This window comes from Thiobacillus denitrificans DSM 12475 (genome assembly GCF_000376425.1).
Classification (GTDB): Bacteria; Pseudomonadota; Gammaproteobacteria; order Burkholderiales; family Thiobacillaceae; genus Thiobacillus; species Thiobacillus denitrificans.
Genome location: NZ_AQWL01000005.1, coordinates 219,471 through 390,006, shown reverse-complemented (window position 1 = coordinate 390,006; position 170,536 = coordinate 219,471). Strand labels below are relative to the sequence as shown.

170 protein-coding genes and 1 tRNA gene (1 of these 171 running past the window's edge) are annotated in these 170,536 nt (G+C 64.2%); 88 read left to right on the top strand and 83 right to left on the bottom strand.

The window, feature by feature from the left end; all coding sequences use genetic code 11:
* Positions 1 to 389 precede the first annotated feature (389 nt).
* The gene (locus B059_RS0110790; protein ID WP_026177453.1) at positions 390 to 1,070 is read left to right on the top strand and encodes a hypothetical protein; all 681 of its coding nucleotides are present in this window, start codon (positions 390 to 392) and stop codon (positions 1,068 to 1,070) included.
* Positions 1,071 to 1,167: 97 nt separating this feature from the next.
* Positions 1,168 to 1,770 (top strand): DUF6988 family protein, encoded by a 603-nt coding sequence (locus B059_RS19915; RefSeq protein ID WP_026177452.1) that lies wholly within the window; start codon positions 1,168 to 1,170, stop codon positions 1,768 to 1,770.
* 228 nt (positions 1,771 to 1,998) lie between these two features.
* Here the strand turns inward: B059_RS19915 and mtgA are convergent, their stop codons facing one another.
* From mtgA to B059_RS0110770, 3 genes are read right to left on the bottom strand one after another with little or no spacing between them, the layout of a single operon-like run.
* Positions 1,999 to 2,697: a monofunctional biosynthetic peptidoglycan transglycosylase gene (gene mtgA, locus B059_RS0110780; protein ID WP_026177451.1), complete on the bottom strand. Its 699-nt coding sequence runs from the start codon at positions 2,695 to 2,697 to the stop codon at positions 1,999 to 2,001.
* Positions 2,697 to 3,548, bottom strand: a complete 852-nt coding sequence (aroE, locus tag B059_RS0110775; protein ID WP_018078265.1) for a shikimate dehydrogenase — start codon at positions 3,546 to 3,548, stop codon at positions 2,697 to 2,699. The genes mtgA and aroE overlap by 1 nt, the downstream gene beginning before the upstream one ends.
* A 57-nt stretch (positions 3,549 to 3,605) precedes the next feature.
* Entirely contained in the window at positions 3,606 to 4,061 is a 456-nt protein-coding gene (locus tag B059_RS0110770; RefSeq protein WP_018078264.1) for a rhodanese-like domain-containing protein, read from the bottom strand.
* A 275-nt stretch (positions 4,062 to 4,336) separates the two neighbouring features.
* On the opposite strand from B059_RS0110770, the gene glnA reads away from it, so the two are divergent.
* From glnA to ntrC, 4 genes are all read left to right on the top strand, one after another.
* Positions 4,337 to 5,746 (top strand): type I glutamate--ammonia ligase, encoded by a 1,410-nt coding sequence (glnA, locus tag B059_RS0110765; protein WP_026177450.1) that lies wholly within the window; start codon positions 4,337 to 4,339, stop codon positions 5,744 to 5,746.
* A 61-nt stretch (positions 5,747 to 5,807) separates the two neighbouring features.
* Positions 5,808 to 6,335: a DUF4124 domain-containing protein gene (locus tag B059_RS0110760; RefSeq protein ID WP_245538776.1), complete on the top strand. Its 528-nt coding sequence runs from the start codon at positions 5,808 to 5,810 to the stop codon at positions 6,333 to 6,335.
* Positions 6,336 to 6,415: 80 nt separating this feature from the next.
* Complete coding sequence (gene glnL, locus B059_RS0110755; RefSeq protein ID WP_018078261.1) at positions 6,416 to 7,525, top strand: nitrogen regulation protein NR(II); 1,110 nt, start codon at positions 6,416 to 6,418, stop codon at positions 7,523 to 7,525.
* Positions 7,526 to 7,530: 5 nt separating this feature from the next.
* On the top strand, positions 7,531 to 8,949 hold the full coding sequence (gene ntrC / locus B059_RS0110750; RefSeq protein WP_018078260.1) for a nitrogen regulation protein NR(I): 1,419 nt from the start codon (positions 7,531 to 7,533) through the stop codon (positions 8,947 to 8,949).
* Positions 8,950 to 9,017: 68 nt separating this feature from the next.
* Here the strand turns inward: ntrC and grxD are convergent, their stop codons facing one another.
* The 14 genes from grxD to B059_RS0110680 form a co-directional block, all read right to left on the bottom strand.
* Positions 9,018 to 9,338, bottom strand: coding sequence for a Grx4 family monothiol glutaredoxin (grxD, locus tag B059_RS0110745; RefSeq protein WP_018078259.1), 321 nt, complete (start codon positions 9,336 to 9,338; stop codon positions 9,018 to 9,020).
* Positions 9,339 to 9,401: 63 nt separating this feature from the next.
* Positions 9,402 to 10,499, bottom strand: coding sequence for a nucleotidyltransferase domain-containing protein (locus B059_RS0110740; RefSeq protein ID WP_018078258.1), 1,098 nt, complete (start codon positions 10,497 to 10,499; stop codon positions 9,402 to 9,404).
* A gap of 5 nt (positions 10,500 to 10,504) precedes the next feature.
* Positions 10,505 to 11,425, bottom strand: a complete 921-nt coding sequence (locus B059_RS0110735) for an HprK-related kinase A (RefSeq protein WP_018078257.1) — start codon at positions 11,423 to 11,425, stop codon at positions 10,505 to 10,507.
* On the bottom strand, positions 11,422 to 11,694 hold the full coding sequence (locus B059_RS0110730; protein WP_018078256.1) for an HPr-rel-A system PqqD family peptide chaperone: 273 nt from the start codon (positions 11,692 to 11,694) through the stop codon (positions 11,422 to 11,424). The genes B059_RS0110735 and B059_RS0110730 overlap by 4 nt, the downstream gene beginning before the upstream one ends.
* A gap of 4 nt (positions 11,695 to 11,698) precedes the next feature.
* Positions 11,699 to 12,340: a hypothetical protein gene (locus tag B059_RS0110725; RefSeq protein ID WP_018078255.1), complete on the bottom strand. Its 642-nt coding sequence runs from the start codon at positions 12,338 to 12,340 to the stop codon at positions 11,699 to 11,701.
* A 141-nt stretch (positions 12,341 to 12,481) separates the two neighbouring features.
* Complete coding sequence (prmC, locus tag B059_RS0110720) at positions 12,482 to 13,330, bottom strand: peptide chain release factor N(5)-glutamine methyltransferase (RefSeq protein ID WP_018078254.1); 849 nt, start codon at positions 13,328 to 13,330, stop codon at positions 12,482 to 12,484.
* 3 nt (positions 13,331 to 13,333) lie between these two features.
* A complete protein-coding gene (prfA, locus tag B059_RS0110715; protein ID WP_018078253.1) occupies positions 13,334 to 14,416 on the bottom strand; it encodes a peptide chain release factor 1 in 1,083 nt (360 codons plus the stop codon).
* Positions 14,413 to 15,663, bottom strand: coding sequence for a glutamyl-tRNA reductase (gene hemA, locus B059_RS0110710; RefSeq protein ID WP_018078252.1), 1,251 nt, complete (start codon positions 15,661 to 15,663; stop codon positions 14,413 to 14,415). Before hemA ends, prfA begins: the two co-directional genes overlap by 4 nt.
* 47 nt (positions 15,664 to 15,710) lie before the next feature.
* Entirely contained in the window at positions 15,711 to 16,607 is an 897-nt protein-coding gene (locus tag B059_RS0110705) for a TauD/TfdA family dioxygenase (RefSeq protein WP_018078251.1), read from the bottom strand.
* Positions 16,608 to 16,615: 8 nt separating this feature from the next.
* Positions 16,616 to 17,236, bottom strand: coding sequence for a hypothetical protein (locus B059_RS0110700; protein WP_018078250.1), 621 nt, complete (start codon positions 17,234 to 17,236; stop codon positions 16,616 to 16,618).
* Positions 17,237 to 17,238: 2 nt separating this feature from the next.
* A complete protein-coding gene (locus tag B059_RS0110695) occupies positions 17,239 to 18,087 on the bottom strand; it encodes a sulfurtransferase (protein WP_018078249.1) in 849 nt (282 codons plus the stop codon).
* Positions 18,088 to 18,169: 82 nt separating this feature from the next.
* On the bottom strand, positions 18,170 to 18,502 hold the full coding sequence (locus B059_RS0110690) for a TusE/DsrC/DsvC family sulfur relay protein (RefSeq protein ID WP_018078248.1): 333 nt from the start codon (positions 18,500 to 18,502) through the stop codon (positions 18,170 to 18,172).
* Positions 18,503 to 18,557: 55 nt separating this feature from the next.
* A complete protein-coding gene (cas6, locus tag B059_RS0110685) occupies positions 18,558 to 19,214 on the bottom strand; it encodes a type I-MYXAN CRISPR-associated protein Cas6/Cmx6 (protein ID WP_018078247.1) in 657 nt (218 codons plus the stop codon).
* Positions 19,211 to 19,432, bottom strand: coding sequence for a DUF6967 family protein (locus B059_RS0110680; RefSeq protein ID WP_026177447.1), 222 nt, complete (start codon positions 19,430 to 19,432; stop codon positions 19,211 to 19,213). Before B059_RS0110680 ends, cas6 begins: the two co-directional genes overlap by 4 nt.
* Before the next feature lie 412 nt (positions 19,433 to 19,844).
* On the opposite strand from B059_RS0110680, the gene dsrA reads away from it, so the two are divergent.
* From dsrA to B059_RS0110585, 18 genes are all read left to right on the top strand, one after another.
* Positions 19,845 to 21,149: a dissimilatory-type sulfite reductase subunit alpha gene (dsrA, locus tag B059_RS0110670; RefSeq protein WP_018078244.1), complete on the top strand. Its 1,305-nt coding sequence runs from the start codon at positions 19,845 to 19,847 to the stop codon at positions 21,147 to 21,149.
* 65 nt (positions 21,150 to 21,214) lie between these two features.
* The gene (gene dsrB, locus B059_RS0110665; protein WP_018078243.1) at positions 21,215 to 22,285 is read left to right on the top strand and encodes a dissimilatory-type sulfite reductase subunit beta; all 1,071 of its coding nucleotides are present in this window, start codon (positions 21,215 to 21,217) and stop codon (positions 22,283 to 22,285) included.
* A gap of 87 nt (positions 22,286 to 22,372) precedes the next feature.
* The gene (tusD, locus tag B059_RS0110660) at positions 22,373 to 22,732 is read left to right on the top strand and encodes a sulfurtransferase complex subunit TusD (protein WP_018078242.1); all 360 of its coding nucleotides are present in this window, start codon (positions 22,373 to 22,375) and stop codon (positions 22,730 to 22,732) included.
* Positions 22,733 to 22,743: 11 nt separating this feature from the next.
* Positions 22,744 to 23,139 carry a sulfurtransferase complex subunit TusC gene (tusC, locus tag B059_RS0110655; protein ID WP_018078241.1) on the top strand — a complete coding sequence of 132 codons (396 nt, stop codon included), beginning with the start codon at positions 22,744 to 22,746 and terminating at the stop codon, positions 23,137 to 23,139.
* An 11-nt stretch (positions 23,140 to 23,150) separates the two neighbouring features.
* A complete protein-coding gene (tusB, locus tag B059_RS0110650) occupies positions 23,151 to 23,450 on the top strand; it encodes a sulfurtransferase complex subunit TusB (RefSeq protein WP_018078240.1) in 300 nt (99 codons plus the stop codon).
* Between the two features lie 23 nt (positions 23,451 to 23,473).
* Positions 23,474 to 23,809, top strand: a complete 336-nt coding sequence (locus tag B059_RS0110645) for a TusE/DsrC/DsvC family sulfur relay protein (RefSeq protein WP_018078239.1) — start codon at positions 23,474 to 23,476, stop codon at positions 23,807 to 23,809.
* Between the two features lie 195 nt (positions 23,810 to 24,004).
* Positions 24,005 to 24,730, top strand: a complete 726-nt coding sequence (locus B059_RS0110640; protein ID WP_245538780.1) for a respiratory nitrate reductase subunit gamma — start codon at positions 24,005 to 24,007, stop codon at positions 24,728 to 24,730.
* Between the two features lie 50 nt (positions 24,731 to 24,780).
* A complete protein-coding gene (gene dsrK, locus B059_RS0110635) occupies positions 24,781 to 26,304 on the top strand; it encodes a sulfate reduction electron transfer complex DsrMKJOP subunit DsrK (protein WP_018078237.1) in 1,524 nt (507 codons plus the stop codon).
* Between the two features lie 60 nt (positions 26,305 to 26,364).
* A complete protein-coding gene (locus B059_RS0110630; protein WP_018078236.1) occupies positions 26,365 to 28,323 on the top strand; it encodes an NAD(P)-binding protein in 1,959 nt (652 codons plus the stop codon).
* A gap of 14 nt (positions 28,324 to 28,337) precedes the next feature.
* Complete coding sequence (locus B059_RS0110625; protein ID WP_018078235.1) at positions 28,338 to 28,814, top strand: hypothetical protein; 477 nt, start codon at positions 28,338 to 28,340, stop codon at positions 28,812 to 28,814.
* Between the two features lie 5 nt (positions 28,815 to 28,819).
* Entirely contained in the window at positions 28,820 to 29,590 is a 771-nt protein-coding gene (gene dsrO / locus B059_RS0110620; RefSeq protein WP_245538775.1) for a sulfate reduction electron transfer complex DsrMKJOP subunit DsrO, read from the top strand.
* Positions 29,591 to 29,596: 6 nt separating this feature from the next.
* A complete protein-coding gene (gene nrfD / locus B059_RS0110615) occupies positions 29,597 to 30,799 on the top strand; it encodes an NrfD/PsrC family molybdoenzyme membrane anchor subunit (protein WP_018078233.1) in 1,203 nt (400 codons plus the stop codon).
* 249 nt (positions 30,800 to 31,048) lie between these two features.
* Positions 31,049 to 32,431, top strand: a complete 1,383-nt coding sequence (locus B059_RS0110610; protein WP_245538774.1) for a cobyrinic acid a,c-diamide synthase CobB — start codon at positions 31,049 to 31,051, stop codon at positions 32,429 to 32,431.
* Positions 32,432 to 32,449: 18 nt separating this feature from the next.
* Complete coding sequence (locus B059_RS0110605; RefSeq protein WP_018078231.1) at positions 32,450 to 32,785, top strand: HesB/IscA family protein; 336 nt, start codon at positions 32,450 to 32,452, stop codon at positions 32,783 to 32,785.
* 5 nt (positions 32,786 to 32,790) lie between these two features.
* Entirely contained in the window at positions 32,791 to 34,230 is a 1,440-nt protein-coding gene (gene cysG / locus B059_RS0110600; protein WP_018078230.1) for a siroheme synthase CysG, read from the top strand.
* 42 nt (positions 34,231 to 34,272) lie between these two features.
* Positions 34,273 to 34,509 carry a DUF2798 domain-containing protein gene (locus B059_RS0110595; RefSeq protein WP_018078229.1) on the top strand — a complete coding sequence of 79 codons (237 nt, stop codon included), beginning with the start codon at positions 34,273 to 34,275 and terminating at the stop codon, positions 34,507 to 34,509.
* A gap of 205 nt (positions 34,510 to 34,714) precedes the next feature.
* On the top strand, positions 34,715 to 38,347 hold the full coding sequence (nifJ, locus tag B059_RS0110590) for a pyruvate:ferredoxin (flavodoxin) oxidoreductase (protein ID WP_018078228.1): 3,633 nt from the start codon (positions 34,715 to 34,717) through the stop codon (positions 38,345 to 38,347).
* A gap of 1 nt (position 38,348) precedes the next feature.
* On the top strand, positions 38,349 to 39,365 hold the full coding sequence (locus tag B059_RS0110585) for a dihydroorotate dehydrogenase-like protein (protein ID WP_018078227.1): 1,017 nt from the start codon (positions 38,349 to 38,351) through the stop codon (positions 39,363 to 39,365).
* Between the two features lie 18 nt (positions 39,366 to 39,383).
* On the opposite strand, the gene B059_RS0110580 is transcribed toward B059_RS0110585, so the two are convergent.
* The 10 genes from B059_RS0110580 to dusB all read right to left on the bottom strand — a co-directional run bounded on the left by B059_RS0110580 (position 39,384) and on the right by dusB (position 50,752).
* Complete coding sequence (locus tag B059_RS0110580) at positions 39,384 to 39,722, bottom strand: zinc ribbon domain-containing protein YjdM (protein ID WP_018078226.1); 339 nt, start codon at positions 39,720 to 39,722, stop codon at positions 39,384 to 39,386.
* Between the two features lie 106 nt (positions 39,723 to 39,828).
* Positions 39,829 to 40,494: a response regulator gene (locus B059_RS0110575; RefSeq protein WP_018078225.1), complete on the bottom strand. Its 666-nt coding sequence runs from the start codon at positions 40,492 to 40,494 to the stop codon at positions 39,829 to 39,831.
* The gene (locus B059_RS0110570) at positions 40,491 to 41,708 is read right to left on the bottom strand and encodes a GAF domain-containing sensor histidine kinase (RefSeq protein ID WP_018078224.1); all 1,218 of its coding nucleotides are present in this window, start codon (positions 41,706 to 41,708) and stop codon (positions 40,491 to 40,493) included. Before B059_RS0110570 ends, B059_RS0110575 begins: the two co-directional genes overlap by 4 nt.
* Before the next feature lie 63 nt (positions 41,709 to 41,771).
* Complete coding sequence (locus tag B059_RS0110565) at positions 41,772 to 44,969, bottom strand: transglycosylase domain-containing protein (protein WP_018078223.1); 3,198 nt, start codon at positions 44,967 to 44,969, stop codon at positions 41,772 to 41,774.
* Between the two features lie 3 nt (positions 44,970 to 44,972).
* Positions 44,973 to 45,941 (bottom strand): oxygen-dependent coproporphyrinogen oxidase, encoded by a 969-nt coding sequence (gene hemF / locus B059_RS0110560; protein WP_018078222.1) that lies wholly within the window; start codon positions 45,939 to 45,941, stop codon positions 44,973 to 44,975.
* Entirely contained in the window at positions 45,941 to 46,489 is a 549-nt protein-coding gene (gene tsaC, locus B059_RS0110555) for an L-threonylcarbamoyladenylate synthase type 1 TsaC (RefSeq protein ID WP_018078221.1), read from the bottom strand. The genes hemF and tsaC overlap by 1 nt, the downstream gene beginning before the upstream one ends.
* A 10-nt stretch (positions 46,490 to 46,499) precedes the next feature.
* On the bottom strand, positions 46,500 to 47,777 hold the full coding sequence (gene purD, locus B059_RS0110550; RefSeq protein ID WP_018078220.1) for a phosphoribosylamine--glycine ligase: 1,278 nt from the start codon (positions 47,775 to 47,777) through the stop codon (positions 46,500 to 46,502).
* Between the two features lie 95 nt (positions 47,778 to 47,872).
* Complete coding sequence (gene purH, locus B059_RS0110545) at positions 47,873 to 49,432, bottom strand: bifunctional phosphoribosylaminoimidazolecarboxamide formyltransferase/IMP cyclohydrolase (RefSeq protein ID WP_018078219.1); 1,560 nt, start codon at positions 49,430 to 49,432, stop codon at positions 47,873 to 47,875.
* Between the two features lie 19 nt (positions 49,433 to 49,451).
* The gene (locus B059_RS0110540) at positions 49,452 to 49,691 is read right to left on the bottom strand and encodes a helix-turn-helix domain-containing protein (RefSeq protein ID WP_018078218.1); all 240 of its coding nucleotides are present in this window, start codon (positions 49,689 to 49,691) and stop codon (positions 49,452 to 49,454) included.
* Positions 49,692 to 49,705: 14 nt separating this feature from the next.
* A complete protein-coding gene (dusB, locus tag B059_RS0110535) occupies positions 49,706 to 50,752 on the bottom strand; it encodes a tRNA dihydrouridine synthase DusB (protein ID WP_018078217.1) in 1,047 nt (348 codons plus the stop codon).
* A 131-nt stretch (positions 50,753 to 50,883) separates the two neighbouring features.
* Between dusB and mscL the strand changes: the two genes are divergently transcribed.
* Positions 50,884 to 51,306, top strand: a complete 423-nt coding sequence (gene mscL, locus B059_RS0110530; protein WP_026177445.1) for a large conductance mechanosensitive channel protein MscL — start codon at positions 50,884 to 50,886, stop codon at positions 51,304 to 51,306.
* Between the two features lie 68 nt (positions 51,307 to 51,374).
* Here the strand turns inward: mscL and polA are convergent, their stop codons facing one another.
* Positions 51,375 to 54,101 carry a DNA polymerase I gene (polA, locus tag B059_RS0110525; RefSeq protein ID WP_018078215.1) on the bottom strand — a complete coding sequence of 909 codons (2,727 nt, stop codon included), beginning with the start codon at positions 54,099 to 54,101 and terminating at the stop codon, positions 51,375 to 51,377.
* A 14-nt stretch (positions 54,102 to 54,115) separates the two neighbouring features.
* Here polA and B059_RS0110520 point away from each other — a divergent pair, with 14 nt between their 5' ends.
* The 3 genes from B059_RS0110520 to B059_RS0110510 all read left to right on the top strand — a co-directional run bounded on the left by B059_RS0110520 (position 54,116) and on the right by B059_RS0110510 (position 56,121).
* Positions 54,116 to 54,844 carry an LOG family protein gene (locus B059_RS0110520; protein ID WP_018078214.1) on the top strand — a complete coding sequence of 243 codons (729 nt, stop codon included), beginning with the start codon at positions 54,116 to 54,118 and terminating at the stop codon, positions 54,842 to 54,844.
* Between the two features lie 52 nt (positions 54,845 to 54,896).
* Entirely contained in the window at positions 54,897 to 55,220 is a 324-nt protein-coding gene (locus B059_RS0110515; protein ID WP_018078213.1) for a DUF2782 domain-containing protein, read from the top strand.
* Positions 55,221 to 55,347: 127 nt separating this feature from the next.
* The gene (locus B059_RS0110510; protein ID WP_018078212.1) at positions 55,348 to 56,121 is read left to right on the top strand and encodes a BPSS1780 family membrane protein; all 774 of its coding nucleotides are present in this window, start codon (positions 55,348 to 55,350) and stop codon (positions 56,119 to 56,121) included.
* Here the strand turns inward: B059_RS0110510 and B059_RS0110505 are convergent.
* The gene (locus B059_RS0110505) at positions 56,097 to 58,295 is read right to left on the bottom strand and encodes a UvrD-helicase domain-containing protein (RefSeq protein ID WP_026177443.1); all 2,199 of its coding nucleotides are present in this window, start codon (positions 58,293 to 58,295) and stop codon (positions 56,097 to 56,099) included. The two genes, B059_RS0110510 and B059_RS0110505, sit on opposite strands and share 25 nt — an antisense overlap.
* Before the next feature lie 47 nt (positions 58,296 to 58,342).
* On the opposite strand from B059_RS0110505, the gene B059_RS0110500 reads away from it, so the two are divergent.
* Positions 58,343 to 58,594: a MoaD/ThiS family protein gene (locus tag B059_RS0110500; protein ID WP_018078210.1), complete on the top strand. Its 252-nt coding sequence runs from the start codon at positions 58,343 to 58,345 to the stop codon at positions 58,592 to 58,594.
* A 192-nt stretch (positions 58,595 to 58,786) separates the two neighbouring features.
* Positions 58,787 to 60,325 (top strand): alkaline phosphatase PhoX, encoded by a 1,539-nt coding sequence (locus tag B059_RS0110495; protein ID WP_018078209.1) that lies wholly within the window; start codon positions 58,787 to 58,789, stop codon positions 60,323 to 60,325.
* A gap of 88 nt (positions 60,326 to 60,413) precedes the next feature.
* Here the strand turns inward: B059_RS0110495 and B059_RS0110490 are convergent, their stop codons facing one another.
* Together B059_RS0110490 and B059_RS0110485 are read right to left on the bottom strand one after the other, a co-directional pair.
* Positions 60,414 to 61,301 carry a phosphoribulokinase gene (locus B059_RS0110490; protein WP_018078208.1) on the bottom strand — a complete coding sequence of 296 codons (888 nt, stop codon included), beginning with the start codon at positions 61,299 to 61,301 and terminating at the stop codon, positions 60,414 to 60,416.
* Positions 61,302 to 61,460: 159 nt separating this feature from the next.
* Positions 61,461 to 61,955, bottom strand: a complete 495-nt coding sequence (locus B059_RS0110485; protein ID WP_018078207.1) for a GlcG/HbpS family heme-binding protein — start codon at positions 61,953 to 61,955, stop codon at positions 61,461 to 61,463.
* A 161-nt stretch (positions 61,956 to 62,116) separates the two neighbouring features.
* Here B059_RS0110485 and leuS point away from each other — a divergent pair, with 161 nt between their 5' ends.
* From leuS to gstA, 11 genes are all read left to right on the top strand, one after another.
* The gene (gene leuS / locus B059_RS0110480) at positions 62,117 to 64,798 is read left to right on the top strand and encodes a leucine--tRNA ligase (RefSeq protein WP_018078206.1); all 2,682 of its coding nucleotides are present in this window, start codon (positions 62,117 to 62,119) and stop codon (positions 64,796 to 64,798) included.
* Entirely contained in the window at positions 64,795 to 65,295 is a 501-nt protein-coding gene (locus B059_RS0110475; protein WP_018078205.1) for an LPS-assembly lipoprotein LptE, read from the top strand. The genes leuS and B059_RS0110475 overlap by 4 nt, the downstream gene beginning before the upstream one ends.
* Entirely contained in the window at positions 65,292 to 66,305 is a 1,014-nt protein-coding gene (gene holA, locus B059_RS0110470) for a DNA polymerase III subunit delta (protein ID WP_018078204.1), read from the top strand. The genes B059_RS0110475 and holA overlap by 4 nt, the downstream gene beginning before the upstream one ends.
* A gap of 73 nt (positions 66,306 to 66,378) precedes the next feature.
* A complete protein-coding gene (locus tag B059_RS0110465) occupies positions 66,379 to 67,656 on the top strand; it encodes a glutamate-5-semialdehyde dehydrogenase (protein ID WP_026177442.1) in 1,278 nt (425 codons plus the stop codon).
* 4 nt (positions 67,657 to 67,660) lie between these two features.
* Positions 67,661 to 68,308, top strand: coding sequence for a nicotinate-nucleotide adenylyltransferase (gene nadD, locus B059_RS0110460; RefSeq protein ID WP_018078202.1), 648 nt, complete (start codon positions 67,661 to 67,663; stop codon positions 68,306 to 68,308).
* A complete protein-coding gene (gene rsfS / locus B059_RS0110455) occupies positions 68,305 to 68,664 on the top strand; it encodes a ribosome silencing factor (RefSeq protein ID WP_018078201.1) in 360 nt (119 codons plus the stop codon). The genes nadD and rsfS overlap by 4 nt, the downstream gene beginning before the upstream one ends.
* The gene (gene rlmH, locus B059_RS0110450; RefSeq protein WP_018078200.1) at positions 68,665 to 69,135 is read left to right on the top strand and encodes a 23S rRNA (pseudouridine(1915)-N(3))-methyltransferase RlmH; all 471 of its coding nucleotides are present in this window, start codon (positions 68,665 to 68,667) and stop codon (positions 69,133 to 69,135) included.
* A 17-nt stretch (positions 69,136 to 69,152) separates the two neighbouring features.
* Positions 69,153 to 69,764 carry a Maf family protein gene (locus tag B059_RS0110445; protein ID WP_018078199.1) on the top strand — a complete coding sequence of 204 codons (612 nt, stop codon included), beginning with the start codon at positions 69,153 to 69,155 and terminating at the stop codon, positions 69,762 to 69,764.
* A 17-nt stretch (positions 69,765 to 69,781) separates the two neighbouring features.
* Positions 69,782 to 71,233 (top strand): ribonuclease G, encoded by a 1,452-nt coding sequence (gene rng / locus B059_RS0110440; RefSeq protein WP_018078198.1) that lies wholly within the window; start codon positions 69,782 to 69,784, stop codon positions 71,231 to 71,233.
* Positions 71,234 to 71,250: 17 nt separating this feature from the next.
* The gene (locus B059_RS0110435; protein WP_018078197.1) at positions 71,251 to 71,877 is read left to right on the top strand and encodes a DNA-3-methyladenine glycosylase family protein; all 627 of its coding nucleotides are present in this window, start codon (positions 71,251 to 71,253) and stop codon (positions 71,875 to 71,877) included.
* Positions 71,878 to 72,398: 521 nt separating this feature from the next.
* Positions 72,399 to 73,007 (top strand): glutathione transferase GstA, encoded by a 609-nt coding sequence (gene gstA / locus B059_RS0110430; protein ID WP_018078196.1) that lies wholly within the window; start codon positions 72,399 to 72,401, stop codon positions 73,005 to 73,007.
* Between the two features lie 198 nt (positions 73,008 to 73,205).
* Here gstA and xth read toward each other — a convergent pair whose 3' ends face one another.
* The 3 genes from xth to B059_RS0110415 all read right to left on the bottom strand — a co-directional run bounded on the left by xth (position 73,206) and on the right by B059_RS0110415 (position 76,900).
* Positions 73,206 to 73,973 carry an exodeoxyribonuclease III gene (xth, locus tag B059_RS0110425; protein ID WP_018078195.1) on the bottom strand — a complete coding sequence of 256 codons (768 nt, stop codon included), beginning with the start codon at positions 73,971 to 73,973 and terminating at the stop codon, positions 73,206 to 73,208.
* A 132-nt stretch (positions 73,974 to 74,105) separates the two neighbouring features.
* Complete coding sequence (locus B059_RS0110420) at positions 74,106 to 74,639, bottom strand: glutaredoxin family protein (RefSeq protein ID WP_018078194.1); 534 nt, start codon at positions 74,637 to 74,639, stop codon at positions 74,106 to 74,108.
* Positions 74,640 to 74,821: 182 nt separating this feature from the next.
* Positions 74,822 to 76,900, bottom strand: a complete 2,079-nt coding sequence (locus tag B059_RS0110415) for a M3 family metallopeptidase (protein WP_026177441.1) — start codon at positions 76,898 to 76,900, stop codon at positions 74,822 to 74,824.
* A 65-nt stretch (positions 76,901 to 76,965) separates the two neighbouring features.
* Here B059_RS0110415 and B059_RS0110410 point away from each other — a divergent pair, with 65 nt between their 5' ends.
* From B059_RS0110410 to B059_RS0110390, 5 genes are read left to right on the top strand one after another with little or no spacing between them, the layout of a single operon-like run.
* Positions 76,966 to 77,514: a gamma carbonic anhydrase family protein gene (locus B059_RS0110410; protein ID WP_018078192.1), complete on the top strand. Its 549-nt coding sequence runs from the start codon at positions 76,966 to 76,968 to the stop codon at positions 77,512 to 77,514.
* Between the two features lie 39 nt (positions 77,515 to 77,553).
* A complete protein-coding gene (locus B059_RS0110405) occupies positions 77,554 to 78,048 on the top strand; it encodes a peroxiredoxin family protein (protein ID WP_018078191.1) in 495 nt (164 codons plus the stop codon).
* Positions 78,045 to 78,305 (top strand): hypothetical protein, encoded by a 261-nt coding sequence (locus tag B059_RS0110400; protein WP_026177440.1) that lies wholly within the window; start codon positions 78,045 to 78,047, stop codon positions 78,303 to 78,305. Before B059_RS0110405 ends, B059_RS0110400 begins: the two co-directional genes overlap by 4 nt.
* Positions 78,306 to 78,327: 22 nt before the next feature.
* Complete coding sequence (ettA, locus tag B059_RS0110395) at positions 78,328 to 79,992, top strand: energy-dependent translational throttle protein EttA (protein WP_026177439.1); 1,665 nt, start codon at positions 78,328 to 78,330, stop codon at positions 79,990 to 79,992.
* 7 nt (positions 79,993 to 79,999) lie between these two features.
* The gene (locus B059_RS0110390; protein ID WP_018078190.1) at positions 80,000 to 80,452 is read left to right on the top strand and encodes a NanQ anomerase/TabA/YiaL family protein; all 453 of its coding nucleotides are present in this window, start codon (positions 80,000 to 80,002) and stop codon (positions 80,450 to 80,452) included.
* A 4-nt stretch (positions 80,453 to 80,456) separates the two neighbouring features.
* On the opposite strand, the gene B059_RS0110385 is transcribed toward B059_RS0110390, so the two are convergent.
* Together B059_RS0110385 and B059_RS0110380 are read right to left on the bottom strand one after the other, a co-directional pair.
* Positions 80,457 to 80,660 carry a SlyX family protein gene (locus tag B059_RS0110385; protein ID WP_211206896.1) on the bottom strand — a complete coding sequence of 68 codons (204 nt, stop codon included), beginning with the start codon at positions 80,658 to 80,660 and terminating at the stop codon, positions 80,457 to 80,459.
* The gene (locus B059_RS0110380; protein WP_026177438.1) at positions 80,657 to 81,217 is read right to left on the bottom strand and encodes a TlpA family protein disulfide reductase; all 561 of its coding nucleotides are present in this window, start codon (positions 81,215 to 81,217) and stop codon (positions 80,657 to 80,659) included. Before B059_RS0110380 ends, B059_RS0110385 begins: the two co-directional genes overlap by 4 nt.
* Here B059_RS0110380 and B059_RS0110375 point away from each other — a divergent pair.
* From B059_RS0110375 to B059_RS0110365, 3 genes are all read left to right on the top strand, one after another.
* Positions 81,216 to 81,629 (top strand): CopD family protein, encoded by a 414-nt coding sequence (locus B059_RS0110375; RefSeq protein WP_018078187.1) that lies wholly within the window; start codon positions 81,216 to 81,218, stop codon positions 81,627 to 81,629. The two genes, B059_RS0110380 and B059_RS0110375, sit on opposite strands and share 2 nt — an antisense overlap.
* Before the next feature lie 135 nt (positions 81,630 to 81,764).
* Complete coding sequence (locus B059_RS0110370; protein WP_018078186.1) at positions 81,765 to 83,006, top strand: THUMP domain-containing class I SAM-dependent RNA methyltransferase; 1,242 nt, start codon at positions 81,765 to 81,767, stop codon at positions 83,004 to 83,006.
* A 24-nt stretch (positions 83,007 to 83,030) separates the two neighbouring features.
* The gene (locus tag B059_RS0110365) at positions 83,031 to 83,522 is read left to right on the top strand and encodes a hypothetical protein (RefSeq protein WP_157273667.1); all 492 of its coding nucleotides are present in this window, start codon (positions 83,031 to 83,033) and stop codon (positions 83,520 to 83,522) included.
* A 215-nt stretch (positions 83,523 to 83,737) separates the two neighbouring features.
* Here B059_RS0110365 and B059_RS0110360 read toward each other — a convergent pair whose 3' ends face one another.
* The gene (locus B059_RS0110360; RefSeq protein ID WP_018078184.1) at positions 83,738 to 84,865 is read right to left on the bottom strand and encodes a PilT/PilU family type 4a pilus ATPase; all 1,128 of its coding nucleotides are present in this window, start codon (positions 84,863 to 84,865) and stop codon (positions 83,738 to 83,740) included.
* A gap of 10 nt (positions 84,866 to 84,875) precedes the next feature.
* Positions 84,876 to 85,919, bottom strand: a complete 1,044-nt coding sequence (locus tag B059_RS0110355) for a type IV pilus twitching motility protein PilT (protein ID WP_018078183.1) — start codon at positions 85,917 to 85,919, stop codon at positions 84,876 to 84,878.
* A gap of 87 nt (positions 85,920 to 86,006) precedes the next feature.
* Between B059_RS0110355 and B059_RS0110350 the strand changes: the two genes are divergently transcribed.
* From B059_RS0110350 to B059_RS0110330, 5 genes are read left to right on the top strand one after another with little or no spacing between them, the layout of a single operon-like run.
* Positions 86,007 to 86,714 carry a YggS family pyridoxal phosphate-dependent enzyme gene (locus tag B059_RS0110350; RefSeq protein ID WP_245538773.1) on the top strand — a complete coding sequence of 236 codons (708 nt, stop codon included), beginning with the start codon at positions 86,007 to 86,009 and terminating at the stop codon, positions 86,712 to 86,714.
* Positions 86,707 to 87,522: a pyrroline-5-carboxylate reductase gene (gene proC, locus B059_RS0110345; protein ID WP_018078181.1), complete on the top strand. Its 816-nt coding sequence runs from the start codon at positions 86,707 to 86,709 to the stop codon at positions 87,520 to 87,522. The genes B059_RS0110350 and proC overlap by 8 nt, the downstream gene beginning before the upstream one ends.
* Entirely contained in the window at positions 87,519 to 88,094 is a 576-nt protein-coding gene (locus tag B059_RS0110340) for a YggT family protein (protein WP_018078180.1), read from the top strand. Before proC ends, B059_RS0110340 begins: the two co-directional genes overlap by 4 nt.
* Positions 88,081 to 88,401: a DUF167 domain-containing protein gene (locus B059_RS0110335; RefSeq protein ID WP_018078179.1), complete on the top strand. Its 321-nt coding sequence runs from the start codon at positions 88,081 to 88,083 to the stop codon at positions 88,399 to 88,401. Before B059_RS0110340 ends, B059_RS0110335 begins: the two co-directional genes overlap by 14 nt.
* Complete coding sequence (locus B059_RS0110330; protein WP_018078178.1) at positions 88,398 to 90,302, top strand: dynamin family protein; 1,905 nt, start codon at positions 88,398 to 88,400, stop codon at positions 90,300 to 90,302. The genes B059_RS0110335 and B059_RS0110330 overlap by 4 nt, the downstream gene beginning before the upstream one ends.
* Before the next feature lie 15 nt (positions 90,303 to 90,317).
* Here B059_RS0110330 and ptsP read toward each other — a convergent pair whose 3' ends face one another.
* From ptsP to gshA, 6 genes are all read right to left on the bottom strand, one after another.
* Positions 90,318 to 92,042, bottom strand: a complete 1,725-nt coding sequence (gene ptsP, locus B059_RS0110325) for a phosphoenolpyruvate--protein phosphotransferase (protein WP_018078177.1) — start codon at positions 92,040 to 92,042, stop codon at positions 90,318 to 90,320.
* 79 nt (positions 92,043 to 92,121) lie between these two features.
* Complete coding sequence (locus tag B059_RS0110320; protein WP_018078176.1) at positions 92,122 to 92,394, bottom strand: HPr family phosphocarrier protein; 273 nt, start codon at positions 92,392 to 92,394, stop codon at positions 92,122 to 92,124.
* Entirely contained in the window at positions 92,375 to 92,791 is a 417-nt protein-coding gene (locus B059_RS0110315; RefSeq protein ID WP_018078175.1) for a PTS sugar transporter subunit IIA, read from the bottom strand. Before B059_RS0110315 ends, B059_RS0110320 begins: the two co-directional genes overlap by 20 nt.
* 33 nt (positions 92,792 to 92,824) lie before the next feature.
* Complete coding sequence (locus B059_RS0110310; protein WP_018078174.1) at positions 92,825 to 93,823, bottom strand: FAD:protein FMN transferase; 999 nt, start codon at positions 93,821 to 93,823, stop codon at positions 92,825 to 92,827.
* The gene (gshB, locus tag B059_RS0110305) at positions 93,820 to 94,752 is read right to left on the bottom strand and encodes a glutathione synthase (RefSeq protein ID WP_018078173.1); all 933 of its coding nucleotides are present in this window, start codon (positions 94,750 to 94,752) and stop codon (positions 93,820 to 93,822) included. The genes B059_RS0110310 and gshB overlap by 4 nt, the downstream gene beginning before the upstream one ends.
* Positions 94,749 to 96,044, bottom strand: coding sequence for a glutamate--cysteine ligase (gshA, locus tag B059_RS0110300; protein ID WP_018078172.1), 1,296 nt, complete (start codon positions 96,042 to 96,044; stop codon positions 94,749 to 94,751). The genes gshB and gshA overlap by 4 nt, the downstream gene beginning before the upstream one ends.
* Positions 96,045 to 96,087: 43 nt before the next feature.
* On the opposite strand from gshA, the gene B059_RS0110295 reads away from it, so the two are divergent.
* Positions 96,088 to 96,552 (top strand): tRNA (cytidine(34)-2'-O)-methyltransferase, encoded by a 465-nt coding sequence (locus B059_RS0110295; protein WP_018078171.1) that lies wholly within the window; start codon positions 96,088 to 96,090, stop codon positions 96,550 to 96,552.
* Positions 96,553 to 96,566: 14 nt separating this feature from the next.
* Positions 96,567 to 97,046, top strand: coding sequence for a hypothetical protein (locus tag B059_RS0110290; protein WP_018078170.1), 480 nt, complete (start codon positions 96,567 to 96,569; stop codon positions 97,044 to 97,046).
* 54 nt (positions 97,047 to 97,100) lie between these two features.
* Here the strand turns inward: B059_RS0110290 and B059_RS0110285 are convergent, their stop codons facing one another.
* The 3 genes from B059_RS0110285 to B059_RS0110275 all read right to left on the bottom strand — a co-directional run bounded on the left by B059_RS0110285 (position 97,101) and on the right by B059_RS0110275 (position 99,630).
* The gene (locus B059_RS0110285) at positions 97,101 to 98,153 is read right to left on the bottom strand and encodes an NYN domain-containing protein (protein ID WP_018078169.1); all 1,053 of its coding nucleotides are present in this window, start codon (positions 98,151 to 98,153) and stop codon (positions 97,101 to 97,103) included.
* Positions 98,154 to 98,373: 220 nt separating this feature from the next.
* Positions 98,374 to 98,676, bottom strand: a complete 303-nt coding sequence (locus tag B059_RS0110280) for a chaperone modulator CbpM (protein WP_018078168.1) — start codon at positions 98,674 to 98,676, stop codon at positions 98,374 to 98,376.
* Between the two features lie 3 nt (positions 98,677 to 98,679).
* Entirely contained in the window at positions 98,680 to 99,630 is a 951-nt protein-coding gene (locus tag B059_RS0110275) for a DnaJ C-terminal domain-containing protein (RefSeq protein WP_018078167.1), read from the bottom strand.
* 112 nt (positions 99,631 to 99,742) lie between these two features.
* On the opposite strand from B059_RS0110275, the gene B059_RS0110270 reads away from it, so the two are divergent.
* From B059_RS0110270 to B059_RS0110245, 6 genes are all read left to right on the top strand, one after another.
* On the top strand, positions 99,743 to 101,236 hold the full coding sequence (locus B059_RS0110270) for an efflux transporter outer membrane subunit (protein WP_018078166.1): 1,494 nt from the start codon (positions 99,743 to 99,745) through the stop codon (positions 101,234 to 101,236).
* Positions 101,233 to 102,531 (top strand): efflux RND transporter periplasmic adaptor subunit, encoded by a 1,299-nt coding sequence (locus B059_RS0110265; protein ID WP_018078165.1) that lies wholly within the window; start codon positions 101,233 to 101,235, stop codon positions 102,529 to 102,531. The genes B059_RS0110270 and B059_RS0110265 overlap by 4 nt, the downstream gene beginning before the upstream one ends.
* Positions 102,528 to 103,232, top strand: a complete 705-nt coding sequence (locus B059_RS0110260; protein WP_018078164.1) for an ABC transporter ATP-binding protein — start codon at positions 102,528 to 102,530, stop codon at positions 103,230 to 103,232. Before B059_RS0110265 ends, B059_RS0110260 begins: the two co-directional genes overlap by 4 nt.
* Positions 103,232 to 104,434 (top strand): ABC transporter permease, encoded by a 1,203-nt coding sequence (locus tag B059_RS0110255; protein ID WP_018078163.1) that lies wholly within the window; start codon positions 103,232 to 103,234, stop codon positions 104,432 to 104,434. The genes B059_RS0110260 and B059_RS0110255 overlap by 1 nt, the downstream gene beginning before the upstream one ends.
* Before the next feature lie 118 nt (positions 104,435 to 104,552).
* Positions 104,553 to 107,135 (top strand): bifunctional lysylphosphatidylglycerol flippase/synthetase MprF, encoded by a 2,583-nt coding sequence (gene mprF / locus B059_RS0110250; RefSeq protein ID WP_018078162.1) that lies wholly within the window; start codon positions 104,553 to 104,555, stop codon positions 107,133 to 107,135.
* Between the two features lie 11 nt (positions 107,136 to 107,146).
* Positions 107,147 to 108,550 (top strand): alpha/beta fold hydrolase, encoded by a 1,404-nt coding sequence (locus tag B059_RS0110245; protein ID WP_018078161.1) that lies wholly within the window; start codon positions 107,147 to 107,149, stop codon positions 108,548 to 108,550.
* Positions 108,551 to 108,604: 54 nt separating this feature from the next.
* Here the strand turns inward: B059_RS0110245 and B059_RS0110240 are convergent, their stop codons facing one another.
* The 10 genes from B059_RS0110240 to B059_RS0110195 all read right to left on the bottom strand — a co-directional run bounded on the left by B059_RS0110240 (position 108,605) and on the right by B059_RS0110195 (position 116,809).
* Positions 108,605 to 109,591 (bottom strand): NAD(P)H-dependent glycerol-3-phosphate dehydrogenase, encoded by a 987-nt coding sequence (locus tag B059_RS0110240; protein WP_018078160.1) that lies wholly within the window; start codon positions 109,589 to 109,591, stop codon positions 108,605 to 108,607.
* The gene (locus B059_RS0110235; protein ID WP_018078159.1) at positions 109,588 to 110,046 is read right to left on the bottom strand and encodes an SH3 domain-containing protein; all 459 of its coding nucleotides are present in this window, start codon (positions 110,044 to 110,046) and stop codon (positions 109,588 to 109,590) included. Before B059_RS0110235 ends, B059_RS0110240 begins: the two co-directional genes overlap by 4 nt.
* Positions 110,043 to 110,495, bottom strand: a complete 453-nt coding sequence (gene secB, locus B059_RS0110230) for a protein-export chaperone SecB (RefSeq protein ID WP_018078158.1) — start codon at positions 110,493 to 110,495, stop codon at positions 110,043 to 110,045. The genes B059_RS0110235 and secB overlap by 4 nt, the downstream gene beginning before the upstream one ends.
* A gap of 64 nt (positions 110,496 to 110,559) precedes the next feature.
* Positions 110,560 to 110,988, bottom strand: coding sequence for a thioredoxin TrxC (gene trxC / locus B059_RS0110225; RefSeq protein WP_018078157.1), 429 nt, complete (start codon positions 110,986 to 110,988; stop codon positions 110,560 to 110,562).
* A gap of 69 nt (positions 110,989 to 111,057) precedes the next feature.
* Entirely contained in the window at positions 111,058 to 111,321 is a 264-nt protein-coding gene (gene grxC / locus B059_RS0110220; protein WP_018078156.1) for a glutaredoxin 3, read from the bottom strand.
* A 9-nt stretch (positions 111,322 to 111,330) separates the two neighbouring features.
* On the bottom strand, positions 111,331 to 111,747 hold the full coding sequence (locus tag B059_RS0110215; RefSeq protein ID WP_018078155.1) for a rhodanese-like domain-containing protein: 417 nt from the start codon (positions 111,745 to 111,747) through the stop codon (positions 111,331 to 111,333).
* A gap of 12 nt (positions 111,748 to 111,759) precedes the next feature.
* Positions 111,760 to 111,978 carry a YgaP family membrane protein gene (locus B059_RS0110210; RefSeq protein WP_018078154.1) on the bottom strand — a complete coding sequence of 73 codons (219 nt, stop codon included), beginning with the start codon at positions 111,976 to 111,978 and terminating at the stop codon, positions 111,760 to 111,762.
* A complete protein-coding gene (locus B059_RS0110205) occupies positions 111,968 to 115,189 on the bottom strand; it encodes an efflux RND transporter permease subunit (protein WP_018078153.1) in 3,222 nt (1,073 codons plus the stop codon). The genes B059_RS0110210 and B059_RS0110205 overlap by 11 nt, the downstream gene beginning before the upstream one ends.
* A 12-nt stretch (positions 115,190 to 115,201) precedes the next feature.
* A complete protein-coding gene (locus B059_RS0110200) occupies positions 115,202 to 116,242 on the bottom strand; it encodes an efflux RND transporter periplasmic adaptor subunit (RefSeq protein WP_018078152.1) in 1,041 nt (346 codons plus the stop codon).
* 237 nt (positions 116,243 to 116,479) lie between these two features.
* Positions 116,480 to 116,809: an ArsR/SmtB family transcription factor gene (locus B059_RS0110195; RefSeq protein ID WP_018078151.1), complete on the bottom strand. Its 330-nt coding sequence runs from the start codon at positions 116,807 to 116,809 to the stop codon at positions 116,480 to 116,482.
* Positions 116,810 to 116,971: 162 nt separating this feature from the next.
* On the opposite strand from B059_RS0110195, the gene gpmI reads away from it, so the two are divergent.
* From gpmI to B059_RS0110170, 5 genes are all read left to right on the top strand, one after another.
* On the top strand, positions 116,972 to 118,513 hold the full coding sequence (gene gpmI / locus B059_RS0110190) for a 2,3-bisphosphoglycerate-independent phosphoglycerate mutase (RefSeq protein ID WP_018078150.1): 1,542 nt from the start codon (positions 116,972 to 116,974) through the stop codon (positions 118,511 to 118,513).
* A 29-nt stretch (positions 118,514 to 118,542) separates the two neighbouring features.
* Positions 118,543 to 119,793: a murein hydrolase activator EnvC family protein gene (locus B059_RS0110185; protein ID WP_018078149.1), complete on the top strand. Its 1,251-nt coding sequence runs from the start codon at positions 118,543 to 118,545 to the stop codon at positions 119,791 to 119,793.
* Between the two features lies 1 nt (position 119,794).
* Entirely contained in the window at positions 119,795 to 121,201 is a 1,407-nt protein-coding gene (locus B059_RS0110180; protein ID WP_018078148.1) for a S41 family peptidase, read from the top strand.
* A gap of 147 nt (positions 121,202 to 121,348) precedes the next feature.
* On the top strand, positions 121,349 to 121,681 hold the full coding sequence (locus tag B059_RS0110175) for a hypothetical protein (protein ID WP_245538772.1): 333 nt from the start codon (positions 121,349 to 121,351) through the stop codon (positions 121,679 to 121,681).
* 14 nt (positions 121,682 to 121,695) lie between these two features.
* Entirely contained in the window at positions 121,696 to 122,484 is a 789-nt protein-coding gene (locus tag B059_RS0110170; protein ID WP_018078146.1) for a HesA/MoeB/ThiF family protein, read from the top strand.
* Here the strand turns inward: B059_RS0110170 and slmA are convergent.
* The 6 genes from slmA to rpsU all read right to left on the bottom strand — a co-directional run bounded on the left by slmA (position 122,455) and on the right by rpsU (position 127,661).
* Entirely contained in the window at positions 122,455 to 123,039 is a 585-nt protein-coding gene (gene slmA / locus B059_RS0110165) for a nucleoid occlusion factor SlmA (RefSeq protein WP_018078145.1), read from the bottom strand. The two genes, B059_RS0110170 and slmA, sit on opposite strands and share 30 nt — an antisense overlap.
* A gap of 53 nt (positions 123,040 to 123,092) precedes the next feature.
* Positions 123,093 to 123,169: transfer RNA gene (locus B059_RS0110160), tRNA-Ile, on the bottom strand.
* A gap of 34 nt (positions 123,170 to 123,203) precedes the next feature.
* The gene (rpoD, locus tag B059_RS0110155; RefSeq protein ID WP_026177433.1) at positions 123,204 to 125,069 is read right to left on the bottom strand and encodes an RNA polymerase sigma factor RpoD; all 1,866 of its coding nucleotides are present in this window, start codon (positions 125,067 to 125,069) and stop codon (positions 123,204 to 123,206) included.
* Positions 125,070 to 125,234: 165 nt separating this feature from the next.
* Entirely contained in the window at positions 125,235 to 126,932 is a 1,698-nt protein-coding gene (gene dnaG / locus B059_RS0110150; protein WP_018078143.1) for a DNA primase, read from the bottom strand.
* 39 nt (positions 126,933 to 126,971) lie between these two features.
* Positions 126,972 to 127,418, bottom strand: a complete 447-nt coding sequence (locus B059_RS0110145) for a GatB/YqeY domain-containing protein (protein WP_018078142.1) — start codon at positions 127,416 to 127,418, stop codon at positions 126,972 to 126,974.
* A gap of 30 nt (positions 127,419 to 127,448) precedes the next feature.
* Entirely contained in the window at positions 127,449 to 127,661 is a 213-nt protein-coding gene (rpsU, locus tag B059_RS0110140) for a 30S ribosomal protein S21 (protein WP_018078141.1), read from the bottom strand.
* Between the two features lie 97 nt (positions 127,662 to 127,758).
* Between rpsU and tsaD the strand changes: the two genes are divergently transcribed.
* Positions 127,759 to 128,766 (top strand): tRNA (adenosine(37)-N6)-threonylcarbamoyltransferase complex transferase subunit TsaD, encoded by a 1,008-nt coding sequence (tsaD, locus tag B059_RS0110135; protein ID WP_018078140.1) that lies wholly within the window; start codon positions 127,759 to 127,761, stop codon positions 128,764 to 128,766.
* Position 128,767: 1 nt separating this feature from the next.
* Here the strand turns inward: tsaD and B059_RS0110130 are convergent, their stop codons facing one another.
* Positions 128,768 to 129,568, bottom strand: coding sequence for a hypothetical protein (locus B059_RS0110130; RefSeq protein ID WP_018078139.1), 801 nt, complete (start codon positions 129,566 to 129,568; stop codon positions 128,768 to 128,770).
* A 16-nt stretch (positions 129,569 to 129,584) separates the two neighbouring features.
* Positions 129,585 to 130,187, bottom strand: coding sequence for a glycerol-3-phosphate 1-O-acyltransferase PlsY (gene plsY / locus B059_RS0110125; protein ID WP_018078138.1), 603 nt, complete (start codon positions 130,185 to 130,187; stop codon positions 129,585 to 129,587).
* Positions 130,188 to 130,255: 68 nt separating this feature from the next.
* Here plsY and B059_RS0110120 point away from each other — a divergent pair, with 68 nt between their 5' ends.
* From B059_RS0110120 to B059_RS0110110, 3 genes are read left to right on the top strand one after another with little or no spacing between them, the layout of a single operon-like run.
* Positions 130,256 to 130,618, top strand: a complete 363-nt coding sequence (locus tag B059_RS0110120; RefSeq protein WP_018078137.1) for a dihydroneopterin aldolase — start codon at positions 130,256 to 130,258, stop codon at positions 130,616 to 130,618.
* 11 nt (positions 130,619 to 130,629) lie between these two features.
* Positions 130,630 to 131,346: a sulfite exporter TauE/SafE family protein gene (locus B059_RS0110115; RefSeq protein WP_038058579.1), complete on the top strand. Its 717-nt coding sequence runs from the start codon at positions 130,630 to 130,632 to the stop codon at positions 131,344 to 131,346.
* Positions 131,343 to 132,299 (top strand): M14 family metallopeptidase, encoded by a 957-nt coding sequence (locus B059_RS0110110; protein ID WP_026177432.1) that lies wholly within the window; start codon positions 131,343 to 131,345, stop codon positions 132,297 to 132,299. The genes B059_RS0110115 and B059_RS0110110 overlap by 4 nt, the downstream gene beginning before the upstream one ends.
* Positions 132,300 to 132,302: 3 nt before the next feature.
* Here the strand turns inward: B059_RS0110110 and xerD are convergent, their stop codons facing one another.
* The 7 genes from xerD to ffh all read right to left on the bottom strand — a co-directional run bounded on the left by xerD (position 132,303) and on the right by ffh (position 137,471).
* A complete protein-coding gene (gene xerD / locus B059_RS0110105) occupies positions 132,303 to 133,193 on the bottom strand; it encodes a site-specific tyrosine recombinase XerD (RefSeq protein WP_018078134.1) in 891 nt (296 codons plus the stop codon).
* Positions 133,174 to 133,644 carry a methylated-DNA--[protein]-cysteine S-methyltransferase gene (locus tag B059_RS0110100; protein WP_018078133.1) on the bottom strand — a complete coding sequence of 157 codons (471 nt, stop codon included), beginning with the start codon at positions 133,642 to 133,644 and terminating at the stop codon, positions 133,174 to 133,176. Before B059_RS0110100 ends, xerD begins: the two co-directional genes overlap by 20 nt.
* A 395-nt stretch (positions 133,645 to 134,039) precedes the next feature.
* Positions 134,040 to 134,423: a 50S ribosomal protein L19 gene (gene rplS / locus B059_RS0110095; RefSeq protein ID WP_018078132.1), complete on the bottom strand. Its 384-nt coding sequence runs from the start codon at positions 134,421 to 134,423 to the stop codon at positions 134,040 to 134,042.
* Positions 134,424 to 134,560: 137 nt separating this feature from the next.
* A complete protein-coding gene (trmD, locus tag B059_RS0110090) occupies positions 134,561 to 135,262 on the bottom strand; it encodes a tRNA (guanosine(37)-N1)-methyltransferase TrmD (protein ID WP_018078131.1) in 702 nt (233 codons plus the stop codon).
* Positions 135,262 to 135,762, bottom strand: a complete 501-nt coding sequence (gene rimM / locus B059_RS0110085) for a ribosome maturation factor RimM (RefSeq protein ID WP_336433339.1) — start codon at positions 135,760 to 135,762, stop codon at positions 135,262 to 135,264. The genes trmD and rimM overlap by 1 nt, the downstream gene beginning before the upstream one ends.
* Positions 135,763 to 135,798: 36 nt before the next feature.
* Positions 135,799 to 136,053 carry a 30S ribosomal protein S16 gene (rpsP, locus tag B059_RS0110080; protein WP_018078130.1) on the bottom strand — a complete coding sequence of 85 codons (255 nt, stop codon included), beginning with the start codon at positions 136,051 to 136,053 and terminating at the stop codon, positions 135,799 to 135,801.
* A 74-nt stretch (positions 136,054 to 136,127) separates the two neighbouring features.
* Positions 136,128 to 137,471: a signal recognition particle protein gene (ffh, locus tag B059_RS0110075; protein ID WP_018078129.1), complete on the bottom strand. Its 1,344-nt coding sequence runs from the start codon at positions 137,469 to 137,471 to the stop codon at positions 136,128 to 136,130.
* A gap of 97 nt (positions 137,472 to 137,568) precedes the next feature.
* Between ffh and B059_RS0110070 the strand changes: the two genes are divergently transcribed.
* The 8 genes from B059_RS0110070 to B059_RS0110035 all read left to right on the top strand — a co-directional run bounded on the left by B059_RS0110070 (position 137,569) and on the right by B059_RS0110035 (position 145,140).
* Positions 137,569 to 138,321 (top strand): cytochrome C assembly family protein, encoded by a 753-nt coding sequence (locus B059_RS0110070; RefSeq protein ID WP_018078128.1) that lies wholly within the window; start codon positions 137,569 to 137,571, stop codon positions 138,319 to 138,321.
* 11 nt (positions 138,322 to 138,332) lie between these two features.
* Positions 138,333 to 139,631, top strand: coding sequence for an HlyC/CorC family transporter (locus B059_RS0110065; RefSeq protein ID WP_018078127.1), 1,299 nt, complete (start codon positions 138,333 to 138,335; stop codon positions 139,629 to 139,631).
* Positions 139,632 to 139,731: 100 nt separating this feature from the next.
* The gene (gene pilB, locus B059_RS0110060) at positions 139,732 to 141,447 is read left to right on the top strand and encodes a type IV-A pilus assembly ATPase PilB (protein WP_018078126.1); all 1,716 of its coding nucleotides are present in this window, start codon (positions 139,732 to 139,734) and stop codon (positions 141,445 to 141,447) included.
* A 12-nt stretch (positions 141,448 to 141,459) separates the two neighbouring features.
* On the top strand, positions 141,460 to 142,680 hold the full coding sequence (locus tag B059_RS0110055; RefSeq protein ID WP_018078125.1) for a type II secretion system F family protein: 1,221 nt from the start codon (positions 141,460 to 141,462) through the stop codon (positions 142,678 to 142,680).
* On the top strand, positions 142,680 to 143,531 hold the full coding sequence (locus B059_RS0110050) for a prepilin peptidase (protein ID WP_018078124.1): 852 nt from the start codon (positions 142,680 to 142,682) through the stop codon (positions 143,529 to 143,531). Before B059_RS0110055 ends, B059_RS0110050 begins: the two co-directional genes overlap by 1 nt.
* A complete protein-coding gene (gene coaE / locus B059_RS0110045) occupies positions 143,531 to 144,139 on the top strand; it encodes a dephospho-CoA kinase (protein WP_018078123.1) in 609 nt (202 codons plus the stop codon). Before B059_RS0110050 ends, coaE begins: the two co-directional genes overlap by 1 nt.
* 51 nt (positions 144,140 to 144,190) lie before the next feature.
* Entirely contained in the window at positions 144,191 to 144,946 is a 756-nt protein-coding gene (gene zapD, locus B059_RS0110040; RefSeq protein WP_018078122.1) for a cell division protein ZapD, read from the top strand.
* A gap of 23 nt (positions 144,947 to 144,969) precedes the next feature.
* The gene (locus B059_RS0110035; protein WP_419184833.1) at positions 144,970 to 145,140 is read left to right on the top strand and encodes a DNA gyrase inhibitor YacG; all 171 of its coding nucleotides are present in this window, start codon (positions 144,970 to 144,972) and stop codon (positions 145,138 to 145,140) included.
* Positions 145,141 to 145,158: 18 nt separating this feature from the next.
* Here the strand turns inward: B059_RS0110035 and rpiA are convergent, their stop codons facing one another.
* On the bottom strand, positions 145,159 to 145,815 hold the full coding sequence (gene rpiA, locus B059_RS0110030; protein ID WP_018078120.1) for a ribose-5-phosphate isomerase RpiA: 657 nt from the start codon (positions 145,813 to 145,815) through the stop codon (positions 145,159 to 145,161).
* Positions 145,816 to 145,891: 76 nt separating this feature from the next.
* On the opposite strand from rpiA, the gene ilvA reads away from it, so the two are divergent.
* Complete coding sequence (gene ilvA, locus B059_RS0110025) at positions 145,892 to 147,409, top strand: threonine ammonia-lyase, biosynthetic (RefSeq protein WP_018078119.1); 1,518 nt, start codon at positions 145,892 to 145,894, stop codon at positions 147,407 to 147,409.
* Between the two features lie 3 nt (positions 147,410 to 147,412).
* On the opposite strand, the gene B059_RS0110020 is transcribed toward ilvA, so the two are convergent.
* Positions 147,413 to 147,601, bottom strand: coding sequence for a YgaP family membrane protein (locus tag B059_RS0110020; RefSeq protein WP_018078118.1), 189 nt, complete (start codon positions 147,599 to 147,601; stop codon positions 147,413 to 147,415).
* A 137-nt stretch (positions 147,602 to 147,738) separates the two neighbouring features.
* Between B059_RS0110020 and B059_RS0110015 the strand changes: the two genes are divergently transcribed.
* Genes B059_RS0110015 through B059_RS0110005 form a run of 3 tightly spaced genes read left to right on the top strand, consistent with a single transcriptional unit; the run spans position 147,739 to position 152,008 of the window.
* Positions 147,739 to 149,697, top strand: coding sequence for a lytic transglycosylase domain-containing protein (locus B059_RS0110015; RefSeq protein WP_018078117.1), 1,959 nt, complete (start codon positions 147,739 to 147,741; stop codon positions 149,695 to 149,697).
* 37 nt (positions 149,698 to 149,734) lie between these two features.
* The gene (locus B059_RS0110010; RefSeq protein ID WP_018078116.1) at positions 149,735 to 150,772 is read left to right on the top strand and encodes a complex I NDUFA9 subunit family protein; all 1,038 of its coding nucleotides are present in this window, start codon (positions 149,735 to 149,737) and stop codon (positions 150,770 to 150,772) included.
* Positions 150,773 to 150,787: 15 nt separating this feature from the next.
* Positions 150,788 to 152,008, top strand: a complete 1,221-nt coding sequence (locus B059_RS0110005) for a multifunctional CCA addition/repair protein (protein WP_018078115.1) — start codon at positions 150,788 to 150,790, stop codon at positions 152,006 to 152,008.
* Positions 152,009 to 152,171: 163 nt separating this feature from the next.
* Here the strand turns inward: B059_RS0110005 and B059_RS18935 are convergent, their stop codons facing one another.
* Entirely contained in the window at positions 152,172 to 154,208 is a 2,037-nt protein-coding gene (locus B059_RS18935) for an LTA synthase family protein (protein WP_018078114.1), read from the bottom strand.
* Between the two features lie 217 nt (positions 154,209 to 154,425).
* Between B059_RS18935 and B059_RS18930 the strand changes: the two genes are divergently transcribed.
* Together B059_RS18930 and pbpC are read left to right on the top strand one after the other, a co-directional pair.
* Positions 154,426 to 160,068, top strand: a complete 5,643-nt coding sequence (locus B059_RS18930; RefSeq protein WP_018078113.1) for an Ig-like domain-containing alpha-2-macroglobulin family protein — start codon at positions 154,426 to 154,428, stop codon at positions 160,066 to 160,068.
* Positions 160,065 to 162,140, top strand: a complete 2,076-nt coding sequence (gene pbpC, locus B059_RS18925; protein WP_018078112.1) for a penicillin-binding protein 1C — start codon at positions 160,065 to 160,067, stop codon at positions 162,138 to 162,140. The genes B059_RS18930 and pbpC overlap by 4 nt, the downstream gene beginning before the upstream one ends.
* A gap of 35 nt (positions 162,141 to 162,175) precedes the next feature.
* Here pbpC and B059_RS0109985 read toward each other — a convergent pair whose 3' ends face one another.
* The 3 genes from B059_RS0109985 to B059_RS0109975 are packed head-to-tail and all read right to left on the bottom strand — an operon-like array spanning position 162,176 to position 163,539.
* Positions 162,176 to 162,568 (bottom strand): hypothetical protein, encoded by a 393-nt coding sequence (locus B059_RS0109985; protein ID WP_018078111.1) that lies wholly within the window; start codon positions 162,566 to 162,568, stop codon positions 162,176 to 162,178.
* A gap of 51 nt (positions 162,569 to 162,619) precedes the next feature.
* On the bottom strand, positions 162,620 to 163,216 hold the full coding sequence (locus tag B059_RS0109980; RefSeq protein WP_018078110.1) for a glycine zipper 2TM domain-containing protein: 597 nt from the start codon (positions 163,214 to 163,216) through the stop codon (positions 162,620 to 162,622).
* Between the two features lie 38 nt (positions 163,217 to 163,254).
* Positions 163,255 to 163,539: a hypothetical protein gene (locus B059_RS0109975; RefSeq protein ID WP_018078109.1), complete on the bottom strand. Its 285-nt coding sequence runs from the start codon at positions 163,537 to 163,539 to the stop codon at positions 163,255 to 163,257.
* Positions 163,540 to 163,692: 153 nt separating this feature from the next.
* Between B059_RS0109975 and B059_RS0109970 the strand changes: the two genes are divergently transcribed.
* Both B059_RS0109970 and B059_RS0109965 read left to right on the top strand, forming a co-directional pair.
* A complete protein-coding gene (locus B059_RS0109970; RefSeq protein WP_018078108.1) occupies positions 163,693 to 164,406 on the top strand; it encodes a response regulator in 714 nt (237 codons plus the stop codon).
* On the top strand, positions 164,403 to 165,689 hold the full coding sequence (locus B059_RS0109965; RefSeq protein ID WP_018078107.1) for an ATP-binding protein: 1,287 nt from the start codon (positions 164,403 to 164,405) through the stop codon (positions 165,687 to 165,689). Before B059_RS0109970 ends, B059_RS0109965 begins: the two co-directional genes overlap by 4 nt.
* Positions 165,690 to 165,693: 4 nt before the next feature.
* On the opposite strand, the gene B059_RS21660 is transcribed toward B059_RS0109965, so the two are convergent.
* Positions 165,694 to 165,825, bottom strand: coding sequence for a hypothetical protein (locus B059_RS21660; RefSeq protein ID WP_272867461.1), 132 nt, complete (start codon positions 165,823 to 165,825; stop codon positions 165,694 to 165,696).
* A gap of 23 nt (positions 165,826 to 165,848) precedes the next feature.
* Positions 165,849 to 166,001, bottom strand: coding sequence for a hypothetical protein (locus B059_RS21110; protein WP_018078105.1), 153 nt, complete (start codon positions 165,999 to 166,001; stop codon positions 165,849 to 165,851).
* 272 nt (positions 166,002 to 166,273) lie between these two features.
* Here B059_RS21110 and B059_RS0109950 point away from each other — a divergent pair, with 272 nt between their 5' ends.
* Positions 166,274 to 168,235, top strand: coding sequence for an ABC-F family ATP-binding cassette domain-containing protein (locus tag B059_RS0109950; protein ID WP_026177429.1), 1,962 nt, complete (start codon positions 166,274 to 166,276; stop codon positions 168,233 to 168,235).
* A gap of 179 nt (positions 168,236 to 168,414) precedes the next feature.
* On the opposite strand, the gene B059_RS0109940 is transcribed toward B059_RS0109950, so the two are convergent.
* The 3 genes in view from B059_RS0109940 to tkt are tightly spaced (at most 50 nt apart) and all read right to left on the bottom strand, a layout consistent with a single transcriptional unit that may run on beyond the window.
* Positions 168,415 to 168,960 (bottom strand): DUF488 domain-containing protein, encoded by a 546-nt coding sequence (locus B059_RS0109940; RefSeq protein ID WP_018078102.1) that lies wholly within the window; start codon positions 168,958 to 168,960, stop codon positions 168,415 to 168,417.
* A 3-nt stretch (positions 168,961 to 168,963) separates the two neighbouring features.
* Positions 168,964 to 169,176: a hypervirulence associated TUDOR domain-containing protein gene (locus tag B059_RS0109935; protein ID WP_018078101.1), complete on the bottom strand. Its 213-nt coding sequence runs from the start codon at positions 169,174 to 169,176 to the stop codon at positions 168,964 to 168,966.
* Between the two features lie 50 nt (positions 169,177 to 169,226).
* Positions 169,227 to 170,536: the 3' portion of a transketolase gene (tkt, locus tag B059_RS0109930; protein ID WP_018078100.1), read on the bottom strand. 742 nt of this gene lie beyond the right edge of the window; only the last 1,310 of its 2,052 coding nucleotides appear in the window; its start codon lies off the right edge, out of view; the stop codon is at positions 169,227 to 169,229.

The window sequence follows — 170,536 nt, the reverse complement described above, 5'->3', positions numbered from 1 at the left end:
CGGGCATGAAAGCCCGCTAACAACCCACCACTACGTCGAGGCCGACCTGACCATGAAGGACCGTGCCTTGGCACGCCTTCAAGCGCCAGAGGTCAAGGTGCAGCGCTATCGTGCACCCGACTCGCTGATCGACTTCCTAAAGACCCTGTGATTATGTGAAGGACGGAATTCGCGCCTGCCGCTGCCAATCAGCTATTGGCGTGCGTTCCGACTCGCTACTTTCCATAATCAACGACTTTGCATAATCGGCCGAAGCGGTCATTCAAGCTGGATGATCCTAACAACCGGTCATCGGTCAAAAGCGGACACACAAGCATGAGACTTAAAGGGATCGAGTAAACTGACACGATTCACCCTGCCGTTCCCATCTACCAACAAAAGAGGCGTCAATGCTTAAAAGCCTTATAGCTTCATCCCTAGCAATCATGCTAGTAGGTTGCGCCAGCCCGAAATACAACTATGCGCCAAGCTCAGTCGCTATTAGCGAACCACCGCTTGGATCAGTTTCTACTGCTCGCATAGGCGACACAATGCTCCGCCAAGGGAAATATCGAGAGCATGACGCTCTAAACCTTAGAGCGGTTCGGGAAATAAGCTGGGCTTACACCCTTCATCCTGGGTACTACCTTAAAGATGGAGAGGATGAAACCGCCGAGTATTACTCACCAGCACGCACAGAAGACGGTGGAAGAGTAGAGAAGGCCATGATCGCTGATCCTTGGAAAAGCATCATGGCAAAAAAGTCTGTACCCGAGCTTTGCGTTGTTACGGTGTTCAATGTGGCCGCCTGTAAAGAAGTACAAGACATTGAACGAACAAAGCGTCCGGTTTTAGCGCCGGACGCCTTTCAGCAGACCCTCATTTACAACGGCAGGGTGGGATCAAAGATCAATATCGGTTATCGAGAGTTCTCAAACAACACAGCGCGCCCGGCATTCAACAACAATGTTGAGTATGACCTAACGGAATCGACAAGGATTGGCTACAAAGGCGCAGATCTCGAGGTGCTGGAGGCCACCAATCAGCACATCAAGTTCAGAATGTTGCGCAACTTCAATGATGTAAATTAAAGCGACAAAAAAAGGGAGCAGACTGAACTGATCCGAGTATTTCGGACGCCCTACAGCAGGCTACGTTCTGCTTTCGGTCGCCGGTTAATTCCACGTTATGGATATTGAAACGGAACTCGATAAGTCGGAAGCATGGATGGTTCAGTCGAATACTCTGATCGACGGTACCAACTTTGAAACGACAAAGGAGCGCAGAGCTTCTGTTGCTCTGTTCCACCTAGCACTTGAACACCAGTCGGCCATCCATCTTCTCGTCCACAACCATGTATGGGGTTCAGCCCTAGTTCTTTTGCGCCCACAATTTGAAGCTTATGTACGTGGTTTGTGGTTCGAGCATTGTGCTAGTGAGGAGCAAGTTGATTCATTTCTTACTGGCAAGGAGCCTCCGAAAATCGGAAAACTAATCGAGGCCATTGAGCAAGTGGAGGCCTTTGGGGAGAAAAGTCTTAGCTCTGTAAAAAAGTCCCTTTGGGGAAAATTAAATGACTACACCCACGGTGGCACTATCCAAGTCATCGCCAGGAATAGAAAAGACGAGATAGCTTCAAACTACAATCCAGAGCATATGTGTGGAGTATTACAGTCTGCTGCTGTAATCGCATATTCCGCAAGCCTTGAAATAGCTAAGGTGGCTGACAGCGAAGAACTTGCTACTAAGCTAATGAAACTTCACAAGGACCTATACCAAGAGAATCTATAACAAGTGGCTCAAATACGTTCGCTTTCGCTCACTGGAACGCTCCGCCGCTGCGTGGCTCCGCGCCTTGTCCTTTGAACGACCCAATGTTTGCTTAGGGCCGAGGACCGGACGTATTGTGCGGAAAGCCTGACCGGCTGCCTTGGCCGAGCAGCGGGCGATCAGTCTAGGTCATTCCGAGCGCCGTTCTTGTCCAGAAATGGTGAGCCTGAATAGGTCTGTTGAGTCGAGTCAGCGCGGCACCTGCGCATACCCCATATAACGCTTGATGACGGCAACGCGTCGCTGGTAACTGCGCGAGCTGCGGTGGTTCTCGTACCAGCGCGGATTCGGCGCCATCGCGGCCATGCGTGCGGCCTGGTCGCGGCTGAGGTTGGCAGCGGATGTCTTGTAGTAGCGGCGGGCGGCGGCTTCGGCGCCGTAGATGCCGTTGCCCCATTCGATGACGTTCAGATACACCTCGAGGATGCGGCGCTTGCTCCAGGTGGCTTCGATCATGAGCGTGATCACAGCTTCCTGGCCCTTGCGGATGAAACTGCGTTCGCCGGAGAGGAACAGGTTCTTGGCGAGTTGCTGGCTGATGGTCGAGCCGCCGGCGACGAGGCGGCCCTTCTTCAGGTTCTTTTCGACCGCCTTCTGGATGCCCTCGACGTCGAAGCCTTCGTGTTCGAGAAATTTTGCGTCTTCCGCGGCGACGATGGCGCGCTTCAGGTGGATGGAGATGCGGTCGTACGGCACCCACTTGTGGCGCAGTTCGGCGTCGGGGTTCTTGCCCTGCTGGCGCGCCAGGCCGGCTTCCATGAACGAGGTGGAGGTGGGGTTGTGATCGATCCACCACAGCACGTGCGCGAAGATCCACAACTGATACAGCAGTACCAGCGCGATCGCCGCAGCGATACCCTTGCCGAGCCAGCGCAGTGCGGTGCGGATCACGTGCGCGGCCCCCGCGGGGGGGACGCCGCCGGGCTCTCGCCTTCCAGGCGGTCTTGGCGCAGCGCCGCGATGACGGGCGCGGTGTCGGGGCGCACGCCGCGCCACAGGTAAAACGCTTCGGCCGCCTGCTCCACCAGCATGCCGAGGCCGTCGGCGGTTGCTGCGCCGTGCGCGCGGGCGAAGCCGAGGAAAGGGGTGTCGCGCCCGTACATCATGTCGTAGGCCAGCGCGTCCGTGGCGAACACGCGCGGCGACAGCGGCGGCAGCTCGCCGGCGAGGCTGGCGGCGGTGGCGTTGATGACGATGTCGAAGGGGGTGTGCAGTGCGTCGAAGCCGCAGGCGACGACGCCGCGGCCGAACTGTTCGGCGAGTTCCTGTGCACGGCTGACGGTGCGGTTGGCGATGACGAATTCGGCGGGCCGCAGGTCGAGCAGCGGTTCGATCACGCCGCGCGCCGCGCCGCCGGCGCCGAGCAGCAGGATGCGTCTGCCGCCCGGCAGACAATGCAGGTTGCGGGTGAGATCAGCCACCAGTCCGGCGCCGTCGGTGTTGTCGCCGCGGATGCTGCCGGCATCGAACGTCAGCGTGTTCACCGCACCAGCCTGTTCGGCGCGTGGACTGAGGCGGCTTGCCAGGGCAAACGCCTGTTCCTTGAATGGAACCGTGACGTTGGCGCCGCGTCCGCCCGCCGCGATGAACTGCGCCACGCTGTCGGCAAAACCGTCCTTCGGCGCGAGAATCGCCTCGTATGTCATGTCCTGCCCGGTTTGACGGGCAAACGCGGCGTGGATCAGCGGGGATTTTGAATGGGCAATCGGGTGCCCGAATACGGCGTAACGGTCGGTCATGGCGGCCGTAATTCTAACTGTTGATGCGCGTATTGCCTCCTGCCGCGAGGTCGGCGATCAGGTTTGTGCCCAGGGCAGGTCGCGCCGTTTCCAGCCGTTCAATTCGTTGCGGTGGCCGGTGGTCCTGTTGAGATCACCCTCGAAACCTTCCAGCACGTTGTAGCAATGGTTGCGGCCGGATTCGGTGCAGGCGGCGGCGGCCCGGTGCGAGCGCGCGCCGCTGCGGCAGATGAATATCAGCAGGGATTCCGGGTCGGTGGCCTGTGCCAGTTGAACCAGGAAATGGGGGTTGGAAGCCCAGCCCGGCCAGGACTGCCACTCGACGTGCAGCGCTTCGGGAATGACGCCGTTCAGTTCGAGTTCGGCCCGCGAACGCACGTCGATCAGGCGTGCCCCGGGTGCAAGTTGCAACAATTCATGCGCTTCGTGCGGCAGCAAGGCGCCGGCGTAGGACCAGGCATGGGTTTGGCTACGATGGTGGGCGGCGTCGAGCAGGTCGGTGATGCGTCCCATGATGGACTCCTTTTATTATTGATTCAGTATATGAAAGCCGATGCCCGATGCAATTCGCACCAATAGAGTGCGCAACAGGGGGATGCGCACTTTTATGGTGCATTAACCCCGCTGGATTCTGCACTATCCTGCTGCGTAGGCCTTATGGCACAATGGTTCGCCCCTGATTTCTTGCATGGCACGGTTGCTGCTAACAATCCTCCGTGTGGCGTTTGGTGTGGCCGGTCCAGCATGCAACGCCGTCGTTCAATCCATTTCAGTTTGAGGAGTTCAGCATGGCCGTGGCCAGTGTGATCAAGATGATTCAGGACAACGAAGTGAAATTCGTTGACTTGCGTTTTACCGATACCCGCGGCAAGGAACAGCATGTTTCCATTCCCGCGCGCTTCGTCACCGAAGAATGGTTCGAGGATGGCCATCCCTTCGATGGCTCGTCGATCGCCGGCTGGAAAGGCATTCAGGCGTCCGACATGCTGCTGAAGGCCGACCCGGAAACGGCCTACATGGATCCCTTCTTCGACGAGCCCACCCTGATCCTGACCTGCGACGTGATCGAGCCATCCGACGGCAAGGGCTACGAGCGCGACCCGCGTTCGGTGGCCAGGCGCGCCGAAGCGTATCTGAAGTCGACCGGCATCGCCGATACCGCCTACTTCGGCCCGGAACCCGAGTTCTTCATTTTCGATTCCATCACCTGGCACGACGGCCTGTCGGGCTGCGGCGTGAAAATCAATTCCGAGGAAGCGTCCTGGTCGTCCGCCGAGAAATTCGAGAACGGCAACACCGGCCACCGCCCCGGCATCAAGGGCGGCTATTTCCCGGTGCCCCCGGTCGACAGCCTGCAGGACATCCGCGCCGCCATGGTGCTGGCGCTGGAAGAAGCCGGCGTCCCGGTGGAAGTGTTCCACCACGAAGTGGCGACCGCCGGCCAGTGCGAGATCGGCACCCAGTTCAGCACCCTGACCAAGCGCGCCGACTGGACGCAGATCCTGAAGTACATCGTGCACAACGTCGCCCACGCTTACGGCAAGACCGCGACTTTCATGCCCAAGCCCATCGTCGGCGACAACGGCTCCGGCATGCACGTGCACATGTCGCTCTGGAAGGACGGCAAGAACCTGTTCGCGGGCAACGGCTATGCCGGCCTGTCCGAACTGAGCCTGTACTACATCGGTGGCATCATCAAACATGCCAAGGCGCTGAACGCGATCACCAACCCATCGACCAACTCGTACAAGCGTCTGGTGCCCGGCTTCGAGGCGCCCGTGATGCTGGCCTATTCCGCGCGTAACCGCTCGGCCTCGATCCGCATCCCGATTTCCTCCAGCGAAAAGGCGCGCCGCATCGAAACCCGTTTCCCGGATCCCATGGCCAACCCGTATCTGTGCTTTGCCGCGCTGATGATGGCCGGCCTCGACGGCATCCAGAACAAGATCCACCCCGGCGATCCGTCGGACAAGGACTTGTACGACCTGCCGCCGGAAGAGGACGCGAAGGTGCCGAAAGTCTGCCACAGCCTGGAAATGGCATTGGAAGAGCTCGACAAGGATCGCGAGTTCCTCACCCGTGGCGGCGTGTTCACCAACGACATGATCGATGCCTACATCACGCTGAAGATGGAGGAAGTCACCAAGTTCCGCATGACCACGCACCCGGTCGAATTCGCGATGTACTACTCGCTGTAAGTCCCGCACGTATCGCAAAAGGAGGGGCGGCTTCGGTCGCCCCTTTTGCGTGTCTGGCAGGGTGGTCAAGATTGCCCGGTTTTGGCCGTTAACAAACGGGTACGCTACACTCGGCCCTATGCAAACCGTCCGTTTTTTCTTCCTGTTGTGCTTGATCCCGGCTGTGCCCGCACAGGCGGAAATCTACAAGTTCGTCGATGAAAACGGCCAGGTGACATTTACCGATGTCTACAAGAAGGGCGCCAAGCGTATTGATCTTCCTGGTGCCCCGGCGTCGCTGCCGGCCGGCAGCAAGGCGCCCCGGCGCGCCTCCTACAATCCCGCTCCGGCGGATTTTCCGCGCATCGACGCGGGGACGCAGAAACGCCGCGACGATATCCGCCGCCAAGTGCTACAGGACGAAATTTCCGGCGAACGCCGCAACGCCGACGAGGCGCGTCGCCAGTTGGCGCTGGGCGAGCGCCTGCAACCGGGCGAGCGCGCGACCGACGCCACCTATCTCAATCGCGTGAAAAAGTTGCGCACCAGCGTGCAGCAGCACGAACAGAATATTGCCTCCATCCAGCGTGAGCTTGCCAACCTGAAGTAAGCCGGCGCAGGAGCCTTGGCTGTAAAGACGCTGAAGCGTCAACAACCACGCTCTGGCACAATCGGTGCTTCACTGTGCGTATGAGCATGATGTCCCCGACTGTCCCCGACTTTTCCGGTCTCGACTGCCTGTCCACCGGCGCGCTGGTGCTGGGTGCCGACGGCAGGATCGTGTATGTCAACCCGGCTGCCGAAACCCTGCTTGGCGTGTCGGGCGCGTTGCTGGCGGGCGATCATGCCGAGCGCGTGTTCGAGCGCAGCCCCGAGCTGCTGGTGGCGATCCGGACCGCGCGCAGCGAACTGGAAACGGTGATCGAATACGAGCTCGATGTGGCGGTGGGCGGTCATCCGCCGATTCGCCTCGGCTGCAGCATTTCACCGCTGGATGCGCCAGCGCATGCCGTATTGATCGAAATGCGCGCGGTCGATCCGCACCTGCGCATCGCCCGGCTGGAGCAGGCGCGCCTGCAGCAGGAGGCCAACCGCGAATTGCTGCGCAACCTGGCGCACGAAATCAAGAACCCGCTCGGCGGCATACGCGGCGCGGCGCAATTGCTGGAGCACGAACTGCCGCGCGAATCCCTGCGTGAATACACGCAGGTCATCATCAAGGAATCCGACCGTTTGCAGTCGCTGATGGAGCGCTTGCTGACACCGCATCGCATGCCCCGTTTTGGTGCGGTGAATATTCATGAAGTGCTGGAACGGGTGCGCAGCCTGATCCTGGCTGAAACGCCGAGTGTGGCCCTGCAGCGCGACTACGACATCAGCCTGCCGGAAATCCGGGCCGACGCCGAACAGCTGATCCAGGCCACGCTCAATATCGCGCGCAACGCCGTACAGGCAATGCACGGTAACGGGCATGGGCACGGTAACGGGCATGGGCACGGTAACGGGCATGGGCACGGCCAGGGCGAGATTATTTTCAAGACCCGAGTGGCGCGCCAGATCACGCTGGAAAGCCGGCGTTATCGTTTGGGCCTGCGCGTCGAAATCATCGACAATGGCCCCGGCGTGCCGGAGGATATCCGTGATCAGATTTTCTATCCGCTGGTGTCGGGACGCGAAGGCGGAAGCGGTCTGGGGCTGGCGGTCGCGCAGACGCTGGTCGCGCAAAATCATGGCACCATCGACTGCGAAAGTCGCCCCGGACATACCGTGTTTGCGATTTTTCTACCCTTGCCCACCTGAACATCATGCTGAAACCAAGCTGTGTCTGGATCATCGACGACGACCGTTCCATCCGCTGGGTGCTGGAAAAAGCCCTGCTGCGCGAGGACATTCCGTGCATGACCTTCAGTTCGGCCAGCGATGCGCTGCGCGAGCTGGAGCGCAGCCAGCCCGGCGCGGTATTGTCGGATATCCGCATGCCGGGGGTGTCCGGCCTGGAATTGCTGCAGACGCTGAGAGAGCGGCTGCCCAAGGTGCCGGTCATCGTCATGACCGCGTATTCCGACCTCGACAGCGCGGTGGCGGCATTCCAGGGCGGTGCGTTCGAATACCTGCCGAAGCCCTTCGATGTCGATCAGGCGCTCGACCTGGTGCGCCGCGCGCTGGCGGAAAACGCCAGCCGCGACGTGCCCGCCAGCAGCGATGCGCCGGTGCCGGAAATCCTCGGCCAGGCGCCCGCCATGCAGGAGGTGTTCCGCGCTATCGGGCGGCTGTCGCAGTCGCATGCCACGGTGCTGATCACCGGCGAATCCGGTAGCGGCAAGGAACTGGTAGCACGCGCCTTGCACCGCCACAGCCCGCGTGCCAGCGGTCCGTTCATCGCCTTGAATACGGCCGCCATTCCCCGGGACCTGCTGGAATCCGAGCTGTTCGGCCATGAGCGCGGCGCCTTCACCGGCGCGGCGGCGCAACGGCGCGGACGTTTCGAACAGGCCGACGGCGGCACGCTGTTCCTGGACGAGATCGGCGACATGCCGGCCGAACTGCAGACCCGCCTGCTGCGTGTGCTGTCAGACGGCCAGTTCTACCGGGTCGGCGGGCATTCCCCGATCAAGGTCAATGTGCGGGTCATCGCCGCCACCCATCAGGATCTGGAAGTACGGGTGCGCGAAGGCCTGTTCCGCGAGGACCTGTTCCATCGCCTCAACGTGATCCGGCTGCGCCTGCCGCCGCTGCGTGAACGACGCGAGGACATTCCGCTGCTGGTGCGGCATTTCATGCAGAAGAGCGCGCGCGAACTCGGCGTGGAGGTCAAGGGGGTGTCGGAAGCCGCGCTCAAGACCCTGCTCAATCTGCCGTGGAGCGGCAACGTGCGCCAGCTTGAAAACGTCAGCCATTATCTGACCGTGATGGCGCCCGGCCAAGTGGTCGAGGCAGGCGATCTACCGGCCGATCTGATGCAGGGCATGGTGGTGCAGTCCGACAGCGACTGGCTGCAGGGACTGGCCACCGAGGCGGGCGCGCGGCTGGCGCGCGGTGAAGCGGCGATTCTCGATGAACTCACCCAGGCCTACGAAAAAACGCTGATCGAAGTGGCGTTGCGCCATACCGGCGGGCGCCGCATCGAAGCCGCACATCTGCTCGGCTGGGGGCGCAATACCCTGACGCGGAAGATCCACGAACTGGGGATGGACGACGGGCCGGGGGCAGATGAGGCCGGATAATTCGCCGGGTCGTGATCCGTAAAAAAGCCGACGCAATGTCGGCTTTTTCATGTGGCCCGGACGGTACGTCAGGCTGCCTGTGCTTCTTCCAGCAATTTCTGGATCTCGCCCTTTTGGTACATCTCGATCATGATGTCGGAGCCGCCGATCAGCTCGCCCTTGACGTAGAGCTGCGGAAAGGTGGGCCAGTTGGCGTAGTACTTCAGGTTTTCGAAAATTTCCGGATCGGCCAGCACGTTCACCGCCAGAAAATCCTTCAGGCCGCAGGCCTGCAGCACTTGCGCCGCGCGCGACGAAAAACCGCATTGCGGAAACTGGGGCGTGCCTTTCATGTACAGCACGACGGTATTGTTGGTGACTTGGTCACGAATGCGATCGAGGGGGGTCATGGCGGGCTCCTGAATAATACTTGACTGGAATGCTCGGGAATTATACGCGCGACGAGGCCGGCGTCAAGCTGGTTTGGGGGCACGCGGGTAGGGACTGACAAAGGCCTTGTGGAGCAGGTGCGGGATCAGCAGCTGCGGGGGCATGCGCAGCCAGTGGGCGCGGATGAAGGCGCCCAGACGTGCGGCCGGTGTGAAGGCATCCGCACAACTGGCATGCGCGGGCGCCAGCACACGTTTGAAAATGCCGTCCATCAGGGCGAGCGTCGCGCGATTGGGTGCGGCACTCGCCAGGCCGGCCATCATGCCGGCGGGGATGGGGGTGTCGAGAAAATAGCGCAGATAACGCAGCGCGTAGAACAATGGGCGGCTCAATTGCAGCTCGCCGGCGCGTGCGGCCAGGCGTGGCCAGAAGTCGTGGTCCACGGCGGCGTCGCGCAGCAGCAGGTCGAGGTCGGTCAGGTCGCGCAGGCCGTGCGGCAGCTCGCCGTCGTGGAACAGATGGGTGGCGGAATGCAGAATGCGGTCTTCCGCCGCCAGTACATGGACGCCGGGCAGGCCTTCCACCGCGACCGCGCGGCTGCGCAGCTTGGCGGAGTCGGGATGATAGCGTGCGGTGTCGGGCAGGATCGCGTGGTGCACGTCGATCACGGTTTCGCGCTGGATATGCTGCATCGGGGGGATCTCGTGCATCCAGCGGCGGTAATAGCGCTTGTCGTATTCCGACAGTCCGGTGGCATGCCAGCCGGCCAGCATGAGCGAAGACTCGGCCTGCGGCAGATACTCGCGCGGTACCAGGATGTCGATGTCATTGAACAGGCGCCCCTCGGCGGCGGGCAGACCGGCGGCAACGTAGGCCGCCCCCTTGAGCACGATCAGCGGGCCGTCGAGGTCGGCCAGCGCGGCACGGATCTGTTGCAGCTCCCAGCACACCGCGGTTCGTTGCTTGTCGGCCAGCGTTTTGGCGGCGTCGAAATGCCAGCGTGCCACGTCCGGTATCGTGGCGGTCAGACCGTGCTGATGAAAGTGGTGCGCCAGGCGCGCCAGCAGCCCTGCCGCTCGGGCCTGCCGCACCAGGATGTCCCATTCGCTGCTGGAAAAACGGCTGATGGCATCGGGTGAGCGCAGGGTACAGGCGAGTAGATCGCGGGAAGTGGATTTCATGCGGTTCAGGAAAGGCGGCGCTCGGCCAGGCGGTCGAATGCGGCGACGGCCTCGCGCAATTGTCCGTAGCGGAAATCGTAGCACTCTGCCTGGTCGATCAAGGCCGTGCCGACACGGAAGCCGTCGACGCCCAACTGACTGTAGTTGAACGCGTTTTGTGCCAGGAACATGAAAGTCTGGGCTTGCGAGCGCGGGCTGAGGGTGGCGGGCGCACCGGCCTGCCACTGGGGGAAAATTACCCAGCCGGGACGTGCCGGTTCGTGCTGGCGCAGTACGCTATCGCGCGGCGGCCGCATGTGCGCCACCGTGCCTTTGATGGTGTCGTGCGAGGCACGGTTGATGTAAGCGTTCGGATCGAACTGGCGAATGACTTCGATCGACTGGTTTTTCAGGCTGACCGGGCGCGGCAGCGGCTGGATCAGGCCGGTTTTGCGGCTGATCAGGGTGAGCTCGTCGGACAGCAGGCGCCAGCCCGACAGCACCAGGCCGGCAGTCAGCGTGCTTTTTCCGGAGCCGGGCGGGGCGGGCAGAATCGCCGCCAGGCCATTCTTTTCGACCACGGCGGCGTGGATGATGAGGAAGTGGTGCGCCTGCGTCGACACGCACCAGTTGAGGCCCCATTCCAGCATCGGAAAAGCCTGGTCGCGCGGCAGCGGCTTGAAAGGGCGCATGCCGTCGAACGAAAAAGAGACCTGGGGGCGCAACCAGCGGCGCAGATTGGTGGGCGGATTGACCGACACATGAAAATCGGCAAAGGCCTCGTGCGCGCTGCGCACCTCGAACTGGCCGTAGAGTTCGGCCAGGCCTTCCGCCACGCGCGGGATGCGCGACTGCAGCTTGAGTGAAAATGGCCCGGTGCGCAGCCATATGCCGGCTCCGGCCAGTTGCCGACGCAACTCGGCGGGGGGCAGTTGCAGCAGTTTCATGCGGATTTCAGCAGACCAATTGCACGCAGGCTGGCGAGTGTGTCTTCAATCAATTCATGGAATTGCGGTGTGTTCGCCGCGCCGAGGCGTGTCGCCAATGCAGTGGCGAGGCCGACCGAGGTATAACCGGGATGATCGTGGCAGAGTTGATACAACGCCAGTGTCATGGGTTTCAGGTAATGGGTGTCGCCCGACGCCGTATCGTAGACGACCGCCTCGTCTCCCCAGCTTTTCAGCAGACGCGGCGGGAGAGGCGTAGCGGGCGCCATCGCATCAGTTCAGCGGGCAGCCGCGCTCATTCAGCATGGCGAGCGAATCCTTGAGTTCGGCGGCACGATGCAGGTTGTTGCGGAAGAGTTCGGTCAGTTCGCCTGGGGTATAACCGAAGTTGACGTCCGGATGCGCGGAATTGAGCAAGGCGGCGACCGCATGGAAACCGAGGTTGACGAAAATGGGGTCGCAGCCCATGTTGCCAATGGCGGCCCCGTTGGGCTTGGCGTTGCAATTCGGCTGCACCGTGTCCGGCGTGCAGTTGCCGCTGCCCTGCAGGCCCATCACCTGGAGCAGGGTGTAAGGCTGGTTGTTTTTCGGGTTGATGTATTGCGTGACGCCGAAAACCGTATTGAACGAATCGTTCGGGCTGTAGCCGGTCGCGGCCCAGGAATCCAGGTGCTGGCATTGGTTCCAGTAACCGGGGGTGCAGCCGGCACAGGCCGGACCCTTGGGTGCGGACAGGTTGCCGGACGCCATGCCCGAGATGCTGCACTGGCTGGCCCATACCGGGCGACTGGCCAGGGTGAAAATCGCCGGCACGCCCAGCGCAGCGCCGGCGAGTTTGCGGCGGGACTGATCGATCGTGTCGTGCGGGGGCGCCTCGGGCAGCGTGTCGTGGGTTTCGGGTGTGCGGTCAGACATGGCAAGCCTCGATAAATTGTTGGGATTCGTCCCGAAAATTAGAGCAAGAATCGCACCAATATTACATCGATCAGCCTGAAATGCCCACTGCATACAGGCCGCCGCCGAGTCGCGGGTTGCCGGACGACGCGGGCATGTAAATTATTCCGACAGATGGTCGCCGCTGACGCGGCGAATCCCGGACAGGTCCGTCCAGCTCCGGGGATGGTGGAAGCCGCCAGTCCGCAGCAAGGCCTGGACGGCATCCGCTTGATCGTAGCCGTGTTCCAGCAGCAGCGCGCCGCCGGGCTTGAGGTGAGTGCGGGCTGTTGCGGCCAGCCGGCGCAGATCGTCCAGGCCGTCACGGCCGGCGGCCAGTGCGGTGAGCGGCTCGAAGCGGATGTCGCCGCGGCCCAGATGCGGGTCGCAGGCGGCGATATAAGGCGGGTTGCTGACGATGAGGTCGAAGCGCCGCCCGCCGAGCGCGGCGAACCAGTCGCTGCTCAGAAATTCGACATCTGCGCCGAGGCGGGCGGCATTGCGCCGTGCGATGGCCAGCGCGGACGGGGAGCGGTCAAGCGCAGTCACCCGCGCAAGTGGACGTTCCAGCGCCAGGGTAATGGCGATGCAGCCGCTGCCGGTGCCTAGGTCAAGCATCTCCACGGTCTGGCCGGGCGGCACGTGTGCCAGCGCCAGTTCGATCAGCAATTCGGTATCGGGGCGCGGGATCAGGACTGCGGGCGAAACCTCGAACGGACGGCCATAGAATTCGCGGGCGCCGACCAGATAGGCGATGGGTTCGCCGGCCAGTCTGCGGGTCAGCAGGGTGTCGGACGCGGCGAGTTGCGCGGCGGTCGGGGTGTCGCTGTCGTGCGCGATCAGCCAGGCCGGGGTAACCTCCCAGGCGAATGCCGCTAGCACGCGTGCCTCCAGCCGCGCCTCGCGCTTTTCCAGCCCCTGCGCCGCGGCAATCCGGACGGTGGCCGCGGCAATCCAGGTCGTGACGCTCATCGCTCAGCTTTCGCCAGCGAGCGTCGCCAGCAGTTCGGCCTGATGTTCGGCCGCCAGCGCATCGAACAGTTCGGTGAGGTCGCCGTCCATCATCGCGTCGATCTTGTACAGCGTGAGATTGATGCGGTGGTCGGTGATGCGGCCCTGCGGGAAGTTGTAGGTGCGGATACGGTCGGAGCGGTCGCCGCTGCCGATCAGGCTCTTGCGGGTGCTGGCTTCCGCCGCCTGCTGCTGCTGCAACTGGCGGTCTTTCAGGCGTGCCGCCAGCACGCTCATCGCCTGCGCGCGGTTGCGGTGCTGCGAGCGGTCATCCTGGCATTCGACCACCAGTCCCGTCGGCAGGTGGGTGATGCGCACCGCCGAATCGGTCTTGTTGATGTGCTGGCCGCCGGCGCCGGAGGCACGGTAGGTGTCGATGCGCAGGTCGGCCGGGTTGATGTCGATTTCGCCGACTTCGTCGGCTTCCGGCATCACCGCCACGGTGCAGGCCGAGGTGTGGATGCGGCCCTGTGATTCGGTTTCCGGCACGCGCTGCACGCGGTGGCCGCCCGATTCGAACTTCAGCCGCGAGTAGGCGCCGTGGCCGACGATGCGCACGATGGCTTCCTTGTAGCCGCCGACTTCGCCGGGGTTCTCCGACACCACTTCGACGCGCCATCCGCAGCGCTCGGCGTAGCGCGTGTACATGCGCAGCAGATTGCCGGCGAACAGTGCCGATTCGTCGCCGCCGGTGCCGGCGCGGATTTCCAGGAAGATGTTGCGCTCATCGTTAGGGTCTTGCGGCAGCAGCGCGGTCTGCAGCTCGGTTTCCAGCTGCGCGATACGGGCGGCGCCGCCGGCGAGTTCGGCTTCGGCGAGTTCGCGCATATCCGGATCGGCGAGCATCTCGCCGGCCGTCTTCTGGTCGGCCGCGACCTGCCGGTACTGGCGATACAAGGCCACCACCGGGGTGAGGTCGGCGTGCTCGCGGGTGAGCTTGCGGTAACTTTCCATGTCGCCGGCGATTTCCGGCTGCGACAGCAGGGCGTCGAGTTCCTCCAGTCGCTCGTCGGCGCGAGCGAGCTTGTCCGCCAGGGAGGCCTTCATTCGTGATGCAGCCCGTAGAGCTGGCTGAGGAGACGGACGAACTGGTCGCGCTCGTCGCGGGTGACGTGGTTGAGCGCGTGGGTTGGGGCGTGCAGCATCTTGTTGGCGAATGCGTGGCTCATCGCGTCGAGCACCGCCCGCGGGTCGTCGCCGCGCGCCAGTGCCTTTTCGGCCTTTTCGATTTCGTGGCGGCGGTGGCGTTCGGCGGCATCCCGTAATGAGCGGATCACCGGTACCAGTTCGCGGCCTTCCATCCAGTGCACGAAGCTTTCCACGCTGGTTTCGATGATTGCCTCGGCCTGGGCCACCTGCGCGACGCGGTTGTCCATGCCTTCGCGCACCACCTGGCCGAGGTCGTCGACGCTATAGAGAAAGACGTCGTCCATGTCGGCGGCCTCGGCCTCGACGTCGCGCGGCACCGCGAGATCGACGATGAAGATCGGGCGGTGGCGGCGCTGCTTGATCGCGCGCTCCAGCATGCCCTTGCCGAGGATGGGCAGTGGACTTGCCGTCGACGTGATGATGATGTCGTAACTGGGCAGTTCGTCCGGCAATTCGGTGAGCGGGATCACCCCGGCGTTGAAACGCTCGGCCAGCGGGCGTGCGCGCTCGGCGGTGCGGTTGGCCACCGTCATGCGGCGCGGATGCTGCGCGGCGAAGTGGGTGATGCACAGCTCGATCATCTCGCCGGCGCCGATGAACAGGCAGGCCTGCTCCTTGATGCTGGGGAAGATGCGTTCTGCCAGGCGTACCGCGGCAGCGGCCATCGACACCGAATTGGCGCCGATTTCGGTGCTGCTGCGCACTTCCTTGGCCACCGAGAACGTGCGCTGGAACAGCTTGTGCAGCAGCAGGCCGAGGGTGCCGGCTTCCTCCGCCGCCAGCACCGCCTGCTTCATCTGGCCGAGGATCTGGGTTTCGCCCAGCACCATCGAGTCGAGTCCGGCGGCGACGCGGAAGGCATGCTGCGCGGCCTGCTCGCGCGGCAGGGTGTAGAGGTAGGGGGCAAGCTCGCGCCGCTCGATGTGGTGGAAATCGGCCAGCCACTCGGTGACGGCATCGGGGGATGATGTGTTGACGTACAGCTCGGTGCGGTTGCAGGTCGACAGAATGGCGACTTCGGAAGCGCGCTGGCTCAGGGTCAGTTCGTGCAGTGCCTGCGCCAGCTTGTCGGGGCCGAATGCCACCTGCTCGCGGATCGCAAGTGGCGCAGTGTGATGGTTGACCCCGAGGGTGAGAAGCTGCATGACGGCAGATGGCCGAAACAAGAAGACCGCTATTTTACCCGCTCCCGCTATTGCGGGCGTGTGGGAAAGCGCAGGCGGTCGTAATAGCGACCGCGATAGAGCAGGCGGCGGTGTCGGGGAGAATCGGAGAATGCGTTGCGGGTGTGCAGCACGTTGTTGCAGATGAGTCCCATGCCCGGGCGCAAGCGGGCGGTGAGAATGTATTCGGAGCCGGTGAGGATCTCGGTCAGGGTTTTGACGGCGGCTTGCGTGACAGCATCGCCTTTCCAGATGATCGAGCGGGTGCGTGCGGTGTAGCGCATGTAAAGGAAGCCTTGCACGGGGTCGACCGCGAACACCGGCCCGCTCTGCTCGGGGCGGGCGACGTTGTTCTCGTCCATGCGTGCGGGGATCGTCATCGCGTCGGGCTGCATCAGTGCGGCGACGTAATCGGGATTGGTATCGCGCAGCTGGAGGTAGGCGATTTCGTGGTCGAGCAGCGCGTTCTCGCCGCCGGCTTCGGCATCCTGCGCGCAGTGCAGGGTCATGCCGAGGATGCGGCGGTCGAGCGCGTTGTAGTAGCCGTCGGTGTGCCAGTTGATCGGCTTGTGGGTGTAGGGAATGAAGTCGCCGCGCACGCTGCCGGTATCGCCGGCTGGTGTGATGCTGGACAGTCCGTCCTCGTCGGCGAGGTAGTTGCCTTCCAGGCGAACGAGGCCGAGCTGGCGTGCCAGTTGATGCGGGATCGACTTGTCGGCGGCAGGCAGATGCGCTGCGCTGTAGATCGCCATGTTGGCGCGCGCGCAGCGCGATTCTAGGGCGCCGGATTCTTCCGTGCTCAGGCACCGCGGGTCGGCCAGCGGCACGATCAGTTCGTCCACGCTGCGCGGATAGGCCGCGAGCCTGGCATCGCGCCAGGCGCGGTAACCGCTCTCGTTGGCCAGATCGAAAGGCGAACCCGCCATGCCGCGCCTTATTCCGGCGGCAGCATGTCGGGCGAGCCGAAGCCGCGCTTGATCGGCGCGTCGGACAGCAGGCCCTTGAAGCTCTTGCGCACCGTGCCCATCATCTCGGGCATTTCGATGTCCATGATCTGGTCCATGATCCAGGTCTTGTCGCTGTCGCCCATCTCGTCGCGGATCTGCAGGCCGAGGAAGCGCAGCGCCGGGAAGCTGGCCTTGTCGTCGTCGGGGAACTCGAATTCCGCGTAGTCGACGAAACGCCGGTTCAGAAAATCGACGAATTCGGCCTTGAAGTTGCGCGTGGGGTCGGGGCCGACCGCCTCGATGATGTTCTCTTCCATCACTTCGCCCAGCCGGGTGCTGATCGCCTGCAACACGGCGGCGCGGCGCTCGGGCGTCAGCGTCCCGTAGGCCATACGGTCGCAGTAATGCACCAGGAAGGCGAGGCATTCGGCGATCAGCTTGAAGCCGCGTGCCGGGGTGATGATGTCGTAGTCCTCGCGGCCGAGGTTGTCTACGGCCTTGTCGGCGACGCGCCAGATGGTGGAGGCCACCGAACTGGCGATTTCCTCGGCGCTGCGCTCGCCGTCCCGCTTGAACCAGACGGTACGTACTCGTACGGGTTTGACCATGGTTATTCTCCTGTGGCCACGGGGCGGGCGGGATCGGTGATCCACTCGCTCCACGAGCCGGGGTAAAGCCGTGAACCGGGGAGACCGGCGATTTCCATCGCCAGCACGTTGTGGCAGGCGGTGACGCCGGAGCCGCACATGTGGATGACCTGCCAGGCCGGCTTGCCCTTGAGCAGGGCCTGGTAGTTCTCGCGCAGCGCTTCGGGCGGCAGGAAGGTGCCGTCCACATCGAGATTCTCGTCGAACGGGTAGTTGATCGCGCCCGGCACGTGTCCGGCCACCGGGTCGAGCGGTTCGAACTCGCCACTGAAGCGGCGATCCGGACGCGCGTCGAGTATGAGCTGTTCGCCGCTCCGGGATGCGTGCAGAACCTCGTCCGCCGTTACGATCTGGCTGGGCTCGGGCAGGCAGGCGCAGGCGCCTTTGTGCGGTGCCGGGATGTCGCCATCGACCGGGCGTTTTTCGCGCGTCCACTTCGGGTAGCCGCCGTCCAGCAGCGCCACGCCAGGGTGGCCGAGCCAGCGCATCATCCACCACAGCCGCACCGCCATGGCGCCATAGCTGTCGTCGTACACTACGACCTGCTTGTTGACCCCGACGCCCCATTGACAGAGCTTTTCGGTCAGCACGTGCGGATCGGGCAGCGGATGCCGTCCCGTGGTTTCGCCGACGGGAGCGGAGAGGTCTTCGTCCAGATGCACGTAACGTGCACCCGGGATATGTGCTTTCTCGTACGCCTGACGGCCTGCCCCCGTGTCGGTGAGGGTGAAGCGGCAGTCCAGAATGACCCAGTTGGGGTCGTCCAGATGCGCGGCCAGGTCTTCAGTGGTAACGAGGGTGTTGGAAAACATGGTTGGAACCGTGAAAAATGAACCGCCCGGGGGGCGGGCAGCGGTTTTCCGCTCCCCGCCCAACAGGCGGCCCTGATTGAGATCAGTAGCCGCCTTTGCCGAAGGGCTTGGGCAGGCCGGCAACGCGCGCACCCTGGCGAGCCGGCATGTTGGGGAATAGCTCATACAGCTTTTTCTTCCAGTCGGTGCCCGGGTGCATATCTTCTATTTCCGCCAGCATGTTGCGGAAGTTCGGTGTTTGACCGTCTTCCTTGTACTTGTCGCGCAGGTAGTTGATAACCGTCCAGTGCTCGTCGGTCAGCGTGATTTTTTCAGCCGCGGCGATGACCGGGGGAACATCGTCGCTGAAGTTGGCTTCCAGCAGGAAGTCCTCGTCGCCGGTTTCGAGCTCTTCGCCGTTTACAACATAAGACATGTTTTCTCCTTTCGGGTTGGGTGCTAAAGAATCGCCGGAGCAGCCGGCACTTGGGTTAAAGGGTCGCCGGTGCGACCGGCGCAATGGATTTATGCGGAATGAATATTCCGCAGCCTAACAAATGGTTGCGGCCCAGCCCTTCGTCCTGCAGTTGCAGGGACTTGTGGGGCGGCACCTCGTGCAGCATCAGGCTGAAGCCATGCAAGGGACCGGATGCGCTTTGCAGGGTTTGTGCCTTGCCGCAGATGAAGCCGCAACGCAGCTGGAAATGACTGTCCAGTTCATGCATCACGTCCTGCACGAATTGTTCTTCACCGGCGCTGCCAGTGTCAACAAAGTGCGAGTAGAGGTGTGAGAACGGACTGAATTCGCGGGGCTTGAAACGGCCGATCTGCAGCGTGTGGCCCGCTAGATCGAGCGTTTGCCCGATCAGTCGTTGCATGTCGTCCACCCGTGTCTTGGGTACGCGGATGAACAGCTTGGCGCGCCGGTTGATGCAGAGCGTGGCGTCCCCGCTGTTGGTTTCTGCGCCTTTCAGATGGTGGATGCCGGCACCGGTTTCCTCGCCCAGCCACGGCAGCAGCCGTTGCAGCGCGTCTGCGAGCAGCTGGGCAGTCTCGGCCGGAATGACCGTCCCCACCAGATCGAACTGCAGGTCGATCATGCGGGGCACATATTCTTCCGGCTTGGTTTCAGGCCAACTCCAGCTCATGGCGCGTCCCCGCCATGCTCGCTGGCCCATGCCTGCATCAGGTCGCCCCATTTCTGCGCGTTGACCGGGTCGACGTCGAAAATCGTGAAACGCTTGTTTTCGCGGATGCGGATGCGCAGAAACGGCACGCCGCCCGACTCGTGCACAAGATGATGAAACTCGACTTCCTGGCCGCCGAACGGCAGCCGCATTTTTTCTAGAAACGTAATCTCTGGCATGACATCTCAATCCGTGGTGCTTCAGTTGGTCGATTGGCAGCGTGGTGTTGCCGGGGTGCAATGCAAGTCGCCCTTGCCATCAGCCACATCAGCTTTTGCACTCCTGTTAATTAAGGGTGCCGCTGGGCGTTTCAACCCTGGGCCGCGTATGGACTTGCGTTTTTAACCATATTTTAATACGCTCACTCACTCCTGTAACGGGCACCAAATGTCTCATGCTTCGCGGCAAGGGGCTATTACCGAGTTGGGACATCCATCTACGCCATGCGGGCAGGCTTATACCTACCCATATGGAGTAGATGGATGTCCCCATGAGGATGATGGTGGTGCGGATGTTCAGTCAATATCATGTTGCTATACCGTTGAGCTGTCTGCTGAGCGGGCATTTCGAAATGTTCTAGGAGAGAAAACTATGGCAAAGAAGATGATTGATACGCCCAATCTGGACGAGCTTGAGAAAGGCCCGTGGCCCAGCTTCGTGACCGGCCTGAAGCGGCTGGCCAAGGATAACGACATGATGGTTGACCTGATGGGTCAGCTGGAAACGTCCTATGAGCACAGAAAAGGCTACTGGAAGGGTGGTACGGTCGGCGTGTTCGGTTATGGGGGTGGCATCATCCCGCGCTTTACCGAATTGAAGGACGAAAACCATCAGCCGCTGTTCCCCGAGGCGGCCGAATTTCATACCTTGCGTATCCAGCCGCCCGCCGGCATGCATTACACGTCCGACCTGCTGCGCAAGATCTGTGACGCCTGGTCCGACAATGGTGGTTCGGGCCTGCTCGCGTTCCATGGCCAGTCCGGCGATCTCATGCTTCAGGGCTGTAAAACGGAGGACGTCCAGCGGGCGTTCGACGCGTTTAACGAAATGGGTTTCGACCTCGGCGGCGCAGGCCCTGCGCTGCGTACCTCGATGTCCTGCGTTGGTGCGGCCCGCTGCGAGCATTCCTGTTTCGATGAAGCCAAGGCATTGCGCACGGTCATCAACAACAACATCGATGACATGCACCGCCCGTCCTTGCCCTACAAGTTCAAGTTCAAGTTCTCTGGTTGTGGAAACGACTGCGTCAACGCCATTCAGCGTTCCGACTTCGCGACTATTGGCACCTGGCGCGACAACATTCGTGTCAATGAGGAGCAGGTTCGGGACTACTACAAGGCGCATGGCATGAACGACCTGGTCAACGATGTGATCAGCAAGTGCCCGACCAAGGCCATTACCCTGGTGTCCAGCGACAAGTTCCAGGCCAGCGAGCACGTTTCCGCTGCCAATCTGGGCGATGGCAACACCCTGTGCATCGACAACAAGAACTGCGTCCGCTGCATGCACTGCCTGAACGTCATCCCCGGCGGCCTGCGGACCGGTGTGGACAAGGGTGTCACTATCCTGATTGGCGGCAAGAGCGTGCTGAAAATCGGCGCCACGATGGGTACTGTGGTGGTTCCGTTCATGAAGCTCGAGTCCGACGAGGATTTTGAAAAGCTGAATGAGCTTGCGCGCAACACGATCGACTTCTTCGCCGAAAATGCCCTCGAGCATGAGCGCACCGGTGAAATGATCGAGCGTATCGGGATGGCCAACTTCCTCGAGGGGATGGATATTCCGGTCGATCCCAACATGATCAGTGCACCGCGTTCCAATCCTTACTTCCGTTCCGACGACTGGGACGAGCAGGTCGAGAAGTGGAACGAGTACAAGCAGTCGTCGGCCGCTTGAGTTTCGTTACCCGCGGGCTCCGGTGGGAACTGGGGTCCGCGCATTAAATCAGCTGGAGATAAAACATGGCAGAACTACGTCCGCCTATCGAATCCGGTGCGCCGGATCCGATGCCCTATATGCATCCCGTGATGGTCAAGAACTATGGCAAGTGGGCTTTCCACAGCCATCCGAAGCCGGGTGTTCTCTATCATCGCGCCGAATCGGGCGATGAGATCTGGACCGTCAAGGCGGGTACGTCGCGCCAGATGGACCACTACACGGTCCGCGAGCTGGCTGACATTGCCGACCAGTATGCTGACGGATTCGTGCGCTTTACCATTCGTTCCAACGTCGAATACATGGTGTCCGATGAGTCGAAGGTCGAGCCCTTGATCAAGGCGCTGAACGATAAGGGCTATCCCATTGGCGGGACGGCCAACTCGGTATCGATGATTGCGCATACCCAGGGGTTCCTGCATTGCGACATCCCGGGTAGCGACGCGTCGGGTGCGGCCAAAGCGGTCATGGACGAACTGCATCACGAATTCATCAATTGCGAGATGCCCAACCGCGTCAAGCTGTCCACCTCCTGCTGCGAAATCAACTGCGGCGGCCAGGCTGACATTGCCATCATCATGCAGCACACCAAGCCGCCGAAGATCAACCACGATCTGGTTGCCAACGTGTGCGAGCGTCCCTCTGTCGTGGCACGCTGCCCGGTGGCGGCGATCCGCCCCGCTCTGGTGAACGGCAAGCCTTCGCTGGAAGTCGACGAGAAGAAGTGCATCTGCTGCGGCGCCTGCTTCCCGCCCTGCCCCCCGATGCAGATCAACGATCCTGAGCATTCCAAGTTCGCGATCTGGGTGGGTGGTAAGAACTCGAACGCCCGTTCCAAGCCTACCTTCCATAAGCTGGTGGCAAGTGGCTTGCCGAACAATTTGCCGCGTTTGCCCGAAGTGGCCGAGGTGGTCAAGAAAATTCTGTACACCTACAAGGCTGACGGCAAGCCGTGGGAGCGCATGAATGACTGGATCGAACGCATCGGTTGGCCGGCGTTCTTCGAGAAGACCGGTCTGCCTTTCACCAAGTATCACATCGACAACTGGCGTGGTAGCCGTAGCAACCTGAACGCTTCTACGCACATCCGCTTCTAGGCCTTTTTGAGGCCACCAGCGCCGCCGCAGCTTGATTGCGGCGGCGTCGATGATAACTGACTGGATTTTTCGGAGTTTGAACGAGCCATGCAATTCGGCATTCTTGTAAACGAAGGGCCTTACACCCATCAGGCCAGTGACTCCGCTTATCTCTTCGCCCGCACGGCGATCGAGAAGGGTCACACAGTACCGCGGATTTTTTTCTACCATGATGGCGTGAACAATTCCACCCGCCTGGCAACGCCACCGCAGGATGATCGCAATGTCTCGGCGCGCTGGTCCAAGCTGGCCGCTGACCATGGCGTCGATCTGGTCGTGTGTGTTGCCGCTGCACAGCGTCGGGGCATAAACGATGATGTTCTGGCGCCGGGTTTCCGGATTTCCGGTCTGGGGCAGTTGGTGGAAATGGGTATTCAGTACGATCGTCTCGTGACGTTCGGCGATTGAGGAATAGCGAGATGAGCGATATGGACGAAATGGACGAGGGCTCCGGCATCGTCAAGAAATTCATGTTCCTGAACCGCAAGGCGCCGCACGGTACCGTGTATGCGCTGGAAGGTCTGGAAGTGGTGCTGATTACCGCCGCTTTCGATCAGGACGTGAGCATGGTATTCACCGATGACGGTGTCTACCAGTTGATGAAGGGCATCGACACCAAGGGCATCGAGGTCAAGGACTTCTCCAAGACCTATCGCGCCCTGGAAGGCTACGACATCGAGAAGCTGTATGTCGACCAGGCGTCGCTGGATGCGCGCGGTTTGACCGAAGACGACCTGATTGTGGATGTGACGGTTCTCGCCGTCGATGAGATGGCGAATCTCATGGCCGAGCAAGACGTCGTGATCAGCTTCTAAGGGGACCAGACATGCTGCATATTGTAAATAAATCGGCCACAGAGCGCAGTTCGCTGGAAAGCTGCCTGCGCATGGCCACCCAAGGTTCTGCTGTATTGCTGATCGAGGACGCGGTGTGCGCGGCTACGAACGGTAATGCGGCAGCGGCGAAAATCCAGGCGGCGGCGGCTGGCCTCAAGATTTACGCACTCGGTCCTGATCTGGCGGCGCGCGGCATGACCGGGCGTGTGCTGGACGGAGTCAATGTCGTGGATTACGGCGGTTTTGTGGATCTGGTCGCAGAGCACAGCAACTGTCAGTCTTGGCTGTAACTTTTAACAGAAGGAGTATTGCTATGCCCATGGTGAATATCGCCGGTAAGGAAGTCGAAGTCGACGAAGAAGGCTATCTGGTCGATCTGTCGCAGTGGAACGAAGACATCGCCAAGTACATGGCTGTGGAAGAAAAGGTCGAACTGACCGAGAGCCACTGGGAAGTCGTCAACTTTCTGCGTGAGTACTACGCCGAATACCAGATCGCTCCCGCTGTTCGCGTGCTGACCAAGGCCATCGGCAAGAAGCTCGGTCCGGACAAGGGCAACAACAAGTACCTGTACGAACTGTTCCCCTACGGCCCCGCCAAGCAGGCTTGTAAGATCGCTGGCCTGCCCAAGCCGACCGGCTGTATCTGAGTTCGTAACACCGTCGGGTCGCTCCGGGATTTTCCGGAGTGGCTTCGATTCAGGGCTGTGTTTCCCAATCGAATGTGGCTGGGCTATGCCGGGTTTTGCGTTTGATTCGTAAACATAACGTTGTTGGGGCAGGTGATTCCGCGCGCTTCGCTGCGCAGTGGATCGGGGTCCAATAGGAGATAGGGTTTGTCTACTGTGACGATGATTTATGCCGGGATGTTTTACATCGCCACCTTGTTGCTGGTGGTCGGCCTGGGCTACAAGATTTTTGATTACAGCCGCACGCCTGCGCCGCTGAAAATCCCGACCACCCCTGCGCCTACGACGCAAAAGGGCGTTGTATACCGGATGGCGAAGGAGGTGGTGCTGTTCGAGTCGCTGTTCAAGTCCAACAAGTGGATTTGGGTATTCGGCTGGCTATTCCATTTTGGCCTGTTTCTGGTGCTGGCGCGTCATCTGCGCTACTTCACCGAGCCGGTCTGGTTCTGGGTCGTCATCGTGCAGCCGTTTGGCAAATATGCCAGCATCATGATGGTGGCGGGTTTGGCGGGCTTGCTGGCGCGCCGTTTCCTGGTTGATCGCGTGCGCTACATTTCTACTCCGTCCGATTACCTGATGCTGGTGCTGCTGATTGCGATCGGCCTGTCCGGCATGCTGATGACCTTTGTCGCCCATACCGACATCGTGGCGCTGAAGAGCTTCTTCATGGGCCTGATGTATCTCGACCTGAAGCCGATTCCGCAGGATCCGATTTTGCTGGTGCATCTCGCCCTGGTGGCGCTGTTGATGGTGATCTTTCCGATCAGCAAACTGTTGCATGCGCCGGGCGTGTTCTTCAGCCCCACACGCAATCAGGTGGACAACCCGCGTGAGCACCGCCATGTGGCGGCCTGGGCGGCCCGGCTCGATCAGAACAACTGATTCGTTGACATCGATTAGCGAACACCCAAGTACGGACAAAGGACTCTCACGTGGCTGCTGCTGAATTTGACATTCCGGAAATCAAGGACGACATTGAGATCCCCAGGTTGCGCGAAGGCGTGATGTCGCATGTCAAGACATTTCCTGCCTCCAAACCGATTCAGGAATTTCTGGGTTACCCCGGCGAGTTGGGTGAAGACTGGAAGGAGCGCGCCATTGACAAGATGGGCGACCTGCTTGGCAAGTACCGTTCGCTGAAGGTCTTTCTGGATGCCTGCGTGCACTGCGGCGCCTGTACCGACAAGTGTCACTACTATTTGGGGACTTCCGACCCCAAGAACATGCCGGTGGCGCGTCAGGATCTGATGCGCCAGGTCTATCGCCGTTATTTCACCACTGCGGGCAAGCTGTTCCCCAAACTGGTCGGCGCCAAGGATCTGACCAAAGAAGTGCTGGACGACTGGTACAGCTACTACTATCAGTGCTCGGAATGCCGTCGTTGCTCGGTGTATTGCCCGTACGGCATCGACACTGCCGAAATCACCATGGCGGGGCGCGAGATTCTCAACCATGTCGGCATGGGGCAGAAATATTCCAACGAAATTCTGGGCAAGGTGCAGAAGATCGGCAACAACCTCGGCTTGCCCGGCCCCGCCTTGGGAGACACGCTCGAAGGTCTGGAGGAAGACATCGAAGCAGACACCGGCGTGGCGGTGAAGATGCCGCTTGATGTGAAGGGCGCCGAGGTGCTGTTGATCACGCCGTCGGCGGATTTCTTCTCCGAGCCGCATGTGGAATCGCTGATTGGCTACGCCAAGGTGTTCCACGCCGCGGGCATTAGCTGGACCCTGTCTTCACACGCATCGGAAGCCGGCAACTTCGGCCTGTTCGACGCCAATTACGATGTCATGCGCAAGGTCGCCATGCGGATTCGCGACGCCGCGCTTGAGTTGGGTGTCAAGCGTATCGTGGTCGGCGAATGCGGCCACGCCTGGCGCGTTGCCTACAGTTTCTGGAACACGCTGACCGGGATCGGCTATGGCGGCAACGACCCGTTCTCGATTGAATTGCAGAAACAGCTCGACCCCACTTATCCGCAGCCGCAGCACATCTGCGAGTTGACCAATGACCTGGTCAAGTCCGGCAAGATCAAGGTCGATCCGTCAGCCAACGACGATCTGGTGGTGACGTATCACGATTCGTGCAACGTTGCGCGCGCGTCGCGGATGGGGACCGAACCCGGCGGTCAGTTCACCATTCCGCGTGAACTGATCAAGTCGGTGGTAAACAATTTCCACAATATGGCTGACGACACGATTTACGAGGCGACCTTCTGCTGCGGTGGTGGTGGTGGCCTGTTGACCGATGATCTGATGGAAGTCCGCGTCAAGGGTGCATTGCCGCGTGCTACGGCACTGAATAATGTCGTGAAGGAGCATCAGGTCAACTTCATGGCTACGATCTGCGCTATTTGCAAGGCGCAGTTCACCAAAGTTTTGCCCAAGTATGGTTTCGACATGGGCATGGTGGGCGGCGTGCATCAATTGGTCAGCAAGGCGATCAAGCTGGACTGAAATCCAGCGGGCTGATTGCGATTTATCCATTTTAGTTACACAGACGTTAGGAGAACCAACATGGCTGTCACGACGAACAAAGCAAAAACCGAAGGCGTTACATGGCGTCGTTATAAGGATGGCGAGTCGGACGCCGATATTCGCTCGGCACAGGACCGGATCTTCCAGTCGAGCTGGACGCACAAGTGCCCGGAATACATGCTCTCCACGCCGCCTTGCCAGGGCTCCTGCCCGGCCGGCGAAGACATCCGTGGCTATCTGAATATCGCGCGCGGCATCGAGAAGCCGCCGGCAGGCATGACCTGGCAGGAATATGCCTTCCGTCGCGTCACCGAAGCCAACCCCTTCCCTGGCGTGATGGGTCGTGTCTGCCCCGCGCCGTGCGAATCCGGTTGTAACCGGAATATGGTTGAGGATCATGTCGGCATCAACTCGGTCGAGCACTTCATCGGCGACTGGGGCATTGAAAACAACATGGCCTACACGTCCACGGCAGCCGAGACCGGCAAGAAAGTAGCCGTCATCGGCGCCGGTCCTGCCGGCCTGGCCGCGGCCTATCAGCTGCGTCTGCGCGGCCATGGCGTAACCATTTTCGACGAGCACGAAGAACTCGGCGGCATGATGCGCTACGGTATTCCTGGCTTCCGCACCCCACGCGAGATGCTCGATGCCGAAATCCAGCGCATCATCGATCTTGGCGTTGAAACCCGCCTCAAGACCCGTATCGGCTCCGACATCAGTTTCGAGCAGATCGAAAAAGACTACGATGCGATCTTCATGGCCATGGGCGCCCAGGCTGGCCGCCCGCTGCCGGTCCCCGGCGCCGAAGCGCCCAACTGCGTGACCGCCGTGGCGTTCCTGCGCGCCTTCAACGAAGGTCGTCTGCAGCACGTTGGCAACCGCGTGGTGGTCATCGGCGGTGGCGACACCTCGATTGACGTGGCAACCGTTGCACGCCGTCTTGGCAACGTGACCAAGTCCGGTACCCATGACGACCGTCCAGAAGCCGTGATCTCCGGTCACATGGCGCAGGACGTGGCTGCTATTTCTGCCCGCGAAGGCGCAGAAGTGGTGCTGGTTTCCCGTGCCACCATCGACAAGATGGCTGCCAACAAGCACGAAGTCGAGCATGCCCAACAGGAAGGCATCGAAATCATCGGCGGCGTGACTCCGGTTGCCGTGGTCGTCGACGCGAATGGCCGTGCCACCGCGCTGCGCGTGGCTGACTTCGTGCTGGAAGGCAAGGAAACCAAGATCGTCGAAGGCACCGAGCGCGACCTGCCGGCCGACCTGATCGTGTCCGCCATCGGCCAGGGTGTCGACTTCACCGGCCTGGAGCAATTCAACAACAACAATGGCCTGATGAAGGCTGACAAGAACTACCGCTTCCCCGGCAAGGAGCACATCTTCGTCGGCGGCGACGTGCTGCGTCCACACCTGTTGACCACCGCGATCGGCCACGCCGCCATCGCAGTCGACGGCATCGACGCCTTCCTGCAGGGCAAGGAACTCGACAAGCGTCCGAAAGTGGACGTTCACCACTTCGACGAAATCCGCAAGTGGCTTGAAACCGGTCACGAGTACAGCGAAATTCATGGTGGCGTCTGGGGCACCTCGGAGCGCAAGGACATCCTGCACAACTTCGAAGACCGTTCGGCGCGCCATATCATCCCGCACGACGATCTGTTCCTCGGTCACTTCCCCAACGTGCCGCGCAAGATCCGCGAAGTGACCGTGCTCGACAAGGCCGGTGCGCTAGGCAACTTCGAAGAGCGTTTGCATGCGCTCTCCGACAAGGAAGTCGTGGATGAGGCCAAGCGCTGCATGTCCTGTGGCCAGTGCTTCGAATGCGACAACTGCATCGTCTACTGCCCGCAGACCGCTGTATTCAAGGTGAAGAAAAAGGACAACCCCACCTTGGGGCGCTATGTCGACACCGACTACACCAAGTGCATCGGCTGCCATATCTGCGCCGACGTCTGCCCGACCGGCTACATCATCATGGGTATGGGCGACTAAACATGGCAGGCAAGATGAAACGTCTGCTGGCGCTGGGTGCAGTGGTGCTGACGACCACGGCCCTGGCCTGGGCCGGGTCCGATGCCCAGCCCAAGGCCGGGGGCGAGTCCAAGCGGATGATCACGAAGGCTGAGCAGTGTGTGGAACCAACCGACTACATGCGGCGCAATCATATGAAGGTACTGAATCACCACCGCGATGAAACGGTGATTGAAGGTATCCGTACCAAGAAATACAGCCTCAAAGAGTGCATCAATTGCCATGCCAGCGAAGAGACGGGTAGCGTAGCCGCCGCCAAGGACGATTTTTGCGTGAGCTGTCACAGCTATGCGGCGGTAAAGATCGACTGCTTCGATTGTCATTCCACCAAGCCGCAAGGCTCGGTGGCGATGCATCCGTTGAATGCTGAAACGGCACACTACAAGCACAAGCTTGCCGCCCAGACGAAAAGCAAGATCAGTGCAGAAGAGATGGCTGGGGTTGCCCAATGAGTGATATGAAACCGAGGTCTGATTCCACGCCAGCATCGCCCGAGCGCCGCCGCTTTGTGGGCGCCGCCACGGCGACCGCAGCGGGTCTGGCCATTGCTCCCGGCGTGATGTTGTACGAAGTGGCTCACGGCCGTGCTGAAGAGCAGGCTGCTAGCAGCGCCGTGCGCTGGGGCATGCTGGTGGACGCCACCAAGTGCGCCAGCGGCTGCAATGATTGCGTGAGCGCGTGCAGCACCGAAAACGGCTGGACACCGGTGGCGGAAAGCAAGCATCCGAAACAGGCACCGCAGTGGATTCGCAAGCTGGAACTGCAGGACCCGCTGACGCAGATGGAGACCAATCTGCCCATGCTGTGCCAGCACTGCGCCGAGCCGCCGTGCGTGGACGTCTGTCCGACCGGCGCCTCGTTCAAGCGCGCCGACGGCATCGTGCTGGTCAACCGCCACACCTGCATCGGCTGCCGCTACTGCATGATGGCCTGCCCCTACAAGGCGCGTTCACTGGTGCACGAGCCGCTGAACGACACCCAGAAGCCGGATGTGCCGCGCGGCATTGGCTGCGTCGAAGCCTGTACCTTCTGCGTGCAGAAGGTGGATCGTGGCGACGGCAATACCGCGTGTGCAGAGGCCTGTACCGCCGCAGGACACAATGCCCTGCTGTTCGGCGACATGAACGACCCCGAGAGCGAGATTTCCAGGCGCCTGCGCGAACTGCCGACCAAACAGGTGCGGGCCGACCTGAATCTCAACCTTGGCGTTCGCTATCACGGAATCTAAATCAACATGGCAAGCATTACTTTCCGCGAAGTAGAAGGCAGCAGTCCCAAGTACTGGATACTGCTCGGATTCCTCGGCCTGTTCGTGCTGTTCGGCGCATTGGCCTGGAACTACATGCATCACCACGGCCACGTCGTGACCGGTATGGACAACCAGATCGTCTGGGGTCTGCCGCATGTGTTCGCCGTATTCCTGATCGTCGCCGCCTCCGGTGCGCTCAACGTCGCCTCGATCGCCTCGGTGTTCAACAAGCCGATGTACAAACCGCTGGCGCCGCTGTCGGCGATCCTGTCGCTGGCGCTGCTGCTGGGCGGGTTGCTGGTGTTGGTGCTTGACCTGGGCCGCTCCGACCGCCTGATCGTGGCGATGACGAACTTCAACTTCAAGTCGATGTTCACCTGGAACGTGTTCCTGTATTCCGGCTTCTTTGTGCTGGTGGGCATTTATCTGTGGACCATGCTGGACCGCAGCGTCAAGTCCTATTCCAAGGCGGCGGGCACCGCGGCCTTCATCTGGCGACTGACGCTGACGACCGGCACCGGTTCGCTGTTCGGCTTCCTGGTTGCGCGCGAACTGTACGGCACCGCCATGCTGGCGCCGATGTTCATCATCATGTCGTTTGCCTACGGCCTGGCGATCTACCTGATGGTGCTGGCCGCAGCCTATGCCTGGACCGGCCGGGCGCTAGGCGATGCCGTGATGATGCGCCTGAAGACCCTGCTTGCCGTGTTCGTCGCGGCAGTACTGTATTTCGTCGTCGTCCAGCACATGACCAGTCTCTATTTCACCAAGTTCCACGCGGTGGAAGCCTTCATCCTGCGCGATGGCGGTAGCCTGACCACGCTGTTCTGGGTGGGGCAGATCGTCATCGGTTGTGTGGTTCCGCTGGTGATCCTGCTGAGCAGTCTGGGCAAACAGCGCACGTGGCTCATGATTGCCTGCGGTCTCGTCATTCTGGGCGGCATCATTCAGATGTATGTCACCATCATCGGCGCCCAGGCCTATCCGCTGGACATGTTCCCCGGCCTGACCGAAAAGAGCAGCTTCTTCGACGGCGAGATCCATACCTACGTGCCCAGCATGCCCGAGTTCTTCCTCGGTCTGGGCGGGGTGGCGGTTGCGTTGCTGGCAACCACCTTCGCGGTCAAGGTGCTGCGCCTGCTGCCGGCCAGCCTGGACGACGCCAGCGTCGCCAAGTTGGAACATTGATCGGATAGCCTGTCAGGCGCAAGCCTGGCGGGGGATCGTCAGGCATGAACCGGCAAGCCACTTCAAACGATTCCTCCAGGCGCGGGGCTGCGATGCCCTACAAGAGGACTCCGGCTTTTCATGAGATCTGAAGCCTCATGAAAGCGCGTATGCCCTGCGTGAGGGCTCCGACTTTCTGTGAGGCTGACGCCTCATGAAAGAACGTATGCCTTACAATAGGACTCCGACTTTCTATGGGGTTAAAACCCCATGAAAGATCGTATGCCCCGCGTCTTCATTTCTGCCGCGCATAAATCGTCGGGAAAAACCACGCTCACGCTGGGGCTGTGCGCTGCATTGCACGCGCGTGGTTACGCGGTGCAGCCTTTCAAGAAAGGCCCTGATTACATCGATCCGCTGTGGTTGGGAATGGCGGCGCAGCGCCCCTGCTACAACCTCGATTTTCACATGATGCGGCGTGATGAGATCGAGCAGCAATTCGCCCGTGCCGCCGCCAGCGCGCGCATCAGCCTGATCGAAGGCAACAAGGGCCTGTACGACGGTCTCGACCTTGATGGCAGCAACAGCAATGCGGCATTGGCCAAGCTGCTGGGCGTGCCGGTGGTGCTGGTAATCGACGCGCGTGGCATGACGCGCGGCGTGGCACCGCTGATCCTCGGCTACCAGGCCTTCGATCGTGATATCCGCATCGCCGGTGTCATCCTCAACAACCTAGGCGGCAGTCGCCACGAATCCAAGCTGCGCGCGGTGATCGAGCATTACACCGAGGTCGAGGTGATCGGTGCGGTACAACATGACGCCAGCATGCAGATCGCCGAGCGCCATCTTGGGCTGGTGCCGGCCAATGAACAGGACGCTGCACGCGCACGGATTCGACACGTCGGCGAACGCGTGGCGGCGCAGGTCGATCTTGACCGGCTGCTGGCGATTTCCGCCAACGCGCCCGAGCTGAGTGTTCCGCCGGCGGCCGAAACGGTAGCGTCCGCCGAGCGTGTGCGCATCGGCATTGCGCACGATCAGGCTTTCGGTTTCTATTACAGCGAAGATATCGACAGCCTGCGCGCCGCCAATGTCGAACTGGTCGACATCGACACCCTGCGTGCACAGGCACTGCCTGACGTCGACGGTCTCATCATCGGCGGCGGCTTCCCCGAAATGTTCATGGTGGAACTCGAAGCCAATACGGCCTTGCGTAGCAGCATCCGCAACGCGATCGAAGGCGGACTGCCGACCTATGCGGAATGCGGCGGGCTGATGTATCTGTCAAAAAGCCTCGACTGGCAGGGGCGGACGTGTGAGATGGTCGGCGTGGTGCCGGGCAATACCGTGATGCACGAACGCCCGGTCGGACGCGGCTATGCGCGCCTGCAGCCAACCGGCGAGGATCGCTGGCAGGAGACGGCGCCTGTCCCGGCGCACGAGTTTCATTATTCGAGCCTGGAAAATCTGCCCGCCGACTCCATATACGCCTACCGGGTGCAGCGCGGTCACGGCATCGATGGCAAGCATGACGGCTATCAGCAGCACAATCTGCTGGCCGCCTATGTACATCGCCGGGGCAGCGGCGCACAGGGCTGGATCGCCCCGTTTTTGAACCAGGTGCGCGCGCACAAGGCGCGCGCTGCCGCCTAATTTTGTAAGGACCCGCGCATGATCAAGATCACCGATGCCGCCGCCGCGCAGATTCGCGTCGCCAACAACAATCCCGATGTGTTCGAGATGATCCTGCGTGTCGCCGCCTACCAGGAAGACGACGGCAGCGTGAACTACGGTATGGGCTTCGACATTGAACGAGCAGCCGACGAACACCTCATCGTCAATGGCATCGCAATCCTGATCGCGTCATCGAGCACGCCCTATCTGCAGGGCGTGACGCTCGATTTCGTCGAGATGAGCCCGGGCGACATGCGCTTCATCTTCATCCCGCCTTATTCAGCAGAAGACGGACCCGCCGAGCCGGGCGACGCCGCTGCGCCTACCGAGTAAACCCCATGAATTACCTGCCTGTTTTTCTCGATCTGCGCGACCGCCACTGCCTGGTGGTGGGCGGCTCCGAAACCGCGGCGCGCAAAACCGAACTGCTGCTGCGCGCCGGAGCCTACGTCGATGTCGCTGCGCCGGACCTGCACGAAGGCTTCGCGCGCCTGCCGCATGCCGAACATCTCAAACGGGTAGCGGATGCCTTCACCCCCGCTCTGCTCGACGGCAAGGACGCGGTGATCGTGGTCGAGGACGATGCGGCGGCTGCCAAGGTCGTGGCGGACGCCGCGCGTGCGCGCCATATCCCGGTGAACGTGGCGGACAAGCCGGCGCTGTGCAGCTTCATCCTGCCTTCGATCATCGATCGTTCGCCGATCATGGTGGCGGTCTCCAGCGGCGGTGAATCGCCGGTGCTGGCTCGCATGCTGCGCGCGCGGCTGGAAACCCTGATTCCCGCCGCCTACGGCCGCCTGTCCGCACTCGCCTCGCGCTACAAGGACCGCGTGCGCGCGGCGGTCAAGCCGGAACAGCGGCGGGCGTTCTGGGAGAAGGTGTTCCTCTCTCCGGTCGCCGAAATGGTGTTTTCGGGGCGCGACGTCGAGGCCGAGGCGCAACTCGACGCCATGATCAGTGACGCCGCCTCCCACGTCACCGGACGCGGCGAGGTCTATCTGGTCGGTGCCGGCCCCGGCAATCCCGATCTGCTGACCTTCCGCGCCCTGCGCCTGATGCAGCAGGCCGACGTCATCGTCTACGACCGCCTCGTCTCGCAGCCGATCCTCGACATGTGCCGCCGCGACGCCGACCGCATCTACGTCGGCAAGGAACGCGACGACCACGCTGTGCCGCAGGAGGAAATCAACCTGATGCTGGTGCGCCTGGCCAAGGAGGGCAAGCGCACGCTGCGCCTGAAGGGCGGCGACCCCTTCATCTTCGGCCGCGGCGGCGAGGAGATCGAGACCCTGGTCGAACACGGCGTGCCGTTCCAGGTGGTGCCCGGCATCACCGCGGCGGCCGGCGTGGCGTCCTATGCGGGCATTCCGCTCACCCACCGCGACTACGCGCAGTCGGTCGCCTTCGTCACCGGGCATCTGAAGGAAAACACCTTCAACCTGAACTGGGAAGGCATCGCGCGCCGTGACCAGACCATCGTCATCTACATGGGGCTGAAAGGGCTGCCATTGCTGTGCGAGGCGCTGATCAAGCACGGTCTTACCGCGGATACGCCGGCGGCCATCATTCAGCACGGCACCCTGCCGACGCAGCGCGTCATCACCGGCGACCTCACCACGCTGCCCGCGCTGGCCGAACAGGCCGGGCTCAAGGCGCCCACTCTCATCATCGTCGGCAACGTGGTCAAGCTGCGCGAAAAGCTCAGCTGGTATCAGCCTGAACAGCATGGCGAACAGGCCCGCCGCACGCCGCTCGAAGCGCCGGATCATCTACCCTGACAAACGCGGCAGGCCGCTGGCCTGCCCGTATCCCGCCAAATCATGATCAGACTCCCCGCACGTTTTGAATTACCCCTCTTTGCCCTGCTGCTGTCCGGCCTGATGTCCTTGCTGGTATCGGGCGTGGCGACCTGGAATGCGGTCGGCCTGTACGCGGAATTTACCGATAAGTGGCTGTCGGCCTGGCTGAATTCGTGGCTGGTGGCGTTTCCTGCCGTGATGGTGGTGGCGCCGCTGGTGCGCAAGCTCGTCGGGCGCTGCATCCGCGCCAAAGCCTGATCCCCCCGGGCGTGTGCGATGATGCGCGATCCTGCCCGCTACCGCGGCCCCGCTCTTTCCGGACCTGCAGGCGTCGAGCGCACATTGCTCATTGCTGAGCCAGGTTCGGCGCCAAGCGGCATGGCCGACCTGCTGGCAGGAGGGGTGGTTTCATGCGCAACTCATGTCTAAAATAAAAGACATATTTGTCCGCTAAAGAGCAGCCATGACCACCACACTTACCATCGATGGCAACGAGGCCGTTGCCCGGGTGGCCTACCTGGGCAACGAGGTGATCGCCATCTACCCCATCACGCCCTCCTCCAACATGGGCGAGTGGGCGGACGAGTGGGCGTCGCAGCGCAAGCCCAACCTGTGGGGCGCGGTACCGGGCATCATCGAGATGCAGTCGGAGGGCGGCGCGGCCGGCGCGCTGCACGGCGCGCTCACCTCCGGCGCCCTGGCCACCAGCTTCACCGCCAGCCAGGGGCTGCTGTTGTTCATCCCCAATCTCTATAAGCTCGCCGGCGAGCTGACGCCCTGCGTGCTGCACGTGGCGGCGCGCGCGGTAGCGACGCATGCGCTGTCGATCTTCGGCGACCACTCCGATGTCATGGCCTGTCGCGCCACCGGTTGCGCCATGCTCGCCGCCAACTCGCCGCAGGAGGCGCAGGATTTTGCGCTGATCGCGCAGGCGGCCACGCTCGCCGGGCGCATTCCGCTGATCCATTTCTTCGACGGCTTCCGCACCTCGCACGAGGTGGCGAAAATTGTCGCGCTGGAGCCGGCCACGCTGCGTGCCATGATCGACGACACCCAGGTTGCGGCGCACCGGGCGCGCGCGCTGTCGCCGGAGCATCCGGTGCTGCGGGGTACTTCGCAGAATCCGGACGTTTTCTTCCAGTCGCGCGAGCGCGCCAATCCGTTTTACGACGCCTTTCCGCAGATCGTGCACGACGCGATGGAGCGTTTCGCCGCACTCACCGGCCGACGCTACAGGTTGTTTGATTACGTCGGCGCGGCCGATGCCGAGCGCGTCATCGTGCTCATGGGCTCCGGTGCCGAGACCGTGCACGAGACGGTCGAGCACCTGCTTGCGCGCGGCGAAAAGGTGGGAGTGCTGAAGGTGCGGCTGTACCGGCCATTTTCGGCCGCGGCGCTGTTGGCCGCGCTGCCACCCAGCGCAACAGCCGTCGCCGTGCTCGACCGCTGCAAGGAACCGGGCGCCGACGGCGAACCGCTGTACAAGGACGTGGTGACCGCGCTGGCGCAGGCGGCGGCCGACGGCGCGCGCGCCATGCCCCGGGTCATCGGTGGCCGCTACGGCCTCGCCAGCAAGGAATTCACTCCCGGCATGGTCAAGGCGGTGTTCGACGAACTATCCAATACTGCGCCCAGGCCCCACAAGGGGACTCCGACTTTCTATGGGCTGAAGCCCATGAAAGATCGTATGCGCCAGTTCACCATTGGCATTCACGACGATCTCACCCACCTGTCGCTGCCGTGGGACGCGGCGTTCCGCACCGATGCCGCCCGCCAGCTGCAACATGCGGTGTTCTGGGGGCTGGGTGCCGACGGCACGGTGTCGGCCAACAAGAACTCGATCAAGATCGTGGGCGAGGCCACCGGCCTGCAGGCACAGGGCTATTTCGTCTACGACTCCAAGAAGTCCGGTGCAGTCACGGTGTCGCACCTGCGCTTCGGCCCGGCGGCCATCCGTTCCACTTATCTGGTGGAAGCGGGTATGGCCGGCTTCGTCGCTTGCCACCAGCCGATGTTCGTCGGACGCTACGACCTGCTCGAACATGCCGCGCCGGACGGAGTGTTCCTGCTCAATACGCCGGCGTCGCCCGCCCAGGTGTGGGACACGCTGCCGCACCCGCTGCGCGCGCAGATACGCGACAAGCGCCTGCAGCTGTGGGTGATCGATGCCTACGCCGTCGCCGCCGCGGCGGGCATGGGGCGGCGCATCAATACCATCATGCAGACCTGCTTCTTCGCCATTGCCGACGTCCTGCCGAAGGACACCGCGATCGCCGCGATCAAGCATGCGGTCGACAAGACCTACGGCAAGAAGAGCCGGCGCCTGGTGGAACTGAATTACCGTGCCATCGACATGACGCTGGCGGAGTTGCATCAGGTCGCCATTCCGGCAGAAGCGTCCAGCGGCAAGCAGCCCGAGCCCGCGCCGGTGGCGGCAGTCGGCATTCCCGATTTCGTGCGCGACCTCACCCTGCCGCTCTACCAGGGCAAGGGCGACGCCTTGCCGGTATCGCTGCTGCCCGCTGACGGCACCTATCCGCTCGGCACCGCGCAATATGAAAAGCGCAACATCGCGCTGGAAATCCCGGTGTGGGACGCGGACCTGTGCACGCAGTGCGGCAAGTGCGTGTTCGTCTGCCCGCATACCGCCATCCGCGCGCGCGCCTTCAGCGCAGCGTCCGTTGCGGACGCGCCGCCGACCTTCAAGCACGTTGCGGCGAAAAGCAAGGACTTCCCCGCCGGCACCCGCGTCAGCTATCAGGTCGCGCCGGAGGACTGCACCGGCTGCGGCGACTGCGTCGAGGCCTGCCCGATCCACGACAAGTCCAACGTCAGCCGGCGCGCGGTGAACATGGCGCCGATCGCGCCGCTGCGCGACCAGGAGCGCGACAACCTCGCCTACTTCCTGCGCCTGCCCGAGTTCGACCGCAGCGCAATCAAGCACGGCACGATTCCCAGCGCCATGCTGCTCGACCCGCTGTTCGAGTTTTCCGGCGCCTGCGCCGGCTGTGGCGAGACGCCCTATATCCGGCTCGCCACCCAGCTGTTCGGCGACCGCATGCTGATCGCCAACGCCACCGGCTGCTCGTCGATCTACGGCGGCAACCTGCCTTCCACGCCCTACACCGTGAACGGCGCCGGGCGCGGCCCGGCGTGGAGTAATTCGCTGTTCGAGGACAACGCCGAATTCGGCCTCGGCATGCGGCTGGCCTCCGATCAGCTGATGGGCTACGCGCAGCAGCTGGTGCAGGAACTGGCTGGCGATATCGGCGGCGACCTCGCCGCCGCGCTGGTCGATGCCGATCAGCGCGAGGAGGCCGGCCTGGCCGAACAGCGCCAGCGCGTCGCCGTGCTGCTGCAGAAACTGGCGGCGTCAGGCCACTCGCGCGCGAAGGAACTCGCCAGCGTCGCCGAATGGCTGATCCGCCGCTCGGTGTGGATCATCGGCGGCGACGGCTGGGCCTACGACATCGGCTACGGCGGTCTCGACCACGTGCTCGCGCTGCCCTACGACGTCAACATCCTGGTGCTCGACACCGAGGTCTATTCCAATACCGGCGGCCAGACCTCCAAGGCCACCCCGCTCGGCGCGGTCGCCAAGTTCGCCGCCGGCGGCAAGGCCACCACGAAGAAGGACCTGGCCAAACTGGCGAGCAACTATGGCCACGCCTACGTCGCCACCGTCGCCTACGGCGCCAAGGATGTGCAGACGCTGCGCGTGTTCCACGAAGCCGAATCCTATCCCGGCCCCTCGCTGATCGTCGCCTACAGTCCCTGCATCGCCCACGGCTACGACATGCTATACAACCAGCGCCAGCAGGAAATGGCGGTGAAGAGCGGACACTGGCCGCTGTTCCGCTTCGATCCACGGCTGGAGGCGGCGGGCGGCAATCCCTTCAAGCTCGATTCCGCCGCGCCGACCCAGCCGATCAAGGCCTTCATGGAATCGGAGACCCGCTTCGCCATGCTCGCGCGCAGCCAGCCCGAAGCGGCGCAGCGTTTCCTGGAACAGGCGCAGCAGGATGCCGAACGGCGCTTCAAGGCCTATCGGGATCTAGCGCAAAAACCTGCCGATCAATCCAAACCGGAAACCTGACATGATCGATCTTTCCACCGACTATCTCGGCCTCAAGCTAAAGAACCCGCTGGTGCCCTCGGCCTCGCCGCTGTCGCGCAATCTGGACACGGCGCTGCGGCTGGAGGACGCCGGCGCCGCCGCATTGGTGATGTATTCCCTGTTCGAGGAGGAATTGCGGGCGGAAGACGCGATGATGGATCGCTTCCTGCTGCATGCCGGCCTTGGGAGCTGCGAAGCGGAGGATGGCTTCTTGCCCGATCATGGCGAGTTCCGCAGCAGCCTCGATCACTATCTGGCGCATCTGCACCAGCTCAAATGCCGCCTGGAAATTCCCGTGGTGGCGAGCCTCAACGGCATCTCTCCGTCCGGCTGGGTGGAACTGGGTCATGAACTGCAGCAGGCCGGCGCCGATGCGCTGGAGCTCAATGTCTACCACGTCGCGGCGGAGATGATGGAACCCGGCGAGGCGGTGGAGGCACGTTATCTCAAGCTGCTGACCGAACTGCGCCAGGTGGTGAGCGTTCCCATCGTCATGAAGCTGTCGCCGTTCTTTTCCTCGCTGCCGCATTTCGTGAAACAGCTTGAGCTCGCGGGTGCGAACGGCGTCGCCCTGTTCAATCGTTTCTATCAGCCGGACATCGACCTGGACAAGCTCTACGTGGTGGATCGGCTGCATCTGTCGCTGCCCGAAGAGGCCTTGCTGCGCATCCGCTGGTTATCCATTCTGCATGGCCGCACCCCGCTGACCCTGGCCGCCACCGGCGGCGTCCACAGCCACGAGGAAGCCATGAAGCTGCTGCTGGTCGGCGCCGACGTGGTGCATCTGGCGTCCTGCCTGCTGCAGCATGGGCCGGGCCGGTTGACGCAAATCCTGCACGCCATGGAAGGCTGGATGGCCGAGCGTGAATACGCCTCGGTCGCCCAGCTGAAGGGCAGCATGAGCCAGAAGAATCTGTATGATCCGTCCGCCATGGCGCGTGACAGCTACCTGCGGGTGCTGGACAGCTTCTCGCCGCGGCCGGGGGTGTGGTCCTAGGGCGGCAAAGCCGGGCGGCTAGACCTTCTTCACGAACTCAGACTTCAGGCCCATCGCGCCTATACCGTCGATTCTGCAGTCGATGTCGTGATCGCCTTCGGCCAGGCGAATGTTCTTCACCTTGGTCCCGACTTTCACCACCAGCGATGATCCCTTCACCTTCAGATCCTTGATCACGCTGACGGTGTCGCCGTCGCGCAGTTCGGTGCCCTTGGAATCGCGTACCACACGCACCGGCTCGGTATGCTCCGCTGCCGTTGCCTGTGGCCATTCATGCGCGCATTCCGGGCAGACGTATTGGGCGCCGTCCTCGTAGGTGAATTGCGAGCCGCATTTCGAGCAGGGGGGATTGCTCATGTCGTTTCCTGTTTTGATTGATGGCACATTTTTTCGGCGGGTGGTTTTTCTTGATGGAACGGATACCGGTGGCCGTGGCCGTTCGTTTGTGGCGGCGAGGGTTGCGCTATCGCCCTTCGCCACGCCCCCCTGGCGCCACCCGGTGCTCCACCGCGAACACCGCCGCCTCCACCCGCGACGACAGGTTGAGCTTGGCGAGGATATGCCGCACATGCAGCTTGACGGTGTCGTGGCTGATGTCGAGGGTGCGGGCGATGGCCTTGTTGCTTTCGCCGCGCGCCAGGTGAGTGAGGATCTCGCGTTCGCGCGGGGTCAGCGCGTCGAGCAGGGAGCCGGCGTCCTGGTTTTTCTGGTCGTACAGCTTGACGAGCTTGGCGGTCATCGCGGGGGCGACGACGGTTTCGCCGCGCTGGGCGCGCAGGATGGCGTCGACCACTTCGTCGGGTTCCATGCTTTTCAGCAGATAGCCGTTGGCGCCGGCGCGCAGGGCGCGAGCGAGGTCGTCTTCGGCTTCGGAGAGGGTGAGGATGAGGATGGGCAGGTCGAAGTCGTCGGCGCGCAGCTGCTGCATCAGGGTGATGCCGTCGGTGCCGGGCATGTTGAGGTCGAGGATGAGCACGTCGGGGCGGTGCGCTTTCAACAGCATGGCGACGTCGTCGGGATTGCCGGTAAAGGCGGTGACCTCGATGCTGCCGCTCTGTTCAAGCAGTTCTGCCAGACCCTTGCGAAACAGGGTGTGGTCGTCGACCAGAATGATGCGGGTGAGGCTCATGCGGTGTTCTCGCTGTGTTGGCGGGGTGCGGCGCGTTGCGGGAAGGCGAGGCGGATCACGGTGCCGCCGGCAGGGCGGGACTCCACGATGAGCTTGCCGTTCAGCCTGGCGGCGCGCTCGCGCATGATGGTGAGGCCGAAGCTCTTGCCGAGGGTCGAGGACTCGTCGTTTTTCTTCTGCACGCCGACGCCGTCGTCGGCGACGTTGACGATGTACTGGCCGTTTTCCAGGTCGAGGGTGATGACGACGTGGCGCGCACGCGCGTGCTTGGCGATGTTGTAGAGCGATTCCTGGATGATGTGGAAGACCTGGATTTCCTCGTCGGGCGTGAGCGAGACGTCCTGCACCAGATTGAGGAAATCGACGTCGGCATTGGCCTTCTTGCGGAAGCTCTTGGCGAGTTCCTGGATCGCCGGCACCAGCCCGCGCGGGTTGATGCGGTCGCGATACTGGGTGATGAGGTCGCGCAGATCGGCGTAGGCGAGATCGACCGCCTCCTCGACATCGCCGAGGTAGCGGTTGGCCTTGGAATAGTCCTCGTGCCGCATCGCATCCGAGAGCACGGTGAGCCGCATCTTGGCGTAGGCCAGCGTCTGCGCCAGCGAGTCGTGAATCTGGTTGGCCAGCATCTGGCGCTCGTTCATCAGCGAGATGCGCATGTTCTCGCGGGTCAGCCGCGCGTTTTCCAGTGCGATGCCGAGGTGCTCGCTGATCGAGCGGAACAGCAGACGCACGTCCTCGGGGACGGCGTGACCTTCGTCCAGAAACAGGTTGTAGACCCCCATGACCTGGTTCTTGTGCATCAGCGGTACTGCCACCACGGTGTTGCAGGTATCGCTGAAATAGGTGTCGTTGGCCTGGCGCTTGCAGAAGGCGACGTTGTTCCAGCTGCTCACCGTCACCTCGCGCGCGGCTTTGCCGCATACCCCGCAATCGACACTGACGATGCTCTCGTGTTCGACCAGTTCGGGCGGTAGCCCGACCGAGCCGATCAGGCGCAGGTGCGTACGGTCGTCGGTGATGACGCGCACCGCACCCGCCTGCGCGCCAGCCAGGCGGATCATGGTCGAGAGAAAGCGCCCCAGCAGCTGTTCGACGTTGGCGTCACTGGACAGGCTGGTGGTGATTTCCGACAACACTCGCAGCGCCGGGATGCTGACGTTGTCCGGATCGGTGGAAGCGTGGTGCTGGATCAAGGGATGAGTGCCTTTCATGGCCGGGTCAGAAGAAGCGGCTTTTTAGCATATTCCGATTCGCGCGCGATCCCAAGCCTCGCGTCACGGCGCGTCGGCCGGTGCCGCGGGAACGGGCGGCACCGGCATCACCACGCTGGGTTCGAGGTCTTCCGGAAAACCGCTCTCGGTCGAGGGTTCCTCGACGGGCGGATCGGCCTGGCTGGTGGCGCCGTCAGGCTTGTCCTTCTGCGGTACGCGCGGGGCGAGGGGCGCCGGTTCGGTGACCGGTGCCGGTTTGGCGAGGGGTGTGGCGGCAGCCGCCGGCGGCCGTGGATACAGGTGCTGCTGCAATTGCGGCAGCAGGGTTTTCAGCATCTGCGTGGTGAGCGAGCTGGTGAAGCCGAACTGGCCGGCCTGCTCGCCCGGCACCAGCGCGGTGAGGGTGCCGAAATAGCGATCGTCCAGATAGAACACGAAAGTGGCGGTACGGTTGACCACGCGCGATTCGAGTAGCTGTCCGCCCTTGCCGTAGCGCTCGAACCGGTGATCGCCGGTGCCGGTCTTGCCGCCGATGGCGAGCGGCTGGCCGGCTGCATTCTTGAGTGCGCCGGCCAGCCGCGCGGCGGTGCCGCCCTCCACCACGCGCGCCAGCGCGCGGCGCACGGTGTGCGCCACCTCGGCCGGCAGCAGCCGTTCGCCCTTGGCTGGTTTGAGCGACAGGCGGGTGTCGTAAGGCGTATTGGCCGCAAAGTGCAGGCCGGTGAGACTCACCATCGGCGCGCGCATGCCGTCGTTGACCAGGATGCTCATCAGTTCGGCCAGCGCTGCGGGGCGGTCGCCCGAGCTGCCGATGGCGGTGGCGTACGACGGCGTGATGTTGTCGAACGGATAGCCCAGCCGTTTCCAGTCGCGCAGCAGGATGTCGAAAGCCTCGACTTCGAGCAGGCTCTGGATACGGATGTCCTGCGCATTCTTGCGACTGGTCTTGAACAGCCAGTTGTAGACCTCGCGGCGGACCTCGGCGCCCTGTTCGTAGAGGGCATCGAGGTCGGTCTTCGGCGCCGTGCGCAGGGTTTGCACCACCCACAGTTCCAGCGGGTGGATCTGCGTCACGTAGCCGCGGTCGGTCAGGCTGTAAGCGTCGGGTGCGTGGGTCTTGTAGAGCGATTCGAGCGTTTTCCGGCTGAGGCCGGCGCTGGCGGGAATCTGTTTGTGCAGCGTGGCGGCGTAGGCCTCGAAGTCTGCCCGCGGCTCCAGATAGCGGAACACGGCGGTGAAGCGGCGCGGGTTGGCACGCACGCGGGCGTACAGATCTTCCGCCATCTGCGCCGCCGTATGGCCCCGGTGGCGCTGATAGAAGCGGTGGGTGAAGATGCGCCCTTCCTTGTCGACGAAACGCATCAGATAGGTTGTGCGCATCGGGTTGCTGGCGTCGTCCAGAATACGTGCAGCCGCCCCCGGCGAGGCGCTGGCGTAATGCCGCACGATATCGCGCATGATGCGGATGTAGACGAGATTGACCGAGTTCTTGGTGGCCTCCCATACGTCCATCACGCGGCCATTGTCTCTGGAATCGAAGTTGGCGAAGTTGTGCAGTCCGCCGCCGGTGAAAAAGGTTTCCGGCGACGCCGAATACGGGCGGCCCATCGCGGCATCCAGCAGGGCGTCCAACCGGATGTCGGGCTGGTTCAGCAGGGTGGCGGCTACCCACTGAGACAGCACGTCGCGCTGCGGCTGGGCTTTTTGTCTGAGCGCGGCGGCGTCCAGCGAACGGTGTTCGGCGTGCAGCCGCGCGATGATTTGCAGGTAGGTGACCAGAGTGCGCAGCTTGGCGGTGGAGCCGAGATCGAGACGCGTCTGGCTGTTGATGTCGAACGGCTGGTTGAGATTGTCGGCCTGGATGCGCAGCACGTTCCCGGACGGCGCTTTTTCATACAGGGTGAAGCTGTAGATCACCTGGCTCAGCGGATTTTCCGGTTGTAGCAGGCGAAACCCGATCAGCCCCGAGGCGGCAGCGGCTTCCGGTTTGGCCAGGCTTTGCAGGTAGCGGCTGACGATTTTTTGCGCCGGCTGGTTGATGGTGGTGTCGACCTTCAGGTCCAGCCGGTCGAGATCGTACAGGCGCGGCTCGCCGAGCAGCGCGGCGAGGCGGATGCGCTGCGCATTGGTGGCCTTCTGGTCGGCGAAACGCGGCGCCGGCGGGTCGATGCGCAGACGCGTGCTGCGCAGCTTGATGGCCTTGGCGTGGTTGGCGAGTTCGCGTGAAATCAGATTGGCGCTGGCCAGCAGATCGAGGTGGTCGTCGGTGAGGGCGTCCAGCGCCTTGCGGTTGGCGGCGAGGTAATACGACGGGCGGCGCTCCGCCACGATCAGCGACAGCGCATGCTTCAGCGCGCTGGCGTAGGCCGTGTCGCGGGAAGCCGGCTTGCTGGCCAGGATGCGGTTGATCTCGGCAAAATCCAGTCCGTACCATGCCCACAAGCCATCGCCAACGCCGTTGACTTCGCCGAAGCGCGGCGCCGCGGCGAGCGGAACCGTGTTGAGATAGGCCATCACGGTCTGGCGTCGCATCGGCAGCGTGTTGGTGCCATCGAGATAAGCGCGCAGGCTGGCGGTGGCCATCTGGCGAAGCTTCTCGCTCATGCTGCCGGTCAGGCCTTCGGGCGAATGGCGGTATTTTTCGATCTGCGTCGGCAGAGTGCTGCCGCCCGGCACGTTGCGATCCGCGTCGACCAGGCTGATGCCTTTTTCCAGCAAGGCCTGGGCGAGCCGGTCCCACTCTACCGCCGGATTGCGGGTGGGGAACTGCTCGGCCAGCAGTTCGCGGTTTTCGATGTGGAGCAGGGCATCGACCAGCACCCTGGGAATCTCCTCGAAGCGATGGTATACCCGCGTCGGGTGCAGCCCTTGATAGAGCTGCTTGCCGTCGCTGTCGAGCAGGGTCAGGCCGGCCTGATCTTTTTCTTGGTACGGCAGGAACAGGCCAAGATCGTCAGCCCGCTCCATCTGGATGCTGATCCGGGCCTGCCGGTCGATCTGCCAGTCCGCTCGGTCGAGCCGCGCCAGGTAATCCGGCAGCTTGCTGTAGCCGAGGCGCACGTCATAGGGTCCCTGGCCCGGGTAACGGATGCGGCTGGACGGTCCCGGCCGGATTTGCCAGGTCATTTTCTGCGCGGTCTTGGCGAGGTATTTCGCCTCCAATGCCGACGACAGCAGTTCCCAGGCGATCAGTCCGATCAGCCCGATCAACAGCAGCAGGATGCCAAGGCCGATCAGGATGCGGCGCGGGATCTTGTGCATGCCTCAGACCCAGTCGCGCGCGGTGAGAAAATCGGTGTAGAGCACCGCTTCCGGTGTGCCGGGCGCGGGATGCCAGTCGTAGCGCCATTTCACGATCGGCGGCAGCGACATCAGGATCGATTCGGTGCGCCCGCCCGATTGCAGGCCGAACAGGGTGCCGCGGTCGAACACCAGGTTGAATTCGACGTAGCGGCCGCGCCGGTAGGCCTGGAAATCGCGTTCGCGTTCGCCGTAGGGGGTGTCCTTGCGGCGTTCCAGGATCGGCAGGTAGGCATCCAGGAACGCATCGCCCACGCGCCGGGTCATGCCGAACACATGCTCGAAGCCGCCTTCGGAAAAGTCGTCGTAGAAGATGCCACCGATGCCGCGCGGCTCGTTGCGGTGTCTGAGGAAAAAGTAGCGGTCGCACCACTCCTTGAAGCGGGGATGCAAGCCGGCGCCGAACGGGTCGAGCGCGGCCTTGCAGGTGGCGTGAAAATGCCGCGCGTCGTCCTCGAAGCCGTAGTAGGGTGTCAAATCCATGCCGCCGCCGAACCACCACACCGGCGTCTCGCCCTCCTTCATCGCGGCGAAGCAGCGCACGTTCATGTGCACCGTCGGCACGTAGGGATTGCGCGGGTGCAGCACCAGCGAGACGCCCATCGCTTCCCAGCGCCGCCCGGCGAGTTCCGGACGGTGCGCGCTGGCCGACGGCGGCAGCTGGTTGCCCATCACGTGCGAGAAATTCACCCCGCCGCGCTCGAATACGCGGCCTTCCTCGATCAACCGCGAGATGCCGCCGCCCTTCAAGCCTGATCCAGCCTTGTCCCCTTTATGCCCTTCAGGGTGCTCTCCCGTACCGGGGGGGGAGCGTTCCCAGGCATCGGTGCGGAACGGCAGGCCGTCGGCGATCTCCAGCGCGGCGACGATGCGCGTCTGCAAGTCGAGCAGCCAGGTTTTGACGGCTGGGGGGTCGAAGGCGTCGGTAGGCATCAGGGTCTCAGGACGGTTCCGGTGGAGAGGTCGATCAGGGTGGAAGGGCGGCGGCGCTGGCCGATGCGGCCCTCGATCACGCGCACCTGCGCACCGAATATTCTGCGGCATTCGGCCGCACTTTTGGCGGGCGGCTGGCCGCTTTTGTTGGCACTGGTGGAAACCAGCGCCATGCCGAGGCTGCGACACAGCCGTGCGGCGCAGGCCTGGGCGGTAACGCGCACCGCGATGGTGGGGCGTCCGCCGGTGAGCAGGGGGGGGCAGGCGGCGGAGGCGGGCACCACCCAGGTCACGGGGCCGGGCCAAGTGCGTTGCATCCGTGCCCGATCAGGCGCGCTCAGGGGGCGCACAAAGGCTTGCAGCCGCTTGAAGCGGTCGGCGATCAGCAGCATGCCCTTGGCGGCGCTGCGGCCCTTGAGCCGGATGAGGCGCTTGAGTGCGCGCGGATTGCGCGGGTCGCAGCCGAGGCCGTAGCAGGATTCGGTCGGGTAGGCGATCAGGCCGCCACGCCGCAGATGTGCGCGCAGGTTGGTCGCCCCGCAGCTCACGCCTGACGCCTCACTTCTTGCGGTCGAGTGCGCGCCAGCCGATGTCGCGGCGGTATTGCATGCCTTCGAAATGGGTGCAGGTCACCGCCTCGTAGGCGCGTTTCTGCGCCATGCGCACGCTGTCGCCGAGCGCGGTCACCGCCAGCACGCGGCCGCCGCTCACCACGGTGCGGTCATCCTGGGTGGCGGTGCCGGCGTGGAACACGTGCAGGTCTTCGGCGGCCGCGGGCAGCGGGCCGATGACGGCGCCCTTCTGCGGGGCGTCGGGGTAGCCGGCGGCGGCCAGCACCACCGCGAGCGCGGTGCGGCGGTCCCATTCGGCCTCGATCTGGTCGAGCCTGCCGTTGACCGCAGCTTCCACCAGCGCGACCAGATCGGACTTCAGCCGCATCATGATCGGCTGGGTTTCCGGGTCGCCCATGCGGCAGTTGAATTCGAGTACCTTGGGGGCGCCATCGGCACCGACCATGATGCCGGCGTACAGAAAACCGGTGTAGCGGATGCCGTCGGCGGCCATGCCCTCGACCGTGGGATGGATCACCTCGCGCATGATGCGCGCGTGCAGTTCGGGCGTGACCACCGGCGCCGGCGAATAGGCGCCCATGCCGCCGGTGTTGGGGCCGGTGTCGCCGTCGCCCAGACGCTTGTGGTCCTGGCTGGACGCCAGCGCCAGCACGTGCTCGCCGTCGACCATGACGATGAAGCTGGCTTCCTCGCCAATGAGACATTCCTCGATCACTACGCGGTGGCCGGCTTCGCCCATGCTGTTGCCGGACAGCATGGCGTCCACGGCAGCGTGCGCCTCCTCGGCGCTCGTCGCGACGACCACGCCCTTGCCCGCGGCCAGACCATCGGCCTTGACCACGATGGGCGCGCCGTGTTGATCGATGTAGGCGTGTGCCGCGGCAGCGTCGGTGAAGGTACCGAACGCCGCAGTGGGGATGGCGTGGCGCGCCATGAACTGCTTGGCGAAATCCTTCGACGATTCGAGCTGGGCAGCGGCCCGGGTGGGGCCGAAAATCTTCAGCCCGGCGGCGCGGAAGGCATCGACCACCCCCGCTGCCAGGGGAGCTTCGGGCCCGACCACCGTGAATGCGATGTCTTCGTCGCGGCGGACGAACTCGAGCAGCGACGGAATCTCCGTCAGCGGCACGTTGACGAGTCTGTCCTCGGTCGCGGTGCCGCCGTTGCCGGGGGCGACGAACACTTGCGAGACGCGGGGCGATTGCGCGAGCTTCCACGCCAGTGCGTGTTCGCGTCCGCCGGAGCCGATGACGAGGATCTTCATGTGTGTGACGGGCTGGTTAGGGGTTAGGGCTAGGGTTTAGGAACTAGGGAATGAGCGACTTCGCCGCACCCCCCGGCCCCTATAACTCTTCGCATTCAATGCCGGAAATGTCGCGTGCCGGTGAACACCATCGCGATGCCGTGCGCGTTTGCCGCGGCGATGACTTCGTCGTCGCGCATCGAGCCGCCAGGCTGGATCACCGCCTGGATGCCGGCGGCCGCGGCCTGGTCGATGCCATCGCGGAAGGGGAAGAAGGCGTCCGATGCCATTACCGAACCGGGCACGGCGAGGCCGGCGTGCTCGGCCTTGATCGCGGCGATGCGCGCGGAGTTGACGCGGCTCATCTGGCCGGCGCCGACACCCACCGTCATGCGGTCTTTTGCGTAGACGATGGCGTTGGATTTGACGAACTTGGCGACGCGCCAGGCGAACAGGAGATCGTCCATTTCCTTTTCGGTCGGCGCGCGCTGCGTGACGACCTTCAGTTCGGCGTTGAGCAGTATGTCGGAATCCTGCACCAGCAGGCCGCCGGCTACGCGCTTCATGTCGAGCTGGGCGATGGCTCCCGTCCATTTTCCGCATTCGAGCAGGCGCACGTTCTTCTTGGCGGCGACCGCGGCGGAGGCTTCCGGGCTGACCTCGGGCGCGATGATGACCTCGACGAACTGGCGCTCGACGATGGCGGCGGCGGTGGCGCCGTCGAGCCGGCCGTTGAAGGCGATGATGCCGCCGAAGGCCGATTCGGGATCGGTCTGGTAGGCGCGGTCGTAGGCCTCCAGCAGGGTCGCGCCGTAGGCGACGCCGCAGGGGTTGGCGTGCTTGACGATGACGCAGGCCGGGGCAGCGTCGAACTGCTTGATGCACTCAAGCGCGGCGTCGGTGTCGGCGATGTTGTTGTAGGACAGCTCCTTGCCCTGGATCTGCCGCGCAGTTGAAATCGTGCCGGCGGGCGCGTTGGCCTCGACGTAGAAGGCGCCGGCCTGATGCGGGTTCTCGCCGTAGCGGCAGGTCTGCGCGCGGGTGAACTGCAGGTTCAGTTTTTCGCCGAAGGCCTCGCGTTCGTTGCTGGTGTTGAGCGCAGTCAGGTAGTTGCTGATGGCGCCGTCGTATTCGGCGGTGTGGGAGAAGGCCTTCTTCGCCAGCGTGAAGCGGGTGGCGTCGGTCAGTGCGCCGCCGCTGGCCTGCATTTCGGTGATGAGCTTGGGGTAGTCGGCAGGGTCGGTGACAATGGCCACAAAGCGGTAGTTCTTGGCCGACGAGCGCACCATCGCCGGGCCGCCGATGTCGATGTTCTCGATAGCGTCGTCGAGCGTGTGTGGTTTCGACACCGTGGCGACGAAGGGATACAGGTTGACGCACACCAGATCGATGTAAGGCATGCCGTGTTCGGTCATCGTCGCCACGTGCTCCGGCAGGTCGCGACGCGCCAGGATGCCGCCGTGGACCTTCGGATGCAGCGTCTTCACGCGGCCGTCGAGCATTTCCGGAAAGCCGGTGTATTCGCTGACGTCGATGACCGCGAGGCCGGCGTCGCGCAGCGCCTTGGCGGTGCCGCCGGTGGACAGCAGCTCGACGCCGGCCGTGGCGAGGGCGCGGGCGAAATCGACGAGGCCGGTTTTGTCCGACACGGAAAGCAGGGCACGCTGGATCTTCATTTGGCGAGAGAGGGAAAGGTTAGTCGGAAAGGCCGTGTTCGCGCATCTTCTTGCGCAGGGTGTTACGGTTGATGCCGAGCATGTCGGCGGCGCGCGTCTGGTTGCCTTCGGCGCGGTCGAGGATGTAGGTCAGCAGGGGTTTTTCCACCGCGCTCAGCACCATGGTGTAGATCTCGCTCGGTGCCTCCCCGTCGAGATCCTTGAAATAGCGGTTGAGCGATCGCCGCATGCAGGCGGCGATTTCGTTTTCTTCCATCATCTTGAGGTTCCCCTTTATGCCGCGAGTCGTGTGACAGCCGGCATGTCGTCCGCGTTATTGTTTTGTTGTTCGTAGCGCAGGCGGCTGTCTGCGCGCGCCGCCTGGGCAAAATACTCGTTGACCATCGCGAGCTGCCCGGCCACGGTGTCGAGCTGATTCATGGCGTGGCGGAAGGCGCTGCTGCCGATCAGCCCTCTGGTGTACCAGGAGATGTGCTTGCGCGCGACGCGCACGCCGGTGACGTCGCCGTAGAAGGCATGGAGGTCGTGGATATGCTCGAGCAGCACGGCGTGGATTTCTGCCACTTCGGGCTGTGGCAGATGCTCGCCGGTGGCCAGGTAATGCGCGATCTCGCGGAAGATCCAGGGGCGGCCCTGCGCGGCGCGGCCGATCATCACGGCGTCGGCGCCGGTGTATTCGAGGACGTATTTCGCCTTTTCCGGGGTGGTGACGTCGCCATTGGCGATGACGGGAATGCGCGCTTCCGCCTTCACCGCGCGGAGGGTGTCATATTCAGCCTCCCCGCTGTAGCCGCAGGCGCGGGTGCGACCGTGCATCGCCAGCGCCTGCACCCCGGCGTTCTCGGCGATCTTCAGGATGTTAAGCGCGTTCCTGTGCTCGCGATCCCAGCCGGTGCGGATCTTCAGCGTCACCGGCACCTCGGGGACGGCCTTGACCACGGCGTCGAGGATGCGCCCGACCAGGGCTTCGTCCTGCAGCAGGGCGGAGCCCGCCATCACGTTGCACACCTTCTTCGCCGGGCAGCCCATGTTGATGTCGATGATCTGCGCGCCGCGGTCGACGTTGTGGCGCGCCGCGTCCGCCATCATCGCCGGATCGGCGCCGGCGATCTGCACGCTGATTGGATCGACCTCGCCCTCGTGGTTGGCGCGCCGCGCCGTCTTGGCGGAGCCGTACAGCAGCGAGTTCGACGTCACCATCTCGGACACGGCCATGCCGGCGCCCAGCTTCTTGCAAAGCTGGCGGAAAGGCCGGTCGGTCACCCCGGCCATGGGGGCGACGATCAGGCGATTCTTGAGGAGGTGGCTGCCGATACGCATAAGGGATCGCATTTTACCCGCGTCGCGGGTCCCGACCAAGCCGGAGAGAATTTACATTTCAAACTGGAGGCATGCCACCTTAGCGGCTACTATCCACAAGGGTGTCTTTCATCGAAAAACAGGGGGAAAACATGAGTTTCATGTCGGAGTTCAAGGAATTTGCGGTCAAGGGCAATGCCATGGATCTGGCGGTCGGCGTCATCATCGGCGCTGCCTTCGGCAAGATCGTTGAGTCGATCGTCAACGATCTCATCATGCCGCTCATTGGCGCGGTGTCCGGCGGCTTTGACTTTTCCAACCTGTTCATTGCCCTGGACACGGTGCCCGAAGGCGTGGCGATGACGCTGGCCGAAGTGAAAGCGGCCGGCGTCCCGGTGTTTGCCTACGGCAACTTCCTGACCATCCTGCTCAACTTCATCATTCTGGCGTTCATCGTCTTCATCCTGGTGAAACAGCTCAACCGACTGAAGAAGGAAGCGCCGCCCGCCTCCCCCACGGCGCCGCCGGAAGACATCGTGCTCTTGCGCGAAATCCGTGACAGCCTGAAAAAATAGGGCGAAGACGCAGCGAACCGAAAGGCAGCCCGGCGGGGCTGCCTTTTTTCATGGGTCCCGGCGATGGGTCAGTGTGCGGCTTCCCAGTTGCGCCCCGTTCCCACGCCCACGCGCAGCGGCACCTTGAGCGACGCGACATTGCACATGTACCCCGGCAACTCGGCGCGCACGCGGTCGAGCTCGTTTTCCGGCACTTCGAGGATGAGTTCGTCGTGCACCTGCAGCAGCAGGCGGCTGGCCAGTTTTTCGCGATCGAGCCAGCCTTGCACTGCGATCATCGCCAGCTTGATGAGGTCGGCCGCGGTGCCCTGCATCGGCGCGTTGATGGCGGCGCGTTCGGCGCCCTGGCGGCGCTGCGGATTGCGGGCGTTGATTTCCGGCAGGGTCAGCCGGCGCCCGAACACGGTCTCGACATAGCCCTGGCGACGCGCGTCCTCGCGCGTGCGCTGCATGTAGTCGGCCACCCCGGGATAGCGCGCGAAATAGCGGTCGATCCAGGCCTGGGCGGCGGCACGCTCGAGGTTGAGCTGGCTGGCCAGGCCGAATGCCGACATGCCGTAGATCAGGCCGAAATTGATCACCTTGGCCATGCGCCGCTGCTCGGCATTCACGTCTGCCAGCGGCACGCCAAATACTTCGGCGGCGGTGGCGGCGTGGATGTCCTGGTCGTTGGTAAACGCATTCAGCAGACCGGCGTCGCCGGACAGGTGCGCCATGATGCGCAGCTCGATCTGCGAATAGTCGGCCGACAGCAGCACGTGGCCGGGCGGCGCGATGAAAGCTTCGCGGATGCGGCGGCCCTCGGCGGTGCGCGCGGGGATGTTCTGCAGGTTGGGGTCGGAGCTCGCCAGCCGCCCAGTCACCGCGGTCGCCTGCGAATAGCTGGTGTGCACCCGCCCGGTGACCGGATCGATCATCTGCGGCAGCTTGTCGGTGTAGGTCGACTTCAGCTTGGCCAGGCCGCGGTAGTCGAGAATCGCCCGCGCGATCGGGTGATCGAGCGCCAGCTGCTCCAGTGTCTCCTCGTCGGTGGAGGGCGCGCCGCCCGGGGTTTTCTTGACCACCGGCAGGCCCTTTTGCGTAAAGAGAATGTCGCCGATCTGCTTGGGCGAGCCGAGATTGAACGGCTGCCCGGCTTCCTGATAGGCGCGCTGCTCCAGTTCCAGCATCTTCTTGCCAAGCTCGCCGCTTTGCACCGCCAGTAAATTTCGATCCAGCAGTACGCCGGCGCGTTCCATGCGGAACAGGATCTGCGCCACTGGCAACTCGATGTCCCTGTACACGAAAGCCAGCGTGCTGGAGGCGGCGATCTGCGGCGCCAGGGCATCGCGTACCCGCAGCGTGACATCGGCGTCCTCCGCCGCGTATTCGCTGGCGCGCTCGATCGCCACCTGTTCGAAACCGATGCGCGCCGCGCCCTTGCCGGTGACATCATCGTAGCTGAGCGTCGCCAGCCCGAGGTGGCGCGTCGCCAGATTGCCGAGTTCGTGCGACTGGTGCGCTTCGAGCACGTAGGACTGCAGCAGCGTGTCGTCTGCCGCAGCACCGAGCGCGATGCCGTAATTGGCAAAAATATGGCGGTCGTACTTGAGATGCTGGCCGATGATTCTCGGCTCGGGCTGTTCCAGCAGCGGCTTCAATCTGGCCAGGACGGTGGCCCGGTCAAGCTGCGCGGGCGCGCCGGCATAGTGATGCGCCAGCGGCAGGTAGGCCGCTTCGCCGTGGGCCGTGGCGAACGAGATGCCGACCAGTTCGGCCTGCATCGCGTTGAGGCTGGTGGTTTCGGTGTCGAGCGCAAACGCCGGCGCGGCTTCCAGTTTGGTGATCCAGGCGTCGAGCCGGGTCTCGGTCAGGATGGTTTCGTAGCCGGCGCGATGCCCGCCGCTGCTGTCCTGCTCGGGCGTCGAGGCCGTGCCGGTGGCGGCGGCATCGAGCTCGCGCAGCCAGGTACGGAATTCGTAGCGCTCGAACAGCGTGCGCAGCGCGTCCCGGTCGCGCGGCTTGAGGACGAGATCGTCGAAATCGAACGGCAGCGCGACATCGGTCTTGATGGTGATCAACCTGCGCGCCTGCGGCAGCCAGTCGCGGGCGGCGCGCAGGTTGTCGCCGACCGTGCCCTTGATGGCGTCGGCATGCGCCAGCAGATTGTCCAGCGTGCCGTATTCGGCCAGCCATTTCACCGCGGTTTTCGGCCCGCATTTGGCGACGCCGGGGACGTTGTCGACCGTGTCGCCTACCAGCGTGAGGTAGTCGATGATGCGCTCCGGCGGCACCCCGAACTTGGCGGCCACCCCGGCCTCGTCGAGCGTTTCCTGGCTCATGGTGTTGACCAGCGTCACGTGGTCGTCGACCAGCTGCGCCATGTCCTTGTCGCCGGTAGAAACGATGCTGTGGATCCCCTTGCGCTCGGCGTGATGCACCAGGGTGCCGATCACGTCGTCGGCCTCGACGCCGTCGACGACGACGAGCGGCCAGCCCTCGGCGCGGATCGCCTCATGCAGCGGTTCGATCTGGTTGCGCAGATCGTCCGGCATCGGCGGGCGGTGCGCCTTGTAGGCAGGATAAAGCGTGTCGCGGAAGGTCTTGCCCTTCGCGTCGAACACGCAGGCGATATAATCGGCCGCGTAGTCCTTCCGCAGTTTGTGCAGCATCGCCAGCACGCCCTTGATCGCATTGGTCGGTTCGCCCGCCGAATTGCGCAGGTCGGGCAGCGCATGAAATGCGCGATACAGATAGGACGAGCCGTCCACCAGGAGCAGGATTTTTCTGGGTTGGCTTACACTGAAATCGTTCACGAGGCGCTCGAAAAATGCACATGGATAAATTGCCCGTCGCTATCGACCCGGGGCGCGCCGCCGAGATCAATTATTCGGCGCGTGAGTCGTGGCGGATGCTGGGAATTATGGCAGAGTTCGTCGAGGCGACCGAACGGCTGGCGTCGATCCGCCCGGCGGTTTCGATCTTCGGCAGCGCGCGCACGCCGCCCGACCATGCGTACTACATGCTCACCGAAGACATCGCGCGCAAGCTGTCCGATGCGGGCTTCTCGGTGGTCTCCGGCGGCGGCCCCGGGATCATGGAGGCCGCCAACAAGGGCGCGTATTTCGGCAAGTCGCCCAGTGTCGGCCTCAACATCCAGCTGCCGCACGAACAAAGCGCCAATATGTATCAGGACATCAGCCAGACTTTCCAGCATTTTTTCGCGCGCAAGGTCATGTTCGTCAAGTTCGCTGCGGCCTACGTCGTCATGCCGGGCGGTTTCGGCACGCTGGACGAGCTGTTCGAGGCGCTGACCTTGGTGCAGACCGGAAAAATCGCCGGTATCCCCATCATCCTGGTGGGCTCGAAATTCTGGGGCGGACTTGCCGAATGGGTGAAGGGCCGCCTGGTCGACGAAGGCATGATTTCCCCCGATGACGTTAAACTGATGCGCATCATCGACCGGCCGGAAGAGGTGATCGATGCGATCTTCAGCCACTATGAAAAACGCGGTTTCATGCCGTCTCTGGCCGAGCGCGAAATCCAGTTCAATCTGTAGTCCCCGTTTCCTTTTGACCTAAGCTGACAATATTCGCTTTCTGGAGCCTGCCATGCGTTATCCCGTTGTGTTGCTGACCCTGATGCTGAGTGGCCTTGCCGTTGCCGCCGCACCGCCCGAGCATCCACCCGGGCTGCAGCCGGTCCCGGATGGCGCGCCGGGGCCCGGCGACGCACCTGCGGTGACGATCAAGCCGAGCAGCCAGGGCCGCGTCGTCGAATACCGCGCCAACGGCAAGCTGTACATGCTGAAAGTCATTCCCAAGGTCGGCAAGCCGTATTTCCTGATCGACCAGAAGGGCGACGGCCAGTTTGCACGGCAGGACAGCCTCGACTCCGGCATGCGGCCGCCGATGTGGGTGGTGAAGGAATTCTGACCCGTTGCCGGCGCACCGGTTATTCCATTGACGGGGCCCCCGGTCGTTCGCGGCGCCCGTCAATGACAGCCCGGCCTGAACGTTTCCTTTTCAAGCCGATTCGTGCCGTACCCATCCCATCCGCTGCATGACTACTGCATCCAATCAAGACATTCCGCGCAAGGTCGCAGCCAGCCAGGGCTTCCAGTGGCTGGCCGCAGGCTTTCGCCTGTATCGCAAGAATCCCTTGCTGCTGTCCGCCGCGTTCGGCGTGTTATTCGGCGCGGTGATGGCGCTCGGCCTGATTCCCGTGGTCGGCGGGCCGCTGTCGGAGCTGGCTTCGCCGCTGATAGTGGCTGGATTCATGGCGGCATACCGCGCGCTCGACAGCGGCAGCGAGCTCGAACTGCCGAATTTTCTGGCCGGGATTCAGGGGCCGGCGATTCCGTTGATGGCCGTCGGCGCGGTGCAGCTGCTGGGCACCTTGCTGATCGGCCAGATCATGCTCGGCATGGGGTTCGATCCGGTGGCGATGATGGCTGCCGCCAAGGAGGGTGCCTCGCCAGCGGAAATGCAGGCGATACTCAATCAGGCCACGCCCGCGCTGCTTGCCGGACTGGCGTTGTTTGCTCCGCTGATCATGGCCACCTGGTTCGCGCCTGCGCTGATCCTGTTCGGCGGCGCGCGTCCGGCCACGGCGCTGGGAGTGAGCCTGCGTGCGGTAGCCAGAAACTGGGCGGCGATGCTGTTGAACAGTTTCGCGCTCGGGATGCTGCTGTTTTTTGCCGCGCTGGTGCCGATGCTGCTTGGCCTGCTGGTGGCGATGCCGGTCCTGTTCGGTTCGCTGTATGCCTCGTATCAGGCGATTTTCGCGGTATGGGCGGACGACACCGCGCCCTACGCGGGCGACAACTTGGCGTAGGCCAGCGCCAGCCACTTGGTCCCGGCCTCGCGGAATTTCACCTGCACGCGCGCGTCCGGCCCGCGCCCCTCGAAGTCGATGATGATGCCGGTGCCGAACCTGGCATGGGCGACGCTCTGCCCTACCTTGTAGCCGGTATCGTTGCCGGACTGGCCCTGGCTGCGCGGTATGGGGGCCGACGCGCGATAGGCCGGGGAAACGGTGGATTCGCTGCGGTGGTTGAGCGGCAGCAAGACCTGTTCCGGCAGCTCATCCAGAAAGCGTGACGGCAGGCCGTAGCGGATCTGCCCATGCAGCATGCGTGACTGCGCGTGCGACAGATACAGGCGGCGCCGCGCGCGAGTGATCGCCACGTACATCAGCCGCCGTTCCTCCTCCAGGCCGTTTTCCTCGTGCGCGCTCTGTTCGTGCGGAAACAGCCCTTCTTCCAGCCCGGTGATGAACACGGCGTGAAACTCCAGTCCCTTGGCGGCGTGCACCGTCATCAGCTGCAGCGCGTCATGGCCGGCGCCGGCCTGGTGCTCGCCCGCTTCCAGCGCGGCGTGGGCGAGAAAACGATCCAGCTCGGGCTGGGTCGTTTCGGCGGAGGCTGACGCCTCGGCCGTGGCGGCGGGGTCGGCCGCATTTAGAGAAACGAATTCCTCGGAGAACAGCGCGGCGGCGTTGATCAGTTCGTTGAGGTTTTCCAGGCGGTCGGCGCCTTCCTTGTCGGCGCGGTAGTAGTCCGCCAGCCCGCTGGCCTCGATCACATGGTCGATGGCCTCCGCCAGCGGCAGGTCGCGCGTGGCGGCCTTGATCTCCTCGATCAGCCGGGCGAACCCCGCCACCTTGCCGCCGCCGCTGCCCTTTGGAGTGCAGGCCGCCTGCCACAGGCTGGTGCCCGCGCGCGCGGCGCCGTCGGCCAGTTGTTCCAGGGTGCGCGTGCCGATGCCGCGGGCGGGAAAATTCACTACCCGCAGAAAGGCGCCATCGTCTTCCGGGTTGGTCAGCAGGCGCAGGTAGGCCAGCGCGTGCTTGATTTCCTGGCGCTCGAAAAAACGCAGTCCGCCATACACCCGATACGGCACGCTGGCGGAGAACAGCGCATGCTCCAGCACCCGCGACTGCGCGTTGGAACGATACAGCAGCGCCATGTCGGACAGCGCCACGCCCTCGCGGTTGAGCGCGCGCACCTCGTCGACGACGAAGCTCGCCTCATCCTGATCGGAATAGGCGTTGAACACGCGGACCGGCTCGCCGTCGCCCTCCGCCGTCCACAGGTTCTTGCCCAGGCGGTGTGCGTTCTGCGAGATCAGCGTGTTGGCGGCGGTGAGGATGTGGCCGTGGCTGCGGTAGTTCTGCTCCAGCTTGATCACGTTGCCGTGCGCGAACTCGCGCTCGAATTCCGCCATGTTGGCAGTGTTGGCGCCGCGGAAGGCGTAGATCGACTGGTCGTCGTCGCCGACCGCGAACAGCGCGGTATGCGGCCCGGCAAACAGCTTCAGCCAGCGGTACTGCAGCGTATTGGTGTCCTGGAACTCGTCGATCAGGATGTGCTTGAAGCGGTCGCGGTAATGCTCGCGCAACGGTTCGTTGCGGTACAAGAGCTCGTAGGCGCGCAGCAGCAGCTCGGGGAAATCCGCCACGCCTTCGCGCTGGCACTGCGCATCGTAGGTCTCGTACAGTTCGGCCAGCCGCATCGAGTATTCGTCGTGGGCTTCGGCGTCGCGCGCGCGCCGTCCGGCTTCCTTGTGGCCGTTGATGAACCACTGCACCTTCTTTGGCTCGTATTTCTCGGTGTCGACGTTCATCGCCTTCATCAGCCGCTTGATTGCCGACAGCTGGTCAGCGGAGTCGAGGATCTGGAACGACTGCGGCAGGCCGGCTTCGCGGTAGTGGATCCGCAACAGCCGGTTGGCCAGGCCGTGAAAGGTACCGACCCACATGCCGCGCGTGTTGATCGGCAGCATCGCCGAAATCCGCGTCAGCATCTCCTTCGCCGCCTTGTTGGTGAAGGTCACCGCCAGCACGCCCAGCGGAGACACCTGGCCGCTCTGGATCAGCCATACCATGCGCGTGGTCAGCACCCGCGTCTTGCCGGAGCCGGCGCCCGCCAGGATCAGCGCGGACCCGTGCGGCAGCGTCACCGCGGCGCGCTGTTCGGGGTTGAGGTTTTCCAGCAGGGAGAGGGACATACGGCGGTAAAATCGGGCGGTCAATTGGTAATTATAAAGGCCCCCCCATGGTGAAAATCCTGTTTTTCGGCGACCTGGTCGAAACCCTCGGCATGGCGTCCGACGAGATTTCCCTGCCGCCCGACGTCACCGACGTTGAGCGGCTGCTGTTCGTGCTGTCGAAGCGCGGCGAGATGTGGAAAAAGATGCTGCTCGGCAATCCCAGGCTGAATATCACGGTGAACAGGCAGTTCGCCGAAAAATCCGCTCCGCTCAGGGACGGCGACGAAGTTGCGCTGGTGGGATTCGCCGTGGTGTAAGCCATGGCCATGAGGACACGCGATGATTCTCGATGTCCGGCTTCAAACTTTCATGGGAGCATCATTTTTCTGTAAGGGCCGCTCGGGATACTGCATCGCGTCGGGCAGGCACGCTTGTCCGACGCGACCAGACCCCGGACGCTTTCCGTCGCGGGCGCGCCTTTCAGACCGAAATCAGGAGATGAAATCCCCATGTTCAAACTCAGCCCCGTCGCGCTCGGCATCAGCCTGGCGCTCGCCGCCGTCGCCGTCCATGCGCAAGACAGCACCGGCCCGCAGAGCTCGCAGACCCCCTATATCGTTCCCACCGCCCCCGGCTGGGAAGTCGTTTCGCTGCTCACTGTCGGTGACTCCGCCAAGAACGTCGACTACCGCATGGTCGGCATTCCGGACGGCATGGGCGCGCTGCCCGGCAAGTTCGCCGCGAACGGCGGCTATGTCGCCGACAAGGCCTACATGACCTTCTTCCTCAATCACGAGCTCGGCGCCACCTCGGGCGTTACGCGCGCCCACGGCGCAACCGGCGCCTTCGTGTCGCAGTGGACCATGCACCTGAACAGCAAGCAGATCATGGCGGGCGAAGACCTCATCACCCAGGTGAAGGACTGGGACAATCTCAACAAGCAGTTCGTCGACGCGACCGGCGCGACCCAGTTCGGCCGCTTCTGTTCGGCCGACCTGCCGGCCAAAACGGCTTTCCACAACCCGGCGACCGGCCGCGGCTTCGACGGCCTGATCTTCATGAAGGGCGAGGAGGCGGGTAACGAAGGCCGTGCCTATGCCACCATCGTCAGCGGCGACGAAAAGGGCACGAGCTATCAGCTGCCCTCCCTCGGCCGCTTCTCCTGGGAAAACTCGGTTGCCCATCCCAACGCCGGCGACAAGACGCTGGTCGTCGGTCTCGACGACTCCAGCCCTGGCCAGGTCTACCTCTATGTCGGCGACAAGCAGCGTTCCGGCAATCCGGTCGAGCAGGCGGGCCTGCAAAACGGCAAGCTCTACGGCATCCGGGTCAATAACGGGGGGGACGGTTATGGCAACGGTCTGGTGAAGCTGGAGGCGGGCGCGATCAACGGCAGCTTCGACCTGGTCGACATGTCCGACATCGTGGCGCTCGACAGCGGCGCGCAGCTGCAGACCCAGTCGACGGCACGCGACGTCACCGAGTGGGCGCGCCCCGAAGACGGACACTGGGACACCCAGAATCCCAACGTGTTCTACTGGGCAACGACCGGCCGCAGCGGCGCGACCGCCCGCCTGTACAAGTTCAGCTTCGACTCGGTCGCGAATCCCACCGGCGGCACGGTCGAGATGGTGCTCGATTCCGCCAGCCTCGTCGGTACCGATGGCCAGGCCGCGCGTTCCTTCGACAACATGACGGTCGACGGCGACGGCAACATCATCATCCAGGAAGATCCGGGCAATAGCGCGTATATCGCCAAGGTCTGGAAGTTCAACCCGGCCAGCAAGCAGGCGGTGCAGATTTTCGAGTCCGATCGCAGCCGCTTCCTGTCGGGTGCGCCTGGCTTCCTGACCCAGGACGAGGAGAACTCGGGTGTCATCGACGTCACCGACATCGTCGCCAACGCCAACTGGTACGAATCCGGCCGCCGCTATTACCTCGGCAACATGCAGGCGCACTACGGCCTCCCGGGCGAACTTGTCCAGGGTGGCCAGGTGTACCTGATGGCCTCGCCCAAGGTCGGGGATGCCGGAAAAGGCAGGAAGTAAGCGTTGCTCGGCGCCCGTCTGGCGGGCGCCGCCTGAAAAGAGAAAGGGCGACCCGCGGGTCGCCCTTTCTCTTGGATGTGACCGGAACTTACGTGCGCTTGCCCGCGATCATGTCCTGAATGATGGGGGCCAGGATCAGCTCCATAGCGAAGCCCATCTTGGCGCCCGGTACCACGAGGGTGTTGCGGCGCGACATGAAGGAATTGCAGATCATGTTCAGCAGGTAGGGGAAATCGACCCCTTTGGGTTCGCGGAAGCGGATCACGATGAAGCTTTCGTCCGGTGTCGGAATGTCGCGCGTGATGAAGGGGTTGGAGGTGTCGACGGTCGAGACGCGCTGGAAGTTGATGTCGGTGCGCGAGAATTGCGGGGTGATGTAGTTCACATAGTCCGGCATGCGGCGCAGGATGGTGTCGACGATGACGTCGGCGGAGTAACCGCGCTCGGCGCCGTCGCGGTGGATTTTCTGGATCCATTCGAGGTTGACGATGGGCACCACGCCGATGCCGAGGTCGACGTGCTGCGAGACGTCGATGTCGTCGGCTTTCACCAGGCCGTGCAGGCCTTCGTAGAACAGCACGTCGGAGCCGGCGGGCACGTCTTCCCACGGGGTGAATTCGCCGGGGTTGAGGCTGGTATTGAGGCGCTTGTTGTGCTCGGCGGCTTCTTCGTCGCTGTGGATGTAGTAACGCTTCTTGCCGCCACCGGTTTCGCCGTAGGTCTTGAACAGTTCGGCCAGCTTGGCGAAGTGGTTGGCTTGCGGGCCGAAGTGGCTGAACGACATGTTGCCTTCAGCTTCGGCTTTTTTCACGGCTTCCTTGAAGTCAATCCGGGCCAGGCTGTGGAAGCTGTCGCCTTCGATCACGGCGGCATTGATTTTTTCACGGAAGAAAATGTGCTCGAACGCGCGTTTGACCGTGGTGGTGCCGGCGCCGGATGAACCCGTGACCGCAATGACGGGATGCTTCTTGGACATGCTGGGACTCCCTGAAGAGGTAAGAATAAAAAGCGAAAACGCCGCATTTTACCCGCAAGGAGTAGGCCGTGGTAGTAGAGGCGCCAAAGCGCCAACAAGCACGCACCATCCGCGCAGGGGCGGGCTTGTTGCCCGCAGGCGCCGCCCCGGCGAGGCTGTTTACATGGCGAATTCCAGCCGTTCCTCCACTTTCTTCAGTGCGGCTGCGGCACAGGCGGCATCCTTGTCGCCGCCGGGCGCGCCGGAGATCCCGATTGCGCCGATCAGGCTGCCGGCGGCGCGGATCGGCAGGGCGCCGTCCATCACGATAAGGCCGTCGATGTGGTTGAGCTCGGGGCGGATGTCGCCGCGCGCGGCGCGGAACTCGCCCGAGTCGATACCCGACATGATGGTCATGCCGGCCTTGCGCTCGGCGATTTCAAGGGTGTGGCGCGCGGCCAGCGTGTCGCGCAACGCGGCCTGCACGTTGCCGGCCCGGTCGAGTACGACGGCGGAGACGTTGTAGCCGTCCTGGCGGCAGGCCTCGACCGAGGCCATCGCGATATCGCGCGCCAGTTCCAGGCTGATCTGCCTGACTGGCAGCATATCGGGCGGGGCGGCGGCCAGGGCGGGCAGGGAAGCGGCAAGCAGGGCAAGCGGAAGCAGCGTTTTCATGGAGTCTCCTTCGGGGTAAACAATAACCGACATCCATGGCCGGGCAGTGTTCCCAGCCAGAACAGGGCAGTCCGGCCGGCCGCAACGGGAATGCGCCATGTCCGGGTGGCGCGGCAGAGCCGGCGGTATAATCGCCGGCTTGATTCTAAGCGGTTGCTGCAATGCAAGAAAAATACCTTCCCTCGGACATCGAACGCGCCGCCCAGCAGAAATGGGCGGCCAGCCAGGCCTACCGCGCCGATGAGGCGTCCGACCGCCCCAAATACTACTGCCTGTCGATGTTCCCCTATCCTTCGGGCAAGCTGCACATGGGCCACGTGCGCAACTACACCATCGGCGACGTGCTGGCGCGCTACCACGCGATGCGCGGCTACAACGTGATGCAGCCGATGGGCTGGGACGCCTTCGGCCTGCCGGCGGAGAACGCTGCCATCGCCAACAATGTGCCGCCCGCCGCCTGGACCTACGCCAACATCGACCACATGCGCACGCAACTGCAGGCGCTGGGCCTGGCCATCGACTGGTCGCGCGAGCTCGCCACCTGCAAGCCCGACTACTACCGCTGGGAGCAGTGGCTGTTCACCCGCCTGTTCGAGAAGGGCGTGATCTACAAGAAGATGGCCAGCGTCAACTGGGACCCGGTCGACCAGACGGTTCTGGCCAACGAGCAGGTGATCGACGGCCGCGGCTGGCGCTCGGGCGCGCTGGTCGAGAAGCGCGACATCCCGATGTACTTCTTCCGCATCACCCAGTACGCGGATGAACTGTTGACCGGCCTCGACACCCTGCCGGGCTGGCCGGAGCGGGTGAAGACCATGCAGGCCAACTGGATCGGCAGGAGCGTCGGCGTGCGCTTCGCCTTCCCGTACACGCTCGACGGCCGCGACGAGAAGCTGTGGGTGTTCACCACCCGCGCCGACACCATCATGGGCGTGACCTTCTGCGCCGTCGCCGCCGAGCATCCGCTCGCCACCCGCGCCGCTGCCGACAACCCTGCACTCGCCGCCTTCATTGCCGAATGCAAGCAGGGCAGCGTCGCCGAGGCCGACATGGCGACGATGGAAAAGAAGGGCATGGATACCGGCCTCATGGTGACCCATCCGCTCACCGGCGAGGAGATCCCGGTGTGGGTCGGCAACTACGTGCTGATGAGCTACGGCGAAGGCGCGGTGATGGCGGTGCCGGCGCACGACGAGCGCGATTTCGGCTTCGCCCGGAAATACGGCCTGTCGATCAGGCAGGTCATCGATGCACGGGAAAGTGCAAGCAAGCTTCAGCAGGCGATTGCGGATACCCGGTCGAACCGGGCGCTGAGCGCCGAAGAAGCCGAATACGCCGAGGAATTTGCTGAGCACGCGACTGAATTCACGGATCGCAACTGGCAGGAATGGTATGGCAGCAAAGCGGGCGTCTGCATCAACTCAGGGAAATATGATGGCCTGAGTTACACGGCTGCCGTGGACGCCATCGCCGCCGACCTTTCCGCCAAAGGGCTCGGCGAAAAGAAAACCCAGTTCCGCCTGCGCGACTGGGGCATCTCGCGCCAGCGCTACTGGGGCTGCCCGATCCCGATCATCCACTGTGACGCCTGCGGCGACGTGCCGGTGCCGGCCGAGCAGCTGCCGGTGGTGCTGCCCGAGGACGTCGTGCCTGACGGTTCAGGCAACCCGCTCAACAAGTGCGCCGATTTCGTCAATTGCGTCTGCCCCACATGCGGCGGCGCGGCGCGGCGCGAGACCGACACCATGGACACCTTCGTCGAGTCGTCGTGGTACTACGCGCGCTACGCCTGTCCGGATTACGCCGGCGGCATGCTCGACGCGCGGGCGGACAAATGGCTGCCGGTCGACCAGTACATCGGTGGCATCGAGCACGCCATCCTGCATCTGCTGTACGCGCGCTTCTTCCACAAGCTGATGCGCGACGAGGGGCTGGTTTCGAGCGACGAGCCGTTCGCCAACCTGCTGACGCAGGGCATGGTTGTCGCCGACACTTACTACCGCGAGGATTCTTCCGGCAAGAAGACCTGGTTCAACCCGGCCGAAGTCGAGTTGCGCGATGGCGCTGCGTTCTGCAAGACCGATGGCCAGCCGGTCACGGTCGGCGGTACCGAGAAGATGTCGAAGTCGAAGAACAACGGCGTCGATCCGCAGGCGCTGATCGATGCGTACGGTGCCGACACCGCGCGCCTGTTCACCCTGTTCGCCGCGCCCCCGGAGCAGAGCCTGGAATGGTCGGATGCCGGGGTCGAGGGCGCGCACCGCTTCCTCAAACGGCTGTGGAAGGCCGTGCATGACCACCTGCAAGCACACGGCAGCGTCGCCGCCTGCATGCATGGAAATCCGGGCAATTTAAGCGATGAAGCCAAAACGCTGCGCCGCCAGTTGCACCAGACCATCCAGAAGGTCAGCGACGACATCGAGCGCCGCAAGCAGTTCAATACGGCGATTGCGGCGGTAATGGAACTGATGAATGCGCTCGGCAAGCTGGAGGGCGACGATGCCGTCACCCGCAGCCTGCGCCAGGAAGTGCTCGAAGCCGCGGTGGCGATGCTTGCACCGATGGTGCCGCACATCAGCGAGACGCTGTACGCCGAACTCGAACCGGGCGCCGCGATGACGTGGCCGGCAGTGGACGAAACCGCACTGGTGCAGGACGAGATCGAACTGATGCTGCAGGTCAACGGCAAGCTGCGCGGGCAGATCCGCGTGGCGGCGACGGCGGCGCGCGAAGCCATTGAAGCGGTCGCACTGGCAAGCGAGGCGGCGCAGAAATACCTGCAAGGACAACCACCGAAAAAAGTGGTGGTGGTGCCCGGACGTTTGGTTAATATCGTCGCATGAACCGCCGACTGTTCCTTGCCGCCCTGCCAGCCGCGCTCGTCGCGGGCTGCGGCTTTCAGCTGCGCCGTGTGGCCGACCTGCCGTTTGCCAGTCTGTATATCGAGGCAACGCCGGGTAGCGCGGTGGGGCAGCGCATCCGTTCCCTGCTGACGGCGAACAAACAGACGCGGCTGGTCGCGACCGCCGACGAAGCCGAGGCCGTGCTCAAGATCACCCATGAAGAACGCACCAGGGTCATTCTCTCGCTGTCCGGCGCAGGGCGCGTCACCGAATACCGGCTCGGCTTGCGGCTGGGGTATGCGGTGAACGACAAGGCAGGGATGGAGCTGGCGGCACCCGAGGCCATCGAGCTTACCCGCGATATCACCTACGACGACACGAAAGTGCTGGCCAAGGGCGCGGAAGAACAGCTGCTGTATCGCGATATGGATGAAAACGCGGCCTTGCGGATTCTGCGCCGCCTGCAAAGCCTGAAACCCGGAATCGGCGCTTCTTGAACATTACGGCCGATCGCCTGTCCGATCATCTTGCGCGCGGCCTTGCCGCGCTTTACGTGGTGGTAGGCGACGAGCCACTGGCGGCGCAGGAAGCGGGCGACGCCATTCGCGTGGCGGCGCGTGCAGCGGGGCATACCGAGCGCATTGTCTACAGCGTGCAGGGGCGCTACAACTGGCAGGACATTTTCGCCGACGGCGACAATTTCTCGTTGTTCGCCGAGCGCCGGCTGGCCGAAATCCGCATTCCTTCCGGCAAGCCCGGCGTCGACGGCGCCAAGGCGCTGGAAACCTATGCCGCCCGGCTGCCCGCCGACACGCTCACCCTCATCAGTCTGCCAGGACTGGACCGGAAAACCATGCAGAGCCGCTGGTTCGCCGCGCTGGCAGCGGCCGGTGTGGTGGTCGAGGCAAAGCCGGTCGAGCGCGCCGCCTTGCCCGACTGGATCGAGCGCCGGCTGGCCAAACAGGGCCTGCGTGCCGACCGTGCCGCACTGGAATTCCTAGCCGACCGGGTCGAGGGAAATCTGCTCGCGGCGCAGCAGGAAATCGACAAGCTCGCGCTGTTGCTGCCGCCGGGGACGGTGACGCTGGCCGATATCGAACATGCGGTGGCCGATGTCAGCCGGCTGGAAGCCGATATCCTGCAGGATGCGTTGTATGCGGGCGATGGCGCGCGCTTTGCCCAGGTGGTGGCCGATTTGAAAGACAGCGGCGAAGCGGTGCCGGCCATCCTGTGGCAGGTGTCATCGGCCGTGCAGCTGCTGCTCAGGCTAAAATCGGCGGTGGTGCAGGGCGACAGCCTGCCTGGAGCGATGCGGACACTGTGGGGCCGCGACAGGCAGCGCGCGCCGCAGATCGAGCGGGCGGTGAAACGCCTGGGCCTGGCGCAGGTCGAGACTGCGCTGGCCGACCTGGCGTTGATCGACCGCCAGGCCAAGGGACTGGAGCGCGTGGGCGATCCCTGGGATACGCTGCTGCGGGTGGGTATGACGCTGGCCAGGGCGGGTTAACGCTGATTTCGCGGGCGTAAAATCAGCGTTAACCCGCCCCCGATTCCGGGCGGCCGGACAACAGGACAAGATGATGGACGTGAAACAGTACATGCAGACGCTGGGCAAGCAGGCGCGCGAAGCCTCGCGTGCGATTGCCCGCGCCGACACCAACCAGAAAAACCGCGCGCTGCTGGCGATGGCGGCGGCGATCCGGCGCGATGCCGCGAAGCTGCTGGAAGCCAATGCGCGCGACATGGAGCATGCGCGCGCCAGCGGGCTCGATGCCGCGCTGCTCGACCGCCTGCAGATCAACGACAAGACCGTCACCGGGATGGCCGAAGGCCTGGAGCAGATCGCCGCGCTGCCCGATCCGGTGGGCGAGATCACCGACCTCAAGTACCGTCCCTCCGGCATCCAGGTCGGCAAGATGCGGGTGCCGCTCGGCGTCATCGGCATCATCTACGAGGCGCGCCCCAACGTGACGGCGGACGCCGCCGGACTGTGCCTGAAGTCAGGCAACGCCGCGATCCTGCGCGGCGGCTCGGAGGCGCAGCACTCGAACCAGGCGGTCGCCGCCTGCGTGCGCGAGGGGCTGGAGGTCGCCGGCCTGCCCGCGACCGTGGTGCAGGTGATCGAGACCACCGACCGCGCCGCGGTGGGCGAGCTCATCACCATGAAGGATTACGTCGACGTCATCGTGCCGCGCGGCGGCAAGGGCCTGATCGAGCGCATCACCGGCGAGGCGCGGGTGCCGGTGATCAAGCACCTGCACGGCAACTGCCACGTGTATGTGGACGACCGCGCCGATCTCGCCAAGGCGGTGAAGATCGTCGAAAACGCCAAGACCCAGCGCTACGGCACCTGCAACACCACCGAATCGCTGCTGGTGGCGCGCGGCGTCGCTGCCGCCGTACTGCCCGAGATCGGCCGCATGCTTGCCGGCAAGGGGGTGGAAATGCGCGGCTGTCCGGAGGCGCTGGCGATTCTGCAGGGTGCCGGCATTGCCGCGGACAAGCTGAAGGCCGCGGTGGAATCCGACTGGACCGAGGAGTATCTCGGCCCCATCATCGCGGTCAAGGTGGTCGACGGTATCGACGCGGCGATGACGCATATCAACAGCTACGGCTCGCAGCATACCGACGCCATCGTCACCGAAGACTATGGTCGCGCACGACGCTTCCTGCGCGAGGTCGATTCGGCCAGCGTCGTGGTCAACGCCTCGACACGCTTTGCCGACGGCTTCGAGTACGGCCTTGGCGCGGAAATCGGCATCTCCACCGACAAGATCCACGCGCGCGGGCCGGTCGGACTCGAAGGGCTGACCAGCCAGAAGTGGGTGGTATTGGGAGACGGGCACGTCCGCGGCTAAGGCCATGCCGCCTATCGGCGTTTTTGGCGGCACCTTCGATCCCGTCCACTTCGGTCATCTGCGTCTGGCGGAGGAAATGGCGGCGGCGATCGGCTTGAGCCGGGTGCTGTTCATTCCCGCCGGTGCGCCGCCGCACCGTGGCGTGCCGCGCACCGCGGCGGCGCACCGGCTGGAAATGGTGCGCCGGGCGATTGCCGGTAACCCGTGTTTCGAGGTGGATGCGCGCGAAATACAGCGCCCGGCCCCGAGCTACACGGTGGACACGCTGACCGCCCTGCGCGCCGAGCTGGGCAACGAACAGCCGCTATGGCTGCTGCTGGGGGCGGATGCCTTTCTCGGGCTGCCGGGCTGGCATAAGTGGCGGCGCCTGTTCGACCTGGCGAATATTGCGGTCGCCGCGCGCTCCGGTGCGCAGTTGCTGCAGCCTGACACCCTGCCGGACGACCTGAAACATGAATTATCGCAACGCCGGCAAGCCGCCGCATCGGCTGTTTGCCCAGCCGGCGCGGTGCTGTTGCGGCAGATGACGCCGCTGGGCATTTCGGCCACCGATATTCGAGACACCCTGGCACGGCATGGCAGCGCGCGTTATCTGCTGCCCGATGTCGTGCTCGACTATATTCACGAACACCAACTCTATCGCTACCCATGAACATCGAAAACAAAATCAAACGGATCGTCGGCGCCCTCGAAGAAATCAAGGCGCAGGACATCACCGTGCTCGACACCGGCAAGCTCACCTCGCTGTTCGAACGCATGGTGATCGCCAGCGGCACTTCCAACCGCCAGACGCGCGCACTTGCCGACAACGTGCGCATCAGGATGAAAGAAGCGGACGAATACGTGGGCAACACGGAAGGCGAGGACAGCGGCGACTGGGTGCTGCTCGACCTCGGCGACGTGATTGTTCACGTGATGCTGCCTGCCGTGCGCGCGCATTACAATCTGGAAGAACTGTGGGGGGCGGGCGAAGCGGCGCGTGCGCGGCACATTCAATCCGACCACTGAGTGAAGCTTCACCTGATTGCCGTCGGCCACAAGATGCCCGGCTGGATCAACGCGGGCTACGACGACTATGCGCGCCGCATGCCGCCCGATCTGCCCTTGCTGCTGACCGAGATCAAACCCGGTCATCGGGTGGCGGGGGAAGATGGCGCGCGGGCACGGCAGCTTGAAGCCGGGAGCATCCTTGCGGCGCTGCCCGCCGGTTGTCTGCCGGTGGTGCTCGACGAACGCGGCGTGCAGGCGACGACGCGCGAACTGGCGGCCTGGCTGCAGGACTGGATGGCCGAAGGCGTTTCCCCGGCCTTTGTCATCGGCGGGGCGGATGGCCTTGACGACAGCGTGAAGGCGCGTGCCGGCAAGCTGCTGGGGCTGTCGAAGCTGACGCTGCCGCACGCGCTGGCGCGGGTGCTGCTGGCCGAGCAGGTGTATCGGGCGGCGTGCATTATCAAGGGACATCCCTATCATCGGGATTGAGGAGGAATAACGAAAATATGCTGGTTGATAAACGGATTTATCTGGCCTCGCAATCGCCGAGGCGTCGCGAACTCCTGAAACAGATCGGCGTTGCCTTCGATGTGCTGGCATTGCGTGCCGTGTCCGGCCGCATGGATGTGGTCGAAGTGCCGCGCGCCGACGAAACCGCACTCGATTTCGTGCAGCGCATGGCAGCCGAAAAGGCGGCCTGCGGCTGGCGCGCAGTGGATGCGCGCCACCTGCTGCGCTTTCCGGTTCTGGGCGCGGACACGGTGGTCGAACTGGACGGCGCCATCCTCGGCAAGCCGGCCGGCCGCGCCGAGGCCGAAGCCATGCTGGTCCGCCTGTCGGGGCGCCAGCATCATGTACACACCGCGGTGGCGGTGCAGCATGATGGCCGGCAGGAGCTGCGCCTGTCATCCAGCAAGGTCAGCTTTACCGCGCTCGATGCCGCCGCTATCGCGCGCTATCTGGAAACCGGCGAATACCTGGGCAAGGCCGGCGCCTACGCCATTCAGGGGCGCGCTGGCGCGTTCGTCGAACATATCGACGGCAGCTACAGCGGCATCATGGGTTTGCCGTTATATGACACAGCCGTTTTATTGAGAGCCTTCGGTCTCGCTGTCTGAGCGAATCCGCCATCCCCATGAGCGAAGAAATCCTCGTCAATGTCACCCCGCAGGAAACCCGGGTCGCCGTGCTGCACCTGGGCGTGGTACAGGAGCTGCATATCGAGCGTGCGCAATGCCGGGGACTGGTCAGCAACATCTACATGGGACGCGTGGTACGCGTGCTGCCGGGGATGCAGTCGGCCTTCATCGACGTCGGTCTGGAGCGCGCGGCTTTCCTGCACGTGGCCGACATCTGGGAGGAGCGCCACGGCAGCGAATCCGAGCGCCAGATCGAGCTGATCCTGCACGAAGGCCAGAGCCTGATGGTGCAGGTGATCAAGGACCCGATCGGCACCAAGGGTGCGCGGCTTTCCACGCAGATCAGCTTCGCCGGACGCTACCTGGTGTATCTGCCGCAGGAAACCCACATCGGCATTTCGCAGAAGATAGAAGGCGAGGAAGAACGCGAACAGCTGCGCCAGAAACTGCACCAATTGATGCCCAGCGACGCGACCGGCGGCTTCATCGTGCGTACCATGGCCGAAATGGCGGAAGATGCCGAAATGCAGGCCGACATCGACTATCTGCGGCGGCTGTGGGGCAGCATCCAGTCGCGCGGCAACTGTACGGTGCCGTGCCTGCTGTACCAGGATCTCGACCTGTCGCTGCGGGTGCTGCGCGACTTCGTCAATCGCGACACTACCCGCATCCTCATCGATTCGCGCGAAACCTACCAGCGCATGGCCGAGTTCGCGCAGAACTACACCCATGCCGTACTCGAAAAGCTGCAGCATTACGGTGCCGACCGCCCGCTGTTCGAACTGCACGCCATCGAGGACGAGATCGCCAAGGCGCTGGGGCGACGTGTCGATTTGAAGTCGGGCGGTTATCTCATCATCGACCAGACCGAGGCGCTGACCACGGTGGACGTCAACACCGGCGGCTTCGTCGGTGCGCGCAATTTCGACGACACCATCTTCAAGACCAACCTCGAAGCGGCGCAGGCCATCGCGCGCCAGCTGCGACTGCGCAACCTCGGCGGTATCGTCATAATCGACTTCATCGACATGGACAATACCGAGCACCAGGAAGCGGTACTCACTGAACTGAAGAAAGTGCTGGCGCGCGACCCCACGCGTACCACCGTCAGCGGTTTTTCTGCGCTGGGCCTGGTGGAAATGACGCGCAAGCGGACGCGCGAATCACTGGCACACGTATTGTGCGAGGTCTGCCCCACCTGCGGGGGGCGTGGCGAAATCAAGACGGCGCAGACCGTATGCTACGAAATCCTGCGTGAAATCCTGCGCGAAGCACGCCAGTTCGACGCACGTGAATTTCGTATCGTCGCCGCGCAGAGTGTGATCGACCTGTTCCTGGACGAGGAGTCCGGCAGTCTCGCCCAGCTTATCGATTTCATCGGCAAACCGGTGTCGCTGCAGGTTGAGACGACGTATCCGCAGGAGCAGTACGACATCATCCTGCTGTGAGACTGAAAGGATTTTTCATGAAAATCCGCTCCCCTGCCTATTGGCATACCGCCTGCACCGAACTCGCGGCAACCGACCCGGTGATGGCCGCGCTCATCGCGCGCTATCCCGATGCCGTGCTGGACGATCGCGGCGATCCCTTCCAGACCCTCGCACGTGCCATCGTCGGCCAGCAGATTTCAGTCAAGGCGGCCGACAGCGTGTGGGCGCGTTTCGCCGGATACGCGCAAACCGTCAGCCCGGAACGCATCGTCACGCTCGAACTGGAGGCGCTTGCCGCCTGTGGCCTGTCGCGCCGCAAGGCGGAATACCTGCGCGATCTGGCCGGACATTTCGTCGATGGCCGCATCGACCCGGTACGTTGGAAGAAAATGGAAGACGAGGCCGTCATCGCCGAACTCATCGACGTGCGCGGCATCGGTCGCTGGACCGCCGAGATGTTCCTCATCTTCAGCCTGCGCCGCCCCGACGTCTGGCCGGTCGACGACATCGGCCTGCAGAAGGCCGTCGCCCTGCATTATCTCGGCGGCGAGCGGCCCACCCCCAAGGCGCTACGTCGGCATGGCGAGCGCCATGCGCCGTGGCGCACGGTCGCCACCTGGTATCTGTGGCGTAGTCTCGACCCGGCGGTGGTGCAGTACTGATCCTGTTTTTGGCGGGAGAGGAAGCAGGTATTGGCGGATTGGGCTGTCTGCATTGGGTCAAGCAGCGAAACCCGGGCCGATTGCAGTGTTCGGCGCTTCCTCGGCCGAGGGCGATGCTGGAGATTTGAGTGGACGGGTTCCGCTATGGATTCGTTACTGGGCAAAGGCCGGGTAATCTTACCGAACGCCAGCTTTCTGCTCTCCATTCGTGACCGTTTACGTGAATCCACCCGCGCAAGGTTGCGCGTGGACCGCCAGTAGCGCCGTACCTGAAAGCGCCCGTTGCTTCATCGAGCATGCTCTCTCTCTCTCCGCGTCGATATTCGTCATGTGAAAGCAGCCTATGCTGGCCGGGCAGAAGCCACTGATGTGCATGGCCGGCCACCCATCCGGACCTGCCGGAACGCTACGCGGAGCCGGCTCCGCTCAATAGACCACCCGGCGACCACCTCCTGCGGTGGTAACGAGCAGGTGCTATACCTACCAACTCCCCACTTCTCTCAACTTTAGGAGGCAATGCCATGAAACTCTATTACAGTCCGGGAGCCTGCTCTCTTTCCCCCCACATCGTGGCGATCGAGATTGGCATGCCTGTGGAGCTGGTACGCGTCGACTTAGGGACCGGCCGAACAGAATCCGGCGAGGACTACAGCAAGATCAATCCGGATGGCTATGTGCCCGCGCTGGCTCTGGCGGACGGCGATGTGCTCACGGAAGGGCCGGTCATCGTGCAGTATCTGGCAGATCAGGCCGAAGACAAGGAACTCGCGCCGGCTTACGGCAGCCGGGCGCGGTACCGCCTCATGCAGTGGCTGAACTTCATCTCCACCGAGCTGCACAAGACCTATTCGTCCCTGTTCGACTCGCGCGTACCGCCCGACTGCAAGGCCTTGTTCATAGAGCGACTGGCCCAGCGTTTCACTCATGTCGCGGCGGTACTTGAGACGCAGCCTTATCTCATGGGCGAGCAATTCACCATAGCGGACGCCTACCTTTTCACGGTGACTTCGTGGGCGCCGCATGTCGGCTTCGATCTTTCGCCCTGGCCCGTGCTGACGGCCTATCAGAGCCGCGTGGCGGCGCGACCGGCGGTGCAGCAGGCGCTGGCCGAGGAAGGTTTGCTCAAGTGAACCGGACGGCCATGGGCATCGGGAATCGAAGCGGATGGATATCGAAAGCCCGTCGCCGCCGTTGGCCGGACAAACGACGGTTGGGTACCACAGTGGCCTCTGCTCCTGGCCGATAGTGCCGTTACATTTCCCCCATCGGTCTGATTTCCATTATTTCGACGGATGTTCGCTTGTCGGGCGGAGTCGATCGCAAGGACTTCAGTTTCCAATCTCGGCGACTACCGGTGCGTGATCCGATGGCCGTTCCAGTTTGCGCATGTCGCGGTCGATCGTGCTTGAGATGCAGGTGGCCGCCAGGGGCGAGGAAAGCAGGATGTGATCGATCCTGAGGCCATGGTTGCGGCGGAAGCCCATCATGCGGTAATCCCACCAGGAGAAGCTTTTCTCGGGCTGTTCAAACAGGCGGAAGCTGTCCTTGAGGCCCAGCGCCAGCAGATTGCGGAAGCGCTCGCGCTCCGGTTCCGATACCAGCACACATCCCTCCCAGGCCTGGGGATCGTGCACGTCGCGGTCTTCCGGCGCGACGTTGTAATCGCCGAGCACGGCGAGCCGGGGGTGGCGCGTCAGTTCGTCCTTCAGCCACGCGGCCAGCGCGTCGAACCAGGCGAGCTTGTAGGGATATTTGTCGGAGTCGAGGCTCTGGCCGTTGGGGCAATACACGCACACCAGCCGTACGCCGTCGACGGTGGCGGCAATGACGCGCTTCTGTTCGTCCTCGAAACCCGGGATGCCGATGCCGACCTCGCTCGGTTCGGCGCGGCTGACGATGGCGACGCCGTTGTAGGTTTTCTGCCCGGCGAAGGCGACGCGATAGCCGGCCGCTTCCAGTTCGGCGACCGGAAAGTTGTCATCGGTGAGCTTGGTCTCCTGCAGGCACACCGCGTCGGGCTGGCGGGTGGCGAGAAAATCCAGCAGCTGGGGCAGGCGGACCTTGAGGGAGTTGACGTTCCAGGCGGCGAGTTTCATGGCGCCGAGTTTAGCGCATACGACTCCACATGAGCTTTAGCTCATAGTGGATCGGAGTCCTTCAGGGCCGCCGCTGGAACTGCGGCAGGCTCAGGGGGCTGGTATGTGCTTTAACGCCCGGAGGAACGGCGCTTAGGGTTTGGCCGGAGCCGGGGCCGCAGGACTGGGTGCGGCGGCCGGTTCCGGTTTGCGGCCCGGCAAGGCGGATTTGGGATAGCCGGCGCGGTCGAGCGTGGATTGCCATTGCCCGGTCTCAAAGCCGTCCAGCTTGTCGCTGCCGACCACGAGCACCGGAACGTTCAAACGTCCGGTAAGTTTTTGCAGTTCGGCCTGCGCTTCGGAGCTGGCTTGCGGATCCTTGTTGCTATGGGGAACGCCGCGCTCGTTCAGCAGTTGCCGCGCCTGGTCGCAGGGCGCGCCGCAGGCACTGGCGTACAGGGTGACCGGGTATTTCTCACGCGCGGTTCTGGCGGCATAGGATTCGCCAACCTCGATGACGCTGCCCTTGAAGGCTTTCTGCTGTGCATTCCTGATGCTGGGTGGGGGGGGCTGGTCGCTGTACACCGCGCGGCCTTGTGCGTCCTTCCATTGATACAGCTGGGCGGCGGCAAGCGGGGTGCTCGCCACCGCCAGCCAGGCCGCTACCATGATGAGTCCCGCTTTCATGCCGTGCTCCGAAAGACCTGATTCTCTGCTCTAACGGCCATAACCGGGCAGGGCTTTACCTGCGAGTGCCCTGAAGGGCATGAAAGCCCGCCGTGGCTGTTTCCGCAAGGGGCGTCGTGGTGTCACGCCGATAAATCGGCAACAGCCGCGCACTCAAGCCAGCAAGCTGGCAGCAACCGCGCTCATGCCATGCCGTTATGGCGCAGCAGCGCGTCGATGGTGGGCTCGCGGCCGCGGAAGGCTCTGAACGATTCGAGTGCCGGGCGGGCGCCGCCCTGGGCGAGGATCTCGCTCCAGAAGCGATGGCCGACTTCCGGGTTCACCACGCCGCCGTAGCCTTCGGCCTCGTCCTCGAACAGCGCGTAGGCGTCGGCCGACAGCACTTCCGCCCACTTGTAGCTGTAGTAGCCGGCTGCGTAGCCGCCAGCGAAGATGTGCGAAAAGTTGTTGGGGAAGCGGTTGTAGGCGGGCGGAATGATGACCGCGACCTTCCTGCGGATGTCCTCGATCAGATCCTGCGCCGTGCGCTTGCCGTTGGGATCGAAGTCGTCGTGCAGGTGCATGTCGAAGCTGGCGAACTCGATCTGGCGCAGCGTCTGCAGGCCGGACTGGAAATTCTTCGCCGCCAGCATCCTGTCGAACAGCGCCTTGGGTAGCGCTTCGCCGCTGTCGACGTGGGCGGTCATGTGCTTCAGCACGTCCCATTCCCAGCAGAAGTTTTCCATGAACTGGCTCGGCAGCTCGACCGCGTCCCACTCGACGCCGTTGATGCCGGAGACGCCAAGCTCCTCGATCTGCGTCAGCAGGTGGTGCAGGCCGTGGCCGGTTTCATGGAACAGGGTGATGACCTCGTCGTGGGTGAACAGGGCGGGTTTGCCGCCGACCGGCGCCGAGAAGTTGCAGTTGAGGTAGGCGACCGGGGTCTGGATGCCGCCCCCCTTCCTGCGGCGGGTGATGACATCGTCCATCCAGGCGCCGCCGCGCTTGGATGCGCGTGCGTAGAGGTCGAGGTAGAACTGGCCGACACGCTGGCCGGCGTGGTCGCTGAGCGTGTAGAACTTGACGTCCGGGTGCCACACCGGCGCCATGTCTTCGCGCACGTACAGGCCGTAGAGCGTCTCGATCAGCTTGAACAGCCCGGCCAGCACGCGCGGCTCGGGGAAGTACTGCTTCACCTCCTGGTCGGAAAAACTGTAGCGGGCAATGCTCAGTTTTTCCGACACATAGGTGGTGTCCCAGGCCTGCAGCTCGCTCAAACCGAGTTCGTCGCGAGCGAAGGCTTTCAGTTCCTCGAAGTCCTTCTCGGCATAGGGCCGTGCGCGGGCGCCGAGCTCGTCGAGGAATTTCAGCACTTCGGCCGGGGTGTCGGCCATCTTGGCCGCCAGCGATACCTCGGCGTAGCTTCTGAACCCCAGCAGCCCGGCCGCTTCGCGCCGCAGCTTGAGGATGGCAGCGATCAACGGCGTGTTGTCGAATTCAGCCTTGCCCTCGGGAGAGGTGGCCGAGGGGAATTCGGAGGCGCGGGTGACGTAGGCGCGGTACATCCGCTCGCGCAGGCCGCGATTGTCGGCGTACTGCATCACCGGCAGATAGGACGGCATGTGCAGGGTGATCTTCCAGCCGGTCTTGCCGTCGGCTTCGGCCGCGGCTTTCATGGCGGCCAGCACGTCGGCCGGCACACCGCCGAGCTCGGCGGCATCGTCGATGAACAAGGCGAAGTCATTGGTGGCGTCGAGCAGGTTTTCCTCGAACTTGGCCGACAGCTGGGACAGTTCCTCCTGAATCTGCATGAAACGGGCCTTCTTGTCGGCCGGCAATTCGGCACCGCCGAGGCGGAAATCGCGCAACTCGTTATCGACGATCTTCTGCCGCGGGGCGGACAGCGCGGCGAAATCGGGACGCGCCTTGAGCGCCTTGAACTTGGCAAAGAGCGCCTCGTTCTGCCCCAGTTCGGCGTAGTACACGGTGATCTTGGGCAGGCTGGCATTGTAGGCTTCGCGCAGTTCGGGCGAATCCATCACCGAATGCAGGTGCGACACCTGGCCCCAAGCGCGACCGAGTTTCTCGTTGGCATCGTCGAGCGGGGCGACGAAGGCGTCCCATTCGGCCGGGGTGTCGGGCGACTCGGCACGTGCCACTGCGGCGCGACACTCGCCCAGCAGCTGGTCGATGGCGGGAGTGACGAATTCGGGTTTGAATTCGGCGAAACGGGGCAGACCGGAAAAGTCGAGCAGGGGGTTTATGCCCATCGGGGTATTCATGGCGACAACCAACAGTGAGGGGGAAGGGAATTATACTTTCGGCTGGTAGACGGATTTTCAACCCCATGACAGACAAGGTTTATGCTCAATCGCTGGCGCCGCATCACGGCGTTGCCCCGACGCTCGCCGCCGGCGCCTGGGTGCACCCGCGCGCCACGGTGATCGGCGAGGTTACGCTCGGCCGCGACGCCTCGATATGGCCGGGCGCGGTGATCCGCGGCGATGTCAATGCGATCGGCATCGGCGAGGCGAGCAACATCCAGGACAACAGCGTGCTGCACGTATCGCACAGGACGCCAGCCAATCCGGCGGGCGGGCTGCTGCTCATCGGCGCGCGCGTGACGGTGGGGCACACGGTCATCCTGCACGCCTGCACCATAGCGGACGAATGCCTGATCGGCATGGGCAGCATCATTCTCGACCGCGCGGTGGTGCAGAAACACGTGCTGCTGGGCGCCGGTTCGCTGGTACCGGAAGGCAAGGTGCTCGAATCCGGCCATCTGTATCTGGGGCGCCCGGCCAAGCTGGTACGTGCGCTGACCACGGAAGAAATCGCCTACTTCAGCTATTCGGCCGAGCACTATGTCGCGCTGGCGCGGTCATATCAATCCTAGGTGCAGGATTCAAGTCGCACGTTTACAAGGTAAAAGCCCGTGAAATACACCAAACCGCTACTCGTCGCCGTTGCCGTGCTCGCCATCGTCGGCGCGCTGGTCTATGCCCTGATGGACAAGTCCAGCGCGCCGGCCGCCACCTTCACCACGCTGGAGGGCAAGCCCATCGTGCTCGATGAGCTGCGCGGCAAGGTCGTGCTGGTCAACTTCTGGGCGACCTCCTGCCCCGGCTGCATCAAGGAAATGCCGGGCATGATCGAAACCTACAACCAGTACAGGAGCCGCGGCTTCGAAATCGTCGCGGTGGCGATGAGCTACGACCCGCCCAACTATGTGACCAATTTCGTGCAGACGCGCCAACTGCCGTTTCCGGTGGCGCTCGACCTCAACGGCGAGCACGCCCGCGCCTTCGGCAACGTGCAGCTGACGCCCACCAGTTTCATCATCGGCAAGGACGGCCACATCCTCGAACAGAAGCTGGGCGAACTCGATTTCGTCAAGCTGAAGGCCTTGCTCGACCGGGAACTGTCATGACGAGAGCCCTCGCTGCAGCCGTGCTGCTGTTCACGCTGAACGGGTGCGGCCTGGCCGGCGCAGACCCGGCGGCCAAGCCGGCATCGCAGCCCGCTGCGGGCAAGCCTTTGCCCCCGGCACCACCGCCGCCGCCACTGCCGGACAAAGCCGGTGCATGTGCCGCGGACGTCAAGCAGTGCGCCGACGGCAGCTATGTCAGCCGCAACCCGGACAACGACTGCGCGTTTGACGCGTGTCCGGGCGCAAACAACCACTAACTTCTTCCGGATTTATTTTTTCATGGCGCAATACGTGTATTCCCTCAACCGGGTCGGCAAGATCGTGCCGCCCAAGCGGCAGATCCTGAAGGACATTTCTCTCTCGTTTTTCCCCGGTGCCAAGATCGGCCTCTTGGGCCTCAACGGTTCCGGCAAATCCTCGCTGATCCGCATCATGGCCGGCGTCGATAAAGACATCGAGGGCGAGGCGATCCCGATGCCGGGCATCCGCATTGGCTACCTGCCGCAGGAGCCGCAGCTCGACCCCGCGCATACGGTGCGCCAGGCGGTCGAGGCCGGGCTCGGCGAGATCGTTTCCGCGAAGACGCGGCTCGACGAGATCTACGCGGCGTATGCGGAGCCGGACGCCGACTTCGACCAGCTCGCCGAGGAGCAGGCGAAGTGCGAGGCGATCCTTGCCACCGCCGGCGCCGACCTCGACACCCAGATGGAAATTGCGGCGGATGCCTTGAGATTGCCGCCGTGGGACGCGGTGATCGGCAACCTCTCCGGCGGCGAGAAGCGCCGCGTCGCGCTGTGCCAGCTGCTGCTGTCGAATCCCGACATGCTGCTGCTGGACGAGCCGACCAACCACCTCGATGCCGAATCGGTCGATTGGCTGGAGCAGTTCCTGGTGCGCTATCCGGGCACCGTGGTGGCGGTGACGCACGACCGCTACTTCCTCGACAACGCCGCCGAGTGGATTCTCGAACTCGACCGCGGCCACGGCATCCCGTGGAAGGGCAACTACACCAGCTGGCTCGAGCAGAAGGAAGCGCGGCTGGAGACCGAGTCCAAGCAGGAACTCGGCCGCATCAAGACGATGAAGCAGGAACTGGAATGGGTGCGGCAGAACCCCAAGGCGCGCCAGGCCAAATCGAAGGCGCGTCTGGCCCGCTTCGAGGAGTTGAATTCGGTCGAATACCAGAAGCGCAACGAGACGCAGGAAATCTTCATCCCGGTCGGCGAGCGTCTCGGCGACAAGGTGATCGATTTCCATAACGTGTCGAAATCCTTCGGCGATCGCCTGCTGATCGACAACCTCTCCTTCAGCGTGCCGCCCGGCGCCATCGTCGGCATCATCGGACCCAACGGCGCCGGCAAGTCGACTTTCTTCAAGATGATCACCGGGCAGGAGAAGCCCGACAGCGGCGAAGTCGAGATCGGCCAGACGGTGAAGCTCGCCTATGTCGACCAGAGCCGCGACGCCTTGAGTGCCGACAAGACCGTGTTCGACGAGGTCGCCGAAGGCCGCGACATCCTCACGGTCGGCCGCTACGAAACGCCGTCGCGCGCCTATCTGGGGCGCTTCAACTTCAAGGGCGGCGACCAGCAGAAGCGGGTCGGCAACCTGTCCGGCGGCGAGCGCGGCCGGCTGCATCTGGCGAAGACGCTGATCGCCGGCGGCAACGTGCTGCTGCTCGACGAACCGTCCAACGACCTCGACGTGGAAACCCTGCGCGCGCTGGAAGACGCGCTGCTCGAATTCGCCGGCTGCGTGCTGGTGATCTCGCACGACCGCTGGTTCCTCGACCGCATCGCCACCCACATCCTCGCCTTCGAAGGCGACTCGCAGGTGACCTTCTTCCCCGGCAACTACCAGGAATACGAGGCCGACAAGAAGAAGCGGCTGGGCGAGGAAGGGGCCAAACCGAAGCGCATCCGCTACAAGCCGATCAGCCGCTGAGCACGCAATGATTCTGGCAAACCTGGCCGAGGCCGACCGCTACCGCACTTTGCATCCGCTGTTTGCGCGTGCCTTCGACTTCCTGCGCAATACCGACCTGGCAGCGCTCGCGCCCGGCAAACACGGCATACAGGGTGAACAGCTCTTCGCCATCGTCGAGGCCTGCGCCGGCCGCACGCGGGCGGAGGCGAAGCTGGAATGCCATCGCCGTTACATCGACATCCAGCTGGTACTGGAAGGCGTCGACGAAATGGGCTGGAAGCCGCTGGCCGCGTGCGTGGACCCGGCGACGGATTACGATGCGGCGCGCGACATCCGCTTCTTCAGCGACGCGCCGTCAAGCTGGATCGCCACGCCGCCAGGTGCGTTCTGCATGTTCTTCCCCGACGATGCCCACGCGCCGCTGGTGGGTCCGGGCATGATCCACAAGGTGGTGCTCAAGATCGCAGTCCAGGTGTGAGGTTTCAGTAGTGCGGCGGGATTTCATCGCGCAGGGTGCGCGCCTCCTCCGGCAGTACCGCCTGGCATTGCTGGTGCAGCAGGCGTAGCTGCTGCTGCAGCAAATCGAGTTGTCCCTGCTGGCGAATCACGGTCTGGTTGAGCGTCTCGATCATATCTTCGGCAAACGCAAGCTTGGCTTCGAGTTCGTTGAGGCGGGCGTCCATCATCGTTTTCCAGGTTGTGTGGCCGGGTTCAGCAGCGGCGTGACCAGCTTTTCCAGCCGCGGATAATGCACCTGTCCGGCAATCCTGTGGCGTATGCGGCCGTCGGTGTCGACGATGAACGAGGTCGGCACGCTTTGCACGTTGCCGAATGCGTGGGCGACCGAGGCATTGGTCGGTGCAGCCATGAAAGCATACTCCTTGTCCTGCATCCAGGCGGCGATTTTTTCCGGCGGGTCGTCGACGCTGATGGAGACGACCTCGAAGCCCCTTGCCCGGTAGTCCTGCCAGAAACGGTCGATCGCCGGCTTTTCCTTGCGGCAATACGGGCACCAGGTTGCCCAGAAGTTCACCAGCACGACCTTGCCCTTGAGAGCGTCGCTGGTCAGCGCCCGGCCATCGGGCAGCATCACCTGCCAGGGCGGGGCGGGGCGGTTCTCCTCGCTGACGTCGGCCGGCGGGCGAAACCACAGGTACGCGATCAAACCCAGTAAAATCAGGGTCAGCGGACTCGGCGTCCACTTCTTGGCTGTTTTTATTAAATCGGTGGCTTGTCTATCCATGCTGTGGCTGAAATCGTTTCATATCGTGATGGTGGTGAGCTGGTTTGCCGGGCTGTTCTACCTGCCGCGCATCTTCGTCAATCTGGCGATGGAAACCAACGATGCCGCCTACGACCGCCTGCTGCTGATGGCGCGCAAATTGTACCGGTTCGTCACCCCCATCATGTGGCTGACGCTGATTACCGGCGTCTGGCTATGGCTGGCGTACTGGCTGCCGACGATGGGCTGGCTGTGGGCGAAGCTCGCGCTGGTCGGCGGGCTGATCGGCTATCACCATGTCTGCAAAAGCCTGTTGCGGCAGTTTGAAGCAAGACAGAACCGGAAATCGCACACTTGGTTCCGTTGGTTCAATGAAATCCCGGTGATCGTGCTGCTGGTCGTGGTGCTGCTGGTCGTGCTGAAGCCGTTTTAACTTCTTTTTTTCATCCGCGAATACCCGAAGGGCATAAAGGACGCGAAGGGCCGCGAAGAAAACCGAAAGCGATTCTTGTTTTTTCTTCACGTTTCTTCGCATACTCCGCGGATAAATCGTTCTTGAGAGCATTCCTTGAAACCCGAACCCCGCCGTAAACCCGCGCCGCATCCCGTCCGCCCCGAGCGTGAGACATTGCCGCCCGCCAGCCATTTCGCCACCTGCCCGCGCGGGCTGGAGGAACTGCTGGTCGCCGAACTGAACGCCGCCGGCGCGCAGGTGGTGCGCCAGCTGCCGGCCGGCGTGCTGTTCATGGCTGACGCCGCCGCCGAGATGCGCGCCAACCTCAGCTCGCGCATCGCCACCCGCATCCTGCGCAAGGTCGGCTACACCCGCTACAAGAAGGAAGAGCACATCTACCGCGCCGCGCTCGACCTGCCGTGGCCGGACTGGTTCGATGTGAAGAAGACCATCGCGGTCAAGGTCGGCGCGCAGAACGCGCCGCTGAAAAGCCTCAACTTCATCACGCTGAAGATCAAGGACGCGATCTGCGACCGCTTCCGCGAGGAAACGCGCGAACGCCCGAGCGTCGACACCGAAGCGCCCGACGTGCCGGTGTACGCCTTCTTCACCCCGGACGCGGTGACTTTCTACCTCGACACCTCGGGTGAACCGCTGTTCAAGCGCGGCTTCAAGCGCGAGGCCAGCGCCGCATCGATCAAGGAAAACCTTGCCGCCGGCCTGTTGCTGCTGTCCGGCTGGGAACCCGGCACGCCGTTGCTCGATCCGATGTGCGGCGCCGGCACCATCCTGCTCGAAGCGGCCGACATGGCGCTGAACCGGGCACCGGGGCGCAGCCGCCACTTCGCCTTCGAGCACTACCGCGACTTCGACGCCGCGCTGTGGCAGCGCATCAAGGCGGAGGCGAAGGCGCAGGAGAAGCCGCTGACGACGCTGCCGATCTTCGGCGCCGACCACGACCGCTGGGTGCTCGACAAGGCGCGCAACAACCTCGCCGCCGCCGGCTATGCCGGCATCGAACTCAAGGTCTCCGACGTGTTGGACCTCAAGCCGCCTACCCCGGTCGGCACCATTGTCACCAACCCGCCCTATGGCGAGCGCATCGGCGAGGCCGAAGAACTGGCCGAGTGGTATCCGCTGCTCGGCGACTGGCTGAAGCAGAACTTCGCCGGCTGGGAGGCATGGATCATTTCTGGCGATCCGTTGCTGCCGAAGCTGATGGGTCTGAAGGCGAGCCGACGCATCCCGCTGTTCAACGGACCCATCGAGACGCGCTTCCTGCAGTACAAGGTGATTGCGGGGTCGATGAAGACGAAAAAGTCAGACGCTGGGGCTGCCAGCGACAATGGTATCTGACCCCATTTTTACGGTGCGACCACCATGGCAAAGATGATGATGTTCCACGTGCCAGAAGACAAAGATCTCCTTGCTGCCTATGGAGAGTTAAGTCTTCGCCACGAGCATCTGACACGCATCTTGCGAATGACAATAAAGACGTTGGCGAATCTTGAGGTTACAGAAGCTTTAGACGCTACGGTATACGATGGTGCTGCAAAGCTTCGAGATCGGATTAAGACCATAGCTCGACAGCGCCTTGGAGAAGGTGAGGCACTTTTAAAGTTGCAAGCGCTTATGGAACGATGCAAGCGTGTTTCCGATAAGAGAAATGAGTTTATCCATAGCGTTTGGGGAAAGGAGCTTGACGGCGAGCCGTTTCGCCATGCAAACGATCATAGTTGGCAACCTATTCCGACTGCTAATGAGCTTACATCGCTTGGAAAAGATATCTTGACGCTAACTGAGCAACTCAATGAAGCACGCCTCTTCGGTTTCTTGGCTGAGGCTCTTGCAAAACGGCCAGTAGCAAAGTGAATTGAACGTCATGCCATCCAACATCTCAGTCAAACCTAGACGCGACTGAAGCGCGCCGGTTACTCCAAACGTTGGGAAAAATAGGGGACAGACCACGATTTCGCGGTGATCCACGCTGCGTGGTGAAGCTGCAATAGGATCATCACTAGCAGTTCCGGAAACCAAAAAGGAAACGGGGTGCAATACACCCCGTTTCCTTTTCCATCCCCAACGCCTCAAACAATATCGAGGTGATCCAGCCCCGCCATCATGTCGCGTCCCTTCGCCTCCTGGCCGTGCAGCTTGATCTGCAGGCGCAGGTCGTTGAGGCTGTCGGCGTTGCGTAGCGCGTCCTCGTACGAAATCAGCCCGGCTTCGTAGAGGTCGAACAGCGCCTGGTCGAAGGTCTGCATCCCGAGTTCGCGCGACTTCGCCATGATCTCCTTGATCTCGTGGACATGGCCCTTGAAGATGAGGTCGGCGATCAGTGGCGAGTTGAGCAGGATCTCGACCGCGGCGACGCGGCCGTTGCTGCCCTTCCTCGGAACCAGGCGCTGCGAGATGAAGGATTTGAGGTTGAGCGACAGGTCCATCAGCAACTGGTCGCGCTTCTCCTCGGGGAAGAAGTTGATGATGCGGTCGAGCGCCTGGTTGGCGCTGTTGGCGTGCAGCGTGGACAGGCAGAGGTGGCCGGTTTCGGCGAAGGCGATGGCGTATTCCATGGTGTCGCGGTCGCGGATTTCGCCGATGAGGATGACGTCGGGCGCCTGGCGCAGCGTGTTCTTCAGCGCGGAGAACCAGTTATCGGTGTCGATGCCGACTTCGCGCTGGGTGATGATGGATTTCCGGTGCTCGTGCACGTACTCGATCGGGTCTTCGACCGTGATGATGTGGCCGGCGTCGTTTTCGTTGCGGTAGCCCACCAGCGCGGCGAGCGAGGTCGATTTGCCGGTGCCGGTGCCGCCGACGAAGATGACCAGGCCGCGCTTGATCATGGCGACGTCCTTGAGGATAGGCGGCAGGTTGAGCTCTTCCAGTTTGGGGATCTTGGTGTTGATCGTCCGCATCACGATGCCGATCCGGCCCTGCTGCACGAAGACGTTGACGCGGAAGCGGCCGATCTCGGGCGGGCTGATCGCGAAGTTGGATTCGTTGGTCGCCTCGAAATCTTTCCACTGCCGCTCGTTCATGATCGCGCGTGCGAGTTCGCTGGTGTGGGCGGGGGTCAGGCTCTGGTTCGACACCGGGGTGATCTTGCCGTCGATCTTGATGGCGGGCGGAAAGCCGGCAGTGATGAAGAGGTCGGATGCATTCTTCGTCAGCATCAGGCGCAGCAGGTCGTGGACGGTTTTCTCGGCGTTCATTGTTCAGCCCTCAACCCAGGAATGCATCTTTGTTCTGTGCCGCGTTGCGCGCCACGCCGGAGGAAATGACATTGCGCTTGACCAGGTCCTGCAGGTTCTGGTCGAGCGTCTGCATGCCGAGGTTGCCGCCGGTCTGGATCGACGAATACATCTGCGCGACCTTGTTTTCGCGGATCAGGTTGCGGATGGCCGGGGTGCCGATCATGATCTCGTGTGCGGCGACACGGCCGTTGCCGTCCTTGGTTTTCAGCAAGGTCTGCGAGATCACCGCGCGCAGCGACTCGGACAGCATCGAGCGCACCATTTCCTTCTCTGCCGCGGGGAACACGTCGACCACGCGGTCGATGGTCTTGGCGGCGGACGAGGTGTGCAGCGTGCCGAACACCAGGTGGCCGGTTTCGGCTGCGGTGAGCGCCAGGCGGATGGTTTCCAGGTCGCGCAGTTCGCCCACCAGGATGACGTCCGGGTCTTCCCGCAATGCCGAGCGCAGCGCGTTGCTGAACGACAGCGTATGCGGCCCGACCTCGCGCTGGTTGATCAGGCATTTCTTGCTCTGGTGGACGAATTCGATCGGATCCTCGACCGTAAGGATGTGCGCGTACTGGTTTTCGTTGACGTAATCCATCATCGCCGCCAGCGTGGTCGACTTGCCCGAACCGGTGGGGCCGGTGACGAGAACGATGCCGCGCGGCTGATCGGAGATTTCCTTGAAGATGGCGGGGCAGTTGAGTTCCTCCAGCGTCAGCACCTTGGACGGAATCGTCCGGAACACCGCTCCCGCACCATACTGCTGGTTGAAGGCGTTGACACGAAAGCGCGCCAGCGAAGGGATCTCGAACGAGAAGTCGATTTCCAGCGTTTCCTCGTATACCTTGCGCTGGCTGTCGTTCATGATGTCGTACACCATGCGGTGCACGTCCTTGTGCTCCATCGGCGGCAGGTTGATGCGGCGGATGTCGCCGTTGACACGGATCATCGGCGGCAGACCCGCCGACAGGTGCAGGTCGGACGCCTTGTTCTTGACGGCAAATGCCAGCAGTTCGGAAATGTCCACGCGTGCCTCGTTCAGTGTTGGATGGGGTTTTGTCAGATAATAAGCGCTATGGATAACGGCCCGAAAACACGCAAACTTGAGTCCGGGATGACGGCTGCGGATTCCATGCCGGCCAAGCGTTTGCATGCCGTGCAGGCGCGGATTGCGGACGCCGCCGCCGCCGCCGGACGCGATGCGGCAACGGTGCATCTGCTGGCGGTGAGCAAGACCTTCGATGCGGCAGCGGTACGTGCTATGGCAGCCTGCGGCCAGCGCGAATTCGGCGAGAACTATCTGCAGGAAGCGCTGGAAAAGCAGGCCGCCTTGCGCGATCTGCCGCTGATCTGGCACTTTATCGGACCGATCCAGAGCAACAAGACACGGGCAATCACCGAGCGCTTCAGCTGGGTACACGGTATCGACCGCCTGAAGATTGCCGAGCGGCTGTCGGCGCAGCGCCCGGCCGCTTTGCCGCCGTTGCAGGTGTGCATCGAGGTGAACGTCAGCGGCGAGGCGAGCAAGGGCGGGGTGGCTCCGGCCGGACTGCCCGCGCTGGCGGATGCCGTCTCGAATCTGCCAGGATTGCGGCTGCGCGGGTTGATGGCCATCCCCGCGCCGGCGTCGGATGTTGGCGCGCAGCGCGCGGCATTCCGGCAAGTGCGCGAGGCACTGGATGCGCTGATTGCGCGCGGCCATGCGCTCGACACCCTGTCGATGGGCATGTCGGCCGATCTGGAGGCGGCAATAGAGGAGGGTGCGACCATCGTGCGGATTGGCACCGCGTTATTTGGCGAGAGGGTAATCAAACATGCATAAAGTGAGTTTCATCGGCGGCGGCAACATGGCCGCCGCCATCGTGGGCGGCCTGATCGCCAGCGGCACCCAGCCTACCGACATCGAGGTGGTGGAAATCAACGCCGATGCGCGGGCGCAATTGTCCGCGCGTTTCGGCGTCGTGACCCACACGGACCTGTCGCAGGCGCGGTTGCACTCCCTGGTCGTGCTGGCAGTGAAGCCGCAGACCCTGCCCGAGGTAGCGGCGGCACTGGCGCCGCGCCTTGCCGGCCAGCTGGTGGTGTCGATTGCCGCCGGGGTACGGGTGGCCGATCTCGCCCGCTGGCTGGGAGGGCACGAGCGCGTTGTGCGCGCCATGCCCAACACCCCGGCGCTGGTGCAGGCCGGGGTCGCCGGGCTGTTTGCGCCGCCTGCGGTCGGCCAGGATGCGCGCTCGCAGGCCGAAGCGGTGCTGCGTGCCGTCGGCGGCGTGGTGTGGGTGGAGGACGAGCCGCAGCTGGATGCGGTCACCGCCGTTTCGGGCAGCGGCCCGGCCTATGTGTTCTATTGCATCGAATCGCTTGAAGCCGCAGCCGTGGCCCAGGGTCTGACGCCCGCCACCGCGCGCCAGCTGGCGCTGCAGACCTTCTTCGGCGCGGCCAAGCTGGCGCTGGAGTCGGGCGAGGAACCCGCCGTGCTGCGCCAGCGCGTCACCTCCCGGGGCGGCACCACCGAACGCGGCATTGCCGCGCTGGAGGCGGCGGCGGTCAAACAGGCCATCGGCCAGGCAGTGGAAGCGGCCAGCCGGCGCAGCGCCGAGCTTGGCGACGAACTGGGGCGGCTCGCATGATTTCGGGCGCATTCGCTTTCCTCATCCAGACGCTGGGCAACCTGTTCGTGATTGCGGTGCTGCTGCGCTTCATGATGCAGTTGTTCCGGGTGCCGTTTCGCAATCCCTTCGCGCAATTCATCGTCGCCATCACCGATTTCGCGGTGAAGCCGCTGCGCCGGATGGTGCCAGGCCTGTTCGGCCTGGACTGGGCATGCCTGGTGGTGGCGCTGCTGGTCGAACTGGTCGTGGTGACGGCGGTGTACTGGCTGGACGGCTTTCCCTTTGCGCTGGCCGGCGCCAGGGTGTGGCCGGTGATGCTGGGGCTGGCGGCGGTACGGCTGCTGAGCCTGGCGATCTACCTGATTATCGGCCTGACCCTGGTGCGCGCGGTGCTGTCGTGGGTCAACAGCAATACGCCGCTGATGCCGGTCGTGTATGAATTGACCGAACCGTTCCTGCGTCCGTTGCGGCGCATCGTGCCCACGGTCGCCCAGGTCGATCTGACCCCGCTGGTGCTGTTCATCGTGTGCCAGCTGGTGCTGATGGTGCCGGTGCTGGCGCTGGAGCGGGCGTTGCTTGGCGCGCTCTGAGGAGGAACAGGCCCCTGTCTGGGCACGCCGCGACGGTGCCGGCTGGCTGCTCGACCTGCATGTGCAGCCCGGAGCAAAGCTGACGGCCGCGGTCGGCGAGCATGGCGGGCGGCTGAAATTAAAGATTGCCGCGCCGCCCGTCGATAACAAGGCGAATGCGCATCTGCTGGCCTGGCTGGCCGCGCAGCTGGGGGTGCCGAAGTCGGCGGTGCGCCTGGTACGGGGCGAAAGTTCGCGGCAGAAAACCGTGGCGGTATGCGGTGTCGAAGCCCCCTGGCGTGAAATCGAGAAAAACAGACAAACATGAGCATCCACCTGGAACAGGAAGTCGCCGAGTACAGCGAGCGGCGCTTGCGGCTGGCAACCGCGATCACCGACTACGCCGACTGGCTCGACCGCCAGCACGGCATCGACGCCGAGCGTACCCTGCGCCTGGCCGATACCGCCTCCGGCCTGCGCCAGGACAAGCTGGTGGTGGCGTTTGTCGCCGAATTTTCGCGCGGCAAGACCGAACTCATCAACGCCCTGTTCTTTGCCAACCATGGCCAGCGCCTGCTGCCGTCCGACGCCGGACGCACCACCATGTGCCCGACCGAACTGTTTGCCAGTCCCGATGAAATGCCCAGCCTCTGCCTGCTGCCAATCGAAACACGGCGCCGCAGCGAATCGCTGGCGCGCTTGAAACACATGCCGATCGAGTGGTGCCGGGTACTGCTCGATCCGGCCGATCCGCGCCAACTGCAGGAAAGCCTGAAAAAGCTCACCGAGACCAAGCCGCTGCCGGCGGTGGAAGCCATCGAACTGGGGCTATGGAACGGCGAAGATGCCAGCGAGCGCCACCTGCTGCGCGCCGACGGCACCGTGGACGTACCCGCCTGGCGCTATGCCATGGTCAACTACCCGCATCCGTTGCTGCAGGCCGGATTGACGATACTCGATACGCCCGGGCTCAACGCACTGGGCGCCGAACCCGAACTCACGCTGTCGGTGATTCCGAATGCGCATGCGGTGATGTATCTGCTGGCGACCGATACCGGGGTGACGCGCTCGGATCTGGAAATCTGGCAGAAACATGTCCACCGCCATGCCAACTACCACGTGGCGGTGCTGAACAAGATCGACATGCTGTGGGACGAGCTGAAGAGCGATTCCGAGGTGCAGGCCAGCATCGAGCGGCAGGCCGAGGAAACCGCGCGCGTGCTGAAGCTGCCGCGCAGCCGGGTGTTCGCGGTGTCGGCGCAGAAGGCGTTGGCGGCCACGATACGCGGCGACGCCGCCCTGCGCGTGCGCTCCGGCATCGAGTCGCTGGAGTACCTGCTGGCGCACCAGGTGATCCCGGCGCGGCGCGACATGCTTTACCACGCGGTCAGCCGCGAGGTGGCCGCCCTGCTCGACGAGAGCCGGGTGGATCTGGCCGCGCGGCTCAAGCACAGCAGCGACGAGCTGATCCAGCTGATCCAGCTGTCGGGCAAGAACCGCGAACTGATCGAACAGACGCGCACCAATCTGCAGCAGGAGAAAGACAGTTACGACGCCACCGCCGAACAGTTCCGCGCAACCCGGAAAATGCTGGAGGGCCAGGGTGCGCACCTGCTGTCGAACGTGTCGGAAGATACGCTGGATGCGATCCTGAAGACTGCGCGTGAGACGATGGAAGGCAGCTGGACGACGCGCGGGCTGACCAGCGGCATCCGCCAGCTGAGCGAGCAGATGGGCGCACGCTTCCAGCAGGCGACCCAGCTGGCCGACAACATGCTGGATGCGCTCGACCAGGCCTACATGCGGTTTCACCGCCAGCACCGGCTGCCGAAAATGCAGGTGCCGCGGCTGGACCTGGGCGCCTACCGCAACCGGCTGGAAACCCTGATGCGCGAAACCGAAGCCTTCTGCACGGACCCCGCCAACCTGATGCTGGAAAAACGTTTCATGATCCGGCGTTTTTATGCTGGGCTGGCCGAGGAGGCGCGCAGCGCCTTCAAACTGGCGCGGGTGGAAGCCGAGCGCTGGCTGCGCATCGCACTCGACCCCATCATGACGCGCATCCGCGAGCACAAGCAGTACCTCGACACGCGGCTGGCCAGCCTGCAGCGCATTCTCGAAAACATGGGTACGCTGCACGGCCGCATGGCGCAGATCAAGGACGAGATCGGCAATCTGCGCAGCGAGAAGGCGGAACTGGTACGGATAGCCGCACAGCTCGCCGCTTAGGCGGCCGGGCGCCTGTCAGCCGTTCAGGCGGTTCAACAACAGCGCCGTCCTGTCGGGATCGGTGTTCTTCAGCAGCTTCAGCGCGATGGGGGTGGTCTCGCCAACCTGCGCTTTCAGAACCTGTTGTTTCACCTGCAGCAGGCTGGCCGGGTGCATCGAAAAGATCCGCAGTCCCAGCCCCAGCAGCAGCCGCGTCAACAGCGGGTCGCCCGCCATCTCGCCGCAAACGGAAACCGGCTTGCCGGCCTTGGCGCCGGCGCGGATGGTGTGCTGAATGAGGTTGAGCACCGCCGGATGCAGGGGATCGTAGAGGTGCGCGACGCTGTCGTCGGCACGGTCGATCGCCAGCGTGTACTGGATCAGGTCGTTGGTGCCGATCGACAGGAAGTCCAGCTGTTCGGCAAAAAAGCCGGCCGTGAGGGCGGCCGCCGGCACTTCGATCATGCCGCCGATGAGGATGTCATCGTCGAATTTCAGGCCGTCCTTGCGCAGCGATGCCTTGGCGGCCTGGATCCGTTGCAGGGTTTGCTGCAGTTCGACGAAGCTCGCCAGCATGGGGATGAGCATGCGTACCTGGCCATGCCGGGAGGCACGCAGAATCGCCCGCAGCTGGGTGTGGAACAGTCCGGGCTCGGCCAGGCACAGGCGGATCGCGCGCAGGCCCAGAGCCGGGTTGTCGGCCATGGTGTGGCCCCACGGCGCCTGCTTGTCCGCCCCCAGGTCGAGCGTGCGGATGGTGACCGGCTTGCCGTCCAGCGCCTCGGCCACTGCCTTGTAGGAGGCGTATTGTTCGTCTTCGGTCGGCAGGTCGTTGCGGTTGAGGAACAGGAATTCGCTGCGGAACAGGCCGATGCCGTGTGCGCCCGCCGCTTTCACCGCATCGACGTCGTCCAGCAATTCGATGTTGGCCATCAGCTCGATCGGCACGCCGTCCAGCGTGGACGATTTGCTGGTCTTCAGGCGTTTCAGCTTGTCGGTGTCGATGCGCCACTGGTTCTGCCGCAGCCGGTATTCGGCCAGGACGGACTCGTCGGGATTGACGATCACCACGCCGTCGCGGCCGTCGACGATCAGCAGATCGTGGTCGCGGATCAGGCCGTGCGCGTTGTGCAGCGCCATCACCGAAGGCATCGCCATGCTGCGCGCCAGGATCGCGGTGTGCGAGGTGGTGCCGCCGAGATCGGTGATAAAGGCGGCGAAGTGCACGTTCTTGAACACGATCATGTCGGCGGGCGACAGTTCGTGCGCGACCAGGACGCGCTCGCTGTCGAAATCGACATCTAGCGGCAGGTGGCTGGGGTGGCCAGTCAGCGCCTTCAGGACGCGCTGCACGACCTGCACCACGTCTTCCTGGCGGCTCCGCAGATAGGCGTCGTCGATTTCCTCGAAACGCGCCACCAGCGCTTCCATCTGCTGGGCCAGCGCCCATTCGGCGTTGCACTGGGTTTCGCGGATCAGACGCTTGGGTACCTCGGCGATCATCGAATCGCCGAGGAACATCAGGTGCATGTCGAGAAACGCCGAGAGTTCTGCCGGAGCATTGGCCGGAATGTGATTGCGCAGGGTTTCGAGTTCGGTGCGGGTGGCGAGGATGGCCTCGTCGAAGCGCGCCAGCTCGTCCTTGATGTATTTGCGGTCGAGCATGTACTGCGGCACTTCGACGCGCGCATTGGAAGTGAGGTGCGCATAGCCGATGGCGATGCCGCCGGAGACGCCGATGCCGTGCAGCGAGAAGCTCATGGTCTGGAAGCCACGACGGGATGCCCCTGACGGTGTGCCCGGGCAGAGGTCGGCAACGACGAGTGGTTGGCGGTGGTTTTCAGGATAGATCCTCCCCGAAGCCGCTGGAGATCAGCTCGGCCAGCGCTTCGATGGCTTCCGTTTCGTCGTCGCCCTCGGTTTCCAGGGTAATGGTGCTGCCCTTGGCGGCGGCCAGCATCATCACGCCCATGATGCTTTTGGCGTTGATACGGCGGCCATTGCGCGCCATGAATACATCGCTCTTGAAGCTGGAGGCCAGTTGGGTCAGTCTGGCCGACGGGCGCGCGTGCAGCCCCAGTTTGTTGACGATCTCAACGTCCCGTTGCTGCATGGCACATGGCCTCGGTAATGTGGTTGATGCTGTTGCGCCCGCCTTCGACGATGCGCTCGACGAGCTGCGGCAGCGCCAGCGTGTCGCGGTAGTTCAGCGCTTTCAGCAGCATCGGCAGGTTGGCGCCGGTGACGCCTTCGATGTGTGCCGGTTCGAGCAGCCGGCACAGGGTATTGCTGGGGGTGGCGCCGTAGACATCGGTCAGCACCAGGATGCCGTCGCCTTCGTCGAGTTCGTCCAGCCGCGTCTGGATGGCCTTCTGCCGCTCGTCGGGGTCGGCATGGCCGATGAAGTCGAGCGTGGCGAGCCCGCGTGGGCGCTGGCCCAGCACATGGGTGGCGCACTCGACCAGACTGTCGGCGAGCGAGCCGTGGGCGACGATGAGGATGCCTATCATTGCGAGAAGGGGGCGAGGAGTAAAACCTGCATTCTAGCGAAGCCGGGCCTTCATCGCAGGCGAGACATGGATTCGGCCGGCGGCATCCACGGCCAGGTAGTCGCTCACCCCCAGCCGGGACGCGTTGTCCGGCAGCCGCGCTGCGCCGTCGATGAACAGCGGCTTGGACAGGGCATCCGAACGGGTTCCGGCGTATTTGCCCGCCACCAGCACTGTCACCGACTGCATTCCGCCTGCCGGGCTGCCGGTGCGCGGGTCGATCAGGTGGCTGTAGCGGCGTCCGCCCGCCTCGAAATAGCGCTGGTAGTCGCCCGAGGTGCCGACTGCCTCGCCGTCGCGCAAATCCAGCACCGCCAGCGTGCCGGATTTGCGCGGATGCTGGATGCCCACGCGCCACGGTCGCTCGCCGTGCATGCCCAGCGCGATCACGTTGCCGCCGATGTTCACCAGCGCGTTCTTGATACCGTGCGCTTTCAGGATGCGTACCGCGTCGTCCAGGGCGCGCCCTTTGGCGTAGCCGCCCAGATCCAGCTGTACGGCCGGGTTGTCGCTCCAAACGCTGCCGTTTTCGAGATGCAGATCGCGCATGCGCGGCTGCCTGTCCGTCCAGTGCCGAATCGCGGCGGCATCCGGCAGCCGTGCCTGCGGCGCGTCGGCGTGAAAGCCCCACAGTGCGATCAGCCCGCCGATGGCGGGGTTGAACAGGTCGTTCGACTGGTTCGACAAGGCCTGCGCATCGCCCAGCATGGCCGCGAGTTCGGGACTGACCGGAACGCGTTCCCCTTTGGCCAGCGCAGTGTTGAGCCGCGACAATTCGCTCGGCTGCCAGGCATGCAACTGGCGGTGCAGTTCGTCGAAACGCGTCAGCACCGCGGCGACCGCCTGGCGGGCCTGTGCTTCGGGCGCGCCATAGACGCTGACTTCGACCAGGGTGCCGAATACGTAGGATTGCTGCTGAACCAGCGGCGGCGGGCTGCACGCCGCCAGCGTCCATAGCAGCAGGAGCCACAGACTGCGGCGCGCGGCTTTCATCTGCGCTCGAGTGCGGCGATGAACTGCGCCGCCACGTCGTGCCCGGCCTGGGCGGCGATTTCCTGAAAGCCGGTGGGGCTGGTGACGTTGATTTCGGTGAGGCAATCGCCGATCACGTCGAGCCCGGCGAGGAAGATGCCGTTAGCCTGCGCCCACGGCGCGATGGTTTCGGCGATTTCGCGGTCGCGCGCGGACAGCGGCTGTGCGCGCGCGGTGCCGCCGGCGGCAAGGTTGCCGCGGGTTTCGCCGGGCAGGGGAATGCGCGCCAGCGCCCACGGCACCACCTCGCCGTCGATCAGCAGGATGCGTTTGTCGCCCTCGCTGATGGCGGGCAGATAGCGCTGCGCCATGACCGGCCGCTGGCCGTGTCGGGTGAGCGTCTCGACGATGGCGTTGCGGTTGGGATCGGCCAGCGTCAGCCGGAAAATGCCGCTGCCGCCCATTTCGGTGAGCGGCTTGACGATGATGTCGCGGTGATCGGCCAGAAAGTTTCCGATCCCGCTGGCGTCGGCGCTGATGACGGTCGGGGCGATGAATTGCGGAAACTTCAGGATCGCGAGTTTTTCATTGAAGTCGCGCAGCGCCGCCGGGCGGTTGAGTATCCGCGCGCCGTTGTGCTCGGCGACGCCGAGCAGCTGGGTGGCGAGCAGGTAATCCGTGTCGACCGGCGGGTCGGTGCGCATCAGCACGGCGTCGAAATCGGCGAGCGCCCGCGTGTCGGCATGCGCGACGCGAAACCAGTCGTCGTCGCGGCGCACGTCGAGCGCGCTGCAGGCGGCGCTGGCGATGCCGTCCGCCACCTGCAGCTGGCGCGCCTCGGCGGCAAACACGGCATGGTCGCGTGCCGCCGCGGCGCGCATCATCGCTACCGAGCTGTCTTTGCGGGGCTTGAGGCCCGTCAGCGGATCGACGACGAACAGCAGCTTCATGCGGCAGCCGCGTTTTCGATCTCGTTCAGCGCTTCGTCAAGCTCGATCGAAGCCGCCAGCATCGCCAGCCGTGCGATCACGCCGTAGGCATAGAAGCGGTTTGGGCTGGCGTCGGGATTGGCGCTGCGGTCGGGCATCAGGCAGGTGTTGTCGAACGCCAGCGGCACGAAGTGCATGCCGGGGCTGTTGAGATTTTCGTCTGCTCCGCGGCCGGTGTGCACGCGGTAGAAGCCGCCGACGACGAAGTGATCGAGCATGTAGACCACCGGCTCGGCGACGGCGTCGTTAATGCTCTCGAAGGTGTAGACGCCTTCCTGGATCAGCACTTCGCTGACTTCGAGCCCTTCCTTACCGACGGCCATCTTGTTGCGCTGCTTGCGATTGAGTTCGCGCACGTCGTCCGGCGATTTCACCGTCATGATGCCCATGCCGTAGGTGCCGGCATCGGCCTTGACGATGACGAAGGGCGGCTGGTCGATGTGGTATTCGTCGTATTTGAGACGGATCTTGTCGAGCATGTCGGCGACTTTTTCGGCCAGGCAGACTTCGCCCTGGCGCGCATGGAAATCGATCTTGCCGCACTGGTTGAAATAGGGGTCGATCAGCCAGGGATCGATTCCCACCAGCCGCGCGAATTCGCCGGCGATATGCTGGTAGGCGGCAAAGTGGCGCGATTTGCGGCGCGTCGCCCAGCCCGCATGCAGCGGCGGCATGATGGTCTGCTCGATGCCTTGCAGGATAGCCGGCACCCCCGCCGACAAATCGTTGTTGAGCAGCACCGCGCAGGGATCGAAGCCTTCCAGCCCGACGCGGTCGCCTTTGCGCACCAGCGGTTCCAGCGTGAGGCGTCCCCCGGCGGGCAGCTCCAGCGTGGTCGGCTGGGTGATTTCGGGAATCAGCGTGCCGATGCGCACGATCAGGCCGGTCTGGCGCAGGATGTGGGCGAGCACCGCCACGTTCTGCAGATAGAAGGTGTTGCGCGTGTGGTTCTCGGGAATCAGCAGCAGGCGCTGCGCATCGGGGCAGATTTTTTCCACCGCGCCCATCGCTGCGTGGATCGACAGCGACATGAACTCCGGGTTGAGGTTGTTGAAGCCGCCGGGAAACAGGTTGGTGTCGACCGGCGCCAGTTTGAAGCCCGAGTTGCGGATGTCGACCGACGTGTAAAACGGCGCAGCCTGTTCCTTCCATTGCTGGCGGAACCAGTGCTCGATCGTCGGCTGGGCGTCGAGCAGGCGTTTTTCCAGCTCCAGCAGCGGTCCGGTCAGTGCGGTGGTGAGGTAAGGAACCATAGAATAGGGCTTTCGAAGAAGCCCTTATTTTAGGTCATGCCGGATGTTTGACATCGTTTTGTTTCAACCCGAGATCCCGCCCAACACCGGAAACCTGATCCGTCTGGCGGCCAATACCGGCTGCCGCCTGCACCTGGTCGAGCCGCTGGGGTTCGACCTGTCCGACAAGCAGGTGGCACGCGCCGGACTGGATTATCACGACATGGCCTGCGTGACCGTGCACCAGGACTGGCCGGCAGTGCAGGCGGCGTTGCCGGCGCGGCGCTGGTTTGCGCTTAGCACCAAGGGCTGCGCGCGTTATGCCGATATCGTTTTTCAGGCCGGCGACGTGCTGCTGTTCGGCCCCGAATCGCGCGGCCTGCCGGCGGAACTCCTGGCACAGTTCGATCCCGGGCACTGCCTGCGCTTGCCGATGCGGCCGGGTTCGCGCAGCATGAACCTGTCCAATGCCGTCAGCGTGGTCGTGTTCGAGGCCTGGCGGCAAAACGGCTTTGCGGGAGGCGTGTAAATGGGAGAGCCGGGATGAGTGGACTGGAATGGCTGGAAGCGGCCAGCTACATCATCACCATCGTCGGTTTGCCGTTCGCCATCGGCGTCTATGTCTACGACCGCCGCCGCGACCAGCAGAACGACGAGGAGGAAATCTTCCTGCGGCTGTCCGACGAGTACGCCGACTTCATGCGGCTGGTGATCGACAACGCCGATCTGCATCTGCTGTCGCCCGCGGCGAAGGGCGAACTCAGCGAAGAACAGCTGGTGCGCAAGCATGCCCTGTTCGCCATCCTGGTCAGCCTGTTCGAGCGCGCCTACGTGCTGGTGTACGAGGACGACATGAGCCGCCAGCAGGCGCGGCTGTGGCAGTCGTGGGAAGACTACATGCACGAGTGGTGCCAGCGCGAGGATTTCCGCGCCGCATTGCAGGCACTGCTGCAGGGCGAGGATCCAGGTTTCGTCGCGACGATCCGGCGGATTGCGCAGACGACCGCAGGCACGCCGCAATGAACGTCGCGGCATCCATGCCCGGCGGACGGGCTGGCCGGATGTGCGTGAAACCGTTCAGGCGCTGTCGGGCTTGAGCGTCGGTTTGCGGCGGCGGCTGCGCTCCGGCGGCTCGCGCGAAGGGGAGGCCGCTTTTTGCGTTGGCGCCGCGGCTGCCACCGGCGTTTCCGGTACCGCCGCCGGTTTGCGGCCGCCGCGCTCCTTGCGGGGCGCCTCGTTCCGGGTGCTCGGCGCCGCGGTTGCGATCGCTTCCGCGGCCTGCCCAGCCGGCGCCTCGCCAAGGGGCGCGGCGCTGCTGCGATAGACGTAGGCACCCGATTTCTCGTCGCGGCCGAATTCGAGCAGGCCGCGTGCCTGCGCCTCTTCGAGCAGATTGCCGAAGGCGCGGAAGCCGTAGTAGGACTCGCTGAAATCGGGTTTGCGCCGCTTGATCGCCTCTTTCAGCACCGAGGCCCAGATTTTGCCGCTGTCGCCGCGTTCGGCCACCAGGGCATCGAACGTCTCCACCGCCATGTCGATCGCCTTGCTCTTGCGGGCTTCAAGCTCTTCCTTGCGGCGTTTTTCTTCCTCGGGCGGGCGCTTCGCCGCAGGCGGCGTTTCCCGCGTCGCATGCTGAGCCGCCGCACGCTGGCTCTCGCGCACCAGATCGTCGTAAAAAATGAATTCGTCGCAATTGGCGATCAGCAGGTCGGAGGTCGATTGCTTGACCCCGACGCCGATGACCTTCTTGTCGTTTTCGCGCAGCTTGGAGACCAGCGGCGAGAAATCGGAATCGCCGCTGATGATGACGAAGGTGTTGACGTGCGACTTGGTATAGCAGAGGTCGAGCGCATCGACCACCAGGCGGATGTCGGCCGAGTTCTTGCCCGACTGGCGAACATGCGGAATCTCGATCAGTTCGAAATTGGCCTCATGCATCGTGGCCTTGAAGGCCTTGTAACGATCCCAGTCGCAATAAGCCTTCTTGACGACGATGCTGCCCTTGAGCAGCAGGCGCTCGAGTACCGGCTTGATGTCGAATTTCTCGTATTTTGCGTCGCGCACCCCGAGCGCAACGTTTTCGAAATCGCAGAACAGCGCCATGCTGAGGTTTTCGTGGGGTGAAGCCATGTTTTCTCCAATGAGGTACCGAAGGCGATCGTTACGCGCGACCGCGGGCTGTCATGATAACCATTCCCCTGGGCGCTGCGCGTGCCCTTCGCGCCAGCGCAGCGAGGCTTGCGCATGCCGTTCCCGCGGATGCTGAGTCGCGAGCGGGTTGAACAGCGGACTTCGGTATTTGGCCGGGTACCCGGCACCGCTGCGTCACGGACGTTTGATGCCGGCTGTTTCAGCCGCCGCCCCTGAGCCGCGCCCGCAGTTCGTCCATTTCCTCCAGCAGGTCGGCCACCAGGGCCGCCAGTTCCGGCGCGGCGTCGAAATCGCGCTCCAGTTGCCGCATCCGTCGCGCACGGATGAGCGTCATTCCGGAAAAGCGCCAGGTGCCGGCAATGCTCTCGGCATGGGGAAACAGCCCTTCCTCGAGATGGCGCAGCAGCCACGCCGGTTCCACCATGCAGGCGGCAGCCACCTGCTCCAGGGTCAGCCAGGATTCTTCCATCAGGCTGCCGATCAGGATGTCGTCGTCACGCATGGTTCACGCTCTCCCCGGTTGGCGCGGATCGAAGGCGAGTTCGTGCGCCATGGTTTCATACAGTTGCCGCGCCTGCGGCGTGTCGGCTGCAGGCAGCACCACCTGCAGGTCGAGCAGCAGATCCCCGGGCGGCTCGCCCGGAATGCCCTTGCCGCGCACGCGCAATTGGCGCCCGCTTTGCGCGCCTTCTGGGATGCGCACCTTGACGCTGCCTTGCGGCAGGTCCACCGCGACCACCCCGCCCAGTGCTGCTTCCCATGGCGTCACCGGCAGAATTCGATGCAGGTCGCGCCCGTCCGGACGGAAGCGCGGATGTGGCTTGAAATGCACTTCCAGCAGCAGGTCGCCGGCAGCCGCCCCATCCGTTCCGGGCGCGCCCTGGCCGGCCAGGCGGATGACCTGGCCCTGATGCACACCTACGGGAATTTTCACGTTGAGGGTGCGGGTGGCGAGCACGACCCGGCCGTGGGCGTCCAGCTGCGGCACGCGCAGCGAAATCTGCCGGGTGGCGCCGCTGAAGGCGTCCTCCAGGTCGAGCAGCAACTTGGCGTGATGGTCCTCGCCCTGCGCCCGGCCGCCGCCGCGGGCATGGCGGGCACCCGCCGGCGCGCCGCCGCGGCCGAACAGTTCGGCGAAGAATTCGCTGAAGTCGGCGGCTTCGCGGGGCGAAAAACCGCGGCCGGAAAACTCGAAGCCGGCGTCCCAGTCGGGCGGCGGGCGGAAATCCTGGCCGGGCTGGTAGCCCCGCCCGAGCTGGTCATAGGCGGCGCGTTTCTCCACGTCCGAGAGCACGGCGTAGGCTTCGTTGACCTCCTGCATGCGCAGCTCGGCATCCGGCTCCTTGGAGATGTCCGGATGGTATTTGCGCGCCAGCTTGCGGAAGGCCTTCTTGATCTCGTCCGCAGTGGCGTCGCGCGCCACCCCCAGGGTCTGGTAGTAGTCCTTGAATTGCATGCGGCTTCCTCGAATCGTGGCCCGGCCTGCCTTGTGTTTAAATGATCCCGGTGCCGGAACTAACAGGATAGTGAAGCCACCAAGCAAACCACAAGGAATTCCCCACATTGCCATGGCCCTCCCGGCACTTCGATGCGCGCCTGCCGTCCCTGATCCCCTGCCCCTGAACGCGCCGACGGCCGCCCTCCGCCTGGTTGCCCTGATCGCGCTCGGGCTGGCCGGCTGCGCCACGGTGGGGCCGGATTACCGGGCGCCGACGCCGGCGGTGCCGGCGGACTGGAGCCGGATCGACGCGCCGCTTGTCCATGCCGCGTCCCCCGGCGATCTGAGCCACTGGTGGCGGGGGCTCAACGATCCGCTGTTGTCCGAACTGGTGGAGCAGGCGCTGCTGGCCAACCCCGATTTGCGCAGCGCGCAAGCCAGGCTGCGCGAGGCGCGCGCGCGTCGTGCGGTGGCCGCGGCAGGCCGCTTGCCGAGCGTGACCGGCTCCGGTTCTGCCCGCCGCAGCGATTCCAGTGCCGAGAACGGCAGCGGCACAACGCGCAATCTGTTCAGCGCCGGCCTGGATGCGAGCTGGGAGCTGGACGTTTTCGGCGGGATCCGGCGCGGCATCGAGGCGGCCGAGGCCGATCTGCAATCGTCGCAGGCCAGCCTGCACGACACCCAGGTTTCGCTGGTCGCCGAGGTGGCCCTCAATTATGTCGAGGTGCGCGCCTTCCAGATCCGGCTCGGCATTGCCCGGGACAACCTGGCGAGCCAGTCGGAGACGCTACAGCTCACCGACTGGCGCGCCCAGGCCGGGCTCGTCAGCAGCCAGGACGTGGAGCAGGCGCGCAGCAATCAGGCGCTGACCCGGGCCCAGATCCCCGTGCTTGAAACCAGCCTTGCCGAATCCGAACACGGCCTCGATATTCTGCTGGGCAGGTCGCCGGGCACGCTGCATGCGCGCCTCGCCGCCCCCGGTGAGCTGCCGTCCGTGCCGGTGCAGATCGCGGTCGGCATCCCGGCCGACACCCTGCGCCAGCGTCCTGATGTGCACGTCGCCGAGCGCCGGCTGGCGGCAGAAACCGCGCGTGTGGGCGTGGCCGAAGCGGCACGCTATCCGTCCTTTAATCTCTCGGGCTCGGTCGGTCTCGAAGCGCTAACCCTGGGCGCGCTCGGCAGCGGCGACGCCGCCACATCATCGCTGTTTGCAGGGATTACCGGCCCCATCTTCGACGCCGGGCGCCGGCGCGCCCAGGTGGAGATCCAGGACGCCGTGCGTGAGCAGGCGCAGGTGACGTACGAACAGGCCGTGCTCACCGCGCTGCAGGAAGTGGAAAACGCGCTGGTCGCGCTTGCCCGCAACCGCGAACGCGTCGAGGCATTGGCGAATGCCGCCGAAGCGGCGCGCAACGCGGCGCAGATGGCGCAGCAGCGCTACAGTGCCGGCCTGATCGATTTCCAGTCGGTGCTCGACACCGAACGCAGCGTGCTGTCCGCCGAGGACAGCCTCGCCAGCAGCCGCGCCGACGGCGTGCTGGCGCTCATCCGTTTGTACAAGGCGCTGGGCGGCGGCTGGTCGCCGCAAACTGAAACCCGCCCGGCCGACAAGGACGCTCCATGAACGATCCCAACACTACGCAAGCCAAGCAGGGCCCTGCCCTGAAGCAACTTCTCGCAGCCAGATCCGGCGGCCTGTTTTCAGGGCGCTGGCTGTGGCTGGCTGGCGCACTGCTGGCGATTGCCGTTGCGGCCTGGCTGTTGCTGCGTTCCGGCGAAGACAAGGCTGCGCCGCGCTACACGACCGAAGCGGCCACACTCGGCACGCTGGTGGTCAAGGTGTCCGCCACCGGCAAGCTGCAGCCGACCAACACGGTGGATGTTGGCAGCGAACTTTCCGGCATCGTCGACAAGGTCTACGTCGACGATAACGATGAGGTGAAAAAGGGCCAGATCCTGGCGCAGCTGGACCTGTCCAGGCTGCAGGATGCGGTCACGAAATCGCGCGCCAGCCTCACTGCGACCGAGGCGCAGGTGCTGCAGGCGCAGGCCACGGTTGCGGAAGCGCGCGCAACGCTTGCCCGCTACCAGCAGGTGTCGCAGCTGTCCGGAGGCAAGGTGCCGTCCAGGACTGAAATGGACACCGCCGAAGCCAATCTGAAACGGGCCGAAGCCAACGTCGCCAGCGCCCGCGCCAGCGTGACCCAGGCGCGTGCCACACTGCAATCGGACGAGACCAACCTTGGCAAGGCAAGCATCCGCTCGCCGATCAATGGCGTGGTGCTGTCGCGTCAGGTCGACCCGGGCCAGACCGTGGCGGCCTCGTTCCAGGCGCCGGTGCTGTTCAAGCTGGCCGAGGACCTGACCAAGATGGAGCTGCAGGTCGATGTCGACGAGGCTGACGTCGGCCAGGTGAAGGCCGGGCAGAAGGCCACGTTCAGCGTCGATGCATGGCCCGGGCGCGAATACAATGCCGTCATCACGCGGGTCGGCTATGGCGCCCGGGAAGCGGAAGGCGTCGTGTCCTACCTCACCGTGCTCGAAGTCGACAACGACGACTTCAGCCTGCGGCCCGGCATGACCGGAACCGCCGATATCACCACGCTCATCCGCGAAAACGCGCTGCTGGTACCGAACGCCGCGCTGCGCTTCACCCCGGCGCTTCCCGCTGCCGCCGAGAAGCAATCCGGCGGCAGCGTGATAGGCGCCCTGATGCCACGCATGCCGAGGCAGGCCAGAAAGGTCAAGCCGACACCCAACGCCAGCGGCACGCAGCGTGTGTGGGTACTGCAGGACGGCGAGCCGGTCGCCCTCGACGTCAAAACCGGCGCCACCAACGGTCGCGTGACCGAGGTCACCGGCGGGGCACTCAAGGCAGGCATGCAGGCGATCACCGAGGCCCTGGGCGCGCAGCCATGAGCGATGCGGCACTGATCCGGCTGTCCGGCATCACCAAGACCTACGGCAGCGGGCAGGCGGCGTTCCAGGCGCTGAAGGGCATCGATCTCGTCATCGATACCGGCGACTTTGTCGCCATCATGGGCCCGAGCGGTTCCGGCAAGTCGACCGCGATGAATATCCTCGGCTGCCTCGATGTCGCCACCAGTGGCAGTTACGAATTCGAAGGCGTGAAGGTCGAACAGCTGTCGCGCAACGCGCGCGCGCTGCTCCGGCGCAACTACCTGGGCTTCGTGTTCCAGGGCTTCAACCTGCTCTCGCGCACCACCGCGCTGGAGAACGTCGAGCTGCCGCTGATCTATCGCGGCGAGCCGGCGGCCGAGCGTCATGCTGCGGCACGCGCCGCCCTCAAACAGGTAGGTCTCGATGGCTGGGAGCACCATACGCCGGCCGAACTCTCCGGCGGTCAGCAGCAGCGCGTCGCCATCGCCCGCGCCATCGTCACCCGCCCCCACGTGCTGCTTGCGGACGAGCCGACCGGTAACCTCGACAGCCACACCAGCCAGGAAATCATGAACCTGATCAGCGGGTTTAACCGCGAGTTGGGCATCACCGTGCTGATGGTCACCCACGAGCCCGAGATGGCAGCCTACGCCAAGCGCGTCATCCGCTTCGTCGACGGCCGGGTGGAAAGCGACCGCCGCAACGGGGAAGACGCCTGATGTTGTGGAATACACTGCAGCTCGCGCTGCGCTCGATCCGGCGCAACCTGATGCGCTCCTTCCTCACCATCCTCGGCATCGTCATCGGCGTCGCTGCCGTCATCACCATGGTCACGCTCGGCAACGGCGCGACGAAATCGGTGTCGGACCAGATAGCCAGCATGGGCAGCAACCTGCTGATGGTGTTGCCGGGCCAGCGCTTCGGCCCCGGTGCCGTGCCGGGCGCTCCCTTCAAGAGTGCCGACGTCGAGGCCGTGCGTAACCAGATCACCGGCGTCAGGCTGGTCGCACCGGTGGTGAACAAGTCGGCGACTGCGGTGTACCAGGCCAACAACTGGACCACCGCGATTACCGGAAGCAGCAATGACTATTTCGAGGCCGGGAACTGGGAAATCGCTGCCGGTCGCGGCTTCAGCGAAGCCGAGGAGCGGTCAGGCAAGGCAGTGTGCGTGATTGGTGACACCGTGCGCGACAAGCTGTTCGGCCGGCAAAACCCGGTGGGCAGCCAGATCCGCATCAAGCAGTTTTCCTGCGAGGTGATCGGCCTGCTGAAGGCCAAGGGCCAGTCGTCCATGGGCTCGGACCAGGACGACGTGGTGGTGATGCCGCTTCGCACCGTGCAGCGGCGGCTCTCGGGCAACCAGGACATCGGCCGCCTGAGCATCTCGGTCAAGGAAGGCGCCTCGATCGACGCGGCCAAGGATCAGCTCACCCTGCTGCTACGCGAGCGCCGCAAAATCGGCGAGAACGAGGACGACGATTTCCGTGTGATGGACACCCGGCAGATCGCCGAGACGCTGACCAGCACCACCCGGATCCTCACCATGCTGCTCGGTGCCGTCGCGGCTGTCAGCCTGCTGGTGGGCGGCATCGGCATCATGAACATCATGCTGGTGTCGGTCACCGAGCGCACCCGCGAGATCGGCATCCGCCTCGCCATCGGCGCGCTGGAAAGGGAGGTGCTGCTGCAGTTCCTCATCGAGGCGGTGGTGCTGTCGAGCCTGGGCGGCCTGATCGGCATCGTGATCGCCACCACTGCATCCATCTTCCTTGCCGGACTGATGAACGTGCCCTACCTGTTCGACCCCGGCATCAACCTGCTGTCCTTCTTTTTTTCCGCCGCCATCGGTGTGATCTTCGGCTTCTTCCCGGCGCGCCGCGCGGCCGGCCTCAACCCGATCGACGCCTTGCGGCACGAATGAGCGCAAGCGGGCAAACAGCGCAATGCCGGTCCGTGGCATTGCGCTGATCCTTCATGCTGTAAGCCGGCCGCAGTTGACCTAGGATGAAGCATTGCCCATTGGATACACGCCAGATCCCTTGAAAGATGCTCTCGCGAATCTCAAGGACACGTTCTATCGGCGCCGGCATCTTTGGGTGGCCATTTTCAGCCTGTCGCTATTCTTGTCCGCACTGTGGATACTGCATCGGGAACTGGCGGATACCCACCTCGCCGAAATACGCCAAGCCCTTGACCGGGTGCCCGCCAGCGGCTTGCTGCTGGCGGTGCTGGGCACGCTCGGCAGCTACCTGGCCCTGACCGGGTACGACATGCTGGCCCTGCGCCACCTGGGCCGCGCGTTGCCCTATCCGCGCGTGGCGCTGAACGCCTTCATCGCCACGACAGTGGGACATAACCTGGGCATGGCCATGCTCTCCGCCGGAGCGGTGCGCTTGCGCCTTTACACGGCCGCAGGACTCGCGGCCACCGAGGTGGCGGGGCTGGTGGCCCTGGTCGGGCTAAGCTTCGCAGTGGGCGTGACGTTTGTCGCCGGGCTGGCGCTGCTCCTTGAACCGGCGGAGACCGGACGGCTCCTGCATCTGTCCGCGGACGGCGGTGGCGTCATCGGCGCCCTGCTGCTTGCCCTGGTTGCCCTTTATCTGGGCTTCGGGCTGTTGCGCCGCTCCCCCATCCGGCTGGGCAACTGGCAGTGGCATCTGCCTGGCGCAGGCATCGCACTGGGTCAACTGATCCTGGCCGTGGCCGACCTGGGGTGCGCCGCCGCCGCTCTTTTCTGGCTTTTGCCCGCGGAAGCGGCGGTGTCGTTCCCCGCGTTTCTGGGCGTGTACGTTCTGGCGGTGGTGGCCGGCATCGTCAGCCATGTGCCGGCCGGGCTCGGGGTGTTTGAAACGGTGCTGCTGCTGGCCCTGCCGGCGGTGCCGCAGGAAGAATTGCTGGCAGCCATTCTGGCTTACCGTGCGATCTACTATCTGGCCCCGCTGGCGGTGGCGGCGCTGCTGGTTGCCGGAAAGCTGGTGCAGGTACGCCGTGCCGCGCTTGTCCAGGGACTGGATTCAATGCGCCAGGTTTTCGGCTGGATGGCGCCGGTGACGGTCAGCAGCGCAAGCTTCATCGCCGGGGCGCTGCTGCTATTGTCCGGCAGCACGCCCGCGCTTCCCGAACGGCTGTCCCTGCTGCGGGACTTCGTACCCCTGCCGCTGCTGGAGGTTTCGCATCTGATGGGTAGCCTGGCCGGCCTGGGCCTCGTCATCCTGGCGCGGGCGCTGCATCGCCGGGTCGATGCCGCTTACCATCTGGCCTTCTGGCTGCTGGCGCTCGGCGCGCTGGCCTCCCTGGCCAAAGGCCTGGACTACGAGGAGGCGCTGATTTCCACGCTGGTCCTGGGCATGCTCTGGCTGGGGCGTGACGCCTTCAATCGGCCCGCTTCCCTCTTTGCCCGGCGTTTCTCGCCGGGCTGGGTGTTTTCGGTCGTGCTGCTGCTGGTCGCCACCGTTTGGTTGGGACTGTTCTCCTTCAAGCATGTCGATTATTCCCGCGAGTTGTGGTGGCAGTTCGCCCTGCAGGGCGATGCCCCCCGCTTCCTGCGCGCTTCCCTGTTGCTGGTTTTGACGGGGGGCGGCCTGGCGCTGCTGCATCTGCTGCGGCCGGCGCCGCCCGAACCCGGCAGGCCGAGCGAACAGGACATGGCACACGCTGCCCGCATCGTCGCCGCCGCCCCCCAGAGCGACGCCGCCCTCGCCCTGCTGGGCGACAAGTGCCTGCTGTTCGACCTAGCTGGAGAGGCTTTCATCATGTATCAGGTGCGCGGCCAGAGCTGGATCGCCATGGGCGATCCGGTCGGGCCGGAGCGCGCACGCGAAGCGCTGGTCTGGCAATTCCGCGAGATGGCGGATCGCCATGGCGGACGCACCGTCTTCTATCAGGTCGATGCGGAAAATCTGCCTCTCTATCTGGATCTGGGCCTGAGCGCCATGAAGCTGGGCGAGGAAGGCATGGTTTCCCTGGCCGGATTCTCGCTGGAGGGAGCAGCGCGCAAGGAACTGCGCCAGTCCCATCGCCGCGCCCAGCGGGACGGACTCAGCTTCGAGGTCGTGCCGCCTGCGGCGGTGCCGGCGCTCCTGGGCGAACTCAAGCGGATTTCGGATAGCTGGCTGGCAGAGAAGCACACCCGGGAAAAGGGGTTTGCCTTGGGCTATTTCCAGCCCGCGTATCTCGCCCATTTCCCCTGTGCGCTGGTGCGCCTGGACGGGCACGTCATGGCCTTCGCCAACGTCCTGGCATCCGCCGGACGGCAGGAACTGTCCATCGACCTCATGCGTCGTCTGCCCGAGGCGCCCAAGGGCGTCATGGACTATCTTTTTATCGAACTCATGCTGTGGGGCAGCCGCGAGGGCTACGCCCATTTCAATCTGGGCATGGCCCCCTTGTCCGGCCTGGAGTCCCATCCCCTTGCCCCGTTGTGGCACCGTCTGGGGACATTGATTTTCCGGCAAGGGGAGTACTTCTACAACTTCGAAGGCTTGCGTGCCTACAAGGAAAAATTCTCGCCCGCCTGGCGCCCGAAGTACCTGGCCGTACCCGGCGGGCTGGCCTTGCCGACCGTCCTGCTGGACGTGGCGGCCCTGATCTCCGGAGGCATCCGGGGCGTATTCGGCCGTTGACGGGAGCCTGAATGAACAGCCAGCCACAGCGCGCGTTTCGCCGGCTCATCCGAATCGCATTCCTGCTGGTCTTGTCCGGTTCCGGCTGGGGGGCGGGCAGCGTCGCCGAATCCACCCTGGCGTTCGGCCGCTTTGGCAAAGTCACGCTCTATTCTCCGTCCACGGAACCGGATCGGGTCGTGCTGTTCATCTCCGGCGACGGCGGCTGGAATCTGGGCGTGATCGACATGGCCCGCGAATTGGCCGGGCTCGATGCCCTGGTTGTGGGGGTCGATATCCGGCATTACCTGGCCTCCGTGGAAGCGGACCAGCAGAAGTGCGCCTATCCGGCAGGGGATTTCGAGGCCTTGGGTCAGTTCGCGCAGAAAAAACTGGGCTATCGGCAGTTCCATCGGCCCGTGCTGGTGGGCTATTCCTCGGGTGCCACCCTGGCCTATGCCACCTTGGTCCAGGCTCCGGCCGGCACCTTCTCGGGCGCGGTCAGCCTGGGGTTCTGCCCCGATCTGATGCTGCACAAGCCCATGTGCAAGGGAGCCGGCCTCAGCTACAAAGTCGATCCTGAGCTGGGGCAGGTGTTCGATCCCGTTGCCCGTCTGGCCGACCCGTGGGTGGTGCTCCACGGCGACCAAGATCAGGTCTGTGCGCCGGCAGCAACGGCGGCTTACGTGGGTAAAGTGGCGGGCGGCAGCCTAGTCCGCCTCCCCAGGGTGGGCCACGGTTTCTCCGCGCCGCGCAACTGGATGCCTCAGTTCAAGGCCGCGTTCGCGGCCTTCTCGCCGCCACTGCCCGCAGTGCCTTTCCGGGCAGCGAAAAAGGTGGATTATTTGCCGCTGGTGGAAGTCGCCGCCCGCCAGCCCGGCGACGTGCTGGCGATTCTGCTCAGCGGCGATGGCGGCTGGGCGGGCCTGGACCGGGGGCTCGCAGCCGCCCTGGCGGAAAGGGGTGTGGCGGTGATCGGCTGGGACTCTTTGCGGTATTACTGGACCCCTCGCACGCCGGATACGGCGGCCAGGGATCTGGCCGACGTGCTGGAATATTACCGGGCCACGCTGAAGCGGCAGCGGATTGTTCTTGTCGGCTATTCCTTCGGGGCGGAGGTGCTGCCGTTCCTGGCAAGCCGCTTGCCGGCGGAGCTGAAGGCGCATATCGAGAAAGTTGTCCTGCTGGGGCCGGGTGCCCGGGCGCATTTTGAATTCAAGCTCGCCGACTGGCTGGGCGGCGCAGCGGGCGGCCAGGAGGTCTACGGCGAAATTGCCCGACTTGGCGGCTTATCCGTGCTGTGCGTGCATGGCGCGGAAGAGCGTGACAGCCTGTGCACCCAACTCGATGCCGGGCTGGCCAGAAGCGTGACGCTGCCAGGCGGCCACCATTTTGATGGGGACTATGCAGGCCTGGCCAGGCTGATCCAGGAATGATGCTTCCGCTATCTTTGAGCGCGATTCAAGCCGTGGCTGCCGCCTGGCTGTGCCTCAGAACTCGGCCTTGATTTCCCGGTTCAGCAGGGCATCGACCGCCTGCGCGGCAGGCAGGCCGTCGAACAGCATCCGGCAGACGGCGCGGGTGATCGGCATGTCGACGCCGTGTTCGGTTGCGAGCGCGTCGGCCTCGCGGGCGGTGGTGACGCCCTCGGCGACGTGGCCGAGTTCGGCGAGGATGGCGGCGAGTGGCTGGCCGCGCGCGAGCTGCAGGCCGACCTGGCGGTTGCGCGAGAGGTCGCCGGTGGCGGTGAGGATGAGATCGCCGAGGCCGGACAGCCCCATGAAGGTTTCGAAGCGGCCGCCGAGTCTGACGCCGAGCCGGGTCATTTCGGCCAGCCCGCGGGTGATAAGGGCGGCGCGGGCGTTGTGCCCGAGCTGCAGGCCGTCGCAGATGCCGGCGGCAATCGCCATGACGTTTTTCAAGGCGCCGCCGATTTCGACGCCGATGACGTCGTCATGCGCATAGAGCCGCAGGCAATGGCTGGACAGCATTGCGGACAGGCGTTGCGCCAGCGCGGTGTCGTGGGCGGCCAGCGTCAGTGCGGTGGGATGACCTTGCGCGACTTCCTGGGCGAAGCTGGGGCCGGACAGCACGGCGGTTTGCGTGTGCCCGGGCAGCAGTTCGGCGATGAGCTGGTGCGGCAGCTTGCGGCTGCCGGGTTCGAATCCCTTGCATATCCAGACCAGCGGCGGCAGGCCGGGGTACCGGGCGAGCGCGCTCAGCGTGGGGCGCAGGCCGCCGCTGGGGACGGCGATGACGAGGAGTTCGGCGCTGCCGACGGCGGCGCTGAAATCCGGGCTGAAGCGCAGCGTGTCGGGCAGCGGACAGCCGGGCAGATAGCGCGCATTGACGCGACTCGCCTGCATGGCATCGAGTTCGGCCGCGTTGCGCCCCCACAGGGTGACGCTGTGGTGCGGTGCCCAACTGGCCGCCAGCGCAGTGCCCCAGGCGCCCGCACCGAGGACCGACAGCTTCATCGGCCCCATACCTCGTGCACGGGCAGCCAGCCGCTGAGTCCGTCGGCATGCTTCACCGGAAGCCAGCCGTAGCTGTCCATTTCGCCGGTGACTTCGAGCAGGACGCCGTGCGCGGCGCGAAACACGACCTCGGCGTCGGCGCGCGGCTGTTGCCGGACGATGCTGGATTCGGCCTTGACCATGACGGTTCTTGCACTGCCGAGGGCGGCTTTCTCGATCCACGCCAGCCGGCCAGTATGGTCGCGCACCTTGGCCCAGGCCTCGATGTCGACGATGACTTCAAGCGGCAGGCCGCTGCCGGCGATGGCGATTTTGCCGGCAGCAGTCGAAGGCGCGTCGTACAGCAGGGCGGCGCGCCCGGTGCTGCGGTATTCCAGTGCCGCGGCGGGATGCGCCAGGGCCAGCAGCAGGCCGGTTGCCGGCAGCCAGCCGGAGGGGCGCAGTCGCAATTTCAATGCGTCTGCGCGGGGGCAGCCGGTTGCTGTTGCTGTTGCTGCAGGTACAGCGCTTCGAAGTTGACCGGATTCAGCAGCAGTGGCGGGAAACCGGCGCGGATCACCACGTCGGACACGGTCTCGCGCAGATAGGGGAAGACGATGTTGGGGCAGCCGATGCCGAGCACCATCGGCAGCTGATCCTGAGGCACATTCTGGATGCGGAAGATGCCGCCCTGGCAACATTCGACCAGGAACATGGTCTTGTCGCCGATCTTGGCGGTGACGGTGACGGTGATGCCGGTGTGGTACAGGTCTTCGCCCAGCGCATGGCTTTCGGTCGACATGTTGATGTCGATCTGCGGCGCTTCGCGTTCCAGGTAAATGGCGGGGGCGTTGGGTACTTCCACCGACAGATCCTTGACGAAGAGCTTTTCGATATTGAATACGGGTTGTTGTTCGTCGGCCATGAAGTCTCCCTGGATAAGAAAACCGGAGCCTGCGCTCCGGGGATGCTGCGCATTTTACACGCGCTTATTGAATGCCTTGTGAAGCCAGCCAGCGTTTCAATGCGAACGCGTCCATCGCACCCGAGGTGCGCGCCGCCTCGGCGCCATTTCTGAACAGGATCAGGCTGGGAATGCCGCGGATGTGGTGGCGCATCGACACCTGCGGGTGGGCCTCGGTGTCGACCTTGGCAAAACGCACGCGTGTGCCCATCTCGGCCGCGACCTGCTGGAAGACCGGCGCCATCATCTTGCAGGGGCCGCACCAGTCGGCCCAGAAATCGACCAATACCGGCAGGCCGGCGCGGGCGATGAAGCGGTCGAAACTGTCGGTGGTCAGGTCGATCGGCTTGCCGGGCAGCAGCGGCGCGCCGCACTGGCCGCATTTGGGCGCGTCGGCCAAGCGGTCGTCCGGCACGCGGTTGACGGCGAGGCAGTGGGGGCAGGCGAGTTCCATCGGGATTCCTTGAAGCGAAGGGTCTTCGCTTCAAGGTGGGGGCGTGCGCTGGAAACTCAAGCGTGCGCGTCAGGCACGGGCGAGCAGGGGCGCCAGTTCGCCCGCCGCGTCCAGCGCCGAGGTGTCGTCGAAGCCGCCGACGTGGGTGTCGCCGATGAACACCTGCGGCACGGTGCGACGGCCGCCGGAGCGGGCGATCATTTCGTCCTGCCTGGCCGGATCGATGTCGATGCGGATCTTCTCGATTTCAGTCACGCCACGGCTTTTGAGCAGGCGCTCGGCGGCCACGCAATAGGGACAGACTGCGGTGCAATACATTACGACTTTGGCCATGAGGGCTCCTTACTTTTTGGTGACGGGCAGGTTGGCGCGTTCCCACGCGATGATGCCGCCCGCCAGGTTGTACACGGTCTCGAAGCCGGCTTTTTTCAGCATGCCGCAGGCGCGCGCCGAGCGTTGGCCGCTGCGGCAGGCGACCAGGATCGGCTTGCCCTTGAACTTGTCAAGTTCCTGCAGGCGGCCGGCCAGCTGGCCGAGCGGAATGTGTCTGGCTTTCGGAATGTGGCCGGCCGTATATTCCTTGTCCTCGCGCACGTCGAGCACCAGCGCGTCGTCGTTGTATAGCCGGGTGGCCTTCAGGGTGTCGGCCTGTTCCACGCCGGAGAGGGAGCCGCCGATGAAGTTCCAGGCCAGCATGGCGCCCGATGCCAGCGCCAGCGCCAGCAGCATCCAGTTGTCCTGCAGGAATTGCGTATCCATGGATGTCTCCGCTTACAGGCCGCAGCCCGGTTTGAGCCCGGCTTTTTTAAGCATGATGTCCATCGGGCAGAAACGGGTGAAGCCGGACTGGAACAGGTTGAAGCCGACGAAGGCGGTGAACCACAGCCACGACAGCCGGGTCATGTCGACGCTGCCGGAAAAATGGGCCAGCGCCAGCGACAGCATGATGAAAAATCCGGCAATGATGCGGACCATACGTTCAACGGTCATGGGATAACTCCTGGTTCGAAGAAGAAAGTTTGCGGTAATTGGCGGCGTAATACAGCACCGGAATCACCACCAGCGTAAGCAGGGTGGAGACGAAGATGCCGAAAATCAAGGACACCGCGAGGCCGCTGAAAATCGGGTCGTCGAGGATGAAGAAGGCCCCCATCATGGCCGCCAGCCCGGTCAGCACGATCGGCTTGGCACGGGTGGCACCGGCCTGGATGACTGCTTCCTGGAAATCCATTCCGCCCCGCACCTGCTCGTTGACGAAATCGACCAGCAGAATGGAGTTGCGCACGATGATGCCGGCCAGCGCGATCATACCGATCATCGAGGTGGCGGTGAACTGCGCGCCGAGCAGGGCGTGGCCGGGCATCACGCCGATGATCGTGAGCGGGATCGGTGCCATGATGACGAGCGGCGTCAGATAACTCTTGAACTGTGCCACCACCAGGATGTAGATCAGGATCAGTCCGACGGCGTAGGCGATGCCCATGTCGCGGAAGGTCTCGTACGTCACCTGCCATTCGCCGTCCCATTTCAGGCTGAATCCGGTGTAGGGGTCGGCCGGCTGGCGGATGAAATATTCGGCCAGTGTGCCGCCTGGCTCCAGCGGCCTGTCTTTCAGCGCGTCACGCATGCCGAACAGGCCGTACAGCGGCGAATCCAGTTTGCCGCCGGTGTCGCCGAACACGAATACCACCGGCAGCAGATCCTTGTGGTAGATGGTCTTTTCGCGCTCGCTCGGCATCACTTCCACCAGTTCGGACAGCGGGATCAACTGGCCGTCGTTGCCGCGCACGGTCAATTTCAACAGTTCGTCGATGCCGCTCAGGCGTTCCGGCGGCAGCGTGATGCGCACCGGGATCTCGTACTTGGCGCCGCTGCCGTGGATGGGGGTGACGTTCTCGCCCGCCAACCCCATCCGCATCGCCGCGACGATGTCCTTCTGCGCCACTCCCGCCATCGCCGCCTTGTTCTGCATGACACGCAGCACGAAGCGCTGGGCATCGTCCTCCACCGTGTCGTCGATCGCCACGATGCCTTCGGACTGCTCGAATACCCTGCGCACCTGCTTGGCGACCTGGATCTGCGCGTCGTAATCGGGGCCGTAGATTTCGGCGACGATCGGCGACATCACCGGCGGGCCGGGCGGCACTTCGACCACCTTGACATCGGCGCCGTGCTTTCTGGCGACCGCCTCGACCGCCGGACGGATCGCCTGCGCGATCTCGTGGCTCTTGCGGTCGCGCGCGTGCTTGTCGACCAGGTTGACCTGCAGGTCGCCGACCTCGGGGCCGGAGCGCAGGTAATACTGCCGCACCAGGCCGTTGAAGTTGATCGGCGCCGCGGCGCCGGCATAGGCCTGGTAGTCGGTGACTTCGGGCACCTGCGCGACGACCGTGCCCATCTCGCTCAGCACCTGCGCGGTTTTCTCCAGCGGCGTGCCGACCGGCATGTCGACGATGATCTGGAATTCCGATTTGTTGTCGAACGGCAGCATTTTCAGGATCACCAGCTGCACCGCCGGCAGCGCGACCGACAGCAGGATGGCGAGGCCGATGCCCAGCCACAGCTTGCGGCGCGCGCCACGGCCTTCGATGCCGCGCAGGAAGGGAGTCAGCCGGGAGCGGAACAGCCCGAGCAGCCTGGTTTCACCGCCGTGGCTGGCGTGCGCTTCCTGCCGGATGAGCTTGAGCGCCAGCCAGGGGGTGACGACGAAGGCGATCGCCAGCGAGATCAGCATGCCGATCGAGGCGTTGATCGGGATCGGACTCATGTACGGCCCCATCAGGCCGGAGACGAAGGCCATCGGCAGCAGTGCGGCGATGACGGTCAGGGTGGCGAGGATGGTGGGGCCACCCACCTCGTCGACGGCGCGCGGGATGATCGCCTCCATGCCGTCGTGGTCGAGCCCCATGCGGCGGTGGATGTTTTCCACCACCACGATGGCGTCGTCGACCAGGATGCCGATCGAGAAAATCAGCGCGAACAGCGACACCCGGTTGAGCGTGAAGCCCCATGCCCACGAGGCGAACAGCGTGGCGGCGAGGGTCAGCAGCACCGCTGCGCCGACGATCAGCGCCTCGCGGCGGCCGATGGCGAACAGTACCAGCAGCACCACCGAGGCGGTGGCGAAAATCAGCTTCTGGATCAGCTTCTTGGCCTTGTCGTCGGCGGTGGCGCCGTAGTTGCGGGTGATGCTGGTTTCGATACCTTCGGGCAGTACGCTGTTCTGCAGGGCGCCGACGCGGGCAATCACCTTTTCCGCGACGTCGACCGCGTTTTCGCCTGGCTTTTTGGAAATGGCGAGCGTCACCGCCGGATAGGTCTGGCCAAAGTCGGACTGGTGTGCGCCGCCCGCGCCGGAGCCGTGCCAGACGTAACGCGTCGGCTGATCGGGGCCGCCGACGACGCTGGCGATATCGTTCATGTAGACCGGGCGGCCCTGCGTGACGCCGACGACCAGTTGTTTGACGTCGTCGACACCGGTGAGAAAGGTGCCGGTCTGCACCAGGATTTCCTGGTTGTTGGCTACCAGGGTGCCCGACGGCTGCGCTGCGTTGGACACCTGCAGGGCGTCGCGGATGTCCTGCGCGGAGATATTGAATGCCGCCATGCGGTCGGGATCCATCATCACCCGTACCGCGCGGCCGGGGCCGCCGACGGTGGTGACTTCGCGGGTACCGACGATGCGTTTCAGCTCGATTTCCGCTGCGTGCGCCGCCTGCTCTAGTTCGTAGGCGCCGCGCGTCTCATCGCGTGTCCACAAGGTGACGGTGACGATCGGCACGTCGTCGATGCCGAGCGGCTTGATGATGGGCTCGCCGACGCCGAGTTCGGGCGAGACCCAGTCGCGGTTGGCCTGGACGGCGTCGTACAGCCGCACCAGCGCCTGGGTACGGTCCTGGCCGACCAGGTATTGCACGGTCAGCACCGCCATGCCGGGCTTCGAGACGGAATAGATGTGTTCGATGCCGGCGATCTGCGACAGCACCTGCTCGGCGGGCGTGGCGACCAGTGCCTCCACGTCCTTCGCCGAGGCGCCGGGGAAGGGGATGAACACGTTGGCCATGGTCACGTTGATCTGCGGCTCTTCCTCGCGCGGCGTGACCAGAATGGCGAACAGTCCCAGCAGGGCCGCGATCAACGCGATCAGCGGGGTGAGCTGGGACGTGAGGAAGAAACGGGCGACGCGTCCGGAGAGTCCCATGCGTATCCCCGCTTACTGGACGGACCGGTTGGCGGCGCTTTTGGCATAAATCCCGGCCTTGACCGGTTCGAGCGCAATGACGTCGCCCGGGTTGAGGCCGGCCAGCACCTCCACCTGTCCGCGCGCATTGGGGGTGCCCAGGCGAATCTGCCGCAGGCTCACCTTGTTCTGTTTCACCACATAGACCGCGGTGATTTCGGAACGGCGCACCACGGCGCTGACCGGGATGCTGAGCTTGCGCGCGCTGGCCACCGAAAAATGCGCCCGCGCGAACATGCCGGGGATGACGCCTTCTAGATTGGCCGGCAGGTCGATGCGCACCTTGACGGTGTGGGTGGCGGCATCCGCCGACGGCAGCACGGTGACGCCGGTGGCATCGATCCATTTGTCGAGCGAAGGAATTTCAATCGCGACACGCGGCGCGGTTTTCACCTCGGCCAGCTTGTATTGGGGAATGTTGGCGATCACCCGCATGTCCTTGGGGTCGAAACCGGTCATCAGGGGTTTTCCGGGCGTCACGGTTTCCCCCACCTCGACGTGACGGGCGGCGACCACCCCGGAAAATGGCGCGGTAATCACGGTGTAGCCGCTTACTGCTGCGGATTGCCCTGCCCCGGCACGGGCCGCGCGAGCGGCCGCTTCGGCCGCGCGGAATTCGGCGGTGGCGCGGTCGAGTGCGGCCTGGCTGATGAATTTCTGCTGGAACAGCTGCTGCTGGCGCTCGTAATGGGCACGTGCGTTGGCCAGCGTGGCGGTGGCCTGCGCCACCTGCGCCTGGCTGCCCGCCACGGCGGAGGACAGTTCCTGCGCCGACAGCCGCACGATCACCGAGCCCGCCTTGACGTAATCGCCGGCATCGAAATTGACCGTCGCCACGCGTCCCGATACCTGGGCGGCGACGGTCGATTGCTTGACGGCTTCAACCGTGGCTTCGGTGGAGTAGCCGCTGTCGGTCATCTGGTATTGCACCGGGGCAACGGCGAAAGGCAGGGCGGCCCAGGCGGAAGGAGAGGCAAGGATGACGCAGGCAAGTAGGCGGGCGGGGTTCAGCACAGATGCGACTCCGTAAAACGATCCATTAGAATAATCTAATTTATCATTTAATTCAATTATTTGGGATGTGTTTTCAACCCGGGTGCTAGCGTTGCGACAGTTTCAAGTATGCCCCACCTAGGGGTGCTGATCCACTGTACCCGCAGATGCGCGCGGAGAACCGTACGCAGCTATCGCACCGTAAAAACAAAGCCCGGCACGTTTGCGCGTGGCCGGGCCTGGGATGTCGCTGGCTTGTTACTTGGTGAAACCGCAGAAAACGTCGCGCATCATTCCCAGGAGCTTCAACGTGCGGGTGTCGCCGACACGATAAAACACGCGGTTGGCCTCCTTGCGGGTACGCAGCACGCCCTTGTCGCGCAGGATGGCCAGGTGTTGCGAGATATTGCTTTGCGACGTGCCGACATGGTCGACGATGTCCTGCACGCTGACTTCCTTGTCGCCCAGAACACAAAGGATTTTCAGCCGCAGCGGATGCGACATGGCTTTCATCGCACGCGAAGCCTGTTCGATGTGCTCGTCCTTGTCCATGAGGTCCACTTCATCCCAATCAGCTGCCATATTCATTACCTCGATCCTGTTCGTGTAGTACTCTACGCAGCGCGGTTTTTTGCCGTGATCCGCGTGATGCTGCATGTTTAAGCAACATGTTGCGTTATGTATAGATTAGCAATCATGCATATATTAAAATAATCCCATGAAAACGAGTCAGGTTATATAAATTTTTTCATGAAGACCTCGCCGGTTCTCCTTCTCATACTTGACGGTTTCGGTTGCCGTGCGGAGCACGCGGACAACGCGATCGCACAAGCCGAAAAACCCAACTGGGATCGTCTCTGGAAGCATAACCCACACACCCTGATCCACGCCTCCGAGTCCGAAGTGGGGCTGCCCAAGGGGCAAATGGGGAATTCCGAGGTGGGGCATCTCAACATCGGCGCGGGACGCGTGGTGTATCAGGAGTTCACCCGCATCGACCACGCCATCGAATCCGGTTATTTCTACAGCAATCCGGCGCTGCTGAATGCGGTGCATCGGGTGCGCGACCAGGACCGGACCCTGCATGTTCTGGGCCTGCTGTCGGACGGCGGTGTGCACAGCCACGAATCGCACTTCCATGCCTTGCTTGAACTGGCGGCACGCGAAGGGCTGCACAAAGTGTGTCTGCACGTGTTTCTGGATGGCCGCGACACGCCGCCGAAAAGCGCCGAGATCTACTTGCGCCGCCTGGCCGAAAAAATCGAACAGACTGGCGTCGGCCACATCGCGTCGATGATCGGCCGCTACTATGCGATGGACCGCGACCGCCGCTGGCAACGGGTCAAGTCGGCGTATGATTTGCTGACGCAGGGACGCGCCGAGTTCCGCGCGGACAACCCGTTGGCCGGGCTGGAGGCCGCTTATGCTCGCGGCGAGACCGATGAGTTCATCAAGGCCACCGCGATCCTGGCGCCGGACGCCAAGCCGGTAAGGATGGAAGACGGTGACGCGGTGATCTTTCTCAACTTCCGCTCCGACCGTGCACGGCAACTGTCGCGGCCGTTCATCGAACTCGATTTCAGCGAATTCGAACGCGAAGTCACGCCGCGACTGGCCACTTATTGCACGTTGACCGGCTACAGCGACGATTTTGACGTGTCGGTCGCGTTTCCGCCCGAGCGCATCAAGAATGGCCTTGGCGAATACGTCGCCAACCTCGGCTTGCGCCAGCTGCGCATTGCCGAAACCGAAAAGTATCCGCACGTCACTTTCTTTTTCAACGGTGGCGAGGAAATCTCCTTTCCTGGCGAAGATCGCGTGCTGGTGCCGTCGCCCGATGTCGCAACCTACGATCTCAAGCCCGAAATGAGCGCTTTCGAGGTCACCGACAAACTGCTCGCGGCAATCAACGGCAAACAGTACGACGTCATCGTCTGCAACTACGCCAACCCGGACATGGTGGGGCATACCGGTGATCTGCAGGCGGCGATCAAGGCAATCGAAACCGTCGACATCTGCCTGGGCCGAGTGGTGGAGGCGCAACTGGCGCGCGGTGGCGAAGTGCTGGTGACGGCCGACCACGGCAACGCCGAACTGATGCGCGACGCCGAAACCGGACAGCCATATACCGCGCATACCCTGAATCTGGTGCCGCTCATCTACATCGGCCGGCGTCACGCCACGCTGGCCAAAACCGGCGCGCTCGAAGATATCAGCCCGACCCTGCTGAAAATGATGGGATTGCCGCAACCCCCTGAAATGACCGGTGAAGCCCTGCTTCAATTTGAGTAAGCCCGTCCGCTTCGGGTAAGCTCGGCAGGGTGAACTTCAAACAATTTCTCCTCCTGCTGGCGCTGCTGGGACCTCTGGGGGTCGGCGCCAACCAGGTCGAACGCAGGCAATCCGAGCTCGACGCGCTCAAGCAGCGTCTGCAAACCCTGCAGACGGAGTTTCGCAACACGCAGGCGCACCGCCAGGAAGCGGCCGACGAACTGCGTCAATCCGAGCGCGCCATCAGCAGCGCAGTGCGTCAGCTGCGCGAGCTGGACGGCGAGCGCCAGCGCACCGATAGCGATCTGCAGACGCTGATGCAGCAGGCTGAAGCCGTTGCGGCACGTATTCGCCAGCAACAGGCGAGCCTGGGACAGGCACTCAAGGCCGCCTACCAGCGCGGGCAGGGCGATGCGTTCAAACTCATCCTCAATGGCAGCGATCCCAATCAGTCCGCGCGCGACCTGCGCTATCTGGCGCACCTGTCGCGTGCCCGGCATGCCCAGATCGAGACGCTGCGCGCCGATCTCGCCCACCTGGCGGCATTGCAGCAGCAGACCGCGCAAAAAACGACCGAGTTGACGCAGTTGCAGGCGGCGCACGAGGCCGAGCAAAAAAAGCTGCTGGCCGATAAGCGTGCCCGCGAGGCGGTACTGCAGAATCTGTCGGCGCAAATCCAGCAGCAGCGGCGTGAAATATCCAACCTGAAACGCGACGAGCGCAGCCTGACCCAATTGGTGGAGCGCCTCAGCCGCCTGATGGCGCAGCAGGCAGCACGCGAGGCGGCGCGCGCCCGTGCTGCACAGCAGGCGCAGAAATCCCCGAAGGCCGAGACGAACGTGGCCGGCCAGCCGCGCCGTGCAGTGGCCGTGAATACCGAAACGCCGGTGGCGTTTCGCTCGGAACGGCCTTTTTCGAAGCTGAAAGGTTTGCTGCGTTTGCCGGTTGCGGGGGAACTCATGAATCGTTTCGGGGCTCCGAGAGAGGAGGGCGGAGTGAGTTGGAAAGGCCTGTTCATCCGTGCTGCGCAAGGGTCGGCGGTGAAGGCGATCGCTGCCGGACAGGTGGTGTTTGCCGAGTGGCTGCGCGGCTTCGGCAACCTCATTATTGTCGACCACGGCGAGGGCTATATGAGCCTGTACAGCAATAATGAAAGTCTGTATAAGCAGGTTGGCGAGCGGGTTCAGCCCGGCGACGCGATCGCCGCGGTCGGCAACAGCGGTGGCCAGCCCGACTCCGGTCTGTATTTCGAAATGCGGCATCAAAGCCGCCCTGTTAATCCCCTCCTGTGGATGAAGTGAGATGACGCACAAGGCAAAATTCGTACTCGTCGGACTGGTCGGCGTACTGGCGGGCGCGGCGCTGACGGTCAACCTGTCGGCGATCGCCAACAAGGACGCGGAGACGGCGCTGCCGGTCGAGGAGCTGCGTGCCTTTACCGATGTGTTCGCCCGTATCAAGAGCGATTACGTCGAGCCGGTGGAAGACAAGAAACTGATCACGGAGGCGATCAACGGCATGCTGACCGGGCTGGATCCGCATTCCGCCTATCTGGACGCCGAAGGCTTCAAGGATCTGCAGGTGGGCACGCAGGGCGAATTCGGTGGCTTGGGCATCGAAGTCGGCATGGAAGACGGCTTCGTCAAGGTCGTTTCGCCGATCGAGGACACGCCCGCGTTCAAGGCCGGGGTCAAGCCCGGCGACCTGATCGTCAAGCTCGACGATACCCCGGTGAAGGGCATGACGCTCAACGATGCGGTCAAGCGCATGCGCGGCAAGCCGGGGGCGACCATCAAGCTCACCATCGCGCGCAAGGGCGTCGACAAGCCCATCGTGCTGACACTCACGCGAGCGGTCATCAAGATTCGCAGCGTCAAGTCCAAGCTGCTGGAAAACGGCTACGGCTATGTGCGCGTGACGCAGTTCCAGGAGCACACCGGCGAGTTGCTGGCCGAGGCCCTGGGCAAGCTGTACAAGGACAACAAGGCGCCGCTCAAGGGGCTGATTCTCGATCTGCGCAACGACCCGGGCGGTTTGCTCAATGGCGCGGTGGCGGTGACGGCGGCTTTCGTCAAGCCCGACAGCCTGGTGGTGTATACCGAGGGCCGCACCGACGACGCCAAAATGCGGCTGACCGCCAACCGTGAAAATTATCTGCGTCCGATGCAGGTCGATTATCTGAAAAACCTGCCGGACGGCGTGAAGCAGGTACCGATGGTGGTGCTGGTGAACAGCGGGTCAGCCTCGGCATCCGAAATCGTGGCGGGCGCCCTGCAGGACCACAAGCGCGCCGTCGTCATGGGCACCCGTACCTTCGGCAAGGGCTCGGTGCAGACCATCCTGCCGATCGGCAATGGCACCGCGATCAAGCTCACCACCGCGCGCTACTTCACGCCGAACGGGCGTTCCATCCAGGCCATGGGCATCGAGCCGGATATCGTGGTGGACGATCCGGCGATGCCGGAAGCGGACGACGGACTGGGAATTCGCGAGGCCGATCTCGACAGGCACCTGAGCAATCCAAACGGCGGGGAGACGGCCCCGGCGAGCAAGCCGGTCGACAGCATCAAGACGCCGCCGGCCGAGCAGCCGGGCAAGGATAAGAAACCGCTGACGCTGGAGCCGGGCGAGATCGTGTCGAAGAACGATTTTCAGGTGAATCAGGCGCTCAATCTGCTGAAAGGTCTGCAGATACTGCAGGGACGCTGAGCAAGAATGCGCTGGCGCTGCCCCGGCAGCTACAGCGCAGACGACGCGGTATATACTGTGCTTATCTAGCCTGTCGGGGGTGCCATGCGTCCGTGTGACCTCGAGAAAAACCGCGAAATCGTTTTCCATTCCTTGCCCGCGGGCCAAGTGGAACGCGCCCTTTCCTTGCTGGAAGGCCTGGAGGGCTTGCAGGTGACGCTGGGGGCGGAGGCCGACCGCCTGCTGGTGAGCTACCACATCTGCGAGTACACCCTGGAAGGGCTCGAAACCGCACTGGCGAGTCAAGGATTCCATCTCGACAACAGCCTGCTCAGCAAGCTCAAGCGCGCGCTGGCCTATTTCTGCGAGAGCGTGCAACGGCGCAATGTCGCGGCCGACGAACCGGACATCAAATCACAGCAGGCTTTCATGAAGGTCTACGAACGCCATCTGCATGGCGATTGCGACGAGACCCCCGAGGAATGGCGCGGCTATAAATAGCCGCACCGCCGTGTATGGACATGAATGACGACCAACTGCTGCGCTACAGCCGGCATATTCTGTTGCCGCAAGTCGGCGTGGACGGGCAGGCGCGCATCTCCGCAGCCGCGGTGCTGATCGTCGGTGCCGGGGGGTTGGGGTGCCCGGTGGCGCTCTATCTGGGCGCATCCGGTGTCGGCAGGTTGCTGCTGGCCGATGGCGACAGCGTCGATCTCACCAACCTGCAGCGCCAGATCGGCCACGTTAGCGCAGCAATCGGGCAGAACAAGGCCGATTCGCTCGCCCGCAGCGTGCGGGCCATCAATCCCGAAATCGAAGTGCAGCCGATTCGTCAAACGCTCGTCGGCAATGCCCTGCACGAGGCGGTGGCGGCGGTGGATCTGGTGGTCGACGCATCGGACAACTTTGCTACCCGGCATGCCGTCAACCGTGCCTGTGTGCTGCTCGGCAAGCCGTTGGTGTCGGGCGCCGCGATCGGATTCTCGGGACAACTGGCCACCTTCGATCCGCGCCATGCCAGCAGCCCCTGTTATCACTGCCTGTTTCCCGATCAGGCGGGTGAGCCCGAATTACGCTGTGCCGAGGCAGGGGTGTTTTCGCCGCTGGTCGGCGTGATCGGGGCGATGCAGGCGCTGGAGGCGCTGAAATATCTGGCCCGGGTGGGCGAGCTGCTGGTGGGCAGGCTGCTGTTGTGGGACGGCCTGCGCACCGACGCCCGCGTGATGAAGGTACCGCGCGACCCGGCCTGCCCGGTGTGCGGTCCCGACAGCAGTTCAGGCAGGGTGAGCGTCGAGCAGGCGTGACAGCAGCAGGTCGATGTCGCTGTCCGGCGCGCGGGTAAACCCGCTCTTGGCAAACTGGTGCCAGCGCCCCACCACCACGCATTGCAACAGATTGGCCAGCGGCGCGCTGAGTTCGGCCTGATTGTCGCCGGCAAAACGCAGGCATTGCCGCAACTGGGCTTCAATACGATCATGCAGTTGATTGATGCGTTTTTGCAGGCGCTCGTTTTCGTGCACCAGTGCTTCACCGATCAGTACCCGCGTCATGCCGGGATTTTTCGCCGCAAAATTCAGCAGCATGCCGAGGATGGCCCTGATCTGCGCGGACGGCGAGGGGGTGTCGGCAGTGATGCGCGCGATCAGCCCGAACAGGGTCTGTTCGATGAACTCGATCAGACCTTCGTACATCTGCGCCTTGCTGGAGAAGTGGCGGTATAGCGCCGCCTCCGACACGCCGACGCGTGCGGCGAGAGCGGCCGTGGTGATTTTCTCGGGCTGCGGTTCCTGCAGCATCGCGGCCAGCGTTTGCAGAATCTGCACGCGGCGCTCGCCGGGTTTTCTGACTTCCCCTTCCATCAGGCACTCCGCTGTTTTTATTAGGGGGTGATTATCGCTGATGTTGGGTTGAATGGTGGGTCTGCACGGACTTGAACCGTGGACCAAGGGATTATGAGTCCCCTGCTCTAACCAGCTGAGCTACAGACCCGAAAACGTAAATCCACGCACGGACGGGGCAGGGCTCACTGTTCACCGCTGCCGACGAAGCTTTTCAGCTTTTCGGAACGGGTCGGATGGCGCAGCTTGCGCAATGCCTTGGCCTCGATCTGGCGAATCCGCTCGCGCGTCACGTCGAACTGCTTGCCGACTTCTTCCAGCGTGTGGTCGGTATTCATCTCGATGCCGAAGCGCATACGCAATACCTTGGCTTCGCGCGAGGTCAGGCTGTCCAGCACTTCGCGGGTGGCGTCGCGCAAGTTGGCGTAGATCGCGGAATCGTCGGGCGAAAGCGTGCTGGAATCCTCGATGAAGTCGCCCAGATGGGAGTCTTCGTCGTCGCCGATCGGCGTCTCCATGGAAATCGGCTCCTTGGCGATTTTCATGATCTTGCGGATCTTGTCTTCCGGCATTTCCATCTTGATCGCCAGTGTCGCCGGATCGGGCTCGATGCCGGTTTCCTGCAGGATCTGGCGGCTGATGCGGTTCATCTTGTTGATGGTCTCGATCATGTGCACCGGGATACGGATGGTGCGCGCCTGGTCGGCGATCGAGCGGGTGATCGCCTGGCGGATCCACCAGGTGGCGTAGGTCGAGAACTTGTAGCCGCGGCGGTATTCGAACTTGTCGACCGCCTTCATCAGGCCGATATTGCCCTCCTGGATCAGGTCGAGGAACTGCAGGCCGCGGTTGGTGTATTTCTTGGCGATCGAGATCACCAGGCGCAGGTTGGCCTCGATCATCTCTCGCTTGGCGCGGCGCGCCTTGGCTTCGCCGGTGGACATCTGCTTGTTGACGTCCTTCAGGTTCTTGATCGGCAGGCCGACGCGATCCTGCATCGCGATGAGCGCTTCCTGGTGCGCCTTGATTTCGTACTGTACCTTGGAAAGGGTCGAGCAATAGGCCTTCTTGGCGGCGATTTCCTTGTCCAGCCAGGCCGGGTTGGTCTCGTTGCCGGGAAAGGTCTTGATGAAGTGGGGGCGCGGCATGCCCGAGCGGGCGACGCAGAATTCCATGATCTTGCGCTCGTGCGAACGCACTTCTTCCACCGCATTGCGGATCTGTTCGCATAGGCCGTCGACCTGGCGCACCGAAAAGCGGATCGCCATCAGCAGTTCGGTTACTTCGGTCTGGGCCTTCATGTGCTGCGGGCTGCCGAGGCCGAATTTGGCATGGGCGGCCTGCGCTTTCTTGTAGGCCTTGCGGATGAAGTCGAACTGTGCCAGCGCCTCGGCTTTCAGCTGCGCCAGGTTGGCGGCGGCGACCGCTGCGCTGGCGTCTTCGTCGTCCTCGTCAGTATCGTCGTTTTCGTTTTCCGCCGCTTCCTCGGTTGCTACGGCTTCGGTTTCCACTTCGACAAAACCGTCGATCAGTTCGTCGATGCGCATCTCGTCCTTTTCGACCTGCGCCGCCATGTCCAGAATCTGCTGGATGGTGAGGGGGCACGACGAAATTGCCTGCACCATGTGGCGCAGACCTTCTTCGATGCGCTTGGCGATCTCGATTTCGCCCTCGCGGGTAAGCAGGTCGACCGAGCCCATTTCACGCATGTACATGCGCACCGGGTCGGTGGTGCGGCCGAATTCGGAATCGACCGTAGTCAGTGCCTGTTCGGCCTCGGCTACCACGTCTTCGTCGGCGACGGCGGGCGCGGCTTCCTGCATCAGCAGGGTTTCGGTATCGGGCGCCTCATCGTAGACCTGGATGCCCATATCGTTGATCATGCTGATCACGCCTTCGATCTGGTCGGCGTCCAGCACTTCGTCGGGCAGGTGGTCGTTGATTTCGGCGTAGGTCAGGAAACCCCGTTCCTTGCCCAGGATAATAAGGTTCTTCAGTTGGGTGCGACGCGCCTCGGCTTCTACCGGCGTCAGCTCTTTCAAGGGGAGCAGCGCTTCGGTTTTTTTGGCGCTACCGCCTGGTTTTCTTCCACGTACAGCCACAGGCTTGTCTCCGCTCAGGTTCTGCCCGCGCAAAACGCGCACGCAGAAAAAAATCGTTTAAAAAACCGGCAATTATACCGTAAACCGGGACCTTGTCTTGACGTTTTTGTCAAGCTAGTATCGTGCCAGTTCGGTCAGTTCCTGCCGTTCTCCGGCGCTTAAACTGCTCAATGGCCGCGCGGCAAGCTCCTGCCAGCGGCGGCGACGCCAGTCATCACGCAGCTGTTTGACCGCGCCGTCGAACTCCGCGTTCCAGTCCCAGCTATCATCTTTGTCGAGCAAATCCGTCATCAGTTCATCGACGAGAGGTTCCAGCGCGCTGCCTTTAGCGGTTTCGCAGAGCGTCTGCGGTTTGAGTGGGCCGACCTCGTGGAGCCACGCCATCAATTCGCTCATGCGGCTGCTTAGCGGGTCGTTCGCATCCAGCCAGCAGGGGTCGACTTCGGCCGCACGCTGCGGGTTCATCAGCAGCGTACGAGCCAGGCTGCGTACACGCGAGGGTGCCGGGCGGCGTTGCGGGCGCTGCAAGATACGCTGGGGAACGCCGGGTCTGATCCCCATGAGGCCGAGGTCGTCGGCCTGCAAATGCGCCAGTTCGGCAATTTGTCGCCGAATCAGGCTGGCCAGCAGGGGCGCGGCAATTTTATCCAGTAGCGGCTTGGCGTCCTTGATGAGTGCGGCCCGGCCTTCCTGGCTGTCGAGCTTGCGGTCACGCGAAAGTTCGCGCACCAGAAACGCCGAGAGCGGCAGGGTGTCGGCGTCGAGTAATTGCAGAAAGGCGGCCTGGCCGCGGGTGCGGATATAGCTGTCGGGGTCTTCGCCTTCGGACAGGAACAGGAAGCTGACTTCCTTGCCGTCCTGCAGCGCTTCCAGCGAGTTTTCCAGTGCACGCCAGGCGGCCTTGCGCCCGGCCTTGTCGCCATCGAAGGCATAGATCAGGCGATCGGTATGGCGTAGCAGGGTGCGCACATGAATCGGCGTGGTGGCGGTGCCCAGCGCGGCCACGGCGTACTCCACGCCGTGTTGCGCCAGCGCGACGACGTCCATGTAGCCTTCGACGACGATGGCGCGGCCGGCAGCCTTGATTGCGGCGCGCGCTTCGAACAGTCCGTAAAGCTCGGAGCCTTTATGGAACAGCGGGGTTTCCGGCGAATTGAGGTATTTCGGCTCCCCCTGGCCGAGTACCCGGCCGCCGAAGCCGACGATCTGGCCCTTGATGTTCTTGATGGGGAACATGATGCGATCGCGGAAGCGATCGTAGCGTCGATTGTCGCCATCAATAACCAGGCCGGAGGCCGCGAGGGCGTTCGCCGTGTAATCGGCGAAAACCTGCTTCAGCGGGGACCATCCATCCGGCGCGTAACCGATGCCGTAGCGGGCGGCGATACTGCCGGTCAGCCCGCGTTGTTTCAGATAGTCGATGGCATGCGGCGTCTGCTTCAGCTGTTTTTTATAGAACTGCGCGGCTTGCTCCAGCGCGTCCCACAGCGCCGGCGGCGGCTTGGGCCGGTCGGGTTCGCCGGATTCGGGCACCGGCAGGCCCACGTCCTGGGCCAGCGCCCCGACGGCGTCGGGAAAGCTCATGTGCTCGTATTCCATCAGGAAGCCGAGCGCGGTGCCGTGTGCGCCGCAGCCGAAGCAGTGGTAGAACTGCTTGGTTGGGCTGACCGTGAAAGACGGGGTCTTTTCGCTGTGAAAGGGACAGCAGGCCTGGTAGTTCTGTCCGGCTTTCTTCAGCGGCACGCGCCGATCGATGACGTCGACGATGTCGACGCGGGCAAGCAGGGTGTCGATGAAATCGCGCGGGATCATGGTTGCCGCATGATAGACCCGGACGGGCGCCGGGGGCGCTCAGCCAGCGAGGCGGGCCTTGATCAGCGCGGAAACCCGCCCCATGTCGGCACGGCCGGCGAGGCGGGATTTCAGCAGGCCCATGACCTTGCCCATATCCTTGGCGCTGGCTGCGCCGGATTCGGCAATGGCGGCCGCAACTTCGGCCTCGACCTCGGCGGCCGAGAGCTGCTCGGGCAAGTAGTCTTGCAGGACAACGAGTTCGGCCTGTTCAGCCGCCACCAGGTCGTCCCGGCCGGCAGCCTGAAACTGGGCGATCGAATCCTTGCGCTGCTTGATGAGTTTTTCGACGATGCTGCTGACCTGCGCATCGTCCAGTTCGATGCGTTCGTCGACTTCTTTCTGCTTGATCGCAGCGAGCAGCAGGCGAATCGTACCGAGGCGCGCCGCTTCCCGGGCGCGCATGGCTGCTTTCATGTCGTCAGTAATGCGTGCCTTGAGCGACATGGCGGGACGTGATTCTGCGTGAACGCAGAATCAGTACATCTTGGGGGGAAGTTGCTGGCCGCGCAGGCGCTTGCTCTGGCGTTTGACGGCAGCGGCGAGCTTGCGCTTGCGCTCGGCGGTGGGCTTCTCGTAGAACTCGCGAGCGCGCAGTTCGGTCAACAGACCGACTTTTTCGATGGAACGCTTGAAGCGGCGCAGGGCGACATCAAACGGCTCGTTTTCTTTGACTTTGACGTGGGGCATCTGAAGTGGGCTTCCGGAGAAGCTTCCTGTGAACGGGAAAAACGAGAATAATAACAAGCCCACGAGCTTTTTTCCAGTCCCCCGCTTTACTCCCCTCATGCTGGTGCTTGGCGTCGAATCCTCCTGCGATGAAACCGGTGTTGCGCTCTACGACAGCGCGCGCGGCCTGCTTGCACATGCGTTGTATTCGCAGATCGCGATGCACAACGAATACGGCGGGGTGGTGCCTGAGCTGGCGTCGCGCGACCATATCCGGCGCGTGCTGCCGCTGACCCGCCAGGTGCTGGCGGAGAGCGGATGTACGCTGACCGACCTCGATGGCATTGCCTACACTCAGGGGCCTGGACTGGCGGGCGCCTTGCTAGTGGGTGCGGGGATGGCACGCGCGCTGGCATTCGCGCTGGATATTCCCGCGGTCGGCGTACACCATCTGGAAGGCCACATGCTGTCGCCGCTGATCTCCGATACCCCGCCCGAATTCCCGTTCGTCGCGTTGCTGGTGTCGGGCGGACACACGCAGCTGATGCGGGTATCCGGCGTCGGGTGCTATACCCTGCTGGGCGAAACGCTGGACGATGCGGCGGGCGAGGCCTTCGACAAGACGGCCCAACTGCTCGGCCTGGGCTATCCCGGCGGGCCGGCACTGTCGAAGCTGGCGGCAACGGGCGATGCCGGCCATTTCAGCCTGCCGCGACCGATGCTCAATTCGGGTGATTTCGATTTCAGTTTTTCCGGCCTGAAGACGGCGGTGCTGACGCTGGTGCGCAGGCAGGGACTGGAACAGGCGGCGGATATCGCGGCTGCATTCCAGGCCGCGGCGGTGGAGGTGCTGGTCAGCAAGAGCCTGGCCGCCTGCGCGCACAGTGGCGTGACGCGGTTGGTGGTGGCGGGGGGCGTGGGCGCCAACACGCGCCTGCGCGAACGGCTCACGCGCGAGGCGGCCGCACGCGGCATCGTCGTGTTCTACCCGAAACTGGAGTTCTGTACCGACAACGGCGCGATGATCGCCTTCGCCGGTGCGCAGCGGCTGGCGCACGCAAGTAGCGCCGATCTGACGTTTGCGGTCAAGCCGCGCTGGGATCTAGCGACGCTCGACGCGGTGTGAGCTATTGCTGGAACATGGGATAGGCCTCACGCAGGGTCTTCAGCCATTGTTCGCTGCCGGTGAGCTGCGCGATCTGCTCGGGAAACAGTAAAAAGCCCACCAGCGCCGCCATCAGGCACACCAGAATCACTGTGCCGAAAATGCTTTCCGGCCGCAATACGCCCCAGTAGCGACTGACCAGGAACAGCGTGTCTTTTCTGTGTTCCGACATCGACACCCAGCGGCGCAGCAACTTGATCGCGAGATAGGCCGCATAGCCCCCGGCCAGCGAGGCAAACACGATGCGGAACAGGGCGAACACGTCGAGCCCGCCGCCGAGATACTGGTGATACAGCCAGGACACAAAGCCCAGCGACAGCGAGGCCAGAATCGCGATGGCGACGTTAATGAACAAGCGTCGCCGCTCGCGTGCAAGGTCGCGCTGCCGCTCGATGAAGAAGCCGTCGACCTCGTGCTTGAAGTATTCGACTTTTTCCTGCACCAGTGCGGAGATTTCTGTTTTGGCGCGGATGATGCGCTCGTCCATCAGCGTGCCGAGCTTTTCGCCGGCATAGTCGACCAGTTCGCGCACATCGTCCTTGGTGAACTGCCGCTGCTCGTGGAGTTCGTCGGAAATCTTGTCGAGCTTGGCGTCGATTTCCTGGCTGGCCTGCCAGATGACATCCTTGAGTTCGGTGCCGGCCTGCGAGACGCCGACTTTCACCACATCGGCCAGGCGCTCGCCGGCGTGGTCGATCGCCTCGCGCGACACTTCGGCGAGGCTCTCCTTTGCGTGGTCGATGGTTTTGTCGAACAGGGCCATGTCGGGTGAGATGGGTCTATTTGCCGGCGCCGATGCGGGCTTCCCGGCCGGTCATCAGCTTGACGAGGTTGCTCTTGTGACGATAGACCAGCAGCAGCGCGATCACCAGCACGGTCATGGCCACGTCGCCCCAGCCCATCAGCAGACCCGCATAGACTGGAGCGAGCACGGCGGTGGTCAGCGCGGCGAGCGAGGAAATGCGAAACACTCCAGCCATGAACAGCCAGGTGGCAAGGCATGCCAGCCCGAGCCAGGGATTGAGCCCGATGAGTACGCCGAGCGCGGTGGCCACGCCCTTGCCGCCCCGAAAACGGAAAAACACCGGAAACAGGTGGCCGCTGAACACCGCCAACGCGCACAGCAGGGCAATGTCCTCGCCGAGGCCGAACTGCGGCGCCAGCATTCGCGCCAGCACCACCGCCACCCAGCCTTTCAGCGCGTCGCCAAGCAATGTCAGCACTGCAGCGGTTTTGCGTCCGGTTCGCAGCACGTTGGTGGCGCCGGGGTTGCCCGATCCGAAGCTGCGCGGGTCGGGCAGGCCCATGGCGCGACTGACGATCACTGCAAATGACAGTGAACCCAGCAGATAGGCAGCGGCAATAAACAACAGCGTGGTCATAAACAAGTCAGTAAAATGGCAAGCTTTAGGCGAGTCCGTTGGCGGGCGCGCCGCGGACAATCAAGGCAATGGATATTCTATTTTTGCGGGACTTCCGTCTCGAACTGATTATCGGCATATACGAGTGGGAACGCAAAGTGCCGCAGCCGGTGCGGCTCGATCTGGAGATCGGTCTGCCCCACAGCAAGGCTGGCGGTACCGACAACGTGGCCGACACCATCGATTACGGCGCGGTAGCCAAGCGGGTGAAGGAATTCCTACACAACGCGTCGCAGCCCATCACCCTGGTCGAATCGATCGCCGAGCACGTCGCCGCCATCGTGCGCGATGAATTCGGTGCGCCGTGGGTGAAGGTGTCGGTGACCAAGCTTGCCGTCGTGCCGGGGATCAAGGAACTCGGCATCACCATCGAGCGCGGTACGCGTCTGTGAGCTTGGAGCACATGGCCGCGATGGCGGCCATCCTGCTGATGGCGTACCTTGTCCGTGGCATCACCGGCTTTGGCTCGGGGCTGATTTCGGTGCCCTTGCTGGCGTTGTTTCTGCCGCTGCAATTCGTCGTGCCGCTGATCCTGTTGCTGGACTTCACTGCGTCGATCCTTATCGGGGGCCTGCATTTCAAGCGTGTGCAGTGGGATGAAATCGGCATTTTGATTCCGTTCGGCATCGTTGGCGTGGTGCTGGGTACCAGCCTGCTGGTCAAGCTGCCGACGGAACCCATGCTGCTGGCTCTGGCCGCGTTCATCCTGGTGTTCGCGGTGCGCAGCATGCTCAATCTCCACGGCGACAAACCGGCTTCGCGCGGGTGGGCCATTCCGGCCTCGCTCACCGGCGGCACCGTGGGCGCGCTGTTCGGCACAGGCGGGCCGCCGTATGTGATGTACCTGACCCACCGTATCCGCGATAAAAGCGATTTGCGCGCGACTTTTTCGGCACTGTTCTTTACCGAAGGACTGACGCGCATCGTCAGCTTTCTGGTTGCCGGACTATTGATGACGGCCAAGGTATGGACCGCGTATTTGACCGCGCTGCCGCTGGTGCTGGGTGCATTGTATATGGGGGGACGCGTGCATGTGGGCCAGGCGCAGATGGCGCGACTGGTCGGCGTGCTGTTGCTGGCGTCGAGCGTATCGCTGTTATTCAAGGCCCTGCATGCATGAGTGGAACTGAATTGCTGCACTTTCAATCCGTTTCGTTCACCGGTCTGGCGCCGGGCGTGCGCCTCATCGTGCTGGGCGCGGTGCACGGCAACGAAACCTGCGGCACGCAGGCGGTCCGCCGGGTGATCGCGGAGATCGAGTCCGGCCGGCTGGGTATTGCCAATGGCAGCGTGACGTTCGTGCCGGTCACCAATCCGCTGGCCTATGCCCGCCATCAGCGCATGGGCGACCGCAATCTCAACCGCAATCTTGCGCCCACCGCTACGCCGCTTGAGTTCGAGGACCACATCGCCAACTGGCTGTGCCCCCTGCTGGCGCAGCACGACGCGCTGCTCGACCTGCATTCGTTCCACACGGCGGGCGAGCCCTTCGTCATGCTGGGGCCGCAAGACAACAACGGCACGCTGGAACCGTTTGCGCGCGCGGCCGAGGAAACGGCCCTGGCGTTGCGTCTGGGGGTGCGCCGCTTCGTCGATGGCTGGCTCGATACCTACGCGGCAGGTGTCGCGCGCCGTCTGGCGGCGGGGGTGTCGGCGCGTGAAGCCGACGTGCATTACGGCGTCGGAACCACCGAATACATGCGGGCCCAGGGCGGCATCGCGCTCACGCTCGAGTGCGGCCAGCACGACGATCCCGCTGCGCCCGCGGTGGCCTATCGTGCGCTGCACAACACGCTGGCGCACCTGGGCCTGACGGCGGTGGAGGATCCGGCGCCAGTGATGGCCACCGAGGCGTTGCGCCTGTATCAGGTCATCGACCGCAGCCATCCCGACGACACCTTTGCGCGTGGCTGGTCGAGTTTCGACCACGTGCATGCCGGCGAAATGATCGGCACGCGCCACGATGGCACGCCGGTGACGGCGGATCGCGACGGTTGCATCGTGTTTCCCAACCCCGGCGCGCTGCCGGGGCAGGAGTGGTTTTATCTGGCGAGCCCGAGCACGCGGGTGTAAGGGTCAGCCGCGCGGATGATGCTGCGCATGCAGCTGTTTCAGCCGCTCGCGCGCCACGTGAGTGTAGATCTGCGTGGTGGAAATGTCGCTGTGTCCGAGCAGCATCTGCACTATCCGCAGGTCGGCGCCGTGGTTCAGCAGATGGGTGGCAAATGCATGGCGCAGCGTGTGCGGCGACAGCGGGCGCGTGATTCCGGCAAGGCGGGCGCGGCGCTTGATGAGGTACCAGAATGCCTGCCGCGTCATGCCGCCACCACGCGCGGTGATGAACATCGCATCGCTCGGCTGTTTCCCCTGCAAGAGCGGGCGGGCCTCAGACAGATAGCGCCGCAGCCACAGTACCGCTTCTTCGCCCAGCGGCACCAGCCGGTCCTTGTTGCCCTTGCCGGTCACGCGCAGTACGCCGTCGCCGAGATTGACCGCGGCCAGTTTCAGCCCCACCAGCTCCGACACCCGCAAGCCGGTGGCATACAGGGTTTCCAGCATCGCACGGTCGCGCAGTCCCAGTGGCGTGTCGGGAGCGGCGCTGTCGAGCAGGCGCTCCACATCGGCCTCGGTCAGCGTCTTGGGCAACGCGCGCGGCAGCTTGGGGCTGTCCAGATTGAGCGTGGGGTCGGCGACGATCAGGCGCTCGCGCAACAGGTAACGATAAAATCGCTTCAGCGTCGAGGTGTAACGTGCCGCGCTGCGCGGCTGGGTGCGGCGGGCGAAACGCCACGCCAGATAGGCTTCGAGATCGCCTGTCGCGGCGGCATCGAGTCCACGGGCGCGCTCCTTCTCCAGCCAGGCGGAAAAGGTTTTCAGATCGCGCCGGTAGGCTGACAGCGTCAGGTTCGCCAGCCCGTCTTCCAGCCACAGATGATCGCAAAAGCGGTCAATCAGCACGTCGCTCATGCGCCAGCAGCCAGGTTTTCACGTCCAGCGGCGCGCCGCTGGACGAATGCATGAAGCCCCCCAGCCCGTGTGCCGCCACCACGCGATGGCAAGGGATGAGGATGGGCAATGGATTGGAGCCGCACGCCTGACCCACCGCGCGAGCGGCGGTGCCGAGCTGTTTCGCCAGTGTCCCATAGGTGGCCGGCTGCCCGGCCGGAATCCTCATCAGCGCGTGCCACACCCGCAGCTGGAACGGCGTGCCCTGCGGCACGAAGAGCAGATCGAAAGCGTGGGCGGGGTCGTTCCAGTAGGCATCCAGTTCGCGGGCCAGCCGCCGGGCGCGGCTGTCCTGTTGCGCAGAGGCGTGCGTATCCGCCGGCAAAAAATCCAGCCGCGTCAGCGCGTCACCGGTGAAACCGGCGCCAAGGCGACACATCGGTGCGGCAAGGATGACATCGTAGGCAGGCATGACCGCATTCTAAGCCGAGGTCACGCGACCTGTCAGAGCGGCGCAACGTTTAGCGCTATTCGCACGCACCGCTGCGCGAGGGGCAGGTAGCGGCAAGATCGACCAGGCTGCAGCGGGTCTTGCGGATTGCCAGGCAGTCTGCCGTGTCCGGTGTGGGTTCAAACGCGCACGCAGGTGCCTGAAGCAGGCCTCGGTCAGCCCCGGGACAGGCGCGGGACGGCAAATTGGGCGGGTAGTACACGCAGTTGGAACAAGGGTCTTCGGTTGTCCCGTTAGGGGGGATGACATGGGTCTTCACATGCGTGCGGAGTGCCGCGCAGCTTAAACCGCCGGGACAGCAAAGCAAAACGCCCGCATCATGCGGGCGTTTTGTGCTGCGCCAGGGAGACGACGGCTTATTCGGCGGCCGTGGCTGCGGCCTTGCGGCTGGGCAGCTTTTCCTTGATGCGTGCGGATTTGCCGGAACGCTCGCGCAGGTAGTACAACTTGGCACGTCGCACGTCGCCGCGGCGCTTGACTTCGATATTGGCGACCAAGGGCGAATAGGTCTGGAAGGTGCGCTCGACGCCTTCGCCCGCAGAGATCTTGCGCACGGTGAAGGCGGAGTTGAGGCCGCGGTTGCGTTTGGCGATGACCACGCCTTCGTAGGCCTGTAGACGCTCGCGGTTGCCTTCCTTCACTTTCACCTGGACGACGACGGTGTCGCCGGGGGCAAAGTCGGGAAGGGTTTTGCCCAGACGGGCGATTTCTTCCTGTTCGAGTTGCTCGATGATGTTCATGATGTTTCCTTACTCTGGCGGAGAGGTGCGCCACCGGGTCGGGTCAGACTCGGGGCGAACGTCACGCCGTTTTACATGGGCCCCATGCGGAACCCGCTCGTTTCCGGCCTGCCTGTTGTCAGGCAGGCCGGATTAATCTATTCGTCCCGTCGCGAAGGCAACAGGTCGGGCCGCAGGGCCGCGGTGAGCCGCACGCTTTCTTCGTGTCGCCACCTGGCAATCGCCGCGTGATTGCCGCTTTTCAGTACTTCGGGCACTGCCATGCCTCGCCATACCTCGGGCCGCGTGTAATGCGGGCAGTCGAGCAGCCCGTGGCTGAACGAGTCCTGCGCGGCCGATTCGGCGTCGTTCAGCGCGCCCGGCAGTTGCCGGATGATCGCGTCCATCAATGCCAGCGCAGGCAGTTCGCCGCCCGACAGCACGAAGTCGCCGAGCGATATTTCCTCGTCCACGCGGTGCGCGAGCAGCCGCTCGTCGATGCCTTCGTAGCGCCCACACAGCAACACCAGCGCGGGCTTGTCTTTCAGTTCCATCACCCGCGGGTGACTTAGTGGACGGCCGCGGGGGGAAAAATGCACCACCCAGGGCGTCAGGTTCTCGCTGGTCAGATCCTGCTGCACCGCATCCAGTGCCCGGTCCAGTGGCTCGGCCAGCATCAGCATTCCCGGACCGCCGCCGTAAGGCCGGTCGTCCACCGTGCGGTGCGGATCATCGGTGAAATCGCGCGGATTCCACGCCCTGAACCGGTACAGACCGCGATCCAGCGCCCGTCGGGTGATGCCGTAATCCAGTACGGCATCGAACATCTCGGGGAAGAGCGTGACCGCATCGAAGCGCATCAGTAGTCTTCGCCCCAGTCCACCTCTATCGTTCCGCCTGCTAGATCCACCTTGCCGACAAACGCCGCAACGAACGGAATCAGATGCTCGCGCGCGCCTTTGACGACCAGCAGGTCATTCGCCCCGCTTTCCATCAGGCTGTCGACCTTGCCCAGCTCGATGCCTTCGCGGTTGACCACGGTCAGGCCGATCAGGTCGGACCAGTAGAACTCGTTTTCTTCCGGTGGCGGAAGATCGCGTTTCGCCACCGAGATTTCCTGTCCGCGCAGGGCATACGCCGCGTCGCGGTCGTCGATGCCGTCCAGTTTGGCGACCAGGGCCTTGCCGTGGTCCTGGATGGCTTCGACGCTGTATCGCGTCTGCTGCTCGCCGCGGCCGACGCGCCAGGATTCAAAATCCATCAGCGCGCCCGGGTCTTCACTGTAGGGCTGGACCTTGACCCAGCCCTTGACGCCGAACGGGGCGGCGATGCGCCCCATAACGACCCAGTCGTTATTCAATGCGGACAGCCGACCCAGGCTTGTCGTTCAGCCAGATCAGGCAGCGGCAGCGGGCTTGTTCTGCTTGACCAGGCGGGCGACGGTGTCGGACATCTGAGCGCCGTTGCTCACCCAGTAGCCGATGCGTTCCTGGTCCAGGCGAACGGCCTCGGCGCCCGCGGCGGCCACCGGGTTGTAGAAACCGACGCGCTCGATGAAGCGGCCATCACGGCGGCAGCGCGAATCGGCCACCACCACGTTGTAGAAAGGACGGTTTTTGGCGCCGCCGCGCGAAAGACGAATAACGACCATGATTCAACCCACCGGGTAAACGGAGAAAACCGCGAATTATACTCAAAAACTCCGGGCTTGCCAGTGGGCAGGCTCTACCGCATTCCGGGCAGCATGCCCTTCATGCCGCGCATCATCTTGGACAGGCCGCCCTTGCCCATCATTTTCATCATTTTCTGCGCCTGCTCGAACTGGTTCAGCAGCTTGTTGACGTCCTGCACCTGCACCCCAGCGCCCGCTGCGATGCGGCGCTTGCGGCTGGCCTTGATGATGTCGGGCTTGCGGCGCTCCAGCGGGGTCATGCTGTTGATGATGCCTTCGACCCGGTTGACGGCCTTGTCGTCGGCGCCGGCGGGGACCGACATCTGTCCGGCACCGGGCAGCTTGTCCATCAGAGCAGACAGTCCGCCCATCTTGCGCATCTGCTGGATTTGCGCCTTGAAGTCCTCGAGATCGAAATCCTTGCCCTTCTTGACCTTATCGGCGAGTTTTTTGGCTTCGGCCAGATCGACAGAGCCTTGCGCCTGTTCGATCAGCGAGAGGACGTCGCCCATGCCGAGGATGCGCTGCGCCATGCGTTCGGGGTGGAAGGCTTCCAGCCCGGTGGGCTTTTCGCCGACGCCGATGAACTTGAGCGGCTTGCCGGTGATCTGCCGCACCGACAGCGCCGCGCCACCGCGGGCGTCGCCGTCGAGCTTGGTGAGCACCACGCCGGTGAGCGGCAATGCTTCGTTGAAGGCCTTGGCGACGTTGACCGCGTCCTGGCCCTGCATGGCGTCGACCACGAACAGCGTTTCGACCGGCTTGACCGCGGCGTGCAGGGCCTTGATTTCGGCCATCATCGCTTCGTCGATCGCCAGGCGGCCGGCGGTGTCGACGATCAGCACGTCATAGAATTGCTTGCGCGCATGATCCTGTGCGGCCTGTGCGATTCTCAGCGGATCGCGTTCGTCGCCGGCCTCGAAAAAGCTGACGTCGAGTTGGGTGGCGAGCTGGCGCAACTGGTCGATGGCGGCGGGGCGGTAGACGTCGGCGGAGGCGAGCAGCACCTTTTTCTTGCGGTTTTTCAGCAGCAGCGCGAGCTTGCCGCTGGTGGTGGTCTTGCCCGAGCCCTGCAGGCCGGCCATCAGAATCACCGCGGGTGGTGCCGCGGCCAGATTCAGCTCGGCGTTTTCACCGCCCATCAGGCGGGTGAGTTCTTCGTGGACGATGCCGATCAGCGCCTGGCCCGGCGACAGGCTGGCAAGCACTTCCTGGCCCAGGGCGCGGGTTTTGACCGCTTCGATGAAGTCCTTGACCACCGGCAGCGCGACGTCGGCCTCGAGCAGGGCCAGGCGCACCTGGCGCAGCGTATCCTGCACGTTGGCTTCGGTGATGCGCGCCTGTCCACGCAGGTTTTTGACGACGCCGGCGAGGCGTCCGCTGAGATTTTCTAACATGGCTTCCTTGTTGCCGTTATGGACGGCATGGATAATGGGGCTGGCTGAATCATATTCATTTTAACGAATGTCCCCGCTATTGCTGGTTACCTTATGTGTGAGCGCGCTGTACGGCTGGGTCGCCTGGCGCCTGCAGCGCACGCCGCGCGCCGCATCGGTGCGCTGGCTGCTGCCGCTGGCCCTGCTGGCTCACGGTGCGCTGATTTATCATTCGGTGCTGGGGCAGGGCGATATCCGGCTGGGGTTCGGCAACTCCCTGTCGACGATTTTGTGGCTGACTGCGCTGGCCTACTGGCTGGCTAGCCAGGGTGCGCCGCTGGCGCGCCTGCAGTCCTGGGTCAGCGGGCTGGCGGCGGCGTCTGTGCTGATTATGGCGCTTTTCACCGCCACCCACGCCATTCCCAACTCGCAGACGCTGGCTTTGCGCGCACACCTGGTGGTGTCTTTCCTCGCCTATGGCTTGCTGGCCGTGGCCGCATTGCATGCGGTGCTGATGACCATGCTGGAAAAGCAGCTGCATCGCGGCTCGCTGCAAAACGGCGCGCCGCCCCTGCTGACGCTGGAAGCCATGTTGTTCAGAACCATCGGCGCCGGGTTTGTGCTGCTGACCCTGGCGCTGTTCAGTGGGGTGTTTTTTTCGGAAGAGCTGTTTGGCACGGCTTTGCAGTTTTCGCACAAGACCGTGTTCGCCATCCTGTCGTGGCTGGTGTTCGGCGGCCTGCTGCTGGGGCGGCATTTCCGCGGTTGGCGCGGGCGTACCGCCCTGGTCTGGACGATCACCGGTTTCACCCTGTTGCTGCTGGCCTACCTGGGCACCCAGTTCGTGCTGGAAGTGGTGCTCCGGCGTTGAGGCGAGGTTGATTGGATAGTATTTCCACCGGCACGCTTTTTGTCGTGCTTGCCGTTCTGCTGCTCACCTCGGCATTTTTTTCCACGTCCGAGACGGCGATGATGGCGATCAACCGCTATCGCCTGCGCCACGCTGCCGAATCCGGCGTCCGCGGCGCGATGCGGGCACAGGCGCTGCTGGACCAGACCGACAAGCTCCTGGGCGTGATCCTGCTGGGTAACAATCTGGTCAATTCCGCTTCGGGCACGCTGTCTGCCGTGCTGGCCATTCGCCTGTTCGGCGACGGCGAAATGGTGCTGTTCGTGGCGACACTGCTGCTCACCTTCCTGATTCTGGTGTTCAGCGAAGTCACGCCGAAGGTCATCGGCGCGTCCTTCCCCGAACGCGTCGCCTATCCGGCGACGCTGCTGCTCACGCCGCTGTTGACGCTGGCGTATCCAGTGGTGTGGTTCGTCAACCTGTTCGTGCAGGGCATCCTGAAGCTGTTGCATATCAAGCAACCCGACCCGGGGCAGGGTAACAGCCTGGGGCTGCAGGAACTGCGCACCATCGTGCTGGAGTCGTCCGGCAGATTGCCGCGCGAGCACCACCGGATCCTGATGAACCTGCTGGAGCTGGAAGACATCACGGTGGATGACGTGATGACGCCGCGCAGCCAGATCGAGGCGATCGACATCGAAGACGACCCCGAGCGGCTGCGCCAGCAGATTTCCACCAGCCATCACACGCGGCTGGTGGTGCAGCAGGGTTCGCCCGACAATCTGCTCGGCGTGCTGCATGTGCGCCGGGTACTGCATGCGCTGACCGGCGCCGAGCTTGATCCCGATACGCTGAAGGAAAACCTGGAAGCGCCTTACTTCGTTCCGGCGGGCACCCCCCTGTTCACCCAGTTGCGCAATTTCCAGAGCGGGCGTCGCCGGCTGGCGCTGGTAGTCGACGAATACGGCGAACTGCAGGGGCTGGTAACGCTGGAAGACCTGCTGGAGGAAATGGTCGGCGAATTCACCACGCAGGCGCCATCGGATATGGGGTATCTGCGACAGGAGGGAGACGGCTGCTGGCTGGCCGAAGGTAGCGTGCTGCTGCGCCATCTGAACCGCAAGCTGGGCTTGTCGTTGCCGCTGGACGGCCCGAAGACGCTGAACGGCCTGCTGCTAGAGCAGTTCGAGGACATTCCCGAGGCGGGGGTGAGCATCAAGCTGGGCGATGTGCCGGTGGAAATTGTCCAGACCCAGGACCGCGCGGTGAAAATGGCGCGTATCTACCTACCGGATTCGGGTGAGGTTTTGTCCGAAAATACCTCAACTTAGCTGAAAAATCGCCGTTAAGGCCTGTGATTCCCCATCCGCCGCCTGGCCGGCGCGTCGATGCGGGCAATATTTTGACGCTGGACTTGTCAGGAACCGAGCTATGGCAGCTGTGACAAACACCAACAATTTAACCGGGCTGGCGCGTGCCATGGTCAACCATGGCTGGCTGTCCGAGGACGACGCCGAGGGCGTGTGGAAACGCGCGAGCCAATCCGGCGAATCGTTCGTGACCGAACTCATCAAGGGGAGGCGTTTCAAAGCCGATCAGGTGGCCGAATTTGCCGCCGGCTCATTCGGCTTTCCTTATCTGGATTTGAATGCCATGGATGCCGACAGCTTGCCGCAGGGGCTGCTCGATCCCAAGCTGGTACAGAAACGGCGCGTGGTCGCGCTGTATCAGCGTGGCAACAAACTGTATGTGGCGACGTCCGACCCCACCCATCTGCAGGCACTGGACGAGGTGAAGTTCCAGACCGGGCAGGCGGTAGAGCCGGTGGTGGTGGATGACGACAAGCTCGGCAAGCTGATCGAGAAAGCGAGCGAAGCCGCCGACAACACGCTGGCCGTGCTGAATGCGGAAGACCTCAACCTCGACTTTGCCGATGAGGAAAGCGCTGCCGCCCAGCAGGACACCGGCGGCATCGAAATCGACGATGCGCCGGTGGTGCGCTACCTGCAGAAAATCATGCTCGATGCGATCAACCTGGGCGCATCCGACATCCATTTCGAGCCTTACGAAAAGTATTACCGCATTCGCTACCGGCGTGACGGCGTGCTGTCCGAGGTGGCGCAGCCGCCGATGGCGATCAAGGACAAGGTGGCGTCGCGCATCAAGGTGTTGTCGCGGCTGGATATTTCGGAAAAGCGCGTGCCGCAGGACGGGCGCATGAAAATGGTGCTGTCGAGAAACCGCGCCATCGATTTCCGGGTCAGCACCCTGCCGACGCTGTATGGCGAAAAAATCGTCATGCGTATTCTCGACCCCACCAGCGCCCAGCTGGGCGTGGATGCGCTGGGCTACGAACCGTGGCAGAAAGAAATCCTGCTGGACGCGGTGCAACGCCCCTACGGCATGGTGCTGGTGACCGGTCCGACCGGTTCAGGTAAGACCGTGTCGCTCTACACCTGCCTGAACATTCTCAACAAGCCCGACGTCAACATTTCGACCGCGGAAGATCCGGCGGAAATCCAGTTGCCCGGCATCAATCAGGTTAACGTCAACGACAAGGCCGGGCTGACTTTCTCGGCCGCGCTGAAATCCTTCCTGCGGCAGGATCCCGACGTCATCATGGTCGGTGAAATCCGCGATCTGGAAACGGCCGACATCGCCATCAAGGCTGCGCAAACCGGTCACATGGTGATGTCCACGCTGCACACCAATGACGCCCCCGGCACGCTGACCCGTTTGCTGAACATGGGGGTGGCGCCATTCAACGTCGCCTCCTCGGTGATCCTGATCACCGCCCAGCGGCTGGCACGACGTTTGTGCGCGTGCAAACAGCCCGTCGACATTCCGCAGGAAGCCATGCTGACAGCCGGGTTCACCGAAGAACAGCTGGACGGCAGCTGGAAACCCTACAAACCGGTGGGCTGCGATATCTGCGGTGGTACCGGTTACAAGGGGCGGCTGGGCATCTATCAGGTGATGCCGATCACCGACGCCATGACCCGCATCATTCTCAAGGGCGGTGATGAAACCGACATTGCCGACCAGGCCCGACGTGAAGGTGTGCTCGACCTGCGCCAGGCCGGGTTGTTGAAAGTGAAAGCCGGCCTCACCTCGCTGGAAGAGGTCGAGGCCGTCACCAATATCTAAGGAATCTCCTCTATGGCAACAGCGGCAAAGGCAATCAAGGACGCCACCTTCCTGTGGGAGGGCATGGACAAGCGCGGCAAAAAAGTCAAAGGCCAGTTGCAGGCCGGCGGTGAAGCCACGGTCAATTCCGTGCTGCGCAAGCAGGGAATCACCGTTACCAAGGTCAAGAAGCAGAGCAGCCTGTTTTCCAGCAGCAAGCGCATCACCGACAAAGATGTCACGCTGTTCACCCGCCAACTGGCGACCATGATGAAAGCCGGGGTGCCATTGCTGCAATCGTTCGAAATCGTGGCGCGCGGGCATTCCAATCCATCGATGCAGCGCCTGCTGCTGGAAATCAAGGCGGATATCGAAAAGGGCAGCAGTCTCACCCAGGCATTCGGCCGTCACCCGCTGTACTTCGATGCGCTGTTCTGCAACCTGGTGGGGGCCGGTGAATCGGCGGGTATTCTGGATGGGGTGCTCGAACGGCTGTCGGTCTACAAGGAAAAAATCCTCGCCATCAAGAGCAAGATCAAGTCGGCGCTGTTCTATCCCGTTTCCATTATCGTGGTGGCGTTTGTCATCACCGCCGTGATCATGGTTTTCGTGATTCCGGCGTTCAAGGACTTGTTCAGCAGCTTTGGTGCCGACCTGCCGGGGCCGACCCTGGTGGTGATGGCGATCTCGGATTTCTTCGTCCAGTGGTGGTGGGCGATTTTCGGTGTCATCGGCGGCGGCATCTATGCCTTGCTGCAGGCATGGAAACGCTCGCGCAAGGTGCAGATGTTCATGGACCGGGTGATGCTCAAATTGCCGATTTTTGGTGCGGTGATCGAAAAAGCCACCATCGCGCGCTGGACGCGCACCCTGGCCACCATGTTCGCCGCCGGTGTGCCGCTGGTCGAAGCGCTGGAATCGGTGGGTGGGGCGTCGGGCAACCAGGTCTTCGTCGAGGCGACCAATAAAATCCGTGGTGAAGTATCGACCGGTACGGCACTGACAATGGCGATGCAGAACTCCGGCCGGTTTCCCAATATGGTGCTGCAGATGGCCGCCATCGGCGAAGAGTCCGGAGCGCTCGATTCCATGCTGGGCAAGGTAGCCGACTTCTACGAGGCCGAAGTGGATGACGCGGTCGAAGCGCTGTCCAGCCTGATGGAGCCCATCATCATGGTGGTGCTGGGCACGCTGATCGGCGGTATGGTCATCGCCATGTACCTGCCGATCTTCAAGATGGGCTCGGTCGTCTGATGGCGTTGCTGCACGCCGAACCAGCCCTGTTCGCCGGGCTGGTTTTTTTATTCGGCCTGCTGGTCGGCAGCTTTCTCAACGTCGTCATCCATCGGCTGCCCAGAATGATGCAAGCGGACTGGCATGCGCAGTGCGCCGAACTGCGCGGCGAGGCCTTGCCCGATGCGCCGCGCTACAACTTGTGGCTGCCGCGTTCGGCCTGCCCGCAGTGCGGCCATCGGATCACGGCGCTGGAAAACATTCCGCTGCTGTCGTGGCTGTGGCTGCGCGGCCGCTGCTCGGCCTGCCGCGCGCCGATCGGCGCGCGCTACCCGCTGGTGGAACTGCTCACCGCGCTGCTGTCGGCGGCCGTCGCCTGGAAATGGGGCGTGAGCGTGCAAACCGCGGGTGCGCTGCTCATGGTTTGGACGCTGATCACGCTGGCTTTCATCGACCTCGATACGACCCTGCTGCCCGACAGCCTCACCCTGCCGCTGCTGTGGCTGGGGCTGCTGTTCAATCTGGGCGGGTATTTCAGCAGCCTGCCGGATGCGGTCGTCGGCGCCATGGCTGGCTATCTGGTGCTGTGGCTGGTGTACTGGCTGTTCAAGCTCGCCACCGGCAAGGACGGGATGGGCTACGGCGATTTCAAGCTGCTGGCGGCCATCGGCGCCTGGCTGGGGTGGCAGATGCTGCCGGTCACGCTGTTGCTGTCTTCCGTCGTCGGCGCGACGGTCGGCATCGCGATGATCGTGCTGGTGAAGCATGACCGGCGCGTGCCGATTCCGTTCGGCCCGTATCTGGCCGGAGGCGGGCTGGTGGCGCTGTTTTTCGGCGCAGACTTGACGCAGGCCTACCTCGGGCAATTCTGATGTTCACGGTTGGCCTCACCGGCGGCATCGGTTCGGGAAAATCGACCGTTGCCGATTGCTTCGCCGCTCATGGCGTGCCGGTGATCGATACGGACGTCATTGCACGCGATCTGACCGCGCCTGGCGGCGCGGCACTGGAGGCGATCCGTGCGGTTTTCGGCGAAACGGTGATGCGGGCGGACGGCACCCTGGATCGCGCTGCCCTGCGTCGACGCGTCTTCGCCGACACCGGCGAGCGGCGCCGGCTCGAAGCCATTCTGCACCCGCGCATTCGGCGGGCGGTGGAGCAGGCGCGTGCGGCACTCACCGCCTCCTACGTCCTGATCGTGATCCCCCTGCTGGTGGAAACCGACGGTTACCGCGACCTGCTGAACCGCGTGCTGGTGGTCGATTGTCCCGAAGAACTGCAGATTGCACGGGTGATGGCGCGCAGCGGGCTCGCCCGTGACGAGGTGGTGGCCATGCTCGCGGCGCAGGCAGGGCGCGTCCAGCGCCTGGCGGCGGCGGACGATGTGATCGTCAACACGGCCTCGCCCGAGGCATTGCGCAGCCCGGTGGCGGCGCTGCACCGGCGTTATCAAACGCTCGCAAGTGTGCCGTCGCCTTGATTTTCCGTCCGGATCGGCGACAATCGGCCGATTGAAACCAACGCGTGCGGCGTGATCCATTACGAATATCCCCTGAGCGAACGCATCCGCACCCTGCTGCGGCTGGAAGATTTGTTCGACCGCTTCGATGCCTATGCCGCATCGTCCGACCGGCACGCGCATCATGCGGCCCTGCTGACGCTGTTTGAAATGGCGGAAGTGGCGGCGCGCGCCGACCTCAAGTCCGACCTGTTGCAGGAGCTGGACCGGCAAAAAGCCGTGCTGACCGCGCTGCGCGGCAATCCCCGCGTCCAGGGCCGCACTCTGGAAACCGTGCTGGCGGCGATCGAGGCCACCCACCATGGCATGTATCAATTGCCTGGCAAGGTGGGCCAGCATTTGCGCGAAGACGACTGGCTGATGACCGTCAAGCAGCGTGCGGCCATCCCGGGCGGGATGTGCGAATTCGATCTGCCGTCCTACCATCACTGGCTGCACCAGCCGGCCGCGGAGCGGGCAGGTCATTTGCAACGCTGGCTGGCGCCGTTCTCGTCCATTCGCGCGGCGGTCGACATCGTGCTTGGTTTGCTGCGCGACAGCGGTCAGCCCGAGCTGCAGCACGTCGAGCACGGACATTATCAGCGCATGCTGGAATCGCGCAACCCGCAGCTGATCCGTGTCACCCTGATCGACACCCTGCCGTGCGTACCCGAGATTTCGGCCAACAAATACATGCTCAACATCCGCTTCGTGCATGCCGGGGCCGGGCAGATGCGCACCTGCACCGATCAGCCGATCGACTTCGACCTGACTTTCTGCACCCTGTGAAGCAGCCTTCCAAGACACCGGTCGTGACCTGTCCGACCTGCGGCGTCGCCGTCAGCTGGACGGCGGCGAGTCGCTGGAAACCATTCTGCAGCGAACGCTGCAAGCTGATCGACCTGGGGCAGTGGGCAACCGAAAAATACCGGGTGCCCGCCGAGGAGCAGGAACCGGAGGAAGGGACGTCGCCAACACAGTAACGGATCCTCCCGTTGCGATCATTTCTTGTAAGTCTTGACGCCGGATTCCGTTCCCAACAGCAGTACGTCCGCGCCGCGCCGCGCAAACAGGCCGTTGGTGACCACGCCGACGATGTGGTTGAGTGCCGCTTCCAGCGATACCGGATCGACGATCGACATGCCGTGCACGTCGAGAATGAGGTTGCCGTTGTCGGTCGTGAAGCCTTCGCGCAGGCGTGGCTGGCCGCCGAGTTTCACCAGCTCGCGTGCCACATACGAGCGCGCCATCGGGATCACTTCGACCGGCAGCGGGAACTTGCCGAGCACCCCGACCAGCTTGCTTTCGTCGGCGATGCAGATGAACTGCTTGCTGCAGGCGGCGACGATTTTTTCGCGCGTCAGCGCGCCGCCGCCGCCCTTGATCATGGCGAAATGCTCGGTGATTTCGTCGGCGCCGTCGACGTAGATTTCGAGTTCACCGACGCTGTTGAGGTCGAGCACCTGGATGCCGTGGCTTTTCAGGCGTGCGGCCGTCGCTTCCGAACTGGCCACCGCGCCGTCGATGCGGCCCTTGACGCTGGCCAGCGCGTCGATGAAATAGTTGGCGGTCGATCCGGTCCCCACCCCGATGATGCCGCCGCGGGCATACTCCACCGCGGCACGCGCCACGGCTTGCTTCATTTCGTCTTGTGTCATGATGTTTTCGTCATTTGGTCGCAGCCCGCTAAGATAGCGGCATCCCCCCATTTTTTCAAACCTCGCACCCGCCGCCATGAGCCAACCCGTCGATTACCTCGAACGCATCCTGACCTCGCGCGTCTACGACGTGTCGGTGGAGTCGCCGCTCGAGGTGGCCCACAACCTGTCGCACCGCCTCAACAACCAGATCCTGTTGAAGCGGGAAGACCTGCAGCCGGTGTTCTCTTTCAAGTGTCGCGGCGCCTACAACAAGATGGCGAAGCTTACGCAGGCCCAGCTGGTGCTCGGCGTGGTGGCGGCATCGGCCGGCAACCACGCGCAGGGGGTGGCGTTGGCGGCGCAAAAGCTTGGCGTGACGGCGACCATCGTGATGCCGGCGACCACGCCCAAGATCAAGGTCGATGCGGTGGCGGCGCGCGGCGCGCAGGTGATTCTGCACGGCGACAATTATGACGAGGCCTGCGATCACGCCATCCTCCTTGCCAAGGAGGCCAAGGCCACCTTTGTCCATCCCTACGACGATCCGGATGTGATCGCCGGGCAGGGCACGGTGGCGATGGAACTGCTGCGCCAGCATCCCGGCCCGATCCATTCGGTCTACATTCCGGTCGGCGGCGGTGGCCTGATTGCCGGCATGGCAGCGTACATCAAGCGGCTGCGGCCGGAAATCAGGATCGTCGGCGTCGAACCTGAAGACGCCGACGCGATGGCGCGCTCGCTGTGCAAGGGCAAGCGCATCACGCTGCCGCGCGTGGGTATTTTTGCCGACGGCGTGGCGGTAAAGAGGGTCGGCAAGGAAACCTTCCGGCTGTCGCAGCTGTATGTCGACGAAATCATCCGTGTCAACAACGACGCCATCTGTGCTGCGATCAAGGACGTCTTCGAAGACACCCGCTCGATTCTGGAACCGGCCGGCGCCCTGTCTGTTGCCGGGCTGAAAGCCGCGATTGCGGGCGATAAGCTCAAGGGCAAAACGCTGGTCGCGGTGGCCTCCGGCGCCAACATGAACTTCGATCGCCTGCGCCATATCGCCGAGCGCGCCGAATTGGGCGAAAAACGCGAGGCGGTGCTGGCGGTCACCATCCCCGAAACGCCGGGCAGCTTCAAGACGTTTTGCGGCCTGCTGGGCGCGCGCAACATCACCGAATTCAACTATCGTTATTCCGACCCCAGGACGGCGCGCGTATTCGTCGGGCTGTCGGTGCCGGGGGCGGGCGAGGGCGCGCGCGTGGTCGAACTGCTGCAGCGTCATGGACTGGAGGCGATCGACCTGACCGACAATGAAATGGCCAAGCTGCACATCCGCCACCTGGTCGGCGGGCGTGCCCCCGAGGCCGTCAACGAAGTGCTGTACCGCTTCGAATTCCCCGAGCGCCCCGGCGCGCTGATGCAGTTTCTGCAGAGCATGAGCCGCGGCTGGAACATCAGCCTGTTCCATTACCGCAACCACGGTGCCGACTACGGCCGCGTACTGGTCGGTATCCAGGTTCCGGAAAAGGAAAAACCCGGCTTCCAGAAGTTTCTGGACAGGCTGGGTTACCGCTACTGGGACGAGTCCCGCAACCCGGCCTACAAACTGTTTCTTGCCTGAAGCTTATTTCTTCAGGCCGCAGCTGTTGATGCCGAGCAGGCGGTAGGCCGGACAGAACCTGAAGAGTCCGGTCGCCAGCGGCAGCACGCCAATCCAGGCCCATACCGGGCCGCCCATGAGCGCCCAGGCGATGAGGGCGATGCCAACAAGAATGCGGATGATGCGGTCGATATTGCCGACGTTGGCTGTCATGGTGGTTTCCTTGGGAAGTGGATACGAGGCCTTCACTATAGCGCGCACTCAGCGTCGGGGGTAATGCAGCGCGCCGGGCCGCTCCATGGTGAATTCATCCCAGGCGATGCGCGGCGGCTGCATGTTACCCTCGCAGCATGATTCGGAACGGGGTTTTTCTGCTGCTGGCGTTGTCCGCGGTGTCCGCCTGGGCCGCGCCGGGCGACGCCGCCGTGCTGAAGGCGCAGCAGGCATTTGCCGCGCGCAAGCTGGCGAATCTGGAGCAGGCCGCGCGCGACGTGCCGGCCGATCATGTACTGGCGCCTTATGTCGAATACTGGCGCCTGATGCTGACGAGCCGTGCCGACGATGCGCGCATCGCCGATTTCCTGGCGCGCTATCCGGGCAGCCGCATGGCCGAAGCACTGCGTGCCGACTGGCTGAAATCGCTTGGCGCGCGCGCGGCGTGGCCGCTGTATCTCGCCGAATACCCGCGTCTCGTCAAGCCCGACATCGCGCATCAGTGTTATGCCTACCGTGCCGAAGGCGTGCAGGGTAATCGCAGTCACCCGCGCGAGGCGGTGACCCTGTGGTTCACCGGACGCGACATGCCGTCGGTGTGCACGCCCTTGTTCGAGCAACTGATCGAGGCCGGACTGATCCGCGAGGAAGACGTCTGGCGCCGCCTGCGGCTGGCGCTGGAAGCCGGCAACCCGAGCGTCGCCCGGGTTGTGGCCGACGCCTTGCCCGAAGCCCGGCGTCCGGCTGTCGCGCTGTTCGACCTGGCCAGCCGCGACCCCGCGCGTTTGCTCGATGCCGGCAAGCTCGATTTCAGCCGGCGGGGTGACCGCGAAATCGCGCTTTACGCGCTCGACCAGGTGGCCAAACGCAGTACCGGGCAGGCGGAACAGGCGTTGCGCAAGCTGGCGCCGCGCCTTGGCGAGGAGGCACAGCGCACCGCCTGGGCACGCCTCGCCACCTGGGCTGCGCGTCGCCACGAGACAAGCGCGCTGCCCTGGTTTCAGCAGGCGGGCGCCATGGCGGTCAACGATTTCCAGCGCGAATGGTGGGCACGTGCCGCATTGCGCGCGGCAGACTGGCAGGCCGTGCTGCGCGCGATCGACAGCATGGGCGAGGCCACCCGTACGCAGCCCATCTGGCGCTACTGGTACGCGCGCGCCTTGCAGGCCAGCGGTCAGCGCGCGGCGGCAACCCCGGTTTTCCTGGAGTTGTCGCGCGAATTTCACTACTACGGCCAACTGGCGCAGGAAGAGCTCGGGCCGGTGATGCAGGCGCGGGTCGTCAACAATGTCAAGACGAGCGGGGATGACGTTGCCACGGTTGGCCGTCAGCCTGGCATCGCGCGTGCGCTGGCCCTGAAGGAACTGGGTCTGCGCAGCGATGCCAGCCAGGAATGGAACTGGTCGATCCGCGAATTTTCCGACGCGCAGTTGCTGGCGGCGGCCGAGCTGGCGCGCCGCATGGAGTGGTACGACCAGGCGATCAACACAGCCGAGCGCACCCGCGAACTGCACGATTTCGAACTACGTTTTCTCGCGCCTTACCGTGAACTGGCACAGCAGGCCGCGCGCGAGAACCAGATCGACGAAGCCTGGGTATTCGGCCTGATGCGGCAGGAAAGCCGCTTCGTCAACGTCGCACGCTCCAGCGTCGGTGCTGCCGGCCTGATGCAGATCATGCCGGCCACGGCGCGCTGGATTGCTCAGCGTCTCGGGATCAGGCGCTTTCATCCGGACGAGATGCAGAACCCGGCGAAAAACATTCAGTTCGGCGCGTACTACCTGAAGCACGTGCAAACCAGCCTGGACGGTTCGCCAGTGCTCGCCACCGCGGCCTACAATGCCGGCCCGAGCCGCGCGCAGCGCTGGCGCGACTCCCGGCCGATGGAAGCTGCGGTCTATATCGAATCCATCCCGTTTGCCGAAACCCGCGATTACGTCAAAAAAGTGATGAGCAACGCCATCTATTATGCGGAACGTTTCGGCCAGCCTTCGGTGCTGCTGAAAGAACGGCTGGGCACGGTGCCGCCGCGCAAGATCCCGGTGACCGCCGCCGATCCGGACGCCCTGCTGGAAGTCGAACAGACGGGCGATTAGAATCAGCGTCGACTTATATACTGAAACGGTTCTCATCATGAAGATTGAACGCATCTGCATCCTCGGCGGGTCCGGCTTTGTCGGCACCCATCTCGTCAGTCAGCTCGCCGCGCGCGGCCTGACGGTGCGCGTGCTGAGTCGTCGCCGCGAAATGGCCAAGGATCTGATTCTGCTGCCGACGGTGGAGGTGGTCGAAGCCGACGTGCACGATCAGCAGGAGCTCATCCGCCACTTCCGCGGCATGGATGCCGTCATCAACCTGGTCGGCATCCTGCACGAAAACAAGGTTGGCCGCGTCGATCTGCCGAGCGCGCGCCGCGGCGATTTCCAGCGCGTCCACATCGAGCTGCCGCGCAAGGTCATCCACGCCTGCGGCGCATCGGGCGTGCGCCGCCTGCTGCACATGAGCGCGCTCGGCGCCAACCCGAACTCGCGCTCGGCCTACCAGCGTTCCAAGGGCATTGCCGAAGCGCTGGTGCGCGAGGCCGGGCGACACCATGTTGAACACGAAAACTGGTATTTGAACGGCCCCAAGTTCATCCACGGCCACGGCCTCGACGTCACGATTTTCCGGCCATCGGTGATCTTCGGCCGCGGCGATTCCTTCCTGTCGATGTTTGCCGGGCTGTTGAAGGCATTTCCGCTGCTGCCACTCGCCAACGCGGAGGCACGCTTCGCCCCGGTCCATGTCGAGGACGTCGCGCGCGCCTATGCCGACAGCCTCGACAATCCGGCGACCTACGGCCAGACCTACGATTTGTGCGGCCCCAGGGTCTACACCCTGCAGGAGCTGGTGAATTATGTCGGCGAAGTGATCGGCAAACGGCGCAGCATCATTCCACTGGGTAAATGGGCGTCGTATTTCCAGGCCTGGGCACTCGAATTCAAACCCGGCAAAAAGCTGATGACGCGCGACAATTACTACGCCATGACCACGGACAACGTCTGCAGCGGCGGCTGGCCATCCGTCTTCGCGTTCCCACCGGCGGCGCTCGAAGCCATTGCCCCCGAATACCTGCGGGCCGACACGCCGCGCGCGCGCTACGATGGGTACCGCGAAAACGCCCGCCGCTAGGCCCGACGCGCCGCCATGAAAGCCTACATCGTCGGCGGCGCAGTGCGTGACCGGTTGCTGGGCCTGCCGCTGGCCGACCGTGACTACGTCGTCGTCGGCGCCACGCCCGACGACATGATCGCGCTGGGCTACCAGCCGGTCGGCAAGGATTTCCCCGTCTTCCTGCATCCGCAAACGCACGAGGAATACGCCCTGGCGCGCACCGAGCGCAAATCCGGGCGTGGCTACAAGGGATTCAAGGTGTACGCCGCACCGGATGTCACCCTGGAAGAGGATCTGCGCCGCCGCGACCTCACCATCAACGCGATGGCCGAGGACGCGGCCGGCACGCTGGTCGATCCCTATGGCGGGCAGGACGATCTGGCCGCGCGCGTCTTTCGCCATGTGAGCGGGACGTTTGCCGAAGATCCGGTGCGCATCCTGCGGGTGGCGCGCTTCGCCGCCCGTTTCACCGACTTTGCCGTAGCGCCGGAAACCAACGTGTTGATGCGGCAGATGGTGGACAACGGCGAAGTCGATGCGCTGGTGCCCGAGCGGGTGTGGCAGGAAGTCGCGCGCGGCCTGATGGAAGCACAGCCGTCGCGCATGTTCCAGGTGCTGCGCGACTGCGGCGCGCTGGTCCGACTCTTCCCCGAAATCGACCGCCTGTTCGGGGTGCCGCAGCCGCCCGAACATCATCCCGAAGTGGATACCGGCGTGCACGTCATGCGGGTGGTCGACTGGGCGGCGCGGCAGGGCTTCAGTCTGCCGGTGCGCTTCGCGGCATTGACCCACGATCTCGGCAAGGGCACGACGCCGCCCGAGCAGTGGCCCAGGCATCATGGCCATGAAGCCCGAAGCGCAGACCTGGTGCGTGCGTTGAGCGAGCGCATCCGTGTGCCGGCCGACTGCCGCGAACTCGCCGTCGCGGTGGCGCGCGAACACGGCAATGTCCAGCGTGCGCTGGAATTGCGTGCCGGCACGGTCGTCGAACTGCTGGAGCGCGTCGATGCCTTCCGCCGTCCGGAGCGCTTCGAGGAATTTCTGCGCGCCTGCGAATGCGATTTCCGTGGCCGGCCCGGCTACGAGGACAAAGCGTTTCCCGCACCGGAGTATCTGCGGCAGGCGCTGCAGGCGGCGCAGACCATCGATGCCGCCGGGGTGGCGCGCCAGGCCGACCCTGCGCGGATCCGGGACGCGATCTTTCAGGCACGAACCCAGGCGGTGGCAGCCTGGCGCGCGCGCGCGAAAGACTAGGTCGGCAACATTTTCCGTACCTGGCCGGTACGGGAGGCGCGGCGTCGCTCCTGCCCCGGCCGACAGGCTTGACGCCGACCCGTCACCGCGGGATCGGCAGCCTCACCCCCGAACCTGCGTTCGTCATTCACCACCCCTAGCCGGCACCCTTGCCCGACGGATTTCAGAAACCGTCGCGGGGCGCTTGGTGGCTGCCGGTCTGCTCCTGTAGCTCGGTCTGGGTCGAAGCGGGGATGCCGGGCGTTCGCTGTGACGGCGGAAGCTGTTCTTCGTCGCGATACAGGCCATGGCGGAACACGTACGCCGCATGCTGGTAGAACGCGGTCGCCTCCTGCTGCAGCGCCGGGTCGGCACGCGGCGCCAGCGGCAGGTTCTGCGCATCGACGGCGAAGACTTCCGCTTCGTGCCGGGGCCGCAACACGGCCAGGCGGCCGTTTTTCAGATAGCCCAGCGTCTGGTAGTTGGCGACGAAGGCGCGGTCGCCCGATGGCGGGGCGTGCAGGATATCCCGCCCGAAGAACTTGCTGTAGTAGCGCATCCCGAGCATGCCCAGCAGCGTGGGCGCAATGTCGATCTGCGACATGAGTCGGTCCACCCGCTGCGGCTTGAGGTGCTTGGGCGCATAGAAAAACAGCGGAATCCGGTACTTGTCCACCGGGATGTTCACCGTGCCGCGCGCATTGGCGCCATGGTCTGCGGTGACGATGAATAGGGTGTCGTCGAACCAGTCCTGCTTGCGTGCCTCGGCGAGCAGGTGGCCGATGGCGTAGTCGGCATACTTCACCGCGCCCTCGCGCCCGCTGCCGGAGGGGATGTCGATACGGCCCGCCGGGTAGGTGTAGGGACGATGATTGCTGGTGGTCATGATGTGCACGAAAAACGGCCGCGAGCCCTCGCCGCGCTGTGCCGAACGATGGATATGGCCGAGGCTGTCGAGCACGTGGTCGAATAGGAACTCGTCCGCCACGCCCCAGATATTGGCGAAGCCGATGCGTTCGGTGGGAATGTCGGTGCGATCGATGGTGCGGTAGTCGTTACGGTCGAAGAAGGCATTCATGTTGTCGAAGTAGCCGAAGCCGCCGTAGGCGAAGCGCACGTCGTAGTTGAAATCCTCGAGCACGCTGCCGAGCGAGAACAGTTCCTCATTCCTTGGGCGCCGCACGATCGACTGGCCGGGCGTCGGCGGCAGCGCCAGCGCCAGCGCCTCCAGGCCGCGCACGGTGCGGTTGCCGGTGGCGTAAACGTTCGAGAACCACAGGCCTTCCCGCGCCAGCCGGTCCAGGTTCGGCGTCAGGCCGCGCCGGTCGCCATAGGCGCCGAGAAATTCCGCCCCCATGCTTTCGATGCTGATCAGCACGACGTTGAGGCGCTGCGGCGCCGTGGCCGACGGGATCAGCCGTTCCACTCCACCGACAGGCTGCTTCTCCAGCCACGTGCCGCCGTCCTGCGCCAGCGTGCGGTGCACGATGGAGAAAGCCTGCTGCGGCGGCAGCGCGGTATAGAAGCGTTCGAAATCCAGCTCGTTGCGGCGGTTGGCGGCGAAGAAGGAATAAATGCCATTGCCGGCCAGTTCGTTGACATGATCGCTGCTGCTGCGGTTCTTGAGATCGCCATCGAGGCCAGCGGCCAGCCCCGCCACGACGGCCGCCCAGGCGCCGAGCCAGAGCAGACGGGAACGCCAGGGCCAGGGCGCGCGGGCTGCGGCATAGATGCGGCGCATGAAGGGCAGCCACCACAACATCGCCAGGATCGCGAGTCCGGCAAGCACTTTCCCGACCGGATAGCTCTCGCGGATGTTGCCGATGACCTCATGCGAATAGAGCAGATAATCGACGGCGATGAAATTGAAACGGGCGCCGAATTCTTCCCAGAAGAACCATTCCGCCACTGCGGTCAGCAGCAACACGAACGTCAGCGCGATCAGCAGCACCATGCCGGCTGCGCGTATCACATGCCAGCGCGCGAAGCGGTCCGGCATCAGCGCCAGCAGCAGGACCACCGGTGCCGTGAAATACACGGCCGCCGCCAGATCGAACAGCAGACCGAAGCCGAAAATCTGTACATAGGAAGCGATGCCCGGTGGAATGTTCACTTCCGGCCGCGTCATCAGGACAAGACGGGTCGCCATGGCAAACACGATCAGGGTCAGGGCGAGGGCGAAAGCAGGAAGCAGGCGCTGCGGGGGGGATGCGTTCGACATGGGCGTGGGCCGGTTCCTGCCAGGATGAGGCGTCGGGGCAGTGATGGTATGCCAAGTCGGCACGGCGCTCCAGCCGGACATACGGAATGGGAACCGGGCTGCGGAAAACGGTTCACTGCCGCCCATAAGCCATCGCATGGCGGCAAAGCCCCGCTGCCCTGCGGTTTGAAAAACCCGCACGCCTTGTCACAATGGCCCGAACACGGGAGGGAACCCCATGCGTATCTGGATCGGGCTGGCGGGAGGCATGTGGACGGCGCTGGCGCTGGCTGCCCAGGTGGCGGATTTTTCGCCGCAGGGCAGCGTCAAGGACGTGCGACAGGCAGCGGCAAGATTCGACCAGCCGGTGGTGGCGCTGGGCGACCCGCGCGCAGCCGATCCGTTCGAGGTGGATTGCCCAGTGGCGGGCAGCGGCAAGTGGCTCGACGACCGCACTTGGATCTACGACTTCGAGCGCGGCCTGCCGGGCGCTGTGCGCTGCGCGTTCACGGTTCGCGCGGGGCTGAAGGATGCGGCCGGGCAACCGGTGAAAGCGGAAAATTTCCGCTTCGACACCGGCGGCCCGCAGGTGATGGCCTTACGCCCCGTCGATGGCAGCAGTGATATCGACGAGCGGCAGACCTTCGTGCTGACATTCGATACGCGGGTAAAGCCCGGCACCCTGGCGAGCCGGGCGTCGTGCCAGGTAACGGGACTGGCCGAGCGCATCGAGGTGGAGGTGCTGCAGGGGGCGGCGCGTGAGGCGGCCCTGCGGCCATTGAAAGACGGCAACGACCCGTTGTTCCGCCGGCGCTTTGCGCCCAATGCCGAGACCACCGAGGTGCTCCGCTGCCGGCGCCCGTTGCCGAACGAGAGCCGGGTCAGCCTGGTGCTGGACGTCGGTGTCGAAGCGGGCAACGGGCTGGCGAGCCGGGGCGCGCAGACGTTTGCGTTCCGTGTGCGCCCGGGGTTTTATGCACGCGCGACGTGCGGCAAGGTCAACCCGCGCGCGGCGTGCAATCCGCTCACGCCGATCCGGGTCGACTTCGGTGGCGCGATCAGGCGCGAAGACGCACGCCGGGTGCGCCTCAGCGACGCCGCAGGGCGCAGCTGGACGGCGCTGCCGGATGACGGCGCGGCGGCTTCCCCGTGGCTGGAGCAGCTGCGTTTTGCCGGCCCCTTTCCGGAAAAGACGGTGCTCACGCTGAGTCTGCCCGCCGCGCTGCGTGACGAGGATGGCCGCGCGCTGGCCAATGCCGCGCAGTTTCCGCTGGCGCTCCGCACCGATGCCTACCCGCCGCTGGCCAAATTCCCCGACGCATTCGGCGTGCTCGAAGCGGCGCATCCGGTGTTGCCGGTCACGCTGCGCAACCTGGAAACCGCTGCCGGCGGCCGCACCCTGGCGCTGCCGGGCAAGCTGGCAGCGGTACGCGATGGCGCCGACAGCATGGTGATCAACTGGTTGCGGCATCTGGAAAGCGTGCGCTACGGCCGTCCGACACCCGGAGCCCGTCCGGAGAAGCCACCCGTGCGTCAGCCCGCGGGCAGCTTTTCGGTGCTGGAAAAGGTCAGCCCGGTGGCCGGGTTGAGCGTACCCAAGCCGGGCGGCGGCCAGGCTTTCGAGGTCGTCGGCATTCCGCTGCCGGGACCGGGGTTTTATGTGGTCGAACTCGCCAGTCCGAAACTTGGCGCGGCCTATCTCGACGGCCAGGGCGCGTATCACACCCACACCGCAGCGCTGGTCACCAATCTGGTCGCGCATTTCAAGGTCGGGCGCGAGTCCTCGCTGGCGTGGGTGACGGCGCTGGATTCCGGCCAGCCGGTGGCCGGCGCGCAGGTGGCAGTGAGCGACTGCAAGGGCACGCTGAAATGGCAGGGGGCGACCGACGCACAGGGACGCGCCCGCATCGCACAGGCTCTGGGCGAGGCCCCGCGCTGCCGGAACTGGCCAGGCGGCTGGTTCGTTTCGGCGCGGGTCGGCCAGGATCGCAGCTTCACCCTGTCGTCATGGGACAACGGCATCGAATCGTGGCGCTTCAACCTGCCCGCGAGCGAGGTGTGGACGCCGGAGATCGCGCACAGCGTGCTCGACCGCAGCCTGTTCCGGGCGGGCGATACGGTGGCGATGAAACATTTCATCCGGCTGCGCTCGGGCAGCGGTTTCGCACGGGTGGCGCAAAAGAATCTGCCGAAAAAACTCACCCTCACCCATGCCGGCAGCGGGCAGGCCTATACCCTGCCGGTGAAATTCGACCCGCAGGGCATCGCCGAAACGCAGTGGGCCATTCCGCGCGAGGCCCGGCTGGGCGCGTACGACATTACTCTGGGCGAGGGCGAGCGGGCGCGGCAGTCGGGCCGGTTCACCGTGGCGGCGTTCCGCTTGCCGACGATGCGCGCGCAGATCGGCCTGCCGCAAGCCGCGCTGGTGGGTGCGCCGGCCGTCAGCGTCGATGTCGGAGTGCAGTACCTGTCGGGTGGCGGCGCCAGCCTGCAGCCGGTCAAGCTGCGCAGCCTCGTCGAACCGGCCGCTTATGCCAGTGCGGCGTTCCCCGGCACCCTCTTTGCCAACGGCAACGTCAGGGAAGGGATCAGTCGCGAGACGGCGGTGGACGACAGCTTTTATGAACTGGAAGACGGCGCCGATCCGGCCGCCCCGGCCGCGCGGCAGCCCCTGGCACGCACGCAGGCAGCCACGCTTGATGCGGCGGGTGCGGCGCGGCTGACGGTGGGCGGCTTGCCGCAAGCCGAAACGCTGCAGGCGCTGCGTCTGGAACTCGACTATCGGGACGCCAGCGGGGCCACCCAGACCGTGTCGCGCCGCACGCTGCTGTGGCCGGGGCAGCGCATTCCGGGTATCGCCATTGCCGACTGGAACGCGCGCGACACGCTGCGCTACACGCTGGCGGTGATCGACCCCGATGGCAAGGCGGTGGCGGGAGCGCGCGTCGAATCGGACATTTTTTCGGTGCGCACCTACAGTCACCGCAAGCGCCTGATCGGCGGCTTCTATGCGTACGAAAACACGCGCGAGGTGAAACGCGTGGCGGCGGGCTGTGCCGGCGTGACCGATGCCGGCGGCCAGCTCGCCTGCGATATCAGGCCGCCGATGCGCGGCAATCTGAGCGTGCGCGTCAAGACCACCGATGCGGCCGGCCGCAGCGTCCACGCCCACCGCGAAATGTGGGTGGCAGGCAGCGACGACGCCTGGTTTCCCGGCCATGATTCCGACCGCATGGACGTACTGCCCGAACGGCCGCAATACGAGCCGGGACAGCTTGCCGAACTGCAGGTGAAGCTGCCGTTCCGCTCCGCCACCGCGCTGGTCACGGTGGAACGCGAAGGCGTGCTCGACAGCTTCGTCGTGCCGCTTTCCGCGCAATCGCCTACGGTGCGGCTGCCGGTCAAGCCGAGCTACGCGCCCAACGTGGTCGTCTCGGTGCTGGCGGTGCGCGGCCGGGTGGGCGAGCCTGCCCCCACCGCGCTGGTCGATCTCGGCAAGCCCGCCTACAAGCTGGGGGCGGCGAGCCTGCGCGTCGGCGAACGCGGCCATGCGTTGAATGTCAGCGTCACTACGCCGCGGCCGGTTTACCGGGTGCGCGAGCACGTGCCGGTGACGCTCAGGGTGACGCGCGCCGACGGCGGCAAGCTGCCGGCGGGTGCCGAAGTCGCGCTGGCGGTGGTGGACGAGGGCTTGCTGGAGCTGGCGCCCAACCCGAGCTGGAAGCTGCTCGACGCCATGATGGCGACGCGCCCGTGGGAAGTCGCCACCGCCACCGCGCAGATGCAGGTGGTCGGCAAGCGCCACTATGGCCGCAAGAGCCTGCCGCCGGGCGGTGGCGGCGGCAAGCTGCCGACGCGCGAACTGTTCGACACGCGCGTGCTGTGGCAGGCGCGGGTGAAGCTCGACCGCAGCGGTCGCGCGCAGGTGAAGGTGCCGCTGAACGACAGCCTGACCAGCTTCCGCATCGCTGCGGTGGCGCATGCGGGCACCGGCTTCTTCGGCGATGGCGGCACCCGCATCCAGACGCGCCAGGACGTGATGCTGCTGGCCGGCCTGCCGCCGGTGGTGCGTGAAGGCGATGCGTTCGCGGCGGGATTCACCGTGCGCAACGGCAGCGACAAGCCGCAAACGGTGGCACTGACCCCCACCCTCACGGCAGATGACGGGCTGCTCGCGGTGTCGCCGCAGACGGTCGAGCTGGCGCCGGGCGAGGCGCGCAGCGTGAGCTGGCCAGTGACCGTGCCGGCGCATGCGGGAACGCTGAACTGGCGGCTCGAAGCCCGCAGCGCAGGCGGCAGCGATGTGCTCAGCGCGAGCCAGCTGGTGCTGCCCGCCGTGCCGGTGCGGGTGATGCAGGCGACGCTGCTGCAGCTCGACGGCAGCCATAGCCTGAACGTCGCGCGTCCCGCCGGGGCGCTGGCCGGGCACGGCGGCGTGGCAGTCAGCGCCGCCCCCACGCTGGCGGGCAATCTTGCCGCCATGCGCGACTACATGCGCGCCTATCCCTACACCTGCATCGAGCAGCGCGTGTCGCGCGCACTGGCGCTCGACGACGCCGCCATGTGGGCGGATACGATGAGCCGCCTGCCGGCACATCTCGACGGCAATGGTCTGCTGAGGGCGTTTGCCAGCGAGGCCCTGTCTGGCGATGCCGTGCTCACCGCGTACGTGCTCGCCACTGCGCATGCCGCGCGGCAGGCGCTGCCGGATGCGGCGCGCGATGCCATGCTGAATGGCCTGCAGGCATTTGTCGCCGGCCGGCTGCCGGACGAGGGTATCGGCTTTGCCGATGGCCATCTGCGCAAGCTCGCCGCCATCGAAGCGCTGGCGCGCTACGACCAGGCCACGCCGGACATGCTGGAGGCACTGCCGCTGGGGGCGGACCAGATGGTGCCGGATCGATGGCCGACCTCCGCGCTGATCGATTACCTGTCGATCCTGCAGCAGCTCGCTAGCGTGCCCGGACGTGAGGCCCGACTGAAACAGACCGTGGCGCTGCTGCGCGCGCGCATGGACTTGCGCGGCACCACGTTCAACTGGGCGGGCGGCACCCGCGACGATCTGTGGTGGCTGATGGTGTCGCCCGACCTCAACGCCGCGCGTGCGCTGGCGGTACTGCAGACGGTGCCCGAGATGCAGGCCGAGCTTCCGCGGCTCGCGCGCGGCCTGATGGCACGGCAAAAACAGGGGCGCTGGGATCTGACCACGGCAAATGCCTGGGCGCGCATCGCGCTGGATCGCTTTTCGCGGCAGTTCGAAGCTGCGCCGGTGAGCGGCCAGACGCGCGTCGAACTCGCCGCGGCGAGCCGCACAATGAACTGGCCGAAACCGCAGGACATCGCATTGCCGTGGCCGGCCGCTGGCGGCGAGCTGCGCCTGATGCACCACGGCAGCGGCAAGCCATGGGTCACGGTGATGAGCCACGCGGCGGTGCCGTTGAAAACGGCGATGAACGCCGGCTACGCCATCAGGCAGAGCGTGGTGCCGCTGCAGCAGGCAGTCGCCGGCAAATGGTCGCGTGGCGACCTCGCGCGGGTGACGCTGACGATCGAGGCCCAGGCCGACATGAGCTGGGTGGTGGTCGACGCGCCGGTGCCTGCCGGGGCGAGCGTGCTGGGCAGCGGTCTCGCGGGCGAATCGGCGCTGCTGGATCGCGGCAACCGCAGCACGGGCACCGCCTGGCTGGCGTTCGAGGAGCGCCCGTTCGAGCGCTATCGCGCGTATTACGCCTGGGTCCCCAGGGGCAGCTTCACGCTCGGCTACACGCTGCGACTGGACAATCCAGGCCGCTTCAAGCTGCCGCCGACGCGGGTCGAGGCCATGTACCAGCCTGGGCAGTTCGGCGAACTGCCCAACGCCGATTGGGACGTGATGCCGTGAGGCTGCGCACCTGGACGGCTGCGGGCGCCTGTGCGGTTCTGACTGCCTGCGGTACGGCGCCGGACCTGGCGCAGATTCAGCGCCAGCATCCGCCGTCGTCGGCCTGGCTGCTGGATCGCCATGGCGCGGTGATGCAGGAGGTGCGCGTCGATTTCCATCGCCGGCAGGGTGAGTGGCAGGCACTGGCCGCCATCTCGCCAGCCTTGCAGCAGGCCGTGGTGAAATTCGAGGACAAGCGGTTCGCCGACCATAGCGGCGTGGATCTGCGCGCGCTGGCCCATGCGTTGTGGCAAAACCTCAAAGGCGAAAAGCGACGCGGCGCCAGCACGCTGACGATGCAGCTGGCGGGATTCCTGCAGCCCGGGCTCGCCTCGGGCGCGCGTAAGGGCGTGGTGGGCAAACTCCGGCAGATGGCGGCGGCGTGGCGACTCGAACGCCGCCTCAGCAAGCCGCAGATTCTGGAGGCGTATCTCAATCTGGCGCCGTTCCGCGGCGAGGCGCGCGGGGCAGCGGCGGCGTCGGCGATGCTGTTCGGCAAGGGCGCGTCGGCGCTGACTCGGGATGAAGCCCTGCTGCTGGCCGCGTTGTTGCCGGCGCCGCGCGCGCTGCCGGCGCAGCTGGCCGCGCGCGCATGCCGCTATGCCGGGCAGCCGGCGGATAGCGCGGAGTGCGTGCGTCTGCGCCGCCTGGCGCAACAAGTGGTGCAGCCTGGGCAAGCCACTGGGGCACAGGCCGGTGCGGCGCCGCATCTGGCGCTCCGGCTGGAACTGGTGCCGGGGGCGCGCATTCGCACCACGCTCGATCTGGATCTGCAGCGCTATGCGGCAGCTGCGCTCGAATCGCAGTTGTCCCAATTGACCGATCAGGAGGTGGAAGACGGTGCGGTGCTGGTGCTCGACAATGCCAGCGGCGAAACGCTGGCCTATGTCGGCAGCCGCCGTGGCGTGCCCCTGCAGCAGATCGACGGCGTGCGTGCGCAACGCCAGGCGGGCTCGACGCTGAAACCCTTCCTGTATGCGCTGGCGATCGAGCGGCAGATCCTGACCGCGGCCTCGCCTCTGGACGACAGCCCGGTGGCGATTACCACGCCGGCCGGACAATATGTGCCGCAAAACTACGACCGGCAGTTCAGGGGACGGGTGAGCGTGCGCACTGCGCTGGCTGGCAGCCTCAATGTGCCGGCAGTGCGCAGCTTGCTGCTGACGGGGATCGAACCGTTTCACCAGCGCCTGCTGCAACTCGGCCTGCCGCTGGCGCAGGAGGCCGATTTTTACGGCTATGCGCTGGCGCTGGGCGCGCCCGAAGTGGATTTATGGTCGCTCACCAATGCCTATCGTGCGCTGGCCAATGGCGGCCGCGTCAGTGCCGCGCGGCTGCTGCCGGGGCCGGACGCAGCATCGAGACCGGCGATCGAACCCGCCGCGGCCTTCATCGTGGCCGACATTCTTGCCGACCGCACCGCGCGCAGCGTCACTTTCGGCTTTGAGAATCCGCTCGCCACGCCGTTCTGGAGTGCCGTCAAAACCGGTACCAGCAAGGACATGCGAGACAACTGGTGCATCGGGTTTTCGCAGCGTTTCACGGTCGGCGTGTGGGTGGGCAATTTCGACGGCCAGCCGATGCGCGGCGTATCCGGCGTCACCGGCGCGGCGCCGGTGTGGCTGGAACTGATGCAGGCGCTGCACGCCACGCCGGGGGCGCCGCCTGCCGCGCCGCCCGGTGTGATGCGGCGGCAGGGCGAGTGGTTCATCGCAGGTACGGCTCCGTCAGGGAAGCAGACGGCAGTCAGCGCGGTGATCGAGGCGCGTATCGAATATCCCGGCGCAGGCACCATTCTGGCGCTTGACCCCGACATGCCGCCATCCATGCAGCGGGTGTTTCTTGCGGCGACCGGCGCGGCCGATGCTGCGTGGGTGCTGGATGGGGAACATCTGGGCAAGGCGGATGGCGCGCTGGCCTGGGTACCCGTTGCGGGCAGGCATACCCTGCAATTGGTGGGGGATGCGGGAGACCGGGTGCTCGACAGTGTGCAGTTCCAGGTGCGCGGGCCAGGGCCTGCGCCCACACACTAAAACCGGGTCCAGCGAAGCCTGGACCCGGTCACGATTCAGCTGCGGCCGTGGCGGCGGTGCTCGCGATGGTCGCGGCGTCCATCGCGGTCATGGCGCCGGTCATCGTGGCGCCAGTCATTGTGGTGATGATTCCAGTCGCGGCGCCCATCCCAGCGATGCCCGTAATCACGGTAGTGGTGGACATGCTGGACGCGATGGCGCGGGGGCAGCACGATGGTGCGGCCGGGCCGGTAGGACGTGTGCGTCCAGTAGCGGCTGCCGCCGGACTCGTACAACACGCGGAAGCCGTCGTGATGGTGGCTGCCAAACGAGATGACGAACTGGGGTTCGACCGTTATCACACGGCCGTAGCCACCGTTGCCGCCATGGGCGAAGCTGGCGCTGGAGGCGGTCAGGAGGGCGGTTGCAATCAGCAGGGTGCGTAGCATGGTTCTACTCCTTTCAAGGTTGGAATGCAGCGGTTGTACGGGGTGCGTGCATCAATCGTTCCAGTCGTCGCGGCGGTCGTTCCAGCGCTCGTCGCGCCGGTCCTCGGCCACGGAAAAGTTCCCGTTCAGGGTCAGCCATTTGCCCGGGTCGTAAGGCAGACGGGTGCTGTATTCGCGGCCCTGGAATCGGTAGCGCACGTCGTAGCCGCTGATCACCTGACGGTAGTCGTCGTGGGTGCGGCAGCGCTCTACCTGGCGCGGGTGCGATTCGTAACGGCGATCGCCGTCGTTCCAGCGGTCGCCCACCACTGCGCCGGTGGCTGCGCCGACTGCGGCGGCAGCGACCCTGCCGTTGCCCTTGCCGACCGTTGAGCCGAGCAGGCCGCCGGCGATGGCGCCGAGCATGGCCCCTCCCGTATTGCTGCCATCGCGGATGCTGCGCGTGTCATAGCCGACGGTTTCGGTCCAGCATTCGCGGCGCGGCTCGTTGATGGTGTCGTAGACCGGGGTGCTGGCCAGGACCTTGACGCGTGTGGTGAAGCCGTCGTCGCGGCCGTGACCGGCCTGCGCGGCGGCGCTGACGGCAAGCAGTGCGGCAAGCAGAATGCGCTGATGTCCTTGGCTGCGCTTCAGGGAATGTGCATTCATCGTGACTCTCCTCGTTCAACAGTGCGTTCAGTGCAAATTCAGCGACGGCCGCGGGGATGGCTGTCCGGCTCGGGCCGTTCCTGCTGGCGGCGCTCGTAGCCGTAACCGTAACCTGGCGGTTCGTTGTGTTCGGCCTCGCGTCGTGTCGCGCGGCGCTGATCGGGCTTGTTGGCGTCGCGCCGGTCCTGGCGGGCTTCGTCGCCGCGGTCGCGCTTGGCCACGATGAAAGCGCCATCCATGTAATCCGGTGCCGCGTGAACCGGACTGGCCAGGGCCAGTCCCAGTGCTGCCAGTCCGATAATCCAGGTTTGCCGTGTGTCCATCGTGATCTCCATATCCGTGGTCGCGTTGTTTCGCTTCCACGCTTCGCAGTTTGGTTGGGGAAGGTAAGCGCACTGTTTCACGCCAGGGCGATTTTGTAACAGTGTGTAACCGGGATGGGAATAGCCCGCCATCCCCGCTGCTATAGTTGCCGCATGCAAAAAGACACCATTTATGTCACCGACGACGATCCCGGCATACGCGAACTGGTGGCCGAATACCTGAGCAGCCAGGGCTACGCGGTCGAGACGGCGGAGGACGCCGTTTCGCTCGACCGCCTGTTGAACGCCCGGCTGCCGGCGCTGCTGGTGCTCGACTGGATGATGCCGGGCGAGGATGGCCTGTCGGTGGCGCGACGGCTGCGCGCGCAGCCGGGGTTTCCGCCCATCATCATGCTGTCGGCCAAGGGCGAGGACATCGACCGCATCATCGGTCTCGAGGTCGGCGCCGACGATTACCTGCCCAAGCCGTTCAACCCACGCGAACTGCTGGCGCGTATCCGCGCGGTGTTGCGGCGGCAGGGCGGCGCGACTGCGCCCGCACCGGCTGAAGCGGCCAGGCTGGAGCGCTTCGGCCCGTTCAGCATCAACCTCGACGCCCGCACCCTCAGCCGCGACGGCGTCGAAATCACGTTGACCGGCGGCGAGTACGCACTGCTGGAAATCTTCGTCACCCATGCCAACCGCGCGCTGTCGCGCGACTGGCTGATGGACCAGCTGCGCGGTTTCGAGCGCGACCCGTTCGACCGCAGCATCGACGTGCGGGTGAACCGCCTGCGCAAGAAGATCGAGGACGATCCCGCCAACCCGGCCTATATCCGTACCCAGCGCGGGCAGGGCTATCTGTTCGTGCCGCAGGGGAAAGGGTGAAGCGCATTGCCCGCTCGTTGTACGCCCGCACCGCGCTGACGCTGGCGCTCGCCTTCATCGTGTTCCAGGCGGCGGCGTTCTGGGTGGTGTATCGCACCCTGATCGTCCCGGTGGCGGAACGCTCGGCGGACGACCTGGCCGGATTGATCGTGCTGTCGGCGCAGACCTGGGTGGAGCTGCCGCCGCCGACGCGTGCCGCGTTCGAACGCGAGCTGGCGCGACGTCATGGCCTGCGCCTGACCACCGGCGTCACCGGCGCCACCGCGGATGCCCCGCAATTCGCCTTTCGCGCGCAGATCGAAACTGCATTGAGCCGCCGGTTAGGCGAATCCATCGTGTTGCGCGGGGTGCCGGAGACGGCGGCGGCATGGCTGGATATTCCGGTGGCCGGGCATGACCTGCACGCCGGATTCTTCCCCGATCGCTATGCCGTCAAGCCGCCGCTGGCGGCAATCGCGGTGATTGCGTTGGGTGCGTTCCTCAGTCTGCTGACCGCCCTGTTTCTGGTGCGCCGCATCACCGTGCCGCTGGCGCGCGCGGCGCAGGCGGCCAGCCAGGTTGGCGCGGGCGAGCTGCCCGAGCCCTTGCCGGAAACCGGCCCGGCCGAGCTGGCCGAGCTGGCTCGTCGTTTCAACCGGATGGCGGCCGAGGTGCGCGACTTGCTGGATAACCGCACCACCTTGCTGGCGGGGATTTCGCACGACCTGCGCACCCCGATGACGCGGCTGCAGCTCAACCTGGAAATGCTGCGCGATGCCCCCAGCGCGGCACGCATTGACCGGGCGGTGGCCGATCTGGCCGACATGAACAGGCTGATTACGGGCTACCTGGAGCTGGCACGCACCACGCAGGCCGAAATGAAAATGCGTTTCGACCTTGCGGGTTTGCTGGAAGAGGTCGCGGCCGATACCGGCCTGTCATGGCAGGGTGCGGTGCCGTGCGAGATCGAGGCCGGCCGGCTTGCACTGCGGCAAATCGTCACCAACCTGGTCCAGAATGCGCAGCGTTATGGCGGCGGCACGCCGGTCGAGCTGGCGCTGGAGTGCACCGGCAAACAGGCACGGGTGATCGTGCGCGATGCCGGCGCGGGGATTCCCGACGATCAGCTGGAAAAGGTGTTCAGGCCGTTTTACCGGCTCGATGCGTCGCGTTCGCAGGCTACCGGCGGAACCGGGCTGGGGCTGGCGATCGTGCGGCAGCTGGCGGAAACCAATGGATGGGCCGTGTCGCTCAAAAACCGTGCGACGGGCGGTCTGGAAGCGACGCTGGAAATCCGCCGCTAGGGCGTCAGATGCAGGATGCGGCGGCGCGCCGCAGCATGCGGAATTCGATGAACAGCAGTGTCAGGCTGAACATCGACATGCGGCGGGTGCTGCCGCTGAAAAATCCCAGCGGCGAGCATGACAGGCTGATGCTCACGCGGGTGCTTCTGCCCAGTTGCATCAGGCGGCCGGCTGGCGGGCAAACAGGGAAAACTGTACGAACAGCAGCGACAGGCTGGTGAGGCTCATGCGTTCGGTCTGGCCGTGGAACCAGGAAAAAGGCGTGGAGCTGAGTTCGAGAACCAGTTGTTTTTTGCCGAATTGCAGTTTCATGATGCACTCCTTGGTGAGAGATTTGCCTTAATACGTGCAATGCCTGTGCCACCTGGGTCTGCTGCGGTGAGAGGTTGAAAACTGTAGATAAAACAATATTTTGCAAGCCGTTTCCCGCAAACCCCGAGAGGCGGCAGGGCACGGGTTGACGGAAAGTCGTCAATCCGTGTCGAGACGGCAAACAGCCGACGCCCGCCAGGCGGATGGCGGCGTCAAGGTAGAATCCGGCTTTCGATTTGGGCGGCGCGTTTCAGGCGCGCCGCATCTTCTGCATGATCATCCTCAAGAATCTCAGCCTGCGGCGCAGCGCCAAGGTGCTGCTCGACAATGCCTCGGTGTCGATCAACCCCGGCGAAAAGGTCGGCCTGGTGGGGCGCAACGGCGCTGGCAAGTCCAGCCTGTTCGCGCTGCTGAATGGCACCCTGCACGAGGACCGCGGCGATTTTTCCATGCCGACGCAGTGGCGCATGGCGCAGGTGGCGCAGGACATGCCGGAAACGGCCGAGTCCGCGACCGGCTTCGTCATCGCCGGCGACACCCAGTTGGCCGAGGCGCAGGCAGAAGTGGCCGCCGCCGAGGCCAGCGACGACGGTGAGCGCATGGCGCACGCCTACATGGCGCTGCACGACGCCGGTGCGCACGATGCACAGTCGCGCGCGCAGGCCCTGATTCTCGGCCTGGGATTCCAGGTGCGCGAGCTGGATCAGCCGGTCAACAGTTTCTCCGGCGGCTGGCGCATGCGATTACAGTTGGCGCGCGCACTGATGTGTCCGTCGGAACTGTTGCTGCTCGACGAACCCACCAACCACCTCGACCTGGACGCCCTGGTGTGGCTGGAAGCCTGGCTCAAGAAGTACCCCGGCACCCTGCTGGTGATCAGCCACGACCGCGAATTTCTCGACGCGGTGACCAACGTCACCATCCATATCGAAAACGGCCAGCTCACCCGCTACGGCGGCAACTACAGCACCTTCGAGGACATGCGTGCCGAGCAGATGGCGCTGCAGCAGGCGGCGTTCGCCCGCCAGCAGGACAAGATCGCCCATCTGCAGGCTTTTATCAACCGCTTCAAGGCCAAGGCCAGCAAGGCCAAACAGGCGCAAAGCCGGGTCAAGGCGCTCGACCGCATGGAGCGTCTGGCGCCGATGCTGGCGAGTGCGGATTTCACCTTCGAATTCAAGGAGCCACTCAACCTGCCCAACCCCATGCTGACGATCGACGACGCCAGCTTCGGCTATCCGCCGGCGGGCGGAGCAGGCGAGCCGACGGTGATCGTGCGGGGGGTCAGCAAGTCGGTCTTCGCCGGCCAGCGCATCGGCATCCTTGGCGCCAACGGCCAGGGCAAGTCGACGCTGGTGAAGACCATCGCGCGCACCCTGCCGGTCGTCGCCGGCGCCGTTACCGAGGGCAAGGGCCTCAACATCGGCTACTTCGCGCAGCAGGAACTCGATGTGCTGCGCCCGGCCGACACCCCGCTGGAGCACATGATCCGTCTCGCCCGCGACACCATCGCCAACGGCGGCGCCGGCCAGTTCAGCAGCCGCGAGCAGGATCTGCGCAATTTTCTCGGCACCTTCAATTTCAGCGGCGACATGGTCAAGCAGGCCGTCGGCACCATGAGCGGCGGCGAAAAGGCGCGGCTGGTGCTGTGCATGATCGTGTGGCAGCGCCCCAATCTCCTGCTGCTCGATGAGCCGACCAACCACCTCGACCTCGCCACGCGCGAGGCGCTGGCGATGGCATTGAACGAATTCGAAGGCACGGTGATGCTGGTCAGCCACGACCGTGCCCTGCTGCGTTCGGTGTGCGACGAGTTCTGGCTGGTCAGCCGTGGCGGGGTCGAGCCCTTCGATGGCGACCTGGACGACTACCAGCGCTATCTACTGGACGAGGGCAAGCGCCTGCGCGAAGAACTCAAACAGGCGGGCAAAAAGGTCGAAGCGCCGAAAGTAAAACCGGAGCCTGCACCAGTGGCGGCGAAAAAACCGCCGGTGTCATCGGGCAGGATCAAGGCGTTGAAGCAGAAGCTGGAAAAGCTCGACAAAAGCATGGCTGCACTTCAAGTCGAAAAAAATGCGCTTGAAGCACGCCTGGTCGGGACGATTTCCGTCGAAGCGATTGCCGAAACCGGCAGGCAGCTTCAGCACGTCATTGACGAACTGGCGATCGAAGAGGGGGAGTGGCTGGAGTTGTCGGAGGAAATCGAGGCGCTGGAGGCGTCGAGCACTTGCTAATAAGCCTGTAAATTGGACGGCATTTGGCCATCCGTGTTCCTGCCGCGGTTGAGTGGGCGCAGGCGAAGATATTGCGCTGCGCGTCGATGCCGAGCTGAACAATGAGCCGGGTCTTCCGGCTCATTTGCTGCGTGAACGCAGCGCATAATGGTTTCTCGCATCCGGTTTCTGACGACTCATCAAGGCGGCTGTTCCAGCGCCAGTGCGTAGCTCAACCGCCCTTCTACAATGCGCGCCGGCGAAGTGTAGGGATGCACCGTGCTGTGCGTGGCATCGACGATATGGATCACCTCGATGCCGCGCACGCGCAACACGTCGGCGATCAGCGCGCGATGGCAGCGCCACCACACCGCCTCGGCGCACATCAGGGCGGTACGTCGCTGCGCGGCCAGTGCCAGCAGTGCGTCGAGGCCTTCGGCAAACTCCGCGCTCGCGAGATGGTCGGCGTAGCCGCGGAACGAGGCGTTGCGCCAGCCGTCGTTCGGTGAATCGGGCCGCACCGGGCGGCGTCCGCCGAGCTTGGGCAACCACCGATACACGATGCCGTGCGACGGCAATGATTCACTCAGCGCATCCTTCGCGAAATGCGGATGACGGCGCGAGCCGGGAAAACGCCGGACATCGGCGACCGCCTCGATGCGATAGGCGGCCAGCACGTCGAGAAACGCCTCCAGCGTGCGGGTCGAATGGCCGATCGTCCAGATCGTTTCGATTCCAGCGGGCATTGCTCAGACTATCCGCTGCAACGCAGCGCCCTTGTGCATCGCGATGTGATCGGTCTTGTCGCTCTTGATCGCGTACTGCGGATCTTCCGGGCTGCAATGACGCGTGTGCCCCTTGTAGAGTGTGTCGCGCGTATGCACCCGGACGATCGTGCCGCTCACCAGGCCGGCCTCCGAGTTCCAGCGTACGTGGTCGCCGACCTTGAATGGATGGTTCATGCTCGTGTTCTCCGTTGATGACAGGTTGCGGGCCGCGCTGCCGTGGCCGTCTATCGGCGCGCCAGCAGCGCTCGCGCGCGCGCGGCCACGTGGTCGACGCTGAAGCCGTATTCGCGCAGCAGGACGCCGGCCGGGGCCGAGGCGCCGAAGCGTTCGACGCCGAGCATGTCGCCATGGGCGCCGACGTAGCGGCACCAGCCCTGGGACACCCCCAGCTCGACCACCAGGCGCGCCGGCACGTGCGGCGGCAGCACCTCGTCGCGGTAGCTTTGCGGCTGGGCGTCGAACAGTTCCCAGCTCGGCATCGACACGCAGCGCACCGCGATGCCTTCGTCCTGCAGGCGCTCGGCGGCGGCGAGGATGAGGGCGACTTCGGAGCCGCTGGCAATCAGGATCAGCTCGGGCCGGGTTTGTTTTGAATCGCTCAGCACATACGCGCCGCGGCGCAGCCCTTCGGCACCGGCATAGCGGCTGCGGTCGAGCGTGGGCACGTCCTGCCGGGTCAGCGCCAGCAGCACCGGGCGATCGCGGGTTTCCACCGCCACTTGCCACGCCACCGCGGTTTCGTTGGCGTCGGCAGGGCGGATCACGGTGACACCGGGGATCGCGCGCAGGCTGGCCAGGTGCTCCACCGGCTGGTGGGTGGGGCCGTCCTCGCCGACGGCGATGCTGTCGTGGGTGAACACGTGCACCACGTGCACGCCCATCAGCGCGGCCAGGCGGATTGCCGGGCGCAGGTAGTCGGAGAAGATCAGGAAGGTGGCGCCGTAGGGGATGAAGCCGCCATGTGCGGCGAGGCCATTGACGATCGCACCCATCGCATGTTCGCGCACGCCGAAATGCAGGTTGCGGCCGGCGTAACTCCAGCCGTCGCGGTCGGAATCTTCGCGGCCCGTGCCGGATGCCGGGGCCGGATTGAAGTCGCCCAGCCCCGTCAGCGCGGTATGGGTGGACGGGTCGAGATCGGCCGAGCCGCCGACCAGAGCAGGCAGCTTCGGCGCGAACGCATTCATGATCCTGCCGCTGGCGACGCGCGTAGCCATGCCTCTGGCGTCGGCGGAGAAGACCGGGATGTCGGCGTCCCACCCGGCCGGCAGCTCGCCGCGCAGACGGCTCTGCAGTTCGCTGGCCAGATCGGGGAATGCCCGGGCATAGGCATCCAGCCGCCCATTCCATTCGGCTTCCGCCCGGGCACCGCGTTGCAGCGCCGCGCGAAAATGCGCCAGCGCCGGTTGCGGCACTCGAAACGGCGGATCGACCGGCCAGCCAAGCTTTTCCTTGGTCTTTTTGACGCCCTCGACACCGAGCGGCGAACCGTGGGCCTTGTAGCTGTCCTGCTCGGGCGAGCCGAAGCCGATGT

Coding starts and splice junctions, on each gene's coding strand:
- B059_RS0110465 (WP_026177442.1), top strand. CDS start 66,379: ATGGACGTGAAACAGTACATGCAGACGCTGGGCAAGCAGGCGCGCGAA.
- B059_RS0110445 (WP_018078199.1), top strand. CDS start 69,153: ATGCTGGTTGATAAACGGATTTATCTGGCCTCGCAATCGCCGAGGCGT.
- B059_RS0110145 (WP_018078142.1), bottom strand. CDS start 127,418: ATGTCGCTCAAGGCACGCATTACTGACGACATGAAAGCAGCCATGCGC.
- B059_RS0110240 (WP_018078160.1), bottom strand. CDS start 109,591: ATGAAGCTGTCGGTCCTCGGTGCGGGCGCCTGGGGCACTGCGCTGGCG.
- gshA (WP_018078172.1), bottom strand. CDS start 96,044: ATGGTTCCTTACCTCACCACCGCACTGACCGGACCGCTGCTGGAGCTG.
- B059_RS0110285 (WP_018078169.1), bottom strand. CDS start 98,153: ATGGCTTCACCCCACGAAAACCTCAGCATGGCGCTGTTCTGCGATTTC.
- B059_RS0110495 (WP_018078209.1), top strand. CDS start 58,787: ATGTTCAAACTCAGCCCCGTCGCGCTCGGCATCAGCCTGGCGCTCGCC.
- glnL (WP_018078261.1), top strand. CDS start 6,416: ATGAGCATGATGTCCCCGACTGTCCCCGACTTTTCCGGTCTCGACTGC.
- B059_RS0110315 (WP_018078175.1), bottom strand. CDS start 92,791: ATGATAGGCATCCTCATCGTCGCCCACGGCTCGCTCGCCGACAGTCTG.
- tusB (WP_018078240.1), top strand. CDS start 23,151: ATGCTGCATATTGTAAATAAATCGGCCACAGAGCGCAGTTCGCTGGAA.
- B059_RS0110570 (WP_018078224.1), bottom strand. CDS start 41,708: ATGAAAGGCACTCATCCCTTGATCCAGCACCACGCTTCCACCGATCCG.
- gpmI (WP_018078150.1), top strand. CDS start 116,972: ATGAAGACCTCGCCGGTTCTCCTTCTCATACTTGACGGTTTCGGTTGC.
- B059_RS0110320 (WP_018078176.1), bottom strand. CDS start 92,394: ATGCAGCAACGGGACGTTGAGATCGTCAACAAACTGGGGCTGCACGCG.
- nifJ (WP_018078228.1), top strand. CDS start 34,715: ATGACCACCACACTTACCATCGATGGCAACGAGGCCGTTGCCCGGGTG.
- B059_RS0110390 (WP_018078190.1), top strand. CDS start 80,000: ATGATTCTGGCAAACCTGGCCGAGGCCGACCGCTACCGCACTTTGCAT.
- B059_RS0110540 (WP_018078218.1), bottom strand. CDS start 49,691: ATGATGGAAGAAAACGAAATCGCCGCCTGCATGCGGCGATCGCTCAAC.
- B059_RS0110210 (WP_018078154.1), bottom strand. CDS start 111,978: ATGACCGTTGAACGTATGGTCCGCATCATTGCCGGATTTTTCATCATG.
- B059_RS0110700 (WP_018078250.1), bottom strand. CDS start 17,236: ATGGTCAAACCCGTACGAGTACGTACCGTCTGGTTCAAGCGGGACGGC.
- B059_RS0110490 (WP_018078208.1), bottom strand. CDS start 61,301: ATGTCCAAGAAGCATCCCGTCATTGCGGTCACGGGTTCATCCGGCGCC.
- B059_RS0110485 (WP_018078207.1), bottom strand. CDS start 61,955: ATGAAAACGCTGCTTCCGCTTGCCCTGCTTGCCGCTTCCCTGCCCGCC.
- B059_RS0110330 (WP_018078178.1), top strand. CDS start 88,398: ATGAGCATCCACCTGGAACAGGAAGTCGCCGAGTACAGCGAGCGGCGC.
- B059_RS0110295 (WP_018078171.1), top strand. CDS start 96,088: ATGTTTGACATCGTTTTGTTTCAACCCGAGATCCCGCCCAACACCGGA.
- B059_RS0110360 (WP_018078184.1), bottom strand. CDS start 84,865: ATGAACGCCGAGAAAACCGTCCACGACCTGCTGCGCCTGATGCTGACG.
- B059_RS0110260 (WP_018078164.1), top strand. CDS start 102,528: ATGAGCGATGCGGCACTGATCCGGCTGTCCGGCATCACCAAGACCTAC.
- B059_RS0110505 (WP_026177443.1), bottom strand. CDS start 58,295: ATGTCCCTCTCCCTGCTGGAAAACCTCAACCCCGAACAGCGCGCCGCG.
- B059_RS0110735 (WP_018078257.1), bottom strand. CDS start 11,425: ATGAAACTGCTGCAACTGCCCCCCGCCGAGTTGCGTCGGCAACTGGCC.
- B059_RS0110625 (WP_018078235.1), top strand. CDS start 28,338: ATGAAACGTCTGCTGGCGCTGGGTGCAGTGGTGCTGACGACCACGGCC.
- nadD (WP_018078202.1), top strand. CDS start 67,661: ATGCCGCCTATCGGCGTTTTTGGCGGCACCTTCGATCCCGTCCACTTC.
- B059_RS0110585 (WP_018078227.1), top strand. CDS start 38,349: ATGATCGATCTTTCCACCGACTATCTCGGCCTCAAGCTAAAGAACCCG.
- B059_RS0110740 (WP_018078258.1), bottom strand. CDS start 10,499: ATGAAATCCACTTCCCGCGATCTACTCGCCTGTACCCTGCGCTCACCC.
- B059_RS0109975 (WP_018078109.1), bottom strand. CDS start 163,539: ATGGACACACGGCAAACCTGGATTATCGGACTGGCAGCACTGGGACTG.
- B059_RS21110 (WP_018078105.1), bottom strand. CDS start 166,001: ATGAAACTGCAATTCGGCAAAAAACAACTGGTTCTCGAACTCAGCTCC.
- B059_RS0110245 (WP_018078161.1), top strand. CDS start 107,147: ATGAACAGCCAGCCACAGCGCGCGTTTCGCCGGCTCATCCGAATCGCA.
- B059_RS18935 (WP_018078114.1), bottom strand. CDS start 154,208: ATGTCGAACGCATCCCCCCCGCAGCGCCTGCTTCCTGCTTTCGCCCTC.
- B059_RS0110195 (WP_018078151.1), bottom strand. CDS start 116,809: ATGAATATGGCAGCTGATTGGGATGAAGTGGACCTCATGGACAAGGAC.
- B059_RS0110520 (WP_018078214.1), top strand. CDS start 54,116: ATGCACATGGATAAATTGCCCGTCGCTATCGACCCGGGGCGCGCCGCC.
- B059_RS0109980 (WP_018078110.1), bottom strand. CDS start 163,216: ATGAATGCACATTCCCTGAAGCGCAGCCAAGGACATCAGCGCATTCTG.
- rpsU (WP_018078141.1), bottom strand. CDS start 127,661: ATGCCCCACGTCAAAGTCAAAGAAAACGAGCCGTTTGATGTCGCCCTG.
- pilB (WP_018078126.1), top strand. CDS start 139,732: ATGGCAGCTGTGACAAACACCAACAATTTAACCGGGCTGGCGCGTGCC.
- B059_RS0110270 (WP_018078166.1), top strand. CDS start 99,743: ATGGCCCTCCCGGCACTTCGATGCGCGCCTGCCGTCCCTGATCCCCTG.
- B059_RS0110630 (WP_018078236.1), top strand. CDS start 26,365: ATGGCTGTCACGACGAACAAAGCAAAAACCGAAGGCGTTACATGGCGT.
- trxC (WP_018078157.1), bottom strand. CDS start 110,988: ATGGAACTCGCCTGCCCCCACTGCCTCGCCGTCAACCGCGTGCCGGAC.
- B059_RS0110050 (WP_018078124.1), top strand. CDS start 142,680: ATGGCGTTGCTGCACGCCGAACCAGCCCTGTTCGCCGGGCTGGTTTTT.
- mscL (WP_026177445.1), top strand. CDS start 50,884: ATGAGTTTCATGTCGGAGTTCAAGGAATTTGCGGTCAAGGGCAATGCC.
- dnaG (WP_018078143.1), bottom strand. CDS start 126,932: ATGATCCCGCGCGATTTCATCGACACCCTGCTTGCCCGCGTCGACATC.
- hemA (WP_018078252.1), bottom strand. CDS start 15,663: ATGCAGCTTCTCACCCTCGGGGTCAACCATCACACTGCGCCACTTGCG.
- leuS (WP_018078206.1), top strand. CDS start 62,117: ATGCAAGAAAAATACCTTCCCTCGGACATCGAACGCGCCGCCCAGCAG.
- B059_RS0110565 (WP_018078223.1), bottom strand. CDS start 44,969: ATGCACAAGATCCCGCGCCGCATCCTGATCGGCCTTGGCATCCTGCTG.
- B059_RS0110730 (WP_018078256.1), bottom strand. CDS start 11,694: ATGGCGCCCGCTACGCCTCTCCCGCCGCGTCTGCTGAAAAGCTGGGGA.
- B059_RS0110340 (WP_018078180.1), top strand. CDS start 87,519: ATGATTTCGGGCGCATTCGCTTTCCTCATCCAGACGCTGGGCAACCTG.
- B059_RS0110310 (WP_018078174.1), bottom strand. CDS start 93,823: ATGAAAGCCGCGCGCCGCAGTCTGTGGCTCCTGCTGCTATGGACGCTG.
- tusC (WP_018078241.1), top strand. CDS start 22,744: ATGAGCGATATGGACGAAATGGACGAGGGCTCCGGCATCGTCAAGAAA.
- cysG (WP_018078230.1), top strand. CDS start 32,791: ATGAATTACCTGCCTGTTTTTCTCGATCTGCGCGACCGCCACTGCCTG.
- B059_RS0110400 (WP_026177440.1), top strand. CDS start 78,045: ATGACGAGAGCCCTCGCTGCAGCCGTGCTGCTGTTCACGCTGAACGGG.
- dusB (WP_018078217.1), bottom strand. CDS start 50,752: ATGCGTATCGGCAGCCACCTCCTCAAGAATCGCCTGATCGTCGCCCCC.
- B059_RS0110280 (WP_018078168.1), bottom strand. CDS start 98,676: ATGCGTGACGACGACATCCTGATCGGCAGCCTGATGGAAGAATCCTGG.
- dsrB (WP_018078243.1), top strand. CDS start 21,215: ATGGCAGAACTACGTCCGCCTATCGAATCCGGTGCGCCGGATCCGATG.
- trmD (WP_018078131.1), bottom strand. CDS start 135,262: ATGCGCTTCGATGCGGTCACGCTCTTCCCCGAGATGTTCGATGCCGTA.
- B059_RS0110415 (WP_026177441.1), bottom strand. CDS start 76,900: ATGAATACCCCGATGGGCATAAACCCCCTGCTCGACTTTTCCGGTCTG.
- xth (WP_018078195.1), bottom strand. CDS start 73,973: ATGAAACTCGCCGCCTGGAACGTCAACTCCCTCAAGGTCCGCCTGCCC.
- B059_RS0110170 (WP_018078146.1), top strand. CDS start 121,696: ATGGACATGAATGACGACCAACTGCTGCGCTACAGCCGGCATATTCTG.
- B059_RS0109940 (WP_018078102.1), bottom strand. CDS start 168,960: ATGCCCGCTGGAATCGAAACGATCTGGACGATCGGCCATTCGACCCGC.
- slmA (WP_018078145.1), bottom strand. CDS start 123,039: ATGGAAGGGGAAGTCAGAAAACCCGGCGAGCGCCGCGTGCAGATTCTG.
- B059_RS19915 (WP_026177452.1), top strand. CDS start 1,168: ATGGATATTGAAACGGAACTCGATAAGTCGGAAGCATGGATGGTTCAG.
- B059_RS0110110 (WP_026177432.1), top strand. CDS start 131,343: ATGAGTGGAACTGAATTGCTGCACTTTCAATCCGTTTCGTTCACCGGT.
- B059_RS0110265 (WP_018078165.1), top strand. CDS start 101,233: ATGAACGATCCCAACACTACGCAAGCCAAGCAGGGCCCTGCCCTGAAG.
- gstA (WP_018078196.1), top strand. CDS start 72,399: ATGAAACTCTATTACAGTCCGGGAGCCTGCTCTCTTTCCCCCCACATC.
- B059_RS0110350 (WP_245538773.1), top strand. CDS start 86,007: ATGACGGCTGCGGATTCCATGCCGGCCAAGCGTTTGCATGCCGTGCAG.
- B059_RS0110420 (WP_018078194.1), bottom strand. CDS start 74,639: ATGAAAGCGGGACTCATCATGGTAGCGGCCTGGCTGGCGGTGGCGAGC.
- grxC (WP_018078156.1), bottom strand. CDS start 111,321: ATGGCCAAAGTCGTAATGTATTGCACCGCAGTCTGTCCCTATTGCGTG.
- B059_RS0110255 (WP_018078163.1), top strand. CDS start 103,232: ATGTTGTGGAATACACTGCAGCTCGCGCTGCGCTCGATCCGGCGCAAC.
- rpiA (WP_018078120.1), bottom strand. CDS start 145,815: ATGACACAAGACGAAATGAAGCAAGCCGTGGCGCGTGCCGCGGTGGAG.
- B059_RS0110705 (WP_018078251.1), bottom strand. CDS start 16,607: ATGGCGGGTTCGCCTTTCGATCTGGCCAACGAGAGCGGTTACCGCGCC.
- nrfD (WP_018078233.1), top strand. CDS start 29,597: ATGGCAAGCATTACTTTCCGCGAAGTAGAAGGCAGCAGTCCCAAGTAC.
- dsrO (WP_245538775.1), top strand. CDS start 28,820: ATGAAACCGAGGTCTGATTCCACGCCAGCATCGCCCGAGCGCCGCCGC.
- grxD (WP_018078259.1), bottom strand. CDS start 9,338: ATGACCCCCCTCGATCGCATTCGTGACCAAGTCACCAACAATACCGTC.
- secB (WP_018078158.1), bottom strand. CDS start 110,495: ATGGCCGACGAACAACAACCCGTATTCAATATCGAAAAGCTCTTCGTC.
- prmC (WP_018078254.1), bottom strand. CDS start 13,330: ATGAGCGTCACGACCTGGATTGCCGCGGCCACCGTCCGGATTGCCGCG.
- B059_RS0110275 (WP_018078167.1), bottom strand. CDS start 99,630: ATGCAATTCAAGGACTACTACCAGACCCTGGGGGTGGCGCGCGACGCC.
- B059_RS0110020 (WP_018078118.1), bottom strand. CDS start 147,601: ATGACAGCCAACGTCGGCAATATCGACCGCATCATCCGCATTCTTGTT.
- purH (WP_018078219.1), bottom strand. CDS start 49,432: ATGAAGATCCAGCGTGCCCTGCTTTCCGTGTCGGACAAAACCGGCCTC.
- B059_RS0110215 (WP_018078155.1), bottom strand. CDS start 111,747: ATGGATACGCAATTCCTGCAGGACAACTGGATGCTGCTGGCGCTGGCG.
- hemF (WP_018078222.1), bottom strand. CDS start 45,941: ATGCCTACCGACGCCTTCGACCCCCCAGCCGTCAAAACCTGGCTGCTC.
- B059_RS0110575 (WP_018078225.1), bottom strand. CDS start 40,494: ATGAGCCTCACCCGCATCATTCTGGTCGACGACCACACCCTGTTTCGC.
- B059_RS0110515 (WP_018078213.1), top strand. CDS start 54,897: ATGCGTTATCCCGTTGTGTTGCTGACCCTGATGCTGAGTGGCCTTGCC.
- B059_RS0110410 (WP_018078192.1), top strand. CDS start 76,966: ATGACAGACAAGGTTTATGCTCAATCGCTGGCGCCGCATCACGGCGTT.
- B059_RS0110770 (WP_018078264.1), bottom strand. CDS start 4,061: ATGGGACGCATCACCGACCTGCTCGACGCCGCCCACCATCGTAGCCAA.
- B059_RS0110645 (WP_018078239.1), top strand. CDS start 23,474: ATGCCCATGGTGAATATCGCCGGTAAGGAAGTCGAAGTCGACGAAGAA.
- B059_RS0110580 (WP_018078226.1), bottom strand. CDS start 39,722: ATGAGCAATCCCCCCTGCTCGAAATGCGGCTCGCAATTCACCTACGAG.
- coaE (WP_018078123.1), top strand. CDS start 143,531: ATGTTCACGGTTGGCCTCACCGGCGGCATCGGTTCGGGAAAATCGACC.
- B059_RS18930 (WP_018078113.1), top strand. CDS start 154,426: ATGCGTATCTGGATCGGGCTGGCGGGAGGCATGTGGACGGCGCTGGCG.
- rsfS (WP_018078201.1), top strand. CDS start 68,305: ATGAACATCGAAAACAAAATCAAACGGATCGTCGGCGCCCTCGAAGAA.
- B059_RS0110180 (WP_018078148.1), top strand. CDS start 119,795: ATGACGCACAAGGCAAAATTCGTACTCGTCGGACTGGTCGGCGTACTG.
- B059_RS0110680 (WP_026177447.1), bottom strand. CDS start 19,432: ATGCCAGAGATTACGTTTCTAGAAAAAATGCGGCTGCCGTTCGGCGGC.
- B059_RS0110205 (WP_018078153.1), bottom strand. CDS start 115,189: ATGGGACTCTCCGGACGCGTCGCCCGTTTCTTCCTCACGTCCCAGCTC.
- B059_RS0109970 (WP_018078108.1), top strand. CDS start 163,693: ATGCAAAAAGACACCATTTATGTCACCGACGACGATCCCGGCATACGC.
- dsrA (WP_018078244.1), top strand. CDS start 19,845: ATGGCAAAGAAGATGATTGATACGCCCAATCTGGACGAGCTTGAGAAA.
- B059_RS0110605 (WP_018078231.1), top strand. CDS start 32,450: ATGATCAAGATCACCGATGCCGCCGCCGCGCAGATTCGCGTCGCCAAC.
- B059_RS0109985 (WP_018078111.1), bottom strand. CDS start 162,568: ATGCTACGCACCCTGCTGATTGCAACCGCCCTCCTGACCGCCTCCAGC.
- B059_RS0110365 (WP_157273667.1), top strand. CDS start 83,031: ATGGCAAAGATGATGATGTTCCACGTGCCAGAAGACAAAGATCTCCTT.
- B059_RS0110375 (WP_018078187.1), top strand. CDS start 81,216: ATGCTGTGGCTGAAATCGTTTCATATCGTGATGGTGGTGAGCTGGTTT.
- B059_RS0110380 (WP_026177438.1), bottom strand. CDS start 81,217: ATGGATAGACAAGCCACCGATTTAATAAAAACAGCCAAGAAGTGGACG.
- ettA (WP_026177439.1), top strand. CDS start 78,328: ATGGCGCAATACGTGTATTCCCTCAACCGGGTCGGCAAGATCGTGCCG.
- B059_RS0110385 (WP_211206896.1), bottom strand. CDS start 80,660: ATGATGGACGCCCGCCTCAACGAACTCGAAGCCAAGCTTGCGTTTGCC.
- rpsP (WP_018078130.1), bottom strand. CDS start 136,053: ATGGTCGTTATTCGTCTTTCGCGCGGCGGCGCCAAAAACCGTCCTTTC.
- purD (WP_018078220.1), bottom strand. CDS start 47,777: ATGAAGATCCTCGTCATCGGCTCCGGCGGACGCGAACACGCACTGGCG.
- gshB (WP_018078173.1), bottom strand. CDS start 94,752: ATGAAGCTGCTGTTCGTCGTCGATCCGCTGACGGGCCTCAAGCCCCGC.
- B059_RS0110120 (WP_018078137.1), top strand. CDS start 130,256: ATGGATATTCTATTTTTGCGGGACTTCCGTCTCGAACTGATTATCGGC.
- B059_RS0110790 (WP_026177453.1), top strand. CDS start 390: ATGCTTAAAAGCCTTATAGCTTCATCCCTAGCAATCATGCTAGTAGGT.
- B059_RS0110610 (WP_245538774.1), top strand. CDS start 31,049: ATGAAAGATCGTATGCCCCGCGTCTTCATTTCTGCCGCGCATAAATCG.
- B059_RS0110475 (WP_018078205.1), top strand. CDS start 64,795: ATGAACCGCCGACTGTTCCTTGCCGCCCTGCCAGCCGCGCTCGTCGCG.
- B059_RS0110005 (WP_018078115.1), top strand. CDS start 150,788: ATGAAAGCCTACATCGTCGGCGGCGCAGTGCGTGACCGGTTGCTGGGC.
- cas6 (WP_018078247.1), bottom strand. CDS start 19,214: ATGAGCTGGAGTTGGCCTGAAACCAAGCCGGAAGAATATGTGCCCCGC.
- xerD (WP_018078134.1), bottom strand. CDS start 133,193: ATGAGCGACGTGCTGATTGACCGCTTTTGCGATCATCTGTGGCTGGAA.
- B059_RS0110595 (WP_018078229.1), top strand. CDS start 34,273: ATGATCAGACTCCCCGCACGTTTTGAATTACCCCTCTTTGCCCTGCTG.
- ntrC (WP_018078260.1), top strand. CDS start 7,531: ATGCTGAAACCAAGCTGTGTCTGGATCATCGACGACGACCGTTCCATC.
- B059_RS0109950 (WP_026177429.1), top strand. CDS start 166,274: ATGATCATCCTCAAGAATCTCAGCCTGCGGCGCAGCGCCAAGGTGCTG.
- proC (WP_018078181.1), top strand. CDS start 86,707: ATGCATAAAGTGAGTTTCATCGGCGGCGGCAACATGGCCGCCGCCATC.
- B059_RS0110290 (WP_018078170.1), top strand. CDS start 96,567: ATGAGTGGACTGGAATGGCTGGAAGCGGCCAGCTACATCATCACCATC.
- ffh (WP_018078129.1), bottom strand. CDS start 137,471: ATGTTAGAAAATCTCAGCGGACGCCTCGCCGGCGTCGTCAAAAACCTG.
- glnA (WP_026177450.1), top strand. CDS start 4,337: ATGGCCGTGGCCAGTGTGATCAAGATGATTCAGGACAACGAAGTGAAA.
- tusD (WP_018078242.1), top strand. CDS start 22,373: ATGCAATTCGGCATTCTTGTAAACGAAGGGCCTTACACCCATCAGGCC.
- B059_RS0110500 (WP_018078210.1), top strand. CDS start 58,343: ATGGTGAAAATCCTGTTTTTCGGCGACCTGGTCGAAACCCTCGGCATG.
- B059_RS0110690 (WP_018078248.1), bottom strand. CDS start 18,502: ATGTCTTATGTTGTAAACGGCGAAGAGCTCGAAACCGGCGACGAGGAC.
- B059_RS0110725 (WP_018078255.1), bottom strand. CDS start 12,340: ATGTCTGACCGCACACCCGAAACCCACGACACGCTGCCCGAGGCGCCC.
- rng (WP_018078198.1), top strand. CDS start 69,782: ATGAGCGAAGAAATCCTCGTCAATGTCACCCCGCAGGAAACCCGGGTC.
- B059_RS0110010 (WP_018078116.1), top strand. CDS start 149,735: ATGAAGATTGAACGCATCTGCATCCTCGGCGGGTCCGGCTTTGTCGGC.
- prfA (WP_018078253.1), bottom strand. CDS start 14,416: ATGAAGGCCTCCCTGGCGGACAAGCTCGCTCGCGCCGACGAGCGACTG.
- plsY (WP_018078138.1), bottom strand. CDS start 130,187: ATGACCACGCTGTTGTTTATTGCCGCTGCCTATCTGCTGGGTTCACTG.
- B059_RS0110435 (WP_018078197.1), top strand. CDS start 71,251: ATGAAAATCCGCTCCCCTGCCTATTGGCATACCGCCTGCACCGAACTC.
- B059_RS0110130 (WP_018078139.1), bottom strand. CDS start 129,568: ATGGCCCTGTTCGACAAAACCATCGACCACGCAAAGGAGAGCCTCGCC.
- rplS (WP_018078132.1), bottom strand. CDS start 134,423: ATGAACATCATCGAGCAACTCGAACAGGAAGAAATCGCCCGTCTGGGC.
- aroE (WP_018078265.1), bottom strand. CDS start 3,548: ATGACCGACCGTTACGCCGTATTCGGGCACCCGATTGCCCATTCAAAA.
- ilvA (WP_018078119.1), top strand. CDS start 145,892: ATGAGCCAACCCGTCGATTACCTCGAACGCATCCTGACCTCGCGCGTC.
- B059_RS0109935 (WP_018078101.1), bottom strand. CDS start 169,176: ATGAACCATCCATTCAAGGTCGGCGACCACGTACGCTGGAACTCGGAG.
- B059_RS0110015 (WP_018078117.1), top strand. CDS start 147,739: ATGATTCGGAACGGGGTTTTTCTGCTGCTGGCGTTGTCCGCGGTGTCC.
- B059_RS0110055 (WP_018078125.1), top strand. CDS start 141,460: ATGGCAACAGCGGCAAAGGCAATCAAGGACGCCACCTTCCTGTGGGAG.
- B059_RS0110100 (WP_018078133.1), bottom strand. CDS start 133,644: ATGCCTGCCTACGATGTCATCCTTGCCGCACCGATGTGTCGCCTTGGC.
- B059_RS0110510 (WP_018078212.1), top strand. CDS start 55,348: ATGACTACTGCATCCAATCAAGACATTCCGCGCAAGGTCGCAGCCAGC.
- B059_RS0110115 (WP_038058579.1), top strand. CDS start 130,630: ATGGCCGCGATGGCGGCCATCCTGCTGATGGCGTACCTTGTCCGTGGC.
- ptsP (WP_018078177.1), bottom strand. CDS start 92,042: ATGAGCTTCTCGCTGCACGGCATCGGCGTCTCCGGCGGCATCGCCATC.
- tsaD (WP_018078140.1), top strand. CDS start 127,759: ATGCTGGTGCTTGGCGTCGAATCCTCCTGCGATGAAACCGGTGTTGCG.
- B059_RS0110695 (WP_018078249.1), bottom strand. CDS start 18,087: ATGTTTTCCAACACCCTCGTTACCACTGAAGACCTGGCCGCGCATCTG.